This is a genomic window from Kordia sp. SMS9 (assembly GCF_003352465.1).
Classification (GTDB): Bacteria; Bacteroidota; Bacteroidia; order Flavobacteriales; family Flavobacteriaceae; genus Kordia.
The window spans coordinates 4,600,416-4,831,101 of sequence record NZ_CP031153.1; the positions used below are offsets into that span (position 1 = coordinate 4,600,416).

A 230,686-nucleotide genomic window follows, 5' to 3' on the forward strand; every position below is an offset into this window, starting at 1 on the left:
TTGTGTATCATCTTGGAAATCATTCGATTCTTTCGATGACTCACAGGAAGTACATGTGCTCCATTTAAATGCACCAACCTGTAGCGCGGTTCATACTGTTTTAAATGTGAAAGATTGATCAAGTACGAACGATGGATACGTGAGAAGTTGTCATCAGAAAATAGTTCTTCATAAAAACCTATGGCTTTGCAACTGAGTACTTTTGAACCATCTTTTAAATATATCCATGCGTAACTCTCACAAGCTTTTACATAAATAATCTGTGACTTTTTAATGTACGCGCCCTTATGTTTACTTCCAATACGGAGATAGCTATGCTTATCTTCAATAAGAGGCTTTTGTTTTTTTCTTTTTTCTACAATCATGCAATGCGTTTTTAGTTACTATTTCTATTAAAAAAAAATGGGGAAAATGGCGGTAGAATTTTATCTTTGAGTACTAAAGGAAGGTATTATTCCAATTACATCCAATATTATTTTGTAAGCGTTGATTTTCAAAAATAAGCGTTGATTTTTTGTAAGAAACACTATTTTTTTCTTACAAATAAAATGTTAACAAAATTTTTAAGACTTACATCTCTTATGTGCAAAAATCTAAAATAAAGTCACAAAATCTTCCAATATTGACGTGATGATTCTGTAGTTGCAGTGAAGTTATATTTTACAAGAATTTTGGTTGATCTGTATATGAAATTCATACCTACATTTCAATAATTCTCAATCAATTTGAAAATGAATTTTCATACAAAATTAACGTACCAAAATACCAAGAGTCTTTATACTAAACATGTCTAAGTGAAACGATCTAAATCGCTTGTGCTGAACCTGTCGAAGCAAAGCGTATCCAAATTTCCAATAAGTCAACTCAAAAAAAAACACCTCATCTTTGTATAGATAAGGTGCTTTTGTCACGATCGCGTTTGTGGAATTTCCGATTCATGTTATGCGTTTTTTACGGTAATTGCTACGGCTTTTCCTGGCTCAAATTCATGGGTTACCTCTACTTTTTCCAATTGCTTCATTAAGTTTTGATCTTTGATCCATTCGCCATTTACAAATAAAGCAACTTCGTAGATGTTTCCTTCTGTGTTCAATTTTACACGCAATCCTTCGTAGTTGGAATCGTATGCTTTCACAACACCTTCATAATTTGCCTTGAACCATGCTTCTGCTTCTGCAGCTTTTTGGGCTAAATATGCTGGTGAAGATTCTCTTTTCTTTTTCGCTGCCACTGCTTTTTCCAATGCTTTTTTTAATTCCAATTCTACTGTTGCGATGCTGTCCGCTTCACGTTGCGCTGCTGCTGCTTCCATTAATTTGATTTCATCTTGCATTTTGGCATACGCAATACAATCTTCCATTGCTTTTTCTTCAAATTGAGTAGTAGTTTCCTCTACTATATTTTCAATTGGCTGAAGCGTTTTTACGGCTTCTACTTTGTTCTCTTTTGTGGCTGTGTTGCATGCAATTACGGTTAATGCTGCTAGACCTAATGCTGTGAATGTTGTACGTTTCATAATTACTTGTTTTAATTGTTATACTTGATTTATAGTTCAAATATCAGACGAAATCGACGAACAATTTGGGTAGCTTTAGTATTCGTTAGGAAGTATCTAGAATTCGTTGCCGATGGAAGAAATTTATATCGTTTTTAACCTAAAACGCACGGAACATTTAAACTGTAAAAACCTTGAAAAACAAATGCTTTCAAGGTTTTTTTGTTGTCTCTAATATTTTTTTTCACACTTTCGTGTAATTGTTTCCGTTAACAACCACAGGCAAGTATTCGTGTTGGGCATTTTGCTTCATAATCGGTTGCATGACACATAAAACCGTTGTTTTCCCTTTGATGCGTAACGTATTGCCTCGCACTTTTGCCAACCATCTAAATTTTTTAATTGGAATATTAAATGCTTTGATTGTGCTTAGTAACTGTTCATCTTCGGAAATCCAATCAATGATTTCTTGTGTGTTGTTGAAGTTTGGAATATCTTCTTTGGCTTCAAACTCAAATTCCCACTCTACAGGAATGTTGAAACGATAGGTATACAATTCACCAGGCAATTGTTCTGCACGCGTTTTTAAAATAGTTTCCCAATCAACTTTTACATTTCGATATTTCTGTTGAAATTCCATCGCCAACGCTCTCGGTCCTGGCGAATGTGCCGTTGGATAATATCCATAATAGGTTTTTGCCAAATAATGTCCCACATACTTTCCACCAAACACATTGAAATATTCAGAAGCGTATAACGGAATGTTTTTACCTGTTGTAAAAGCATTTTTTAAACTTTCCAATAATGCTGTATTAGTTCCTAAACCGCAGGAATGAAAAATGATTTTAGTGTCGTTTCGCAAGAAATTTTCAGCTAACGGAACAATTTCACTGTTTTTAATCGCTACTTGTAGAGTTTCCATTGTAATTCGTTCACCATCACTTGTCGTTTTCATGGACAAACCGCGCCATGGATTGCTGTGACTTACAATGTGAATGTCTCCATACACATTCGCATCATAATGCAAACGCAACCACGCTAAAATATCTACCAAACTCTGTGCTTCTTCCACTACTTGACAGTATTGATTGACAAAATAGTTTTTAGCGTTCGTATAATACGTATTGTCACCTTCATCAAAACCTGCAATAAACACTAATGGTTTCGGTTGCTTGTATGTTTGTAGTGCTGTTTCAGTTCCCGCGAAAGCGGAAACCGAACAACACCAAAACACTATAAAACAGATCTTCTTCATCTTAGTTATTCTTTATGGTAATGGTTACTTTTTGTCCAAGACTAAACACTTCATTCACTTCCAATAAGTTGATTCGCTCCAACAAAACTTCATTCAAAATCCAACTGCCATTCACGAGAATTTCTACTTTTAATATCGTGCCGTTTTTGGCAACTTGCACACGAATTCCATCATATTTTTTCAAGTACTTTGCTACGATTTTTGCATAGTTTTCACGGAACCAAGTCGTTGCTTTTTCATGCAAGTTTTTGTGATCATTTTTAGCCATTTTTGTACGTTTTTTTCGTTTGATAAACGTTTTCCCTTTAACAGAAGCTTCCGCGCCAACCGCACTATTGTTGACATTTTTCGGCAATGGCAACGGTTGTTTTACAACTTTACGCTTGCCCTTTTTATTTACTACTTCGTTGTCAACTGCTACAAAAGAAGTGTATTGCGTTACCAAATTGTATTGCAAACCAAGCTTGATGACTTCTTGTTTTGTATTGTCGCCAAAGCGTCTTTTATAGTCGTCTAAACGTTCTATTTTTTTACGTGCCCATAAGTAGCGAAGTGCTTCGTTATCGGTACTCAACATACCATCCGATACCCGAAATTCCTTATGAAAAATGCCGTTTCCTGTCTGTCCGGTAACTGTCAACGTGCCTGTAGCATCGCCTCTGTATTTTCCGAAAACCAAAATCGGACGTGAGGCAAATACATCGGGAATGCTGCTTGGCGTGACATCATACGCATCAAAACCTTCTGCTTTGATTCGAATTTGCGTCAGTAAAGGTGATTTGATATAATTTCTAAACTTTTCTGCTACTGTGTTCGCTTCATTCATCTGTGTCGCAATAAACGATTCGCTACTGCTAACTTTTGCCATGCCTTCCAACAAATATCTGTTGACACTTGAACCAATTCCGAACGTAAACACATTGGCTTGTCCCAAGTTTTTTTCAATCATTTCAAAAGCTTGTCGTTCCACACTTACATAACCGTCCGTAATCACTACCATAGATCGTGCGCTAGTTTTGTCCATTCGTGGCAACGCATACGCCGTTTTCAGTGCGTTGAGCAAATTGGTGCCACCACCACCACGCACATTGGTTAAAAAGTTGATGCCTTTTTGAATGTTTTCTTCTGTACACGTCAAAGGCTCGGTAGCCAATACGCGCGATCCGCCTGCAAAAAGTAAAATGTTGTATCGGTCGGTTTCTGGTAGATTGACCAATAAATTACGCAATAATTTTTTAGAAACTTCCATCGGATAACCGTTCATAGAACCCGAAACATCCACTACAAACAAATATTCTTTTGCCGTAGGTTTGAGTTGTACCGATGCTTTTGGCGGTTCCATCATGTAAGCGAAGAATTTTTCTCCGTCTTCTTCATAGAGTAATAATCCCGATTGAATTTCTTTGCCGCGCATTCCGTATTTTAAGATAAAATCGCGATTGGATGCATTTTTATTTTCAGCAGTTAACGAAACTTCGGCAATTTTAGTATTTGGATACTGAACTTTGATGTTGTGTGTTTGGGAAGAAACATCGGCAATCGGAATTCCTGAATTGATTTGGACGTTTAAGTCATACGCAAACGTATCTGCCACACCTTTTTTCGTGTATGGTTGATTGAACACTTTTTCGCCAGATGTATTTTCACCTGTAAATCGCGGTCCCACTACATTGGGAAAGACAAATTCGTAACTTCCCGCCAAAGGCACCAGCATTTCTGTATAATATAGGTCAATCGTAACTATGTCGTTTTGGATGATGTTTCCAACGTTCATTTGAAACACATTCGGACGATGTTGATCGAGTTTAGCAGCTCGTTTTCCTTCTTTGAGCGCTTTGTCATACACACGTTGTGCTTCTTGTTTTTCGTAGATTTTTGCGTTGATCGTACGATCGCCAATCGTCATTTGCATTTTGTGCACCGCAGCTTGGGTTGACAATGGAAATACATATTTCGCTTCAATGGGAATGTTGCCTGTATTTTGATACGTTTGCGCAATGTGTACATGCGCAATGTTTCCTGAAATTTTTACCTCAACATTCGTTGATTTTAAAGGAATCACTGCATTTGGTGTCAATACTTCTAGGTATGGACTTTCGGTATTTTGCGCAAATCCGATACTGGAAATGAGCGCGATAAAAAAGAGACAAATATGTTTCATAGGATTGAGATTTTGATAGTTTTTATTTGTTTGATGATTCAAATATCATATCAAAACCGCATAAAATTTGGTGTGTTTTAGTATTCGTTGTGGATGATCTAGAATTCGTTTTGAAACGTGTCCTATCTCACGGAAGTGAAAAAAATAAACAGCTAAAAGCGCATACTTTTTTTAAAAAATACCACGCTAACACCTTTACTTATACACGTGTTTTTACCTGATTTACAATACTTTGTAAGCTTTTTTTATTAATCAACTATTTTTTCTCCTATATTTAATTCAAAGAAAACAACCACTAACCTTTAATATCCATCTTATGAAACGTTCCTTTCTATACCTTTTTATAGCCAGTTTAAGTTTGAATATATCATGTAAAACGAATGTAGAACCCAAAGTATTATTTCAAACTACGTATAGTAGCGCAAAAGACTCGCTGACTATTATTGATGAAGAGAATGCCTTAGTCACGATTTCTTTGAACGATACCGATTCGTATTCGAAATATACTTATACCTTGAGTGATGAAAACGGAACTGTGCATACAAATGACACGCTTCCACTTTCCAAAGAGTTTTCTGTGGATGTAAAGAAAACAGCCAAATTTAAGAAATATTCCAATCAAGATGTAGACCTCAACGTGACGCTCATTGGTGATGGAGTTAGCAAAACGATTACACGTGATATTGATTATCTATTTGACGCCACTTCGCCAATTCCGTATGTAGTGATACAAACCAAAACTGGTGAGTTTCCTGTTGATAGAACACGTTTAGATGCGGACTTTGAATTTTATGATATTCCGATGAAAGATGGTTGGTATAGTATGACTGGTGATCATCAATCGGCATCAGGAACCATTCATGCAAGAGGACAAGGAAGTTTGGGATTCCCGAAAAAAAGTTTCTCATTAAATTTCGGAAAAGACAATCCGTTGTCTATTATGGGCATGCCCGATAGTCATAAATGGGTGATGATTGCCAATTGGGTAGATACCTCTCAATTGTGTAATAAAGTTTCGTATGATTCGTATGCTGAAATGGGACATTACGGTCCGCAAAGCAGACATGTACAAGTGTTTTTGAATGGCGAATATTGGGGATTGTATACGTATGGAGAAAAGATACAACGTGGAAAAAATCATGTGAATACCGCGAAGAAAAGTGATGGTGGATTTATTGTGAAAGAAGTAGATAATGCGCCTGATTTTACAACAATTACAGGAAGAACATTTCAGTATGAATATCCTGATAATGAAGAAGCAACAGACGAGCAAAAAGCACATATTCAAGAAACTATAAATTCATACGAAGTAAAGGTAAAGACTGGACAAGATTGGGAAGAAAGTGTCGCTGAGGAAGCTGAGATTGATTATTTTATCATGACTGATGTTTTTGCGAATCCAGATAGTTATTATAATGGTAAAAATGTATTCTATTTTTTGAATCTTGATAACAAGTTAGAACCTGTAATTTGGGACTTTATTTGGGCATTTGGAACACCGTATTATACCTGTAATAACAATAACCCTTGGTGTTATATTTATTCGCCAATTGGTGCTGCATATTGTCCTACTCCAAATTGCACTTGGGGAACAGCAAATTTAAAACCTCAAAGTGAGTTAATGTATGGCAATCCAAATTACGGCTATTCTGTAGGCTTTAATCGTTTTCAATTGATGAAATATTATATGAAAACAGCACAAAATGTGAACATGTTTAAAGATCGGTATTCCGATTGGCGAAATGGTACAAATGGAAAAAAGCCCGTACTATCTGATGCTAATATTTTAGGAAGAACGGATAAATTGATTGCGATTTTACGTTCTGGTGAAATTTATAAAAAAGATAGTATCCGCTGGTCTGTTGATCCTGATTTTAGCAATAGAGCGCGATTTTCTCCAGAAGACGTTCGTACTAAAATAAAAGAGCGATTGCAATTTATGGATGGAGTTGTGCCGAATTTGAAAGTACAGTGATCATAAAGTATGTATGTAAATCTTACATCACATCGAGTGCAATAGAGAAGCTAAAGGAAACTAAGACTTTAATTGAATCTCGACTGCGCTCGATTTGACATTTTTGTCACAAAAGTTGATCATTAAATTTAAAAGAGTTTTATTTTTTAGTGAAAGAAGCCTTATTTTTACGGTGTAAACCTAAAAAAAACTATGTCCATACATTATAAATCTGCTTCAGCATCAAGAGTTTCCATTTCTGAATTGATGTTGCCCTCCTACTCAAATTTTAATGGAAAAATTCATGGTGGTTATATTCTTTCATTATTAGATCAAATTGCATTTGCCTGTGCTTCCAAACATTCAAGAGCGTATTGTGTAACAGCTTCTGTAGATACGGTTGATTTTCTAAATCCGATTGAAGTGGGCGAATTGGTCACGATGCGCGCTTCTATCAATTATGTGGGCCGAACTTCGATGGTAGTTGGCATTCGCGTGGAAGCGGAAAATATTCAAACTGGCGTAGTAAAACATTGTAATTCATCCTATTTTACCATGGTTGCCCGTGATGATGATGGAAAGAGCGTAGAAGTTGACGGTTTAATTTTGGAAAATACAACAGAGATCAAACGCTTTTTAAAAGCCGTAAAACGTATCGAAATGAAACGCCATCGCAAAGAAGAATTTGATCGTGCAGATTTTGTTCCAGAAGAGTACTTAGCAGATTTAAAAACGTATAAAGTGAAAATTACTTGCACGGATCAATTGTAGTGGAATTGTGTGTTAGGTTGCTTTGCGCATTGTTCTTAGCTGTTGGCTGTTATTTAAATTTAGCATTTTAACTTTGTTATTTATTTATTTATTTATTTATGCGTTCTTAAATACATTTTACAAAACGTACCAGAAGCTAAAAGCCTAAAAACAAAGCTTTCCAACTATTATTCCCGTATTTTTTAACATTTTGAAAAAAAAACCTATTTTTATCGCATAATTAAAACCGATTACTCCTACATGAAGCTGAATTCATATTGCTGCTTACTCCTCGTATTGCTTGTAAGCGCTCAAGTCTATTCTCAAAAAAGAATTGATTCCACTCCAGAAGACATCCAAAAAGCAAAAACACTCAAAGAAACGTATGAAGATGATGATGTGGTGTTGCTAGATGCTACCGAAGAAATCCAATTTGGTATTGACCGAAGAACTCAAAATGTGACCGTGAAGCAAAATCTCTCGGAACATTTAATAAACATTAGTTCGCGTTCAGATATTCAGAAGTATATTTTTTATGATAGCTTTTCTAGTATAGAGAAATTTCAATTATCATTTCGCAATAAAAAGAAAGCCAATTTCTTGGTGCAAGATGATTTTTATCAAAGTGATGAAATGTTTTATCACGATGCACGCGTAAAGTATGTAAATGTTGATTTTCCAACGCAAGGCTATCGTTATTATTACAATTTAATCAAAAATTATAAAGACATTAAATACTTTACGTCCATCTACTTTAGTGGGCAACATCCTATTGTGGAAAAGAAAGTAAAATTGATTGTTCCTGATTGGTTAACACTTGAAATCAAAGAATTCAATTTTGAAGGCTACGATATTATCAAAGAGACCAATCGTAATGAAAAATTAAAAGCAACAGAATATATTTTCACGATCAAAAATATGCCTTCCGATCCTAAAGAACTTAATATTTTAGGACCTTCTCACTCCAAACCACATATCCTAATTCTGCCAAAGTCCTTTGAATTTCGCAAGAAAACACTCGCACTTTTTAACGAAACCAAAGATTTGTACAAATGGTATAAATCTCTGGTAGACAGCATGAATGAAAAGCCTGAAAGTTTACAAGCGAAGGTGAAAGAGTTGACAGAAAATGCTGCGACCGACGAAGAAAAGATTAAAAATATTTACTATTGGGTACAAGACAACATTCGTTACATCGCTTTTGAAGATGGAATTGCAGGTTTTAAACCAGACGAATCTCAAAATGTATATAAAAAGAAATATGGCGATTGTAAAGGCATGGCAAATCTCATCAAACAAATGCTAGTTCTTGCTGGTTTTGACGCACGTTTAACCTGGATTGGCACGAAACGTATTGCGTATGATTATTCGATGCCAAATTTGTCAGTGGACAATCACATGATTTGCACGTTGATGATAGACGGAAAACGCTACTTTTTAGACGGAACCGAAAAATACAATCCGTTTGGTGAATATGCCGATCGCATTCAAGGAAGACCTGTGTTGATTGAAGATAATGACGCTTTTATCTTGGATAAAGTTCCTACTGCAACCGTTACGGACAATAAGGAAATGTATCATTCCAAATTAAAAATTGACAATGAAGCGCTAAAAGGTACCGTTACTAAAAAATTTACAGGCGAAAGCAGAGCTACCTTCTTATATGGATATTATTCGATCGGAAATGATAAAAAAGAAGATGTATTGCTTAGTTTTTTAACCAAAGGCGATAAAAATTACATCATTGAAAATATTCAAAACTCAGATTTGAGCAATCGTGAAAAAGATGTGGAACTTTCGTATGATTTGGTATTGAAAAACAAAGTGACTTCGTTTGACAATGAAATTTACATCGACATTGATCACAATCAAGATTTGAAACAGTTAGATTTAACAGAGCGTAAAAATGATTATTCTTTCTCGTATAAGAAAAATATAGAAACCATTGTAGAATTGGACATTCCGGCTGGATATAAAGTAAAAGAACTTCCGAAAGGATTCAAAGCTTCCACGGACGATTTTGAAGTTTCTATTGATTTTTCTGTTAAAGGAACTAAAATCATGTATCATAAAAACTTCGAATTCAAAAATGCCGTCATTTCCAAAAAATACTTTACACAATGGAATGAAACGTTAAAAAAAATTCAAAATAGCTATCAAGAGCAGTTAATCTTGGTAAAATCATAAATCAATACTATGCTACAAAAAATAGTTGCTTGCGCATTGGTACTTTTTACAGTATCAATCTCAGCTCAGAACCGTCAACAAATTAAAATTAAAAACATTTTTTGGGGAGAAAATGACGCTCAAAAAGGAATTGTTGACATTCCTGAGAAATGGCAAAATGAATCTGCGGTTATTTTATACCAAGAATACTTTCATGACTATCACAAATATGCCAAAAGAGTGCGTTACACAAGTTCTGTACGAATGCGTGTAAAAATGTTGGACAAAGCGGCAATTGAAGATTTTTCAGAATTCTCATTCCAAAAAAACCTACGAGTACGAAGAGGTTTTTGGGGGAAAGAAGAAAAAAAGTTCATCGGAGTAAAAATCGTGAAACCCAATGGTGAAGAACGTGTGATTAAAGTCGATAAAGAAGCGGTAAAAACAGACGACGAATATAAACTGGCCATTTCTGGCTTGGAAGTTGGGGATGTTTTAGACTATTATGTGTATACAATTGAACCATTCATCGAAAAAAATGGATACGCTTTTGAACCGATTACCAACTTTTTGGCGAATGAATATCCTACCAAAAAATTCGTTTTAAAATTTAACACGGAAAATGATTTTTTCATCAACTTTAACAGCTATAACGGCGCACCAAAATTGCAAGAAATTGATACGAAAAAGCGAAACGATCGCAGGTATGTTTTAGAAGCAGAAAACATTGAAAAAACAAAATTTCCATATTGGTATGCTCCACTTCGCGAATTGCCGTTTTTTAAATTTCAAGTTACATTTTCAAGATCGGGAAGTTTTGAAAAAAATGTATTTAATTTTATTTCTAAATCTGAAAAAGAAATCAAAACGGAAGTAACGGCAGATGAAGTTCTTTCTGTTTACGAAAATGCTTTTGAAAATTTTAATTCCAAACCTACAAAATTTCATAAATACTTTAAAAAGAAAAGTCTAACGGAAGACGAATTGGCGCGTGAAGCCTATTATTATTTAAGACATTTTTACTTTACCAACTATTTTGAAGGTTCTGTATTGAGTGAAGCCAAAATTATAGGATATTTTGGAGATGAATCCAATCCTGATTATTTCTTTTTAAGCAATCCCAATCGTTTTATAGCTGTGTATTGTGGTATGCTAAAAAAGAATTTCATTCCTTTTGATATCATCGTTGCCAAAGACCGAAGCGAAGGAAACATCAAAGACTTATTATTTACTAGCGAAGCAGAAACGGTTGTTCGTGTCAACTTACAAAAACCCTTGTATGTTTCTGTATATGATCCGTATAGCAACTTAGAAACCATCAATCCGATGATTGAAAATACCGAAGCGTATGCGCTAACATATTCGTATGATGATAAAGAATTGTCAAGTGTAAGTACAATTACAATTCCAGGCTCAAAAGCCAGTGATAACAAACAAGTAGAAACGATGAACGTTACCTTTAGTGACACTTTTGATCAGATAAATTTCTCTAAAAAAAGTGAATCTTACGGGCATTTAAAAAATCCTTTACAGGATGAAGTCTTATTCTTTTTTGATTATTTGGATGAAGATTACCAAAAATACGGAACTGAAGGCTACATCAATAAAGTGCGCAAAAAAAAGAACAAAGCTAGATATCGCAAAGAATACAACGCATTGATTGATAAACTAAAGGAACGCCAACTAAAACTAATGCATAGCAAGCTTTCTAGTGAATTTGATGCGTTAGAAATTGAAGAAGATCACACACTCAACATCATCAATACAGGTCGTTACAGTGCGGAAACACCTTTTACGTATGAGCAAGATTTTGTAATGAAAAACCAACTGGTAAAAAAAGCAGGAAAAAACTATCTATTTGAAGTTGGGCGATTAATTGGCGGACAAGTTTCTGTGACGCAAGATGAAGTAGATCGGGAACAAAACATTCACCGTCCGTTTCCAAAATCGTATGAAAATAACATCAGTATTACCATTCCTGAAGGCTATAAAGTAGCTGGTTTGGACAAATTAAATAAAAACGTTGCCAATGAAACTGGAGGTTTTGAAAGCTCGGCTACGGTTGAAGGAAACATTTTAAAAATTAAAACCTTAAAATACTATAGCAATTACGACGAGCCAAATAGCAATTGGAATAAATTACGTGCATTTTTGGACGAAGCGTATCAATTTACACAAGAAAAAATTATGTTTCGAAAGCTTTGACGCTTAGATGGGTTTTGGGTTTAGAATTTCAATACGAATTCCTATAGTTTTTCTTTACAAACTCAAACAATAAAAAGCGTTCTTCAAAATAATACCAGTTACATTTAAAATGGTGTTTTGGATACGAAGTTGCTTTGGCTGTATAGGATGCTGTGAATGGTTTGCATAGCTTAGCTACGGAAAGCATTCGCAAAGAACTAAACTGCCAAATGAACGAGTTTATAAACATCATTTTATGTGTAAATTGGTATAATTCAACACTTAAAATTCAACATCAAAAACTCAGCATCCAACACTTAGAAGTTCATTCAAAATAAACTTCTCAACTCATAAACTCATAAACTCATAAACTAAAAAAAGAATTACTTCTTCACGAAGCGCTTGGTAATAGATTTTTTGTCAGTAATAACTTTTACAAGGTAGATTCCAGACTTCCAAGAGGAAATATCAACAGCATTGTGCATTGTGGTTAATTTCCCTGTGTAAATTTTTCTTCCCAACAAATTATATACTTCAACGGAAGCATTTGTTTTTTGGGACAAACGAATGTTCAATTCATTCACGCCAGGATTTGGAGAAATAGTAAAAACGGTTTCTGTATTTGAAGCAAATTGATTGCCAGTAGAACTTTGTGCTAAAGTCACTGTGCTGAAAGAAAGTAGTAAAATAAATAAAAGTAATCGTTGCTTCACTCGTAATAGATTTGGTGTATTTACACAAATGTAATAATTATTTAGAGAAATGTTCTTTTTTTTAACATTGAATATACAATTTTTTAATTTATATCAGTAAAACTACGTGGTTCTATATTCGCGTGAAAATCTTCTGTTACTCCTATTTTTTTAGCTGTTTATTTGTAAGTATTAGTATTAACACTCACAATGAAAAAAAGCAATGAATCCTACTACTCAACTACTTAAACAAATATATAGCTTATCATTTTCTGCAAATTCGGCTTCTGGTCTATCTTGGTCACAAAACGATTGTAAGAGCGGTATGATTGAAATGCAAGCGTATGTAACCAAAGTAGCACACGATGTGCTTGCTAAAACAAAAAACATTATTGGCAATTGGACACCTATTTGGGGACCGATCGTCTATGCAAACGATGCTACAGCGACTTCAATTCATGCTGATAATACGATGGGAATGTATTATAACGAGAGTGAAAATACGATTGTCATTGCCATTGCTGGAACAAACGTAAATTCACCATACGGTTGGTTGGTAGAAGATTTCTCAGTTCACAAAACTGTTTCTTGGGAATTGGTGACAGGCGTGCCAAGCTCAGGAAATATCTCTACAGGAACACATATTGGTCTGAATATTTTATTAGACATGACCAACAACAAAAAAGTTTCACTCATTACAGCATTGACCAATTTTTTAGCAGATAATTCCGATTTGCAAAATGTGCAAGTTGCCGTAGCGGGGCACAGTTTAGGCGGAGCGCTCTCTCCTACACTAGCCTTGTATTTAGTAGATACAAAAAGTGAATGGGATCCGACAAATAAAACATCGGTTGGCGCATTTCCAACGGCTGGACCCACACCTGGTGATGAAGGATTTGCTTCGTATTATGAAAAACAAATTAATGCAAAAAAAATATACTATTTAAGTCAACACAATGCGTTAGATGTAGTGCCACATGCATGGGAAAAGGACGATTTGGCAAAGATTCCTACCATTTATGACGAATACATAAAACAACCAACAGATGCGAATCCTGCAGAAACATTAACAGGAACTTTGGCAACGGTTGCAGCCTTGAATGCATTGTCATCTAAAAACATTGCGGGCATTCCTGTAAATCGTTACAAGCAGATTTCACCATCTACTACGTTGCAAGGAACATTCAACTCAGCCATTGATGATCTCATTCTAAAAAAATTGGCACTCATCAAATTGGTGTTGCCAAATACATTGGGAAAATATGCTGTGTATTTACGAAATTTAGTGCGTTTTGCAGCGCAAGCAGGAGCACAACACGTACCAGCGTATTACACATTATTAGATATTGAAACGTTTATGAATGCTTATAAAGAAATTTTAGCCGCTAACAAACCAAGTGGTTTGGTTATTCATGAACCTTATGAACAAGCCGTACAATCGATTGCCAAGATTGATTTGCGAAAAATTGACGAAGCAGCCATGAAATTGGCGGAAGATCATCACTAGACTTTTTAGGATAGTGGCTAACCAACCATTTATTTATTGTTCAAAAAATGTTTCCAAAAAATCAGTTGATTTCGCGGAAACATTTTTATTTGAAATACTTTTTTTGATACAATTTTTAGCTAAAGAAGTGCTTTCCGTAACCCGCAGAATCAATCGTAAATGCAGCACTATTTTCAGAACGATCTAACTTGTTATTAATCGTCAATGCCCACAAAATTAATTCTTTACAAAATGCCTGATCTTCCTTGCTATAATCAGCCGCGTATTCTTTAATGATTTCGTCCAAAGGCTTTACACTGTTGATACTTGCGTAGAATTCTTCATCAGAATCTGTGTAGTTCAATTCGATAAAGTTATCATTAAACCATGCGACTACGTCTGTATAGGTCGTTTTTACGCCTTCTTTTTCCAATTTTGGTACGCGTGGAAAGATATCTTCAAATTGTGTCATCACGGCGTTGTCAATCAATATTTTTGCAACTTCATCGGCACCTTCTTGTTCGCCTTCGTACACCAATTCAATTTTTCCCGTGATGGATGGAACGATCGACATAAAATCGACCAAGCGAATCGTGGTTTGCTCCGCTCCTGTTTCAATCAAACGCAATTTGGCAGCAGCCATTAAGTTTTCCATCGCACTAATCGTTAAACGCGCACTGACACCACTTTTTTCATCTACATATTCACTATTTCGTGCTGCAAAAGCCACTTCTTCTAATAAATCCTTTGCCATGTTTGGAATCTTGATAGCCAATTTGTCTTCCGTAGAAACGTTTGCTTCTTGTTCTGTAATTTTTCGTGCCAAGGCAATCGACTTCGGATAATGTGTAAAAATCTGTGAACCAATTCTATCTTTCAACGGCGTTACAATGCTTCCTCGGTTTGTATAATCTTCTGGATTTGCCGTAAATACAAATTGAATATCCAACGGCATTCGCAACTGAAAACCACGAATTTGCACATCGCCTTCTTGCAAAATATTGAACAATGACACTTGAATGCGCGCTTGCAAATCAGGCAATTCGTTGATGACAAATATCGAGCGGTTTGCACGCGGAATCATTCCGTAATGCAACACGCGTTCATCCGAATATGGCAATTTCAAGGTTGCTGCTTTGATCGGATCAATATCACCAATTAAATCAGACACATTTACATCGGGCGTTGCCAGTTTTTCAAAGAAACGTTCCGATCTGTGTACCCAAGAAATGGGCGTTTCGTCACCGTGTTCGGCTAGTAAATCTTTTGCATATTTAGAAATCGGCTGAAACGGACTGTCGTTGATTTCTGAACCTTTTACAATCGGCATGTATTCGTCTAACAAATCCACCATACTACGTGCAATTCGCGTTTTGGCTTGTCCACGCAATCCTAGCAAATTAATGTGATGACCAGCTAACAGTGCTTTTTTCAACTGTGGAATTACCGTGTCTTCATATCCCAATAAACCTTCAAAAACAGGTTCATTTCCTTTGATGCGCGCAATTAAATTCGCTTGAATTTCTTCGTTAATTGTTTTGTGTGCGTATTCAGAATCTTTTAATTCTTTGAGCGTGATTTCTTTTTGCATGTTTTTTGTATGAGTTTGAAACGTCATATTTTCATATAACTGTTTTTATCGTATTCTTCTTTTTCTGTTTTTTTCGTAATCTTCAAAAATCATTTGTCCCAAGCCAGACAACCCAGTTAGGAATGCTTTTCCTCTGTTTTGTTCGGTAAATATTTCCACAAACCTTCGTAGGTGCGGATCTTGGGCAATCATAAACGTGGTGATGGGAATTTTGAGTTTTCGTGCTTGTGCTGCTTTGTTGAGACATTGCGAAACGATGCGTTCGTCCAATCCGAAACTATTTTTGTAAAATTCGCCATTGGGTAAGGTCAGACAGCTTGGTTTTCCGTCTGTAATCATAAAAATTTGCTTGTTGGTATTTCGCTTTCGGCGGAGAATATCCATTGCCAATTCCAATCCTGCCACTGTATTGGTGTGATACGGACCCACTTTTAAATACGGCAAATCTTTAATTTTGATTGGCCATGCTTCGTTTCCAAAAACGATTACATCAATGGAGTCTTTCGGATACTTGCGATGAATCAATTCTACCAACGCCATCGCGACTTTTTTTGCAGGTGTGATGCGATCTTCTCCATACAGAATCATGGAGTGACTGATATCAATCATCAAAACCGTGCTCATTTGCGCTTTGTGTTTGGTTTCTTCAACGATCAAATCATTTTCTGTGATGCGTAAATCGCCAATTCCATTGTTCACTTGTGCATTTTTGATGCTTTCCGTCATGTTGATCATTGCCAAATCGTCTCCAAACTGAAACGCGCGATGATCGCCTACTTTTTCATCGCCAACACCTTGTTTTGCTGTTCGGTGGTTTCCCAAACCGCTTTTCTTTAGCTTTCCGAAAATTTGTTCTAAAGCGTATGAACGCAGTGCAGCTTCCAATTTTGCCGTCAGCAGTTTTTTTCCTGTTCCGGGTCCGTTGCCAGTGTTTCCCTTCTCGGGATCGATTTCTTCTTTGATATATCCACGTTTCTTCAGATCGTTTTCAAAATCTTGCAACGTATATTCATCTGAAAAAATTTGATATTCTTTATCGAGCGTTTCCAACCAATCAAACGCTTCTTCAATATCGCCTGAAGTATGCGTAAGAATATCTTTAAAAATATCAAACACACGTTCAAAATGCGATACTTCTTCTGGAATGTGCTTACTGAATGTGAAGCCTTTTCCGTAATTAAAATTCATAGTATTCATTCGGTATTCCTTTCTCTTTCTAACCTAGTAAATTAAGAAGTCTTCACTAGTTTTTCTTTTTATTGTAAAAATACGGAAAAGATTGGAGACTTGTTGTTTGTACTATATTCTTTTATGTAGGGTTGTGTTTTTTAGGGAGAATACTTATATTTTTTTAATTGCTTGCAACGTTATTAGTAAAGATATCTTCTTTGCTTTTTAGTTATCTTGGCGTGATGAAATACTTAGGTTAGAATTTCATAACAAGAGCCAAGAAAATGCTCAAAAGTGTTGAGAATGGCTTGTTTTTGGAATTATTGGTTTGTGGAATGGTTACCATTGTTGTGCTTAGTTTTTTCTATTTATTAATTCGATTTCAATTTTCTTTTTCAAGTCAGTTTTTAAGTCCACTCTTACAGGCTTAAATTCGATTTTTTCCTCAAACTTTTCATTAAAATTGTTTATATAATCATCTGACTGTTCAGCGAGAAATTCCGAAAAGTGATTAATTCCAATTGAAAATTCCAAGTCAATGATTGAGTCTGTATTCGGTTTAGTTTGAAAATAAGCAAATTGTCTCAGACTGCTTAATCCTCTATAATATCCGAGTGTATTTCTTTCTTTATTAAAAATATGACAGTAAAGTTCGTAAGGCCTTTTCTGTAAATAATTCCAACTAGATTTAAATTCAGAGCACGATGTGTCGTTCCAAGAAATAAAATATCCGCCAGGTTCAAATTCCAGATACATTTCTATTTCCATTTTCATTTGGTCAATATTCAATTTTTTCGGTTTGTCAGAACAACCAAATAGAATTCCAAAAATCAGTATGTAAATTATTCTTTTCAAGATTTTCCCAAATTACGCAAAACGGCAGTCTGTCTCAAAACTACCTATTAAGATTCTAATTTACACTAAATTTTAAAATTACGCAGCTATTTTAAATACTTCTTGTCTTTTATAGAATAATGATTTTAACACGCCAATATTGCTCTTTTTGGGCTCATGTAAGCGGTTGAGCCTTCTAAAATGGCACAAACAGTGTTTTTTGCTACTCCTTGAAGCTTTACGGATATTGATAATTCTTTTCAGATTATAGGCTAAAGCAATCAATCCAAAATCAGCAGATGCCGATTCAATTGTTCGTTTCGTAATAATATAATCAAAACCCCATTGTCTTTTAATGGTTCCAAAGGGATGTTCTACGATAGCTTGTCGCTTTTTGTATGTTGTTTCATTGGTTTTTACTCGTTTTGCATTGGCTTCAATTGCATAGGCATACTGACTTCGCTGTACGATCTTTCCATTGACTTTAGCTGTTGTACATAAGTTCCTAACAGGGCAAGTTTTACATGCCTTGGTTTTATATTGTTTGAACTTATAGTTACGTGTCTTATACCAATTTTGGTTACTTGTTAGTTCTTGTTCTTTTGGGCATATATAACAATCTTTGTGCTTATCATATTTAAAATATTCTACATTATATTTAGGATCAGGAGCTTGACTGGCTCTTCCTATATTTGGTATAGCTACTAAAGTTTTTATTCCTAATGTATGTGCAGTATCAAATTCACTTCCTGTATGATATCCTTTATCGTAAAGAGCTGTAAACTGATGATGCCTTAAAATAGATTTAGCTCTTCTGAGCATCATTCCCATTGCTTTTTTATCGTTTTGATTGGTCACTTTATAATCAATAAGTATGTTATGTTTTTCGTCAACAGTAGTTTGTGCAGTATAGCAAACTTCTGTTATCATTCCTCTTACTATTTGATGTCTGCTGTCTGGATCACTCGTAGATAACTGAGGATTTTCAGTAGTTGTATCAGCTTCTAATTCTTGCTTTATCTGCGTATACTTAACTTGATGTCGTTTATGATTTTCAATATTTTTCTGAATTTGAGCTTTACTATCATTATCAGCAGTAGCCAATTCTGCATTGTATTGTGATAGTTTTTTATCAATATATGCTAAATGCCGTTCAATCTTTTTCTTATTGTAATTATTCTTCTTGCTATTCTGCGCTCTTAATTTGGTAGAATCACCCGCGATAAGAACTCCACCAATCAAGTTAAAGTTCTTTGCAATGGTTACACTTTGCCTGAAAACTCGTTTGATAGCTTTTGGATTTTCTTTTCTAAAACGCGCTATCGTATTATGATCTGGTTTAAGATTTTTCAAAAGCCACATCACTTCAATATTTCGGGAGCATTCTTTTTCCAAAACTCTGGAGGATCGAGTGCGATTCATATACCCATAGATATATAACTTTAGTAAATCAGCAGGGTTGTAAGGTGGTCTTCCTTGAGAAGCTATGGCATCAAAACCTAATTCTTGCAAATTAAGTGTGTTGACAAATTCGTCTATAAATCGTACTGAATTATCTTGAGGTATCATATCGTCAAGACAAGTAGTATATAATGTAAGTTGTGTCCTAGAATCTCCTTTTAAATATTCCATACTTAAATATCGGAATATTTAAGATAAATAGAAAATTATGTGTGGGTTTTGAGACAGTCTGACGGTTTTGTGTATGGCTCGTTGCGTACAAATTAGCAATTATTTTTCGGATGAAACACAAGCAGAATTTTTAAATTTTACTATTAATATTTTTATTGGAAACCGTCAAATTTAAAAATTTGGCGACTTTCCAAAAACGCCCAAGCCTTCGTATTAGCAATGACTTGCGCTATTTTTTATATACAATGTTATACAAGCTGGCTTTTCCGATGTTTAAAGCCAATCCATTAGTCCATTTTGAAGATAGAATTTTACTTTTTCTTTTTCTTCGGTCGTTTGTTCTCTTGATATATGAGGATAAGCATTTAAAAAAAGTCTTTTTAGTTTATCAAAGACTTCGTCATTTGCTTTTTCGCCACCTTTTTGAAAAGAATTCATCCAAGCCATAAGTTTTTTAATGTAGGTAATTGGTGATATAAAGTCAGTAATGTCAACCCATTCGTCCATCATCATTTCATCCTGCATATATTTACTTTTCAAAATAGCATCGCATTTACCTTTACAACTATAATAAGCCTTCTCATATGGATAATGAACTGGTGGTTCAACATCAAAATCTGAAAATCTTCTCATAGTTACAAATATTCCCATTTTAGTCTTTAACAAATCTTCATTACAATACTCACAATGAATGCTTGTTTTGTCTGCAAAAATTTTGGCTGGTTTTGGATTTTCTACTTTGTATTTCTCAAAACTAATAGGAAAATATCTACTTGCTAATCTAATTCCCTCTGGTGATTCCAGCATTATTTTTTCAATTCTTTCTTTATCAAATGAGTCAATTTGAGTTTTCTTTTTAAGTCCCTCAAAGTTTTTGCCTAAAGATGTTGCTGGCAATGTTGAATAAAACCCTAAAAATCCGTCACATTCGTGAACACTAATTCTATCCAAAATATTTGGTTCATCTGAGTCATTAATAGATTTTCCGCTATGTGCATAATGTTTACAACTAACTAACCATTTGATGTTAGTCACTCCTGAAATTCCGTGTCTCGATTCTTGAACAATTAAATCTTTTTTTCCATCAGCTCCTCTGTCAGGTTGTTGAATGATTTCGTATCCCAATATTTCAAGAAAATCTCTACTGAATAATTCAAACGTATCTTGGTCGCCATTCCCAGTATTTGCTTTTGGTATTTCCTTAAAATCTAAAATCATAGAGTTGTTTTTTTTAGCTTGCTTGTAACGTATGTATAACAAGAATTACTGTTATCATACTGAATTTAGTAAATAACAGGTACAAATTTCACAACAACTTCCTGTTATTTTCCATAAATGTAAAACAAAACCCACATATACACAATGAGGTTTTCCGTAAAGAAAAAATGATTCATGAATTTATGATAAAAATAGACTCTTACCTATACTTGTTTTTAAGAAGTTGCTTGTTTTTTATTGCGGAATAAATTGTTTGTAATGTTCGTAGCGTAAAAATATATTTTTCACATATTTGTAGGGTTCTGTTCCTCTGACAAAGCCATGTTTCACGACTTCATCTGAGTAGTATTTCTTTTCTGATAATTTTAGTATGTACTTTTCCACATTTTCGTCCCACCGATTCGGATCATCTCCATTTTTTTCTGCCAAGCGCATGGCATCAAAAACGTGACCTGCACCACAGTTAAACGCCGCTAGAGTGAATTTTATTTTTTGGATGGAATCTTCAACAGTTTCAAACTTCTCGCGCATACTATCCAAATATTTTACGCCACCACGTATATTTTCTATTGGGTTTAAACTGTTGCTTACACCAACTTCTTTTGCCGTAGCTGGCATCAATTGTATTAAACCGCTTGCGCCTGCCCACGACTTTGCTTTCGGATTAAACCGTGATTCCTGATATATTTGAGAACATAGAAAACGCCAATCCCATCCTATTATAGCAGCATTTTCTTTTATGATAGCATCGTATTTACTAATTTTATTACTGTTTTTGCTGTAAAAATCGCTTTTAATTCTTCCTCTGTATGATTTCCTACTTTTAAAATATTTATTGTAAATAGCATAGTAATCGTTTGATTCTTTCTCTTTAATAATCCAATTGTTTATGGCTTTTAGTAATTCAGGAGAATTCTGTCGTACCGCCCATGCAATGCGTTGCGAAAACGAAATTCTGGTATCAATATGAAGTATTGGATAATAGGTTTTATTGACAGCTGCAATGTTATAATCAGCCACTGTTCTCTCAATTTCGCCATTGACAACCATTTTAATTATTTCGTCCGTAGTTTTATCTCCTTTGATATATTTTATTGGAATTTCTGAACCAATTTCGCCCTGTAAGTTTTTAAGTCTTTCAGCATACGATGAGTTTTCTCTAACCCATACGGTATCGCCAATGAGTTCCAATGTATTTGAAATTACATGCTTATCAATTTTATAACCTGGCAGTGAGCGCCAATTTTTGGGCATTCGTTGTACTAAAGCTTGGTGCGTAACATAATGGTTTTCCGTAAAACTTACCAACTTTTTTCTAGGCTCAGTGATCGTTAAACCATAGGCTATTAAATCGCCATCACCATTGTTCAACATGTCAAATAAATCATCAATATCTTTGGCAATTGTTATTTTCAGTTCTAAGTCTAAGTCTTTTGCCAAGCGAGATAACAGCTCATACTCAAAACCCATTGGCATTCCTTTGTATAAAAAATAACTTGTAGAATTGTAAATAGCGATGGCATGCAAAACACCATCTTCTTTGATAGCTTTTAAGTCTTTAGTCACTTTATAAGGCAAAGCGGTTTCATTACCTTCATTAAGATTTTTGTTTCCATCAGAACAGCTTGAGAGCAGTATGAAAACGGCAATAAGTAAGACAGTTATTTTTATATTCATATCCTATAAAAATAGCGAATTAAATAGCCTGTGCCAAAATTTGTTTAGACAATTAGATGATTGGATATTAAATAAACTGAGAAAAGTTTATTGTAAAAGTAGAAGAGAAATGTCTTTACATACTTCGAGAAAGCTCAGTATAAAAGCGATCGTGAAAAAATTTGCCTCTCGTTAGTTCCACAAACAAATTGCTTCAGCACTATCATTTTTCTTAATGGCATTTCATAAAAAAACGCTCCCAAAAACCGAGTTAGGTTCTGGGAGCATTTTTTATATTATACCAATTTTACTTTAAGATGCGAAGTTTCTTTGACATTATAGAACGCTGCGAATGTTTTGCATAGCCTTAGTTACGGAAAATAGTCGCGAAAAAATAGAATGCTGAATGAACGAGCTTATTTGTTACATCTTATAGTAGAATTGGTATTAGTTATGATGAAAACTCTTTGTAACCATTAGAATTAGTTTCCTAATTAGGGTACTTAACTAATATTTTTAAAGAGTTTATTAACAGTTTTTCCCGCAAACCTTTGTTGTAAATGTACCAACTTGCACTTGAACATTGGCACAATCGCCAATATTACTAATTTCAGCACTAAGATAACTAGCGACTGCGTTTGAGACACATTGTTGCGGATTGCTCAAGTTTCCACAGGAAGCTAGTTGTGTATATCCCTGCAGACATCTAGCAAGATCAATATTTTCTAAATCGCCAGGTACGCTTTTTGCATACGTATTTGTTTTTTGATCAAAATAGTGCGCGCTTAGTATCTTCTTAGTGTCTGAATTAAATTCAATTATACCTAAAATCACTGCTTTTCCGTCTGAAAAGTTGATATCCAGTAGTAAATCTGTAGTTTCAGAATTTTTAATCAAATCGTTAGAATCGGTAATGATATGATGCATTGCTGCGTCAATTTTACCTAATAATTCTTCTTTGTCAGTATACTTAAATACGTTGATTGCTTTGCCAAAGGATGATTTGCTCAAATCAATTTCAATATTGCTAAAATCTATGTCAGTTTGATCTTGAGTATTGGTAGATTCTTCAGAACAAGCATATATGCTTACCATTAAAATGATAAGTGCAAAACTCTTAATTAACAGATGGTGTTTTCTTTGGAATTTCATGATTGGTTAGTTTTTTAATGTGTGTAATGTTTCTTAAATAAATGTTTTTTCGTGTGTACGAATTAAAATTATTTACCTTTACAAAACCTGATTTAATAACATCTTGCAATCTTTCAAGTATCATAAATATAAGAATTTTAAGCTTAAAAAACAGTTATTTCTTACAAATTTAAGAAACTATTTTTCACTTTCCTTACGGTTTTCCACAAGAATGCAACTTTCAAGACAAAATAAAACGCTCTCAGAAAGCCATTTGGTTTCTGAGAGCGTTTTATTTTAGTTATACGTTGAAACGTTCCAAAGTACATACAATAAAGAATACTGAGCGAAGTTAAACACACAGCACTGAGCCTGTCGAACACATTGGCACTGAGCCTGTCGAACGCGCTGCACTGAGCCTGTCGAAGTGCTACTTACTCAAATACATTTTTCTACGTGAATATAAGTTATAGAAATCATCGTCTTTTAAGCTGTCAATGAATAAGATGCTTTCTCCTGTACTTTTCATTTCTGGTCCTAAACGCTTGTTTACGTTCGGGAATTTGTTGAAAGAGAATACCGGTTGCTTAATAGCATATCCTTCTAATTGCGGATTGAAATCAAAATCCGTCACTTTCTTCTCTCCTAGCATTACTTTGGTGGCATAGTTTACATACGGCTCTTTGTACGCTTTCGCGATAAAAGGAACGGTACGTGATGCTCTTGGATTGGCTTCAATGATATACACCATATCGTCTTTGATGGCAAACTGAATGTTGATCAATCCGACAGTATTTAATGCTAAGGCGATCTTTTTTGTGTGATCTTTGATTTGCTGCATGACAAACTCGCCTAAGTTAAACGGCGGCAAAGTAGCGTTAGAATCTCCTGAGTGAATTCCACACGGCTCAATATGCTCCATGATTCCAATAATGTACACGTTTTCCCCATCGCAAATCGCATCAGCTTCCGCTTCTATCGCACCATCTAAGTAATGATCTAGTAGAAGCTTATTGTTTGGAATTTTACGTAACAAATCGACCACAGTTTCTTCCAATTCTTGCTTGTTGATCACAATTTTCATTCCTTGTCCACCCAACACATACGAAGGTCGCACCAAGATTGGGAAATCTAATTCGTCTGCCAATGCCAACGCTTCATCTGCGTTTTCAGCTACTCCAAATTCTGGATATGGAATGTTGTTTTCTTTTAATAAGGTTGAAAAACTTCCTCGATCTTCCGCTAAATCTAACGATTGGAAGGTGGTTCCTATGATTTTAACGCCGTGTCTGTCTAGCTTTTCCGCTAGTTTCAACGCCGTTTGCCCACCAAGTTGCACGATGACACCTTCAGGCTTTTCATGTTGAATGATATCGTAAATATGTTCCCAATAAACAGGTTCAAAATATAATTTATCTGCTGTATCAAAATCGGTCGAAACCGTTTCAGGATTACAGTTGATCATAATGGTTTCATACCCACATTCAGCCGCAGCTAACACGCCATGCACACAACAATAATCGAACTCAATTCCTTGTCCAATTCGGTTTGGACCTGAACCCAACACAACAATTTTCTTTTTGTCAGAGACAATACTTTCGTTGTGAACGTAACGCTCACCATCAGCAGTTTCAATCTCTGCTTCGAATGTAGAATAGTAATAAGGCGTTTTTGCCGTAAATTCTGCCGCACAGGTATCTACCAATTTGTACACGCGTTTAATACCTAATTCTTCACGCTTTTTGTACACTTGACTTTCCCAACAACCCAACATGTGTGCAATTTGTCTATCGGCAAATCCTTTCTGTTTGGCTTCTAACAGTAAATCTCTCGTGATGGTATCAATGGTATTGTGAGATGAAATTTCTTTTTCAAGATTGTATAATTCCTCATACTGCTTTAAGAACCACATGTCGATTTTTGTAATTTCGAAGATTCTGCTCAAAGGAATTCCCATCTGAATGGCATCATAAATGACAAAAACACGATCCCAAGAAGCGTTGGTCAACTTGCTGATGATTTTGTCATATTCTTTATATCCTTTTCCATCGGCTCCTAAGCCATTACGTTTAATTTCAAGTGATTGTGTGGCTTTGTGAAGTGCTTCTTGAAACGAACGTCCAATTCCCATCACTTCACCAACGGCTTTCATTTGCAAGCCTAACGTACGATCGGAACCTTCAAACTTGTCAAAGTTCCATCGTGGTATTTTTACAATTACATAATCCAACGTTGGCTCAAATAAAGCTGATGTCGATTTTGTAATTTGATTGTCTAATTCGTCTAAGGAATACCCAATTGCCAATTTTGCAGCAATTTTTGCAATCGGATATCCAGTCGCTTTACTCGCCAAAGCAGAAGAACGCGATACACGCGGATTGATTTCTATGGCAATAATATCTTCTTGATCGTCTGGACTTACGGCAAACTGCACATTACATCCTCCTTCAAAATCCCCAATGCTACGCATCATCAAAATCGCCATGTCACGCATTTTTTGATACGTACGATCAGATAAGGTCATAGCCGGCGCAACAGTAATTGAATCTCCTGTATGAATTCCCATCGGATCCATATTTTCAATAGAACAGATAATAACAACGTTATCATTTTTATCGCGCAACAACTCCAATTCGTATTCTTTCCAACCCATCATTGCTTTGTCAATCATGACTTCGTGAATGGGAGATGCTTCCAACCCGCGACGTAACAATTCGTCAAAATCTTTCGGGTCGTATACTATAGAAGCTCCTGCTCCACCTAAGGTATACGAAGCTCTAATTACTAATGGAAAACCAAAATCTTGGGCAATTTCTTTTCCTTTTAAGAACGATGTTGCTGTGGCTTGTGGTGCCATTCCGACACCAATTTTCCCCATGAGTTCTCTAAATTTTTCACGATCTTCTGTAATGTTAATCGCTTCAATATCAACTCCAATGAGTTTGATTCCAAAATCTTCCCAAATTCCTTTTTCATCGGCTTCAATACACAAGTTCAAAGCAGTTTGTCCACCCATTGTTGGTAAAACGGCATCAATATTTGGATGCTTTTTCAGCACTTCAATAATGGAACGTGTGTTTAAAGGTTTTAAATATACATGATCCGCCATAGAAGGATCGGTCATGATGGTTGCAGGATTTGAATTGATTAAGATGGTTTCAATTCCGTCTTCTCTTAGTGAGCGTAATGCTTGTGATCCTGAATAATCAAATTCACAAGCTTGACCAATGACGATTGGTCCTGATCCAATAATTAAAATTGAATTTAAGTCTTCTCTTTTTGGCATTATGTTGGTTTGTGTTGTGTTGCGTAAAAATAAAAAAACATTGGGTACAAAAAAAGGTGTCGCTTATAAAAAAACAACACCTTATTTGTATAACTAGTATATCATTATTTCTTGTGTCTCAATTCAGATGACACAGAAATTTTCTTTCTTCCTTTAGCTCTTCTGCGGGATAGCACTTTTCTTCCGTTAACAGACGCCATTCTTTCTCTGAAACCGTGCTTGTTTCTTCTTTTCCTTTTTGATGGTTGAAATGTTCTTTTCATTACTTAAAATATCTTTAATTTCTCTTGAATTTAATTATGATCGCACGCGAGATTCCTTTCCAAAAGTGCGGCGCAAATATACAAAGAGTTTTTACTTTAACAAACAGAATTTAAAAAATATTTCCGATTGTTTTTTATACATTTGCAACCTCGATAACTATATACTGATTTATGTTCAACAAAAATATCAAACTTATCATAGCTGGAGGAATTTTTGCCTTCGCAATTTACCAATTTTATGAAGGATATATTGGTAATGGAATCTTTTTAATTTTACTAGCAGCCATTTTTGTTTTATTGTACTTTAAGAATGAATTTATTTTATTGTCATTTTTAAAACTTCGTAAGCAAGATTTTGATGGTGCAAAACGTTTGTTGGCGCGTATTAAGAATCCGCAAACCGCACTGACACGCAAGCAACAAGGCTATTATTATTATTTACATGGAATTATGGCTTCGCAAAGCAATTTAACCGAGGCTGAGAAAAATCTGCGAAAAGCGGAAAAACTCGGTTTAAGCATGTCGCACGATATGGCAATGGTAAAAATGACCTTAGCGGGAATTGCGGCACAGAAGAATCGTAAGAACGAAGCGAAGATTTTAATGAAAGAAGCGAAAACGCTCGATAAACGCGGAATGCTGACCGAACAGATTAAAATGATGGAACAGCAAATGAAACGCGCTGCAAGTGCTCCAAAACAGCATTATGGCAATCGTCAGATGCGAAGAAGATAATATTTTGATGTACGATGTACGATTTTTGAATGTTATAATTTGAAAGTCTTATGATAAAATTTTTAAACGCTTTTTACATGTTGTAGGAAGCGTTTTTTGGTGGTGAAAACTAAACGTCAGTCGACTGCCAAATCTGTATTTCGACAAGCTGAATAGCGCTGTCGAGAACAACTATGAATTGTGAAATTTTCTAAGAACGAAGCAATTCAACATGTAAAATTTAACATTTAAAATCCAACATTGCTTATGATTCGTCCTTGCGAGAATTTTTCACATTGAGCGGAGTCGAAATGTGAAATTCGTGGCAATCTGTTACTTTCAAAGCACAATTTTGTTTTTATTGAAACAGATTACTTTGTCATACTTCCGCGTAATGACGTTTCTAAGATTGGATGTTTGTAGTATGAAACGAAGCAATTCAACATTTAGCACATAGAATTTCAAAGTACTTCTCGATACAAATTTGTTGCACAAATTCACTCGAAGTGACGGTTTGTTATTCGAAGTAAAAGACTTGTAAAAGCAATTCAATATGTAAAATTTAGCATTTAAAAACATTCAATCAAAAATCACAACAATCCATTTTCTTCCAAGGTCTTTTTGGTTTCTGCATGGTTTTCCCAAAATCGATCTTTTATTTTTTGGAATGTGGCATTGTATTCGGGATGTGTTTTAAGTCCGCGCATTAACGGATCTGCTTCCCAAAATAGAATCAACCAATATTGAAAGTTGTTTTTAGTTGCAAACAATTTTAACTGTGCAATCGCTGCATCTTTGTCGCCTTCGTATAAATAACGCATTGCCACACTTGCCGATTGGTACATTGACGTATCATTTTCACAATAAGTTATATATTTATCGTAATGCTTTTTGGCTGTGATAGAATCGCCCATTTTTTCGTAGACAATCGCGATTTTCAAGTTTTCTTGCGGAAAGATGTCTATTTTTTGATCGCTTTGAAGCGCATTGTATTTTTTGTAATAGTGGTACGCCGTTTCATAGTCTTCTTCATAGTAGTGTACCTTTCCTATTTCCTGTAAAAGGTCAATTCGCAACGTATCTTTTTTCCATTCTGTGACTAACTGATTTGTACACTTTTTGATGTCTCTATGTTTTGCATAATTGATATATGCTTGAATATACTTCGTAAATTGATTTTGCGGATTGTACGAATGTGCTAGCTTCATATACGTGTCTGCTTCGTTCACAAATCCACTTTGAATCAACGCATTTCCTAAGTGCAAATAGATAAAACTTTTACCAACAGAATCATTCGCTTGAATGTTGAGTTGAATGCCTTTGAGCGCATATTTTAAATATTTTTCCGTATTCGGAATGGCTCTCGCATACAAATCTGACAAGATTAAAACGACTGCAGCAGCATTTGGGTTGTATTCCAACGCTTTTTCCAAATGTGGAACCGCCAAATTGATCTCTCTATTGTTGACATAATATAAAGCTTTCGCGATGAGACTTTGATCTGATTTGGAATCGTACAATAGTGCTTTGTCTGCGTTTTCATTGAGCTCGTTAGTATATTTTTTTTCGCGTTGATAAACGTCCAAATAAAAGTACGCCATCGCTGCTTTAGCGTATGCCAACGAAAATTTCGGATCAAGTTCCGTGGCTTTTTTGAACAATTCTATGGCTTCAAACAAACTTTCTTGGGTTTGTTTTTGTAAAGGCTCTAAACCTCTTAGGAATACATCATACGCTTCTAGGTTTTCAGTAGGTTTTTTATCAATTTGTGCCAATTCCGCAGGCGTAACCGTAGCTTGTATAGACATTGCAATTTTTTTGGCAACGGTATTTTGCAATGAAAATATATCAACCAATTGATGTTTGTATTGTTCTGTCCAAATGGGCGTATCATTGGTTGCATCAATGAGTTGAATGTGTAATAAAACCTCATCGTCAATTTTTTGTCCGCTGCCTTCTACAATATAATTGACATTCAATTCGTTGGCAATTTCTGCAATGGTTTTGGTCGTATTTCTGTATTTTTCAACGGAAGTGCGACTGATCACGCGTAAGTCTTCTATTTTTTGCAGGTTGTTTAAGGAAGATTCCATCAAACCATTGACAAAATAATAATTTGTGGAGTCGCTGCTCATATTTTTAAATGGCAATACCGCGATGGATTTTGCACGATTTTTTGTTGGCAAATCGTCGTTTGATTGTTCCTTCCATAAAAAACTAATCAACACAATAGTGATCGCAGTAGCGACTACAATAATTTTGTTAAAGTGTGCATTGAAAAAACTTTTTTGCGAAGAATAATTCTCAACACTTTTTGATGTTGTCATTATCGTTTCTTCCGTAATTTCTTCCACAGATGCCAACGGTTTTTTGCGAATTTCACCAGGCGGCACACCATACAATTCTCTAAAACATTTGATGAAATACGAAGTATTGCCAAATCCGACTTCATAGGAAATTTCAGAAACGGTCAATTCGGTTTCGACTAATAATTCCTTGCCTTTGCTCAAACGGATGTTTCGGATGAATTGACTAGCAGAAAGTTCCGTTTGCTTTTTTATTTTTCGCAGCAAATTCGATCGGCTCATGTTGGTTGCTGCTGCCAATTCTGAAACACCAAATTGCTCATTGGAAATGTTTTCCAACACAATCGCTTCTGCTTTCGCTAAAAAGTCGCCCGTAAATGAAGTTTTTGACATGTTTTTATAGCTTCCAAACGAATATATACAATTTCTTGAAACTTCTCAGTTTTGTGATTGATTTTGTGTGATGAAACCTCGTTTTGCGTCATAATTTATATTGTTGCGCCATAATTTTCACGCGTTCCCCAAACTTTATATTTCTTGAATCATCCGTGTTTATTGATGCGTCACGACTTCTCGCATCTTTGTATCAACAAAATAATACTATTCACTTTTAAATAACTTATTATGAAAACACCACAAGTATTCTTTACAAAAATCATCTTTATGTGCATTGTTGCAATTGTTGTTTCTTTAACTTCTTGCGCACAAGAAAACAATTCAAAAACAACTGCAAAAAACGATCAAACGGCAACGGTTGAAGCTCCAAAAATGGACATTCAATCGGCAATTATCGCTGGAAATTTAGACATCGTACGACAGCATATTAAAGCGGGAAGCGATCTTAATACAAAAGAAGCTATGAGCGGCTCTACGCCATTAGTTACCGCAATCACTTTTAATAAACTAGACATTGCAAAAGCATTAATTGACGCCAAAGCAGATCTGTCTATCAAAAATAACGACGGTTCCACAGCTTTGCATACCGCAGCGTTTTTTGGACGTGTGGAAATGGTACAACTTTTAATAGATGCTAATGCTGACAAAACCATCAAAAATAATTTTGGTGCAACGGCTAGAGAAATTGTACTAAGTGATTTTGCGCAGTTAAAACCTATTTACGAAATGCTCATCTTACAATTAAAACCAATGGGTTTTACATTGGATATTGCAACTGTTAAAAAAGCGCATCCTGTCATTGCGATGATGTTACAATAACATCTCGTATTTAGAAGACGCATTCAAAGAAAAATTCACCTTAAAAAACAACTCCTTATGGAATCTACCACTAGAAGACACGATATTGATTGGCTCCGCGTTATTGCGATTGGTTTATTGCTTATTTATCATATTGCCATCATTTTTCAACCTTGGGCCATGTTTATCGCTTTCATTAGAAGTGAAGAACTTTGGGATGGTTTGTGGAAACCGATGACCATGCTTAACATTTGGCGCATTCCGATTCTATTTTATGTATCGGGCATGGGATTGTACTTTGCAATGCGCAAGCGAAATTGGTTGCAATTGATTGCAGAACGCAGCAAACGTATTTTAGTTCCGTTTCTGTTTGGAATCGTAGCCATCACGCCTTTGCACATGTTTGTGTTTCAGAAATATTACAAATTAGCCTTGGATTATTATCCGCACTTTGGACATTTATGGTTCTTGGGGAATATTTTCTGCTATGTGCTACTTCTGTTGCCTGTATTTTTATGTTTGAAGAAATCTGAAAATGGTTCTTTTAAAAAGTGGCTTACAAAGGTATTCAACAATCCTTTTGGCTTGTTATTGGTAAATATTTTATTTGTGATTGAAGTCATGATTTTACAACCCAAACCGTTTGCCATGTATGCAGAGAACTGGCACGGATTCTTTTTAGGCTTGTTGGCATTCTTTTTCGGATTTCTGTTTATGCATGCTGGTAAAACCTTCTGGCAGAATGTCACCAAATGGCGATGGTTGTATGTTGGGATTGCCGCCGTACTATTCACCATTCGATTTGTAGTGTATGCTACCGAAGCACCTGGCTATTTGACCGTTATAGAATCAAATTGCTGGATTTTTGCCGTATTCGGATTTTGTCACAAATACTTAAACAAACCTAGTAAAACACTGTCTTATTTGAGCAAAGCGGCGTATCCAGTGTATATTATTCATATGCTAGTGTTGTATTTGGCAGCCATGTTTATATTGCCGTATCAATTGCCAGCGTACGTGTCATTCATCATCATTACAGTGATTACCTTTGCGGGATGTTTTATCATTTATGAACTGATTATCAAGCGAATTCCTGTGTTACGACCGTTATTTGGATTGAAATGGAGTTTTACCATATTTCATAAGAAGAAGCCGAATACACTACAAACTCTAGAGGAATAAAGAGTTTCATCATTCTTATACCAATTTACACCACTAGTAAAATGCACTTTTTTTTCACCAGAATTTCTATATCATCAAAAAACGAACAGTAATCAATCCATCATTTTAAATGTAAATTGGTATCATAGAAACTGGTGAAAAAGATTTTGCAGAAATCGCAAACAACTACTCCTTTTTCATTCGATAACGCAAAATATCTTTGGTCAGTTGTGTGTCATCAGTAACAAAATGTTTCAGCAAAGACAGTATTTCTTCATTTTTATGATGTTTCGAAATCAACTCGTACGCCATGAATTGAATGTCTTCTTTGGGCGCAATGTCTTTATTGTATTCGTGCGTCAGTGCTTTTAGGAAATTGCATTCGTTTGCTGTGTTTGTTCGTTTGGCTTTGAAATCGTGCAATTCTTTTTCAAGTGCCGCTTTGTTTTTGAAGTTGGCAAAATAGTTATTTGCACAATTAACCGCATCTTTGTTTTCGTTCCAACCTTTGAGAAGCAATTCGTTTGCCGCTATTACATTGTCCATTTTTTTGCGATATAACAACGATGCTTTTACATACTGATAGTTTTTTGAATAGTCGTCTACAACAATTTGATAATGGTGATTCGCTTTCTTTGTATCGTCCATTTTTTGGTATAAATCGCCTACTTTTTCGTTCATATTCAACTCTTTATACAGTTTGATAGATTTTGTATAGGAGCGCGCCAATTCATAACATTCTGCAGCATCTTCTTTGTAATGACACTTTTTTAAATACACATACGCAGCTTCGTTATACAAATGTCCATCTTTTAAAATGGAAGCTGCTCTGTATGGATTTTGCAACAATCGCAATTGCACATACGCTGCTTTTTTGAATTGTTTTTTTTCGATGAAATCATTTGTTATTTTTTCATAATACTGCGCCAAGGTATCAAATTGACGATCGCCAATGGTAGAAGTTCCGCCTGCGCCGCTGCCTCTTGAAGTATTGTTATCTTCAAAGAGAAAGTTTAACAAAAGGATGAATCCAAATAAAACGAGTGCCAAAATGATGAAGCCAACCAAAAAGCTGGGAAAATCATTCGCGATAATCGAAGTCACCACAAGATATACAAATTTCAACAACATCACCACAACGATGAAGAGGATCAATTTTGAATGAAATTCTTTGTCTCTACTACTTGTCATCTCTGAGTGATTTGTTTTTGTTTAGTAAAAAAATGAGCAATCGAATCAAGATTCCTATCGTAATGATGATGAATATGGTTTTTACTTCAGTATCTGTAAACATAGGATACAGCAAATACGCCATTGCAGCTATCAAAAGAAAGATGAGCATTATTTTCCCGTATACAGACAGTTCGTTGCCACCAAAATAGAAATCATAGCCTTTTTTCTTTTTGAGCGTATCATCCTCAAAAGAAAACAATTCACTTTCTTCGGGCAAATTCATCCAAGAAGACGATGTATTCTTATTGGCACTTGCTTTTGGACGCTTCTTGTTTCTTGTAACTATCAAATATCCCACAAAAATAAACCCAACAAAAAAGATTAAAAAAAGCAAAAATCCTTTTAACGTAAAATCGGTAACCGCTTCTTCTGCGGCTACATATTTATTATCTGAGTTGGGATAATTTTCTAATTCCCGCTTTCTACGCGCTGCCGCTTCGTCTTTATCGTTTGTTTCTAGCACCAAAGCTTCATCTGTTGGCGCTTCTTCTTCTGTTGAATTTGGACTGACTGTAAGTTTACCAGAAACCACTTCAATTTGATTTTTTTTGTAGGTATCCACCACGAAAGAACCTATCCAAAAGATGGCAATAATTGCCAAAATACCCACAATTGTTTTAATGGTTGTTTTGGTACTTTCTGAAGCATTTCCCAAGCGAATGGTATCAAAAAAACTACTTTTAAATTTATATTGTGCAAAGGCTTTTCCTCGCGAAGTTCCCAACATATCTAGGGGAACTGCCATTTTTAACGCTGCTTCTGGATTTTTTTCTAAGTATTTTAGGTACTTCTCTATTTCTTTGTTGTTGCCTTCTAATACTTTCTTCATTTCAAACGGCAACTCGTTCGTGTCTACTTTTTCATCCCCTAACGGATTGCTGAGTAGTTTTTCAGTTTCTTTTTCCTCAATTTCCACGCTAAACGCGGTCACTTTCGTGGGAATGTGAATGCCTTTTGCAGGAGTTTCTATGTTTGGAAAATATTCTTTGGGCAATTGTAAAAGCGTGTCCCATTGTACTTCTTCTTTGAGTTCGATCAAGCCATATTCATGATGAAAAAAATGCGGTTTCCCTTGCAATAGTTTTGCATATTCTTCCTGTGTAAGCGACATATTCAACTGTGTGTTTTCAGGAATGTAAAACCCTGTCTGCACTTTTAGAACGCATGGATGATTCAGAATATCTACCTTTTGTTGCGCTGTTTTAAAGATGATCAATACGCCCGAAATACTGTTCACTTCCAAATCAGGACACGGATATATGGTACACTCTGAAAGTTTCAGTTGCATTCGCGTGATTTCCTGCAACCATACTTCGGGAGAAGCATGCTGGATAAAAATACCACAACGCGGATATTTATTGGTATCGGTATGTTGCAATGCTAACTTCATTCACCGTAAAGTATCTGTTGTATAAAAGGTTCTATATATTTGATATCAAACTCGTGTATTTGAATTTTATTGACAACAGCATCTTTCGGTAAAAAATAGTCATTACCCGCAAATTCTTCTCCTGTTGACAAAGCCACGCCAATACCAATGTAGGAAGCTAAATAAAACGTTGGAATCACTGGATTGGAACTTTTAAAACTGATGATTCCGTTTTTATCAATCTCAATCACGCTTCCATCTTCAAATACTGCTTTTTGATTTCGATTGTGAAGATGTATCGTGAATTCTTCGTCTAATCCTGCTGCTTCTTTATCTATCAGTTCAAAATATCCTACAGAAGTGATCAAATCCAAACGGTGCTTGAAATTGAAAACCAATTCTAAATCCAACGTCAGTGTAATGGCATTAATTTTTGTAAATACAGAACCGTCAAAATAGCTAATTTTATTGGTCAAATAAGCTTTGTAGGTGTTTTGCAATGCTTCACTAGGGTTTTCAACAGGCATGTATCCTCTGTCCTGCATCTCAAAATAGGTAAATACAGGCGGATCACTGTAATAATTTTTTGTCACTAAATACAAATCTTCTTTATGAACGATAAGGTGTTTTAAATACGCTTTTTTATATTTAGACATATCAAATTTGTAACTGTACGTCCTATGTTTTGATTTAAAAACCATGTGATTATTTACTGTCCAAAACAATACTAGAAGTTCATCTTGATACATTACTGCCATTTTTTCTTGCTTAATGCCGGTGATGAATCGAATGTCTCTTTGGATCATTGTAAATCCTTTTTTGCGGTCATCCGTACAGAACAAATCGCCATTTTTCTGTAAAATATACGCATGATTTTCATCCGTAAAATTGATGGCTACACGTGTTGGAAAACCGTATAACAACGGATAATTCACGATATAAGGATCTTCTTTCGGTGATTTTTTCTGCGTTGCTCGTTTCTTACGTGGCGGATGTGCCCAAAGTTCTTGTAATGGTAATTGAATGTGTTTGAGCAAACGTTTGGCACCGTTTTTCATTTTGTATACGTCAATGTTTCCTTGACTGTCCGAAGTAATGACGCCTCCAAATTTTGTGTGATATAGGTTGAACAATCGTCGAATATGTTGATGCTCTAAAGTTTTCGCAGTGGTGAATAGCGTGATTTCAATATTTTCTTCTTCACATTCTAAAATAAAGTTTTCAATGGCTTGAGAAGCATCCAGTAAAGGTGACGTGCGTTGCAGTCCATTGATGATTTTTTCTTTCGTATCAAAGTGCAATGGTGTACAGGTTTCGCCCAACGCATAGGGTTGAAAGTTCATTTCATTTTTAGGATGATGAATGAACGAAAATGCGGTTGCAAACGAAAGTATTTTGGGTGTTCCCCAGTTTTTTATGGTCGTGTCTATTAAAAAGATACGTGTGCGTAAGTCTTCTTCTGGCGTAGTTTCTCGGCGAATGAATAAAGCTTCTTTGTTAGCGATTCTATGTAGAAATATCAAATCGTCATTGGCAAATTCTGAAATGAGAATGTTATCAAATTTTCCTTTGTTTGTCACATCAGATATTCCGCCCAACGGCATTTCACCAGGATGTACATAATGCATTGGTAATTGAATTCCTGACCACAATCGCTTGATGAGACTTCCCATAAAGAAGCTTTTGGGATCTTCTATTAATTCTTGAATAAAATCAGGATGTTCACTGTAATGTTCTACTTCTGCATCTTCGGGTTCAACAGGAATTTCTGTCATTTTGAACCAAGCCGTCAACAACGTATCAACGGTTGGATAGCGATGATGCAACAACGCCAACGCATTGATGTCTTTGCTTAATGCTGCAACTGCAATAGCTTCCTTTTCGCTACATTCATTAAGCTTAAAAGGATGCTGAATGAACGCAATGATTTTTTCTGAAAACTTCGGTGATAGACTGTGATTTGCTGTTTCAAACAGAAACACAAACAAATCAAGTCGGTTTTTACCTTTTTTATAGGTTGCTGGCAATCCGATTAAGGTACTTAGAAACGCTTCTGCAGCAGCGAAATCAATATGATCAACCGTTGGGAAGTTTTTGTGTTGTTCTAAAATTTCATTGAAGATTTCCTTAACAGCTACGGCAACTTCGCCTGAGTTTGTTGCCAAAAACGTTAAGATTATTGCGCCAAAAGGAGGAAGTCCAGTATCGGAAAGTAGCTGTAATATTTCCGTGACTTGCTCTTTATAGACAATCGTCATGCCGTCGGGAATGCTGATACAATTGAAACCACCGTGATACTCTTGCGCATCTCGAATCACATTTCCGTGAAACATGTGATCAATTTCCCATTCCCAAAAATAGTCTTGGTAGGATTGAAAGTAATAACTAGCTTTTGTATGCGTTTCGCTCATGGTTTATCGTGACAATCGGTATCCGCTGATTGTGAGTTTTTGTAAGTTTTCTTTTGGAATTTTAAAATAGCTTTGATCGGTTTGCAAGACAATCAAATCTTCATTTTTTGGATTGATATTCTTGTTGAAATAAGTACTTAGTTCTGGATATTCAAAATTGTATCCTGCGGGTATTAGAAAATTTTGAGTTTGCCAATAGATTTTTCCAGGCATGGAAAGTAATGTTGAACCGAGTAAGAGTGCATGATTTTCAATAATTGCCCATTGTATAGGTTGCAAGCGTATGGCAGGCATTTTGGGAATGATTTTGTCCAACACTTCCAACGAAATGAGTTGTGCCGTTGCCGTACGTTCTACACTCGAAGGAATGATATTTAGGTCTATTTTTGCATCAATTCCGAAATAGTTAAAATTATAATCTGGCGTTTCTACAGGCAATGCGCTGTGAATTGGTGACCAAAGCAACGATGTTTTTAAGCGTTCTTCGGGCAGATTTCCACCTAAAAGAAATAACGCGTTTTTATGCTGAAAGTATATTTTTTTGAAAGGAATGCTTCGTATTTCTGGACTGTTTAATTGACTTGGCGCGATTCCGCGTACCCAAATATCATCACCATCAGTCGCCATTCGCAAGGATTTCCACACACGAATTTGCGCTAATTTTTCTTTGTATTTTGATGGCAATCGCAACCAATATTCGGTTATACTTTGTGCAATATTTCTTTCCACAATTGGTCAATTTCGGCGTTTATGTATTGTTTTTTCTGTTGATCTTTTACCCAATCCGTACGATTTTGCAAGTAGCGCAATTTGTCTTTGATCACATTTAATTCTTGCAATGAAATTTCTTGATTGGAAAATTTTTCTTTTAGGTTGGAAACTTCATTCATCAATTCTTCCGGATTCGGTGCTTTGTTGAAGAATGCTTGCGGATGCACACTTTCTTCAGCTTTCTCCTTTTCTATCAGTGCATTTACGGTAGCTTGCAGCGTTTCTATTTGTTCTTCTGTGCTCCATATATATTTTAACACCCACAAATCGGAAAGTATGGCTTCTTCTCTATCGCACAACATGGCGCTTGCCGCTACTAGGTTTTGCATTTTTACTGCACGTCGGTCCGAGACTTCAATGCCTGTACTTCGCAAACTATGAATTAATTCAATGTATGCACTTCGAATGGACGCTAGATTTACATTTTTTACTTTTTGTTGTAGGTCTTTGATTTCTTCGGGAGAAATTTGAGTTTGCGCCCATTTTTCTTTGCGTTCTAGCTTCCAACCTGCTTGCAATACTTCTTCCAAACGATCGGGTTTTACGTTGTCTACTTTTAATCGGATTAGGAAACGATCTAACAAGGCTGCCAGTGCTTCGTCTTCTGGCAATTGATTGCTTGCACTGATAAACATTAATGCTGGCAATGCTTTTGTTTCTTTTCCGCGACGGAATATTTTTTCGTTCAACGCCATGAGTAAACTGTTCAAAATCGCTGAATTCGCATTGAATATTTCATCTAAAAACACCAACGAAGCTTCCGGAAGCATTCCGTCTGTATTCGTAACCAATTCTCCTTCTTTCAACAACCGAATGTCTAGCGGACCAAAGATTTCGTTGGGTTCTGTGAATCGCGTTAGTAGATAATCAAAGTTAACACCTCCAATGACATGACTTGATAATTGCTTCACGATGGCACTTTTTGCCGTTCCTGGAGGTCCTAATAGGAATACATTTTCTCTGGCTAGTAAGCCAATTCCTAGCAAATCAATGACCTCATCTTTGCCAACAAAGACATTTTTGATTTCATCGAGAATGGTTCGTATTTTTTTTGTTTCGTTCATAGTATTTATACTTCCACTGAAAACGCGCTCCAAAATTGTTGTGCATGCTCTCCTAGATGGATAGCAACGTTTTCTTGAATGATTTTATGTGCCGTAAGGCTGATGTCTTTTTGTGCGATGACTCTGTCAATGAAGAGCGTTCGGAAACAGTTATTTTGAAAGAGTGACGCGAGTTTTTCTTCTTTGATTTCTAGGTCTAGATCATGTCCGATCGTTGTATATGGAAATTTTTCTAGTTGTGTTTTGAGGAGTTTCACCAACCAATCATCAAAATCAATATGTTCTAATTCTTTGATGATGAACGGCAAGAATCTGAGTGATATATCTGCCGAAAGGCATACACTTGGCGTAAGTTCTCCTTTGAAATCTTCAAAAAACTTGTTGAGATTTTTCGGTTCTTCTAAGCGATGTGCTAAGAATTGTGCTGCGTAATAGATGGTTTTTGCTGCCCAAGTGGCGGTTTCTTTGTCAAAAAGCGGCGCATCAAACGGATAGTTCAACGATTCATTTTCATACTCTTGCGCTAAAAAATCGGTTACATCATTCAGTTCACTTGTCGTGACTTTTGGTTCGCTTGTGTATAAGACAAATTGCCCTGAAGTGCGTAAGTGGTGAATGGTTTGTAGTATGTTGTTTTGTATGCTCAAGAGCGTAATATCGTGATGATTCGTGTTTGAATCCGTTGGTAACACTCAAAAGAACGAATTTTTTGTGTAATTGACAATTTTAGGCGTCAATTTTGACATTTTAAACCATAAACGTACTGCAATTAGTTGAATTTACGGGAATACCGTACTGAACTCTAGTTTGGTTTTAATAATTTGAATTTTATTAACCACAATTTTAAGAATCATGAAAAAACAAAAAATCACATCGTTACAACTCAACAAAAAAGCGATTTCAAAGTTTGAAGTAAAAACCATCACAGGTGGAGATGACACAAGATGGGCGTATGCAGGTACTTATTATTGCTGTATTCGTTATAAGTAGAATTGTTTATTCATAAAAAACTTATTTATAATGTATGTAAAAGCCGTTTCAAAATAATTGAAACGGCTTTTTTTTATACAGTCATTTTTATGTGTTTTCTAATCTTGAACATAGTTTCAAAAAACACAATATCTTCTCGCATTCTCATCTCAATTTTTTTGCTTGTTTTTGGTCTTTAAAACAAGCAAAATATTCTGTTTTTTGTCTAAAAAAACGAGCAAAGAGAAAAAAAGAACGTATAGGTTAAAAATGAGCACTCTGTAAAAAAAAAGAAAATGATATCGTACAAAAAGAGAGAGCAGAAGGTAGCCTTTTTATAAATATTTGCCTTGTTGCAATGAGAGATGGTTTTTGAATGCGCGCTTTAATAATTATTCAAATACTATATGTAATCATTCAATAAAGTAATAGGCAAAGATACTTTGCAAAATTTATAACCAAAATTATTAACCTTTAAAATTTTTTGTATGAAATTAACATTTTTAAGACAAGTGTTTCAAGTAAGAGTTATCGTCTGTGCTTCTATGCTACTCGGAGTTACATTCCTATTGTATGCATGTAGCGATGATAACTTGGAAAACCGAGATAACGATGCTAGCGAAAGCATTGAAATCGAAACTGAAGGATCATTAAAATTAATGGTCGACGGGCAATTTGATAAGAATATTGCTGACATGAATGAAATTGAAAATGGAGTATATAAGTATGTCATTAAAGACAGTGAAGAAGATGTTGTTTACGCGTACACTGACGATAATGCTTTTAAACAATTTGATAATTATGATGTATTTAAATCAAAAATGCCAGAATTAAATAGAACTTCTTTTAAAAGTTTACCAAACTATGATGAAAGTGAAATTTTAGTCAATATTGAAAGTAACAGACGTAATGCCATAAGTAATACGCCAACAAAAGCTAGTACCTCAAATGATATTGCTCATATTGCGAATTATGATTGGCCATTACATGAAAATACTTTAGTAGCTCATTTTGATTTTACCAATTCTTGGTATGACACCCATTATGTGGTTGAATTAAGTCAAAATTTACCTCAGGCAAACAGTACTCTTACACATTATCATTATACTGATATGGATAATGTTTTTAATAGTACTTGGAACGGATATATAAGATATGGATTTGCAAATGCAGATCATACCATAGTAAAAAGTACTCGTAATACCGTTTTTAACCTTCTCTTATTCTCAGGTAACGACTACACAGGAACATATTACTGGTACACAATTCAACCATACTCAGGTATTGAAGTTCCAAATAATAATTACGGATCAATTTATCTTTTTTAATTATCAATAAAATTTTGAAAACATGAAAATAGTAAAACAAATAACAGTCGCATTAGTATTATTAGTATCATTTAACACCCACGCAACTACTGCGTGTATTGAAGATACCGAAGACATTAAAAATAGGTTAATTACTGAAATGGCTGAAGATGACGCTGTGGCATCGCTATACGTAAACTTAGCATTTGTCTCATTTATCGAATCCGCTAAAAAAGAATTTGATATAAGTGGAGAAGAATTTGAAATTAATTACGAAAAGCTTCAAACAGGATTAAATACAGACTTAGAAATCATTAGAAATAAATATCCTGAATTTTATGACTTAAGCGAAGAAGATAAAAAAGACGTTACAAAAGGACTCAGAAGTAGATCAAAAAAAATCAAGGATACAGTAAATTGTGTAATAGCTGGCACAGTCGGAATTGGAACTGCCTGTGGTTTAACATTTGCACAACGTGCTTTAAAAAAATATGGGGCATGTATGCTTGCAGGTGGATTATTTGAAATAGCTGAAGTAATATTATCGGAAGGAAGTGCTTCTGGTTTGATACCAGAACAAATGTCTGGCATAAATACAATGTGTTTGAGATTCGCTTTGCGCCTAGATAGAGTAACAGCAGAAACAATAGGCAGTTGTATAGTTATTGGATTATTAGCAGAAATTTCAGCCTGTGGGACAATCTATTTCCTTTCCTAATAACTACTATGTTCAAAAATTACATCACAAATCAAAATAGTTTTTAATTTTTAGACAATTATTATATAAAATACTTCATTTAATTTATTAAAATTCAATTAAGTAAAACAGTCTATATTAATTACGTTATTAATTTGTTTCAAATAAAAAAACTCCCAAAGAAGTTTATATACATTCTTTGGGAGTTCTTATTTTATAATAAGTTAACGTATACCTATTTAGGCATAAAAGTTTACGAAAACTTATCCTGAGCCTGATACTTTCTAATGAGTTCCCCTGGATTGAGTCCAAAGCGTTTTACAAATACTTTATTGAAGTACGAACGACTATTTAATCCTACTGCATATAAAATTTCATTGATGCTGTTGTAGTTATTTTTAACAATCAACTCATACGCCTTTTGCAATCGAATTTCCAAAATTACTTTGACAGGTGTCATGCCTGATTTTTGCTGTACTATTTGTGCAAACTGTTTGTGACTGTAACCACATTCTTGGGCAAGTTGATGAATGGTAAATTCTTTATTTGTGAGATTCTCTAAGATAATTGTATTAATTTTTTCCATAAACTCCGCATACGCACCATTGAACGTAATGGACTCATTTTCTATGCTTTGTAATTGTCTTTTGTAGATATCTTTTTCTAAATGAAAATTGATTCGCGTGATCAGTTCCGCACTATCAAAAGGTTTGATGAGATAGTCGTACACGCCGTATTTTTCTTTTTGATGCTCCAAATAGTCTTCTGGAGAAGCAGTGATGATAATGAATGGCGTAGCTTCATAATTTCCAAGTTTGTCTAATTCCAATTTCAGTTTGTGTCCGTCCATTAACGGCATTCGCAAGTCTGATAGAATTAAGTCGTATTGTTTCTTTTTGGCAAAGGCAAGTGCTTGTGCGCCATCAAAAGCTACTGTACATGATAAAAATGGTTCTAATAAGTCTTTTAAGTAGCCAATCATTTCAATATTGTCATCTACAATCAAGATTTCAGGCAAGTTGGTTTCGTTATCAGTCGTAACTATTTCTAATTGAGATATATTTTGAAAATCCTGTGTTTTTTCATCAATATATAAAAGTGGATTTTCCATTGCCAATGGCAATTGAATGGTAAATACACTTCCGACATTCTTTTCACTATCCAGCGTAATGGTTCCTTTTAATTTCTTTATGAGTTCATACACGAGTGACAAACCGATGCCAAAACCTCCATTGGTAAGATTGTTTTTTGTTTGATAAAAACGATCGAATATCAGTTGTTGCTCCTCTTTGTCAATTCCGATGCCTTCATCTTTAATAATAATATTCAAGCCGCTTTTATCAATAAATGTATGCACATAAATTCCATACGTTGGACTTGTATATTTGAGCGCATTGGACATGATGTTATTGATGATTTTGCGCAAATCATCATACGGAAATGTAATATTCTGATTGGATTTTATATTCGATTTGTAATAGATATGTACGCCTTTGATCTCCGCGACTCCTTGAAACGCATGTACCTGTTCACGAAGAAAAGCTTCCATTTTTTCAACCGTTTGTTTGCTTTCCGTTGGTTTTTTATCCAGTTTTAGAAGCGTTAAAAAGTTATTAAGCATTTGAATGACTTGTCCATTATTTCGGATTGTTAAATCGGCATATTTTTTTATTTTCCCATAATCCATGGTATTGGTAATCATGCTTAAATATCCTGTAGTGATCGTGATGGGCGTTCGGATTTCGTGTGATAGATTCTCTATAAAATTATTTTTAATTGCTGCAATCTCTTTCATTTTTTCGTTTTCATATTGCAGCTTCAATCGATTCTTTTTACGCTTGTAGAGGATGATAAGAAAAATAAGAAGCGATACCGCTACAGAGACGAAAAGTGTTGAGAGGATATAAAATTTCTTTTTTTGGTCTGCCATTAGTGCATTCATTCTGCTTTCTTCCTCTAATGCTTTGATTTTTTTGTCACGCTTCAATTTAAAATTAAGAATCGTAGCACTTACATTGAGATTAAAGCTTTTTACGGAATTTCTAACATCATTATATTTTTTAAAGCCACTCAAAGCTTCTTTGTAATTTCCTAAAGCTTCATTGACTAAATGCTCCATTTTGTGAAACTTTATCATCTCAAATTGTTCAACATACTGTAAAGCTGTGCTTGCTTTTGCCTTATTTATTAATTTCAATGCCTCTTTATAGTCATCCTCCTGACAAGCTATCATCGCTAAATAAAGATATTTGATGGCTTCATCTTCTGGTTGTGCAGCAGCTTTAATATTGTGTAGCTTTTCCAGAGAAGTACGCACAGCATCATAGTTGTTCATATTTAAGTAGCGTCTCATGAGTACTTTGTAGTACTTTCTCAATACCATTTTATCTGCTGCAAAGTCCTGTATGTTTAATGATCCTAAACGTTGAATTGCTTCTTTAGTCTTTCCTGTAAATCCATTGTATTGTGCGTTATTAATAAGGATTTGTGCTTTTAAGGATTTGGAGATCGGTTGCTCTAAATACTGGTTCATCAGTATGGCATCGGTTTCCTTTGACAAATTAAAATTTCTGATTTTCTTATAGATTTCTGCAAGTTTTAAATAGGTAACCACTTTTTGATCAGTGGCATTTACTTTTTCAAAATATGCCAACGCATCATATAATAATCGAATAGATTCAAAGTACTCTTTTTCAAATGTTTTTTCATTCCTAAGATGATACCTTGCATCTAGTGGAATTACAGTTTTTGTAGATAGTTCTTTGACTTTTAAGTAGTAATAATCTAAAGAATCCGTTTTCGTAGTAACATCGTTTGCAAATTCGGAGTTAGGTGTAAATTTATTTTTTGTGTACAAGAAATTTACAACCAGAAGGCACAAGAATAAAAGGCTTTTTTTCATAACCTCTAAAGTAAATTAAAATCTATTAAAATAGTTTATGGGTTTTCCACAAAATAAGTAAGGTTTTATAAGATGCTAAAAAGCATAAAATGAACAATTTTTAGTGTGACAAGAAATTCGCGTTTCAAAAACGATTAAGACTGCATTTTAAGAGGCTTTTTTTTGAATTTTTCGCTTTTTAATTAAATCTCCTGGTTTGAGTCCAAAGCGCTTGACAAATACTTTATTGAAGTATGAACGACTGTTTAATCCGACAGCGTATAATACTTCGCTAATGTTGTCATAATTATCTTTCACTATTAAATCATACGCCTTTCGAAGACGAATTTCTAAGATCATTTTTACAGGTGTTAAACCCGTTTTTTCTTGAACAATTTGTGTAAACTGTTTGTGTGAATATCCGCATTGTTCTGCCAAATCACTAATACTGAAATTATTGTTGTTAAGGTTTTCTTGTATGATATTATTTATTTTATTCATGAATTCGGCGTACGCACCTTTGTATTCAATTTTTTCTACTTCTGCATTTTGCAACTGTTCTTTGTATATATTTTGTTCAAGATGATAGTGTATTCGTGTCAATAATTCCGTTCCTTCAAAAGGTTTTATGAGGTAATCATGAATACCATATTCTTCCTTATGATGTGCAAGATAATCTTCTGCGGAAGCTGTTATGATGATAAATGGTGTGGTTTCGTAACCTTTGATTTTATTTAATGAAGTTTTTAGCTCAGATCCATCCATCAAGGGCATGCGTAAGTCTGATAGTATAATATCGTATTGTTTCTTTTTAGCAAATACTAATGCTTGTGCGCCATCAAACGCAAATGTACATTCTAATGATGGTTCTAATAGGTCTTTTAGATAGCCAATCATTTCAATATTATCATCTACAATTAAGATTTTAGGTAAGCTATTTGAGGTGTCAATCGTTGGAAGTTCAGGCTTGGATATACTTTGGAATACTTCTACATTTTCATCAATATATAAAAGCGGATTTTCGATGGTTAGCGGTAATTGAATCGTGAACACACTTCCTACATTTTTTTTACTGTCTAGTTGAATAGTTCCATTAAGTTTCGTTATTAATTCATGTACTAGCGATAAACCAATTCCAAAACCTCCATTCGTAAGATTGTTTTTGGTTTGGTAAAAACGATCGAAAATCAGCTTTTGTTCTTTTTTATCAATTCCGATGCCTTCATCTTTAATGATAATATTTAAACCATTTGTATCTATATATGTATGGACATAAATTCCATATTTAGGACTTGTGTATTTTACGGCGTTAGACACAATATTGTTAATGATTTTTCGCAAGTCTTCGTATTGAAACTCAATTTTTTGATTTGTTTTTATATTCGATTTATAATAGACATAGACACCTTTAATTTCAGCTACTCCTTGAAATGCTTCGACACTTTCCTTCAGAAAGCTACCCATTTCAACAACTGTTTTTTTACTTTCCGATGGATTTTTATCTAGTTTTAAAAGTGTTAAAAAATTATTTAACATTTCTATAATCTGCTTGTTGTTACGTACTGTTAAGTCTGCATATTTTACAATTCTTGAATAATCCATTGCATTGTTGGTAATCATTTGTAAATAGCCCGTCGTAATAGTAATTGGTGTTCGGATTTCGTGCGATAAATTTTCAATAAAATTGTTTTTGATTTCTGCAATTTCCTTCATTTTATCATTTTCATATTGCAATTTGAGCCGTTTCTTTTTACGCGTATGCAATATGATTAAGAAAATTAGAATCAGTACCGATGCAGAAACTAAAAAGGTTGAAAAAATATAGAATTTCTTTTTTTCGTCCATAATCAAAGCATTTATTTCACTTTTTGCTTCTAAATCTTTAATTTTTTTATCGTGATTTAACTTAAAGTTTAAAATGGAAGCGTTTAGATTTAGGCTAAAGTTTTTGAGATCATTTCTAACTGAATGATAATTATTTAACGATTGGAATGCTTTTCGATAATTCCCAAGCGCTTCATTTGCCTTATATTCAACTTTATAAAATTTTATTAAATCAAATTGTTCTACATACTTAAAAGCTGTGCTCCTTTTAGCACTATCAATATATTTTAAAGCTATAATAGGATTTCCTTCAATACTGAATTGTCCTGCATAATAAATATTTTTCATGACTTCATCCGCTGGAGAGAAAAGATTAGGTATCGCATACATTTTGTCAAGATATACTTTTGCAGAATCAAGTAATTTTAATTTTGTATATCGTTTATTCAATTCGTCATAGTAATATTTCAAAACATAAGGTTGGTCTGAAAAATCATTTACATTCAAACTTTTTAATAAACGGATAGCTTCTCTATTTTTACCTAAAGAAGCAATGTAAGATGCATGATTTATATGTATTTGATTTTTATGAAGTATTGAAATCGGTTTATGTAAGTAATGATTCATCAAAATAGAATCCATTTCTTTAGACAAGTCTTTGCTTTTTATTTTTTTGTAGAGTGCTGCTAATTTTAAGTAGACTTTAATTTCTTTATCTACGATACTGTTTTTTTTGAAATAGTCCAATGCATTGTACAAACAACGAATTGATTCAAGATACTTTTTTTCAAACATCATTTTTTCAAACAAATACAATTCTGCTTCACCAAGAATCTTCATATTTCCAGACTCTTGTTTTATTTTGTTGTAAAAATAATAAACAGAATCATATTGCTTCTTTTCATCATACTGATGCATTAAGAACAAGATTTCCAGCTCTTTGAAATTGATTCCTGTAGAATCATTTTCTGAGTTTAGATGTTCCCTTTTCAAGAAGTCTGAAATCATATTTTCTCTTTGAGATAAAGAGTCATTTGGTATTCCAGAAACGTCATGCAATGCTTTTTCGTGAAGTTCATATAATGACCTCTCGTTGATAGTAGCAAATAAGTTATTTAAACATAAAAAGCTATAAAACAATAAACTAAATAGTAAAGCTACTTTCTTTTTCATAGATAAATTAACGAAATATCTAGAAATATTCATTACGGTTTTTCCTTCAAAACTAGTACGGTTAAAAAAAAGACAACCAATGTAAAAAATGAGCAACTCTTAAAAATAATACAAACAATCATCGTAAAAAAAGAGAAAATAGAAACTGATTTTTTTATGAATCTTTGTCCTGTTGAAATGATAGATAGTTTTGAATGCGCGCTTTAATATTGTTTAAATACTATTTGTAATCACGAAACAAAATAATAAAATGCAAAAAAGTTTTGCAAATTAACAATCCAAATTATTAACCTTTAAAATTTTAACTATGAAAAAAACATTTTTTAAACATGTGTTTAAACTGAAAGTTATGGCTTCCTTCATAATATTAGTTTCAGCAACTTTAGTACTACATTCTTGTAGTGAAGATAACTTAGAGACAGATACAGCAAACGATGCTACTGAAAATGCTAGCCTTGGAGATCAAAAAGCATTGAAATTAAATGTCAATGGTCAATTTAAGGAATACATTACAAGTGTAGATGTAATTGATCACAAAGAATTTAAATACATACTTGTTGATCCTGAAAATAATATTATAGATGCATTTACTGATACAGATGCTTTTCAGAAGCACAATGGTCATGCAAACATTAAAGAACAAATAAATAGTATAAAGGCAGAAACTAGCAATACCGTGTTTCCATTCAATTCAGCAGAAGAAGCTGAGCAAGCTATTATTCAGGATATGACTAATCTTTTTGGTGATAAAATCCAAAATCCGCTAGATACCGATTATAGTAAAAGTGAAGCAAATAGTTTATCGTTCATTTTTGACCACGACTGGCCTAACCACACCAATTCATTATTAGCGCATTTTGAAGGTAATAGTGCTTTCACTAGTATTGATTACCATTTAGTTGCTAAATTAAAAATAAGTACTATCGCTGATAGTGAAGTAGGACATTTACATTTAGAAACAACTAATTCAATATACAATCTGCCTAATTACAATTTAAGTTCTTTTTTCTTAAATGCAAATGAAACCACCATACAAAACACTTACAATTATAGAAAGTATTTATACTTATATACAGATTCAAATTACAATGGAACATTATTTCTTTACATAATAGAAAAAGACTCTGATGTTAACATACCTAAAATGAATTTTAAATCAATCTATATATTTTAACTACTAAAACTTAAAAAATGAAAAAATTAAAAAAAATATCTTTAGTTTTTGCTTTCCTAGCGCTAGCTATTACAAATGTACATGGAAGTGAAATTAACAAAAATGAATTGATTCATAAGATGTCAAATGATACAGAAGTAGCTGATTTTTGCATCACCTTGTTAAAGGAAAAAATGACAATGAATGTATATGGAAATGCTGAATTAATTAAAAACTCTGAATTATTAAAGGATTTGAGTGTCATTAAAGCAGAAAATGCAAAAATTGTGCGAAATAAATACCCTGAGTTATTAAAACTTGAATTAAATGAAAGACGCGAAGTATTTAATGAAGTTTTAAGTAAAAGTACCAATTATAAAAACCAACTTAAATGTTTAGGAATGAACATTCTACGATTAGCCGCCGCTGAGATATTTGTAGGAACTGGATTTGCGGTTAAATGGAAACTTACAAAATTAGGTCTTTGTGCTGCTGCCGCTGTTGCGGTTGATGCTGCTGAGGAAGTAGAAAGTGCAGGTTTAGTGACCGGAACAATGCCAGCTCAAGTTGCAGCTGAAACTAAATTTTGTATAGCTATAAGTACTGCTTTACAAGTTGGTCAACTGTTAATTATTGAAGAAGGCGTACGAAGAATACTATTTGCTTGTAGCAATGATACAGCCTATGATTTTGACAAGGATGCTGATGAGGATGGAGTAAATGACTAATAGTATCACGAATCATATTTGGTTACTACAAAACCATAATTAAGGAACACATTATATATGCCTTAGTTACATTTTATAAGTTTTTTCAAAAAATCTCCCAAAGAGCCTTAACACAACTCGTTGGGAGATTTGTTTTTTTGCCTTAAACTAAAAAAAGTTAAGAAGCTCTCTTTTGAATTTTACACTTTTTAATCAATTCGCTAGGTTTGAGTCCAAAACGCTTTACAAAGACTTTGTTGAAGTATGATCTACTGTTTAATCCGACAGCATATAAAATTTCACTAATATTTTCGTAATTATTATTAACAATCAAGTCATAGGCTTTTCGCAAACGAACTTCTAAAATGATTTGTACAGATTTCATTCCTGTTTTTTCTTGAACAATTTGTCGAAACTGTTTATATGAATAGCCACAAGAAGCCGCTAAATCTTGAATGGTAAAGTCACTGTTACTCATATTTTTTTGGATGACTGTATTTATTTTTTCCATAAAGTCGGCATACGCACCATTGTATTCAATCTTTTCATCATCTGTACTTTGCAATTGTTGTCTGTAAATGTTTGTATCTAAATGATAATTTATTCTTGTGATGAGTTCAATGGCTTTAAATGGCTTTGTGAGATAATCATTAATACCAAGTGCTGCTTTATTATTTTCTAAATATTCTTCTGCGGAAGCGGTCATTACCAAAAACGGAACCGTTTCATAGCCATCTACTTTATCTAACGCTGATTTTAATTCACATCCGTCCAAAACTGGCATTCCTAAGTCGGTCAAAACAATATCATACTTTGTTTTTAGTGCAAATGATACCGCTTGTTTTCCATCAAAAGCAAAGGTACAGTTGAGAGTTGGAGACAATAATTCTTTCAAATAACCAATCATTTCAATATTATCATCAACTATTAATATTTTGGGGAGATTTGTAATGGCGGACGATTCCACTACAGTTTCATTACAAATATTGACATAATCCGTACTTTTTTCTTCAGTGTATAGTGCATGATTTTGAATGGCTAAAGGCAGTTGTATGGTAAAAATACTTCCGACATTTTTTTCACTATCCAATGTGATTGTTCCGTTTAGTTTTTTGACCAATTCATACACTAAGGATAAACCAATTCCAAATCCGCCGTTGGAAAGATTATTTTTGGTTTGATAAAAACGATCAAAGATGAGTTTTTGTTCTTCTTTATCAATTCCGATACCTTCATCTTTAACGAACACAGTTAAACCTTTTTTATTGATAAAAGTATGCACGTAAATTCCCTTTCCTGGATTGGTAAACTTTAAAGCATTTGACAAAATGTTGTTTAGTATTTTTTTCAAATCTTCGTAATAAAAATCTAGTACTTGGTCTAGTTTGATGTTGGATTTGTAATAAATAGCCACATTTTTAATTTCAGAAACTCCTTGAAACGCATAGATACTTTCTCTTAAAAAACCTTCCATTTTTTCAGTAGTACACTTATGCACTAACGGACTTCTATCTAATTTTAAAAGTGTTAATGAATTATTCAGCATCTCTATAATTTGTTCATTATTTCGAATGGTCAAATCTGAATATTTTACAATTTTTGAATAATCCATTGTATTGTTAGATATCATACGCAAGTAGCCCGTTATAATGGTAATAGGCGTTCGGATTTCGTGTGATAAATTTTCAATAAAGTCAGTTTTGATTTCGGCAACTTCCTTCATTTTCTCGTTTTCATATTGCAATTTTAATCGTTTCTTTTTACGGTTTTGAAGAATAAAAAAGAAGATGAGGATAAATATTGTCGCAGAAACAAAAAAGGTGGAAAAAATGTAGAATTGCTTTTTTTGTTTCATTACCAAAGCACTCATCTCGGTTTTGGCTTTTAATTCTCTTATTTTTTTGTCGTGATGTAGTTTAAAGTTTAAAATAGAAGCATTGAGATTTAGGTTGAAATTTTTTACTGAATTCCGTACTTCGTGATAGTTGGCTAAAGACTGAAACGCTTTGTTAAAATTTCCAAGTACCTCATTGGCTAAGTATTCTACTTTGTAAAGTTTTATCATATCAAACTGCTCTACGTATTGCAAAGCATTGCTTGTTTTTGCCTTGTTAACATACATTAATGCCTTTTGATATTGTTTCAATTTTAATTCCATCATTGCCAAATAGATGTATTTGATAGCTGTATCTTCGGGCTGTTCTTCATTTTTGATGCTGTACACTTTTTCCATGTAAACACGAGCGGAATCGATATTATCTGCTTTAATATAGCGTCTTTTCAACACTCGATAATACGTTTGCAATACCTTTTTATCCTGTATAAAGTTTTGAATATCTAAAGATTTTAGCAACCTGATAGCTTCCGCATTATTACCTGTAAAAGCTTTATATTGTGCGTTATTGATGTAAATTTGAGCTTGTAAAGTCTTAGGTATTTGTTGATGCACATAGTGATTCATCAGTATAGAATCAACTTCTTTTGACAATTCGAAATTTCTAATTTTTTTATATTGTTCAGCGAGTTTTAAATAGGTATCTACTTTCTTGTCCACCGCATTTGCTTCTTCAAAATATGCCAACGCAGTATGTAACAAACGAATAGATTCAAAATACTTTTTTTCAAATATTTTTTTATCGGCAATATACAACTCTGCATCGCCCAACATCTCAATATCAGTAGTTCTATTTTTAATTTTAGCACAATAAACAGCAACTGAGTCATATTGCTTTTGCTCATTGTAGACGTCTATCAAAAGTAATACTGTTTTTGTGTACAACTCTAAAGATGGCGTACAACTGTTTTGAGTATTTTCTTTTTTATTTTCAAAGGAACTCAATATACTTTGAGCTTTTGTAAAAGCACTTTCAAAAGCTTTTTCAGATATATCCTCTGAAATTTTCACATAATTTTCTTCGAAGTATTGTAAACATTCCGGGGTAGGCTTAGGCTTCGTATTTGGGTATAAAAAGCTGATTGCCAAAAGACAAATAAGTAGGTAGGTTTTTTTCATGCAAACAATTAACAAATTTTTAAGAAATATTAATTATGGTTTTTCCTTCAAATAAGGTAAGGTTTTAAAAAAGATTATGAAGGTTAAAAAATGAGCAACTCTTACAATAAAAAAATCAATAATTGTCAGAAATGAGACAATCATACAAACAAATTATAGCAACATTTGTAGTGTTGATTTTAATAGTTACGATTAGATGCGCGCAAAAAATATTATCTAATCATTAATATTTTAAAATTCAACAAAAAGTAAAATACTACCTATATATTTTACAATCAATAATTATTAACCAATAAAAAATTTTAATTATGAAACAACCATTTTTTAAACAAGTGTTTAAATTAAGAGTTATGGCTTCCGTTACAGTGCTACTAGGAGTAACTTTCCTATTGCATGCATGTAGCGACGATAACATTGAAAATCCAAACACCGATGCTACCGAAAGTATTGAAGTAGGTAATGAAAACTCCATGAAACTAATGGTCGATGGACAATTTGAAAAAAACCTAAAAAGCATGAATGATGTTGAAGACGGAGCTTATGCTTATGTCATAGTAAATAGTAAAACTGCAAACACTATTAGAGCATATACTACTGAAGAACATTTTAAAAGGGATGCTCAATACAATGAACTTACTTCAAAAATGACAAAAAAGGCTACAATACTACCAGACTTTAATATGAATGAGATTTTAGCTGAAGAAAGAGTTGAAAGAAGTAAAGGTAAAGTTCCTGCTGTCAATGGCAAAGCTGTTCATCCAGATACAAACTTCGATCACGTTGCTGAACACCCTTGGCCAGATCATGTTGATTTAGTAGGACATTTTGAAATTGATGGCTCTAGTTATGATACTCATTATTCTATTGAATTAGTAACGGATTTGAATTTATATAATGGTTCATATCACTATCATTATGACGATCTTGAATTTGTAGGTATTGCTTCTTACAATGGACGTTTAAAGTATTGCTTACAATATGCAGATCATTCAATCATACAAAATCCTAATCCTAATACGTCATACGTTTTCTTATATACTGGAACTAATAGAACTGGAACACAATATTTTTTCTCTATTGCTAAATATGACTATGTTGATATTCCTAACCGTGTTTACAACACAATTTCTCTATATAACTAATTAATAACTTTTAAAATTTAGAAAAATGAAAATATTAAAACAAATAACATTAGCATTGGTGCTATTGGTATCATTCAACACTTATGCAACAACAGCTTGTATTGAAGATACAGAAAAGATCAAAGAGGAGTTAATTGCAAAAATGGGAGAAGATGAAATTATTGCATCGGTTTATACAAATATAGCCTCTCTAACAATGATTGAATCTTTAAAAAAAGAATACAACCTTACCGGTAAGGAATATGAGATTGATTATGAAAAATTTAATAAAGGATTAAAAACTGATTTAAAAATCATCGAATCTAAATATCCTGAATTTTACAATTTAAGTGAAGAAGATAAAAAAGATGTACTAGAAAAATCAGGAAAATCTACTACTAGAACTAAAAAGCTTCAGGATACAATGAAATGTATTATTATTGCTACTGCTGGAATAGCAGGTGCTTGTGGAACTGCGTTGGGTCTTTGGGCTCTTAAAAAGTACGGTGCTTGTATGGTAGCAGGAGGATCTTTTATCATTGCGGAGGAAATCCTTTCTGGTGGTAGTGCAACAGGTTTAATCCCTGAAGAAATTTCGGGTGTAAATACCGTATGTTTACGTTTTGCATTACGCCTAGATAGACAGGCAGCACAAACTTTAGCTACTTGTGTGATTGTTACATTAGTCGGAGAAATTTTTGCCTGTGGTACAACATATCTTTTAGCTTAATTGCTAACTAAATAAAAGAATTTATAAATTCTTAAATTAAGTAAAATTACCTTAGTTACGTTTTTAAGTTTTTTCAAAAAAAATCTCCCAAAGAACTCAACACATTCTTTGGGAGATTTTATTTTTTATGAGATTATAGATTCTGAATCACACTTCGATACACTCAACGTAAAAGTTCAGAATGACGATCATTTATTTCGTCGGATAATATCCTTTTTCAGGAATCGCAATTTTATATAACTTTTTTGATTTGTTATTCAACTTGTTTTCGCGCAACCACGGATTGTGAATTTTTAAGATTTTATAGTTGATACCGAATTTCTTCGCAAAACTTGCAAAATTTGTTACCACACTATCTACTTCCACTTTGTAGGTTGGAATGTAGGTGTATAAATGCTTTTCATCAAAGTTGAAACCGTATTTTTTAGCATTGGTAAAGATTTCTTTGATCGCAATGACTCTAAATAAGTAACGTCCTGTTTCTTGCCCTAGTAATAAATCGTAATACGAATCCACTTGTTGGTCTTCCATACGACGCGCAACTCCGGCATTTCCTGCATTGTATGCTGCTGCGGCAGAAGTCCAATTGCCAAAACGTTGTTTAGCATCTAGCAAATATTTACACGCCACACGTGTTGCTTTTTCCAAATGATAACGTTCGTCTACGTTTTTATTAATTTCTAACCCGTTTTCGCGTCCTGTGGTTTTCATAATTTGCCAAAAACCTCTTGCGCCTGCTGGAGAGGTGACATTTTGCAATCCACTTTCAATGACAGCTAAGTATTTAAAATCGTCTGGAACGCCATATTCTTTTAAAATCGGTTCAATAATCGGAAAGTATTTGTTGGCACGCTTGAATAATAGCAAACCATTAGATTGCCAATAGGTATTAACCAACAATTCTCTGTCCATACGTTCTTTAATGTCTGGCAATTGCAACGGCACTTTTTCGCCTGCAAATTCTAAGGTTTCTGGAACTTCCAACGCATATATATTGTAATCGTTGACATCATTCACAACTGATTTCGCAGAAGGTTTCGTTATTTTTGACTCGTTTTCTGTGGTAAAAGCTGCATCTTGTGCAACAGCATTCATCAGTAAAACTCCAAGAAAAATTAATCCTAAAAAGGCAAATCCGTTTTTGAGTGTACGCATAGTAAATATGTTTTTAGTATTTCTAATCGATTTTAATAGCTATTGCTGGATTGTAAAATGGTCGGATAGGGATTACAAAAATAACAAACTGATTGGGAATCGTGCTTGTATCTGTGTAATTAATTGTTAAAATAAAAAAAGTTTTGCTATTCTGTGATCAATTTTGGTAAATTTTCATTGAACCATTTGAATTTATTTAGAATCATAATATGTGTGCCTCCTTTGATAGGAATACAATCTGAAATATGCTGTATAGGAAAGACCAAATCTTTATCGCCGTGAATGTGAATGGTATTGGGCAACGGTTCTTCTTGATTCCAATTGACAATTTGGGCAATAGACCAATCTAAATAATCCTTATCACGAACCGATAAGTATTCTTCATATAAATCCAATCGCTTGGTTGCCAAATCGCCAAAAGCAAATTTTCGTAAGACCTCCATATTGTTTACCAAGCTCGTAGGCAAGAGTTTATAGGCTTTTGTGGCACGTGCAAATTTCATTCTGCGCGGTAATTCGTGCTTGCTTTTTACACTTGAAATCACAAAAATTTTTTTGACATTGAGATACTGTGCCATTTCTTGCACCAAAATTCCGCCAAAGGAAACACCGACTAAAACAATATTATCATGCTTCACATTTGCTGCCATTCGCGATGCATACTGTGACAACGTCTCGTCTTTTTCAGGTAAAAACCAAGCTAAATAATGAACGTCAAACTGGTCTTCTGGAAGTTTAATATACTTGAAAATTGTAGGGTTAGCAGCCATCCCTGGCATAAAATAAACGTGTATTTTACTTACTTTCATACAGATAGTGACGTTAAAAACTCGGAAATCTACTCTAAATTTCTTATCTTTGCAACGTTAAAACAACATTTCTTCTAAATATACCACTTTTTTAAGGATTAATTTAAAATTAAACTGCTATGGATAATGCATTAGTTATCAATGATAACGAATTTTTACGTCAATTTGAACACAAGACAGATCACGGAATGGCAAAGATCGAGTATTCATTACAAGAGCGTAAAATATTTTTAACAAAATTAATCGTTCCCGAAGAGCTGGATGATGTAGATTTTAAAAATACATTTATTAAAACAGTTCTCGACAGTATTCAAGAACGAAACTTGAGAGTTGTACCAACTAGTCCAAGAATCGCTAGTTTTTTACGAAAACACAAAGAGTATAAAGATTTACTGCCAGTTGGCGTTCGCATCTAAAAAAATTAAAGGGAACTTTTCGGTTCCCTTTTTTTTATAGTATTATGTTATTTTACTATTTTTTTTTCAATTGCTCCAACGCTGATTTCGCTTGTGTTTCTACTTTTTCCAACAGCGTTTGTAATTCTTTTGGCGCGTTGTATTTGTAACGAATGTGAATCTTTTTTCCTTTATACGTCAAATACGTATTTTGAATGTCCATAATTTTTGGATCGTCATATTTGTCTTGAAAACTCATAAAGTTCGATTGCTCAAAATCATTGAAAAGTGACTTCACTTTACTTGGCGCTAGTTTTACAGCATGTTTTCCCTGTACTTGTGCATTGAATTTTCCTGTGTACACAACCGTTCCGTCTTCATAAAATTGCATAGTAAACTCTTCACAAGTTCCTTTGCAGGGCGATTTATACAATTCGATAAAATCTCCTTTTGGAACTACCATTTCCGGAGTTTCTTCTACTTTATTTGGATTTTCAAACATGCCAACATTGGTCGTTTCTTCCGTAGGTATTTTTTCTTTTCCCATAAATTTTTCGCTAGTATTCGTTGCCTTCATTTCCTTTGGTGATAATACTTTCTGGCGCTTGAATGTAATTTTGACATCATCAGAAGAAAGGATTGCTTCATCTTTCGTTAACTTAATGGTAGAAACTTTATACAACGCTGCTACCACTGCTTTTGAAAATTCTGAATCGCAACACATTTCAGTACAAGCCAATCCTTGAAGTTTAATGTTACTTTTCCCTGTGATGCTGTAGGTACCGAAACAATTATTTACATCTAACTTTAATGAAAATTCAGTATCGCTATTTACCTTTAAAATAATGGCATCCGTAACTTTTACAGTAGTTCCGCTATTTTTCAATTCAACGACTTTCCAGGAGCTTCCCACAAATTCTTTGGTAGAAGCGTCGCAGCTAATTAAAGCAAGGACTATTATAGAGAGTAGTGTTGTTTTCATCTGTTTCATTTTACGAGTTAAATATAAGCATAACTCCGTTTACACAGTCATAATTGCATGAATCATACCAATCTTCCGATAAAATTCGGGATATTTCGATAAAAAGAATGAGAATTTAGTTAACTAAACGCCACCGTTTCGTCTACAAAGTCGAAACGTACCATGCCGTCATCGTCAATTTTAGTTAGCGTAATTTCGTGAAGTGTATTGACCAATTCCGGATTCCACGGTGCTTTTACTTTTACGTAGTTTTCGGTAAACCCGTGAATGTATCCTTCTTTATTTTCACCTTCAAATAAAACAGTTTTTGTATTCCCAATTTGACTTTCATAAAACGCTCTACGCTTTTTTACAGACAAACCGCGCAACATTTTACTGCGTTTTTTACGCACATTTTGCGGCACCACATTGTCCATTTCGGCAGCGACTGTATTTTCGCGTTCGGAATAGGTAAACACATGTAAATACGAAATATTCAATTCAGTTAAAAAGTTGTAGGTTTCTAAGAAAATTTCGTCGGTTTCGCCTGGAAATCCCACAATAACATCCACGCCAATACAGGCATCTGGCATGGTTTCTTTTATTTGCGTCACGCGATCTACATACAATTCACGCATGTATCTGCGACGCATCAAACGTAACAACGTATTGCTTCCACTCTGTAAGGGAATGTGAAAATGTGGTACAAAAGTATTGCTTTTTGACACGAAATCAATCGTTTCGTTCTTCAACAAATTCGGTTCAATTGAGGAAATTCGCAAACGCTCAATGCCTTCCACTTTATCTAATTCTTGTACGAGTTCTAAAAAAGTATGTTCGTGTTTTTTATTGCCAAATTCACCTTTTCCATAATCGCCAATATTCACGCCTGTTAGCACGATTTCTTTAATATCTTGTTCCGAAATCTCTTTGGCATTTTTCAATACATTTTCCAAGGTGTCACTTCGAGAAATTCCTCTGGCAAGCGGAATGGTACAATAAGTACATTTATAATCACAACCATCTTGCACTTTCAAAAAAGCACGTGTACGATCGCCAATGGAATAACTTCCTACATAAAAATCAGCTTCTTCAATTTCGCAGGAATGTACTTCTCCAATCCCTCGACTCCGCTCGGGACGACTCAACAAATCATTAATATAATCAGTGAGCTTGAACTTTTCCGTCGCGCCCAATACCAAATCCACACCATCAACTGCTGCCAATTCTTCAGGTTTCAATTGCGCATAACATCCAACTGCTGCCACAAACGCATCCGGATTTACCTTTTGTGCCTGTTTTACGATGGTTTTAAAGCGTTTATCCGCATTTTCCGTCACGCTACACGTATTAATCACATACATATCTGCGTGTTCGGAAAAATCTACCTTGTCATAACCTTCTTCTTGAAAGTTTCGTGCAATCGTAGAAGTTTCTGAAAAATTCAGTTTGCAACCTAGCGTGTAAAAAGCAACTTTTTTTCTATCGTTCATTCCTATACTTTTCTACCAAAACGGTAGCTATTTCTATTTTTTATTATGTACTTTTAAGCCTTAAAAAGATTCGCAAAAGCCCGCAAATTTACAATTAATTCAGAATATGATAAAATTAACGATGCAACATTTTCAGTTGATACTCAAGCAGCTATCAATTCTTTGTTTATTGTTGATTGTGGTTTCGTGTCAACAACAAAATTCACAAGACAGAGATCATTTAGTTTTCCGCTATAATGAGCATGCTAATATTACGTCTTTAGATCCTGCTTTTGCCAAAGATCAGCGCAATATTTGGGCAGTACATCAACTGTTTAATGGTTTGGTGGAAATGGACACTGATTTGAACGTGATTCCTGCCATTGCCAGCTCTTGGAAAATTTCAGAAGATGCGTTAACGTATGTGTTCACTTTGCGTGAAGATGTACAGTTTCACAAGCATCATTTGTTTGGGAAAGATAGTACACGTACTGTAACTGCGTTTGATTTTGAATATAGTTTTGGACGAATTTTAGATGATAAATTAGCGTCGAGCGGACGTTGGATTTTCAAGAGTGTTGAAAGCTTTAAAGCACTTGATGCGACAACGTTTAAAATTCAACTAAAACAGCCTTTTCCTGCGTTTTTAAGCTTATTGACGATGAAATATTGTTCGGTAGTTCCCAAAGAAATTGTGGAGCATTATGGCAATAATTTTAGATCCAATCCAATTGGAACTGGACCTTTTCAGTTTAAAATTTGGGAAGAAAACACAAAGCTTGTCTTGCGACGAAATCCAACTTATTTTGAAAAAGATGCACAAGGAAAAAATTTACCATATTTAGAAGCGATTGCCATTACTTTTTTGCCTGATAAACAGAGTGAGTTTTTACAATTTGCACAAGGAAATATTGACTTTTTAAACTCCCTTGATCCATCGTATCAAGATGAAATTTTGAATGCCGCAGGAAAGTTACGAGAAACCTATGCTGAAAAAGTACGCATGATTTCGGGACCATATTTAAACACCGAATATTTAGGAATTTATATTGGCGATAGTACCAATGTGTCCAGTCATCATTTGTTGCGAAAAGCGATGAATTATAGCTTTGATCGCGAGAAAATGATCACATATTTGCGAAGTGGTATTGGTTCGCCCGCCAATCATGGTTTTATCCCGAAAGGATTGCCTGGTTTTGACAACATTAAAGGATTTGACTACCAACCTGAATTGGCAAAAAAGTTAGTCAAACAATACAGTAAAGAAACAGGAAATGCAGCACCTGAAGTTTCTATCACCACCAACGGACAGTATTTGAATTTCTGCGAGTACATTCAGCGAGCGCTTGAAAAAATTGGTATCAAAGCCAGCGTAAACGTAATTCCAGCTTCTACCCTACGCGAATTGCGTTCCAAAGGTGAATTGCCCATTTTTAGAGCCAGTTGGATTGCCGATTATCCTGACGCTGAAAATTATTTATCATTGTTTTACAGCAAAAATTTCACGCCAAACGGCCCAAACTACACACGTTTTAAAAATGCACAATTCGACGAATGGTACGAAACGGCATTACGTGAAACGGATGCTACCAAACGTGCTAACATCTACACAAAAATGGATTCGCTCTTAGTTTCCGAAGCGCCAATAATTCCTTTGTATTACGATCAAGTAGTACGATTTACGCGAAAAAATGTACAAGGTTTGGGAATTAATGCTTTGAATTTGTTGGAGTTGAAACGCGTTCGGAAGATGAAATAAAACTCCTAATTTCACTCGTATCTATCACAAATATAATGTATAATTTTCTATGTTTTATAGAATAAAATCTATATGAAGAAATTTTAACTTAATTTATTTGTAGTATTTAACTTTAATTTTAATTATATTTGTAAGAATTATTCTTTAAAATAGTTAATTATGCAGCTAGAAAAAATTTTAAAACTAGGAAAAACACTTAGTAAAACTGAACAACGCACTATTTTAGGTGGTACTACGGACGAATTAAACGAAGGAACTGGCACATGTGCAGCTTTTGCCCCTTGTAGAATACCTGGGAAACACGATTCTACGTGTCAAGGTGGGAAACTGATTAAAGATGTGAGTCGTGCAGAAGCAGAAGCACATGTAGTAAATGGAGGTCATTGGTGTTGTGAAGGCTGTAGCGCTGCTTCATGGTACCATTAATAATATTAAAGTTTAATTATTAATTTAAAAAGGAAATACTAAGAAAGTATATTTCCTTATTTTTACTTTTATGAAATACATTTCTTTTCTAGTTATATTTTTTCTTTTTATCAATTGTTCAGAAAATCCAACTAAAAAAATTACTAAAATAGAATCTAAAAAAAAGAATGTTGTTCTTATTTTTGGCAAACGTTCTTTTAAAAAGGATACGCTATATTTCAACAATGAACAATCATATACCCTGAAAATTAATCCAATTCTCTCCTATTTTGATAGGTATCCTTATGAACGAAAAGAAATTAAAAGCAATAATTTAAACACTAATGACACCATCGTTATTAGCACTGATGCTTCTATTTTACTAGAACATCGCTATCATTATTTTTATGCTTCTAATTATTTATTAAAAGCAGGTGATACCATTCAGTTTGATTATAAAAATGATGCTCCCTACGCACGTCTTTTGAATAATAGAAAATTAGATACAGAATTAAATTTTGAGGTCAATTATAATTTATCTAACGATATTTATGTAGATGACATTGAGTTCAGAGAGAAGCACGGTAGGTATAGAACAGACTCAGAATATAATATATATTTAGAAAGCTTGATAAGAAATCGAAATAAACAATTAGCAGTTTTAGATTCCTTACATGCAAGTGGAAATTTCCAGAAAACATATTATAATTTACAAAAAAACAAACTCAAATACAGAATCAACCTGATGTCTGATTTTTCAGATATTAATAAAGATAAAATTGAATTGCAAAACGATTCCTTGTTGATTCTTCCACTCTACAAACGTTTTTTATCTTATTATACAACGGAAACACTGAACATTCCTATTGTTAAAAGAAGAAATATTCCAATGGCTGATAAATTGATTCTCTTCGATTCTATCCAAAAAAGCAACTTATTTTCAAAGAAAATACAGCATTATTTATTGTTTTCCACACTGAAAGATATTGCAAACTATTATCCGTTGAATGATTTTAAAACATATCATAAAAAGTTTACACAAACAGTGAAAGATACCACACTTTTAGCTTTGATAAATGATACCTATGTAACCGATTTTATATCATTAAAAGGTAAAACAGATGACGTCTATTTAACCAATGCAGCTAAAGAACGAACCACACTTACGGAGATCATTAAGCAATACAAAGGAAAAGTTGTGTATGTTGACTTTTGGGCAAGTTGGTGCGCTCCATGTCGCGTTGCAATGAAACCTGCCAAAAAGTTGCGTAAAATGTATGCAGATAAAGATTTTGTGTATATTTTTATTTCCATTGATAAAGATTTCAAAAAATGGCAGAAAGCTTCTAAAGAAGAAAATCTCAAATATCTGAAAAATAATTTTTTAGCAGTCAATTATCCATCGGCAACATTTTATAGAGAGTTAGAACTTAAGTCAATTCCAAGGTATATTGTGTATGATAAAAAAGGCAATATGGTTTCACAAAATGCGCCAAGTCCAAAAGATGCTGAAATCAATGATTTCATTATAACTTTACTTTCTGAATAATCAAAAAACAAGAGCCTTTTATACTAATCAAAACTATCATACAAATTTACTTTTTGTAACATTTTTCTTCTTTAAAGTACAAATAAAGCATATGTTTCACTTAAAAGAAAGAGATTATGTTAGGATCAGGATTTGGGTTATATGCTGTAGAAGCATTCAAAAGAGATAGGAAAAGAAGAAAGCAACACACGCCTTTTAGCAATAGTTTACTGATGCGCAGCGGAAAAAAAATTAAAAACGTTTTTCCAAAAGCTACTAAACTACAATTGTTAGCAATTCGTGAGAAAATGAAAAAGCAACAGCGCAAAGATCGCGATACGTTAATACTAGCTTTTGTATTAGCAATTGTAAGTGTTTCAGGATTAGTTATTGGTTTCACATATTTAATTTAAACAATTATGTCAGGATTTTTAGCACTCGCAAATAGCATCATGCGCAACAACAAACGCAAACGCATCAATAAAATGGAACGTGTAGAACGGTATATTGGCACGAAATCATCATCAGCCGAATATAAGGAAGCATCTGATTATATGCTGCATAAAATTAAAAAAGAAGTACAGGAACAACAACAAAAGTCACGTCGCAATACCATTTTAATTTTTGTGGTTTCTGGCGTGATTCTTCTCGCTTTGTTGTATTACTTTTTGTTTCTATATAAAATCCCTGTGGAAAGTACTGGAATTTTCACCTTTGATTAATTTCTAAAATAAATATACAAACCGTTATTTTTTGGTAACGGTTTTTTTGTGCGCAACATTTAAAAAAAATCTTGGTTTGAAGCAATTTCATCTTCCGATTTGCCAATATCGTCAATTTTAGGCTTGTTTTGTTCTTCTTGAAGATACTCTTTATGCCATTTCTTTTTGAGTAATTGATAGGTTCCCCAACAACTAAGCACTGCTATTGGTAAAAAAATCAACATCAATAGAAAATCATTCATGGTTTCCAATATGTTAGCACCACTGATGATATCAAAAATTCCTAAAAATATTCCACCCAAAAATGCACCTCCGTAATACGATACAATTCCCACAATAAAATACACCCAAGGGAGTTTTTGTTTGTACTTTTTAGCCAATTCATAAAATTGCCTACCGATAATAATGATGATTACAATTTCTAACATCTGAATCTTTTTTAATCTTTACGCCACTTTTTAGAATCTTCAAATACTTGCGTTAGAATCGCCTCATCTTGCGCTGTAAATTCTATATTTCTTCTTGACATCACTACTTTTGCCACTTCAAACGCTTTTTTGGTAAGATAGGTTGTAAATCCGCTTGCGCCGCCCCAACTGTAACTTGGCACAAAGTTTCTTGGAAATCCTGAACCAAAAATATTTGCGTTTACGCCCACAACCGTTCCTGTATTAAACATCGTATTGATGCCACATTTGCTGTGATCGCCCATCATGAGTCCGCAAAATTGCAAGCCTGTTTTAGCAAAGTTTTCGGTTTCATAACTCCACAAACGCACAGGTGCATAATTATTTTTTAGGTTGGAATTGTTACTATCCGCACCAATATTGCACCATTCGCCTAAGACTGAGTTTCCTAAGAATCCGTCATGTCCTTTGTTGGAATAGCCCATTAATACAGAATTGTTGACTTCGCCCCCAACTTTACAAAATGGTCCTAGTGTCGTTGCTCCATAAATTTTAGCGGATAGTTTTAGCACAGAGTTTTCACACATCGCTAATGCACCACGCACCACGCAACCTTCCATGATTTCTGCATTTTTTCCAACGTAAATTGGTCCTGAGCTTGCATTTAACGTGCAAAAATTTAGTGTTGCGCCTTCTTCAATAAATATATTTTCTGGCGCAATGACATTCACGGTAGCCGGAATTGGCTGAGACGTTCTGTCTTTCGTAATCAACTCAAAATCAGCTTGAATGGCTTCTGCATTCTTCGAGAAAATATCCCACGTATGTTCTATGCGTAAACAATCTTCTTCATACGAAATCACGTCGTAGGTATCGAAATCAACCTCATCTTGCTGATCTGTCGTATGAAACGCTATGATTTCATCACCCGAAAAAATAGCTTGCTTTTCCGTTAAATCTTGAATCATCGCGACTAATTCCGCATTCGGTAAAAAAGAAGCATTGATCATTACATTTTCCTCCAACTCTACCATTGGGTATTTCTCAGACAAATACTCTTCTGTGATTGTTGTCGTAGTTCCGCCCAAATGTGCTTCCCACTTTTCACGAATCGTTAAAATTCCTACGCGAATATCGGCAACCGGTCGTGTATACGTAAAAGGTAACAAGGCGTTGCGTACGGTTCCATCAAAAAGAATGTAGTTCATGAGTCTTGAATTTTTGTAAATGTAAAAAAAGTGTTGCGTTTGTAAATGCGATTGTGAGTATTTTTCAAAAAAAAATGCCTTCCAGTTTCCTGAAAGACATTATACTCTGTAAGGTCAAAATTCTTATTTCTTGAATTTTGCGTATTTGTTTTTGAACTTGTCAATACGACCTGCTGTATCTACTAACTTAGACTTACCAGTGTAGTATGGATGTGACGTTCTTGAAATTTCTAATTTGTATAATGGATACTCAGCACCATCAACTTCGATAGTCTCTTTTGTATCTACTGTAGACTTGGTAAGAAATACATCATTGTTAGACATATCTTTAAAAGCTACTACTCTATAATTTTCTGGATGTATACCTTGTTTCATCTTTGTATTCTTTTATAACTTTCTCAATTTTCGAGGTGCAAATTTAATTATTATTTCTGAATGTGCAACATTAAAATAAAAATATTTTTGATAATTTGTACGCTTGAATTTCTATATTTGTGTCCTACATTAAATGTACTTTCATGTTTTCAAAAACTGTTCATTTCGGAATTACCGCTGGATTGTTAAATATTTTATTCTTTTTGCTGCAATATCGACAAAATATTCATGTAGAAGCAAATAATATTTATGTACTTGTCATGTTTTTTGTGACCTTAGTGTTAATGATCCTTGCCATTGTAAATGAAAGTAAAAAAACAGAAGTATTTAGCATTCGTACAGGATTAAAAACAGGTATTGGTGTCATTTTGCTTGGAGGCATCATGTTTTGGGTATATCAAATGATTCATGCACACTACATAGAAACAGACTTAATTGACAAGTTAGCCGATGCCATGGTTGAAGATTTAAAACTTTCAGAACAATTTTCTCCAGAAGAGGTAACCACAAAAATAGCAGAATATAAATCGAGATTCAATTTCAATTTGTTTGCAAGTGCTGTGGTAAAAAGTCTATTTACAGGATTTTTCGTTTCTTTGATTGCTTCCTTGGTGATAAAATCAGGAATTTTAAAAACCTCTAAAAACGCTGCATGAATATATCTGTAGTCATACCACTGCTTAACGAAGAAGAATCATTGCGAGAACTGCACGCTTGGATTTCCCGCGTGATGGAAGCACACAAGTTTACGTATGAGGTTCTTTTTATTGATGATGGAAGTACAGATGAATCTTGGAAGATTATTCAAGAATTATCACAAAAACATACCGAAGCAAAAGGCATCCGTTTTTTACAAAATTATGGAAAATCACAAGCGTTGCACGCAGGTTTTAAGGAAGCTGCGGGTGAAGTTGTCATTACAATGGATGCGGATTTACAAGACAGTCCCGATGAAATTCCTGAATTATACACGTTAATTACGGAGAAAAAATTCGATTTGGTTTCTGGCTGGAAAAAGAAACGCTACGATTCCGTCATCGCAAAAAATATTCCCTCCAAACTATTCAATTGGGCAGCAAGACGCACATCTGGATTGAAACTGCATGATTTTAACTGTGGTTTAAAAGCCTATAAAAATTTAGTCGTAAAGAATGTAGATGTCTACGGGGAAATGCACAGATACATTCCCGTATTGGCTAAAAATGCCGGTTTTCAACACATTGGCGAAAAAGTGGTACAACACCAAGCGCGTAAATACGGAAAAACAAAATTTGGCTACGATCGCTTTATCAATGGCTTTTTAGATTTAATCACGATTTGGTTTTTGTCTAAATTTGGAAAACGTCCCATGCACTTATTTGGCGCGTTAGGCGTGTTGATGTTTTTTATAGGATTTGCCTCGGCTGGTTACATCGGAATTATGAAATTGTACAAACTTGCCTACGGTTTAAAAGCAATTTTAGTTACCGACAATCCCTGGTTTTACATTTCGTTAGCTACCATGATAATTGGAACCCAATTCTTCCTAGCTGGTTTTTTAGGCGAAATTGTCTTGCGAAGCAAACGCGATAAAGAACGGTATAAAATTAGCGAGACAGAGAATATTTAGAGAACAACGCTCTAAGCTTTTAAATTCCTGTGAAACATACTATAGTTATTCAAAAGGAATCCAAAATATACTAGTAAATAAATTGATTATGAAAAAAATAATAGTACTAATTGCTATATTTTGCATGAGTAATTTTGCATTTAGTCAAGCATCGAGCAGTTTTTCTGCACAAGATTTGAAGCAATACTTGAATAAACAAGTAAACATTAAACTTAAAAATAACGAAAAGTTTCTAGATACCTCTTGTAGTGATGGACGTAAAAGAGTAGATTATGTTTCAAAAGTCAGCAAAAACTATATTGAAATAACATGTCCAGATAGAGGTGAATATCTTATAAAATTTACAACTCGAATTTTAATAAGTGAAATTTCAGCAATTATGTTATACGAAAAAAACTAAAAAAACTTTCTATAACCAACTATATAAGACAGCCGCTAGTCATCACTAAAACTTAGATTGAGTCCGTTATTTTGGTATATTTCCTTTATTGAATCTAGGCATAATACCAATTTTACTATAAGATGCGACTTAATGAAGCAAACGTGATAAAAAACGGTATAAAATCAGCGAAACGGAGAATTTGTAAGTGCTCTTCGTGTAAACTTCTGTAAAATATCGCGACACGCAAAAAGAAACCCGAATGAATTTGTTATTTTTGTGGCTTAAAACACCTGTAAATGACAAAGATCGACGCTAAAATCATGGAAAAAGCTACGGCTTGGCTTACTCCAGTCTTCGATGCTGAAACACAAGCAAAAGTTCAACAACTTATAGATACCAATCCCAAAGAACTCACCGAAAGTTTTTACACCAGTTTGGCTTTTGGAACAGGCGGAATGCGCGGTGTTATGGGACCTGGAACCAATAGAATTAACAAATATACTTTAGGGAAAAATACGCAAGGATTGAGTAATTACCTTAAAGAAACATATCCAAATCAGCCATTGAAAGTTGCCATTGCGTATGATTGTAGACACAACAGCAAATCTTTAGCGCAAGTGGTTGCCAATGTATTTTCGGCGAACGGAATTCAAGTCTATTTATTTTCAGACTTACGACCAACACCAGAATTATCATTTGCAGTAAAATATTTGGATTGTCAATGCGGAATTGTCTTAACAGCTTCCCACAATCCACCAGAATACAACGGTTACAAAGTATATTGGGCTGATGGCGGACAAATTGTTCCTCCGCAAGACCATGAAATTATCAATGAAATTAATAGTTTAGATTTTTCGCAAATTCAGTTTGATGCGAATGATGATTTGATCCATTTGGTCGATACAGACGTAGATGAAGCATTTATCAACGCAAGTGTGGCGAATGCCGATTTTAAAGCGGAAAACAAAGATGATGTCACGATCGTTTTTACATCACTTCACGGAACTTCTATCACCATGATTCCAGAAGTATTGAAACGTGCAGGGTATAAAAATGTACACATTGTTGAAGAACAAGCCAAACCTGATGGAGATTTTCCAACGGTACAATCACCAAATCCGGAAGAACCAGAAGCGCTAGAAATGGCGTTGGCATTGGCAGAAAAAGTACACGCAGATATCGTGATTGGAACCGATCCAGACAGTGATCGTTTAGGAATTGCAGTGCGCGATTTGGAAGGCAACATGATCTTACTCAACGGAAACCAAACCATGGTGGTCATGACAGATTTCTTATTACAACAGTGGAAAAACAGCGATCGCATCAACGGAAAACAATTCATTGGTTCTACCATTGTTTCTACGCCAATGATGACGGAACTTGGAAACGCGTACAACGTAGAATGCAAAATTGGTTTGACAGGTTTTAAATGGATTGCCAAAATGATCAAAGATTTTCCTGAATTGGAATTTATTGGCGGTGGCGAAGAAAGCTTCGGATTCATGACAGGTGACTTTGTACGTGACAAAGATGCAGTGACAGCTTCCTTGTTGGCATGCGAAATTATCACACAAGCAAAAGCCGATGGAAGTTCTTTATATGCTTCCCTAATTGATTTGTATGTAGCACATGGTTTTTATAAGGAAAAGTTGATTTCGCTCGTTAAGAAAGGAATTGATGGCGCCGCTGAAATCAAGCAAACCATGGTCGATTTACGCGAAAATCCACTAACCACACTTGACGGTTCAAAAGTGGTTAAAATTGAAGATTATCAAACGTCTATTACGACCAATATGGAAGATGGTTCAACGCGTAAAATTTCCATTCCAAAGTCAAATGTTTTGATTTACTACACTGCTGATGGCACTAAAATTGCAGCACGTCCAAGTGGAACAGAACCCAAAATTAAATTCTACTTTAGCGTCAATCTGCCTTTAGCTACTAAAGAAGATTTTGCTTCGGTAGAAGAGCAACTCGATGCAAAAATTGCACGCATCGTTCAAGAAATGAAATTAGACTAAATGGATTACATAAAAAAACTATCTCATTATATAATTCCCTATAAAAAGTATGCATATTTAAATATTTTCTTTAACATTTTGTATGCACTTTTTGGAACTCTTTCTTTTGTATCGTTGATGCCAATGCTGAAAGTTTTATTGAAAACTGCGGAACGAATTATGGTAGAGCCGATCAGAGAAAACTATGAAGGAATTGGAGGTTATGGAGATTATTTGAATGATTATTTAAACTTTTTCATCACACAAAAAATAGAGGAAGACGGACAATATTCTGTGCTAATCTTAATGATATGTATTGTCATTTCTACCTTTTTGCTTAAAAATTTAGCAGGTTATTTTTCAAATTTCTTCTTGGCATATCTCAGAAATGGAATATTAAAAGACATTCGCAACAGATTGTATCAAAAAGTAACGACTTTGCCTATCTCCTATTTTTCTGAAAAAAGAAAAGGTGATATTATTGCTCGAATTTCTGGTGATGTAAACGAAATTCAGAATTCACTCTTAGCAATTTTAGAATTGTTAGTGAGAGAACCTTTAACCATCATATTTACAATCATCGTCATGTTTTCTATCAGTGCCAAACTGACGTTGTTTGTGTTTATTTTTATTCCGATTTCAGGATTTATCATTTCAAAAGTTGGAAAAAGTTTGAAAAAACATTCGGACAGAGTTCAAAAAGAAAATGGTGTCTTTCTTTCTATTTTAGACGAAACATTGAACGGTTTAAAAGTGATTAAAGGATTTAATGCCGAAAAACATTTCAACACTTCTTTTGGAAATTCTACTTCCAAATTATATAAATACTCCAATAATTTAGCGCACAGACAAAACTTAGCGTCTCCTACAAGTGAGTTTTTGGGAATTGTGGTCATTGCAGTAATTCTGTTGTACGGTGGAAAATTAGTGTTGATTGACAAAATCATGACACCAGACGAATTTATTACGTACATGGCGTTGGCGTACAACATTTTAACTCCCGCGAAAGCGATTAGCAAAGCGAGTTATAAAGTAAAAGCTGGAAACGCTTCCGCAGATCGTGTTTTGGAAATACTCAACACCGAATCGCCAATTACAGATGCAAAAGATGCCAAAGTGAAAGACACGTTTGCTTCAGGAATTGATTTGAAAGATATTTCATTTAAGTATGAAGAGGAATTGGTGCTGAAAAACTTCTCACTAAAAGTTCCAAAAGGAAAAACTGTGGCATTAGTAGGACAATCAGGAAGTGGAAAAAGTACCATTGCGAACTTAGTTACGCGTTTTTACGATGTAAATGAAGGAAGTATTGAAGTAGATGGCGAAAACATCAAATCGCTCACAAAAGCATCTTTACGTGGCTTAATGGGCTTGGTAACACAAGATTCTATTTTGTTTAATGATACCATCAAAAACAACGTAAAACTAGGAAAACAAGATGCGACTGACGACGAAGTGATTGAAGCGTTGAAAATTGCCAATGCGTGGGAATTTGTGAAAGATTTACCCGAATTGCTCGATCATAACGTAGGAGATTCTGGCGGAAAACTTTCGGGCGGACAAAAACAACGTTTGAGCATTGCCAGAGCTGTGTTAAAGAATCCACCAATCATGATTTTAGATGAAGCCACTTCTGCCCTAGACACCGAAAGCGAACGTTTGGTACAAGTAGCGTTGGAGAATATGATGAAGAATAGAACGTCTATTGTGATTGCACACCGTTTGTCTACCATTCAAAATGCAGACGTAATTGTAGTGATGCAAAAAGGAGAAATTATTGAACAAGGAACCCACGAGGAATTGATTCGCAATAACAAAGTGTACACGAAGTTGGTACAGATGCAGTCGATTTAGGTTGAAGTTGAACTTTAAATTGGATTAAAATTAGATTTCTTTTACTTTAGTGTTTTATACATTTTAAGTTTAGCATATTGGGAATACAAAAAGAATGGCACAACAAGCAAAAAGCAGAAAAAGATTTTGCATTGCTCAAAGATTCTCTTTTTGAATCCTTAACTCCATATTTTGCATTTTCTGGGAAGCTTGACTTATCAGTGAATGACCCTTCTGGCGAAATTGCAGATACTCTTGCTAGAATTTTAAATGCCGTATGTAAGCTAGTAAACGAAAAAGCTGCTCTGTTTGGAGCAGATAGTATTTTGGCACAACAAGTAATTGTGGAGGAAAATAGAATCCTCAAATATTGGGGGAAAATTTTCTGGCTGCTTACGCCATCTACTCACAAATCGTACAAACCATCGCTTGATCCTTTTTACGGAGAATTTTTATTGAAAGATAATGAAATTCAAATACTAAATTTGAAATTCGGAGATCAAAATTGCACTAATTTAGATAAAATTTGGTGGTTTGACATGCAGCTTGATTGGGTATATGAATTTGAACAAACAAATTAAAAATCAAATGATTACAATGAAAATCTAATTTTTTCTATCTTTAGATTAAACCTTTTGGATGTCAGTGTGTCTAAAGAAAAAAGTAATAACAATTTGAACGTCGTAGAAACCAATCTCATTGAGGATTTAAAAAACCCAAAAACGCAAGAAAAGGCGTTTCGACAGCTTGTATCTACGTACAAAGAGCGTTTGTATTGGCACATTCGGCGTATGGTGACAAGTCACGATGATGCAGATGATGTGCTTCAAAATACCTTTATTAAAGTATTTCGAAGTATTCACAATTTTAAAGGCGACAGCAAATTATATTCTTGGATGTATCGCATTGCGACGAACGAATCCATTACGTTTATCAATCAACGGTCGAAAAAAGCTGGAATTTCTTCGGAAGAATTGCAAGACCAATTGGTCAATAATTTAAAAGCAGATGTGTATTTTGAAGGCGAGGAAATTCAACTGAAATTACAAAAAGCAATTGCTACCTTGCCACAAAAGCAGCAAATTGTATTTAATATGAAGTATTTTGACGATTTGAAATATGCTGAAATGAGCGAAGTTTTAGATACTTCGGTCGGTGCGTTGAAAGCTTCGTACCATCATGCCGTCAAAAAGATAGAAAGTTTTTTAATCAATTAAACCTTTTACGTATTTTAGAGTCAAATTAGTGTGAAAAATAACGAATTACATAATAAGAAAACAGGATTTCAAACGCCGAAAGCGTATTTCGACACGTTTGAAGATCGTCTTTTTGATCGTATCAAAACCGAAGCTGTGATTCCGAAAGAAACAGGTTTTACAACACCTGACGCGTATTTTGATAGCTTGGAAGACAAACTTTCAAGTGAATTATTTACGGCAAATCAAGAAACTAAGGTCATTCCGCTACAGCGAAAAAGAAACTATATACAGTATATTAGTTATGCTGCCGCAGCGTGTATTGTGTTTTTTATTGCCTTGAATTTTATAAATACACCTGAGCATCCGCTTACGATTACGGATGTGGCAAGTAGTGACATTAATACCTTTATCGAAAATGATTTAATTGCGTTGAACGATTTTGAATTAATCAATGTGTATGAGGAGGAAAATATAGATCTCAATACTATTTTTGACGTAAATTTAAGTGATACAGAAACGATAGATTATTTAGAAAACTCTGGCGATCCTTACGAATTGCTAATTGAACAATAATATGATGAAATACTACATAACCATACTACTTGTATGTTTTGGGCTTTCTTTGGGAATGGCTCAAGATGGTAAAATACGAGAAAAAATAAAGAAATTAAGAATTGCGTTTTTTACAGAAAATCTGGATTTAACTGAAGAAGAAGCGCAACAGTTTTGGCCTGTGTACAATGCTTATGACGATATTAATCACAAACTACGCATACAAGAATTGAATCGAATTAAAAGAAATATCAAGTCTAATGAAAACATGTCAGAAACTGAAGCTACTACGATTTTAGATCGAATACAAACTATTGAAAGTCAAGTGTATGAAAACGGCGTGAATTTAATTAAAAAGCTACGTGAATTTCTACCTGCGATCAAAATTATTAAATTGAAAAAAGCGGAGCGTGACTTTAATAAAAATTTAATGAAACAGTTTCGTAATAGACGCAGAAAAAATTGATCAATGTCCTAAAAAACCTAGAATAGTAATATTCAAAACCCAAGCATTGATTAAGAAAAGAGCAATTCCCTCAAAAAGAACTGCTCTTTTTGTTTTTAAACCTTTTTTACAAAATAGAGTCTAACTACTACTACCAATTTACTAGTAAATTGGTATAAATAGCAGTCATAAGTGATGAAATATCACTGTTTATAATTTTTGGTGATTGGTTGAAAGGAGTGTTGAAAAACGCTCCTTTTTTTATTTTTTAGAGCAACTTTAAAAAAATACTCACCAATAAGTATTTTTATTTTAAAATATGATTTGTAGCTTTAGCTGTAATTAAGTGATTGAAAATAGTCACATAATTGTCTTAAAAATTACACCATGAGCACTACAAAAGCAGATCAATTGGGTTCAGTTGAACAATCTGAACAAAAAAACACGCCAAAATTTCACGTCATTCTATTCATCATATTGACACTATTGATGATTGTTTGCGGAAAAATGTTTCATATTTACGATTGGATAGCACATCCGCAGTTTACCGAAGAAGGCGTCAAAAGTTCTTGGTTTTTTAAGCATACGAGCTTGTATCAAGAAATTATTTTCATTGCATTCTTCATTTTTGATTTTGTGTGGGCTTTCCTCCTTTTTTATATTACTGGCAAGTATATTCACAAAAAAGCTACGGAACATAATGTCAAAATTATTTTCAAAATATTTCTCGTATTAGCAAGTCTAGCATACACGTTTGATTGTACCGAAAACTTTTACTATTTGTGGAATAAAGAATACCCAAAAACCATTGTCAGTATTAAAATTGGGTTTTATTCCGTTACGTTTCTGCTAGTGTTGTTGACTTGGATTCGTTTTTCGTTACGCGATCGTTTGGTGCTTTTAAAAGAATTTATGTATTCTTCATGGATCAGCTTATTATTCTTATTCATCATAGGACTTACCTTGCCCAAAGCGCCACAACTCAACTCCATCATTGTGGATTTGTATTACCATCCTTTTTGGTTTGTTTTTGTACTACTTTTAGGATTTGCACCTATTTATTGCATTGTATTGTCACATTATCCAAATTATTTTTTACTCTCTAAATCGAATCGAAAGTTTCAAGATAAAGATTGGAAAATGTATCGCATCTTTAGCATTTTTGGCATTGTTTGGTATAAAAATAAAGCTGGAAACAGTACACCCGAAAGTGTTGCGTATGAAAGTGAATTGAGTTTTTTACGTCGTGTTATTGGCGTATTTTTTTATGCAGCCATCTTTTATATGATTGCTTATACTGCAGATACCAACTTTGGTTTTGGAGTAGAACTCAGCGGATTTGTGCCTTTATTGTTAGTCAGTTTGATTGTTTGGTTGTATGTGTTGAAAAAACAAAAAGACAAATGGCGTTTGTATTATGCCAATGGTTTGCGGGAAGCGAACGAATCGGCGCGTGATTTGTATTTTGCAGGTGAAGAAGGAAAAAAACTCAACAATCCGATACGAACGTATGTAATTTTTGTCATCGTCACAATATTAGCGCATTTTGCATTGTTCATTTTATTGTTTTGGTTTACATATCCTTTTAATTATACAACGGTAATTTTGAGTTTATTATGTATTTCGCTTCAAGCGATTACTTATACGTATTACCGAACGTTCCGAACCTTGTTTAAATACGCCTTTTTTGATGCAGACAATGAAGCTGTAATTAACAGTTTTCCGTTGATGAATGATGAAAATGATCCACGCACACGAGCAGAAAAAAAGCAAGCGATCATTAGTATGTTTGAAGGGAATAACTATTTCGGACAAACGCCTTTTTTCAAAAAACTGGCAACACTCAGAATCAAGAATTTCAGTTTAGGCGCCGTGAGCAATAGTATTATCTTCCTCAAAGTAATTTCCTATTTTGGTGCTGCAAATTTGTTGTTTTTCTTGGCGATTAATTTTGTCCCACAAGTTGCCTTACACATCAATGGAATTATCATTATTGTGTCTGCTTTTTTCTTGTTATACGGAATCATTGTGATCATTTTGAAGCATTTTATGTATTATAATTTATCAGAAGATGATTTTGCTAAAACCCAAAAATCCAATTTCCGATTTACGGTGTACGGCGTGTTGTTAGCCATGATATTATTGAACTATTTATCACGTCATAATGAAAGTACCGCCAATAACTTGTTTGAGTTGGCAAAGATTGAAGAAACGATTACCCCAGAAACCATCAATCTGGAAAAATACATTCAAAACCTGCCCAACAAACGGTATTATATTGGTTGTTATGGTGGCGGAATGAAAGCAAATGCGTGGACAATGACGGTATTGAACGCATTAGACAAAGACGGAACATTGTATGATAAAACAGTGTGTTTATCAGGCGCATCAGGTGGAACCATCGGTTTGATAAATTATTCAGCAATCAAACATCAAAATGATGATGCCCAATTTCGCGATTCTATTATTCGGAAAATTGGCACGGAAAATATACTGTCGATGGATTTAGCGCATTTGCTCGGTCGCGATTGGTTTACACACATGTTTTTACCGATAAATTTGATTGGAAAAGACCGTTCTACAGCCGCCATGTATACGTATGCTAAGTATGTAAATCATGAGCTTACCCAAAAGGAGTTTGACTCTACTTCGTACCGACAGTTTTGGTACAATATGTACAAAAGAAAGGAACGTTTCCCGATTTTGATAAGTAACACCACAAATATTAAAGGACGACAAGGAATGGCAGTTTCGATTCCTGTGAAAAATAATCACGCGAAAGCAGCCTTGTATTTAGGCGCCAACGATATTTTGGAATTGGGCAACAATCAAACCTTGAGTTTTTACAATGCCGCTTCTACCACAAACCGTTTTCCGTTGATCAGTCCAGCCGCAACAATTGAAGGTGAAGGACAATATAATGATGGTGGAATTTATGAAAATTCAGGATTATTGTCTGCGTACAAATTGTATGAAGCGATCAACGAATTAGATGCGAATGCTAAAAATAAAGAGACTGTTTTTATCAATATTATCAATGATAAATCAGCCTATGTAAAATCAGTTATGGATGCTGTTATGGAAGATTGCAATGGCGGCGTTATCAACAAATCCAATGAATTTTCTGCAATTTTAAATTCAGTCGCAGCTACCGAAATGTTTCCAGGCTACATTAAAGATAAATTGAATTTCCTTGCAGCGAAACATGATAATTTTACCTTTGAAAATATCTATTTACCACATAAATTCGATTTGGATGATGTACGCGCCATTTACGGACAAAAGATAAAAGATACTGCATGTGTCGTGGAAATTGCCAAGATTATTCAAGAAAATAATGATGATATTTGGGACTTAATGAAAGGTGGTTCTAAAGAAACATTTACGATTATTGAACCAGAAATGAGTCGCGTGATGGCGATTCCAGCGTTTAATTTTATGCAGTATATGTTGAAACATGAACGTGTGGAAAAAGTGTTAAACATGTTACACTAACATTTTATTGAAACAACAACTTCGCAATCCTATTTTTCCCAGCCGCATACGCTGTAGAATCGTTGATGAATTTGAGAGTGTAAAAACCTTCGTCAGAAAGATGTTTCCAAGTGTTTCCTGCGTCGTTGGAATAGTCGATTCCTTTGAAACCAACCGCAACCAATGCTTTTGCATCGCTGTTTGGAACGTATTGCACACAGCTTCGATACCCTGGATGTTGGTTTTCGGCAACCAATTGCCATGTTTTGCCGCCGTCAGACGTTCGGATTTTGTTGGCTTCCTTGATGTCTGCTTTGCTGTAATCGCCACCAATGGCAAATCCGTTGTTGGCATCGTAAAAGTCGATAGAATACATTCCTGTCGTTTCTATTCCTTGTACAATAGGCGTTTCAAATACTGTCCACGTGTTGCCTTTATCTGCCGAATATAAAATTCTGCTCGCTTTTCCGCCTGTGGCAATCCAAGTTTCGTCACCAACAATGGCAATGTTGGTATTGCTTGCTGCAAAAGCAGCTTCTCCTTCTTTTGCTTTGGGCAATTCCTCGCAGGAAACTTTCCGCCATGTATTTCCACCATCGCGTGTAATGATGATGCTGATACAATCGTCTGTGGGATCGCCCATCGCAATTCCTTCTTTTGCATTCCAAAAAGCAATGGCATCATAAAATACTTTATCGTGTGTTTCTTTGTAGACCAACTCCACTTTTCCGTCTTTCGAAATTTTATATAACAATGCCGGATTCACAATACTGATTCCAAACGTAGTATTATTGACATGCGCTACGGCACGAAAACTCACGTTCAGTGAATCTGGAACTTTTCCTTTGAGCAGGTTTGTATGCTGATTGGTTTTTGCATTATAGTGTCCAATAGTTGTGTTGTTTCCGCCGTATACCAAATTATTTTCAGGTGTAATCGCTATGGCGCGAATGCTCACAGAATCGTTGAATATTGGCGTAATTTCTACTGTGGAAAATGTTTTTTGAGGTGACTTTTTCTCTTTTTGCGTTTCTTCACAAGAAAAAAATAAAAATAGTATACATATCGATAACATAGAACGCATAGTTAGGCTTTTTTAGAAGAAATGAACGATTTACCCACCGCACGAATAGAAATGACATTGAGTGGAAATTCCATAAATACATGCACAAAACTGAGGAATAAAAGCAAGGTAAATCCAATTTTATAGTTGTACATATACAACGCCACAGAACCAATCCACATTATGAATATGGTTAAGGAACGTTTTTGTGTGAGCTTTTTGTGCCAACCAATCACGGAAGTTTTAGAGAACCAATTTAGGTAATGATACGTGTAGGCAAATGCAATAAAGATTTGAATTTTTATGAACAGTTTCCCTTCAAACGCAAATACATTTCCATCGGTCATGCCAATTGCTTGCGAAATTTTAGCATTTAAAATGTACAAACTATTGTCTTCATAAATCATTTTTGTGTCTGTTCCTAAGATATAATCAAAAGGATTCACCGTGAGAAAAATGATCAAAAACGGAATGAAAAACATCAAAATAATATTGAAATACCCTATTCTGCTCTTCGATTTTAAATTTCCATACCACATAAACATAATCGTGAATATATAGACATGAATAACCGTTGGAAGAAAAACACCTACTAACAAATGATATAAAGGTACAAAGTGAAATAATGCTGCCAAGATGCAGCCGACAGTCAGTGCAATATATTGTTGTTTTTTAGTTTTAAAAACGGTAAATGCAACCGCTGCCAAGATTGCTAGAAATAAGCAACTGTTAAAGTATGCAGGAAGTGTGTTGGTAAATAGCAACACGATTTCAGAAGTTGCATAACTTTCAGGCACAAAAACACGTATAAATGGCGGAAGTGACACTAGAAAAGCTGCAATGACGATGAGATAAATCCAAAGTTTGCTGGCAATAAAATAGTTTTTATCACGAATCCAATTGATTTCTGTTAAGTAATGTAACGGTCCCAAAACCGCATACGCAAAGAGAAACAATTCAAAAGGCAAATAATAAGCAAACAGAAAGGATATGATTATCAATCCTGTATTGAGAAGATCTATGTTTCCTGTTTTCATCTATTTGATATTTGGCGAATGATGTTTTGTACGTTCATAGCACATTTACATACGGACTAAAAATAGAAAAAGCTTCGTAGATTACGAAGCTTTTTCCTTGTATTTTAAGAATTGATTCTTAGATACTATATTATTCTATAATCATTTTCTTCGTAGCTACTTTTTTACCACCTACATATAATGTGTAGTAGTACATACCAGAAGATAATGAGTTTGTGTTAATGTTTAATTCCTGATCTCCTTTTTGTGTTAATTCAACATTAGAAATTACTTGTCCTGCTGTATTCACAAATACAATAGCAGCATCACCTGTTAATTCTTGAGGAATGAAGTAACGGATAGAAGATGTATTGTTAAATGGATTTGGAATGTTTTGATATAAAATGGCACCACTTCTATTAGCATTGTTTGCAGGAACTACTGAAAGTGTTCCATCACATGCACATACTTCAATAGCATCTACTCTTGTGATTAAGTCATCAATTTGTGCTTGTTGTGCAATATTTTCTGCTTCTAAAGCTGATAAGATTGGAGATAAATCAACGTTTACTGAAGTTCCTCCTTCAATCGCAACCGTTAATGTATTTCCAGACAACGTTGCAGATGTTAAGTTTTGATCATCTGTTCCTGTTCCGTCTGCAAGCGAAGCTAAATCAACACCGGTTCCTCCTGTAATATTTAAAGTTGTCCCAGATAATGATAAGTTTTGACTATCCGTGTTGTCTAAATATCCTGATAAATCTACTGTAGAAGCGTTTCCTGTAATGCTCAATATATCTGAAGCAACAGAAATTGCCTGTGCATCTGTACCTGTTCCGTCTTGTAATGGAGCTAAATCAACACCAGTTCCACCAGAAATATTTAACGTTGTGCCAGATAATGATAAATCTTGCTCATCTGTATTGTCTAAATACCCTGATAAATCAATCGTTGTCATTCCTCCAGAAATACTTAATACGTTTGCCGAAATTGCTAAATCTTGATTGTCTGTATTGTCTAAATATCCTGATAAATCTACGGTTCCAGCATCTCCTGTAATACTTAATATATCACTTGAAACAGAAATTGCTTGACTATCAGTATTATCTAAATATGGAGATAAATCTACAGTTCCTGCATCTCCTGTAATGCTTAATACATCAGCAGCAACAGAAATTGCTTGTGCATCTGTATTGTCTAAATATGGAGAAAGATCTACTGAGCCTCCATCTGTTAAGCTTAATGTATTTGTAACCAATGATAGATCTTGTGTATCGGTATCAGTGTCCATCATTCCTTTCCACTGCGTTCCATCCCAATAGAATGAATTGTCAGTTTCGGAATCGTATACAACCATACCTTCGTCGGTTGCTCCTAATGAGCTTCCAAAAGCAGTACGTTCTGCGGTTGTCATACGGTTTAATTGTAAACCTTTAGTTGCGCCTGTTAAATCTAAAGAAGCATTTGCGTTTGGTGTATCTGTACCAATACCGACACTTAATGGGTTTGTAACTCCACCAAGAACCATGGTATTATCATTTACGGCAGTTGCCGCATTACCAATAGCAACTGAATTTGTTCCTTGTACGTTTGCTGCATTACCAATAGCAATGTTATTTGTAGGATTTAAAGCACTTGGATCCGTAGAAGAAGCTTGATATCCCATAACAATAGCTCCATCATTTTGTGCAATTGTAGTAGAACCAATGGCAATGGCAAATTGATTGTCAATATCAACTGAACGACCAATACCAACGGCATCATTTTCTGCAACATTCACACGATCACCAATACCAACTGAGTAATCGGCTAAGGTTCCCATATTTCCTAAATATCCCATCATAATAGAGTAATCTCCACGAATGTCATGATCAATACCTAAAGAAATTGAGTACTGTCCATCTATGAAAGAGTAGTTACCAAATCCCATGACGTTGTTGTTACTTGCAGTAATGTCGTACCCAAAGAACATTGTATTTGAACGGTTTGTATTGTCAAAATCTGCTAACGATCCCATACCAACGTTATATTGTCCTTCACGGTTTGTAAAACCAGTAGAGAAACCTACATACGTGTTGTGGTTTGCGTTTGATGTATTATTTGTACGGTTGTTATCCCAACCAGCTTGTGCTCCAATGAATGTGTTATAATCTGCCCATTCTGTAGCAACACCCGCAGCGGCACCAACCATGGTGTTGTAAATACCGTCACCAATATCAATTGCAGCAGAATCTCCAACTCCTGTGTTGTGGTGACCGTCATCAACGTCACTCATAGATTCACTACCAATACCTGTATTTCGGTATCCTACATCAGAAGAAATACCTACTTCGTTACCAACAAATGTTTGTTTGTAACCAGTAGTGTTACTAAAACCTGCATCTTCTCCGATGAATGTGTTTTCGTAACCAGTAGTGTTATTTGCTCCAGATTCTTCACCGACGAACGTGTTATCGTAACCAGTCGTATTGTTTTCTCCAGATTCCGCTCCGATAAATGTGTTATCTCCACCAGTAGTGGTCAAACGACCTGCTTCGTATCCCATAAAGGTATTATCAAAACCTGTGGTATTTGAATATCCTGCTAGATACCCAATAGCCACAAGCTCACTTGTAGTAACGCTTCGTCCTGCGCTGTATCCAAAAAGGGTAACTCTTGATCCGGAAGTGATAAAACTACCTGTACTATCTCCGTAAAATGTGTTGAAGTCTCCAGTAGTGATACTTACTCCGGAACCAGTACCCATAGTCTCATTGAGTGTTTGTGCTTGTAATCCTGTAATTCCTAATACACACAGAATAAACACAACTACGAGGGGTAATTGTTTTCTCATATTAATTTGTTGTTAGTTTAATTTTATTATGGTTATTCCAAATATAGAAAATAATATTTTAACAAACCATTCAAATATAATTAACTATCCTTTAAGAAATACCCGAGAATATACCTGTTTTCAAAAAAAATGTACAATTCGTAAACTTTTATTTATAAACGGTAGTTTTTAGATGTAATAATTCTGTTATATTGCAAGGAAAAATTAACCATACCATTTATGCCAAAAGCTGAAAAATTTAGTAGTTGGATACTATTTATTTGCCTATTTTTAGCATACACTATTTCTGCCCCAAACACCATTGCTTTCTGGGATAGTCCCGAATTTATAGCCAGCAATTATACACTACAAGCATCACATCCTGCGGGTGCTCCTTTTTACACTATTCTATGCAAAGTTGTATTGTCATTTTTTCCTGCTGGCAAAGCAGCTTTGGTCACCAACTTGATTTCTTCCTTTTTTGGAGCCTTGACATGTACACTCTTATTTAGAATCACTTTAAATATAGCGAGAAGGATACTTTCTGTTACTGAACGTAAAACTATGACTACAATTCCACTACTTTCAGGAATTGTGGCGGCGCTAACACTTGCCTTTTCTGATAGTTTTTGGACGGCAGCTACCGAAGCCGAAGTATACACATTATCATTTGCGTTAATGGCTGGAATGATCTTTTTAATGTTATTGTGGGAACAAACAACCGATCGCACAAAAGAAATAAAATATGCGCTGTTTGTAGCTTTCTTGTTGGGAATTGCCACAGGCGTTCACTTGATCACGATTGCAATTGTAATTCCATTTTCTATACTCATCGCACATAAAAAATTTGGACTTACATTCAAGACATTTTGCATTGCCATCTTCTTTGGTTGCGCAGCTTTTGTCGTTATCTATAGTTTTATTGTTCAAGGATTGATCAAACTAACGAATTCATTGGATATCTGGCTTATCAATTCGTTTGAAATACCTTTAAATTCTGGCATTATTGCTATTTTTCTTATGATAGCACTAAGTGTCAGCAGTGTGTTATTTCTCACTAAAAAAAGACGCAAAACTCAATGGCACCATGCCGTTTTAGGATTGATATTTTTCTTGATTGGGATGAGTTCCTTTTTGATGCCATTACAACGATCTGATGTAAATTTACTGATTGCAGATAGTATAAAAAATAGTAATAAAATGCTGCAATACGTACGTGCTGAGCAATTTGGTGTAGGTGCCATTCCGTTACTAAAAGGACCTGTGTTCAACGCGCCTTTAGATAAAGACATCGCTTTTGTCGATGGAAAACCTGCCTACAGTTACAATGAGAGTGTAGAGAAATACGAAATGGTACATGATGGAAAATTTAAAGAAGTAAAGTATTCGGATGAATTTACCATGTTTTTTCCGCGAATGTTCGACAAAGGTGATGCAGAAAAATACAAAGCTTGGACGCCCATTTTTGGAGAACCCATCAACTATCCTGTGCGCGGCGAACTCGTTACGATTAACAAACCTACGTTTACCGAAAACTTGAGTTTCTTTATCAACTATCAAGTGATTTGGTTGAATGCGCGGTATTTATTTTGGAATTTTATCGGAAGACAAAACGATCATCACGGTTTAGGCTATATTAAAGATGGCAATTGGATCAGTGGTATTGGTGTTTTCGACGGAAGTCGTATCGGAGAACAAGCCTTTATTCCTGAGTTTTACAAGAATCATAAAGGAAATGATGCGTATTATTTTTTACCATTCATCTTGGGAATTTTAGGCTTTTTGGCACTTTGGAAACACAAACACTATTTTTGGATGACCTTGCTCCTGTTCCTCACTTTCGGAATTGGAATTACCATTTATGTCAATCCAGTTCCATCAAGTATTTTGATCCGCGAGCGTGATTATATTTTTATAGGTTCATTTGTAATTTTTGCATTGTGGATTGGTCTCTCGGTAGTATTTCTCACGAAAGTGCTAACAGCCATCAAAAAACCAAAAATCCGCTTAGGAATTGTTGCCGGATTCGTATTATTAGCTGCTCCATTACAATTACTCGCAAAAGGTTGGGACAATCACCAGCGCGGACATGATGAGTTTGCGTATCACTTTGGAAAAGCGTACTTAGATGCCTGTCCCGAACAAGCTATTTTAATTACCGATGGCGATAATATGACCTTTCCGTTGTGGTATTTGCAACAGGTGGAAGGCTATCGTACCGATGTTCGTGTCATCAATTTTGACCAATTAAATATTGATACGCATATTGATAATTTAAAGAAAACTTCGTACGATTCCAAACCAATTACCATTGACCTCAACCGCGATTTTTATGTGAGTGGTATTGAAAAATTAATTCCTTTACAGGAAGAAACGAAAGATCCTGCGGTGTTGCCAATTTTGTTTAATTTTTTTAAGAAAGAAAATACTAAAATTAACTGGAATGGACGCATGCGACCGTATATTCCGTCCACAACATTTTCAATTCCGATTGATACGTTGAAAATCAAAAAGCAATTCAATCCTAAGCAATTAAATGCTTCTTATACAACCGCAATTACATGGCAACATGCAAAGAAATTTTATGGTTTAAACGAAATTGTGTTGATGAATTTGTTACAAAATAATATCAACGATCGTCCGATTTGCTTTGCAAGCAACGGAAAAAAACGCCATCAAATTGGCTTAGAACCGTATTTAATTCAGCACGTAATGGTAAACATTTTGGCACCGATACAACGAACAGATTCAAAACTAAATCCAAAAATCGTAGATACCGAAATGATGTATCCGTATATCATGAATCAAGTGCGATTTGAAGGTTTGCAAGAAGATTCAAAATTTATTCGCAATGAGAATGTTACCTATTCGCGAGAAATTTTACGTCAACATTATTACTTTCTAGCGCAAGCATTGTTGGAAGAAGGAAACACGCAAAAAGCCATCGAAGTTTTGGATAAATGCAATATGCTTTTCCCCAACAAAACGGTACCATTCAAACAATTCGCGTATGCCATTGGAAAGTTGTATGTTCGTGCAGGAAAAGGAAAAAAAGGCACTGAAATTTGTAAAACTGCCATGCAGAATATTTGGGACGAATTGCAATGGATGATATCTTTTGATCCGCCAAATCCGATCATTAATTTACGTCACGCCTACCGATTGAAAGAAATCTATTTTCAAATGATGCAGCAGTTTCCAAGCGGCATCAAAAACGCGCCTGTAAGTGAGGAAACTTTTCGTGGATTTGACGCATCGTTTCAAACATGGCAACAACGAAACTGGCCATACTAATTCCCCTAACTATGTTATTTTCAACCGAAGTTACTTCTTCAAAAATTATTTCCGACAATCCGCTATTTCAACGTACGTTAAAAGCGTACCATTTGGTAGCACCACACATTCATGGAAACGTACTAGAAATTGGTTGTGGTGAAGGGTATGGTGTGGAATTATTGTATAAAAATGCGGATCAATTGACCTTGATTGACAAATCGCCCTACACAGCAGAACTGATTAATGATAAATATCCAAACACAACAATTATTCAAGAGAAAATTCCGCCATTAACGCAATTAAAATCAAATAGTTTTGATGTGGTGGTTTCTTTTCAAGTAATTGAACATATTAAAGAAGCTGGGTTGTATTTGGAAGAAATTCATCGTGTATTGAAACCGAATGGAAAAGCCTATATTTCTACACCAAACGCACTAAAAACCATTGCGCGAAATCCGTGGCATTATAAAGAATATACTTTTGAAAGTCTGTCTACTATCATTGAAAAAACCTTTGCAAAGTATCGTATAGAAGCCATTTGTGGCAATGAAAAAACAGATGCGTATTATGAAAAAAATCAAAAATCGGTCGCACGTTTTTTACGCTATGATATTTTCAACTTAGAACATAAAATTCCTGCATGGTTATTGCAAATTCCGTATGAAATTGCCAATCGGATGAATCGAAAAAAATTGCTCAACAAAAATCCTGATTTGGTCAATAGTATTACGTTGGAAGATTATTCATTAGACAAACATTCTGAAGCTACGCTAGATTTCTTTTGTACGCTTTTGAAATAGATTTTAGACCGCTGCGCTGCTAGATTTTAGATCGCTTAGACGCACTTTGTTTTTAGAGGTGTTGGATGTTGGAAAAATTTAAAATTCAACATTAAAACTTAAAATTACTTTCGCATTCAAAATATTCTCAACTGCGCTCGAATTGACATTTGATACTTTCAACAAAAAAAGCTCCACAAAATAAACTGTGAAGCTTTTAAGGAACTGATGAAAACCAAACTTCATTCCTTTTTCAATGTTTTTATATCAGCAATTAGCTGTTGTACTGACGTTTTGTTCAATCCGTTGTAAATACCTCTTATTTGCCTGTTTTTATCAATCAATACAAAATTTTCAGTGTGTAAAAAATCGTCATCGGTTTTGGTCTCGCCTAAATCTTCTTCCACAAAATAATAGTTTCGACCTAAGTCGTATATCTGAGAACGATCGCCTGTGACTAAATGCCACTTTTTACTGTCAATTCCTTTCGTTTCCGCATATCGTTTCAACACTGGAACAGAATCTATTTTCGGTGTGACGGAATGCGACAATAATAAAATTTCGCTGTCTTCTTTAAATTCTTGTTGCAAAATGTCCATATTCGCCGTCATTTTTGGGCAAATTCCAGGACAAGTGGTAAAGAAAAAATCCGTAATGTAAATTTTATCATTGAACGTAGCTTCCGTAATAGTTTCTCCATCTTGATTCGTAAGATTAAACGCTGGAATTTGATGAAATGCTTCTTGTGCAGCACTTCCTTTTTCAAACCAATACGGCGTAAAAGATGCTTCTTGATAATACGGCAAACTCGCGACACGACTGCCAAGTTGTTTTTTTTCATTTTTACAACTAATCAAAGTGAAAAAAGCCAATAATACTACACTATAATTCTTTTGTTTGAACAATTTCTTTTTGTAATTCATAACACAATCCTGATCGTTTTAAGCCAAAAATTCGTCCATTTTTAGCTTCATAATTGTTAAATAATTTTCCATTCTTTCGCCATGCTTGCTGCAAACCTGCTGCTTTTCCGTTAACGATAGTCAGACGTTTGAATTTTTCGCCTGTTATATACCATTGTTCCTGCACGCCATGTACAACTCCATCGCTATGATTGGAGATTGATCGCAAGTTTCCATTTCGCCACCATGTTTTGGAAATTCCGTGTTGTTTTCCAGCTACATAAGTTGCTTCAAAACTTAGCAAACCATCCAAAAACCACTTTTTGCGTACGCCGTTCCGTTTTCCTGCCACATATATAGTACGTTCAGAAACCACACCGTTTTCATAGGTTGCTTCTAAAACGCCCGTAAAAGGCTTGTTTTGATAATAATACAATCCCAAAGTAGCATTAAGCGTTAGTTTTTCTTTAGAAACGACTACCGAAGTGTTCGAGGAAACAGCTTCGGCAATCATTTCTTTTTCTTGGGAATTTTGTCCACACGAAGTCAACAAAAGTACCACTAACCCAAGAAGTCTTAAAAAACTATTGAACGCTACTTGCTGTCCCTTGATAATTGCCTGGAAATAATATATAATACGCATTCAAATAAAGTTCGTTTTGTATGTGATAATGATATTCAGTTTCGTCTGTATGTTGTGTTGTGCTTGCATGTCCTCCAGAAGCATCCAAATCCGTTGGGTAGGTTCCTGTAGAATTACATTTTCTACCATACAAGAAAAAACCGTCTGCTATAATTCCTATCAATTTTTCATCGTCATCCGACCATGCTTTTGGCTCTAAATGATAATGGTAACTTTGCGGTCCGGTATGCGCTGCGGTATAATCTAAAGAACCTACAGCATTGTCTAAAGGCACATTTGGACCTTCTTCATCATTGTAAATCATTCCGCCCGAAACTGCAATTCCAATTGCGCCTAAACCTGTAGCACTTGAATTGGAAGCCAACGTAGGATTTGCAGAAACCGTCAACGAATACGAACCATTGAAATCATCAATATTTCCTGGAGCCATATCTTCAAACGAAGTAACTGTCGGCGCTACAAATAATGGATGATCTTCGGCTGCTGCTGGAGTTCCCATTCTTGCGGTTGTGTTTGACCAATAGGGAGACGTATGATTAGGTCTTCCATTGCTTTCTATTTCCACATTGGAACCGTTAAGCATAATAGTAACATTAGTAGTGTCAAATTCGCTAAAAGCGGCGTGCAACGTTGCTGTGTCTCCGCCTCCATCAGTTGGTGTTGTCGTTGTCGTTGTAGCGTCGTCGTCACTTCCGCAAGCAACTATAAAAACTACGGAAATTAGCGCTAAGAGTACGACTATTAAAGATTTTCTATTCATGTGTTATTTGTTAATTTGTTAATTTGTTTTTTTGTCAATTTGTGGAACTAGCAACTAGCAACTAGCAACTAGCAAACCTAATGTCTTCCGCCGCGTTGTCCTCGTTGTCTTCCTTGTGGTTTTGGAGCATTTTCTAATTCTTCCTGTGTGATAAAACCATCTTCGTTAGCATCTACTTTTGTAAAATCGCGTTGCAATGGTCCTTTGACTTCTTTTTTGCTTAATTTCCCATCACCATTTGCGTCCATTTGTTCCATAATTTGTGCAACACTTGGACGTTCTCCGTTGTTTCTTCCGCGTTCTCTGTTTGGAAAACCATTAGATCCGCCGCGCATTCCGCCACCTACTTTAAAGGTTTTATTTGGTGTTCCGAAGAAAAATCGTGGTAAGGATGGAAAACTGTCTGTTATGACATAATAATAGGTTCCATCTGGGAATTCGGGTGTTTTTCCAAAACGTCCGTTGGCTTCATCCAAATCGCCGTGTCCTTCTATATATTCAAAATCACGTACATAAGTTCCGTCATACGCACCGTTTGGTGCAGAAATTCCATCGCCCGGACGATTTCCTTCTCTTAATTTGTAACTAGATGTCAATTCGATTATCTGAGTGCTTTCTGCGGAAGCGTACCCATATTTATAATACATAGGAAAACCATCTGCTGCCCAACCGATTAAAAACATACTATTTTCTTTCGCTTGTTGCAGCAATCCCCACGGTGTTCCATGATAGTGATATTCGCCTGTGGGTTGTACATGTGCATTGTTGCAATCGTCTCCCAAATCAACATTGGTACTCAAGGCTTCTTTAGCCCAAGCCATGTTCAGTTGGCGCGTGTTTGGGTTTATGAAAAATTCCATTGCCGTCGGTTCCATTTTTACACCATTCATCGCGACACCAAAAACGTACTCAGGTCTTCCTTGCCCTAACATTCCTTCACTGTAGACAGATGTTAGTTTTTTGTTCTTTTTTGGTCTGAGTGCGACTTTGTAAGTTTTGTTTTGAGGAGCAATTTTGTTTGGATTTCCTGCATTTGGGAAACTTCCTGTAGCGTGTTTTGGAATGGCGTTCGATTTGATAACGCGGTATTTTCCTTGTTTCGTGATAGAGACTTCACTTTTGTACTTTACCATTTCGGTACATTCGTAACCATCGGTTACCGAAAAGGTGTTTGTGGTGGTTTCTTGAGCGAATGTTGCAAACGCCATCAAGAGAAAAATAGGTGTGATTTTATAGTGCATACGAAAAGAGTTTCATCTTGTTATTTTGTAGTTAGATGTGATCTTTTCGAAAAACTTGTGCGAAAATTTTATTTTTTTGTTTTTTTTCTTCCGTGTCGCTTCAAAGCGTGTTGAATTAATGTATTAAAACGTTCACGTTGTTCGTCAGTACAAATTTTTTGAACTTCTTTGAAATGATAGAATGTTTTCAGATCTTTTTGCCGTTCTTTTTCACCAATTTGATTTGTGATGTCGTCTATTTTCGCTTTGTCAACCGTTGTTTCAGAAATTTCTGCAAATAGGGCATCTTTCAGTTTTTTGATATCTCGTGAAATAGTCATCATCGCTTCATGATGTACATCGTTTATGGTTGAAAACTGCTGCATTTGTGCTTCATCAAATTGTAATTCTTTTGCAATAAATTTTCCTGGATTTGCGCCTCTTGGTGGTTTATCTCCGAAAATTTTGAACATAAAGAAACCATTCATCACAACGAGAAATATCAATAAAATATATAAAAAGGTATTTTTTTTCATCAGTTTCTGTGGGTTTAATTGAATAATGATTGATTTTCTCCTTCGTTTAATTCGTACATCGTTGCGAATTCTGAAATGTTTTCATTGTATTCCGTTTTTGTCATTTGATAGATTCCAAACACATTGATCAACAATACACACACTAAGGTTGCCAATTGTAATTGTGGCGTAAACCAACTAAAACCTGTTGCCACAGTTTCTTCTTTTTCTGAGAATAAACGCTGCATGGTTTTATCTTTGAAAAAAGGAGAAACGTTCACCGCATCGATCGTATTTAAAACGTCGAAAGTAGCGTCAATTTTCTGATTAATATCTTTTGGTTTGTTCATAACTTTATATTAGATGCGAATTTTATACAAAACTTGCGTTAGATTTCATTTTTATAAAAATTTGCTAATATTTTTTGTAAATTTTTCTTGGCGCGAAACATCAAGGATTCCACAGATGAAACGCTTTTCTCTGTAATTTCGGCAACTTCCTTATAGGGTAAACCATCAATTTTATGCAAGGTAAATACAATACGTTGCGCTTCGGGCAATTGATGAATGGCTTTGAATATGGTTTCGCTTTTTTCTTTATTTTCTAATAAAATTCCTGGATGATTCATTTCTGTAAAATACGAGGTTTTATCAAGCGGAATTTCATTTCCAAAAATAGATTGCATAAAGGCAAACCGTTTTTTGGTGTTCTTTTTTCGGATAAATTCCAACGATTTATTGGTTGAAATTCGATAGATCCACGTGGATAATTTAGAATTTCCTTTAAACGTATGAATCGATCGGAATACTTCTACAAATACTTCTTGCGCTATGTCTTCTGCATCTTCTTTATTGGGCACAAACGACAAACAGGTATGAAATACACGCTGCTCATATTCAGTGATGAGGCGACTGTAAGCAGCCTGTTTTTCTTCCCGTAAATCGTTAATAAATGTAGTTTCGTCCAAAGAATTTATTTGATTGTTTAAATTAACTAAAAAATATAAACATAAAACAATACCTTTGCGCTTTAATTTGAATTACATGCGATTACACAGAAATTTGGTTTTTTCCGTTATTGATGGTTTAAACCTAATATTTAATGAAGGAGCTTATGCCGATAAAGTAGTTGAAAAGTTACTAAAAAGAGACGCCCGTTGGGGAAGTCGCGATCGTAAATTTGTCGCGGAAACTACCTATGAAATTGTACGCTGGAAACGCTTGTATGCGGAGATAGCGGATAGTAAAGAAAATTATTCTCGTGAAAATTTATGGCGCATTTTTGCCGTTTGGGCAACCTTGCGCGGTATTGAATTGCCCGATTGGAATCAGCTTGCGGGAACGCCAACACGAAGAATTAAAGGACGTTTTGATGAACTTTCTAAAATTCGAAAAATTAAAGAATCTATTCCTGATTGGTTGGATGAATTAGGTGTTGCTGAACTCGGTGAAGAAGTTTGGACGAAAGAAATTAACGCGCTTAACAAACAAGCAGATGTTATTCTTCGTGTAAATACTTTACGTACTACAAAAGAAAAACTTAAAGCATTATTAGCTTCTTTTGATCATGAAACAGAAGATATTAAAGGACATCCTGTGGCATTACGCTTGAAAGAACGTGCCAATATTTTTAAAAATGAAGCGTTTAAAAACGGTTTCTTTGAAGTACAAGATGCCAATTCGCAATTGGTTTCTGAGTTTTTAGATGTAAAACCAGGAATGAAAGTTGTGGATACCTGTGCTGGTGCTGGCGGAAAATCGTTGCATTTAGCCGCTTTGATGGAAAATAAAGGAAACTTAATTTCTTTAGATATTTACGAAGGAAAACTGCGCGAACTGAAGCGTAGAGCACGCCGAAATGGTGCACATAATATTGAAACTCGTGTGATTACTTCCACGAAAGTGATTAAAAAGTTATACGACAAAGCTGACCGCGTACTGATTGACGCACCTTGTTCTGGATTGGGCGTTTTACGTAGAAATCCGGATGCGAAGTGGAAAATTCAACCTGAATTTTTAGAAAAAATTAAAGATACGCAGCAAGATATTTTACAACGCTATTCACGCATGGTAAAGTCTGGCGGAAAACTAGTCTATGCAACCTGTTCTATCTTACCATCTGAAAATCAAGAACAAGTAGCGAAATTTTTAGCTTCTAACAAAGATTTTACATTGGTAGAAGATAAAAAACTATTGGCGCATGAATCTGGATTTGACGGATTTTACATGGCGTTGCTAGAACGAAAATAAAACCCTAAATTATTTCAATATATTATTACAATGAAAAGAATTTTACTTTTTTTAACTGTACTTGCATCGTTTACAGTTACTGCACAACAAGCGTATTATAATGATGTAAACTTAACCTTGACTGGAACACAATTGCGTGATGCTTTGGCGACAAAAGTGATCAATACACACTCCAATTCTTTATCCTACTCTGAGATTTGGACAGCAAGCATGATTACAGATGAAGATCCAAATAATGCAAACAATGTATTATTAATTTACGGATGGGAAAACGGAAGTGACGGCGATGTGACCAACGATTTATCGAGAGGTAAAATGCAAAATGGTGGAAACGTAGGTGACTGGAACCGAGAGCATACGTTTGCGAATTCATTAGCAAGTCCAGACTTGGATGCAAATACTACGAATGGTCCTCCGTACAGTGATGCACACAATTTACGTCCTTCGGATGTTCAACGCAATGGACAACGCGGTAACAGATTATTTGCTGCTGGTTCTGGAAATTCAGGAACCGTTGGAGCATTTTGGTATCCTGGTGATGCAACTGCTGGCGGAACCGATTGGCGTGGTGATGTAGCGCGAATTGTAATGTATATGTACCTTCGTTATGGAAATCAATGTGCGCCAAATTTAGTAGCAAACGGAACTCAAAATAGCGTTGATGCCAATATGATTGATTTGTTGTTGGAATGGAATGCTGCCGATCCTGTTTCGCCTTTGGAAGATGCGCGTAACACGTATCATGAAGATATTTTTAATGCCACGGCACAAGGAAATCGCAATCCATTTATTGACAATCCACGTTTGGCAACACAAATTTGGGGTGGAACTCCTGCGGAAGATCGTTGGGGAATTTTTGGAACTGACACAGAAGATCCAACTGTACCCATGAATGTAATGGTAAGCAACGAAACTTCTAATACTATTGATGTTTCTTGGACTGCTTCTACAGACAATATTGGTGTAACTGGATACGATGTTTTTGTAGACGGAATGTTTGAACAAACGGTAGCTGGAACAACAGCAACCGTAAGTGGTTTGTCTGCTGCTACAACATACACGTTTACAGTTTTAGCAAAAGATGCACAAGGAAATACGTCTGCACAATCTGTTGGAGTTGACGGAACTACCTTAGCTGGTGGTGGAGGTGGAACAGGTGCTAGTTTGTTTTTTTCTGAATATATAGAAGGAAGTTCTTTTAATAAAGCATTGGAAATTGCGAATTTTACAGGAAGTACGGTTGATTTGAATGAAGTAGGAAATGTATATACATTAAAAATATCTACGAATGGAAATGCTATGTGGAACTCAACGTATAGTTTTCCTATGGGCGCTATGATTACGGATGGAGATGTATATGTAATAGCAAATACGGGGTTGGCTGTTTGTACTGGCGCGGTTGATGATTCAAATGATGCAATCACAGGATTCAACGGAAATGATGCCATCGGATTGTTTAAAAACGATGTTTTGATTGATATTCTTGGAACTTTGGGCGATGGAGGTACGTACGCTCAAAACACAACATTGGTTAGAAAACCAAGTGTTAACGCACCAAACACAACATACACAGAAACAGAATGGAATACATTTGCATCAAATACGTGTGACAATTTAGGTGCGCACACGCAAACCTTGAGTATTGCTACGTTTGAAGCTGATGCGTTTTCCATATATCCTAACCCAACAAATGGTGATATTGTATACATCAACACAAAAAATAATGTAGAAGTAACTGCAGTTCAGGTGTATGATATTACAGGAAAGCAAGTATTGACGCAAAACAATGCTTCTAATCAAATTAACGTTCAAAGGTTGCAAAAAGGTTTGTATATTTTACAAGTACAAATTGACAATCAAATCATTACTAAAAAACTCATGAAGCAGTAATAGTAATCGTAATTTATAAAAAGCGATGTTATTTTACGAAATAGCATCGCTTTTTTTTATAGCTTTGGTTTAAACTAAACTAATTATGAAAAGAAAGCTACTATTTGTTATTACACTATTCATCAGTTCTATCACATTAGCGCAAGATACAGAAGCACCAACTACACCAGCGAATTTTCAAATCGTATATAACATAGCAAGTCCGGAAGATTCTTTTGCACTTCAGTGGGATCATGCTACAGATAATGTCGGCGTAACTACGTACGAAATTTATATAAATGGTGCTCTAGACGAGATTATACCATTTGATAATTCAAATACAGTTCAATATGCATCTTTTGGTCGTTTTAACAATGGAACGTATTGTTTTACAATACTTGCCAAAGACGCCGCAGGGAATGCTTCTGCGTTATCTCCTCAAGACTGTGGAAATGTCAACGTTATTTACCAAAATCCTCCAAGAAAACCCTATTTTTCTGGTTTTTTGAATTATGCTGGCGATAATAAAGCCATTGAAATTGCCTATGAGAACTTTGGAAGTTCTTCTGATTTATCGAACTATTCTCTAAAAATAAGCCATAATGGCAGCGGAACTTGGGATACTGTATACACATTTCCTTCTAGTGCGAGTATAAGTCCTAATGAAACGTTTGTGATTGCGCACCCAAATATTTCAATATGTTCTACATTTGTCAACGATTATGATAGTACAATTACCAATTTTGACGGAAATGATGTTATTGGACTGTTTAAATATGATACGCTGTACGATGTGGTTGGCGGAAATTTAGGAAGTAGTACAACAGCTGTTAATACTGATATATTCTTAAAAAAAGAAATCTTAACTGCTATACATCCTATTACAACTTTTAATATAAATGATTGGAATGTATATCCTAATACTGGAAGTTGTCCTAATATGTTAGGATTTTCATTCTTAGTTCTATTAGATGTTGAAGATGAAACTACAGCTACTTTTCAAATTTATCCAAACCCTACAAACGGCGATGTTGTATACATCAACACAAAAAATAATGCAGAAATTTCCACTATGACTATTCATGATGTTTCAGGAAAATTAGTACTGCAACAAGTAAATCCGTCAAACGAAATTAATATTCAACAATTAGAGCAAGGTGTATATTTCTTGCAACTACAAATTGGAAATCAAACAGTTACCAAAAAGTTGATTCGACAGTAAAATAATGTATAAACACACAACGAAAAAGCTCCAAACATATCATTTGGAGCTTTTATATATTACATAATTATGCCAGTTATCATGTAATTTTCTATAAAAATAACAACTATTTTCTACTTTTAAAAATCAAAACAGCAACTAACTGAAAGCTAATTCAATTGCTTTTGTAGCGTGAATCGTTGTGGTGTCAAATACAGGAATTGCACTATCTTCTTGCTTGATTAGTAGCGGAATTTCAGTACAACCTAAAATAACACCTTGAGCACCTTCTTTTTGCAAGCGTTCAATACAATTTTTATACGCTTCTCGCGAAGAATCTTTCAGTATTCCTTTGGACAATTCTTCATAAATCACACGATGAACTTCTTCTCGTTCTTCCGCATTTGGAATCAAGGTTTGTATGCCAAATGAAATCAACACATCTTTATAAAAATCCAGTTCCATCGTATATTTCGTACCGAGCAAAGCAACCGTTTTTATCTTTTTTTCTTGAATCTTCTCTGCGGTCGCTTCTGCAATATGAAGCACAGGAATTGACACATTTTTTCGTACCGCTTCAATGGTTAAATGCATGGTATTTGCGCAAATTAAAAGCATCTTTGCACCTGCATTTTCCAAGTTTTTTCCAGCTTCAGCCATCAATTCATTCAACAAATCCCAACGTCCGTCATGTTGCAACTTGTGAATCGTTCCAAAATCAACCGAATTGATAATACATTTCGCTGTATGCGAAGTTCCTAAATGCTTTTCTGCCAAATCATTTAAAATTTGATAATACAAAATCGTCGATTGCGGCGTAATGCCACCGATAAGTCCAATAGTTTGCATGATTCTGAATTTATGAGTCTAAAATTAGGGATTTATTCGCTTTGCTTCTACTTTTGCAATACAATAATTACAACTTATGACAACCTTACTCATCAACATCAAACAATTACTACAAGTACGCGAAACCAACATTTCTAAAGTTTCTGGAGCCGACATGAAAACGCTTCCAATGCTTGAAAACGCGTATCTCTACATTGTGGATGATGTGATAAGTGATTTTGGATTGATGGCAACTATTGAAATCGCTTCCGCAGATACCATCATAGATTGTACTGATAAAATCGTATTACCAACTTGGTGCGATAGTCACACGCATTTAGTCTACGCAGGCAATCGAGCACAAGAATTTGTAGACAGAATCAACGGATTAAGCTATGAAGAGATTGCCAATCGTGGTGGCGGTATTTTAAATTCAGCCAAAAAATTACAAGAAACCTCCGAAGACGAACTCTTTGCGCAATCTGCCAAACGCTTGGAAGAAGTCATGCAATTGGGAACTGGCGCCATAGAAATCAAATCGGGTTACGGACTCACCACAGCAGCCGAACTCAAGATGTTGCGCGTGGCAAAACGACTCAAAGAAGCATACAATTTCCCCATAAAAACCACCTTTTTAGGCGCTCACGCAGTTCCTGCAAATTTCAAAGGAAATCAAGATGGTTATATGGATTTGGTCATCAATGAAATGTTGCCCAAAGTCGCTGAACAAAACTTAGCAGAATACGTAGATATTTTCTGTGAAAAAGGATATTTCACCTTAGAAGATACGGAACGCTTATTGAAAGCGGCGCAACACTACAACCTAACGCCAAAAATTCACGTTAATCAATTCAATGCGTTTGGTGGCGTAGCTTTGGGCGTAGCATACAGCGCACTTTCTGTAGATCATTTGGAAGAACTCAACGACGACGACATCAAAGCGCTGCAAGGAAGCAATACCATGCCTGTTGCTTTGCCTTCGTGTTCGTACTTTTTGAGCATTCCGTACACACCAGCTCGCAAACTCATGGACACAGGTTTGCCCGTAGCATTGGCTACTGATTACAATCCTGGATCGACACCTTCTGGAAACATGAATTTTGTAGTGAGCACAGCCTGTATCAAAATGAAAATGATGCCCGAAGAAGCGATCAATGCAGCAACGATTAACGGCGCGTACGCGATGGGACTTTCAGAAACGCACGGAAGCATCACTCAAGGAAAAGCTGCGAATTTGATTGTTACCAAAAAAATTGAGTCGTTTCATGTATTACCATACGCGTTTGGCGACAACCATATTGAACAGGTATTGATTAATGGAAAGGTCATTTAGACGTGCTGCGCTTATAGAATTACTAACTTTATGTTGAAACGTACCAAACGCCAATTCGAGTGGTTTTCGCAATAAAATGAAGAAAATTGTATCGAGAATAATTCGAAAAAACGTTCAACTTTATAAAAACCAATCATTATGCTAAATTTCCTGCTTCCGCAGAATGGTTCATTGTCCAAGTTGATGATTGAAAACGGCGTGTATGATTTCAAAAGCGCGATTGCGTACGTGCATCAATTACCTTACGGAAGAACGTCAGATCGTAGTGCGTATCGTTTGATCATTCCTGAACAAAAAGGAACCTGTTCCACAAAACACGCGTTTTTAAAACAACTTGCTGTGGAAAGTCAGCAAGAAACCGTGCAATTATTCATTGGCATTTACCAAATGAACGAAAGCAATACCAAAGGCGTTGGCACTATTTTGAAACAGCATCAACTCGAATATATTCCAGAAGCGCACACGTATTTAAAAATCAACGGAAAGGTACTAGATGTTACGCGCGCAAGCACCAACACTACTTCTTTTCAAAATTGCATTCTCGCTGAAGAAGAAATTCTACCGCATCAAATTGCAACGCACAAAGTAGACGTTCACCAAAATTTTCTCAAACAATGGATTTCAGAAAAACAAATCTCCTATTCATTTGAAGAAATTTGGAAAATTCGTGAGGAATGTATTGCGGCACTTTCAGCATCGTTGCCACATTGAATGTATCAAAGTAAAAAATTATCTTTTCCAACCAGACTATTTCATCAAATGAATTAAAAACGTACATTAGCATTACGCAATTTATTAAAAAACCATGCTACAACTGTCCACACGTGCTGACCTCAACACGCTGATTTCCAAACGCGATGGCGAAACTAAGTTTGGTGAAAAGGTAGAAACACTTCCATCATCCGAAAATTTAGTCGCACAATTACAACAATCTGACGCTAAATATGTGTTATTGGGAATTCCTGAAGACATCGGAATTCGTGCCAATCACGGAAAAGCTGGTGCTACAACCGCTTGGAATGCCGCTTTAAAATCGCTTGTAAATACACAAGACAACGCGTTTAATAAAGGAAGACGCTTGCTGATTTTAGGACATTTAGATTTTTCTGAATTGTTAGCAACCGCAGAAACATTTAGTACTTCTTCTCCGTATTATTATCAAAAATTAAGCAAATTGGTGCACACAATTGATGAAGAAGTTACGTTTTTAATCTATCAAATCGTCAGTGCTGGAAAAATTCCTATTATTATTGGTGGCGGACATAACAATGCGTACGGAAACATTAAAGGAACTTCGTTAGGCAAAAGTAAAGCGATCAATGTGGTGAATTTGGATGCACATTCCGATTTTCGAAATCTGGAAGGAAGACATAGCGGAAACGGCTTTAGTTATGCGTTTAAAAGAAGCTTTTTGGACAAATATTTTATCTTCGGATTGCATAAAAATTACACGTCGAAAAAAATTTTTAAAACAATTGATAATTATCCCGAACGCATTCGATACAATACGTTTGAAGGTATTAAAATTCGCCACGAACAAGGATTTACCTTTCAGTTGAATACAGCGTTGAAATTTATCAACAATCGTCCTTTTGGTGTCGAAATTGATTGTGACGTGATTGAAAATATTCCGAGTAGCGCTATGACGCCAAGTGGTTTTACCGCAAATGAAGCACGTATGTTTGCGTCCTTTTTTGGAACACAAAAAAATGCTGCTTATTTACATTTGTGTGAAGCTGCACCTAATCCTGACAATGTGCAAGAAATGTATGTAGTAGGGAAATTATTGAGCTATTTGATTACCGATTTTATGCGAAAATAATTATGAATGCAATGACAATTATTCCTTTTGAAGAACAATATACCCAAGATTTTTACGAATTGAATGTTGAATGGTTGAAAGCTTTTTTCTATGTGGAACCACACGATGAAGAAGTGTTGAGCCAGCCCAAAAAATACATTATGGATCCTGGTGGTTATATTTTTTTCGTAAAAATACACGATGAAATTGTAGCAACTGTCGCACTGATCAAAATGAAAGAAAATATTTTTGAACTCAGTAAAATGGCGGTTTTACCAAAATTAAGAGGACAAAAAATTGGGCAGCACTTATTACAATACTGCTTAGATTTTTCTAAAGAAAATAAATTCGAAAAACTCATCCTCTACTCCAACCGAAAACTTAAAAACGCACTTTATATTTACGAAAAATACGGTTTTGTAGAAATTCCTATCGAAGAAAATAATCCGTATGATCGTGGAGATATTAAGATGGAATTGCTGTTGGATTGTTAGATACGTGTTGCTTTTAGATCGCTTACGCTTTTAGACTTGCTTAGAATTGTTAGCTTTTTTGATAGTCTTTGCGAGGAGTTTGCGACGTGGCAATCTGCTTTTATCATAAAAGAGGTTTTCTTTGAAACGCCACTAATACCAAATGCCTAAAACCAAATACCTAAATAATAGACTCTTTAAAGAATGTAGCTTTCCAATCATTTAATCTTTCAATCATCGTACTTCCTCGTAACAAATGTGTAGCTTTGGCGTCTTGTATACGAACTGAAGAAGTTTTCCATGAAAGAAAGTTATATCACGTTTTTTAGACGTTTTTGGATTGTGCTCATCCTTGGCTTTATTGTATACAATATCATAGCTCCCGATACATTTTCAAGAGAAAGTATTGTCACCTGGATTCAATCGTATGGAAATTACAGTTGGGCAATTTTCTTTCTTTTTCATCTAGTTCGAGGCTTTGTCATGCTACCAAGTACTGCACTCATTTTTGCTGGCGTGTTTTTGTTTCCTCATAATTTATTTTTGGTATTGCTGATTTCTGTGGTAGGAATTGTAATTTCCTCAATGATTGTCTATTATTTCTCCGATAAACTCGGTTTTGTGAGGCTTTTTGAGAAACATACCAAAGCTTCCAGACTAATAAAAGAGAAACTCTCAGGAAAGTATGGTCCTTTATTTATCATATTTTGGGCGTTTTTTCCGTTTGTCCCTACCGATTTGATTTGTTATACCGCTGGCGCGATGAAGATTAATCCTGTCGTTTTTGGAGTAAGTCTTTTTATTGGAGAATTGATTTTGTGTGCTGTCTACATCTACGGAAGTGCCTATTTTATATAATATTAATGTATAGATTTTTGAGAATAATTTGATGAAATTCTGCCAAATCGTACGGTTTGATGATAAAATCGTTCATTCCCGCTTCGTAAATTCGATCGCGTATTTGATCTTCTTCTACGGCAGTTAACGCTATAATTGGCGTTTTTTGATCTGTTTCACGAATGCGTTTCGTGGTTTCTATTCCGTCAATTCGTGGCATATTAATGTCCATCAAAATTAAATCGAATGTACTTTCTTTCAGCACATCAATCGCATCCAAACCATCTTCAGCAACATCGCATTGAAAGCCTTTATTTTGAAGAATTCGCTTAGTTACCACACGATTTATTTTATTATCATCTACAATCAAAATAGTTTTTTCAATTGTATTTATCGTCTGAATTGGCATCGAAACATTTTTCGTGGAAAGCTCTGTACTTTCTTCAAAAGCAATGGAAAATGAAAACTCTGTCCCATTACCTTCTTCACTTTTTAGTAAAATATCACTATCAAAAAGCAATAACAATCGTTTTACAATCGACAACCCTAAGCCCGTTCCTTGATAGTTTTTTTCAATAGGACGCAATTGCACAAACTTATCAAAGACAGAAACTTGCTTTTCTTCTGGAATTCCAATTCCATCATCTTGAATGACAAATTTAATCGAATGTGTTTTGCCTTCACTTCCTTCAGATTCTAGACGAATCCAAATGTTTCCATTTTCAGTAAACTTGATTGCATTTCCAATCAAATTCATCAAAATTTGAGATAAGCGTACCGAATCGCCCAATAGAATTTCTGGAATGTTTGGATCAATTTCTTGATGGACTTTATTTTTATTTTGACTTGCCGCGAAACTGAACGAGTTCACGACTTCATTCATCAAATTCTTCACATTAAACGGAATGCTTTCTAGCTTTACACCTTGCGATTCTATCTTATTGATCTGCAATACATTGTTTATTAACGAGAGTAAATATGTACTTGAAAATTTGAGTGATTTAAAGTTCTCATTATTTTTTAAGCTTGGAAAATCTTCTGATAATAACGAAGTTAAACCAACAACGCCATACATAGGTGTTCGTAATTCGTGACTTACCGTAGAGAAAAATTGGGCTTTTAAATTTGCCTGTGATTCGGCTTCTTCTTTCGCTTCTCTCAATTGTGCATTTTTAGAGCGAAGTTTGTTCAATGCTTTGTTCCTAAATTTGTAGTTTTTAAACATATTGATCAACAGTAAAATCAAGATAAAACCCGCAATCATCAACACATACGAGATTTGTTGTGACTTTTTCATAATGGTTTCCTGCGACTTTTGCTCTTTTTTTACACGCTCTAAGTCATTTTTATAATCTTCAACCTCAAACTTTGCCAAGGCTTTCTGATTCTCTTCTATTTTTGTTCTATTGAATACTGAATCTCTATATTTTAAATGTGTTTGCAATCGGTTAAAAGCAAGTTTATGTTTTCCTTGTCTATCTGCTAACCGAGAATAGTAATCATAAATTTCAGTCAACTCTTCCAGTTTTTCTGCTTTTTCTGAATAGGCAATCGCATCCTGAAAATACGTATCAGATACCTCTAAATTGTTTTTATGCAAATGATAACGACCTAATAAATAGCAGATTTGTCCTTTTGCAGAATTGTCTCCATGTTTGGTAAAAATTAGCTGTTCCGATTTTTCCAAATAGGGAAATGCCGTATCATACTCATTTTTATCTGCGTACGTCCAGCCAATATTGATGATTGGTGTCAATATTTCAGAAGTATCTTTTATTTTTTCAGCTAAGCGCAACGATTCTTTATAATAAATAAGGGCAGAATCGGTTTTTTTGAAACCTTCCGAATATAAATTCGCAAGATTATTGTACACCCAACCTTTAATGGTATCATTATCTACTTTTTGAGAAAACCGTAAAGATTCTAAGTAATTTTTTTTGGCTTTAGAAAATTCTGACACTCCATCATACGACAATCCTAATTCATTGTAAAATAAGGTTAAGAAATAATAATCGTTAATTTGGTTTGCAAACTTAATTCCAGTATTTGCTGCTTCAATAGCTTCTCTGTACTGATACTTGTAATAGGTTTCAGACGCAATATTGATATATTTGGAAATACTATCGCGAATTTGTTCTTCTTGCAGGTCTTGACTCCGTGCAGGAAAAATCATCAGTAGGTATAAAATGGTGGTAGTTCGTAGTACGTTTTTCAAAGATTTGAGTTTTAAAAACATCCTAAAATACGAAAAAATACCATAGTAAAATACTTTCAAAAAAAATCTTTAGAGAGAAATAGCGTACAGCATCTTTAGCAATACCATTTTGGTAAAAATAAAAACAATGATATCTTGTAGCAAATTACAATTGAGCGTTGTGCTCATTATATAAAACCTCTCGAAAATGAATGCTTTTCATCTCGCTTTTAAAGTAAAAGATATTGAATTAACTCGAAAATTTTATGTGGAAATGTTAGGTTGCCCTGAAGGCCGTTCAACAGAAAACTGGATTGATTTTAATTTTTTTGGACATCAATTAACAGGGCATGTGAGTGATAACATTCCAACACTTGATTATTGTGGAAAAGTGGACGGAATTAACGTGCCAATTCCACATTTTGGCTGCTTGTTGACGATTCCTCAATTTGAAAACTTACAGCAAACCTTTGAAGCAAATGCTATTGAATTTGTCGTGAAACCGCAAACACGCTATGCTGGACAAACTGGAGAACAACGCACGATGTTTGTGTTTGATTTTAGCGGAAATCCGTTAGAATTCAAGGCTTTTTCTGATGAAAAGGAAGTATTTACCAAATAATGTATACATTAGAGACATGAATGCTATAAAACTCCCTTTCGAATTTGAGCCCGATATCATGAAAAAAGAATTGGCTCAATTTTCAGATAAAGACTATCAAGACATCTACAATCCGTCTGTGGAATTGGAAACCTTGTGGTTAAAGCACTTCATTGAACCCAAAAACGGTCCAGATGGTTTGCCCGTTTTTCAACCGAATGATGCTCTAAAAAAATGTCCGTACTTACTTTCTATTTTTGAGATGTTTCAATGCAATGTAGAAACCTTTCGTGTACATACCTTAGATCCTGGTGCCAGCATTCAAAAACATCGCGATACAGGCTATAGTTTTGAACTTGGACAAGTCCGTCTTCATATTCCTGTGCAAACGAATGATAAGGTCGAAATTTTAGTAGAAGACAAGCCTATTCCGATGAAAGCTGGCGAATGTTGGTATTGCAACTTCAACATTGAACATGAAGTCAGAAACAACAGCGATCAACCACGCGTGCATCTAATTTTAGACTGCATTGTCAATGATTGGCTGACGCATGTGTTTAAACTGGCTGAAAATTCTTAGACTTCTATTAGTAATCGCGAGTTTCATTATCATTGTTGGAACAAGTTTATAAACTCGCTCCAACTATAGTTTTTTTTTGCAGCAAAGCTGCTCGTGCAATTCGTAGACTGAGTTTATCGAAGTTTAACGAATCAACTTCTTATATTTAATACGTTTCGGCATCAAGTCGCCACCCAAACGTTTCTTTTTATTTTCTTCATAATCGGAGAAACTTCCTTCAAAGAAATATACTTGCGAATCGCCTTCAAAAGCTAAGATATGTGTACAGATACGATCTAAAAACCATCTATCATGCGAAATGACTACCGCACAACCTGCAAAGTTTTCCAAACCTTCTTCCAACGCTCGCAACGTGTTTACATCCAAGTCGTTTGTTGGCTCATCTAGTAACAATACGTTTCCTTCTTCTTTGAGTGTCATGGCTAAATGCAGACGATTTCGTTCTCCACCAGAAAGTGTATCTACTTTTTTGTTTTGCTCGCTTCCTGCAAAGTTGAATCGACTTAAATAGGCTCTCGAATTTACTTGTTTTCCGCCCATCATCACCAATTCCTGCTCGTCAGAGAAGTTTGCCCAAATGGATTTATTCGGATCAATGTTAGAGTGCGACTGATCTACATACGCGATTTTTGCCGTTTCTCCTACCGTAAATGTTCCTTTATCCGGTGTTTCTTCGCCCATAATCATTTTGAAAATGGTCGTTTTACCAGCTCCGTTTGGACCAATAACGCCCACAATTCCTGCTTGTGGTAAGTTGAAGTTTAAATCTTCATATAATAGTTTGTCACCAAATGCTTTTGAAACACCTGTAGCTTCAATCACATTGGTTCCTAAACGTGGACCGTTTGGAATGTAAATTTCCAACTTTGCGTCCATTTGTTTTTGATCTTGACTCATCAATTTGTCATAGTTCTTCAAACGTGCTTTTTGCTTTGTTTGACGACCTTTGGCTCCTTGACGAACCCATTCTAATTCGCGTTCTAATGTTTTTTGACGTTTGGAAGCCGTTTTGCTTTCCTGCGCCATACGTTTCGATTTTTGATCTAACCAAGAAGAATAGTTTCCTTTCCACGGAATGCCTTCTCCTCGATCCAATTCTAAAATCCAACCAGCAACATTATCTAAGAAATACCTATCGTGCGTTACCGCAATCACAGTTCCTTTGTATTGTGCCAAATGATGCTCTAACCAATGTACAGATTCTGCATCCAAGTGGTTGGTAGGCTCATCAAGTAATAAAATTTCTGGTTCTTGTAATAACAAACGACACAAAGCAACTCTACGACGTTCTCCACCAGAAAGTACGCCAATCAGTTTGTCTGGCTCAGGCGTACGCAATGCGTCCATGGCAATTTCTAACTTGGTATCTAGTTCCCAAGCATTAGAAGCGTCAATTTTGTCTTGTAAATCTGCTTGTTGTGCCATCAACTTGTCCATTTTGTCTGCATCAGAATATACTTCTTCCAATCCAAACATGTCGTTGATTTTGTTGTATTCATCAAGAATGGCTACCGTTTCGGCAACTCCTTCTTTAACAACTTCCATCACCGTTTTAGTTTCGTCTAATTGTGGTTCTTGTTCTAAATAGCCAACCTTGTATCCTGGCGAAAACGTAACATCACCTTGATAGTTTTTCTCTACGCCAGCAATGATTTTTAGTAAGGTAGACTTACCAGAACCGTTGAGACCGAGAATCCCGATTTTAGCTCCGTAGAAAAAACTGAGGTATATATCTTTTAAAACTTGTTTGTTGGTACTTTGATAGGTTTTAGAAACCCTATTCATGGAAAAGATAACTTTCTTATCGTCTGACATAATAATAATGTGTTGGTTATTTGCTAGAAGACAAATATACATAAATGTCGTAGCATTCGCACGTATATTTTGAGATTGAAAGATGAAAAGATTGAATGATGTAAAAATTAAATTTTCACTCAATAACAATTCGCGAAAGCAAAAAAATACTTTTAAAAAGCAAACTTTTTAAACCGAATCAAAATTCTGATTTCCAGAACTTTAAAACACTAAACATATAAACCTTTAAACTTTTTTAAAAAAAATTACACTTTTTAAAAACCGTCCGCTAATGGTTCTCGTATATAAAACCGTAATACAATAAAAATCTAATTAAACTTTTAAAATTATGAAACGAGTAACAACCATTTTAGGAATTAGTATTGTGTTGGTGGGAAGTTTCTTTTTGATTGCAGCCGATCATATTGAAGCGCCTGCCGTACAAGGAACATCCGCAGACATTACCGATTTCTACGCCTTTCAGGGAGCAGACAACAATTCTATAGCATTTGTGGTAAACACACAAGGATTGTTGAGTCCGGCAGCAACAGGAAATGCTGCTTTTGACGAAAACACATTGATTGAAATTAATATTGATACGTCGGGAGACAATGTGGAAGATTTAGTGATTCAAGCAATTCCACGTGGAGATCGTATGTACTTTTTTGGTCCCGTAGCACCTAGTGCAACAGGATTGAACAGCGTTATCGAAACTTCGGGAACGGAATCTTTTGTAGAAATCACTAATTACGGAGCTAACGCCATTACTGCAACGAACAACGGAATGCAATTTTTTGCAGGTCCAAGAGATGATCCGTTTTTTATGGATTTTGCGCAGTACGGCGAAATCATCGCAGGAAATGCTACAAGTTTTAACGATCCTGGGACAGACACGTTTGCAGGAAGCAATGTACTATCAATCGTAGTTGAAGTACCAAAATCACAAATTGGCGGTACAGGAACTATCAATGTTTGGGCGGAAGCCAAAGGAAAACAATAAGTAAACAATCATTCACACATAAAAAATATTATCATGAAAACTATACAATCTATTTTCGGAATAGCACTTTTAAGCGCCGTGATGCTGACAAGTTGTTCTTCTGACGACAATACTATCGTAATTGACAGCACACCCGATTTCTCAGGAACTTATGCACAGGAAGACCAAATGGGAAGACCTGCAATCAATACTGTTTTTGTAGGATCGGCAAGTAAAGATATGTTTAACACTACGATTCCATCGCAACAAAATGCTGCTTTTCAAGGCATTTTTCAAACAAATTTAACTGCGTTGAGTCCAGCTTTTGCCAATCCTGGCGATCAAAATGCATTGGGACAAGATGCCGCAGCCTTTACAGGTTTGTTAGCAACCGACGTTTTAAATGTTTCTTTAGATGGAACCACCACATTTTTTGACGGAACCAATGTTTTAACTGGTCGCGCATTAGCGGACGACGTTATTACCGTAGAATTATTACTAATTTTTGGAGGCGAAGACTTCACAGAAAACCCAACTCTTTCTGATGACAATGTTGATGCGAACGACAAGCCTTTTTTGTCCTCCTTTCCATACTTAGCCTCACCGTGGTAAGTTAATTATCTGATTTGCTGAGAGAGCATTTGGCACACTAGTTTTTTGTTTTTAATTAATTCTACGATCAAGCTAGATGCTCTCTTTTTAACTTTTCAAATGTAGTCACCATTATAAAAAACAATCCAATGAAAAATACTATCGCCTTTCAACTACTTGGAGTAAGCTTACTGTTACTAAGTTGTACGTCTGCTCCATCACAAAAAATCACCAATGCTACATCGTATAATTCGTATATAGCAGTTGCTGAAAATACAAATGAGCAAACAGCAAACGAAATTTATACATTTTGGTCAAAAAAACTTGAAAAATCCCCAAATCAATATCCGTATCATGCAAAAGTTGCAAGTGCACATTCTCAGCTGTTTAAGGCAACTGGCGAAATTTCTCATTTATTGGAAGCGGCTTCGCATTTGGAGCTTTTGAATGAACGGACACAATATCAACAGGCAAGTCACCTTCGTAGTTTGGCTCGCAATTACATTTCACAACACCGTTTTCAAGAAGCATTGGCATTATTACAAAAAGCAGAAGTTTTGGGTGAAAATTTGCAAGCGACACAAAAGATGTTGTTTGATGTACATTTAGAACTTGGAAGCACGGAAGAAGCGTCGACCTACCTCAACATTTTTAAAAATGAACATAGTTTTGATGCTATGATTCGTTTGTCAAAATGGTACGATCATAAAGGAAAATTATTGGCAGCCATTAAGATGATGGAAAAAGCCAAATGGAAAGTAGAAGATGCAAATAACAAGTATTTAAAGCAATGGGCGTACACGAATTTGGCAGACTTTTACGGTCACGCCGGAAGAATTAAAGATGCCTACGATCACTATTTGAAAGCTTTGAAACTAGATGCAAACGATGCGTATGCGAAAAAAGGAATTGCGTGGATTGTGTTTTCGTACGAGCAGAATCCAACAGAAGCCTTGCGAATTTTGAATACGATCATGACACAACACGCATCACCTGATTATTACTTATTAAAAGCAGAAATTGCTGAATTTATGGAAGAAAGTGCTGAAAAAGAACAAAACCTTCACGCATTTATGAATGCTATTAAGGATGAAAAGTATGGTGTGATGTACAATTCGTATGCAATTTCGATGCTCTCGGAAGAGTTAAATAATACTGAAAAAGCGTTAGAATTAGCTGAAGAAGAAGTCAAACTACGTCCCACAGCGCAAGCATACGATTTGTTGGCTTGGACGTATCATTTGCAAGGAAACTCGGAAAAAGCACTAGAAATTATAGAACAACACGTGATTGACAAAACGTTTGAACCTGTAGCGATGTATCATGTAGCTGAGATTTTAAAAGCAAACGGAAACACAAACAACATAGCAACTATAAAAGCGGAATTATTGGACAGCAGTTTTGAACTTGGTCCTGTCATGACGCAAAAAATACAACGATTATAAGTATACAATTCGTAAAAAACTAACTTTTTGTTAGGCGATTGGTTTTTATTGAAAAAGGCACTTTGTGAGGAAGTGTCTTTTTTTAAGGTGAATTAGTAGTTTTTTCTGGAATCGGCGGTGGCGGTGGAATTGGAAATTTATTCAATTCCAATCGTATTGTGAGAGGAAGTAGTTTCTGTAAACTGTCTAATTGATGGCTTGAAACATCGCAGATAGTTTTCTTGAAAAATTCTGTTGTGCGTTTGCGATAACTTAACACATACCCTTTTTTAATATTTACAAACGTTTTTTCAATACTGTCTTTTGGTGTATCTGTTTCCCAACTTAGAGACGTTTTTTTGTAATTTATTTTCTTGCGATTCAGTAAATTTGCTTCTAACCAATACGTTATGGAATCAATCGCGACAAGTTCTTGTTCTACAAGCAATACACCTTCTTTATTTAACGAAATCTGTGCTTCGTCTCGTCTTATAAAACAACTAATAATTCCATCAACACAGAAGATTTTATGTAATTGCACAGTTACCGCATTATTATTCGCTAAGATTACTCCGAAATTTGCAGGTTTTTGACATAAATCTATTCCGAGTTGTTTTTCAATGTAACTCATCAACGGCTTCGCTTCAAGCTGATAGTCTAAAGTAATTTTTTGGAGTGAATCTGGAAGAGAAAATACTCTTTTTTCATTGGCACAAAATGCATCTTCAACTTTCAATCGATCACACGCCGCAAAAAACAACATGATCAACAACAACAGGTATAAAAATTTTATCTTTTTCATCAAATGAAGATTGGTCGTTTTTGGTTAGATCATTATAGATAAACGTTAAAAAGAGTATTCAAACTTAATTTTACAATTAATACGCAACGATGTCAACGTGCTTTATAGTAACTTAATTAGTATTTTTTAACCAAAAATTATACCACAAAAAAAGAAATTTTAAATCGTTGATAGTAAACAAAAAATCAATTTCACATGTAAAAGTTACAGATTCCAAAATTAGAAGCGGTGGAATAAGTGCGGTATTAACACAATGCAGAAACGACTGTTGTGTATCATTTTTTAATAGCTATCCCGCAGTTTGTTAAGAGAATTTACAAAAATAGCAGACTGTAAAAAGTTCGCTTTTTTATATCTTAAAAGTATTTTTTCATTAAGGATTCGAAGCTACCACACCAAGTGTATACAATTGCTCCAACGTTGGCGATTCGCTTCCACCTGCGGGTTCTAAGGTAATTCCGAAGGCTTCGGATTCGTTGGCGTTTTCTAAATCGAACACTTTGTCGGTATCTGTTGTGAAATTGTCTATCACGCCCAAACTCGTTGGCGTTAACGGATTGAGTTTTAAAGACCAAACCTGATATACTTTTCCTGCTGGCGGATCTGGCAAGCCTTGTAAATCTAAGTAGACATTGTTCGATTTTTTATCCCAATATACTTTTGCGTAGGATTCTGGTGAAACAGCTTGTCCGCCCAATGGTACTGAAATGATATCTTTGGTTCGCAACACGTTTAACAAATCGTTGGCGGCAGTTAAATCGCTATTGGCTTCATATATTTGTTTTTTCAACGCTTCTCGCTCTGCACGTACCATCTCGATTTCAGATTCCAAATCGTTATTCAATACCATCGTAAATAGTAATCCTGTGGCAAGTACAACCGCGGCTGCCCAACCTGCATAACGAAATATAGAACGCTCTTTTTTCAATGGAATGACAGGAATTTCAGCTTCCTTAGCATCCGAAAGTTGTAATTTTTCTTTAATCGAATCAAAAACAGCAGTTGTATCTTTTTGCGCCGTAGCTGCGGTCAAACTTAGCACAGCAGCTTCAATAGAAAGTACTTCTTGCATCACTTCTGGATATTGTTGCATCATGGCATACACTTGCTCGTTTTCTTGTTCAGAAAGCGCGCCTGCTACATACAGTTCTAAAATTCCAGATGCTATGTATTCTTTGCTATCCATTTATACGTTGAGTACTTTTCTAAGTTCGCTAATACAGTTTCTATTTCGAGTTTTTACAGTTCCTAAGGGAATATCTAGTGTTTCCGCCGTTTCTTTTTGTGTGTATCCTTTAAAATAAATATAATCTATGATTTGTTTGCACTTTTCTGCCAGTTTTCCAACATACTTTTTAATGCCAATGGCATTTACTTGCCGATCTAAATTATCATTGCTTTCAATACTATGTACGTAATAATCAATGTCTTGGTTTTGTTGGGTGTTTTTGTAGGACTTGGAACGTACTTTGTCAATCGCCGCATTCCGAGCAATATTGAGCAACCACGTAAAAAAACGCCCTTTTTTGGCGGTGTACGTATCTGATTTATTCCAAGCTTTTATAAACACATCTTGCATTACTTCTGTGGCAATAGTATCATTCTTCACAATCGTATTAACGACACCAAAAATGCTATCGTTATACATATCGTACAACGATTCAAACGCTTTGGCATCTTTATTTTTAAATTGTTCTATGAGTTGTTCTAACTCCATGTAATGAAATTGCTTTTCGTATAAAATATGCTTTCACACATACAAAGTAAAACTACAATATTTCAGTCAAACTTCAACTTTTTACTACAAAAAAAGCTTCCAAAACTGGAAGCCTTATGTGTATTGTATTGATGATTGGTGTTACACTCTACCTTTCAGCGCATTAAAAACCCACGCAATGGCAAAAAATCCAATTCCTACTGCTGAAAAACCGATAGCAGCAACTTCTTCATATTTAATAACTCCTAAAACTATTAGCCCAATGCCAACGATAATCATAATCCATGTAGCCCAAGCTAATACTGTATTTTTATTCATTCCCATAGTGTATTGTTTTGGCGCATCTTTTATGTAAACTTCGAGTTCCTCGGCTTACATAAAAGTCAGGCTTTCGGTAGTCGCTCTCTTCGAGGAGCTTCAACAATACCTCAATCCTTTGCGCTTTCATGAATTGCAAATATCGAATATTTAATCTAAAAATTAAAAAAAATAATTTTATCACACGGATTGACTTCTTAAAAAGTTTCAAAAAAGTACACACATATTTTAGTATATTTATCAAAAATTAGCTTAAAAATTAAATTCCCATTTATGAAGAAAAAACTTTCCCTAATTATACTTTTAGTTGTTTCCTTTTTTATCAGCTGTAATTCTTATAAATCTGCTTCAAACAGTGATGAAGCTCCTAAATTAGCCAATTCGCTACTTTGGAAAATTTCTGGAAAAGACATCACAAAACCATCGTATTTATATGGAACTATTCACTTGACATGTGATTATACATACACGGACAAGCTCAGAAAAGCGTTTGACGAAACCGAGCGTTTGGTATTGGAAATTGACATGACCGATCCGAAATTACAAGCCAATATGATGAAGCTTCTTTTTATGAAAGACGGAAAAACCATTAAAGGCATGATGAGTGATGAAGATTACAAAACATTGTCTGACTTTTTTAAGAAACAGGTTGGTGTCGATTTAACAATGTTCAACACCATGAAACCGTTTGCCATTACCGCAACGTTGACACAGAAAATGGCAGTGTGCGATAACGGAACAGCTTATGAAACAGAATTTATGAAAGTTGCCAAAGAACAAAAAGAAGAGGTGATTGGATTGGAAACTATTGAAGATCAAATGAAAGTTTTTGATAATATTCCCTATGAAGAACAACTGAAATCCTTAGTGGAAATGGCGACAAGCGGCATGGAAGAAAGCAAAAAAAGCTTTGACAAAATGACCAAATATTACAATGCTGAAGATTTAGAAGGCCTAGTATCTGTCATGACCGAGCAAGGAATGGAAGCAGATTTTCAAGAAAGTCTCGTAGATCAACGCAACCGCAATTGGATTCCGTTAATTGAAAAAATCGCAACCGAAGCACCTGCTTTTATTGGTGTTGGTGCCTTGCATTTACCAGGCGAACAAGGTGTGATTAATTTATTGAGAAAACAAGGATATACGGTGGAGCCTGTCTATTAAGTTGCTTACGCAACTAGATATTAGATCGCTTCACTTCGGCAAGCTCAGTGTGAACGCTTTTAGACCTGTTCCCGCGTAGGCGGAAATCTATTAATTCTTGATTCAAAGACTCAAAAACTCAAAGACTCAAAGACTCAAAGACTCAAAGACTCAAAAACTCAAAGACTCAAAGACTCAAAAACTAAAAAATCCGCAATGATTGAAACATTGCGGATTTTTAGTTCTATTTTTCGGCTTTTACAACTTCGCAGCCAAACGACTTCCTTGATCTATGGCGCGTTTTGCATCTAATTCTGCGGCAATGTCTGCGCCACCAATAACGTGAACAGTCATTCCTTTTGCTTGTAGCGGATCTAATAATTCTTTGAGCGGTGTTTGTCCTGCACAAATGACAATGTTGTCCACCTCCAATATATTGGCTTCGTCATTTTTAGTGTAATGCAATCCTTGATCGTCAATTTTGGTATATTGCACTTCTCCGATGAAGTTTACTTTTTTCTTTTTTAAGTTCGTTCGGTGAATCCAACCGGTGGTTTTTCCTAAGTTTCCGCCAAATTTCCCTTTGCTTCGCTTAAACATAAAAATCTCTCGTGGCGAACCGTGAAATTCAGGTTTCATGTTTTCAATGCCGCCTCGCGCTTCCAAACTTTTGTCAATTCCCCATTCTGTCAACCACGCATCAATATTTTGGGAAGTCGATTCGCCTTCATGCGATAAATATTCAGAAACATCAAAACCAATTCCGCCAGCACCAATAACTGCCACACGTTTTCCGACAGGTTTTTTATGTTTTAAAACATCTAAATAGCTGAGCACTTTTTCGTGTGCTATGCCTTCAATTTTTGGTGTTCTCGGCTTGATTCCTGTTGCCAAAATGATTTCTTCAAAATTTCCTTGTGAAAGTTCGTCAGCAGTGACACGTTTGTTGAGTTGCAACTCTACATTGTGCAATTCGATTTGCCTGTTGAAATAGCGAATGGTTTCGTAGAATTCTTCTTTTCCTGGAATTTGTTTCGCAATATTAAACTGTCCACCAACTTCTGCATGATCGTCAAATAGTGTTACTTCATGTCCACGTTGTGCAGCAATGGTTGCGGCTGCCATACCTGCAGGTCCTGCACCAATAACTGCTACTTTCTTTTTAATTTTTGCAGGTTGATAATCGAATTCGGTTTCGTGACAGGCTCTCGGATTTACCAAACAACTCGCCACTTTTTTATTAAATATATGATCTAAACACGCCTGATTACAAGCGATACAGGTATTAATCTCATCTGCTTTTTCTTCTGCCGCTTTGTTTACCCATTCGGCATCTGCTAAAAATGGGCGCGCCATGGAAATCATGTCTGCATGTCCGTCTGCCAATATTTTTTCAGCAACATTTGGCATATTGATTCTGTTGGAAGTAATTAATGGAATGGAAACTTCTTGCTTCATACGTTCTGTAATCCATGTGAACGCAGCTCTTGGTACAGACGTTGCTATGGTTGGAATTCGAGCTTCATGCCAACCAATTCCTGTATTGATGATGTTTGCACCAGCTTTTTCAATCGCTTTTCCAAGTTGTACCACTTCTTCCCAACTGCTTCCCTTTTCTACCAAATCGAGCATGGACAAACGATAGATAATGATGAATTCTTCTCCAACTGCTTCTCGAACAGCTTTGATGATTTCAACAGCAAATTTCATACGATTGGCATAATTTCCTCCCCATTCATCCGAGCGTTTGTTGGTACGTTCCACAATAAACTGATTGATCAGATATCCTTCCGAACCCATGATTTCTACGCCGTCATATCCTGCTACTTTTGCCAACGAAGCTGATTTCGCGAAGTTTTTAATCGTTCGCTTTACACCATTTCCACTTAGTTTTTTTGGCTTGAAAGGTGTAATTGGTGATTTTATTGCGGATGGCGCTACATTCAACGGATGATATCCGTAACGACCTGCATGTAAAATTTGCATACATATTTTTCCACCATTTTTATGTACTGCTTCCGTAATTACTTGATGTTTTTTTGCATGTTTTTTTGTACTCATACGAGCTCCAAAAGGCGCAAGCCAACCACGCACACTTGGTGCCATTCCTCCAGTAACAATCAATCCGACACCACCTTTGGCACGTTCGGCATAGAAAGCTGCCATGCGTTCAAATCCGCTTTTTTCTTCTTCCAAACCTGTGTGCATGGAGCCCATTAACACCCGATTTTTGATGGTTGTAAATCCCAAATCTAACGGTTCAAAAATATGCTTGTATTTCATGGAAATTGATAATTTTTGTGGTTGTTTTAAAGATACTATAATTCTGCTAAAAAGAATCACTTATTTTACTATGCGCGCATAATAGTATGCAAGATAGTTATTTTTTGAGAAGTACTTTAGATTTTTTTGGAATGAACTGTTAATGGAATTGATTGTAAAAGTAAAAAAGGTTGTTTGAAAAGATTTGAGGAGATTTTGAATCAAGTTCAAAATGACGTCTCAAAGGCTTTCAAACAACCTCTTTGAAGTGTGTTTTACAGTAACTTATTTAATTCAGCGGAACTTCCACAACAAGAATTTTGGAGTCTTCTTTGATGCTGATGTCTACATTTTCCGTTTCCCAAATACCAACTGCATCTTTTTGAGAAAGTGTTTCGTTACCAATGGTAATTTCTCCTTCTAGTAAAAATACGTAGATTCCGTGTGAAGCATCGTTGAGTTTGAAATTAACCGTTTGTGAAGCGTCAAAGTTTCCTAAGGAAATGTACGCATCTTGGTGAATCCAAAGTGCATCGTCGATCACATTGTCTTTTGACGCCACCACCGTTTGAAATTGATTTTCACGTTTGCTCTCGTCAAATTGTTTTTGCTCGTAACGCGGTGTTACTTCCAATTCTTGTGGTTGAATCCACAATTGCAAGAAGTTGACCTCATCGGTTTTACTATCATTGAATTCGGAATGTTGTAAACCTGTTCCTGCGGACATGACTTGCACTTCTCCAACCGTGATGGCGCGTTTGTTGTCCATACTATCTTTGTGCGATAATGCGCCACTTAGCGGAATGGAAATGATTTCCATGTTTCGATGCGGATGTGTTCCGAAGCCCATTTTTGGTTTTACAATATCATCGTTTAGTACGCGCAATTGTCCGAAGCCCATTTTTTGTGGATCTTGGAAACTTGCAAAACTGAAACTGTGGTGGCTTTTTAACCATCCGTGATCTGCTTTTCCTCTTGTGTTTGCTTTGTGATATATTGTTTGCATGTTTTTGCGTATTATGTGTTAAGTTGTTTATTTTTAGATAGTTTTAATGCTAACACTTATATTTTTTCATGTGTTCGTTTGTCGTTTAGAACATCTTATATTCTTTGCATCTCGACTGCGCTCGATATGACACGTAAGCGATTGAGAGATTTGTTGGAGCTCCTCGGAGAGAGCGACTCTCGAAAGCGCGACCTTCGATTTTTTTTCGAAGGTTACGCCCAAATGATTTTCGATCTTCAAGTGCCTCATACGCTGTTTGAGACTTCTCAATACTCAATTCTAAAAGCTCAATTCTAATAGATTCCAGCCTTCTCAGGAATGAAAAACCGTTAATATAGATGTCCCATTTTTCCTTGTTGGTAATCGCGTAAGGCTTCCATGATTTCTGTTTGCGTGTTCATTACGTACGGTCCCCACGAGCTTACTTCTTCCTCGATCGGTTCACCAGAAAGAATTAACAATCTGCTGTTTTGATTGGCTTCCAATGCAATCGCTTCTCCATCTTTGTGAAATGTGACAAATTGTATTTTGTCCGACTTCAAGGTTTGTGCATCGTTGACGCGTGTTTCACCATCTAAGAGATATACCAATACTTCATGATGTGTAGGAATTGGAAGTGTTGTTTTTCCATCACTTTCTAAATTTACAAGGAACGCATTGATTTCTGTAAATGTGCTCGTCGGACCTTTTTGTCCATTGAGTATTCCCGCTACAACTTTGATGCTTCCTTTTCCGTTTTCTACAGGAATAATTGGCATGTTGTCCGCTTTGACGTCTTGATATTTCGGCGTGGTCATTTTGAACTCTTTTGGAAGATTTACCCACAATTGGATACCTTCCATCGTTCCAACAAAGTCTTTTGTGGGACCTTCATCGTGAATGATTCCGCTTCCAGCTGTCATCCATTGTACGTCGCCCGCTTGCAAATTTCCTTCGTTTCCGAGTGAATCTCTGTGCAGTTGTTCTCCTTGAAAAAGGAACGTTACTGGTTCAAATCCGCGATGTGGATGTGGCGATAAGGACAATCCTGGACTGTACGGTCCTACATCGTATTTGTAATGATGCAATAGTAAGAACGGATCTACTTGATCGATTTCTTGTGTTGGTAAGGGTTGGCGAATTAAGTTTCCGCCCATATTTACATAGTCACTTTTACCTTTGTAGGCTATGCTTCTGAGTGTTTTCATGATAGTTACTTTCTTTTAATTTATTTTCCATGGAAAATATTTAATTAAATTTTTTTTTAGCGAATTTTATCCAATAAGTCGCTTAGTTGCGAAGCTTCTTCTTGTGTAAGCTTTCCTAACCAATCAATTTTTGGCATGTGTTCCGCAATGGTTTCTAGGAGTTGAATTCCATTGTCTTTGATGGCAATGTGTACAACTCTTCGATCTGTTGGACAAGGAATGCGTTCTATTAAGTCTTTTGCGCATAGCTTGTCCATCAATCTTGTGGCATTTGGCGCTCTTTCAATCATGCGATCTTTGATTTGTTGTACTTTGATCGCTTCTCCTGCTCCTTTTAGGATACGGAGAATGTTGAATTGCTGCGGAGAGATTCCGAAAGGTTTGAAAAATTCGTTCTCTTTGCTACTGATCCAATTTGCCGTGTATTTTATATTGATCAAGGCTTTTACTTTTTCAGATGGAAATGTTGATTGTATGTCTTCCGAAATATCGCCCATGATTTGTTTTTTGTGAATTTGGTAGTTTGTGAATTTGGTAGTTTGTGAATTTGCCTCTTGCCTCTTGCCTCTTGCCTCTTGCCTCTTGCCTCTTGCCTCTTAAAATATATATTTCTTTTTGTTAACTCTTAACTTTTAACTCATAAATTAGTACCGCTATCCCTCAAAACCTGCATCTGTATGCGCTCCATCACAAAATGGCTTGTTTTGTGAAGCTCCGCATCTGCAAAAAGCGGTGGTTTTGTTTCGCTTTTCTTTGGTTCCGTCGGAATTTGTGATGTTTAATGTACCGTACACTAGTAATGGTCCATTTTCTAAGGCTTCCACTTTGGTTTCTAATTGCAACGCTTCTTGGTCGCCTTCTTTGTTACTTTTGTATGATAAAGCGCCCGAAGGACATGCTGCAATTTGTTTTTTGATACGTTCTGTAGAAGCACCATCCATATTAATCCAAAGTCTGTTTTGTGGATTGAATACTTGTAGCAATCCTTTCCAACAGTTTTTGGAATGTGTGCAAGTTTTGGGTTTCCAAACCACTGTAATGTCTTCATTGCTATATTCTTTGATAATTTCTTTTTCTTCCATGATTCATTAGTTTACAGTGGTTTATACGTTTTTATATGCTTAAAATTACAAAAACAAATCTGTCTTTTTAAATTGCTTCTTGAAGTTTGGCAACTGCCGCTTTTAATCCTTTTAGGGAAGCTTCATCGGTTACTGCACCATTTTTAAAATTATTATTGAAGTTTGGCAATGAAAAATTTGCGACAATATTTCCTCCCATGTATGGGAAACTTCCTTTCGCAATGTTTAAAACTGTTTGTCCACCACGACCACCTGGCGAAGTTGCCATTAAAAGCATAGGAACATTTCCCCACAATTTTCCATCGATTCGAGACATCCAATCAAATATATTTTTAAATACAGCTGCATATACGCCATTGTGTTCTGCTAAGGATAGTACCATTCCGTCTGCTGCTTGAATAGTCTTTAAAAATGTACGTGCATTTTCTGGAATTCCGATTTCCTGCTCTTTGTCAATTCCGTACATCGGTAATTCATAGTCATTTAAGTCTAATACTTTGACTTCTGCACCATCTACTAAATTTGCTGCATAAGTTGCTAATTGTTTGTTGATCGATGTTTTGCTGTTGCTTCCTGCAAAGGCTACAATTGTTTTCATAGTTATTTTTTGTGTATTTGTTGATTTGTGTATTTGTGTATTTGTGTATTTGTATGTGTTAAATACTTTCTGTTTTCTTTCCGAAGTAATAAGAACTTAGTATTAATACAACTGCAATAATTGCTCCCATTTGTTCTCCATCACCTATCATATAATGTGCAAAAAAAGCGAGTACTGCATTAAAAAAGAATCCTGCATACGCCCATTCTTTGATCGTTTTGTATTTCGTTTGCCAAATGGTTACTAATCCTAAAATTTTTGCAACCCCTAGCGGATAAATGATATAACTTGGATATCCAAATGTTTTAAATCCTGCTACCATATCAGGATATTTAAAAAAGTACATACTTGCTGAAAATAACATTAAAGCTGTGAATAAACCTGTTAGTATGTAATAAATTATTTTTTGAGTTTTCATGTTGGTTATTTTTAATTACCTTACAAATGTAAGTAAAATATTTTTATTTTCCAAGGAAACTATTCCCATGTAATTCATTTAACTGTATTTTAAGAAAACTTTCAAACTTTGCGCCTTTCAATAGCGATATTAGTTTTGTATTTTAGCAATTGAAAATAAAATAACCATGGACATTAACTTCAATAAGAACGAAGATCACAACAAACTTTTAGCATCAGAATTACGTCAACGCTTAGCCAAAGTAGCCTTAGGTGGCGGACAGAAACGTATTGATAAACATCACAGTAAAGGAAAAATGACAGCGCGCGAGCGTATTGATTTTTTGCTAGATGCTAAGAAACCTTCGATTGAAATTGGAGCTTTTGTAGGAGACGAAATGTATCAAGAACACGGTGGCTGTCCTTCTGGTGGTGTCGTTGTGAAGATTGGATATGTGAAAGGAAAGCAATGTATTGTAGTTGCTAATGACGCAACTGTAAAAGCAGGCGCTTGGTTTCCGATTACGGCAAAGAAAAATTTACGCGCGCAAGAAATTTCTATCGAAAATAGATTGCCCATTATTTATTTGGTAGACAGCGCTGGTGTGTATTTGCCAATGCAGGATGAAATTTTCCCAGATAAAGAACATTTTGGGCGAATTTTTAGAAATAACGCTGTAATGAGCAGTATGGGAATTACCCAAATTGCTGCCGTAATGGGAAGTTGTGTGGCAGGTGGCGCGTATTTACCAATTATGAGTGATGAAGCGCTGATTGTTGATAAAACAGGAAGTATTTTCCTGGCGGGAAGTTATTTAGTAAAAGCTGCCATTGGTGAAAGTATTGATAATGAAACTTTAGGTGGCGCTACTACACATTGTGAAATATCGGGTGTGACCGATTATAAATCGAAAGATGATAAAGACGCGTTGACGACGATTCAGAATATTGTGAGTAAGATTGGTGATTATACGCCAACAGGTTACAATCGTGTGAAAGCGGCAAAACCGAAAGAAAATCCAGAAGATATATTTGGAATTCTTCCGAAAGCGCGTCATGAGCAGTATGATATGAAAGAAATCATCAAACGAATTGTAGATAATTCAGAGTTTGATGAATACAAAGAAAAGTACGGACAAAGTATTATTACCGCATACGCCAGAATTGATGGTTGGGCAGTTGGAATTGTCGCAAATCAACGGAAGTTGGTGAAAACTAAGAAAGGTGAAATGCAGTTTGGCGGTGTTATTTATTCAGATTCTGCGGATAAAGCCACACGATTTATTGCCAATTGTAACCAAAAGAAGATTCCGCTGGTATTTTTACAAGATGTCACAGGATTTATGGTCGGAAGCAAATCCGAACACGGCGGCATTATTAAAGATGGTGCTAAAATGGTAAATGCCGTTAGTAATAGCGTTGTTCCTAAGTTTACCATTGTGATTGGAAATTCCTATGGCGCTGGAAATTATGCCATGTGTGGAAAAGCGTATGATCCACGATTGATCGCTGCTTGGCCAAGTGCAGAACTCGCCGTAATGAGTGGAAATTCTGCTGCAAAAGTATTGTTGCAAATTGAAACCGCTTCGTTGAAGAAAAAAGGCGAAGAAATCACCAAAGAGAAAGAAGAGGAATTATTCAATAAAATAAAATCACGTTACGATCGACAAATTTCTCCGTATTATGCCGCAGCGCGTTTGTGGACCGATGCAATTATCAATCCACTAGATACTAGAACTTGGATTTCTATGGGAATTGAAGCAGCAAATCAGGCGCCGATTGAGAAAGCTTTTAATTTGGGCGTGATTCAGGTGTAGTTAGAAACGGCTTTGCCTTTAGATCGCTACCGCTCTTCGTATTTTAGTAGTGCTTTGCTGTTAGATTGGGTTTTTGTTTTTTTGGTATTGGGTTTTGTCAATTCGCCTATTTGTTTTTGGTGAAGAAAAATACTTTTTAAATTCAAAATTTACATTGGAAACTTCTCAATACTCAATACTAACATCTGAATACTGATAGAATTTCATAAGCTAAACTCTTCAACTTATAAACTTCTTTTTTGTGAATTCGTTTTTCGTCGATTCGTCTATTTGTTTTTGGTGAAGAAAAATACTTTTTATATTCAAAATTTACATTGGAAACTTCTCAATACTCAATACTAACATCTGAATACTCATAGAATTTCATAGGCTAAACTTATAAACTTATAAACTTTTAAACTTCTTTTTGTGAATTCGTTTTTCGTGAATTCGTCTATTTGTTTTTGGTGAAGAAAAATACTTTTTATATTCAAAATTTACATTGGGAACTTCTCAATTCTCAATACTAACATCTGAATACTCATAGAATTTCATAGGCTAAACTCTTCAACTTTTAAACTTCTTTTTGTGAATTCGTTTTTCGTCGATTCGTCGATTCGCTTATTTGTTTCGAAAAGTTTCTTGATACCGAAAAATAGTGTTTGATTTCGCGTAAGCGATTGAGAGCTTTGTTGGAGCTCCTCGAAGAGAGCGACGCTCGAAAGCGCGACCGGAGAGCTATCGGAGGATACGCCCAAAAAATTGTGATTATTGTGATTATTGTGATTATTGTGATTATTGTGATTATTGTGATTTTATACTGAACATTTTAATGCGTTGATATTCATATATTTTTAAAAAAACTTCAAAATTGTCTTTAAACTTCCCAATTTAACATTCAAAATTTAGCATTCAACATTTAAAAAAATTACTTCAACCGTTTTTTGAATCAAAAACAGAGTTCGTGTCATCAGTGTTTCCTTTGAAACCTCCCAATTTAACATTCAAAATTTAACATTCAACATTTAAAAAACTACTTCAGACGTTTTTTGAATCAAAAACAGAGTTCGTATCATCAGTATTTCCTTTGAAACATCTCATAACTATCAAAAAATAAGAAAAGGCCTAGTAACTTACTTACCAGACCTTTTCCCCCTAAAAAACCTAAAATAACCTAATCTTTATTTCGTATAGAAAGCAAAGATTCGCTTCCGGAAAAGTCACAAATTCTATGCCATTCTTTATAATTTTTATGATTTTATTAACAAAAAAAGAAAAACCTAATAAATAAGAATTTTACTAGGCTTTTCTAAAACAACTAAACAACCAACCTTTGTTAATTCTATTTTAAATGTACGTCGTTACTGTCGGTTTTGAAACCTCTATTGAGTCAACGTAGCGTTTTGATGAGTAAAATCATACAACTACTTAGTCTTAGTAGCGTTCGATTTTACCAAACGGATAAATTCTGCTCTGTACCCGTTTTTGTCGTCTCCTCTACCTGATTCCGCCAACGTTACCACATCTTCCAACTTTGAATTGTTGTGATATTCTGAGTTTCGCAATTGCATTCCAAACAAGGCAACTGCTGCTGTAAAGTTGAAATCATCTGACGTATTTTTTGCAACTTCATTTTCAACCACAGCTTTGAGTTGAATGCTTCTCTTTTTGTTTGGTTTTTTGTAGCGAATTTTCACTGTCAACAATTCGTCTGAATATGATTTTACAGTTTTATTTTTGTCTGTATATTTTAAATCATCTACATCTTTTAAATAATCGGTTTTTACACCTACGGGAATGATTTCGTATAAAGCTGTTACCGTATGTCCTGCGCCTAATTCGCCAGCATCTTTTTTGTCATCTTTAAAATCTTCATCATTCAATAAGCGGTTTTCATAGCCAATTAAGCGATATGCTTGCACTGTATTTGGGTTGAATTCTAATTGTAATTTTACATCTTTTGCGATCGTATATAAAGTTCCGCCAAATTCTTTCCCGAAGATTTTATACGCTTCTTGCATCGTATCTATATACGCGTGATTTCCGTTTCCTTTGTCTGCCAACAACTCCAAACGGTCGTGTTTGTAATTCCCCATTCCAAATCCTAATACGGATAAATACACGCCTGATTCACGTTTTGCTTCAATCAAAGTTTCCATGTCGCCATTACTTGTTCGCCCAACGTTAAAATCGCCATCGGTTGCTAAAATCACACGATTGTTTCCGTCTTTGATAAAGTTTTCAGTCGCCGTTTTATACGCCAATTCGATGCCTGCGCCACCAGCAGTTGAGCCTCCAGATTGCAATTTGTTCAACGCATTGAGTATTTTTTCTTTATTTGCGCCCGAAGTTGGCTCTAAGACCATTCCTGCCGCGCCCGCATATACAACAATCGCAACTTTATCTTCCTCGCGCATCTTATCGACCATTAATTTAAACGCTGATTTTAGTAAGGGTAATTTATTGCGTGATGACATCGAACCCGAAACATCAATTAAAAAAGTAAAGTTGGATGGCGGAATTTTTTCTAATGGAATTTCTTTTCCTTTTAAAGCAATTTTTAGCAGTTTTGTGTCTTTGTTCCAAGGTGTAACGCCCACTTCCGTGTGAATTGCCAATGGATGTCTGTCTTTTGGTTGATCGTACTTGTATTCAAAGTAATTGATCATTTCCTCAATTTTTACCGCATCCGCTGGAATTGCCATTCCGTTATTAATCATGCGTCGCACATTGCTATATGCTGCGCGATCTACATCAATAGAAAACGTAGACAACGGTGTTAATGTTGCACGTTTAAAGGTGTTTTCATTGATTTCTTTGTATGATTCGTTGGAAGTTTGATGTTGTGGACTGTGATAAGATACGTTTCCCCGTTGTCCGTATGCATAACCTTCTACTTGAATTCCTGTTGCCTGTCCTTGTAGTACTCTTTTTACATCTTGGCTCGAAACCGTTGCTATAGCAGAAGCTACTTTTGCTGTATCGGTTCTTCCTCCATACGCTACAATAGTTACAGCTTCTAAGTTTTCACCTTGTTTTAATTTTACATTCAGTACTTTTTGAGTAACTACAACTTCTTTCGGAGTAAATCCTACATAAGAAAACACCAAAATAGATCCGATTTCTGTTTGTATTTTGTACTTTCCATCAAAATCGGCAGTAACTCCTTTTTTGGTCTTTTTTAGTTGAACAGATGCGCCTGGTAATGGTTGTCCTGATTCGTCCGTAATTTTTCCGCCTACTTCTATTTTTTGTGCCCAAACTTGACTAATCATCAAGAATATGCAGAGTGTTAAGAGTTTTTTCATCACGTATTGATTTTAAAGTTCCTAACGAAACTAGGAATCCTTACTACGATAAAAAACCAACATTGAGGGAAGTGGTGTTTTGGGTGAGGGAAAAGAAATTTTAAATGTAAAATGATAAATTTTAAAATAATTATTTAACGAAAACCTTTTAAAAAAACGATTGTCAATATATTTGAGGTTGTTTGGTGTTTTAAAGTGCAAACTTCTACAAGTATATACTTTTCAACTTTTTATATTTTGTTACGAATACACGAATATTTTTTCACTCTTAACTCGTAACTAGTTTTAAAACTTCTCAATACTCTAAATTGATTAAGTTTAATTTTCAAGCGTCAGATCGAGTGAATTTGTGGAACAAATTCGTATCGAGAGCTGCTGAGATTTTCAAAGCTATTCTCGATACAATTTTTCTCCATTTCTTTCCGAAAAACCACTCGAATTGACGATTAGTATTTGATTTGAACTTGGATAAAACGAAGAGACGAATTAACAAATCCACAAAAAACAAAATCAAAGACCAAGCAACGCCACCGTTTTCCCACGCTGCACTTTTCCCGTATCCGTTTCTACAAAGTTTTTTAGCGTATGAATTTCCTTTGGAATTTCAAATTTGGAAAGTTTTTTGGAGTCTTTGAGCGTTTTATGCAATGCTTCTATGTTTATATTTTTCGACTCATCTTCAATAATCAAAATGAGTTTTTCACCTAACTGCGTATCTTCTACAGCAGTGACAAAAAAGCGTGTATTGATGAAGTTACTCAGCTTCTCCTCTATTTGTTCGGGATGCAATTTAATTCCGCCGCTATTGATGATAGTATCAAATCTGCCCAACCAATTGAATTCTGTTTCCGAAATGATGTCTACAACATCATTGGTAACAATTTTTTTGTGTGTAATTCTTGGCGCGTCAATGATCAAACAATTTCTGTCGTCTGTGCTGATGTGAATATTTGGTAAGGTTTGATAATATACACTTTTTCCTTTCGGAAGATGATTTAACGGTTTTACCGCTATGTGCGTGATGGTTTCCGTCATTCCATACGTAGCAAATATCTTGGTAGAAACGTTTTGCAAACGCTCAATTAAAGCAGCAGAAGCTTGTGCGCCACCAACAATCAACGTTTTTATTTTGTGTAATTCTTTTAATGAATGTTCTACTTGTAATGGTACCATCGCACAGAAATCGTAGTTTTTTTGAAGCTTCTCTAAAGGATTGGATGTTGGCGCCACCAAGTCTAATTTCAATCCTAAAATCATGGCGCGAACGAGCATCATTTTCCCAGCAATAAAGTTTGAAGGCAAACATTGCAATGCGGAATCGCCCGGTTTTATTCCGAAAAAATCACCAGTGGCAAGTGCCGAATGCACCATGGCTTGCTTGTCCAAACGAATGGATTTAGGCGTTCCTGTAGAACCTGAGGTAAAAACATCTACGTATGTTTTATCATCAAGCCAATCCATTAGGAAATCACCCATAATTTGTTCATAGGATGCTCCTTCTTTTATAAAACTGTATGCGACTTCTTTCAGTGCTTCTCTATCGAAATAATGACCATCTAATTCAAACTTTAGATGAATATTTTTAAAGGTTGGAATCATTTTTGTTAATTGTTCTATAAAATTAAAGATTCACAGCGAGAAATCAACAATTTCTTGCGTAGTTTTTAGTAATTTAGTGGTTTAAGCTTTTTTTTCTTACAGGTACTATTTTAAGACATTTTTTGTCCCTAAGAAAGTAAGTTTTCCACACCGATTTATAAATTGTAATGTATGACAACATCCTATTTGAAATTCCCTATACTGCTGCTCTTTTTTGCAATGCATCTTTGCTTGGCGCAGAAAAATCCTTCTGAAGATTTCCGTTTCCTAGAACGCACCGAAAATATTAAGATCAATCTCAATAAAGGCGATTTTAAAATTGTAAAGAGTGTTCATGAAAAAGCAGAATATGTAACGGCTAACAAACTGTATTTTGCCAACGAAATGCTTCGCTTTGATAGTTTTACCCAAATTGAAGATATTGAAGCCACAACGTATTTGCCCGATTCTGGAAAAAAATTAGAAGTCGATTATATAGAAACAAAACACGAATTTGATGATGGTATTTTTTACAGCGATCAACAAACGAAAAATTTTACGTTTCCTGGCGTGACCAAAGGTGCGATTACCGATTTAAAATATAAAGAAATTATTACCGAACCGCATTTTTTAGGTTTGTTCCGTTTTGGAACCTACGCACCAACGCAAAAAGCCGTGTTACGCATAGAATTTCCTAAGAACGTGGAAATTGGCTATAGAGAGTTTCACACTGAAACTATTCAAATTGACTTCAAAAAAGAAGAAACAAAAGATCATAATGTGTATACGTGGACGACAGAAAACGTAGCAAAGTTTGCTTCCGAAGATGATGCAGAAGCCGCTTTGTATCACTTGCCACATATTATTTTACACATAAAAAATTATACCGAAAACGACAAAACGATTCCTGTTTTGAATAATGTAGACGATTTGTACAGTTGGTACGCTTCACTCGCAAAACAAGTGGATGAAAGTGATTTGAAAAAGGTGCATAAAATCGCAGAAGATATCGCCAAAAACTACAAAACCGACCGTGAAAAAGCGGAAGCAATTTACAATTGGGTGCAAGAAAATATCACCTATGTTGCCTTTGAAGATGGTTTGGGAGGATTTATTCCACGAGGCGCAGCAAGCGTTTGTAAAAACCGTTATGGCGATTGTAAAGACATGGCAAATTTGCTGTATGTAATGTTGAATCACGTGGGAATTCCGTCGTACAGAACGTGGATTGGTACACGCGATCGCCCGTATTTGTATGACGAAGTACCAACGCCCATGGTAGACAATCACATGATTACGGCAACAATTATTGATAACGATACCATTTTTATCGACGGAACCGATAGTTATGTCAATTTTGGCATGCCGAGTTCCTTTACACAAACCAAAGAAGCCTTGATTGGTATTTCTCCAGAAAAATTTGTACTGAAAAAAGTACCTGTACAACCTTCTGAGAAAAGTAAAACGATCATCAATACGCAAATTACGTTTGAAGATGGCAACATCAAAGCTTCTGAAAAACGCGTGATGACAGGTTATGAAAAGGTAGATTTCGTCACAGATTATCTCTACAAGAAAAAAGACAATACCGAAGAAGAATTCTTAAATACAACGTTGGCGTTAGGAAATAACAAAACAAAGTATCAAAATATTAAAGTTTCGCCATTAGAATCAAAATATAAAACCTTAACCTTGGCTTTTGATTTACAGATTGAAAGTTACGCCAAAACCATTGGATCAAAGAGCATTCTCAACCTCAACATTGACCGCGCTTTATCAAAGCAGAAAATTGATGTTGAGCAACGTAAATACGCAAAAAAGATCGATCATCAGTTTCAAAAAGAATATACCACAACGTTTATGGTTCCTGAAGGTTATAAAGTGACTTCCGTTCCAAAACCGATCAAATATGACGGAAAAGCGTATGGTTTTGACATTCATTATGAACAAAAAGACGGCAAAATCATTCAACATAAAAAAATCTATATTGACACCTTGCGCGTGGAGAAAGAAGATTTTGAAGCGTGGAATAGTTTTGTAAAGAAATTAATAAAAGCCTATAAAAAAAGTATTATCATTGAAAAGTAAATCAACATCTATGAGAGCAGTAATTGTCATCCTTTTGTGTTTGTGCACTACGCAAGCATTTTCTCAATATTATAAAAAATACGATTGGGCAAAGAAACCGAAACTCCACGAATTGTCTGAAAAAGAAGCGAACGAATCTTCGATTGCCATTTTAGAAAAATATGTCGTAGAATTTGTCGTTCCAAAGGTTGGAGACCAAATAAAAAAGTTTGAAACCACACATACTATTGCGCGTGTACACGATGAAAAAGGGTTGAAAACGCACAATACCGTGTATATTTCTATGTACGATGTTATGAATATTGTAGACATTAAAGCGCGTACAATTTCGCCTGACGGAAAAGTAACGATGTTGAATAAAGACAACATCAAAGAAGTAAAAAATGTAGAAGAATATGGCGATTTCAAGATTTTTGCCATTGAAGGTGCGGTAAAAGATTCGGAAATTGAAGTACTGTATACGCTCGAAAAAGAATATTCTGCCTTTGGGCGCGAAACATTGCAAAAAAGCTATCCAATCAAACGCTTGGAATATAATTTTATTTACGGAACAATGGCTGGACGCGTAAAAGCGTATAATGCTTCAAGCGATTTTACCCGAAAAAGTTATCAAGGAAATATCGGCCGCGAATTGATATTGGAGAATATTGTCCCGATGATCGAAGAAGAATACGCCACACCAAATTCGAATAAAACCTACATCGCGTATCAATGTTTTGGTCCTGGTACGAATGTTACGGATGATATGTTGTGGAGCAATGTCGTGACAAATATTACCGAAGGAATGTTTCCTTCGACAGTACATCCAGAAATAGCAAAAATTGCGAAAACCATTTTAAAAGACCAAAAAACAGACGATTTTACGAAAGCATTTTTGATTGACGATTATGTAAAAACGAATTACACAATTGTGCAAAACAACAACGCGCAACTATCGGATATTGATTATATTGTAAAAAACAAATCGGCAAGTGATTTGGGAATTATCAAAGTGTATTCGCACTTATTGGAGGCTGCCAATGTGGAGTATTTGCCTGTAATTACAGCAGATGTGTATGAATTTAAGTTTGATGCTGAATTTTTTAATCCGACGTCTTTGCGCGAATTTTTAATTTACATTCCAAAAACATACAATTACATTACGCCAAATCGAGTGGATTATCGCTTGAGTGAAATTCCACCAAATATTCTCGGAAATACGGGCATCTTTGTAAATGATAAAAAACAATTTAGTTTTTATAAAATTAAACAGAAAGATCCAGACTACAGTCGCGTAGTGCGCAATGTAAATATTTCTTTTGAAGAGGATTTGGAATATGTAAAAATTGACCAACAACAACAATACTACGGACATTGGGCAATGAACAACCGCGCGTATTTGAATTTGGCACCTGAACAAGCAATCAAAGAATTTGAAGATTATTTGACAGGTTCAGGAATTGAAGATAAAGTGGTGAAAAAATATGAAGTCACCGATAAGGAAATGCTACAATTGGAATACAACAAACCATTTTTGGTGAATAGCACGATTACCTCGGAATCGATTTTGGAAGAAGCTGGCGATAGTTATATTTTTCAAGTGGGAAAAGTGATTGGAACGCAAAGCGAATTGTATCAAGAAACGGAGCGTGTGAATCCAATTCAGATGCAATATCCTAATCGTTACAATTATGAAATTGTGGTAAACATTCCGACTGATTATGAAGTTGAAGGTTTGGAATCGCTCATTATTATGAAAGAATTATTGGATGAAGAAGGCAGTCAGAAGTGTAAATTTGAATCGAATTATACACTAAAAGGCAACAAAATTATTATCACAATTGAAGAATTCTACAAAGAATATGAATATGACATTGCTGAATACGAAGGGTTCCGCGAGGTTATCAATGCAGCTTCTGACTTTAACAAAGCGGCGATTTTGATGAATCCGAAAGAGTAACTTTTCAACCACTTACCTCGTTATTCAATTATATAAACAAACAGAAAGAGACTGTCTAAAAAAGCAGTCTCTTTTTCGTAATAATAAGCTTATTCATGACTGGAAATAAAGTCAATTTTTATTTTTCTATTTTATAAATTACGTAGTTGTATTTTATAAATCGAAAACGACTTTTCTTTCAAAATACTTTTTCCTGTAGTACTTTTATTTCATTCATTAATTAAAATCTAACAGTCATGAAAAAACGACAGATTAAAAATTTACAGTTAAACAAAAAATCAATTTCTAACCTAGCTACCAAAGATGTCAATGGAAAAGGTATTCCAACACTGGGTATTATTTGCACAGCATCTTTCAGAGTTTGTACGCGCTGGGAAGGATGCGATCTACCAACAATTGGACACGATGACGGTTCTATCTGTTTGAGTCAAGAAGCAGATTGGTGTGGTGGTAGATAAAATCTATCGTAAAAAACAGGTTAAAAATCCGTCACTATTGGCGGATTTTTTTGTGCTCTTATATTTTTGTTAACAAAACAGGAATTGAAAAAATCGTATCTTTACAGAGACCGATTAAATACCAAAACACATGAATTTAAAAATTGCTTTTACCTTCTTGCTGAGCTGGAGTTGTTTTTTTTCCCATGCACAATTATTAAGTGAAGCTGCTAACGATTCCCTCGTAAAAATTCCCGAATATTTTGCTTCGCAACAACTCAAAGAAAACATCTATATACATACTGACAAAGATATTTATGAACCTGGAGAAAATTTATGGTTTAAAGCCTATTTACTAAATGGAAATACATTAAAGTTATCGACCGAAACACAGCTTATTTTTGTTGAATTGATTCATCTTACTGAAGATGGATCCAACATCGTTACCACTGAAAAATACGAAGCGATCAACGGTTTTGCAAACGGGCATTTATTTCTTGAAAGAGGTTTTGAAACTGGAGCGTATCAAATACGCATTCACACCAAAAAAACAATGGAAAGTACTTCCGAAAAATTACTTGCTGTCAAAGAATTCAAAGTGGTAGAAAGCGTGATTCCGACCATTTTGATGGATGTCGACTTCTCCAAAAAAAATTACAACCGAAATGAAGCCATTTCTGCCGAAATAACCGTTTTTTCCAGAAGTAGAGTTCCTTACAAAAATACAGTTGTCATCGCGTATGCGTTTGCAGGCTCCAAACGAATCTATCGCAATCGACTGCGCACGAACGATGAAGGCGTCGTTATTGTCAATCTTCCTGCTGAAAAAAGTAAAAAAGCAACAACTATTAAACTTCTTGTAAAAGACAAAAGAAAAGACATCATTAACACGTTTGAAATTCCGTTTACAAGTATGAGCGAATTACAGTTTGGATTGTATCCCGAAGGCGGAAGTTTGGTGGAGAATCTTCCAAATACTGTAGCTTTTAAAGCATTAGATCCTTCTGGAAGACCTGTAGCTGTGAAGGGAATTTTGTATGAAAACGGGAAAAAAATACAGCCATTTACTGCAACGCATAATGGAATGGGAAAGTTTGCTTTTGTTCCAAAAAATAATCAAAATTACACCGTGAAAATTACACAACCAACACTCGACAGTATTTTTGAATTGCCCAAAATACTACCTGAAGGAATCAAGTTACAAGTAGATCGACACACGAAAAAGTACGTACATTTTAGCATTACTCGCACAAAAAATATTCTTGATCAACAGTTATATATTCGAGCGCAACACCGTGGATTGGTATATTGGATGGCGACAACTTCTTTGAGTAAAGAGCGTGTTCGCTTTAAACTTCCGTTGGAAAAATTTCCGCAAGGTATTGTTGAAGTGACACTGTTTAACGAGCAGTTTCAACCTGTTGCGGAGCGTTTGGTATATGCGAATTTGGATCAAAAATTACACGTAACTTTAAAAGAAATCTCTAAAAGCTTTTATCAACAAAAAGATAAAGTTACCATGAAATTTGAAGTAAAAGATCAAAATAAAAATCCTGCAATTGCTAATTTTAGCTTGAGCGTACACGATCATTTGTATGCCGATAAAAACAACGATTACGCAATGTTGCCTCATTATTATTTATTTTCAGAATTGAAAGGTCATGTGTACGATGCGGGGTATTATTTTAATCCAAAAAACAACAATCGTGAAGAGCATTTAGATGTATTACTGCTTACGCAAGGTTGGCGGAATTACGTGTGGAATAGTAAGCAATTAAATTATGTAGAGAATAGTTTGGATTTTACGACCAATATCAAGGGAAAAATATATAAAAAACTTAAAAATGGCGCGTTGCAAAACATTCCATTAGCAACTGTAAATGTTTCGTATCCTAGCTATACAGAAAATGTTACTACCAACATGCAAGCAGAATTTTCACTGCCAATTTCTTCATATAAAAATGCACAAGGTTCTAACTTAGTTTTTATTCCTTTTGAAGATAAAAATGCCGTAATTAGATTCACTGATCCTTTTGAAAATATTGAAGAAATTACGGGAAATTATGAGTGTGCATTTCCAAAATATGATTTGGCTTTGCAAACTAAAAAACAATCGTCGTACAATCCCGAATTTAGTTTTACCGAGACCAACTTTTTGGAAGAAGTAAATTTAGGTTCTTTCAGAGATCGCAATAAAGACGAAGGAAATGTAGTAATGTATAACGATATTATACCAGATTATGTTTGTCGATTTAATATTTTAAACTGTACAAATCATCCTAACGGAACGCCTCCTGTTGATGGTAAAACCTATCGTTACAACGACGGAACTATAGTTACTTATGTTGGAAAGAAAGAGGAACCAAAGGATGAAAAAGATAAACTCTTTGTAAAAATTAAAGGTTTTTATCCTGAAAAAGAGTTTTACAGTCCGCAATACGACAAAAACCCTGATGAAGCTTTGTTTCCTGACAACCGAAAAACCTTATTTTGGGCGCCAAATTTGATTTCTGACGAAAATGGAATTATCACCGTAAGCTTCTTTACCTCTGACATGCAAACAACATTTTTAGGAACTATAGAAGGAACCAATGGAAATGGCTTGTTAGGCGGAACTTCTTTTCAATTTGATGTGAATTGAAACTACGCATCAATCTTAAATTGCTCTTTTGAAGCTGTGTCTTCTTCAAATTCTGCGGCAAGCGCATCACGTTGAAAAGTATGGAAACGCTTTCGCTGATATTTTAAGTAGCCAATATCTTCTTCAACAATTTGATCAAATTCAGCTTCAGACATTGAAAATGTATGTCGCTCCGTCGTATCTAAATCTTCAAATGTTGCTTTGAAAACATTTCTAGCATGGTTTTTATTTCTTTGGTGAATTTGCGCGCGTTTCTCAACAACTTTTACAGGAATTTCCAATATCGGCGCACGATTGGTAAGCACCGATTCATTGACTTTATTAAAAATTGAATACACAATAAACACAACTACTGTGATGATGATGATGACAAAAAACATATCAAACTGAGTATTCATAGTATCCATAGTGAAATTAATTTTAGTAGTAAAAAAAGTGATTTGCTTCAATATGACTCTTAAAGTATAAAAAATGTTACATTTTATGCGGAAAACTTACCTCAACATTACTTTCAGAAGCATCTGGTACACGCCCAAATAATTTTTCTTTCCAGTTATTCCATTTGTATTTTTTTGCCAAAATGATCAAAATGATGGGATACGCAATCAAAATTGGAATGAGAATATGATAAAATGAAGTCGTACTTTGTTGTGAAACGTATTTGAATAAAGAATCGGTTCGCAAAGCAGAATATTCTGCCGTAACTAAAGTTGCTGCCAAAAAATTATTTGCAAAGTGAAATCCTAATGCCAATTCCAAACCTTCATCCATGAGCGTAACGATTCCTAAAAACAAACCTGTTCCTATGTAGAAAATCATCGTAATTCCGCCCATTTTTGCCACTTCTGGATTTCCTAAGTGCAATAAGCCAAACATCACTGAGGTAATGATGAGTGGAAACCACCTATTTCTGGCGACAATTCCGATTTGCTGCATCAAATATCCTCTAAAAAGATATTCTTCAAAGCCAATCTGAAAAGGAAATAATAGCAAACATAAGAACACTAAAATAACAAAGTTGACCGGTTGAAAATCCAACACAACCACTCCTGGATACATGTAATATTCAACCGCAAACGATGCTATTCCTATAAAAAACACCAATCCAAACGAAAAGGCAATTCGCTTAAAATCTATCTTTTCTCGCGCTGTTGTGAGCGATATAATGCTGCGTTGGTGCAAGTAAAACACCAATCCGAACAACATTAATAGTAGAAAAACAAAAAATGACAAGTTGGCGACAAACCAAAAGTTTTTACTTTCAATTTGCTCGTACATTTTATTAGTTTCTGCCAGTGTATCTATCTCTCCAAATAAGACAGCAACGATATTTGCCACAAATATTGAAAGCATCAAAACAGTTGTAATGGCTACTTTCCAAGAAGTATTATCGCCTTTGTACGCTTGTTGTATAAACATATAATTTCTTTTTTATTTTAGGTATGGAACGTTCCATGGAAGTTCCGAATTATAGTGCAATGCGCCGTTTTGTATGACGAGTGGCGACTCGAAGTTATTGGTGTACAAACTTCCCGTGCCCAATCCTTGTGGAAGTTTGCTTTGCAACGTATGCGTCCATTGTGCAATGGCGTTCAGCCCAATATTACTTTCCAACGCACTGGTAATCCACCAATCAATATTTTGTTGGTTGGCTAGTGAAATCCATTCGTTGCTTCCCGCATAACCGCCTACCAAACTCGGTTTCAAGATAATAAATTGTGGCTGAATGGTTTCTAGTATTTTTTTCTTTTCAGTGTGATGAAAAACTCCTATCAATTCTTCGTCGAGTGCAATTGGTAACGGCGTGACTTCACAAAGTTGTGCCATTGCTGAGAATTGTCCTTGTTTGATCGGTTGTTCGATAGAATGCAAGTCTAATGCTGATAAGCGTTTTAGTTTTTCCAATGCATTTTCGGGTGAAAACGCACCATTTGCATCTACGCGCAATTCGATATCGTTTACAGAATATTCGTTGCGAATGCTTTTGAGGAGTTCAATTTCGGTTTCAAAGTCAATCGCGCCAATCTTCATTTTAATACATGAAAAACCTGCTTCGAGTTTGTCTTTGATTTGCGATTTCATAAAATCCGCATCGCCCATCCAAATTAAACCGTTGATATTGATGGCTTCTTTTCCTTCTGTAAACGTTGATGGATGTAGTAAATAGGGTGAAATTGAATGCAGTGATCGAAACGCTTGTTCCACACCAAATTGAATGGATGGAAATTCAATCAATTCTTTTAACAATGCTTCTTCTCCTATGTGAATATTTTGGCAAGTCCAACGTAATTTTTCTTCATATTCGGGTACATCGTCAATACTGAGACTTCGTAAAATTCCGCACTCACCTATTCCCTGTTTTTCTCCATCATTTAGCCGAATAAACCAAGTTTCCTTTTGTTTCAACACTCCGCGCGATGTTCCACTAGGACGTTTAAAATCTAATATGTGTTTGTGATAGGCTGCTTTCAATTTTCTAGTAGATTGGTATTTTGGTATTCTTGTATTTTGGTATTTTGGTACACTTCGACTTTGCTCAGCGTACAATCTCTATGTTGTCCGCGCACTGAGCGGAGTCGAAGTGCATTATATATCCATAGATTCTCCAATTCCCAACAAAATCAATTCTTTATCATTATTCGCAAACGTTTTTTGTGCTGCATCATGATCAATTTTTATCGGCGGAAACGAATCGTAGTGATAGCCTAATACTTTATTGCACGCTACAAAGTCGCTCGCAATAACGGCATCATCTACGCCCATGGTAAAGGTATCTCCGATGGGAAGAATCGCCAAATCAAGTTGAGTTTGTAGTGGAATCAATTTCATATCATACGTCAATGCCGTATCGCCCGCAATGTAGATTGATTTCCCATTGACTGTTAATACAAATCCGCCTGGTTGTCCACCGTACGAACCATCAGGGAATGATGATGTATGAATTGCATTCACGTATTTTGCCGAAAACGCTTGTGTAATATAGGTTCCACCGTGATTCATCGCAAATACGTTAAAGTCTTTTCCGCCGTAATGCATGGCAATTTCGTAGTTTGACACAATGGTTGCGCCTGTATTTTTAGCAATGGTTTCAACATCTAAAATATGATCTTGATGTGCATGTGTGACAAATATGTAATCTGCATCTAAATCGTTTACATCAATCATAGATGCTAATGGGTTTCCAGAGATAAAAGGATCGACGATGATGCTAATTTCATCAAATTCAATGTGCAGTGATGCATGTCCTAAGTATGTTATTTTCATGATATGGTTATTTTTTAGTTAAATATTGCAAACAAAATCGAATATAAAAAAGTACTCAATGCCACTTTTTTCAATTCAGGATCAAGTTCTTTGAGAATGATATTTTTTCCGACTACGATCATATTCATTACCAACGGAATAAAAGCAATGAATACAATAAATTGTGTAGGCGAATGATAGTTTCTTAACGTGTACCAAAGTGTCATTGCAAATGCTCCGATAATAAGTATGTAATGATAAATTTTTGCAGTCTGACTCCCAATTTTAACAACCAACGTGTTTTTTCCATGCGACTTGTCTTTGATGCGATCGCGCATGTTGTTTAAGTTTAAAACTGCTGTACTGAGCAACCCAACTGCCGTTGCTGGTAAAAAAATGTCAAAATTCAATGATTTGGTATACAAAAAGTAACTTCCTATGACACTCAACCAGCCAAAAAACAGAAACACAAATACATCACCCAAACCTGAATATCCATACGCACTTTTTCCAACAGTGTATTTTACCGCAGCAATAATAGACGTAATTCCTAAAAAAAGAAATAATACAGAATACCTAAAATTTTCGCTTCCAAATGCCACGTAAATGACCAATAAAGCCAATAAAAGTGTGATGATTGCCGTGATAATCATGGCGTTTTTCATTTGCTTCGGCGAAATGATTCCTGAAGCTACCATTCGCTGTTCGCCTTCTCTATCGTCGTCTGTTCCGCGAATACCATCGCCATAATCGTTGGCAAAATTTGATAAGACTTGAAAACCAACCGTAGTCAGAATGGAAAGTATAAATATGAGATAGCTTTTTTCAAATTTAGGAAATTGTACAAGCGCAGTATCTTTAAGAAAATCCGTAGAAAAATTGGCTAAGGAACAACCCACGATAATTCCAGAAATAGATAAGGGTAAAGTGCGTAATCGTGCAGCAGCAAGCCAAGGTTTGATCATGTATCTAATTTTAATTAAACTACTTCTTGGCAAATCCGAGAAGCATTCATAAAAAATGTTTGTTACAGTATCGAGACAAGCCTTGAAGCTTTTAAAACTCGATTATCCCGTAAAGATACAATTTTATAAGATCATTGAAAAAGCAACACTGCCGTTTTAATCATAATATTGTATTAAATTTTTATGCGCAATTCTGAGTTTTACTTACATTGCAAAAGTTTTATTGTTTGAATATGAATCAAGTACTACGCATTTTTTTATTTCTCTTTTCTGTGGGATGTTTGCATGCGCAAGAAACACAAGTTTGGAACACGTATCAGGCCAAACAAGAACAAGGTGTCAGTTCTACAAATTTACGCATGGATTTGATAGATAGTGCGCCCATCAACGGATTTGACTTTCTTTTTTACATCAAAATTAAATACAGAGTCACTGAAGAAAGTGACTTTCCTATTGGCAACAAGTTGAAGAAATTATACCGCATTAAAGATGCAATTTATGCAAAAATGCAATCGGTTGCAGATGATAGTAAATATGTTGGTTCGTTTATGTACGATGGCAGTCGTTTTGAGTATTATTATGTGAAAGATGCTGCTGATATTGAAAACCATATTGACAAGCTTTTTCGCAATAAATTTCGTGGAGAAAAATACGAAGTGTTTATAAAGTCTGATCCTGCGTGGGATTTGTACCTCAACTTTTTGTATCCGAATGATGAAATCAAAAACTTCATGTCAAATCGCGATACAGTGATTCAACTCAAAAATGCAGGCGACGATGTGTTGGCAGTTCGAAAAATAGATCATTATGCAGGATTTACGTCTGTAAATGAAATGAATCTGTTTGAAGAAGCCATTAAAAAACTAGCCTATAAAATCTCATATAAAAAACCCGTTAAAAACGATAAGTATTCGCATGAAATTAAGTTTTCTCGTGACAATTCCGTTACCCTTGAAAACACCATGAAATTCACTACGGAACTCATCAAACTTGCTGAAGAATTTAATGGGAATTACGACGGTTGGGAAACGTTTGTGGTGAAGAAGAAAGAGAATTAGAACGCGCTTTGCTTCGACAGGCTCAGCACAAGTGCTTTTAGACTCAGCTTTGCCTGTTAGAATTACTGCATAACTCTAGCAAGATTGTAATCTCCCGTAAAATTTGAAATGCTATTTTTACAATTCATAAAAATTCACTTTGAAACTTCTCAATACTCAATACTAAAATCTCAAAACTATTCTATCAAAATCGAAACCCAACGCCCATACTCACAGTATGAATGTTTTCGTTGTAACGATTTCCAGAAGTATCACCATCCAAATCTAACTTGATAAAATCGGCAGAAGCTTCTACAAAAAATGTATCGGTAAGATCGTATGCTGCGCCAAATCCCCAACTGATGCCGCTTTGCGTATCTGTAAAACGATCGCCGTTCGGTTGAATGACAGGATCGGGACTTCCAAAATCAAAACCTGTATTTCCTGCGTTTAAAGAAGTTGTAAATATGCTATACCCTAAGGAAACATACGGTTTTAGTTGTGGCAGACTATTTAAATTGAATTCCCCAATCACTTCAGGTTTCAACACAAAAGCACCGCCATTAATATCATCAATAAAATTATAATTAAAATAATCTACCGAAAAAGCCAACTTCGGAGAAATCAAATCTGTATCTGCAAATTGATATCTGAAATCCAATCCTACCAAACCGTCATAGGCAAACACCATAAAGTTGTCTCCCGTAGATAATGGATAATGCAATCCGATTTCAAATTTTCGATCTGTATTTTGTCCAATTCCCACATAGAAACATAGTAAAAATAGAATCGTGATAAGTTTTTTCATTTTTGTGATTGGTTTATAGGTTACAAACGGAATTCTTATAGAATTATTTGAAAGTCTCCAGTTTTCAGTTTTGAGTCGCAGTTTTTAGTTTTCTAAACTTTATGAGATCCTAAATTAAGCTCAGCAAGACGTAAATGAGAATATTTAGATTTATAGCATATTCATATAACATATAAAATCCTGCGAAGGCAAGAATGACATCTCAATTCTCAATACTCAATACTCAATTCCAAATACAATTTATCACGGAATCCACTTTTTGTCAAAGTTTGGCTTGCGTTTTTCAAGGAAAGCATCACGTCCTTCTTTGGCTTCGTCTGTCATGTACGCCAAACGCGTTGCTTCTCCTGCAAATACTTGCTGTCCTACCAATCCGTCATCGGTCAAATTCATCGCAAATTTCAACATTTTGATAGACATTGGTGATTTTGCCAAGATTTCTTGCGCCCATTCAAAAGCAGTATCTTCCAATTCGTCATGCGGAATTACAGCATTGACCATTCCCATTTCATACGCTTCTTGTGCAGAGTAGTTTCTTCCCAAGAAAAAGATTTCACGCGCTTTTTTCTGTCCCACCATTTTCGCCAAGTACGCAGAGCCGTATCCTGCATCAAAACTGGTTACATCTGCGTCGGTTTGCTTAAAAATAGCGTGTTCTTTACTCGCCAACGTTAAATCGCACACTACATGCAGACTGTGTCCGCCACCAACTGCCCAACCAGGCACTACACAAATGACGGCTTTTGGCATGAAACGAATTAAACGTTGCACTTCCAAAATATTCAATCTATGGTAACCATCTTGTCCAACATATCCTTGGTGTCCACGCGCTTTTTGATCGCCGCCACTGCAAAAAGAATACACGCCATCTTTCGTTGATGGACCTTCTGCAGAAAGTAATACTACACCAATATTGACATCTTCATGCGCATCCTTAAAAGCATCTAACAATTCGCTTGTCGTGTGTGGTCTAAAAGCGTTTCGTACATTTGGCCTGTTAAATGCAATTCGCGCTACGCCATCCGCTTTTTTATATGTGATATCGTCGTACTCTTTTACCGTTTTCCAGTCTGGTTTACTCATATTTTTAGTATTTTGCGTAAAAATAATTCATTTTGCACAGTTTTCAAGGATTTCACGGTTCAAATTCTTGCAATTAAACAACATTACATTTCATGAAAAAAATACTTTTATCTGCACTGTTAGTTTGTTTCACACTTACAACATTTGCGCAAGAATATCAGTTTAAAACTACGGTAGATTTAGAAGCAACTCCTGTTATCAGTCAAGGACGAACAGGAACCTGTTGGAGTTTTTCGGCGTCTTCTTTTTTAGAATCTGAAATTATACGCTTGACAGGAAAACAGATTGATATTTCGGAAATGTTTACTGTACGAAATACCTATCCTAAAAAAGCTTGGAATTATGTGATGCGACAAGGAAAAGCACAATTTAGCGAAGGCGGATTGGCACATGATGTGATGAATGCCGTGAAATCACACGGATTGGTTCCAAATAGTGCATTTTCTGGTTTGCAAGCGTTGCAAAGCAATCACAACCACGCAGAAATGGTCAGCGTTTTAGAAGCAATGCTAAAGGTATATATTAAAAATCCTGGTAAAAAGCTTTCTAAAAACTGGAAACCTGCTATTGAAAATGTGTTAGATGTATATTTAGGAAAACGTCCTGAATCATTTTTGTATGATGGAAAAAAATATACACCAACGTCTTTTTTAGCGATGACAAAGATCAATCCAGATGATTATGTGACGTTGACTTCATTTACGCATCAACCGTATTATGAATCGTTTATTTTGAACATTCCCGATAATTTTTCGAACGGAAGTTTTTATAATGTCACGTTGGACGAATTGGTCAATGTGACTAAAAATGCGTTGAAAACGGGTTATACTGTTGAGTTGGATTGTGATGTTTCTGAAGCTACGTTTTCGGCAAAATATGCTGTAGCAACTATTCCAGAGGAAGCTGTGAAGGATCGAAAAAGTTTTACGGCAGAAATTCGCAAAGAAAAATCAATTACGGCCAAGTATCGTCAGCAAGAATTTGAAAATTACACAACTACCGACGACCATTTAATGCACATTACAGGTTTGGCTACCGATCAAAATGGCAATGAATATTTTCGAGTAAAAAATTCGTGGGGAAGCAACTCTTCTCGCGTTCCTAACGACGGACATGTACACATGAGTGAAGCATTTTTTAAACTCAAAACGATCTCAGTAATGATTCACAAAGATGCATTACCAGAAGCATTGCGTGCGAAATTAGGTTTGTAACATTCGCTATTGGTTTTATACTGATAGTATATGCAAATTGAAAAAAGAATCCAACTAAAACCACGATTACAGATTTCTAAAATTGGGAAAATTCAATTTTGGTTGGGACTTTTTTATGGTCTTTTAAATGCTGTTGTTTTTTATCTTTTCGTTTTTTATCTGATAGATTTCATGATGGTATTTATGATTGCCATCGATGGTGATTTACCGCTTCAAACAAAAAGCATATCATTTTTTGAAACTTCTTTCTTAGCTGCAACTTCACTGTCTTTGGGAATCACCATGATGATTCGTCATTGGTTTATGCGACCAACATTTCGTTTTCAACGGTCTCACAAAAAAATCTCATTACGAATATCAAATTATTCGTTGTTTATCTATTATTTAGTATTGTATGTAGCTATAGTTTACATTCGTTTTTTTGTATTTGGTAAAACTTTTACGGGAGTGTATCAGCCTGTAGATTACACAAACCTTCTTTTCATCATTCCTTTGTATTTATTTTTTGTTGCTTGGACAGAAGTCTCTCGTTATTTTGTTGCTAATAAGTGGATTATAAGTGCATTTTTAATTGGTTTACTTACGATATTTTTTCTAAATAGTCTAAATATCAAACCAACTACATTTTCTGAGAAGGCTTTTAAAATCATGCAAGCTGAAGAATTGAAATATTTAGATCATGAATTGAAAAAAGCAAAAGAAAAGTATAACCTCCAATTTTCAGAAGAAACTGTGAGTGCGTTGAAAGAATTGCGTTCAAAGAGGTCATTTGAGCTACTTGAAAAGGTAAGATTAGCTTTTACAACCGATAAAAAAGTATCACTTGATACAATTATTTTAGAGAAAATACTAATCCATAACTTTAAAGGATATTATAAAGGCTGGCGAGATTCTTACGCATACATTTTTCCATTTCAGGCATACGAGCAATTGCGAAAAGTAGATTCACAGTCCTCACAGGCTACAGAATTAATTCTTGTTTTGGAGGAATTTTATAAGTTAAGCATTCTTATGATGGAAATTCCTATTGACAACCATGACAATTTATTATATCAAAAAAAAGTGAGTATTTTAGAAGACCAGCTTTATAATTATGATTCAAATGAATATCGTAAAATGTTTTATGAAACTATTTTTCTTGTGAAGAATCTTCAAAAATTAAATAGATACGATCATCCAATGTTTAATATAGAAACTCCTCTTCCACCATCAATGTACAGATTGAACGCCAAGATTCAGGAAAAATTTCCAGAACTGGTACATCCGATAGAATAATTTTCGGTTTGGTATCATTTTTGTGGCATGTTGAACAATAAAAACATCCGTCAACAAAAAACCGATTCCACATGAAAACCAAGTTTCTAATCAGCTGTTTTGCTATCATTTTTACCTTTAGTAGTTGTAGTATTGAAGAAGATGAACCGCAATTTGATCTTACCGAAAGTCTCGTAGCACATTATCCGCTCGACGGAAATACAGACGATCTCAGTCCATATAAAGTAACCGCAAAACGCAAAGGCGTTCGATCTACCTTTGACCGTTACGGAAACGCTGATTTGGCCTATAAGTTTGATGGTGTAAACGATCATATCCGTGTTCCTGCTAGTGAACATTTGAGCTTTACCAATGAGTTTACCATTAATTTATGGCTTAAAACCGATACGACGAATTTGCAACAAGTTTTATATAAAAACATTTCAGATACTTCTAAAAACAGGGCTGCTTACGGAATTTCCATTGGATATGTTCCTTTTGAAGATGAAGAAGTAGTAACAAAAGATATTATTTTTAGCATTGCTCCGTATGGAATTATGCACGAACTCCGCAAATTTAATTATGAAAAAGACAGATGGTATATGATTACCTGTACACTAAAAGATGATACCATGTACCTGTACATTAACGGAAAACCTGCGTTGATGAAATACATTAAGGGAGAAATTTCTACCTCATCTACCTTGCCATTATTGATTGGGAACGACGGATCGGGCGAGTTTCCTTTTAAAGGAAGTATTGACGATATCCGAATTTATAACAAAGCAAAATCTACTGAATTTGTTTCTCATTTGTATGAACAATAATACCTTCTAATTTTTACAACAAACAACAACCTTCAATTCATAAACCGTAGGTTATATTGCTTTTTTTCAATGATTTACGACCTTATTTTTGTGTCATTATAAATCTTAAAAAATTATAGTATGAAAAAGCAAAGAGAATTCAAAAAGTTGAACTTACGTAAAAACGTAATTGGAAATTTAATGAACATTTCCGGAGGAAAACCACCAAAAACATATCGTTATTGTGAAAGCGATGTTTGTGAGCCATCTGAAGGCGGCGGATATTCTTCTTGGTGTTCAGAATATTGCTAAAAAACAGAAAGGCGCGTTCTTCAAAACGCGCCTTAGTCTTTTTATATTGAATACTGTTATGTACGCGCTGTAGGAACTGCTAGTATGTAAAGTAAGTTTCTCTTAATTTTTTTTAATAAATTCTTGAAATATGATGCATATCACTTCTTTCCAAAAATGTTCATCATAGTTTTGTCGTGTATTTTTAGAATTTAGTTAAAGTGAAACGATTAAAAATAGTGTTTTTAGTATTCTTGTTTGTACCAATGATAACTCATGGACAAGAAAAAAAAGAGTTCAAACCAACGATTAACTGGAATGTGACATCGCAAATTTGGCTGCGCTATTCAGATTTGAACGAAGGTTCTTTGATCAATGACGAACTTACCAAAGACTACATAGATGTTTCTGTGAGACGTTTGCGCATTCCTATTTCTTCTCAAATCACGCCCAAAATATTTGTGTATGCTATTTTTGGAGGCAATAATTATAGTGCCAAAAATAATGCTTTTACTATGGAAGTGTTGGATTTATATGTAGAATATTCTTTTGATAAAGCGCTGGAAATCGGCATTGGAAAATCTGGATGGCAAGGTCTAAACCGATGGAATATTCGCTCTAGCAAAACCATGATGGGATTAGATTCTCCTTTATTTACTTTAAATTCTGTAGAAAAAAATGATGATTTAGGGCGCTTATTTGGAGTTTGGCTTAAAGGGCAAAAAGGGAAATTCGATTACCGATTGTCATTCAACAGACCTTTACTTGTGACGAACGTTCCAACTGGGGAAGTAAATTTTGCCAACAACAGACCTAGAATTAAGATCTCTACGTACGTAAAATATCAGTTTTTTGAGCATGAATCCAACAAGTCTGCATACCAAATAGGAACTTATGCGCACACTAAAAAAGTGTTTAATATTGGCGCTGGTTATCAGTTTCAAAATAATGCCATGAGCGACGGAGATGCTAAAGAAGTTACTACTACTTTTTACGACATGAAACATTGGGCAATCGACTCTTTCTTAAATATACCTTTACAAAATGATGCCGCAATCACTTCTTATATAGGATATTACGATTATAATTTTGGTGAAAATTACATCAGAAATGTAGGCGCGAACAATCCAACTACAGGTGGAGGAACCGACTTTAATGGAGCAGGCGTTTCTTTTCCGATGATTGGCTCTGGAACTACTTGGTATATGCAATTTGGGTATGCATTTCCTAAAAGGAAATTATTCAAGTATGACATTGTCATACAACCTAATATTTCCATTCAAACTTCTAATTGGGATGCTTTGAATAGTCGAATGACTGTGTATGATGCTGCTGTAAACTTTTTAATGAACGGCGAACACAGTACAAAAATCACGGTAGGATATCAACATCGTCCAATTTTCGATTCAGAAACGATTCAACAAAAAAATTACAAAGGAATGCTGGTATTGCAATGTCAGTTTTCTTTGAGATAATGTGACTTCTCCGTAAGAATACGGTTGGTTACTTCAATTCAATTCCGTCAGGTTTAATGATGATTTGCTGTTGCTTATACAGACTTCCAATAGCTTTCTTAAAGCTCTTTTTGCTCATTTTTAAGCGCTTTTTAATCTCTTCTGGATCACTTTTGTCGTGTAAGGGTAAACTTCCTCCGTTTTGTTCCAAAGCGTCCAATACGGTTTGTGCAGAAGGTTCAATATTTTTATAACCAATATGTTGCAACGAAAGATCAATTTTATTGTCTTCCCGAATTTTCTTCACAACACCTTTTAGTTTTTCACCAAGTTTCAATTCTCTATAAATCTCATCTTCATAGACCAATCCTTTGTGCTGTTGATTCACAATCATTTCCACACCTAAATCGGTAAAGCGCGACACCATCAAATCGACCTCATCAAAACGTTCCACAGTCAATTCTTCATTGCTGATAAACTTGTTCGTTTTGCTAGAAGCCACCAAACGATTGGTTTCTTCATCCAAATAACAATACACAACATACCATTTTCCTTCCTGCATGTCACGTGCTTGCTCTTTAAAAGGAACAAACAAATCTTTCTCTAATCCCCAATCTAAAAACGCACCATAATCGCTCAAAGCTGTTACACGAAGTAAGCCAAATTCGTTGACTTTCATATACGGTTTTAAAGTGGTTGTTACAGGTCGCTCATGACTATCTAAATAAGCAAAAACAGTCAACTTGTCTCCTATTTCAAAAGATGTTGGTACATATTTATTTGGCAACAAAATTTCATTTCCTTCATCATCGCCCAAGAAAAGTCCCGGTGGCGTTTCTCGTAAAATCTCTAATGTATTAAGTTGTCCTAAATGAATCATAGTGTAAAATTTCGGTCAAAGGTACGTTTTATCTTAATCTTTACCACAAAAAAACGCCATCTTGAGATAAGAGATGGCGTTTAAAAAAAAAGGGATATTTTAATAATAGTATTAAAATACAATCTGATTAGTTATAGACTGCTTCTTTTCCGAAATGAACTGTTAATAAATAATATACTACAGCTCTATATTTTGTTCTGTTTGAGCGACCGTATTTTTCGATAACTGCATCAATAGCGTTGTCTAAATCTGCACTGTCCGCTAAACCTAATTTCTTGATTAAAAAATTATTTTTTACCGTTGCCAATTCTTTTTCATCTGAACCTGAAACTGTTGCCGCATCTTTGTTATAAATCGCTGGACCACAACCAATCGTTACTTTTGTTAATAAATCCATATCTGGAGTTACTCCGCATTTGTCTTTTAAGTCAGTAGCGTATTTTGCAATTAGCTCATCTCTCTTACTCATAATTGTGTATTTTTAATTGTGAAAATTTGATTAATAATATTGATGACAAAAGTAAATTTTTGTCTATTATTCCTACTTTTTCGTAAGTGCTAGTTATTTTTATTCGTTGAAAAACTTAAAATATTCGATTAACGTACCATCATTTTCAATTCTTGGCGTAAAAACCTCTAAAAGTTTCGGTTGATTGCTTTCATCATAAAATGTTTGTAATGCCGTTCGAAGCGTTATTTCATCAGAAGCCGTTTGGTATTCTAAATGATACATTTCAGCCAATTGCTTCGCCGTATGCGGATGAATGGTTTCAAAATACGTATCAAAGTTTTCGGAATTCTTATTTCCAGGAAGAATTCTAAAAATACCGCCGCCACTATTATTGACTAAAATTATGCGGAAATTTTTCGGAATGTAATTGTTCCACAACGCATTGCTATCGTAAAAGAAACTCAAATCGCCCGTAATTAAAAGTGTTTGCTTTGCTGCAACCATTGCAGTACCAATCGCGGTGGAAGTGCTGCCATCAATGCCACTTGTTCCTCGGTTGCAAAACAATTCTATACTCGCATCAATTTCAAACAATTGTGCATACCGAACGGTAGAACTATTTCCTAAATGTAAAATAATGGACGTAGGCAAAGTTTCCAAAATCACTTCAAAAGCTTTTAAATCTGTAAAGTTGATTTGATTCAGATAAATATCATGTTTCACTTCACGATCTTTCTTGACAGCATTCCAAAAAGGTCTGTATGAACTTTCAATAGATGTCGTCTGCTCAAAAAACAATTCAAAAAAATGATTCGGATGCATCTGAAAAAAATGTTCCAAACAAAAAAATGTATCATACACACGGTTTTCATGCACATGCCAATGATGTTTTGGCGGACGCTTTCGCAGAATTGCCTTTATTTTCTTAGACACAATCATGCCGCCAAGCGTTAACAAAATTTCTGGCTGAAATGCTTCCAACATGGCTTCATTTTGTTCTATCGGTAAAATAATTTGATCAATCTTATTGAAGAATGCATCATCTCGCAAATTCGACGTCGTTTCTGTAAAGACAATCACTGACGGATCATTTGCCAAAAGCTCTAAATATTTTTTAGAAACCGTATGCGGCGGCAATGTTCCCACCAACACCATTTTTCGAGTGGATTGACTCCATATAGAAGCGGCTTCTGCAATTTTATCGTGTTCAATAGCTGAATTCAATACCAATGGTTGCACTTTTGGAAATACCGTTTGCACATCTTCCATGGTGTACAAAGGCTCATCGAAAGGCGCATTGATATGAACTGGACCATTTTTTTCTACGGCAGCATTCAACGCAGCATTGATTTCTTGTTCGTTATATGCTTGAATATTTTCTTGCAATTCACGCTCGGTTTCTAGGGATAATTGGTGCGTTTCTGCTAAAATGGTCGATTTATGGGTAATATCTTGTTTCAGATTTGCCTCGTAGTTAATATGACTTTTAAAAACGTGTTTCTGGCGAATCGTTTGTCCGTCGCCAACATCAATCAAATATTCGGGCCTGTCTGCCGAAATCACCACCACAGGAACGTTGCTATAATACGCTTCCGCAATAGCGGGATAATAATTCAACACGGCAGAACCAGAAGTACAAATTACTGCCACAGGTGTATGCAGTTGTTGCGCCATTCCCAAAGCAACAAAAGCGGCACAACGTTCATCCACAATACTATACGCTTGAATGTTTGGATGCTGCGAAAAACTCAAGGTTAACGGCGCATTCCGCGATCCTGGGGAAATAACGACATGATGAATTCCTTTGGCAATACAAAGCGAAACTAATGTTTGTGCGAGTGGGATTTTAGAGTACTTCATTAAGATACAAAAATACGACTTTCCATACGTTATACCAATTTACATTTAAAATGATGTTTATAATACTCGTTTCATTATTTGTGATTTCGCCAAGGTTTCTTCCCATTCCGATTCCGGATCAGAATCTTTGGTGATTCCACCACCAACATACAAAATTTTGTTTGTGTCAGTTAACTGCATGCAACGGAGATTTACGTACAATTCTGAGCGACTCCGAACGGTTCGGTATGCACTATTTTCTTGATTTTTACGATTGCGATTGCGTGAAGTTTCTTCTTTTACGTTCAATTCACCTAAAAAACCTGTATAAAAGGTACGATCGTAGTTTTCTTCTTGAAGAATAAACGCTTTGGCTGCTTCTGTGGGAAATCCGCAAATAGCAGGTGTTGGATGCAATGTTTTTACAATATCGCCAATATTTGTGTCGGAAGTCATGCGTCCAGAAATCAATGAACACAAATGCACTAAACTTCCCGCTTGATGTGTTGTAGCTTTACTCACAGAAAGATTCGTCGTCATGTTTTTGAGCTGATTCGCAATAAAATTGGTTACAATTTGCTGTTCTTCAATTTCTTTCTGATTCCAGTTGACCGCAACGTTTTCTTGAAATTTTCGGGTGCCCGCTAAGGACATTGTTTTGATAGAATTTCCATAAGAACTTACCAAAGTTTCAGGCGTTGCACCTGCCCACATGCCTACTTTTGGGTGATACCACAAATACACAAACGCCGTTGGATAGTTCTCGCGCAAGCGTTCAAAAATTAAAAATGGATTTTTTGAGGATTCAATTGCTTCTTGGCGTGATAACACTATTTTTTGTATCTCCGACTTTTGAATGGTTTCTACACCTTTTTGAACTAACTGTATGTGCTTTTTTTTCGCTTCCGCAGAAGGATTCATAGATGCGTTTGCTGCTTCGTGTTCGGCAACATGTTCCATTTCGCCTACCAAAACTGTATCAAAAGGAATCAGAATCGTTGATTTTGTCTCGTCAAACGGTGCAAATACAAACCCACTTTCTGTAAAATCTGAAACCGTATGCAACATAGCATCTTTTTGCAAAACCAATTGCACTTGTGCTGCGTTTGGCTTTCTATACGCAACAAACGGGAATTGTTTTTGGAGTTGTTCGGAGAGTTTATCTAGCATTTTCTAGAATTATTTTGCCAACACAATCGTCGTCAATTTACACAGTGAAATTAAATTTTCTTCTTCATCTACCACTCTAATTTCCCAAAGATGCGTGGTTCTACCTTTATGAATGAATCTTGCGGTAGCAAATACTTCGCCTTCACGTTTACTTTTTAGGTGATTGGCAGAAATTTCCAGCCCTTTTACTTTGTACTTTGTAGCATCAATAAACAAATGAGATGCCGTGCTTCCTACGGTTTCTGCCAATGCCACGGTGGCACCGCCATGCAATAATCCTTGCGGTTGATGCACACGCGGGTTTACAGGCATCTTAGCGGTTAAAAAATCTTCACCAACATCGGTGTACGTAATTTGTAAAGTTTCTAATAAGGTATTTGGGACAATTGCGTTGAGTTGTGCTAAAATTGCTTCTTTTTTAGGATTCATTTGATATATTTATGGAAAATTATCGACTGCAATACAGTTTTACAAAAATACGAAACCCTTAGCATACTTTTAAAGAATGAAAGAAAAAGAAATCGCGTATCAAATTACAAACACATACTCCACGATGAACGAATTGACGGAGCAAACGAAAAATGTATGGTTTGTTTGTCACGGAATTGGTTTTTTGAGTCGTTATTTTATTAAATATTTTGAAACGCTGAATGCAGAGGAAAATTACATTATTGCCCCACAAGCATCTTCCAAGTATTATTTAAATAACGAATATAAACATGTAGGCGCAAGTTGGCTCACCAAAGAAAATACGCAAGCAGAAATCAAAAACGTGATGGCAAACTTAAACGCCATTTATCACGCAGAGCAAATTCCTAATCGTCTAAATTTCTTTGTATTAGGCTTCTCGCAAGGTGTTTCGGTGGCGATGCGTTGGGTAGCACGGCACAAAATTCCATGTGACAAATTGATGATCTATGCAGGAAGTATTCCTACAGAATTGACTAAAAAAGACTTTGAATTTCTTCATACAGAAACAACAAAAATTATAAACATCGTGGGATTGCAAGACGAATATTTCACCGAAACACGCATGCAACAAGAACATGAAAAAATGCAACTACTTTTTGAGAATAATTATATTTTTAAAACATTTCAAGGAACACATAAAGTATCAAGAACAGCTTTAGAAATGTTAAAAAAACTATAAAATGTAACGGACTTGCCTACTTTTAGTAAGGCAATCACGTAGTTAGCTTTTCTTTTTTCTACATACATTTACAGTATTAAAATATTACTGAGCAGATCTTTATACGTTTTCCTAAAAAACCTAAAGTAACTCAGATATCTATAATAACCAATCAACCAACCAAAAAAAAATGCACGACTCTCTCATCTTCGTGCATTTTTTATTTTTTTTAGTTTTCTTTGTAAGCTATGATTACATCAGCCCTACTTACAAGTACTTTAAAGGAATATTTTGGTTATGACACATTTAGACCGCTTCAAGCAGAAATTATCAATTCTATCTTTAAAGGAAATGACAATTTGGTCATCATGCCTACTGGTGGCGGAAAATCCATTTGTTTTCAATTGCCCGCAATTTTACTAGAAGGTATTACAATTGTAATTTCGCCTTTAATCGCTTTAATGAAAGATCAAGTAGACGGATTGACCACCAACGGAATTTCCGCAGCATATATAAACAGCAGTCAAAATGAAAGTCAGCAACAAGCAATTTATTCTAAAATTGAAAAAGGAGAAATTAAATTGTTATATACGGCACCAGAAAGTTTATCATATTTAGAATATATTTTTAGCAGTCAAACCATTAGCCTCATTGCCATAGATGAAGCGCATTGTATTTCTTCTTGGGGACATGATTTTCGTCCAGCGTATACCAATCTTGGTTATTTGAAAAAGCGTTTTCCAACTGTTCCTGTTATTGCTTTGACAGCCACTGCCGATAAAGCTACGCGTGAAGATATTGCAAATCAGTTAAATATTCCGCACGCTAGGCAGCATGTGGCTTCTTTTGATCGAAAGAATTTAAAACTAGAAGTGCGTCCTGCGAATAATCGCATCAAGCAAATCATCAATTTTATAGAAAAACGCCCAAATGAAAGTGGTATTATTTACTGTTTGAGTCGGAAAGCCACGGAAAATGTTGCCGAAAAGTTACAAAACGCCAATGTGAATGCTGCCGCCTATCATGCTGGAATTGGTCATGCGTCACGTGCTAAAATTCAGGAAGATTTTATCAATGATTCATGTCAAGTAATTTGTGCTACAATTGCTTTTGGAATGGGCATTGACAAGTCGAATGTGCGTTGGGTAATTCATTATAATTTACCAAAAAACATAGAAGGGTATTACCAAGAAATTGGTCGTGCAGGTCGTGACGGATTGCCTTCAGACACCTTACTTTTTCACAGTTATGGCGATGTGATTCAGTTAAAGAAGTTTGCAGCAAGTTCTGGAAATGTAGAGGTACAACTCGCCAAACTTGATCGCATGAAAGAGTATGCGGATGCGCTGAGTTGTCGCCGAAAAATTTTGTTGAGTTATTTTGGTGAATTGATCAGTGAAGATTGCGGGAATTGCGATGTGTGTACCAATCCGCCTCAGTTTTTTGACGGAACTGTAATTGCCCAAAAAGCTTTATCTGCCGTAGCGCGTGTCAACGGACAAGAACCAATTGGAATCATCATTGATATTTTGCGTGGTGCACAAAATAACACGATTTTTGATAAAGGCTATCAAGACTTAAAAACCTACGGAATTGCCAAAGACATCGCGTGGCTTGATTGGAAACAGTATATTACGCAATTGATCAACTTGGGCTATTTGGAGATTGCATTTCATGAACATAATAAAATAAAACTTACCGATTTTGCGAAAGAGGTATTATTTAGTGAAAAAAAAGTTGCCTTAGCGAATTTGGTAGCAGCCGAAAAAGAAGCAGAAATACAGAAAAAGAAACCAACAAAAGCTTCTAAAAACTCTCTGTTTGAGCGTTTGCGAGCGTTGCGTTTGGAAATTGCGAGAGAAGAAGAAGTGCCTGCGTATCAAATTTTTAATGATGCCACTTTGCGTGAGATGGAAGCCGAACGTCCGATGTCTGACGAAGAATTTATCCGAATTAGTGGCGTTGGTCGTATCAAAATGATGAATTACGGCCATACTTTTATGAAAGAAATTATCAATTTTACAAACGAAAAGAAAAAGAAACGCAAGGTTGATACGGTTCAAAAAACCTATGAATTACTCCAACGGGGTTTGTCTATTGAAGATATTTCTGTGGAACGAAGTTTGGCAGAAAGTACTATTTATTCCCACATTTTCAAATTGTATAATGCTGGAAAAAATATCAATTTGCAGCAGTTTATTGACAAACATGATTTGGAAAGTATGCGGAAAGCAAAAGAAACTTTGGAAAATACGGAAGCATTAAAACCGTATTTTGAGCATTTTGAAGAAGCTATTTCATACAATACCATTCGTATTGGTTTGGCGATTTTGAAAGCAGAAGCTGCGGAACAGTAATTGTTTGTTTCTATTTTTTTGCGAATATACTATAGTATTCAATAGACAAAATAGTCTATGATTTTTTATCAAATCTGTAGAAGCCATTCATGGGATCGTATTGATTTTAAGGATTTTATATTTTTCTGTCTTAATGAGTGAAAAATTTGATAGTCTAGTGAAATTCATCTAACTTCCTGTCAAATTTTCATAAAAACTAACCTCAACCAACTCATTATGAATAAAAAATTACTTTTCGTATTGCTTTTTTTAACGGGCGTAACGACCAATTTTGCCCAAGGAATTTTTGACGATTCCATACATACCGCTACCACTTTTGGAAGTGTAAATTCGCCTGGTGGCGAAGCCGTTCAAAATGTAATTGATCAAAATTCAAATACAAAATTTTTAGATTTTAATGCATTTGATGGCATCGGTTTTGAAGTTGATATACTCGGTGTATCGAGTACTGCAGTTGCGATGGAATTTGTAACTGCCAACGATGCTCCTGAACGCGATCCGACGAATTATGAAATTTCAGGTTCCAACGATGGTGTAAATTTTACCAGTATTGCCACAGGAACAATTCCGTGTGTGTCTACTCGTTTTTTTTCAAGAACTTTTTCGTTTACGAATACAACTTCTTATACTTCATACAGACTCAATTTTACAGGTACGTGCGGCGCATCAAGCATTAACCAAATTGCGGATGTACAATTGTTTGAATCTATTGGAGATTCACCCGTAATTACCTGTCCATCAAACATTACGGTAAATAATACGACAGGACAGTGTGATGCTATCGTAAATTATACTGTAACTGCAAATGATACCGAAGATGGCATGTTGACACCAAATGTAACTTCTGGTTTGCCTTCTGGAGCTTCGTTTCCTGTAGGAATTACCGAAGTGTTTATGAATGTAACTGATACTGATAATAATACCTCTAGCTGTAGTTTTACAGTAACTGTGGTTGATAATGAAGATCCTGTTGCGGGTTGTCCTGCCAATATTATGCAAACTGCTGCTAATTTTGGAGATACCACTGCGGTTGTTAATTATACACTTTCCCCAACAGACAATTGTGTATTGATCAATCCGTTGACAGATTTTACACCTTTGACAAATATTAACGGGAAAGCATATTATTTGTCCAACAATGTTTTTACACCTGCCAATGCGTTTTTAGATGCTATTTCTCAAGGTGGTTTTGTGGGAACGATTCGAAATGCATCTGACAATACTGCTATTACTGAAGCAATTGCTACTGCTGGTGGTGCAGCAGATGTATTAATTGGTTTTAGTGATACCGATGTGGAAGGAACTTTTGTATGGCAAAGCGGCGATGCTTCAACTTTTGATAATTGGAATCCTGGAGAACCGAATAATGCTGGAAATGAAGATTATACCGTGATTCAATCTAGTGGTGGCTGGAATGATATTACGAATGGAAGTTCGTACAGATATCTTTTAGAAGTGGATTATGCACCTACACAAACAGCAGGTTTGCCAAGTGGTGCAGACTTCCCAATTGGAACTACAACAAATACCTTTACGATTACAGATTTAGCAGGAAACTCCGTGATGTGTTCTTTTGATGTCACGGTGGATGCCAATTTAAGTGTTGCTGAAAATTCGTTTTCGAATCGTATCAAACTAACACCAAATCCAACCAAAGGATTGATTTCGTTCAGTAATACTGCAAATATTTCTTTAGAAAGTATCGTCATTATGGACTTAAACGGTCGCATATTACAAACCGTTATGAATATTGGGCAACTTTCTGATGGAGAAACGATTGATATTTCAAATTTTGCCGCAGGAATGTATTTTGTGCGATTGCAAGATATTGAGAATAATATCGCGGTAAAACGCATTATCAAACAGTAGGAAAATTTAAAATATGACATAAAAAAAGCAGTTTTTAGGAATTCCTAAAAACTGCTTTTCTAATCAATATAGTTATAAAAAGTGATTATTTCACTTCTTCAAAATCCATCTTTTAGACTCCGCTCAAGACAGGCTACTTGACTTCTTCGAAGTCTATCTGTTCGACTCCGCTCAAGACAGGCTACTTGACTTCTTCGAAGTCTACGTCTTGCACATCTTCTCCATCTTTACTATCATCATCTCCAGTTGGTGCTGATGCTTCTGGTCCGGCGGCTCCGCCTTGTTGTGCTTCTGCTTGCGCTTTGTACATTTCTTCGCTTGCTACTTTCCAAGCTTCGTTGATTTTCTCTAAAGCAGGATCAATTACAGCGATGTCTTTGGTTTCATACGCTTTCTTCAATTCTTCCAAAGCATCTTCGATTGGCTTTTTCTTATCATCAGATAATTTATCACCAAATTCGCTTAATTGCTTTTCAGTTTGGAAAATCATAGAATCAGCACTGTTCAATTTGTCAGCCGTTTCTTTTGCTTTTTGATCTGCTTCTGCATTTGCTTCCGCTTCACGTTTCATTTTCTCGATTTCTTCTTCTGTCAATCCTGAAGAAGCTTCGATACGAATGTTTTGTTCTTTGTTTGTTCCTTTGTCTTTTGCAGAAACATTGATAATTCCGTTTGCATCAATATCGAAAGTTACTTCAATTTGAGGAACACCTCTTTGTGCTGGTGGAATTCCATCTAAGTGAAAACGACCAATTGTTTTGTTATCTGCTGCCATTGGACGCTCACCTTGTAATACATGAATTTCCACAGATGGCTGATTGTCTGCTGCCGTTGAGAATACTTGCGATTTTTTCGTTGGAATTGTCGTGTTTGCGTCAATCAACTTTGTCATCACATTCCCCATGGTTTCAATTCCTAAAGAAAGTGGTGTAACGTCTAATAATAATACGTCTTTTACATCTCCTGTTAATACTCCACCTTGAATTGCTGCACCTACGGCAACAACCTCATCAGGATTTACACCTTTACTTGGTTTTTTACCGAAGAATTTTTCCACAGCTTCTTGTACTGCTGGAATACGTGTTGATCCACCAACTAAAATAATTTCGTCAATATCACCTGTAGATAAACCTGCATTTTTAAGTGCTGTTTGGCAAGGTTCGATGGTTCTTTTAACTAAATCGTCAATTAATTGTTCAAATTTTGCTCTTGATAATGAACGTACCAAGTGTTTTGGTCCACTTGCAGTAGCCGTAATGTATGGCAAGTTGATTTCAGTAGCTGTTGAGCTAGACAATTCAATCTTCGCTTTTTCAGCTGCTTCTTTTAAACGTTGTAATGCCATGGCATCTTTGCGCAAATCCATTCCTTCATCTTTGTTGAACTCGTCTGCCAACCAATTGATGATTTTTTCATCTACATCATCTCCACCTAAGTGTGTATCTCCATCTGTAGCCAATACTTCAAAAACACCGTCTCCTAATTCTAAGATAGAAACATCGTGTGTTCCACCTCCAAAGTCAAAAACAGCAATTTTTTGATCTTGTCCTTTTTTATCTAATCCATAAGCTAAGGCAGCTGCCGTTGGCTCATTGATAATTCTTCTTACTTTTAAACCTGCAATTTCACCAGCTTCTTTTGTTGCTTGACGTTGTGCATCGTTAAAGTATGCAGGAACGGTCACTACGGCTTCCGTTACATCTTGTCCTAAGAATTCTTCGGCAGTTTTCTTCATTTTCTGAAGAATCATTGCTGATAATTCTTGTGGTGTATATAAGCGACCGTCGATATCAACTCTTGGTGTATCGTTGTCACCTTTTACTACTTTATAAGGAACACGTCCAGCTTCTCTTGAAGATTCTGAAAATTTATTCCCCATAAAACGTTTAATTGAATACACAGTTTTTGTAGGATTTGTAACTGCTTGTCTTTTTGCAGGATCTCCAACTTTAATTTCTCCACCGTCCACAAAAGCAATCACAGAAGGAGTTGTACGTCTTCCCTCAGCATTTGCAATTACTACTGGCTCGTTTCCTTCCATTACAGAAACACATGAGTTGGTAGTTCCTAAATCGATTCCAATAATTTTACTCATAACTTTTTTTAAACTTTTATCTATTGTGTTGTGTTATACTTTAATTTTACTTGTTTGCTTTTCTAATTTGTTTGTAATAAGTCAATGACTGTGCCAACTGGCAAATAGCTATATTTTGTCAGATTGATACGGAATTATGGCAAAAAGAAATGACAGGTTGTCATAAATTGTAGAAAATATTCCAAATGAAATACTATGCATTCTTGATAAAAAGAAAAAGTCTCAAATTTCAAAAACGAAATTCGAGACTTTTTTATGTACTAATGATTTCCAAGTAATGTTTATGCTTCTTTCTTAGCTGACATACTTACAGCTAAGCTATAAATTACTAAACCGAAACCGATTTTGTTGATAGCATCACCAATGTTGTATACTACGTCTAATGAAAATCCTCCGAAGATTCCATCGTACCAACCTGGCGTTCCTGCCATGTATCCAATTGGGTAAATTGCCCAACCTACTAATACAAACCAACATAAGGTTTTGTGTGCTTTTAAGATGTAACCACCAGCTTCCACTGCCAATTTCTTCGCACTTCCAAGCCAAATTTCGTATACAATCACAAAGTATGCGATACCTGAAATAAGACCCCAAATTTGTGCTTGATCTCTGTATACAGCTTCTCCTAAGTATCCTGTTACTAACATTACTACAGATAAGAAAATTAATTTCCACATTAATGATTTCTTAGCGCCTGCTACTTTTAAAATTAAGTAGAATTCAACACACATTAATGGTACGGTTAATACCCAGTCAACATAACGGAAGAACGTTGGAGATTCCATGTTTGCTGCCCAGTAGTCACGCATGTACCAATAGTGTACAGCTGCAATAAATGTAATCAATCCTGAAACTAGGATTGAAGTACGCCATTTCTTATCAAAACTATTCATTGATAAGAAAAAGAAAGCAGATGCAGCCATCATAGCCATACATCCTACAAAAAATGTAAATCCTACATAGTCGTCCGGTGCCATTTTAGCAACAAACGGTAAGTTTAATAAATAATTCATAACTATATTGATTAATTAATTAATAAATGATTTTTGGTTTTTGTCTAATAACTTGTATCAAACACTTGACAAAAATAACAAATTTTTGTTTAACTTTTACAAAAAAAAAGTAAACAAATTAAAAAAAATTGTAAATTTGACAATATGAAGCAGGTTTTTAAGATAGATTATCAAGATTTTATGATCATTATTACATTTTTCCTATTTTGGATTAGTATTCAGTTTGGAGAAGTAATTGAAGATACCATCGCGTATATTTTTGTTTTGAGCTTGGGAATTATTCATGGAGCCAACGATTTGAATATTCTCCAAAAAAATAAAATTAAGAAGCATAATTTTGGGAAATCACTTTTTATCTACTTAATGATCATTCTTTTTTGCATGCTAACGTATTGGATTTTTCCATTTATTGCCATGCTCGCATTTATTATTTTAAGTGCCTATCATTTTGGAGAGCAACATTTGGAGAAAAAAATTGCAGATTTCGGCATATTGAAAGGGATAGTGTATACTATATATGGTTTGTTTATTTTTTCATTATTGTTTCATGAAAACATCGCGGATGTCAATATTATTTTTTCTGGTTTGACAGACACTGAAATTTCGTTGCCATTGGTTCAATACATACTTATTTCTTTATCTGTATTGTTGTTGTTGCTTCCTGTATATGCACATTTTAAAAAGGTATCAATTAAGTTCAATTATTTTAAAGAACTATTGTATTTGTTTGTATTGTTCTTAGTCTTTAAAACAGGTTCGCTAATTTTTGGCTTTGCAGTATATTTTGTGTTTTGGCACAGCATTCCTTCTATTGCGGATCAAATTCGTTTTTTATTCGGCACACAAAACAAGCGATCTGTCACCAAATATTTTAAAGCTGCCCTATTTTATTGGATACTAAGCATTTCGGGGTTGGTGATTGCGTATTATGCATTGGATTCACAACTTTTTAAAACAGTTCTCTTTTTAATTTTATTTGCGGTGACTGCACCTCATACGTGGGTTATGAAACGTATGAAAGAGTAAGCCAAAAACACTTTTTAAATTTTTCTTTTTTTGCCAAAATGAATTGCTGTCAAATTGGTAGTTTATCTACAGAAAACTCTAGTAACTTACAAGACTATATATTATTTTACGAAAACGTTTGAAAAAAGTGTTAATCTTCACAAAATTTCAAACTTTACAAGTATATTTACCGCACAGAAGTAATACCAATTTAACCATAAAATGCAACCTATAAACTCGTTCATTTACTATCCTAGTTCCTTGCGAATACGTTCCGTAGCTACGGCTATGTAAAGCATTCACTGCGTCCTATGATACCAAAGCAACTTCGTCTCTAAAGTCGCATTTTATAATCAAATTGGTATAATTAGATTTAATTATGGAATACATTAGTGTTTTTGATATGCTTAAAATCGGTGTGGGACCATCGAGTTCGCATACATTAGGACCTTGGCGTGCTGCCGAAAGTTGGATCAAAGAATTGAAAACTGCTGAACTTTTTAATGCAGTTACCTCTATCAAAGTAGATTTATTTGGCTCGCTGTCTTTAACAGGGAAAGGTCATGCTACCGATTTGGCAGTCTTACTTGGATTGTATGGCGCTGATCCTGAAACAATTCCTACGGAACGTATTCCAACGATTGTCGATCTTATTTCTAAAGAACACATTTTATCTTTTAATCAAGAGAAAGAAATTCCTTTTTCCCCAAGTAAAGACATCATTTTTAATAGTGAATTTTTACCGTTTCATCCAAATGGCATCACTTTTCATGCAATTGTAGATCATAAAGTACATTCGTCTACTTTTTATTCTATTGGCGGCGGATTTGTGGTGAAAGAACACGAAACGCATGCAGATACGGATCATCCGATTCGTATTTTTCCATTTCCAATTAATAAAGCAACCGATTTGCTCGATTTCTGCGAGACAGAACAAAAAAAGATTTCCGAAATTGTTTTATTAAATGAAACCTTACTTCGCTTCCCTGAAGAGATTGATGCCGAATTGAAACGCGTGTGGAAAACTATGTTGGAATGTATGTATGTTGGCTGTCATACCGATGGCATATTACCTGGCGGATTGAATGTAAAGCGACGCGCTTATAATATTCACCAAAAATTAAAAGGAGATTTAGTGTATGATTCTCCAGAAACTTGGTTGAAAACGATTCGAAATACCGAAGTAAAGTTTCGCCAAATTTTTAAATGGGTAAGCTGCTTTGCCTTAGCTGTAAATGAAGTAAATGCTTCATTAGGTCGCGTCGTCACAGCACCAACTAACGGAAGTGCAGGCGTCATTCCTGCGGTTTTGATGTATTATATGGTGATTGAAAATCATGAAGCAGATTTTAGTCATATCAAACGTTTTTTATTAGTGGCAGGTGAAATTGGCAGTATTTTCAAAAAAGGAGCTACCATTTCTGCGGCTATGGGCGGTTGTCAAGCAGAAATTGGAGTTTCTTCGGCAATGGCGGCTGGTGCATTGACAGAATTGTATGGCGGTTCTCCAGAACAAGTAATGATTGCTGCTGAAATTGCCATGGAACATCATTTGGGAATGACCTGCGATCCTATTGGTGGCTTGGTACAAGTTCCATGTATTGAACGAAATTCCATGGGCGCGATAAAAGCGATTAATGCAGCAGAACTAGCCATGGAAACCGACCCGAAAGACACCAAAGTTCCTATTGATAAAGTGATTCATACCATGTGGGAAACTGCCAAAGATATGAATTCTAAATATAAAGAAACTTCCGAAGGCGGATTGGCGGTTGGTGTGAATTTGGCAGATTGTTGAGTTAGACTCGCTTTGCTGTTAGATTTTTAGACCGCTATCGCTATTAGATATTAGATCGCTTTGCTACTAGATTTTAGACATGTTCGATACGTCTGTGCAAAAATTTCAGAAAAATTCGTGGCAATCTGTTTGTTTCATATTTGTATGTGTTATTTGGATTTTTCATAAAATAAGCTAATCGTTTTTAAATTCTCTATCAAAAAGTTCGACTTTAGAAACTTTGGGTTTAGATCGCTAACGCTGTTAGATGTTAGACCGTGCTTTCGCACTTTTAGAAGTGTTCCCGCGAAGAAAGGAGTCTCATGAGTGGCTTCATTTTTAGCATTTCTCTTAGAATTTCCACAGATTCTTAGAACTTGACCAATACCCAACACCAAATACCTAAAAAAAGAGACGCGCTTCGCTTTTAGACCGCTAACGCTGTTAGATGTTAGACCGTGCTTTCGCACTTTTAGATTTTTTCATATATTATTTGGGTTTTTGTTTAAAACTTGATTGACATATTTTTCACAGCGATAAGTAATTCTTTTTTTTCGTATCGAAGTACTTCTTGATACAAAATTTTATACTAAAATTTCACTCGAAGTGACGTATAGAGTTTCAAAGAGTAAGTTATGTCCAATTAGAACTATTTCTTTTATAAGTGTAAATAATAATTCAACATTCAAAATCTAACATGATAAAAAATCTAATCATCTGAAAGTGAAAGCGATCTAGATTCTAGCAGCGAAGATTCTAAAAGGCGAAGCCGATCCAAAATCTATTCTTGACAACCTTTTTTACGTCGCGTATCAATTAAATAGATAATTTTCCACTGTCCGTCGTCTTTGAAAAGTTGAAACGAATTGACGCCACAATGCAAAAATTTACCATCGAGCCAAAATTCGTACGGAGTCCACACATTTGCCATTGTGCCATCAACTTGAACGTTATACGAAAGAATCTTTTCTGTCCACGTTGGACTTTCTGCTCTGCTGACAACCGCTTTTATAAAACCTGAAGCATCTTGCGTGCGCAATTGCGCTTTCCCATCTTTGTTTGTAAATGTAGTTTGTAGCACCAGATCTTTATGCACAACTTGTTGCATACGAAGCGAATCTTTTTGATGAAAGCCTTCAAAAAAATCGATGACAGCTTGTTTTGCGGCAGTTTCCTCATCTGTTTGGGCATTCAAGTGAAAGCTGGCCATTAAAATTAGAAAGAATATATATGGTTTCATCGTGGGTTAATTTTTCAGAAAAATAATTTAAAAAAATAAAAAACGATACAGATTTATCATAGTTTTAAGATTTTAATACGAAATCATTAAAAAAACTTACAATTTACCTACTTTTAGCCATAATACTAAAAGCTATACTTTATGAGTTCACAAGAAAAAAACAAACAAGGAAAAATTATTGGTTTTATCGTGGGTGCAATCGTCTTCGGATTGGTTTCTTTTGGCTTAAAATCTTGCTTTTTCGGAGATGTTACAACTGAAATGAAAAAAGTAGTCAACGAAATGAACGCTGAAACTCCTACTGTGATCGATGAATACACACGTTTGGACAGTGTAGCCTTGACTGGAAAAAAGAAATTTGAATATTACTATACCATAAAAGGTGCAACAACTTTTGCCAAATCCAATACTGAGATGATGCGCAAAACCATGAAAGGTGCAATTATTACAGAACTAAAAAGCAATCCTGACATGAATGCTTTTAGCCGAAATAATATCACCTTGGGCTACAATTATTTTAATGAGCAAGCAGAACTTATTTTAGATCTTGAAATAAAGGCAGAAGAGTATAAATAATGTGTATTCAATCTTAAAAAAATGATAGAAAAACCTGTTATACAAACGCTTCCGCAGAAAAAACTCGTGGGGAAATCTATGAGAATGTCCTTAGTTCAAAATACAACTCCGATACTTTGGAAAAGCTTTATGCAACAGCGAAAAAGTATTGAAAATTCGGTCGGAACCAATTTATATTCACTTCTAGTGTATGACGATTTGTATTTTGAAAATTTTAATCCGCAAACAACATTTACAAAATATGCGTTAACCGAAGTGACTGATTTTGAAACAATTCCTGATGGAATGGAAAGCTTTACGCTAGAAAGTGGTTTGTATGCCGTTTTTATCTATACAGGTTTGCCACAGAATTTCGGAAAAGCGTTTCAATACATTTTATATACATGGTTGCCCACTTCGGGATATGAACTAGACAACAGACCACATTTTGAAGTATTAGGAGACAACTATATTCCAAATAGTGAAGATTCGCAGGAAGCGGTTTGGATTCCGATTAAAAAATAATATCCAAAAACATGTACATTATATCACTCACCTATAAAGTTCCGATAGCAACTGTAGAAGTACATTTAGAAGATCATATTGCATATTTGAATTTACAATATGAATTGGGTAATTTTCAGGCTTCTGGTAGAAAAGTGCCAAGAACGGGCGGAATTATTTTATCAACACTTAAAGATAAAAAGCAATTAGAAGCAGTATTAGCTAAAGATCCGTTTAAAATTCACGACTTGGCAACGTATGAACTCACAGAATTTATTCCAAGCAAAACCTGTGACGAATGGTCATTTTTGAAAGAATCGTAAAGAGTGAAAAAAGTTTAAATCACTTCTATATTTTATTCTTATTTTTACAACCATAGAAAACCAATTATATGTCAATCGCAAAGAAACAATACAAAAGAGTGACCGTAAAATCACTAGTGGAAATGAAAAGCAATGGAGAAAAAATTTCCATGTTGACCGCTTATGATTATACCATGGCAAAAATTGTAGATGGTGCTGGAATAGATGTGATTCTCGTGGGTGATTCTGCCAGTAATGTCATGGCTGGACATGAAACGACGCTTCCAATAACACTCGATCAAATGATTTACCATGCTTCTTCAGTCATTAGAGCAGTAAAAAGAGCCTTGGTGGTGGTTGATATTCCTTTTGGAAGTTACCAATCAGATCCGAAAGAAGCATTGCGTTCTGCTATCAGAATCATGAAAGAATCTGGTGGACATGCCGTAAAGGTTGAAGGTGGAAAAGAAATTAAAGAATCTATCAAACGTATTTTAAATGCAGGAATTCCTGTGATGGGACATTTAGGATTGACCCCACAATCTATTTATAAATTTGGAACATATACTGTTCGCGCCAAAGAAGAAGAAGAAGCAGAACAATTAAAAGAAGATGCCAAAATGCTTGAAAAAACAGGTTGTTTTGCTATTGTTTTAGAAAAAGTTCCTGCCAAATTGGCGAAAGAAGTAGCTGCTAGTATTTCAATTCCCGTTATCGGAATTGGAGCTGGAAATGGTGTGGATGGACAAGTGTTAGTGACACACGATATGTTGGGAATGACACATGAGTTCAATCCGCGATTTTTACGTCGTTATTTGAATATGTATGAAGAAATGACCAAAGCCTTTGAGCAATATGCCGCGGATGTAAAATCGGTTGATTTTCCGAATGATAAAGAGCAATATTAGATTTGTTGTTTGTTGTTTGTTGTTTGTTGTTTGAAAAAAAAATTCATTTAAAATTTAGCATTCAACATTTAAAATATATTTTTTGTTATGAATCTTCACGTCACTTCGAGTGAATTTGTGTCACATTGAGCGTAATCGAAATGAAACAAATTAGTATCGAGAAGTACTATGAAACCTATAACTTTCCCAGTCTTTCAATTTCATAAAATTTAAGTTCCCTTGAAAACTATCTCCACAAAAAAAAATCTCCAAGTACTCTACGAAGACAATCATATCATTATTGTCAACAAGCGTGCAGGTGATATTGTACAAGGTGATAAAACAGGTGACAAACCGTTGAGTGAGGTTGTTAAGGAATATATTGCAGATAAATACAACAAAACTGGCAATGTATTTTTAGGTGTGGTACATCGGTTGGACAGACCAACTACAGGAATTATTGTATTTGCGCGAACTTCCAAAGCATTGCCGCGACTCAACAAATTGTTTGCAGAAAAAAAAGCTAAGAAAACCTATTGGGCAATCGTCAACAAAATGCCGCCAATATCTCAAGATACCTTAACACATTGGCTTCGTAAGAATCCGAAAAATAATAAATCGACTGCATTCGCAAAAGAAGTTGCAGGAAGTAAAGAGGCAATTTTAGACTATACTGTCAAGAAAAAATTAGATCGGTATGTATTGCTTGAAATTGCGTTGCACACTGGGAGACATCATCAAATAAGAGCGCAACTTTCGGCAATTGGCTGCAAGATTAAAGGCGATTTAAAATACGGTTTTGATCGGAGTAATAAAGATGCGAGTATTCATTTACATGCTAGAAAACTCGTTTTTACACATCCTGTAAAAAAAGAACTTTTAGAAATTATTGCTCCTTTACCCAACGATCCTGTTTGGAATGCGTGCTTATAAATAGCAACCTCACTTTGTTCATAAACTTTCTAAAAAATCATTGCGCAGAAACTATTATTTGTAAAGATAAATTTCTACATTTAGTTGCAACCAATTACCAACTATTATGCGCATTGAAAGTGGTCTCAAACTCGGTTTTAAAGATGTAATGATTCGTCCAAAACGTTCTACGTTAAAAAGTCGTTCGCAAGTATCGTTGGAGCGGACATTTACCTTTTTACACAATTCGTACGAATGGACAGGCATTCCCATTATGGCTGCCAATATGGATACGGTAGGAACTTTTGAAATGGCAAAAGCCTTAGCTTCCAAACAATTGTTTACCGCAGTTCATAAACATTATACCATTCAAGATTGGAATGCATTTATCAATACCGTTCCGAACACAGTGATTCCTAAAATTGCTGTTAGTACTGGAATTAGCGAAACAGATAACGAAAAGTTACGCGCTATTTTCACCATTCATCCACAACTGAAATTTATCTGTATTGATGTTGCCAATGGATATTCACAGCATTTTGTGGATTTTGTAAAGCAAACGCGATCACAATTTCCTGATAAAGTGATTATTGCTGGAAACGTTGTTACAGGCGAAATGGTAGAAGAATTGATTTTATCAGGTGCAGATATTGTCAAAGTAGGTATTGGTCCAGGTTCGGTGTGTACCACGCGTGTTAAAACTGGTGTTGGCTATCCACAACTTTCTGCCATTATTGAATGTGCTGACGCAGCGCATGGGTTGGGCGGACATATTATTTCAGATGGCGGTTGTAAAACTCCTGGTGATATTTCGAAAGCGTTTGGCGCTGGTGCAGATTTTGTCATGCTTGGCGGAATGCTTTCTGGACATTATGAAAGCGGTGGCGAATTGATTGAGCGCGACGGACAAAAATTCAAGCAGTTTTATGGAATGAGTTCTGCAACCGCGATGGAAAAATATGTGGGCGGCGTAGCTAATTATAGAGCTTCCGAAGGAAAAACCGTGGAAATTCCCTTGAAGGGACACGTTTCAGAGACCGTTCACGATATTTTAGGCGGCATTCGCAGTACGTGTACGTATGTTGGTGCTTCTCGCTTAAAAGAATTGACCAAACGAACTACCTTTATTCAGGTTTCGGAACAGGAAAATAGAGTGTTTTCGTAGGAATTAGGAAATTATTTTTCTACATATTCTTTCAAAACATAAACTCCTAAACTTATAAACTTTTCAACTTCAATATTCGTTAAATAAGGCAATCCCGTAGTGTGATTTCTGATCATTTTTATAATTTAAAAGAATTATAAATCCTAAATATTATATCATGAAAAAAAGAAAATTGACCGCTTTGAAATTTACAAAAGAATCTGTTTCTTCTTTAGCGCAACAAACTATTGTTGGTGGAGGAAGATCATTCAATCCGCCGTGTGCATCTTTTAGTTGTAGAAACAGCAACTGCTTGACATATTGCGACAGTCAATGTCCATAATTTAACATACAAAAAATGTCTACAGAGTTTCTAAAACTGTGTAGACATTTTTTTAGTATGTGATACTATTTTTAGCTTTCTTTCAATTCATTGGTGTGAAACGCTACCAAACCTTCAATAGGTCTTCTGGTAAAGTTTCCAACCTTGAAACCGAATTCTTCAGCGACTTCTTTAATTTCATCTTTCGAGAAAAAGGCAATAGAACCTGCAAAATGTACAGGAACTGTTTTGAGTTCTTCTTCAAACTGCATGATCATATTTTTTGCAAATTCTCTAAATCCGCTTTTGATCAAATTTACCACATATTCAGAATCTTTGTGTAAAAACATGAATTCTGCAAAACTTGCTAAATACGCGTTCGGATTGGGTTGCTTGTATAAATTGTATTTGATATAATCGCTGTCAAGATTGAATCTTTCTTCAAAGGGTACACGAATTACATGTGGCATTTTATTGAAGTAATAATCACGAATGAGTTGTTTTCCATAGTAATTTCCACTGGCATCATCCATCAATGTATATCCTAACGAGTTGACACGCTGATGCAATGTTGAACCATCGTAATAACTACAGTTAGAACCCGTTCCTTGAATACAAACCACCGCGGCTTCTGCCTTATGATTGACCGTCGCGTAGACAGCGGCAAGCGTATCTTCATTGACATCGACAAGGGCATTTGAAAAAATTTGTTCCAACACACCTTTTAATAATAAACGTGGATTTTCCGTTCCACAACCTGCACCATAAAAAAACACATGTGTCACTGTATGGCGATGCGACATCAGTTCTTTGCTCTTTTTAATGGTTTTTTTAAGTTTCTTTTCAGAAAGAATCGCAGGATTAAGTCCCTTAGTACGAAGCTTGTCTAATAATTGATTTCCATCTTTGTCCACTGCAATCCAATCACATTTTGTGGAGCCACTGTCTACTAATAAAATCATGGTGTAATATAAAATAAATTCCCAATTTTTAGGAATGTTTTACGGGAAGTATACAACTAAAATAAGCACAATTGAGGACAAAAATATCAATTGTGCTTATGTTGTTTTATACTTTTTATAAGTTGTGTACGAGTACTGCTAAATCTACTAATTTGTTTGAATATCCAAATTCGTTATCGTACCAAGAAATAATTTTGTAGAATTTTGGACTTAGCTCAATTCCTGCTTCTGCATCAAAGATACTGGTGCGCGCATCACTTACGAAATCTTGTGAAACTACAGCTTCGTCAGTATATCCAAGCACTCCGTTCATAGCACCTTCTGATGCTGCTTTGAATGCTTTTTTAATTTCTTCGTAGGACGTTTCTTTTTGAAGTCTTACAGTTAAATCTACAACAGATACATCTACCGTTGGTACACGGAATGCCATTCCTGTTAGTTTTCCGTTGAGTTTAGGAATTACTTTTCCAACAGCTTTTGCAGCTCCTGTTGATGTTGGAATGATATTGTTCATTGCAGAACGGCCTAAACGGTAGTTTTTCTTTGATGGAGAATCAACGGTGTATTGTGTAGAAGTTGCTGCGTGAATCGTTGTCATTAACGCTTCATCAATTCCGAAGTTATCGTCTAATACTTTTGCTACAGGTGCCAAACAGTTGGTTGTACAAGAAGCATTTGATACAATATTGTCACTTGCTTTTACTTCGTGATCGTTTACGCCCATTACAAACATTGGTGCATCTTTAGAAGGTGCAGAAATCACTACTTTTTTAGCGCCCGCTTGAATGTGATAATCAGCCGTTTCTAACGTAGTAAAAATTCCTGTACATTCTGCAACGACATCTACTCCAGCTTCATCCCATTTTAAATTTTTAGGATCTCTTTCCGCTGTTACACGAATTGTTTTTCCGTCTACTACTAAATGTCCATCTTTTACTTCAATAGTTCCGTCAAATCTTCCGTGAACAGAATCGTATTCTAACAAATATGCTAAGTGATTTACATCTAAAAGGTCATTGATGGCAACTACATCTACATTATCACGCTTTAAGGTTGCTCTAAATACAATTCTTCCAATTCTTCCAAATCCGTTTATTCCTAATTTTGTCATTTTTTTTCTTTTTACTTACTATGTTATTTATACTGATAAGATATCAGATATTCTTAATAATTCTTTATTTATGTTGTGTTCTCCTTTTACGGCTTTTTCAATGCTTGTTACTAATACTTTATTGTCTGAGATTCCAACCATAACATTCGATTGTCCATCTAAGATCAACTCAACCGCTTTTACGCCCAATCTACTTGCCAATACACGATCAAAACAGGTTGGTTTTCCACCGCGTTGCATGTGTCCTAAAACGGATACACGCGCTTCATAGTCTGGTAAGTTTTCAGTAACATATTCTGCCAATTCAAATACATTTTTACCTATTTTATCACCTTCGGAAACCACCACAATACTGGACGATTTTCCACTGCGACGACTGCGTTGCAACGATTCTAACAAACGATCTAATCCTAAGTCTTCTTCAGGAATTAAGATTTCTTCAGCTCCTGCGCCAACTCCAGCATTCAATGCAATAAAACCTGCATCGCGTCCCATCACTTCTACAAAGAACAATCGGTTGTGCGAGCTGGCAGTATCACGAATTTTATCAATCGCTTCTACAACAGTGTTTAAAGCGGTATCATATCCGATGGTAAATTTTGTTCCGTAAATGTCATTATCAATCGTTCCAGGGACTCCAATAACAGGAATGTCGTATTCTTTACTAAAAATCATTCCGCCTGTAAACGTTCCATCACCACCAATTAATACCATCGCTTCTACGCCTTCTTCAACGAGGTTGTCATAAGCTTTTTTACGTCCTTCTTTGGTTCTAAAATCTACTGAACGTGCCGATTTTAAAATTGTTCCACCTTTGCTTACAATATTCTTTACACTACGTGCGGTCAATTCTACACTATCAGCTTCTATCATTCCTTGATATCCTCGATAATATCCTACACATTTTACATTGTAATATGAGCAAGCTCTTGCGACAGCTCTAATCGCAGCATTCATTCCTGGAGCATCGCCTCCAGAGGTCATTACGCCTATTTTTTTGATGTTATGTTGCATGCAATTTTCTATTTGAATAGTAAAGCTAGGAAACTTATTTTGATTTTTTAGCACGCTTTACACGAATTTTACATTGTTTTAAAATTTCAAACGTTTTCGTTAATAAGTTCTCAGAATTTTAACGTTTTAGACCGCATTTTTTCTAGAATTCACAAATTTTCAACCTATGAAAATGAAAGGATTTTGTATGAAAGTATTCGGGGAATTTTGGAATAGTTAATTTTTTTTGAAAGCCTTTTTTGGGAAGTTCATTTTTTTAGTCTTAAAGAGTAAAATGAGATTTAATAGCCTTTTTCCTTTTCAGATTTTTTCTCCTTCTCATCTGTTTTTTTAGGCTGATTTTTTTCTTCTTTTTTAGCTTCTTTTTTGAGCTCTTTTTTGCTAGAAAACGTTACCAAGCCATCGCCGACTTTTGCATCTTCTTGTTGTTGCTTTTTTTGTTGCTCTTTCGCCATTTTCTTTTTCCCTTTGAAGACTTTATCTACCAATTCTTTGAGCGTATCAAAATCTACTTGGTACGACAATCCGACACCTTGCGTGAAACCTTCGATTTCGCCTACATATTGTATTTGATTTTGTCGGTTAAAGATTTTTGCCGTGAGTGAACGATCTTCATTTAGAGAAATTTCTATTTCCGCATCACCAACAATCGCGGTTTGCGTAACGCCACCAACTGGAACACCAATTTGCCCGTTGAAGGTAATTTTATCACTGATTTGACTCGAAACGGTTAATCCTAATTGATCCGCAGTTTCTAAGTCTAATGAACGATCGGCTTGACTGTAATTTAAATTCACATCAAATTTACCATTTCCATCACCTGAAAATGCGTCGTTTACAATACCTGTAGCGGTTTCGATGAGGTTTCCTGTCAACGCATTTTGATTGATGTTTACTTGATTTACAAATCGTCCTTGTGATAGTAATGATAACGCTTGCAATCGACGGCGATCGTCATCGTTGAGCAAAAAATCTGTCAATTCTGATTCTGCCACACCTTGCGTGGTTGGGAATGATATGTTGAATATCGGTTCAGGCTTCATTAATTCGCCTGTCAACCGAATGCCTACTTCTACTGGAATTTTTTTGTTGTAGGTTGGCGTGTCTAACAACACATCTGGATTGGCTTGTAAATTATACACTGCTTCCACGTTTAATTGCGCTTTAAACGGATCGCCTTCCCAGGTAATGGTTCCTTCAGGTTTTAACGTGAATTTTTTATTGATGATTCCTCCATATTTAAAGTTGTATTCCCCTTTATCTGTAATGAAATCCCCAAACATGTTGAATTTTCCTGTCGTATTGATTTCTAATAGTAAACTTCCAAATCCGCTTCCTTTAATGCTACTTCCCGCTTTTTTGTCTACCACAATTTCTACTTCTGCATCTGGAGTTACGTCCAATTCAAACGCCAATTCCAGTCCACTGATATCATCGAGCGCATTTGCAGCTTGTGTTTTGGGATCGTAAAATTCTTCTTTCGTCACAAATTTTATAAAAGACGCATCGCCCACAGAAGCCACATCACTGATTGGGATTTTTAAGGAAGTTCCTTTTTCGGTTCTTCCGTTGACTCTGATGGTTAATTGATCGGTTGGCCCTGTTAAAAATGCTTCTCCACTAATATAACCTGTTCCGTAATACAAGGTTTCTTCATCTTCGTCTTCTTCCGTATTGAGTACTAATAAACGATCTGTATTGAGAATTAATCCAAGTTGCCAATCGTCAAAAGAAGTATGTTGTATGGTGCCGTTGAGTAGTCCTTTAGTATAATCTTGCGTGTCTAAAATAGTGACATTGTCAAACTCAAATGTTTGATCGTATAGTTTGATGATGGAACTGTTTGCCAAATCTAAATCGACATTTAAATACGGAATGTACAATCCGCCAGCGAGCATGCTTAATTGTCCGTTGATTGCAGGATTGTTGAGGTTTCCAACAACTTTGGCTTCTCCTGAAATGAAACCGCGAATATCCGTAATGACATCTTCACCAAGCGGACTGAATGGTGATATGTCGAACTTATCAATCACTGCATCTACGTTAATTGTGTTGCTATTGTTGGCAACATTGATAGAACCAACTGCTGTTAAAGATTTCAGCGATTCATTCACTAATTTTGCATCCACGTCAAATTGTTCTAGTTGATCATCACCCGTAATATCAATGGTTAAATCGCCCAACATTTTATTGTTGACTTCCAAGCTGGCAATGTCAAGATTTGATTTTGGCACATATCCACCATTGATTTGCTTGATATCCAATTTTCCATTGACTTTTCCGCCCAAGCGAATACTATCAATAGAAGGTGTTATTTTTTCTAAACCAACATTGATAAACTGTAGGTTGATGTTTTTATTATTTTCGCCTAAAAGTTCGCCTTCTAGGTCAATTTCTTCATTTTGGTGACTCATCACAATTTTTTCAATGAAGATGGAATCGAATTTTTTGTCGAAGATAAATCTGTTTTTGCGATCGTTTTTCGCATTGACAAACCATTTGTTTCCACGAAAAGAAACATCTGATTTTTTGAGTCCCACAACGGATTTATTCAAGCTATCAATTGTGTGGTAAAAGTTTAAGTTGTACTTGTCTTCAAAGCCTTTTCCTCCTTTAAATACCGTTCTAAAGAAGAGTGTGTCATTCAAGGTTTTATTAATCAAACTGAAATCTTGTGCATCATACCATTCGGTAGTTACATTGGCAACTTCGATATAGGTATTGAAAATTGGGTTTTTATTGTCAATTGTAATTTCCACATTGTCAATCGTACTTTCATACGCGATAATTTGTGGCGTTTTAAAGGTCAGATTGAATTTATTCTGATCGCCATAAATACTCCCGCGAAGCCACGTATTTTTTGACAATTCTACCTCTGGCAAAAACACGTCTACAATTTTATTGTAAATTCGGAAGTTGAATGTTAAGTATTGATTCGGAAGAACTTCAATTGGTCTGTAATTGGTGTAAATGCTTCCTACGGAATTTTGCACAAGATCCAACACTTCCTTAAAGTGAAAACGTCCTATGACAGTTCCTCCAATAATATCAGGCGAATCTACTGTGAGCGTACGAATGTCTTGATTAAATTCAGAATGAATACTAAAGTTTTCAAACGCGTATGTCGAATTTTGATTCCTGTATGATATTTTCTTAAAGAAGATATCGCCTTCCATATCATCAATCGTATTTCCTACTAAATCCAACACCATATCGCCTTGTAAGACTGATATTTTGTCACGTTTTACAAAATTGATTCTATTTAAATCTAAGGTATTGATAGAAGCGTTGAATCGAAATTCATTTACATCGCCCGCAAAGTTTGCCAATCCTTGAAAGTTGAAGTTTGCATTGGGATCTTTGGAGACTAAATTTCCATCAAATAGTTGATCTTTTAACACTCCAGATACATTCAAATTGTTGTACACATAGTCATTGTAACTCATTGCCGTCACGACTCCCACAACTTCAGTGTTTAGGCTTTCTTCAGTAAATCCTTTTCCATCTACAAACAAATCAGCCGAAACCATTCCTAATAAAGGATCTTCTACATATACACCAATATCAAAATTTACAAGCTTAATATCTCCAACATACAACGCATTTTCACTATTGTCCACATTTGTCATATTGATCGCCAACTCGGTATCTCCAATTTCCGTAGCAATATTGACTTGTGCATCAATGATATTTTCTTTGATTTCTACCAAACCGTTTAAGTTAAATTGCCCCAAACGATTTAAGGAAGAAGGTACATTTTTCCCAATTATTTTTGGAAGCAACGTACTCATTTGGTAATGATTGGAAGAGAAACGACTGAAATCGCCTTTCATGTAAAATTCGCGACTCGAATTGAAAAGATTCTTATACTGCACCGTTCCTTTGATGATCGTTCCTGGAGATTTAAAGTCAAAATTTTTGGTAGTAAAATCATTTAAAACACCCGTCATTTCCGTGCTGAATGTTCCTTTTTTGTTTCCAAATTCATCATAAAAATAATTGAGTTCGCTAAAATCAATTTCAGAATCCTTAAAACTTGCGGTGAGTTGTACTTTATCTAAAAATTGGGCAAAATCCTTTCGTTCGTAATCAAACACAACAACACCTTTGAGATGCGAATTTTTTGTTTTGATCTCCAAATCGTCAAAGCGCATTTGTGTCAACGAATAATGAAATATGGTATTCATTTCATTCACGCGCAAACCGTGCGTATCCAAAAACGTTAAACCATCTACATCTCCCGACACATTGGGACCTCTTACTTCAAAATCATATACATTTCCAGAAAGCTCTTCGAAATCGAGCATATTGGGTGTTTGATTGTTTTGATCTTTGTATCTGAATTTACTATCTCTTAATTTTATTTTAGAACTTGTTAAAAGGAAATTAGAAGGTGTTCCATCGGAAGGTTCCGAATCGAGTTTTGCGATAAAAACATCAAGTGTGGTATCGGTAGAATCTTTTTCTGTGTTTATATTTAGTGTCAAACCATCTATTGTAACCGTGCCAAATTCCAGTTTACTATTGATTGCATTGTTAAAACTCAATACCGAAGTTTCTAGGGCGTTGATATGAATTAATGTATCCTTTAGGTAATCTTTTATGTAAATGTTTTTTAGTGAAATGTCGCCGTTCCACTTTAAACCAATACGATCAATGTTAATATCTGTATCGTACTTTTCATTCAGCCAATCAGTCGCTTCTTTTCCAATAGCTGTTTGTACTGCCGGGATCGAGAAAATAATCACCAATAACAAAAATAGCAATATGATAACTGCTAGGATTCGTTTGATTATTTTCCAGACTCTTTTGATGATTTTTTTAATTTAAAATTGTTGGTTGTTTAACATTGCAAATTCACAAAAAAATTATTACAAAACACGATGTTTAGCATATCTTTGTGACTTTATATCAATTTTTATGCCTTTTCTAACGTATGAGTTCAAAAGACATCTATATTTTAGCCATTGAATCGTCTTGTGATGATACTTCTGCCGCTGTTTTACGAAACGGAAAAGTATTGTCAAATGTGATTGCCAATCAAAAAATACACGAAGCGTATGGCGGCGTTGTTCCCGAATTAGCGTCAAGAGCACATCAGCAAAATATTGTTCCTGTTGTACATCAAGCATTGGCTACTGCAAATATCGACAAAAAACAGTTAAATGCCATAGCTTTTACGCGTGGCCCAGGATTGATGGGATCATTACTGGTAGGAACTTCGTTTGCAAAATCTTTATCGCTTGGTTTGAATATTCCATTGATTGAAGTAAATCACATGCAAGCACACATTTTGGCACATTTTATTGAAGATGAAGCGCAAACAATTCCGAAGTTTCCTTTTTTAGCAATGACGATTTCGGGTGGACATACGCAAATTGTGGTGGTCAAAGATCATTTTGAGATGGAAGTCATCGGTGAAACGATTGATGATGCTGTGGGCGAAGCGTATGATAAAAGCGGGAAAATTTTAGGACTCACCTATCCTGCGGGACCGATTATTGATACATTGGCGAATGAAGGAAATCCGAAAGCGTTTCCATTTCCAAAACCGAGAGTTGAAGGCTTAAATTTTAGCTTTTCAGGATTGAAAACTTCTATTTTGTATTTTGTGCAGAAGCAAACCAAAGCGAATCCAAATTTTGTGGAAGAGAATTTGAAAGATATTTGCGCATCTATTCAATATACGATTGTGAATATTATTCTCGATAAACTGAAAAAAGCATCCAAACAAACTGGCATCAAAACCATTGCCATTGGTGGTGGAGTTTCCGCAAATTCTGCGATACGAAAAGCGTTGAAAGATGGCGAACAAAAATACGGTTGGACAGCACACATACCAAAGTTTGCCTACACAACCGATAATGCTGCGATGATTGGTATTGTTGGCTATTTGAAATATTTGAAAGAAGATTTTACTGATGAAGCTGTGACGGCGAATTCTAGGTTTAAGTTTTAGGTCTTGGGTTTTAGGTATTAAAATATAATTTCCAATTTTACAATTCAACATTCAACATTTAACATTCATAATTTAAAAGCATGCAACTGTTTTACACACCAGCGTTAACACCAGACACAAAACACTATACGTTTTCCAAAGAAGAAAGCAAGCATATTGTACGTGTGTTGCGCAAACGTGAAGATGATGTATTGCAGATTACCAATGGAAAAGGCACTATTTTTTCGGCAAAAATTACACTGGCAGATCAGAAGAATTGTAGGGTTGCCATCATTTCGTATGAGTTTCAAAAGGCAAAAAATTACAAACTGCATTTGGCGGTTGCGCCCACAAAAATGAACGATCGATATGAATGGTTTTTGGAGAAAGCTACCGAAATCGGAATTGATACGATTACGCCAATTATTTGCGATCGCTCGGAACGAAAAGTGATCAAAGCAGAACGTTTTGAAAAAATTATACAATCTGCCACCAAACAATCGTTGAGTGCCTATTTTCCAAAGCTCAACCCTGCCATTTCCTTTTCAAACTTCATAAGTACGCACCAAAATGAACAATTGTTTATTGCACATTGCGAAGAAGATGATAAAAAATCGCTTAAAGAGATTTTAAAAACTCAAAAAGACGTTACTATTTTAATTGGTCCAGAAGGTGACTTTTCTACCAAAGAAATCGCGCTGGCAATTGAACATAATTACGTTCCAGTTACGTTAGGCGATACGCGATTACGTACGGAAACTGCCGCTATTGTCGCATGTCATTCTGTGGCGTTTTTGAATCAGTCGTAGTTGTAAATATATCTAGTTAAAAACGTCAGTTCGAGTGGATTTGTGTAACAAATTTGTATCGAGAACTGCTTCGAAGCTATATTTTTTAAGTGCTTCTCGATACTAAATTTCTATCAAAATTTCACCCGAAGTGACACATATCTAATGTATTAATTTGAAAATATAGCAATGTGTCAATTACTTTCTAATAACAATTACCTACAAAAGAGACATTCGTGAATTCGCGGCAATCCTGTTCTTCAAATAACGAAAATTAGATACAATAGCGAGATTACCAAGCCTTCGCTAGTAATGACGTTTCAGAGATTTTATTAAAATCGCTTGCTTTTGTCATAGAAATTGGAGTGACGGTTTGAAGTTTCAACACAAAGTAATTTGTGGACATATACATAAATCATACACAGAAAAGATGATTCGTGTATTCGTGACAAAAAAATAATAGGAATCGAAAAAACGTTTGTAAATTACATTACAGGGATGTTAAACAAGAAACAGATTGCCACGTCGCAAGCTTCTCGCAAAGACGTTTCAAGAAAATCCCAAAAAACTCACCTACTCACCTACTCACCTACTAACAGCAAAGCGAAGCAATACTAATAATTCAATCTAGCCGCACTCAGAATATCTTTCTCATCATTTTCTAAAATAAAAAACACGCTTAATTCATCATTTTCAATGACGATTTTGGGAATGTCAATGCTGTAATTTCCGTGTTTGTTAACTTGCGTTAGATAGTTCTCATTAACAACTATATTGTGGTTTTTTAAGATTCTTCTGGCGTTTTCTCCGCGTTGTACGTTGGTTGTACGTTCTTTGATTGCCAACACAACGCGCGCATTGGTGTTGGTAACGTTTCCGTTGATCGAATAGTTGAATGTGATCTTGTTTGCAGCTTTTTCTTTCGCGCCAAGCAAAATACTATATTGAGAAATCTCCTTTTTGTATTCTTTTATTTTCGCATACATTTTTGCACGATTGGAACCGACAAAATGCTCCTTTCCATTAACTACAACCGCAGGCGTATAAATTTGATTGTCCCTAAATTTTTGTGCATACACTCGCTGCTTTTCGGTATATTCTTTGTTGCTAAACGGATCTGTCCAACCGATATAATTCCAGTAATCTACATGATATGATAGTGTAAAAACGTTGTCTTTTACAAACTCTCTGCTTACTTTTTCAAGCAATGCATCCGCACTAGGACAACTAGAACAACCTTGAGAAGTAAATAGTTCTAAAACGACAGAAGATGTGTGTTTTTCATCTGTAATATTTGTAAAAGAGACTAAAAATACGAGTGTAAAAAGTGAAAGTGTTATTAAATATTTTCGTTTCATGTTTTGAAAGTTTACCTTGCAGTATATAAGACGATTTTACATGAAGAAGCTTACGGTACTTTTATTTTTATTGAGTTTTTCGTTCGTGCAAGCGCAGGAAGTTGCCATTTTAAAATACGGCGGTGGCGGCGATTGGTATTCGAATCCGACAGCATTACCCAATTTGATCAAATTCTGCAATCAGAATATAAATACAGCTATTAAAGCCAAGCCACAAACTGTGGAAGTTGGCAGTACCGATTTGTTTCAGTTTCCGTTTGTACACATGACGGGACATGGAAATGTATTTTTTTCGGAAGATGATGCTGAAAATCTACGTAAGTATTTAACTTCTGGCGGATTTGTGCATATTGATGATAATTACGGCATGAACAAATACATACGAAAAGAGTTAAAAAAAGTGTTTCCGAATCAAGAATTGCGTGAAATTCCTGCCACACATCCTATTTTTCAGCAGCCGTATTCGTTCCCGAAAGGATTGCCAAAAATTCATGAACACGACGGATTGCGTCCGCAAGCATTGGGATTGTTCTACGAAAATAGATTGGTCTTATTGTTTACCTTTGAAAGCGATTTAGGTGATGGTTGGGAAAATAAGGAAATTCACAACGATGCTGATGAAGTTCGCTTGAAAGCCTTGCAAATGGGCGCGAATATTGTCAATTATGCTTTTAAACATTAAAAAATCATGAAACTTAGTTATTATTGTTCTTCTCTTTCCTGTGGTAAGATTAATTATATACGTGTGGATGCTGACAACCGATATGATTTAAAAGATGAAATTGGTTTAGAATTTAATGAACGCTGCAAACATTGCGGAAAACATACCAAAAAGCACATCAACCGACTCCATGGAGAAGTAAATAATATAATATTAGTAATTGCTGTCCTCATTTCCATCGCTGCCACACTAGTTCTCTGGCATTTAGGGTTCATTTGGGGAGCCGTCACCTTCGGAATTCCCTTCATTGCATGGCAAATTGAGAAAAAAAAAGTAAGTGACTTTAATAAATTGATGATTAACTAATACATGTCACAACTCACACATTATACTACCAATTTTAAAAAACGAACATTTCCTATCGTTTTAGTGTCCGATCAAGTATCGAATGCGCCCAATATTGGATCGTTGTTTCGTATTTGCGATGCTTTTGGTGTGGAAAAAATAGTGTTTTGCGGGGAAAATATTCCTGTGTTTGGCAGAAAAATGACGAAAACTTCCCGCGCCACAGAAAAAGTCGTGCCGTTTGAAATTACAACAGATATTCATCCTGTGATTACACAATTACAAAAAGAAAATTACACGATCATTTCCTTAGAAATTACAGAAAACAGTCAATCCGTACAAACGCTTGATTTCTCAAAATTTGAAAAAATTGCATTGGTCATTGGTGATGAAAATTTTGGTGTGAATCCAGAAACCATCTACGAATCAGATACAGTGATACATATTGACATGTTTGGTCAAAATAGTAGCATGAATGTCGTACAAGCCACCAATATTGTGTTGTATGAAATCACAAAACAGCGAATCCTTGCAAACTAATTATATTGTATTAATTTTAATGTCAAACTTGTGAAGATGACTCCTAACACCATTGCCAACGGAATTTTAAAAGCACTTGCTATTATTTTAGGCGTGTTTTTGCTATTATATTTTCTGTATAAAATTCAAATAGTCATCGTATATATTACCGTTGCAGCTGTGTTAAGCTTGATTGGACGACCAGCCGTTCGGTTTTTGAAACGACGTTTAAAATTCAACAATACAGTCGCCGTCATTTTTACGATGTTTCTTCTGATTTCTTTATTTCTTGGATTGATTTCCTTGTTTATCCCACTCATTGAAGACCAAGGAACAAAATTATCATTGTTTGATATTGGAGAATTGCAGGCAAAAATGGAAAGCATGTATGTGCAAATACAGGAATACTTTACGGGAAAAGGCTTTAAAATGGAGAAATCCATGGATAAATCTAAAATCTTTTCAAAAATTGACTACTCGGTCATTCCTAGTTTTTTCAACTCGCTCATTGGCGGATTGGGAGAATTTAGCATTGGATTGCTTTCGGTACTTTTCATCTCCTTCTTTTTACTGAAAGACAGTCAATTACTGCAAGAAAGTGTTTTGGTTTTATTCCCAGATAATAAAGAAAAACGCCTAGAAAAATCATTCGAAAAAATAAAAGATTTGTTATCTCGCTATTTTGTGGGATTGTTGTTTCAAATATTAATTCTCTTTATTTTTTACACAATTATCTTGTTGATTTTCGGAATTGACAATGCTATTGTGATTGCATTTTTATGCGCGTTAATTAACTTAATTCCGTACGTTGGTCCACTATTTGGCGGAATCATTATGATGTTATTATGTTTTATTAGCGGCATCGAAACAGATCCTGACGGAAATATTGTTAACAATTTTAGCACGGTTATTTTACCAAACACTATTGGCGTAATGATCTTTTTCCTTGTCGGACAATTACTAGACAACTTTATAAGTCAACCTTTAATATTTTCTAATTCTGTAAAATCGCATCCGCTAGAAATTTTCTTAGTCATTGTTATTTGGGGAATTTTATTTGGAATCATCGGAATGGTAGTTGCTGTGCCATCATACACCGCTTTGAAGGTGATTTTGAAAGAATTTTTGTCAGATAATAAAATTGTTCAATCCATTACAAAAGATATGTAACTTTTGAATTTAGCCATACTTCAACCTGAAATTCAACAATTTATCAACGATCATTTAAAAACTGATCCTACAAAGTTATTGTTGAAACACAAAGAACTTTCGGGCATTCCATTTGCCGAAATTATGGCGCAAATTCAAGCAAAAGCAAAATGTGAAAAAAAATTGCCGACTTGGTTTTCTGCTAAAAATATTTACTATCCCAACAAACTCAACATTGAACAAACTTCCTCTGAAAAAACGGCAAATTACAAAGCTAACATCCTAAAAGGAAACTCGTTAATTGATCTTACGGGCGGATTTGGTGTGGATTGTTACGCTTTCGCGAAGAAATTTAGAAAGGTGACACACTGTGAAATTTCACCTCAACTTTCGGAAATCGTTGCGCATAATTACAAAATTCTCAAGGTAGAAAATGTGGAAACCATAGCACAAAACGGAATTGACTATGTACAACAAACTTCGCAAACTTTTGATTGTATCTATGTTGATCCATCTCGGAGAAACGATGTAAAAGGAAAAGTTTTTTTGTTAGAAGATTGTTTGCCTGATGTCGTTTCGCATCAAGAAATCCTATTGAAGCACGCAAATACTGTTTTGATCAAAACATCTCCTTTATTAGATATTACCAATGGTGTACGCGTATTAAAACATGTCAAAGAAATTCATGTAGTTGCTGTTCAGAATGAAGTCAAAGAACTAGTATGGTTGCTTGATAAAAATTCCAAAGGTGATGATATTGCTATCAAAACGGTGAACCTAACTACTAAAGAAACGGAGTCTTTTAATTTTCAACTTTCAGAAGAAAGGCAAACTGAAGTTTGCTTCGGACTTCCTAAAAAATATTTGTACGAACCCAATGCGGCAATTATGAAAGCTGGCGGATTTTCTAGCATTGCCAATTCGTTTCAACTTGAAAAATTACATCCACATTCGCACTTGTACACTGCAAATGAGTTGATTGACTTTCCAGGAAGGCGTTTTGAAGTTCAAAAAATAGTGCCTTTCAACAAAAAAGTATTCAAAAAAGAGCTACATTTATCCAAAGCAAATATTACGACACGCAATTTTCCTGTTTCGGTAGCTGCCATTCGTAAAAAATTAACACTTGCCGACGGTGGTACTGACTTTTTGTTTGCAACTACCTTACTTTCAGAGAACAAAGTGATCCTACATTGTATAAAAGTGTAGCAAAAATCTCAAAAAAAATCGCTTTTACGGTTTTACCGTAGCTTTTATAACATGACACCTTATCTTATACTTGAGACTTCTCCCTACATTTGAATCATGCAATACAGTTTTAGGGATTTAGGGGAATCCACTATACTTTGGGGAACTTTGAAAAAAGTTCCCCTTACTTCTTTTATAGGGTTCACGGATTGAACGTAAAACCAATTGTGAAATTTTCTTTCATTTTAAGTTTTCCACCGAACAAAATTACCTTTGAACGAATTGACCATTATTTTTGCATAGCGAAATTCTTATTTTTTATCAAAAACCTACATTTGAGCATACTTTTAGGTAACTAGTATATAACGATACTTAAAGCCGCATCTATAAAAAGATGCGGTCTTTTTGTTTTTGGTTGGTGTTGTAATCCAATTTTGATGAAATCCATTTCAAAAAAAGATTTTTTTACTATAGATATTTCCTACAATTAGTAGCATTAGTCGAAAAAATGTGGAGTTGGTAGAAAGAAAAGTAAATTATATCGTTTTGTCTTCTGTATTCGATAGCTTTACTTGCTAATTAGATAATCAATCTATTAAAAGTTAAGTGTCTAACATTCAAATTAGAAATCTTTATGTAATTTCTAAGCCGAAAACACACAAAGATTTCTAAAAAATAGCAAATAAAAATTCGGTAACCGAATTTTTACTAGGTTGTATGTAAATACAACTTTTCTAAGGGAGGTTTATGGTAGGGCCTCCCTTTTTTTAATGAAACTTATTTTTAAAAAGTCTGAAAGACGCATTTAAAAATAATAGTTGGACTAATCCCGTTGCAGAACGGATCTCTTCTTTAATACATACGATTTACGATTGTTGATTTTTTTTGAAACGTATTTGCAAAAAATTCAGAGAAACTCTTAGCAATCTATTTATTTTAAACCAACTATCTTCTTCTCACAGAAACAGACTACCGCGTATCAAACAGGAAAGCGGATATAAAATTTAACAAAAATTATTTTCCAAAACCAAAAACATATTCTAATATTGCAATATGGGAATAACTAAAACAACTGGATTTTCAGAAGAAGTCAACACAATGGCAGAAACACTCAAAGCATTAGGACATCCTGCGCGTTTGTCCATTATGCACTATTTAGCCAACAGTCCATCGTGCATCTGTAATGATATTGTATTGGAATTGCCGCTGGCACAACCCACGATTTCCAGACATTTATCAGAATTAAAAAAAGTAGGATTGATTCAAGGGGAAATTTCAGGTAAAAATATTTGCTATTGTATCAATTTACAGAAATGGCAAGAAGTATTGCAGTATTTAGATATGATTACTGCTTCCCTATCCAACACCAAAAAATGCTAACGATTTAAAACACCTAACAATGAAACTATCACAAGTAAAAAAACATTTACAGTCTTTAGAACAACTCGATTTTTATTTACCAAACTCTCAAAAAGTGGAAAGTCATTTTCATGTAACCGAAGTGGGCATGATCGACAAACATTTTATTGATTGCGGCGGCGTAGTGCGTCATGAAAAAGTAGTCAACTTTCAATTGTGGTCTGCTGACGATGTAGATCACCGATTGGAACCAAAAAAGTTGATGAACATCATTGAACTTTCTGAAAAAGTATTAGGCATTGAAGATTTGGAAGTTGAGGTAGAATATCAAGCAGAAACTATTGGCAAATATGGATTGGATTTTAACAAAAATCACTTTGTATTAACTATGAAACAAACCGATTGTTTGGCAAAAGACAATTGCGGAATTCCAGCGCAAAAACCAAAGATGAAATTGTCAGAATTACAAGCACAAATAAGCAGTGGCTGCGATCCGAATTCTGGTTGTTGCTAAGAAATTGGGAATAAATGACATTCTTACAGTTCATATTGCAAAAAAACTATAACTTTGGCGCAAATTTTTTGAGCTATTTACACAAACAAAGTTATAGTAATGGATAAAGAACTTACAATTGTCGTTCCTGTTTATAATGAAGAAGATAATTTAGAAAGAGTTGAAAAAGAACTCGGTGCGTATGCCGCTTCTGCAAAAATTCCTGTCAAAATTTTGTTTGTAAATGATGGTTCTAAAGATAAAAGTCAGGAAATGATTGAAAAGATTTGCCAAAATAGCGACATTTTCAATTTTATCTGCTTTGCGGAAAATCGCGGATTGAGTGCTGCTATTAAAGCAGGATTTGACAATACGGAAACGAGTTTAGTTGGTTATATTGATTCCGATTTGCAAACAGCTCCAGCAGATTTTGATTTACTCCTAGAACACATTGACGAGTTTGCATTGGTGACAGGCGTTCGTGCCAACCGAAAAGATTCATTCGTCAAAAATATGTCTTCAAAAATTGCCAATGGCATTCGCAGAACATTTACCAAAGATGGTATGGACGATACAGGTTGTCCGCTAAAAATCATCAAAACTGACTATGCCAAACGCATTCCGATGTTTAAAGGCTTGCATCGTTTTTTACCTGCCATGATTTTGCTACAAGAAGGGAAAATTAAACAAATTCCTGTGCAACACTTTCCACGAATTGCTGGAGAAGCCAAATACGGTTTATGGAATCGTTTATTAGGTCCGTTAATGGATTGTTTTGCGTATGTGTGGATGAAGAAAAAGTACATCAACTATTCTATTGCGAAAAAAGGATGATGACGTGGCTCATTTTCGGAATTGGTGGACTTGCGCAATTATTATTTTCTGCAAGAACCTTATTGCAATGGGTAATTTCTGAGCGAAACAAAAAAGTGTTAACGCCAGCGTTGTTCTGGAAAATAAGTCTCATTGCTTCCTTCCTACTCTTTGTCTATGGCTATCTACGAAACGATTTTGCCATCATGTTAGGTCAAGTGTTAACGTATTTCATTTACGTTAGAAACATGCAATTACAAGGCGAATGGAATCGCATGCATCAATTCATGCGCATTTTTATCATCATCTTTCCGTTGATCATCATCACCATTGGGTATAACAACAATAAGCAAGACATTTACAACTTACTCAACAGCGACGCCATTCCAGATTGGTTGTTGTATTTAGGCATCATTTCTCAAATAATGTTTACCTTACGCTTTGTATATCAATGGGTATATTCGGAACGAAAAAAAGAATCAACCTTGCCAATGGGATTTTGGATGCTCAGTTTATTTGGTGCTAGTTTGATCTTTATCTATGCCGTTTTTAGAGAAGATCCGATCTTAATTGCAGGGCACACTTTTGGGATCGTCACGTACGTTAGAAACATAATGCTTTTAAGAAATCAATCATGAATTTCATACACGAGAAAAATTACGTTTGGATTTTAGTCATCGTATGTTTTTTTATCTTTTTTATGAATTTGGATGTCTTATATCCAAATATCATGGAAGCGAGAAACTTCATTACAGCGCGCGAAATGGTCACAGACGACAATTGGTTGCTTACGACCATGAACGGCGAACCGCGCTACGAAAAACCGCCATTACCAACATGGTTAGCTGCGATTTCGGGAATGTTATTTAGTTTTAATAATTTAATGGCATTGCGCATTCCTTCTGCAATCATCACATTAATTCTAGTACTTTTCTCCTATCGTTTTGGTGTGTACTTTTTGAAAGATAAAAAACAAGCCTTCATCAACAGTTTGATCCTAGCAACATCGTTTTACATCATTTTTGCAGGAAGAAACGGAACCTGGGATATTTTTGCACACGGTTTCATGATGATTGGCATCTATTACATATTTCAATTCTTTTCTAGTAGCGAAAAAATCTGGAGAAATGCGATCCTTGCGGGAATATGTATTGGGGTATCATTCATGAGCAAAGGTCCTGTATCGCACTTTGCATTATTTTTACCGTTTTTGATCGCGTATAGCATCGTTTACAAATACAGCAATTTTCAAAAAAAATGGGGTCCGCTGATTGGACTCGTATTGGTGACTGCTCTTATTTCCGTGTGGTGGCCGTATTACATAAGCGTGATGGATGGCGAAACGGCAACCGCAATTGCCAATAAAGAAACGACAGCGTGGCAAAATCGAAATGTACGTCCGTTTTACTACTATTGGAGCTTCTTTGTACAATCGGGAGCGTGGACAGTGGTGGCGTTTGTGAGTTTATTATATCCTTACTTAAAAACGCGTGTAGAAAACTTAAAAGCGTATAAATTCAGTCTCTTTTGGACCTTGGCTGCGGTAATTTTACTATCGTTAATTCCTGAAAAAAAATCACGCTACTTATTGCCTGTATTGATTCCGTTGGCGTATACGACGAGTTTTTTTGTAATGCATATTTTTCGTGCCTTTACAAAACGTATGCACACATACGAACGTGTTCCTGTATACCTAAATTTCGGATTGATCGGATTGGCTGGAGTTGCGTTTCCTATTGTTGGGTTTATCTTCTTACAAGACAAATTGGATGGGTTTTATTTCTCTTTCATTTTAACTTCTATTGCGCTCGTATTGATTGGATTTTTCATTTTAAAATATCTTTATCAGCATAAAATTCAACAGGTTTTCTATTTGATCGTTTTCTTCTTGATGACTGCTGTAACCTTTGGTTTTCCATTAGCGAATGCTTTTTTAGAAAATCCGAAGTACAATTCACTCCGAGACATTTCGCGCAAAACGGAAACAGAAAAAATTCCTGTATACATGTTTAACATACAATCGCCAGAATTGGTATGGGATTACGGTGGAAAAGTTCCGTTATTGCACAGTCACGCATTGGAAATTCCGAAAGAACCTACTTTTAAAACCTTGGTGATGATTGGTGCAAAGAAAAGTCTGGAAAAAGCCTTTCCAAATGCTAAAATTACCTACCTAGAAACCTTTGATCTAAATCCTGTAGACGAAACAAACGGTGGTTATAAAGATCGTTTGCGTACGGATATGTATTTGGTGGAAAAATAGGTCGGAATTGCTCCCGACCATTTCATTACATAGAATGAGTTTACAAACAATAGCACGTTTTTTTAATACAAGAATACTGACATGTTTGTTTTGCTGATTCTGCAACAGGACAATCTGCCAAACGGAAACTTTTACTACTATCAGCAGCTCCTCCTAGTACTTTTTCTGAATTTAAATTTGACACTAAGCTTTTACTTAATGACAAATTTTTGAAATTTCTTTTTTTCATAATGTTATGATTTTAAATTAATAATGACATAAATGTATCGTGGAAAAAAAGGTCTTGAAAGAAATGTACACTAGGATTCAGTGAATTCGAGGAAGTTATCCTTTTTTCCTGATAGTACAATTCCGTGAATTGTATGTTACTGATTTTTAGTAATTTCTGATTTTAGTTGGAAAGAAAATAGGTCGTTTTTTCAAAATACTTCTCCGTACAATTTGCGTACAAAACATAGTGTGAAAATTATCAAATTGCCACATTCTCAAAGCATCAAATTATATATATTATAGTTCTCGAAACCACGCCAATTGTTCCGCAACTCCTTCTTCCAAGGTTACCGTAGGATTGTAATTGAGTAATTTTCGAGCTTTGTCAATATTCGCTTTGGTACGTTGTTGATCGCCCGAACGCGGTGGTAAATTTTCAAATTGAATCGTAGTTTGTAATAATTTTTCAACGGCATCTACACCTTGTTGTGTCGTGTATTCGGCTTCTGTTCCTATGTTGAAAATTTCGCCGTTACATACTTCTTCTTTGCCGATGACACTGACAATTCCTTGTACAATATCGCTGACATGCGTAAAGCTTCGCAAGTGCGACAAACTGCCTTGAAATAGTGGAAATGTTTTATGGTTCAATGCGCAATCTAAAAGTTTAGTAAACAGCTTGTCTGGACGTTCGCGCGAACCGTAGACAGAATACAATCGCAAAGAACAAGCTTTGAGTTTGTTCAATCTTGAATTGTGTAAGACTAATTGTTCCGCAGCTAATTTTGTAACTCCGTAATGTGACGCAGGTTTTGGCGCTTCGGTTTCTGGAAACGTCGCGTTTAAGCCATAAATAGAGGAAGTTCCAATATTTACAAAGAGTTTTAAAGCATCTAGCTGTAATGCATACGAAAGTAAATTTTGTGTCGCAATGACATTGTTTGTCAAGTAATCTTCAAAAGTGGAAGTTGCGGCAATTCCGGGTTGTGCAGCAAAGTGAAATATGTAATGAACAGCTTCGGGAAGTTGTTGGATAGAAGTGGTTTCACGTAAATCGGCTTGTAAAATTGTGATTCCTTTCGCTTTGAGCGTTGCTGCATTTTTATTTTTTAAATCGACTGGATAATAATCTGAAAAATTATCAATTCCAATAACTTCATGACCTTGATCGTGTAAATGTTCTGCAACGTGCGAACCAATAAAACCCGCAATTCCCGTAATAAGTATCTTCATAAATAGACTTCCTATTGTTCAACGCATAAAAGTATACATAATTTATGAAATGCTTTTGGATTTTTTGAATTCTATGTATTTTGATTGAAGATTTTAAAAGGCTTTCCTGCTATGGAAAGCCTTTTTTTAATATGCATAATCAACGCAAAAATTTGATACAGTTTTTCAGTTGGTCTGATGGATGTATCTATTACACATATTGTCTTCAATGATATAAAGGTTTTTTTTGACTATTGTTTGATCAATTTTGTGCTATGCGTTGTGGTTCCATTAGCTACTTTTATAAAATATATTCCCGCACTAAACTGTGAAAGATTTACGATTGTTTTCTCAGTTTTGGTATATAGTTTATGCTGTTGTATTCCTTGTATGTTGTATATAACAACTTCGTAATCTGTTCCTTTTTCAAAGTTTTTGATGAATACCGTTGTTGTATTTGACGTCGGATTTGGATAGACGCTTATTGCAGCATCCGAATTCTGATCTAAAAATTTATCATCTACAACTTGCACAGGTTTCACTTTTGTTGGTTTTGTGCTTGCGGTTCGCATTTTGGAACATGGTAAAATTTCGGCAAAGTAATTTCCGCCAGGTTGCACTGTAAATCCAGGATTTAATTCGATCGTATTTCCTGCGCGCATTTCTACTTCTGCATTGCTGGTTACTGTTACATTGTTTACTGGCGCAACGTTGATGCTACTTATGACACGATAATCTAACAAGCCCAACCCTGGAAGCGTTGTATTGTCAATGATTAAATCGGGTTCGTACACACAACACGGCACTGGCGTTATTATACCTGAGTTGTTACAAATGATGTTGTTTGTAATTGCTGGATGATTTCCTGTTTTGCTTATGACAGATGTTTTTGTGTCTGTACCACAATCATTTGTATAGGTAATTTTGAGCAGATATGCAGCATTGGCGGCATAACCTCCGCTGGTCTTTCTTCCATCCCAAAAAATAGGATCTACAATACCATTTGTACAACTTACGCTGTAATTCCATATTGGTTGTCCGAGCGTTGTAAATATCTCCACAATTGCTATTTCTGCGTTGTTTAGATTGGTAATTTCTAGTGGCGCTGTCGTTGTGGTTGCTCCGTTGTGATTTGGAAATACTTCGCCGCTTGTTCGGTTACAATCTGGAAATTCACATGCTTTTGAGAGTCTGAAATCATCTAATAATACATACGGACCATCACAAAGTGAAGCTGATTCTGTTTCTATTACAATCCAATCATAACTGTCTGATGGTGCTGTAAATTCGATTGAAATTTTATACCATTCCCCTGTTGGATGACTTAGTAAGGTCATGGATTGATTGAGAATTTGCAAGGTATTTGACGTACTTGATTTGTTGAAATATTTTGACAGATCGCAACGGTTGTTGAACTGATTTGCGCCAATTGAATATTCCATATTATTTTTACGTAAGTATACATTCAAATCTACACCTGTTGACCAATCGCGTAACGGATCGTCATAGGTACGCACGTAAAATTGCAATCGGTACGTTTCTCCTTCTTCAAATTTGTTGTCGTCAAAGAATTTTTGCTGTATCAATTCGCCTGGTCCCATGCCCATGTATCCTAATCCTGAATGCGGCATGATGTCGCTTCCGCTTTCTGTCAATCTGATTTTATCGGTTCCATCAAATGCATTTACCATATACCAATCTGGAGAATGTAGTAAGAATTGACTTTTCACAGGTAATTCTCCTGATTCTTCAATGATTTTTGTCACGGTTTTCATGTCACTTTCCCACACGGAAAGTCCTTCTTGATTTCCAAAATTCGTCGTATTCCAACCTCCTGAATAGGTATATGCTTTGGGTGAATAATCATCTACTAACCCTTTGTAAAAAGGAGTTTCATTAAACGTAGGTTGATCTGCGACTGCATTGTGAATCAAATTATCTTGTCCAAAAGAAATCCATCCCAAAAACAAGAATAATACGATTACTATCTTATTCTTGCTTTTCATTATTGCTTTCTTTTTAGTTCATTAATTTCTTTTTTTAATTCAATCACATACAAGGTAAGTTCTTCAATTTTTTCTAGTAGTTTTGCGTCCATTTCCCCTAAGTTGACACCGTTTTCTTCTACTTCTTTTGCAGAAGGCACATTTGGTAAGTGTCCGTTTGTGTTGATAAATGTTTCTACTTCTTCTAGTGGTTTTAGTTCGTAATCGCTTTTAAAAACATAATCAGCCCAAACGCCTGCGGCTACATCTACTTTTATTTTTTGCGTACGAATTCCTTTTTTTACAAATAACTCATAATCGTCACAATCTGTACACGGATCAAAGTCGAACCAATCGCCTATCATCGTCTTTCCGGCAGAAATCCATAGGTCATGTTTTTTAGAACTTACAATGCTTAATATGCTATTGTAGCCGCCTGTAAAATTATTAAACGCTCTTATTCTCCAAGTTTCATTCCCCACATGATCTCTAAAAGAAAGACCACCGTAAGTATTATCGATTTCCGATTGAATTCTGATTTCTTGTTTGTCTCCTAAATGAACGTCTAATCGTGCTTGTGGATCGTCGGTAGCAACTCCAACTATTGGTCCATCTGAATTTCTTGAAACAAAAAATCCAGGTTCTTTGTTTTTGAAACCAACTAAAAAAGAATAGTCTTTAGAATTGACTAATTTGTTTGTCGTTGTAGCTCCTTTACCAAATACAAAAGAGTTGATTCCGGCTGCTTGCACATATCGTCCTGCGGCAAAGGAAAATGGTTTTGTAGTTTCACTGTGTAAACCAAAGGAATACGAATACACTCCTCTTACCGTATTGAATGCTCCAAAAGCATTTGAATACGAATCTTCTACTATATTTTGAAACCCAAATGCTCCCGAAAAAGTTCCAGGAACTTGATTTTGATCTCCTAAAGCTGATGACGTTGGATTTAATGGAGTATTTAATATCCAATTTGTTTGTGCATACGTATTGATCGATGTAAGCAATCCAAAAACTAGGATTACAAAAGATAATTTATTTTTCATGATTGTTTATTTTTTTATGATCTCTACTCTTTTTGAAGGTTTTCGAGTTTCCCTTGATAGATCTATGTATCTATATGGGACGTTTTGAGAGATTCATTACCCAACAAAAATGAAAAAAGCTAGTCTTTCTTAAAAAAACCAGCGTATTGTATTGTTTTTAAACCGTTTAGAATTATTTAAAAATTTTCTTTCTGTAATAAAAAAGTATCAAAATTAAGATCATTACTCCAAATGTCATTGTGATCGCATTCCACCAAGAGGAATTTACAACGGCATCTGTACTTCCTGTAAGCGTAAAAGCTGCCCAATAGTATGGAATGTTTTGTTCTGCTTCATGCTGCTGCAGATAGTTTTTTTTGGCAAGTTGCAATGCTTTCGACTTCGAGTTTCCGTTTTCTAATTCGGTGTAAAACGTTTGTAAAATTTCGTTCCCAGCTTTTTCATTGACATTCCATTGTGAAGCCAGTACACTTTGAGTTCCGTTATAGAAAAATCCTCTGGAAAGATTGATGATTCCTTCGCCGGAAAGATTGATACCATCGTTTGTTTTGCACGCGTCTAAAATGACCAATTCTGCCTGATTTTCGAGTCCAAAAAGCTCATTAAGTGTCATGTTACTGTCGTAAAAAGCAATCCAAGGTGTTTGTGTTATATTGTCTAAACCTGCATGTGTGTTGAGATGAATGATGTTGAAGTTATTTCTATATTTTAAAAAGTTTTCTTTGGTAGCATCTGTTTTTTGCAAGAATACGGACAGCGTATCTTTTTCAAACGATTTAAAAACTTCGGTAGCTTCTGTCAGTGTCGGCAACGCTTTGTTTTGAAATTCAATTGGCGCAATGGCTAATATTTTTTTTGTAGGTGCATTTTGCTTTTGCTGAATTTGCTCAAAGAGTGAAAACGATTGTAAGTATGCAGTTTCTGTAGTGTTTACAAAATATGCTTTTGAAAGTGTTTCAGAGGTATTTGTTGGTAATACTTCAAACGGAATGTGCTGCAATGCCTGATCTGGAATGATGGTTAGTTTTTTGTGCTGCAACCGTTCCAATGCATTGTCAAATGGAAATAATTGTTGAAATACTTGATGTCCGATGGTTTGAAATTCTTTTCGTTCTTTAGTGTTTCTATCTTTTTGGGTAATAAAATTGCGAATGAATTGGAGTTGTTTTTGAAAATTTTCAACAGCTTCAATTTTGAAAAAATCGGGCGTTTTTCCATCATAAAAAATTCCGTAGCCATCGGTTTCGTGCAAAATATATTCGACAAAAGCAATTTCTTGATTTTTATATTTTTTTATGACATTTTGTAAAGAAACAATCGCTACTTTTTCTTTCGTTTTGATGTATTTTGGATACATGCGTTGCATGGAATCCATGAAGGTTTTATGTTCTTCATTTTTTTGAATGTATTGTTGTTTTAACTCGTCATTATCACCTTGCAATCGAAATTCCTCCTGCAAAGCTACTATTTCATAATTTAATTTGTACTCACGTTCTAATGTTGATTTTGGAATGTTTGACATCAATTTTGCTTGAAAAGTTTTGATGTTTTCTTGCAGTAATAATGCTTTGTTCTTTTCCATGAAATAGAATGCTTTTTCAGCATCTTGAAGTAAGTAACAAATTTCTACAGCGAGTACATACGTATTGACTCCTCTTTCTATCCAAAATAATTTAGAAGCTTCTGTCTCTACTTCGTAGCGAATGTTTGATACTAATTCATCAATTAGGATGACCGTTTCTTTGGCTTTGTGAAGATATTTTTTTTCTTTTGTTTGTTCAAAAGCTTGCACATAATGATCGGCTAAATCGATCAAATAGATTAATACATCTTGTTCATACTCCAATGCCTTTATTTCTACTAAAGTTGGCAATTGAAATTCCTCATTTGCTCCTTTTTCTAAAACAGCGTAAATTGCTTTTTGAAAGTATGGAATTTTATCTTTTGCAGACATGTTAGGCAAATAATAACCTACATTATCGTAAGCCATTGCGAGTTGTTCTCCATCTTTGGATTCTGTTATTACACGATTGAATACTTCGTATGCTTGTGTGTTTTTTTTCTGTTTGTAATAAATAAGACCGATGTTGTTTAAGACTTCTAATTCTTTGGATAAATCAGCATTTTTCGAATAAAATCCCAAGGCTTTCTTGTAATAATGTAAAGCTTTTTCTAAGTCTTGAAAACCGTCATAAACTATTGCAATACTGTTGTGCATAGCCGCTAAATTTTTGGGACTTAATTTAGATTTTACATCCTTGACCGCGTTTTTTTCAATACTACTTTTGTGACTTTCTATTTTTTGTAAATCAGCATTACTCTCATCCAAATCGAAGGTACTTTGGTATTTTTTTGCATACGTTAGTATGATACTAAATCGAAGTATATTTTCATATTTTAATTTCTGAGAAGGTTTGTTTAAAAAGCCCGACTCTAAAAAGGATATTGATTTGTGATAATCGCCTTTGTTTCTTTCTATTTTACCTAAAACTCGATGTGCTTTATTGGTAAACTCATCAATTCCATGATCGTTTATAATTTCTTCTAATAAAGCGTATCGTTTTTGTGGTTTTTCCTGTTTATTGTATATAGCTGCTAACTTGTACCTACTTTCATTTAAGTTTTCTAAGTTTTTATATTTTTTTCTAATTTTTACTGCTTTTTGTATGTAGAAAAACGCTTTATCATACTTTTTTTCCTCGTAATGCGAATTTCCAAGTGCATGATAAAGCGTTCCTAAACCTTCTGTTTCTACTAAAGTATCTTGTTGTTGAAGTATGATTTTAAAGCCTTCTTTTTTTACTTTTATATTTTGTATTTTTTGTACACTGTCTATTTTAAATGCAAGCACATTTTGTGCGTTTGAAAAGCATACAAAGCACAAACAGTTTAGTAATAAAAGGACACGAAAAAAAACCATTTTTATGATAAAAGTAGACATTATTTGTTAATCATCTATAGGAATATAGCTATTATATACAGTATCCATATACGTAAAAGTTCCAGTTTCAGGATCTATAATTTCTTCTCCAGTTTCCCGATCGCGCAGGCGAATAAAAGACTCCGTAACAGGAAGTCCAAGAGCAGCTACTCTGTCTACCATTGGCAAATCTGATATGATATCTAAATCAATTATTTCAGCTACTTTTATTACAATTTGTGGCGCTGCAAAAGAGGTTCCTTCTACAGAAGATGTATAAAAAGATATTTCTTCTCCTTTGGCATAAAAATCGACACCATTACTTCCATAATTTGAAAAAGCAGAAGCAATTCCTAATATTTCATTATACGAACCTACAGAAATGACATTTGGTTGCGGAAATGATGATGGATAATGCAATATTTCTTCATTATTAGTTCCGTTATTTCCAGCAGAAGCAACCACAATTACATCAGTATACGTTTCTATTAAGTTTTCAAAAATGGTATTTCCAAAATCACCAAAAGGATCGTTATACCAACCGAAACTCATGTTGATAATATCTGCAACTTCAAAAGCTCTCAACGTTCCACATATAGAATTGAAGTAACTTATTTTTCCATGCTTGTTCGCAATTTTCATTGGCAATATTTGATGCTTTATGTTTTTGCCTTCTAACGCTTCATGGATTTGATTTGTTATAATACTTCCATGCATGTTAGGATCATCATCAAATGTATTGGCGTCTTTATTGACAAAATCCCAACCTGACAGCTCTTCTCCTATTGCAGTGTCTGCGGCATTGTACAAAAATTGAGTTGCTCCTCCTCCATCATTAAAAACGGTCAACCCTGTTGCCAATCCTGTATCTAAAATAGCAATAGTAATTCCGTTATTTGCAGGTTTAATATACGATGCATAACTTGTATCTGCGCCTGTTCCTGTTGCCGGATTGTCTACCTCAAAACCATAAGTAAATTCATAATCTACATTACCAACACCATGCGCTTCGCCATCTATTTCATCTTCAATGACTCCTTTTTTGGGCTCAATTCCGATTGTTCCGTTTGGAAAAATCCACTTTTCTATGTCTTGATTGTTGCATCTACATATTTCATAAATGCCAAAACCCTGCATGAATATGGTAAGACTAGGATTGATTCCATGCCTCACACGAATACTAGCTTTCATAGCCTCAGGAGTTCCTGGTTTGTATTGAATAATCAATTCATCTTGTGAATACACAGGCATATTATTCGGGGGAATTCCTTGTGTAGCGTTAGCATTATTGTTTTTTGATACTACAGTACTCTCTGAGTCAATAAAAGTATCATCTGTTGTGCATGAACATGCAATGAATACGAATACAAATGCAATAAGTTTTTGTATATTTCTCATAATATTTAATTTTTGCGTTTACATGTAAGGGAATAAACACGAGAAACATTACCCAATATTTTTAATCATTTTTAATTTTATGAAAGATAGTGAAAGATTTATTAACGCCCTTATCACTGGAAATGAGAAAATTACAAAAGAAATTTACGTAAATGTATTTCCAAAAATAAAATCCTTTATTCTCAAAAACAGAGGCGATTCTCAAGATGCTTCTGATGTTTTTCATGATGGATTGATGTATATTATCGTTACACAAAGAGAAAAAAGAACCGAAATAAAGTCCTTTGAAGCCTACTTATTTGTGATTTGTAAAAATATTTGGAAAAAAACGTTAAAAAACAAGGTAATAAAATCTGATCCTTTGACACTAGTAGATAAAGATGAAGAATTGAGCACTTTTATTGTGGAACAAGAATTGTTTGATTTTTATATTGAAAAGTTTGATTTACTATCTGGAAATTGCAAAGAGATTCTAGGAAGCTATTTTAATGGACTAAGCTATGAAGAAATTTTGACAGAATACGCGTATGCTTCTATTAACACCGTACGTCAGCGTGTTTTTAAGTGCAGAACGAAACTCATAAAACTAATAAAAGAAGACAAACTGTTTCAAAAATTGAAGAAATGGCAATAGAACTTACCAAAGAATTACTCGCCCAAATTGATGGTTACCTTCGCAATACACTATCAACTACCGAAAAGGAAGCTTTTGAGAAACGCTTGCACGACGAACCCGAATTTCAAGAAGAGGTTCGCTTGCAACAACAACTGTTTGACATTCTTGGTAAAAAAGAATGGTATACTATTCAAAAATCCGAAAATAAAGAACGTATAGCGGAACTCAAATCTAAAATACGAAGTAAAGAATACCAAGGGTTATCTGCCAATATTCGCAATGCAGAAGCAGCATATTTAAACGAAAACACCAAAGTAAAACCGTTGCAAAAATACTATAAATACATGGCCATTGCAGCTGTTCTTATCTTGTTTTTCGGAATCTATATAACGCAAATGAATACTTCGTACAGTTCCTATTATGAAACGTATGTAGATTGGTCTGAGTTGCCTTCGTTTGTTGAAAAAGGTTCTGAAAAAGATATTTTTATCCTTGGAGAAACAGCTTTTAAGCAGAAAAAATATGAAGAAGCTTTAACAATCTTTCAAAAAATAACTCCTACAGATGAATTCTATACACATAGCTTGGTATATCTTGGCGCTTCTTATGATTTATTGGACGAAAATGAAAAAGCCATTGCCACTTTTCAGAAACTAGCCAATGCCGCTGATCCGTACATACGCTCCAAAGGAAATTGGTATACTGCCATGTTGTATTTGAAAATGGAAAATAAGGAAAAAGCCATGGAAGCATTGCAAAAAAACGCAAAAATTACGGAGCGTTTCAAATCTGATGAAACAACTATGTTACTGAATACGTTAAAATAAAAAAATTAATGTTCTGATTTTAAAATATTTACACTTACAATTTTCAAAAGATTTAATATATCAATAACCATTGTGCATTTTGGTAAAATTCGTCAACTTCACATTACAATAGATTCATTTCGACTGCGCTTAATGTGACACGCAGAAATGCCAAAGCTGTTAAAACTTCACCTGCAACGTCGCATAAAAATTACGATTGTTCGAAGGAATGATTCCAGGACCTGGATAACCTGTCGCTCTTCGTGTGAAATACGCGTTGTCCAATACATTGTTGATGCCTGTTTCGAGCTTGAAATTTTTGTACGTGTATGAAAACGAAATATCCAAAATGTCATACGCAGGAATTTCCCCAATCACGCCGCTCAAATTGCTTTCTACCGCGTTGGAAGCATCTGTGAATTGCTGTGATAAATACGTATATTGAATGTTGGATAAGAAGTTTTTATAGCCAAATAAAACGCCTGTTTTTAAGTTAACGTTTGGCACAAATTCCACATTGTTGCCTTCTACGCCGTTTTCTTCCGTATTCGTGTATTCTGAATTTGTCAAGGCAGCATTTACGAAGTAATTGAAACTGTAATTGTCATTTTTTAGAAAGATTTCATTCAAGTTGAAATCAATAAGTGATTCAATTCCGTACATCACCGCATCACCAATATTTCCGCGTTCGCTTTTTACGCTTCCGTCCGCAAAAGCACGTTGCACAAAACCGATTCGATCGTTGTAAAACAATCCAAAAGCACCAATATCATATGAGATTTTATTTTTGTAGTTTCCACGCAATCCGAAATCAATCGTCATTCCTTTTTCATCGTCAATTGTAGGACTGATCGCAAAAGCAGGATTAATGATACTGATGTCTGTAAACGTTACCGAACGATAGTTTTGTGAGACATTTCCATAGATTTCCAACACGTCCGATGGCTTGTAACTTGCGCCCAATCCGAAGAGTACAAACGAACGTTCGCGCGTTTCGCTGTTGTCTACGGTTTCGTTTAAAATGACGTTTCCAGCACCATCCGTATTAATTCGCTTGAAAAATCCGTCGCTTTCCGTTTTGATATGTTCAAAGCGGAATCCTGGCGTGATCGATAGTTTTTCATTCACATAAAAAATATTTTCCCCAAAAATCGCCACATTCAAATTAGGATAATCATACTCAGATTGATTTTGATAGTTTGGAAATTCGTCCAATTGAAATTCAAAATTCGGATCGCTTCCCGTACTTCCTGGACCTTGCGCACTTGTGTTGTCTGCTTTGTAAAATTTTGAACCGATCAAAAATGTAGATTTCTTCCCAAAAACTTCATAGTTACTCAACAATCGCGCTTCAAATCCGAAGTTGTTAAAATCCCCTTTGATTAAATCGCGTTCGCCGCCTGGATCAATTTGATTCACTCTATTGGTTCGAAAACCTAGTGCATTTCGTTCCGCATTCAAGCCAAACACATTGAATGTAAAGTTCGTGTCTTCTGAGAATTTATGCGAAAATTTTAAGTTGTATAACAACCAATCAATCTGAAACCAATTGCGTTCTCGGTTGCTTTGAAATGGATTTTCGGCAAACATGGCGTCCGTCAATCCGCCCGCTTGCTTTGCCAAATACCGCAAATATGTGATTTCTGCTTCTAACTTTGTACGTTCGTTAAATTGATAACCAATATGTGCATAGGCGTTTTTTGACTCAAATTCAGAATTGGCACGAAATCCATCGCCTTTTTTGTAATTGAAAAACGAATAGTAACTGAATTTTCCTGTCGTTCCGCTCACGCTTGTAAAATTTGTATACAAATTGTTGCTTCCGATCGTGTTTCTTGTAATAAATTCAAATGGTTTTGCTTGATTTGGCTTTTTCATCACAAAGTTCACCAAACCGCCAAATTGCGTTCCGTATTGCAACGAAGCTGCACCGCGAATGATTTGAATTTCCTGTAAACCTTCCGCCGCTGGCGAATAGTAACTTTCGGGATATCCCAACACATCTGCGCTGATGTCATAACCATTTTGGCGTGTGTTGAAGTTTGCCGTTCGATTTGGATCGAGTCCGCGACCGCCAATGTTTAACTGCAAACCTGCATCGTCATTTTGATAAATATTCAACCCTACAACTTGACTGTATATTTGCCGAGCATTGTTCGACGCCAAGTTTGCCATAGATTGTTCAACCAACACCACTTCCGTCTTTTTTCCTGCGTAAATTGCCGTTTCTTCCACATCTTTTAAACGTTTTAATGCGAAGATTTTGGTTTTTCGCACATTCAATTCTACTTCTGAGAGTTGTTCGCCCAAAGGTTGTAAAGTCACATTTAGTATGATATTTTTATCAATTGTAATTACTTTTTCGACTACTTCATATTCATACGAGAAAAAGACAAGTGTGAGTTTTTTTTCTTCTGTGGTGAATTCATAATATCCTGCGGCATTTGTAGTAGCGAGTTTTCCTGAAGTTTGATCGTAAATATCTACATTTGCAATCGGTTTTTGTGTGTCTGTTGCTGTTACCGTTCCTGAAATTTTTTGTTGTGCTGCAAGGGAAAAACAGGCAAATATTGCAATGAGTAAAGAGAAATGTTTTAGGTTCATCAGTTAGCTTTTTGTGTTGAGAGGAAACATTTTTATAAGTTGTGAGAATTATGGCGTTTGCTCTTTAAATGGTACAATCCAGTTTTTATGTTTGAATGATTCTTTTTGTTGGTATAAATCTACGTTTTCATTGATAAATCGTGTGCTTAAACGTCCGTTGAGCGCGACATAACTATCAACATATACTTCTACATTTTTATGTCCTTGACGCGTAAAATGATCGCCTAAATAGTGTGCGTATTCCAGAATGAAATCGGGTTGAAAACTCATTTGTATTTCTTGTCGATCTGTGAGAAAGTCTTTGTTGTTGACGTAGAAAAAATTTCCCGTTTCGCCATCGACAATTTTAAAGGTGGAAATGCCTCGTTTTTCCATCAGCATCACGCGCCACGAAAAGCGATATCCTTCTTCTGTCCAAAATAAATTGCCTGGATAGAGCATGAATCTGAATGGAAATACAATCTGAATCGCAAAAAATGTAACGATCACAGGAATGATGATTTTTTTGTGTGGGAATGTATAGTTTGAAATTGTCTGTATTGCTTCTAGGTTCACGTGCACCAAACGCTTGATGCTTCTTTTGAGAAACGCAATGATTTTTTGATGAAAACTTGCGTCAAAGAAGATCAATGTTCCCACAATCATCACAAAAGGAAACATTCCGATCGGAAATAATACTCGGGTAAATACATGAAAGAAAACGACTAAAATAAAGGCAAATACGCGTGTTTTTCGGTATAGTAGTAAGAACGGAATCAATAAATCGTACAACATTCCAGACCAACTCATGGCGTAGTGAAACCATTCTTGTTGTAGGAACGTTTCGCCAATGAGCGGTAAATCGAACTTAGACGGCAACCAAATTTTGAGTGGCTGCGCTTTGAAGAGCCAATCGGCATTTATTTTTGCCAAACCTGCGTAGAAATAGACAATTCCTAAGAGCAATTTGATCGCATCAATTGTCCAATTCGGTACGTTTTGATAACTTTTTTTTCGCCACAGATTGTCTACGGAAAACATTGCATTCGCGGGAAGAAACAGCATCAAAAAACTCAAAATACTGATAAAATAGTAGTGATTGAGATAGGTGGTTTTGTCCATCAATTCGATGTAGGTAAAACTCAGAAAAAATGTAATGATTGCCCAACGATATTTTAATCCAAACGCGACAAAGAAAGCGGATACTCCACAGATGACAAAGATGATGTATGTGAAGTTTCCTAGAGGTTTTATCCAATCAAAACCGTAGTATGAAAAATGGAATGAAGGTTCTATATAGAAACTTTCTATCCAGCCATGCGCCCAAAAACGAATGATTCCGTAACACATCATCAAACCAAAACCGATACGAAATACTGCCAAAGGCGCCGCATTGGTTTGCTGTTGGAGATATGTTTGAAAACGATTCACTCGATCATCGAGATTTAGATGCTTCAACGCTTTCGTCGAAGTACTTTTAATTGTTTCTAAATACTTCGAAGGATTTCCTCGAAGTCGTTAATTTTTATATAAAAAAAGGTTGTCCGCTTACGACAACCTTCTTTTTACGAGTAATTTCAAATTTAGTCGCCATCTGCGTCTACAAAGTCAACGCTAATATCAAAAGCTTGCAACATGTCTACTTTAAGCAATACAACCGCCGCTTGAAGTGCATCGTATGCTTGTGTCATTTTTGTGTTGTCTGAATTTATTTGTGTTGCAAAATTTGCGTCTAATTCTTGAATTTTTCCACGAGCCGTATTGAACTGATTGCTGATCAAGGTGGCTAAATCGGCTCTATCTAAAGAGATGAGGTAGGTTTTGAAACTTTCGCCTGCGTTAGAACCTCCAAATTCCGTTCCGTTAAAAATAGCGATCACAGCATCTAACGCTTCTAGTGCTAATTCTTTTGAAACTTGTTGATTGTAATAACCTTCTACTCTATCTGGCAAAGGTGTTGCAGAGAAGTTTCCGGCTGGAATTCCAATTTTGTTGGCGCGCAATCCTTTTTCATAATAGAAAATGAAATCGTTGATGAATTTGTTTGTCGCGCTTGTTGCTGTGTTTGCAGTGCTTGCTACGAATGTATTTCTGTACGTATTTGTCCAATCGCTTAACACATCTTGCGTAAGCGTTTGCATTTGCGTAATAAGATCAGATAAATAGGTAGTATATTTTGCAGCATTTGTGTCTGTATCATATTTTGCAATGATATTTGGGTCAGAATCTGCCAAACCATACAATAGATAGTCTAACGCAGGAAAACCAACTGCATCATTGTTGTTTGTCGATCCTAAGTCGTAGTTTCCATTAGTAACGTTATTTTCTACATCCGTCACATTTACGGGATAGGTATTCATTTGAAAGTAATATCCTGTTTGTTCTGCCAATCCAATGTTGAATGCTTCTACATGTTGCCACGCTTTGTACGCTGTGAGCCAAGCGCCACGCAACGCATCTAAGTTTGCTTGATTTGGTGTAGTTATGAAGTTATCTTTTGCAGTTTCCAACGCTCCTAAATCTGTATTCAATGCTTGATACGAAGGAATAATGATATTGTCTGCAAGGTTTGTTAACATTTCAGCTCTGTTGAAAGCTGTTTCTCCACCACTGCCATTGCCTGTGTCTGGTGTTGCGCCGTCATCACTTGAACTACAAGCTACTATACATATTATAAATACTACTAACGATACAATTTTCTTCATTTTTTATTTCTATTTATTCTAAATAAACATTGCAAAAGTAAAAAAGTAGCTTTTGTAATCCTAACACGTAGACTACTTTTTTTATACGAATTCTAAATAATTTTGTTAGCTTCCTGCTTGTGCTGTGGTAAAGTTGAATTCTGCTGAGATTTCGTCAGAAATTGCGTCTAAAGTTTCAGGTGTTACATCCCAAAAACCGTTTCCTTGCATAAGTTGAGCAATGTATCCATCTACTTGTGCTTTTGTAAAATAGGGTTGATTTGTTCCTGGCTTACGCGTGAATTGCAAGCTGTAGATGAATCCGAATCCTTCCGAAAAATCATGAAAAGCGGCTGCTTTATTTGTCGTTAAGAAGTTTTTTCCTTGTTGCAAATAATATACTGCACGAATTCCGATGACTTCCGATATTTTTTCTCGGATGATGTCTGCTTGCTCGTCACGAACTGTATAATTTTTTTCTACAATCGCTGCTCTTCCTGTTTTGAAAGCTTCATAAATTTCTGAAGCAATTCCTGCAAAGTCTGCATCATTTTCTACTCTGGAGAGGTATTTATTTAAGAAACTGTCTTCGTTTAATATGGGAGCCGTTGCATTGTCTGTTCCGTAAAGGTAGCCGAACGCTTCATCCCATTTGTGCTCCATATTGGTGTAATTTTTTCCTTCTGCCAAAGTTTCTGCATCGTTATCTGCACGATTTGTTCCTGCATCTAAAACCGAAGTGCTTAGGTAATTATTTAACATTTGATCTACCATCAACGCACCAATTAATGATTTGTTTACAGCTTGATTGTATTCTAATCCTTTCGCACTCATGTAACGTGTTGCTCCGCCACCAGCTTCTTGTAATTGTCCTGCGTTTCCTGCACTTGCAATGTTTGACCATGCTGGATATACTTCTGAAACTTGTGCGGCAATCCAACTATCAAAATCTGCTCTAATTGCGTTTGCATCGGTTGTGTTTGCTGAAAAATAGTCTGTGGAAGCGGCCGTTTTGCTACGGATGCTTTTGTTGGAAGCATTTAAATCGGTGTTGCTAAAGCTGTTGTTTCCTTCTACGTGTGCAAACATGGCATCAATATCTGCTTCTGTTTTCGTGGGATCAAGCAAAGCTTCGATGAGTTCTTCGCCCATTTGGATGCGTGTTGTTTGTCCGCTGTAATCCACAGTAGTGGTTCCATTTCTACTAAATTCATACGTTGCTGGCGCAACAATTGAAGGATTTATTGGTTCATTTCCATCATCGTCTGAACATGCGGTAAATACAAAGCTAGAAAGTGCCAAAAATCCTAGTATTATCTTTTTCATTTTTGATTGTATTTTAAGGGTATTATTTTTTGTTTTGGCAAATATATTATTGGATTTTGAATTTACAAAGTTTATTTAGACTTAATCTTAATTAAATTAAGGAAAGCATATTAAGTGTTTTATTTTCAGATTTTTACGGATCAATTATTTTTTTGAATTTAATCTTAAAAATCTTACAAGAAATTATGTTGCGTCTTTTTTGGAGGTTTTGAGAGGAAAAATGGGCGTCTTTGTAACCGATTTATTTATCAATCGTCTTACCTTTACTATATCATCAATTAAAAAATAAATCATCAATGAAAAATTATGCAATGACGATGCTCTTTTTGGGCATTTTTTTCTTTACGAATCACACATTAGCACAAACTACAGAAACAGGAACCCAAAACACACTTGAAGAAACTATTTTAGCGCTCGATGCTCAATTTTGGAATGTTTATAATAGTTGTGATGTCACTAATTTTAAAAAGTTCCTTACGGAAGATTTAGAGTTTTATCATGACAAAGGCGGACTTACAGAAACGTCAGAAAAACTCGTGGAAATGATGGAAAATGGACTTTGCGCTGATCCGAACATGAAATTACGCAGAGAAGCTGTAAAAGGCACTGTGAACGTGTTTCCTTTACACAATTACGGCGCTATTATTACTGGTGAACATTTGTTTTATTTGACCGAAAACGGAACAGCGGAACGATTGGTAGAATCGGCAAAGTTTACCCATGTTTGGCAAAACGAAAATGGCAACTGGCGTATGTCGCGTGTGTTGAGTTATGATCATCAAGAAACACACAGCAATAAAAATAGATTGAGTGTGCCAATTTCTATTAAAATGGCAAAGGCACTTGTAGGAACATATAAAGCACCCAATACGGGAACTGTTAGCATTTTTATGGAAAATAATGAATTGCGTATGAAAGCTGGGGAAATGAACGCTGTTTTACACGCCAACTTGGACGGATCATTTTTTATAAAGGATGCGCCAATTCGCATTTCATTTACAAAAGATACTAAAGGTAAAGCAACAGGATTCACTGTTTATGAAAATGGAAAAGCTGTGGAGAAAGCGAAGCGTGTGGAGTGATATTATAAAAACTATCAATTCAATAAAAATCCCTGTAATGTATAAGATTACAGGGATTTTTATGTTTTATGTTATCAAAGAGAAACTACTCCCCCATCATCTCCATCAACTTCGCAGAAACACGCTTATACGTTCCATCTTCTAATCGTGTACGAATTGCTGAAAATGCTACCAATGTCTCTTCAACGTCTTGTAAGGTATGTGAAGCCGTCGGAATCATACGTAAAAGTATCAAGCCTTTTGGAATTACAGGATATACGACGATGGAACAGAAGATTCCATGGTTTTCACGCAAGTCTTTTACCAACGCCATCGCTTCTGGAATGCTTCCTTTTAAGTAGACTGGCGTTACACAACTTTGCGTGGTTCCGATGTCAAATCCGCGCTCTTTGAGTCCGCTTTGTAATGCATCTACAATTTTCCAAAGATTTTGTTTGAGTTCAGGCATGGTGCGCAACATATCTAAACGTTTCAACGCGCCAACGACCAATTGCATCTGCAATGATTTTGCGAACATTTGTGAACGCAGGTTGTATTTTAAGTAATCAATGATTTCTTTGTCTGCCGCAATAAATGCGCCTGTACTTGCCATAGATTTTGCAAAAGTTGCAAAGTACACATCAATATCATCTTGAACGCCTTGCTCCTGTCCTGCTCCAGCACCTGTTGCACCCAACGTTCCAAAACCGTGTGCATCATCTACAAATAAACGGAAGTTGTATTTTTTCTTGAGCGCTACAATTTCTTTTAGTTTTCCTTGCTCACCTCGCATTCCAAAAACACCTTCAGAAATTACTAAGATTCCTCCGCCAGTTTGCTCTGCCATTTTGGTAGCACGTTCTAAGTTTTTCTCTAAACTCGGAATGTCATTGTGCTTAAAAGTAAAGCGTTTTCCCATGTGCAAACGAACTCCATCAATAATACATGCGTGAGAATCGACATCGTATACAATGATGTCGTCTTTAGAAACCAACGCATCTACCGTAGATACCATTCCTTGATATCCGAAGTTTAGTAAGTATGTTGCTTCTTTTCCAACAAATTCTGCCAATTCATTTTGCAATTGTTCGTGCAAATCCGTGTGACCAGACATCATACGTGCGCCCATTGGATAGGCTGATCCGTAAGATGCAGCAGCTTCTGCATCAATTTTACGAACTTCAGGATTGTTGGCTAAGCCTAAGTAATCATTGATACTCCAAGTAATTACATCTTTCCCTTGAAACTTCATTCGGTTTGAAATTTCTCCTTCTAATTTCGGAAAAACAAAATATCCTTCTGCTTGTGATGCCCATTTTCCTAGTGGTCCTTTGTCCTTGTAAATTTTAGCAAATAAATCCTTCATCTATCTCAGTTTTTCTATATGTTTCAATTCGGGTTTTTGTAATGTATGAAGTTTTTTTGAAAACTTCAACGGCAAAAATAAATATTTTTAACTGCCCATCATAATTATTGACGCTTAATGTTGGATTGTTCCTTTTTTGAGAAAATCATTGCGAAATTATAACTAATACCATTAAAAAAGCAGCACAATTGTTATCATGCTGCTTTTGAATATGTTAAGAATAAGATATGTGACTTACTTGATGTATTCTATTTTTTGTTCTTCTTCCATGTTTTTACTGTCAAAGAATCCTTGCGCACTCATCCATTCATCACTGTATACTTTGCTCATATATCTTGATCCATGATCTGGAAAAATAACGATGACATTGCTGTTTTCATCAAATTCGCCTTCTTCTGCCAATTGCGCAATGGCTTGCATCGCTGCTCCACTAGTATATCCTACAAATAAACCTTCTGTTTTGGAGATTTCTCTTGCCATGTGTGCACTTTCTTCGTCTTTTACTTTGATAAATTTATCGATCGCATCAAAATCTGTGGCAGTAGGAATTAAGTTTTTACCTAAGCCTTCTATTCTGTATGGATAAATTTCGTCCGCATCAAATTCACGAGTTTCGTGGTATTTTTTTAATACAGAACCATACGCATCTACGCCTAAAACTCTGATATTTGGATTTTGTTCTTTTAAATATCTTGCCGTTCCAGAGATAGTTCCTCCTGTTCCACTACATGCTACAAAATGTGTAATATTTCCGTTGGTTTGCTTCCAAATTTCTGGACCTGTACTGTTGTAATGTGCATCAATGTTCAATTCATTGAAGTATTGATTGATGTACACAGAACCTTTCGTTTCTTCATGAATTCGTTTGGCAACTTGATAGTACGAACGTGGATCATCAGCGCTGACGTGTGCTGGACACACATATACTTTTGCACCCATAGAACGCAACATATCAATTTTATCTTTAGAAGATTTTGAACTTACCGCCAAAATGCACTCATATCCTTTTATGATACTCACCATGGCTATACTAAAACCAGTATTTCCTGAAGTTGTTTCTATAATGGTGTCACCAGGTTTTAAGATTCCTTTCTTTTCTGCCTCTTCAATAATATATAAAGCAATTCTATCTTTTGTTGAATGTCCAGGATTGAACGCCTCGACTTTCGCATAAAAATTCCCTTTGATGTTTTTTGTGATGTGTTTTAATCGTACCAAAGGTGTATTTCCGATAAGCTCGAGTACATTATCAAAAGCATTAATTTGTTGTTCCATAAAAACTATTAAGTTGTACAGGGTTTGTTTTTTAAGTTTCGAAATTAAGCAAAACCTTGCAAATTTAAGTAAATTTTTTTATTACTCCTTTATATTTTCCAAGTCTAGTAAAAACGCGTATTCTTCGGCTACTTCTTTTAAGGCTTCAAAACGCCCAGACGAACCTCCATGTCCTGCATCCATGTTGGTATGCAGCAATAAAATATTGTCATCTGTTTTGAGTTCGCGAAGCTTGGCAACCCATTTTGCTGGTTCCCAATATTGTACTTGCGAATCGTGCAATCCTGTGAGCACTAACATGTTTGGATATGCTTTGGCTTCTACATTGTCATACGGCGAATACGACTTCATGTAGTCGTAATATTCTTTTTCATTCGGATTTCCCCATTCGTCATATTCTCCCGTAGTTAGTGGAATGCTATCATCTAACATTGTGGTAACAACATCTACAAAAGGAACAGAAGCTATAATACCGTTATATAACTCTGAATTCATGTTTGATATTGCTCCCATCAACAATCCGCCAGCACTTCCGCCAGAAGCGTATAAATGTTCAGATGAGGTATATTTTTGTTCTATTAAATATTGAGAACAAGCAATAAAATCAGTAAATGTATTTTTTTTATCCATTAGTTTTCCTTCATCGTACCAATTTCGCCCTAAGTATTCACCGCCACGTACATGTGCTAATACAAAGATGAATCCTCTATCTAACAGACTTAAACGTGCAGAAGAAAAATACGGATCAATCGTATTTCCATACGAACCGTATGCATATTGTAATAACGGATTTGTACCATCTTTTTGGATGCCTTTTCGATACACAACCGACATGGGTATTTTAGTTCCGTCATGAGAAGTTGCCCATAAACGTTCGGATACATAGTTGTTTTTATCAAATTTTCCGCCCAACACTTCTTGTTCTTTTTTAACCTCTTTATCTTTTGTCACCATGTTAAAATCAATTACAGAAGCTGGTGTTGTCATTGAATTGTATGTGTAACGCAAAATCTCTGTGTCAAATTCTACATTGATGTTTGTATTCGCAGTGTAGGTTTCATTGTCAAACGGCAAATAATAATCGTCCGTTCCGTCCCAACGCGTGATTCTTATTTTATTTAAACCATTAGAGCGTTCACTGAGCACTAAAAAGTCTTTGAAAATTTCAATATCTTCTAACAAAACATCTGGACGATGCGGAACAATGTCTTCCCAATGTTCCATTCCTGTATTGTTTTCAGGCGTTTTAGAGAGTTTAAAATTGATAGAAGCATCTTTGTTACTCAACACATAAAAATGATCTTGGTAATGCGCTATATTGTATTCTAATCCACGAACACGCGGTTGAAATATTCTGAATTCTCCATCAGGATTGTCTGCTTCCAAAATTCTGTATTCCATCGTCAACGTACTGTACGAACCAATAATAAGGTATTTTTTCGATTTTGATTTGTATACAAACGTGATAAAAGTTTCATCTTTTTCGTGGAAAATTTCTTCATCATTGGCAACAGCATCGCCAAGTTTATGTTTGTATATTTTTTCTGAACGTAAGGTTTGTTCGTCTTTATTGGTATAAAACAACGTTTTGTTATCCGCTGCCCACGTAGCACTTCCTGTGGTATTTTCAATGCGTTCTTGGTAGATTTCGCCTGTTTTCAAATTTTTGATATGAATCGTATATTGACGTCTACTTACAGTATCAACACCAAAAGCCGCTAATGTATTATCGGGACTTATACTGATGCCCGTAAGTTTGTAATATGCATGCTCTTTTGCCATTTCGTTTACATCAAACAAAATTTCTTCAGGTGCATCTAACGAACCTTTGCGTCGTGTGTGAATTGGATACCCTTTTCCTTCTTCAAATTTCTTTACATACCAATATCCATTAAGCTTATAAGGAACCGAGGAATCATCTTCTTTAATTCTACCTTTCAGTTCTTCAAATAAATCTTTTTGGAAATCTTTTGTGTGAGCCGTCATTGTGTCATTGTATGCGTTTTCAGCTTCCAAATAAGCAATGACTTCTGGATTTTCTCTATCGTTCAACCAATAATAGTTGTCGATTCTCACATCGCCATGTTTTTCAAGTGTTGTAGGTTTCTTGGCAATGGTAGGTACTGGTATTTCTTTTCTCATGTTTGGTATCTTCTTTTTACAGGAATTCAAAAGTGCAAAACTAATCAGTAAGACGACTAAATTTTTTTTCATTTAAAAAAGCGTGTTAAAAGTTCACAATTTAATAATTTTGCAATTACTAACCTTTAATTATACAACAAATGTTTGGAGACATGATGGGAATGATGGGTAAACTGAAAGAAACCCAGAAAAAAGTAGAAGAAACAAAGCAGCGTATGCATTCTGTTTTGATTGACGAGAAAAGCTCAGATGGTTTATTGAATGTAACCGTTACAGCAAACCGTGAGATTAAAGCAATTGAAATTTCAGACGAATTGCTAGAAGATAAAGAACAACTAGAAGATTATTTGATTCTCACCTTAAATAAAGCCATCAAACGTGCTGGTGAGGTTCATGAAACGGAAGTTGCTGCTGTTGCTAAAGATGGCATGCCAACTATTCCAGGCATGGATCTGTTTTCTTAAAAAATACATTCATCAAAAATTATAAAAGAGCTGCAATACATAGTAGCTCTTTTTTTGTATTAAACAATTGAAATACGCTTTTCAGCAATTGTATTGAACGACTTTACAGCAGAGATGTTACTTTGAAACAACTATTACATTTATGATAAAAAAAAAGGGAAGCCAATCGACTTCCCTTTTCTTTAATTTATCAAAATTATACTTCTAAAATTAGTTCTTTTGATCTAACACTCTAAATTGTGTTCTTCTGTTTTGTAAGTGCTCTCTTTCTGTACAAGAAACACCATCTTTACATCTGTTTACTAATCTACGTTCTCCGTATCCGTTAGAAACAATTTTACTTGCGTTGATACCTTTAGAAATTAAGTAGTTGGTTACTGCTTGCGCTCTTCTTTGAGATAATGCTTCGTTACTTGAAGCTGTTCCTCTTGAATCTGTGTGAGAAGCAATTTCTACAGAAACTCCTGTTTGTAATACTGGTAATAATTTCGTGTCAATTTCTCGCTTTGCAGAAGCAGTTAATGTAGCACTTCCTAAGTTCCAGTTAATATTTAAGTCATTATATACTAACAATTTACAATCAACTTCTTTCCAAGTTGTCAATCCACCTTTTTTCGTCAATACTTCTTTCGTTACCGTTTTGAAAATTGCAGGAACATCCGTTGAAACTACTTTAGCATCTTCTACTAATTTTGTTGTTTTTAACGTTTTCTCTTTTTGTACTACAGGAATAGCTCTCGTTGTTGGAGCATCTGTCATTACGGTCTTCTTGTAGGTTTTACTTATAGAAGGAATGTCTTCAACACGTGTACTTTCGTTAGTAATAACGGTTCTCTTCACAGTTTCTGTTACTGCAGGAATTTCAATTCTTTCCGTAGTTGGAGGAGTAACCATCACTCTACGCTTCATTGTCTTCACTTCTGCTGGCACATCTACAATACGAGTTGTAGGAGGTGTAACCATCACAGTTTTCTTGATCGTTTTTGTTACTTCAGGAATGGTAATAACACGTGTACTTGCTGGCGTTATCATAATGGTTCTTGTAAAAGTTCCTTCACCACATGGCTTTCCTCCGTTTGTATTAGGGTCACAATCAGGTGTTCTTTCAGAAGATGCATCTGCTGCCAAACGTTTAACAGGAACGATTTCATTTTGCGCTGGAATTGCTTTGTAACACCAATATCTACAATCGTCGGGATTTGAAGAATTACAATCTGCTGGAGGAATTTCGCTCATTTGCCATTCAGCAGCAGCTGGTTTTACCTCAACAGTTTCAAAATCATTTGAAAAAGATGCTGGTGTCACTCGAATTGAAGAACCAAATTCTCTTTTCTTGTACGTTACGGTTTCTTGTCCCCATTCAGCAGGAATCACTTCCAAACGCTGTGAAGCTTCTTTCACAGGAATTACAACATCTCTTGTTTCATACACTGCAGGAACAATAACTACTTTTTGGTATGCAGGTCTTGTTACTACATCAAAAGTTCTAGTTTCATACACCGCAGGAACCACTTTTAATCGGTAACTTGCTTCTTTAACAACAACTGTTTCTGTTTCTCTACTAGAGGTAGATGGTATTTTCACTAAACGCTGTGAAGCTTCTTTTGTTACGATATCAAAAGTTTCTGTTCCGTACACTGCTGGGACTACAGCTAATTCTTCTCCGGCTACTTTTGATACTACTGTTTCGTTTACGCTCGTATACTTTGCTGGGACAACTTTCAACTTTTTATACGCTGGCGATACCATAACTTGTACATCCTGATTTTCGTAAATATCAGGTGTAACACAACGAACATAGCACTTTCCTGGTTCTGGATTTGTTGGTAAATCTTGCCCAAAAGCAAAAGAACCAAAGGCTAAGGCTAGTCCGAAAAATAGTTTTTTTCTCATGTCTTAAAATGATTAATTATTTAAATTATTGTTATTGATGTTTATCAGTGTACGAAATTATGTTTTTGTACCATAAAACAAGAACCGTGAAATAATCAAGGGATTATATTGGGTCAAAATGCCTTTTTTATCGTTGAAAAACATTTTTAAGGGAAAAATCCTGTGCAAACTTGTAAAATTGCACTTTCCCCCATTTCTTTTACCATAAATTTTTGATATATTTACTCATCTAACTAAATCTCTAAATAACTATGTTTGAATTATTCCAAAGTGAAAACAATCAAAAATTCTATTTTAATCTAAAAGCAAAGAATGGACAAATCATCATGTCTAGCCAAGGATATGCTGATAAAAGCGGTGCTAAAAACGGAATTGAATCTTGTAAAAAGAACTCAACAGACGATAGTAAATTTGAGCGTAAAACCGCTAAAAACGGAAAATTCCACTTCAGTCTAAAAGCTGGAAACGGACAAATTATTGGAACTAGTCAAATGTACGCTAGTGAAGCTGGAATGGAGAATGGAATAGAATCTGTAAAGAAAAATGCAGGAAGCGCCGATGTGAAAGACCTAACAGAATAGAAAAAATTATTTTTTATAGGAAAAGGCTGCCAAAATTTTAGACAGCCTTTTTTTTATATCACTTTCTGAATCACTCTCAAAAATTCTTGATGCATTTCAGCAGTATAATCTAAATGTGTCACGATTCGGAGTTTTCCGCTTCCCATACCAATCAAATCAATTCCGAGTTCAGATAATTTATCTAAAAATCCTTTTTCATCAATATCATCTTGCAGATAAAAAATGATAATATTGGTATCAATCGGTTCAACTTTTTTTATAATTGCCAAGCTTTCTAGCGTTTTTCCTATTTCTTTCGCTTTCGCGTGATCTTCTGCCAAACGTTCCATATGATGATCTAACGCATAAATTCCAGCCGCAGCTAAATAACCAGCCTGACGCATGCCACCACCTAAAATCTTACGAATTCGCAACGCTTTGTGAATCATTTCTTCATCCGCTACCAATACAGAACCCACAGGACACCCCAAACCTTTTGACAAACACACCGAAATGGTATCAAACAGTTTCCCGTATTGTTCAGGCGTTTCTCCTTTTTCTACCAACGCATTCCACAAACGCGCACCATCCAAGTGGAAACCTAAATTATGTTCGCGTGCTACGGTGTGAATTTTTTCAATCTCGCTAAAATCCCAACACGCACCACCACCACGATTCGCTGTGTTTTCTACAGCAATTAACGCACTTAGCGGACTGTGATAAAAATCGGGCGGATTGATGGCTGCTTTGGCTTGCTCGGCAGTAAACATTCCGCGATGTCCGTCAATCAATTTGCAAGAAGCACCACTATTAAAACTCACGCCGCCACCTTCATAATTGTAAATATGTGCGTCTTTATCGCAAATCACCTGATCGCCAGGATTCGTATGTAATTTAATCGCCGTTTGATTCGCCATCGTTCCACTAGGAAAAAACAACGCAGCTTCTTTGCCAAATAGTTCTGCTACTTTTTGTTCCAACTGATTGATAGATGGATCTTTCTTAAAAACATCATCGCCAACTTGCGCGTCAAACATCGCTTTGAGCATTTGTGGAGTTGGTTTGGTAACGGTATCGCTTATAAGGTTTATTCGCATTGTTATTTAAAGTATTGAGTATTGAGATATTAGTATTGAGTTTTTTGTTAATTTGTTATTTTTACTGACAATTGATAATAAAATCGTCACTTCGAGTGAAATTCTGCAAGAATTTTGTATAAAGAAATGCTATGCAATCGAGATTTAAGTCAAAAATCATACCTCTAAAATCATAAATCGTAAATCTAAAATCGTAAATCTAAAATCCACACGCATCACTTCCAATTGGCGAACCATCTGGAATTTTTGGTGACGCTTCTAACTTGAACTTTTCTGGATATTTCTGAAACTGTTTCAACATTTCTACATAATAAAACTGATATGCTTTTTCCGAATCGTTATAGGTTTTAGATTGAATTTTCGCTGCAATTCCATTCAACACATACTGACTTTGCGCTTTCACCGCTGGAGATGCGTTTGAATGTTTTGCCAAATGCATCAAATGTTTTAGCACATTCATGTTAACCGCATGTCCTAATTCGCGCTCATGCGCATCAGAATAGCTTTTATACAGTGTTTTATCCAAAACTAAGTGTGTCATTTCCATAAAATCCAACTGCATTTTATCGTGACTTTTCTGTTGAATCAATCGCGCCGCACGTTCTGGATGAAATAAAAATTTCAAGGTCATATCACTTGCGGTAGCTGCAGGCGCAATCGCATCAAAACCTACACCTGTAGTTCCTTTAAAGGATTCTCTTGATCGCCAGTATCCGAAAGCTCTCGGAGGAAACAAATCCAATTTATCTGCCGGAATTTTCAGCGTTTTCGCATCTAAGGTTTGTAAAATAGCATTCAATGCTTCACGCTGTTTTTTAGCAGAAACTACTTTGGTAATTAACTGTCCGTCGTCTTTTGTGGCATAATTATATTCCAATCCGCCAATGACTTTGGCAGTCGCTTCTGTTTGAAATCTGTGGAAAAAATACAACGGTACAAATACATCTTCTAAAACCGTGTATGGTTCGTTGGTGCGAATGTTGTGCTTTGAGAAATTTTTCATCGCCAATGCGCGGATTTCCAACACGTTTTCTAACTCTTCAGCAGCACTTTTTCCATTGTCCCACAAATGCGCGTTGAGGTGCGCGCCTCCAGCTGGTCGTGCGTCTGCGTCAGAAATAAATCGGTGTCCTTCTTTATAGGCTTTATTTAATATGTTTTGTAATCCTTTTTTTTCCGCTTCCGCAGAATTGAACTCTGAGTACGAATATGCTACGGTAACTCTGTCCCAAGATCCAATTCCTGTGGCGTATGCGTTTGACAAATCAATCTTGCCATCGGTAATTTTTACGGTTGGATGCGGATAATCCATCACGGAACTTCTATTGTTGGTACTTGCCGCAAAATTATGTGCAAAACCAATCGTGTGTCCAACTTCATGTGCTGATAATTGACGAATTCGTGCCAACGCCATTTGCAACATCGGTTGATAATTATCGTCGCTTTTGGCAAACGGCTTATTCAACAATGCTTGCGCAATTAAAAAATCTTGACGAATGCGCAAACTTCCCAAACTTACATGTCCTTTGATAATTTCGCCTGTTCGAGGATCTGTCACACTTGCACCATAACTCCAACCACGCGTAGAACGATGCACCCATTGAATAACATTGTATCGTAAATCCATCGGATCGGCGTCTTTCGGTAACATTTTTACCTGAAAAGCATTCGTATACCCAATTTCTTCGTAGGCTTCATTCCACCAACGCGCACCATCTAACAAAGCAGAACGCACAGGTTCGGGCGTTCCAGGGTCTAGGTAATATACAATTGGTTCTTTTGCTTCACTTTTGTCTGCATTCGGGTTTTTCTTTTCCAAACGATGACGTGTTACAAAACGTTTCAACATCGGTTCTTGAATAGGCGTGGCATAATCGTAATACGAAATGCTAATGGCTCCACTTCGCGGATCAAACACTCTTGGAGTGTAATTATCGTCTGGCAACTCCACAAACGAATGATGTTGAATTACGGAAACCAACGACGCGTTTGGCGTCACACTTTTAATATTTCCGCCTTTGGCTTTTCCTTTAAACGTTAATAAGGCTTCAAACTCTACATTTTTCGGGAAAGCTTTGGTACGATCTAACGAAAGTGCGCTTTTTGTAGTATCTATTTTATACACACCTTGCTTATTATCCGCCAAACTTTCAATGACTCCGTGTGCATCTTGCAGTAAAAAAGGTGTCAAATCAATCGTGTATTTTTTATCTTTTTCAGACACAATCGGGAAACCGAACAAGACAGATTTTGCAAAAGCTTGTTCCACACTTTTTCGTTCTAAATCATTGGTTGTATTTGCTCTGTAGCGTAAATTGGGCTGTACCAACATGAGTTTATTCCCCATTTTCTGAAATTGCACCACAACGCCATCACCAATTTGTCCTCTATCCAAACCGATATCATTGGAGCCAACGCCACTTGCGAGCGAATACACATATAAAAAATCTTCATTCAGTTTGTCAACTTCTAAAAAGATTTTATCGGTTTTCTCTTCATACGCAAAATTAAAATATCCAGTAAATTGTTCGCGTGGGTAGATTTTTGTTTTCTCTTTTTCTTGTGAAACACTTACAGAAGAAACGCATAAGAAAATGATAATCAAGAAAGTATATTTATTCATTACAGCATTATTTAGCGATCGTAGAAAGCGTCAATTTTCATCCTAAAAAAAGTAGTACTAACGATTCCATCGGTTTTTTTATTTTAGGCTATGAATATACGCAAAACATCTTATTTTTGTAAGAATTAAAATAACAAACATGCTAACATCAGATCAAATAAAAGATCTTATCAATCGCCTTGGTGCGTTAAGGAGGTATCTTTGACATAGATGCCAAATTGATTGAAATTGCCAACGAAGAAGAGAAAACGTATGCGCCCAACTTTTGGGACAATCCGAAGGAAGCGGAAATTATTATGAAACAACTCCGATCCGAAAAAAAATGGGTTGGTGATTATAATGAAGTTGCTGATTTAATTGGCGATTTAGAAGTTTTGTACGAATTCTACAAGGAAGGTGATGCAACTTTGGAAGAAGTGACTGCACAATTTGAAAAAACAACTGCAAAAATTGAAGATTTAGAGTTTCGCAATATGTTATCCGATGAAGGTGACAGCATGAGTGCTGTGTTACAAATTACAGCGGGCGCGGGCGGCACCGAAAGTTGTGATTGGGCAAGCATGTTGATGCGGATGTATTTGATGTTTGCGGAGAAACAAGGCTATAAAATCAAAGAGTTGAATTACCAAGAAGGTGATGTAGCAGGAATTAAAACTGTGACTTTAGAAATTGAAGGCGATTACGCGTTTGGTTGGTTGAAAGGAGAAAATGGCGTACATCGTTTGGTACGAATTTCTCCGTTTGATAGCAATGCCAAACGTCATACTTCGTTTGCGTCTGTATATGTGTATCCTTTGGTTGATGATACGATTGAAATTGACATTAATCCCGCAGATATTGAAATTACCACTGCGCGTTCTAGTGGCGCTGGTGGACAAAATGTGAATAAAGTAGAAACGAAAGTACAGTTGACGCATAAACCTTCTGGCATTCAGATTTCGTGTTCAGAAACGCGTTCGCAACATGACAACCGTACTAGAGCGATGCAAATGTTGAAATCACAATTGTATGAGATTGAGTTGAAAAAGCAGCTAGAAGCGCGTGACGATATTGAAGCTGGCAAGATGAAAATAGAATGGGGATCGCAGATTCGGAATTATGTGATGCATCCGTATAAACTAGTAAAAGATGTGCGTACGGCACACGAAACCGGAAATGTAGATGCTGTAATGGACGGACAGATTGATGAGTTTTTGAAAGCCTATTTGATGTCAATGGGGCAAAAGAAGGAAGCAGGTGGACTTTGATTTTAGAACGCTATGCTTCGGCAAGCTCAGCACAAGCGCTTTTAGAATTTTGGTATCGCTTCACTCTTGGTATGTTGGTATGTTTCTAAGTGAATTTTTAGTTTTGTTTGAAATGAATTGATACATTTTTAAATTTTCAAATTGCTACATTGTTAGACACGGATTTGCCTTTAGTATCGCTATCGCTCTTAGTATTTTAGTAAGTTTCGTTGTGAAATTAGAGTTTTATTTGAAATGAATTGACACATTTTCAAATTTGCAAATTGCTACATTATTATATGCGCTTTGTTGTTTGACTTTTTCTGCTTGTGCAGAAATTTCTTTTGCAACTCAATCGTCACCTTAAACTTGATTTAGGGTCTCATAAAAAAGCTGAATTCTAAATACTAACATCTCAATACTCAATACTCAATACTCAATACTCAATACTCATTACTAATACCTAATACCTAATACCTAATACCTAATACCTAGAAAAATGCTAAAAATATACCACAATCCACGTTGCCGAAAATCGAGAGAAGGCTTGGCAATTTTGGAAGCTTCCGAAAAAGATTTTGAAATTGTAAAGTATTTAGACGATCCACTTTCAGTAGCAGATCTTACGGAAATTATCAAACTGTTGGGAATTGCTCCTTTAACGTTGGTTCGCAAGAATGAAAAAATTTGGAAAGAAGAGTTTAAAGGCAAAGAGTTATCTGATCAAGATATCATTCAAGCCATGGTAGATCATCCAAAATTGATAGAACGACCTATTGTTGTGCACAATGCAAAAGCCGTCATTGGACGACCGCCCGAAGAAATTTCTTCCATCTTATAATATCTCAAACCTAGCGTAAATGCTAGGTTTTGTTTGATGTATAAATTGGTTAGCCAGTTTAACATAACTTTAACCAACATCCTTTAAACCTTGTCGTTTCTTTGCAGTCGAACCAACATTACAAAAAAGCTATATAAAAAAACTACGCACTGAAAATGAAAAACGCACTCCTATTCCTATGCTTTATAGGGACTATTTCTATTGCATTTGGGCAAAATAAAAAGGTAACTATTACTGGAAAAGTATTTGAAAAAAACAGTCAAGTTCCGTTAGAATATGCAACAATTATTTTTCAAGACACCGCTAAGAAACGTACGGTTACAGGAGGAATCACCGATGCAAAAGGCGCCTTTTCTATCGAGGTAGAAGCAGATATATACGATATTACGATAGAGTTTATCTCGTTTAAATCGCAAGAGGTGAAGGCAAAAGCGTTGCGTGAAAATATGTCACTTGGAAATTTCTACTTATCCGAAGACTCACAAGCATTGGAAGCTATTGAAGTGATTGCCGAAAAAACAACCGTTCAGCTCAAATTAGATAAGAAAATTTATAATGTTGGGAAAGATTTAACAGTTCGTGGTGGAACCGTAAGTGATGTGTTGGACAATGTTCCGTCCGTTTCTGTAGATGTGGAAGGAAATGTGTCACTTCGAGGAAATGATGATGTTCGTATTTTAATCAACGGAAAACCTTCGGGTTTGGTTGGCTTGAATTCTACAGATGCTTTGCGACAACTTCCCGCGGAAGCGATTGAAAAGGTAGAAATTATTACGTCGCCTTCTGCACGTTATGACGCCGAAGGAAGTGCTGGAATTTTAAATATTATTTTGCGTCGAAGCAAATTACAAGGTATTAATGGCGCAGTTACAACCAACGTTTCGCATCCGGAAGGCTATGGAATTTCTGGAAATGTAAACTATCGTACGGGCGATTTTAACTTTTTTACGACTTCGGGTTATAATTATCGAAACGTTCCCGGAAATGCCAATACGTTCACAGAATATTTGAATGAAGACGAACCGAATACTTTTTTGAATGAAAATCGTGAATTTGAACGCATCCGAAAAGGATTTAATTCAAATTTTGGTGTCGAATGGTATATTAATGATAAAACTTCCATTACCACTTCTTTGGTGTACAGAGATAGCGACAACGAACGTGAAACCTCGAATATTTTAACACAGTTTGATGCTGATTTCAATGTAACGAATGTAAGCACGCGTTTTGATCCTGAAACTGAAAGTGATAAAACTGTTCAATATGCCGTGAATTTTGACAAGAATTTTGAAAAAAGTGGTCATAAACTCACTGCCGATTTTCAGTATGAAACCACAACAGAAGCTGAAAACTCGTTTATTTTGGTGAATGGTGATTTGGCAGAACAAGTCACAACAATTGAAGATCAAAAACGTACATTATTGCAAACCGATTATGTAGTTCCGCTTAGTGAAACCGCACAATTTGAATTTGGCTATCGCGGAAATTTTCTCGATTTAACCACCGATTATTTGGTTGCTTTTTTAGAAGAAGATGAGTTTGTGGCTGATAGAGATTTGAGCAATGTGTTGAATTATCGCGAATATGTAAACGCGTTTTACACGCAGTACGGCAATAAAATTAACGAGAAATTTTCCTTCTTGTTAGGTTTGCGTATGGAAGATTCTCGCATTGGAATTAACCAATTGACAAGCGGCGATTTTGAACGAAAAAATTATATAAGCCTCTTCCCTACTATAAATATTGGCTATGAAATTTCGGAAGATCAAAGCATTACCTTAGGTTATAACAGAAGGATTCGTAGACCGCGTTCCCGATTTATCAATCCGTTTCCTTCACGATCAAGTATTACCAATGTTTTTCAAGGAAATCCAGATATTAATCCAAGTTTTTCCAATGCGATTGATGTAGGCTATTTGAATCGTTTTGGAAAGCTTACGCTGAATTCGTCTATCTATTTTCAACGTTCAACGGATGTGTTTAATTTTATTAGTGAAGATACTGGACAAACTACGATTTTGAATGGTGAAGAAGTGCCAATTATTCGTAGAACGCCGATTAACTTAGCCAGAAACGATCGTTTTGGATTTGAATTCACACTCACGTACAATCCGTCTCGCAAATGGCGTTTGAATGGAAACTTTAACTTGTTCCAATCGTACAATCGTGGCGATTTTAACGGTGTTAATTTTGATGCCGATAATTTAAGTTGGTTTGTTCGCGTGAATAACAAAGTGACATTGCCATGGAAAATTGATTGGCAAACGCGTTTATTTTACCGCGGACCGAATGAGGATGCACAAAACATTCGCAAAGGATTATTTTCTGCGAATTTAGCCTTTAGCAAAGATTTATTGAACGACAAAGCGTCTATTGCGTTGAATGTAAGTGATGTGTTCAATTCGCGTGTACGACGTTCGGAATCGTTTACAGACACGTTTAGAAGTGAAGGTGAATTCCAATGGCGTGTGCGTACGTTTAATTTGTCGTTTACGTATCGTTTCAACCAGAAAAAAGGACGTGAGCGCAATGGTAGAGATGGTGACGATGGTGATGATGGCGGTTTTAGTGCTGCTCCGTAATTCATTAAGTACATAAAAATAATATTCAAAAAAGCTACATAACCGAAATGTAGCTTTTTTTTAGGAAAAAGCTTACGTAATTCTTGCTGATTCGCATGATAAATTCATGTTGTCTTTTTGAGTTTTCTACTTTTTTAGTACTTTAGGAATCTATAAAACAAAATGATCATGGCACACGCAGCACCGAAAACCGCAAGTTCCGATAGAATTAAACTTCCTTTTACGTTTGATGCCGAAAAAATGTTGGCAGAGTTTGAAGCGTTAAAGTTGCAACAGTTTGAATATTACAATGTGATTCCGCTTCGTGCACCAGCGCATACCGTTGATACTTCATTGCCGTTTCCGCCTCCAGCCGATGACTATGCAGATGGTTCTTGGTGCGATTGGTTGGACACCGATTATTTAAAAAGTTCGCCATACCTAAATGAAGTAATAAACACGTTTAAAGCGAATACTAAAGTCACTTTGGTACGTTTGTTACGTTTGGCACCAAATTCTGTGGTACAGCAACATACCGATCCGACCTTAGGCTTGGAAGTGCATCAATCTGTGATTCGTTTGACGGTTCCAATTTTAAACAAAGATGGCATTCAATTCTTTCTGAACGACACCGAAGTGCCGATGCAACCTGGCGAATGTTGGTATTTACGCTTAACCGATCCGCACAGAGTTATTAATAATGGAGAAACGGAACGCGTGAATTTGACGATTGACATGATTCCGAATGAATGGATTCGCAACATCATTCAACAAAGTGATGTGTAACTTTTATGGCACAAAAAAGCCTACATTATAATTGAATTCTTTTTCAGAAATAAAACTATCTATTATGACAAAAAAAACAAATCCACAATCTAAACGTTTTCCAACAGCTGTAAACGACCAAATTACAGATGCTGTGACACAAGTAAATACAAAAGTGCTTGGTGATGAACCTGCAATAGCTATGGAAAATCTTATGCAAGCTACTTCGCAAGCATTAAGTAATGCTGCACACAATGCAACTACGAGTCAAACTTCTAATACCGAAACTGCACAGGCAGCCACCACACAAGGTGTCGAAACCTTATACAGCATTGATACTGCAAGTACAGCTGTTGCAACGAGTGAGATTTTAAAAGACAGTGAATAATTAATCTAAGTTTTTATTCAAAATAGGATATACAGCGAACTTCGGTTCGCTTTTTTTATGCTGCAACTTTTTGATTTCGTTCCAAAAAAGGAGTGTTTCCTTCCATTTATTTACAAACAAAAAACAAATTAGTATCTCTTTGTATAGAATTGCTACACTAAAAAATAGTAATTCTATACAATCAAATTCATAACCAATTAAAACTTTAAAGATGAACACAAAACAAAAATTAGAAAAAATTAAAAAACTTGTTAACGATGTTGAAAATGAGATTTCTAATCAAAATGAATATCAAATTCCAGGCATCGTATTAGATGATTCTTATTTTAATCACTCAGTTATTAAAAACATACCTGATCCAAATCTTAATTTGGAACATGCGACAGAAGGGCAACTGAAAAGTTTAATAAATTACTTGATAAATTCTGACAAAGCACCTAAAACATTGCAGAATACTTTGCATGCCAACGAATCCGAAATTGTAGAATTAGCAAAAGAATACCTTACAAATGATAATACAAAACCTCAAGAAATTGAAAATCATTATGAACAACTCTACCAAAGTTACATGAATGAGGGTAAAGATAAAAAAGTTTTGATTCAACCTACAATAGGAACCTTGCGAGATGAAAATCATATTTATACTTCCGTATACTTTTTTGAAAATTATGAATATTTTATGAAAAAGGAAGATTTTAAGATTTATCAAAATTTTACTATTTCAGAAGACGGAAGCCCGCAACTAAACTATTATGTCTGTTTTAATTTAACTACTAAAAGTAAAGGTAGCACCTATAGAATGCGAAAGTTTACCATTAAAAATCACAGTGAAAAATATGCTACTGTAAATACTACTACTAATGAACTTACGGAACAAAAACTTAATATTGACAACATTAAGAATATTATGGTAACTGTAATCAATGAAGACCCAGAAACTTCTCGCGGAACAGTGACAACCGTTACGCAACCTACAAGCGATGATTAAAGTAAAGAGGCGTCATCTGAAAAGCCTTAAGAGAGTAGGAATAACTAATTAAAACCATTGAAATTATGAGTACAACAAATACTAAAACGGGAAATATCGAAGAATCCACTATTCATCCTATCTATGGGACTTGTTTGAAAAAAGAAAATTATGATTATCACCTAGTTATAGACAATGTTCCTGATCCAAATAATCGTTTTTTTAAAACCATTAAAGTTGAAAGTACAAAAAAATTCATTAATAGATTTATCAAGTCATTGAGTAGTTTAAAATATAAAAAAGCAAAAAAAATATTAAAGCAAAGATTCCACGGAACAAAAAGAGACGGTGGCGAAATTGAAAAAGAAATCTCTCGTCTTATTAATAATCAAAAAGATATCATGTTGCAACCAACCATAGGGCATGTTAGAGATAGAGAAGATGCTAATATTTATTCTAATGTTTATTTTTTTGAAAACTTCAAACATAAGATAGATCAATTTAAGAAAGGTAATTTCAAAATATATCAAGACTTAATAATTGGTTCCAATGGAAATAAAAGAATTAATTATTATATCTGTTTTAGAAAAGGAGATAAAAAGAGAGGAAAAGTATACAGACAGCATAAGTTTTCAATTAAAAATGCCGCTTTACCTAATGGTATAAGTGTTTCAGAGATTTCAGAAATAGAAGTGTTTTTTATTAACCTAAATCCGAAAACCTCCAGAGGAACAGTAACCACTGTTACCCAACCAACTAAAGATCCTAATACCAATTTATAAAAACAAAAAATAATATTACTAAACAAAACGGCGGTATCTGAAAAGCCTTAATAGAGTAGGAGAAATTTAAAAATTATATATTATGAGTTTACTTATACCTGGAAGAAAAATTTTTGATGCAGCAAAAACACCTATTAATAATATTAACAAAAATGTTAATTCGGTTTTTGGCTGTTTTAATGGAGATTCAATAATTCTGACTACCCATGAAAAGACTGATTTAAGTATTCTTAATGGGAATTCGTTACCTCCAGCCATAGTTGCAATATCAGAAACTTCACCTAGTAACATTATTGAATCTATTAAGGTAAAAGGCCTGGTTTTGATACAAGATTCCACTGTTTTAACATCTGAAGATTGGCAAGTTCATTATGCTATCACTTTTGATTCGCAAGGAGGAAATACCCCTTCAGACAATACTAATTCTGTTCCTCAATTTTACAAAATCTTAATATATCTATGCTATAATCAGAATATTAATCCCACATCTACAAAATTCAATTTATATGCATTCGATATTAATTTTTCTACAGATGCTATACCAGATCAAAGTGGTAATTTTTATCCGCTTGAATCTATAAAAACCGTAGAAGTTTTTGTTCTTGATAAAGATCCAAAAACTTCTCGAGGAACTGTAACAACCGTAACACAACCTACAAATGGAAGTTAAAGCAACAATTTCAGATGTTTAAAATAATTGAATTTATTCACAAAATCTTAAAACATCTTTAATTTTCAATAAATTATAAAGTAGTGATTGTACAATTGCTACTTTTTTTAATACTAAAATTTTACCTAAATTGTATAAAAAAATAGCAAATGTCTTTCAAAACCAATTGTTTGCCTTATATCCAAATACTGATTTTTCCCGTTTTGTTATTTTCTCAAAACAATAGCAAGGCTCCTAATTTCAAGAAAGTTATAAGTGAACATATTTTACAATTGGAAAACCCCAAATACGTTTCAAAAATAAGCGCCTTTTTCATCAATGAACAACCTGATTCTATTTTAGTGTATACAACCAAAGCATTTAATAATTCAACTTTAGACGCTCAAACTTCGGACTTTTATAATTTTCTTCGTGGGTTTAGTTTCTACAAAAAAAGAATCTTACATAAAGCAGAGGAAGAGTTACTGAAAGTTTCTAAAGACTTTACATATTATCACACAGCTATTGCTTTTCTTGGAACTGTAACATTAGAATCTTCTCAATTCAAAAAAGCATTAAATTACTTTAAACAAATAGAAAATTTTTCTAAATCAGAATTGTTAACCATTGAGCCTGCTAAAGTCAAAGACAATATTGGCGTTTGTCATTTGCATCTTGAAAATTATGAAGAAGCAGAACGCTACTTAACAGAAAGTCTGAAATATATTCGTAAACTGAATGACATTGTACGATTGGTAACCGCTTATGGCAATCTTGCTAACCTTAATTACGTTCAATACAAAGACGACAAAGCCATTCCGCTATTTCAAAAAGCGTATAAATTGGCAATAACTACTGACGATTTTATCTCAAAACAAAATACAGCTTTAAACATGGCGATTGTCGAAGAAAATCGAAAGGATTTGGCAAAAGCTCTGGTATATCGAAAAGAATATGAAAAATGGAGAGATTCCATCAACAATCAAAACAAAATTTACGCGACAGTAGAAGCCGAAAAAAAGATTGCTGTTGAAAAAGAACAAAAACAAGTCGCTATTTTTAAAGCGGATAATAAAGTGAAAACAGCACAACGCAATACCTATTTGTATTCTGCTATCATTCTATTATTAATGCTTGGTGTGAGTGCGTATTTGTATCGTGAAAAAGTAAAACGCAACAAAATTATCAATGCACAAAAGGAAGATTTAGACGAACTGAATGCCACAAAAGATAAATTATTCTCCATTGTAAGTCACGATTTGCGATCGTCCGTAAATGCAATTAAGACGAGTAATAAAAAACTCCTCAACAAACTAGAAACCAAAAAGTTGGATGAAGTAGACGGTTTACTACAAAACAACAGTGCTATTGTAAATGGCGCGTATAATTTATTGGATAATCTCCTAAACTGGGCTTTGCTTCAAACCAAACAAACACATTTTGAAATTACGAAACTTCGCTTGGCTTCTATTGTAGATCATGTTACGTATAATTACAAAGCGATGTTGGCAGATAAAGAACTTTCATTAGAAAATACCATTTCCAAAAAAGAGCTGGTATATGCGGATCAAGAATCACTGAAAATCATCTTGCGAAACTTGATAGACAATGCTATTAAGTTTACCAATTCGGGAGGAAAAATTACAATATACACTGAAAGTGATGACGCTGAATTTTGTCATTTAATTGTGGAAGATACTGGAATCGGTATGAACGAAGCAACACGTGTAGAAGTATTAAAAGACACCACATTGCTTGCCAAAAAGCAACATGAAAACATTATTGGCACAGGACTCGGCATGCAACTTTGCAAATCAATGATCAAAAAAAATAACGGCTCTTTATCCATAGAAAGTGAACTCGGAAAAGGCACAAAAATGATAATCTCACTACCAAAAAACCTACCAAATGAACCAAATAAACATCCTCATAGTTGAAGACCACCAAGAACAAATTGAACTGTTAACCGACATCCTTGAAACGAATGGTTTTCACGTAGCTGGCGTTGCACGAAATTTTAAAGAAGCGATCCAATGCTTACACAATATACCAATCGATTTTCTAATTCTTGATATTTTTTTAGGTGGAAATCCTGAAGGACTCGCTATTGCGGAATTTATAGATACGCAACCCGATAAATTAAAACCTTTTATCTTTCTCACGAGTTCCACAAGTCGCCAAATATTTGAACGTGCCAAACTCACGCATCCGTATAGCTACATCGTAAAACCGTACAATCAATTAGAACTTTTATATGCGATTGAAACCGCGATTGAAAAATTTTACGGTCAAGAAGATTCCTTTTCTGCCGAAGATGAAAACACAGTAATCAGCAAAGAATACTTATTCATTAAAAAAGGAAAATCGCTCAAAAAAGTACGTACAGCTGCTATCATTCTGATTGAAGTAGAAGAAAAATACTGTAACATCATTACGGAAAAAGAAAAATTTGTCATTCTCATCTCGCTTGTCAAAATTTTGGAATTGTTAGATACTTCAAAATTCTACCGAACACATCGTAATTTCATTGTCAATCTTCATAAAATAGAAGAAATTGTTCCTCAGGACAATCTAATTCTTCTGGAAGGAAATCATAAAGCCACCTTGAGTGGAAAATATAAAGACATCATTAATAAGTTTCAGACACTGAGATAGCTTTTAGCTTTTAGCTTTTAGCAAAAAAAAACCTAATTCTTTACTTCTTCAATTTTATGGATAAGAACGTTCATCTTATTCCATTATTACAATCTTCACTTCTATTACTTCCTAATTTCACTCCAGAAATAAAACGCTAGCTAGTTGAATTCTACCATTTTTAGTCATCATTTTCATTGTACACACACAACTGAGTTTTCAGTCAAATAAAAAATACACACGAAAATACAATCACTAAAAAATAAAAATATGGAAAAAAACCATTCAAATGGGCGGAATCTGAAAAGCCTTATGAGTAGGAACGACCAATAAAATAGTATTAATTATGGGAATTTTAGTAGAAGTAAAAGCAAACGAAAATAGTACAACTGGCGGTGTTGGTGCAGAAGTAGGTGCCGTATCATTAAAAGCAGGAGATGTAATTTCTATTTTTTGTGAGTTTAACAACAGATGGAAATTGCTTGATCAACAAGAAGAGTTTATTACAAATGCCAATGGAATAGGTAGTCATCCAATTACATTACCGAACGGGCAAACATTTCCTGCAGGCAGTTTATTAGGAAGCTTTGATAATGGCACTACGTTTTTTGCTGTTGGGTTATTTACACAAATATCTGTTTTAGAAGGGATTCCAAATCCAATTCTAAAACTTTACTGTGCAGACATTGATAAGGACAACAACAGTGGTTCCATTTTTGCGCATATCAAAGTGCAAACAAATAGATTAGTTCCTAACGGAAGCTACTTAAGAACCGCAAGAAATGTCAAGATTACTGTAACAGCAGAATGTAGAAAACTAGATGGAACTTTTCAAGAAACGAGTGTAGAATATACACAAGTAGAAGCTCAAAACCTAAAAGACATCATCAATATTGATGGCGTATTGACCAAAGGATTGTAGTACATCTATTAAATTAGTTAAACAAAATAACTGCTTTTACTTCATGTAGAAGCAGTTATTTCTTTTTTAAACAATTCGCAATAAAAACCTACTAAACTCATAGACTTTTAAAGTTTTATATAGTTTTTCAGTTAAACATTGAAGATTCAACAAAATATCGCTAGAAAATCATATATTTGCACTGCCTAAAGCAAAAGAAATCTACCCTAAGAGACGTTCCTGAATGACTGTAAAAGAAGACATACACACACTACCCATATCTTTTAAAAACATTCGCCTTATTCGTCTAAATCTTCCCCAAAAAGAACAATTTGTATCCGGAATCGGCGTGCGAAATTCGCGCGAAGCGTTGATTATAGAATGGGAAGATGCTAATGGTATCAAAGGGTATGGAGAATGTTCATGCAGACCAGATCCATATTATTCGGATGAATTTATTGATGCTGCGATTGCGTTGGTAAATCAATTTATTGTGCCTTTTTTAATGCCGCAACAAACCTTTGGCGATCTTTTGAAACGACTCGATAAAATTCGCGGTTGGAACTTTACCAAAGCCGCAGTTGAAATGGCTGCTTTGCAAGTTATAGAACAAAATACTGGGAAATCACCTTTCCAATTATTACAAAATACACCTTTAACCGATGTTCCTGTGGGAATTTCACTCGGACTCTACACAGACTTAGACCGAATGAAAAAAGTCGTAAAAAACGCTTTAGAAACAGGGTACAGACGCTTAAAGTTTAAAATATCGCCGAATGTGCGAACTGACTTCTTCGAAGAAATCAATCCGATGTTGTTTAAAGCAGATACATACGTAAGTTTTGATGCGAATGGCAGTTTTGGTGAAGATGATTTTGAAGTCTTCAATTACTTTGCAAATACGTATCAAACGATGATAGAACAACCGTTTGCGCCTACGCGATTCGATTTGTTATTGAAAGCGAAACAAGAAAATCCATCGGTATTTATCTGTTATGATGAAGAAATAAAATCGCTCGGAGATGTCTTAAAGCTGCATCATTTAGGTGTCTTGGATGAAGTAAACCTGAAAGTTGGACGTGTTGGTGGCGTGATGAAAAGCATTGAAATCATTCAATATTGTGCCAAACACAGCATTCCATGTTGGATTGGCGGTATGTTTGAAACGGGCATTGGACGAACGCTCAACTTACGCATGGCTTCATATTTACCTAACGCACGCGCACACGATTTAAGTCCGTCCGATCGTTATTTCTTGGAAGATATCGTTGCCCCAAATGTGGAAATGAACAACGGACATGTTTCTATTGAAAGCTTACAACACTGTAAAATACAACCAAATTTACTCGATAAATACACAATTGATCAAAAAACCATAGAAGTTACATGCTAGATTTTTACATACAAAACGCAAAAATTTGTACAGGTCATAAAGAAACCGCCAAGATTGGAAATGTCGGTATATTGAATGATCGCATTGCATGTATTCACTATCAAGGTGACGATTTTGAAACTCCTGCAGCAAAAAAAACCATTGATGCTACAGGACTCATTTTAACGCCAGGTTTTATAGATCCGCATGCGTCTACAGGTTTTGGATACTTTTTTCCAAATGCTGCCGATCATAAATTATATCAAGGAATTACCACCGAAATATTTGGAAACTGTGGTACTTCTCCAGCACCGATTGCATCACATTTAGACAATACCATGAATCGTTTGTCAGACGAAATTGGCTTTCCATTTGAATGGCGATCGCTACAAGAATATTTTGACCAAATACAAGACAAATTACAATTCAATATTGCCACATTGGTCGGACATAGTACGCTTCGCGCAGGAAACATGGACGATTGGCACAACTTACAACCGCAACAACTAGCAGCCATGGAAACCGCTTTGGCAGAAGCCATGGACGAAGGTGCGTTGGGAATTTCCACCGGATTAATTTACGCGCCAGGTTGTTTTGCCGAAATGGACGAAATTGTTTCCTTGGCAAAAGTAACTGCGGAAAAAGGTGGCGTATACGCTTCCCATGTGCGTAACGAACGTGACGGATTGGAAGAAGCGGTGGAAGAAGCCTTAAACATTGGAAAACAAGCAGGAATTCGTGTCTTAATCAGTCACATCAAAGCCGCAGAAAAAGAAAACTGGGGAAAAATTCCGAAAGTTCTCAACATGTTGGAAAAATTTAATGAAACGAGCGAATTGCAAGCTGCCTGCGACGTGTATCCGTATACGGCCGTTTCGACTAAATTGCGCGCATTCATTCCTAAATATATGTTGCAAGATGGCATTTCCGCAGTGACGGAAAAAATGAAAGATGCCGAAAATGTTGCCGCTATTGCGGAATGGATCCAGAAGAAAGATTACGATTTATCGCGCATGTTGATCATTTCGGACGACTTGAAAGATTATTACAATAAAAATATTTCTGAAATTGCTGCCGAACAAGAAATTTCGTTAGCACAAGCGATTGCAGATATTTTAGCGGCAAGCACAGAAACCTGGGTTGTATATCATTGTATTGATCAAAAAGATATTGATACGGCTGTACTTTGGGAACACAGTATGATTTGTACTGATTCGTGGAGTTATCCTATCAATGCGCCCAAAAGTATTGGACAACCGCATCCAAGATCATACGGAGCGTTTACCGAATATTTACAACGCTTTGTGATAGAAGAA

191 protein-coding genes and 2 pseudogenes (2 of these 193 only partly in view) are annotated in these 230,686 nt (G+C 35.3%); 100 read left to right on the forward strand and 93 right to left on the reverse strand.

Annotation, left to right across the window (positions count from 1 at the left end; translation table 11 throughout):
* The 4 genes from KORDIASMS9_RS19515 to KORDIASMS9_RS19530 form a co-directional block, all read right to left on the reverse strand.
* Positions 1-365: the 5' portion of a LytTR family DNA-binding domain-containing protein gene (locus KORDIASMS9_RS19515; protein ID WP_114904464.1), read on the reverse strand. 37 nt of this gene lie to the left of the window's left edge; only the first 365 of its 402 coding nucleotides appear in the window; the start codon lies at positions 363-365; its stop codon lies beyond the left edge, outside the window.
* Positions 366-940: 575 nt separating this feature from the next.
* On the reverse strand, positions 941-1,516 hold the full coding sequence (locus tag KORDIASMS9_RS19520; RefSeq protein ID WP_114904465.1) for a hypothetical protein: 576 nt from the start codon (positions 1,514-1,516) through the stop codon (positions 941-943).
* A 223-nt stretch (positions 1,517-1,739) separates the two neighbouring features.
* Positions 1,740-2,750: a hypothetical protein gene (locus KORDIASMS9_RS19525; RefSeq protein WP_162820064.1), complete on the reverse strand. Its 1,011-nt coding sequence runs from the start codon at positions 2,748-2,750 to the stop codon at positions 1,740-1,742.
* A 1-nt stretch (position 2,751) separates the two neighbouring features.
* Complete coding sequence (locus KORDIASMS9_RS19530; RefSeq protein WP_162820065.1) at positions 2,752-4,911, reverse strand: VIT domain-containing protein; 2,160 nt, start codon at positions 4,909-4,911, stop codon at positions 2,752-2,754.
* Positions 4,912-5,227: 316 nt separating this feature from the next.
* Here KORDIASMS9_RS19530 and KORDIASMS9_RS19535 point away from each other — a divergent pair, with 316 nt between their 5' ends.
* From KORDIASMS9_RS19535 to KORDIASMS9_RS19550, 4 genes are all read left to right on the forward strand, one after another.
* Complete coding sequence (locus KORDIASMS9_RS19535; protein WP_114904468.1) at positions 5,228-6,886, forward strand: CotH kinase family protein; 1,659 nt, start codon at positions 5,228-5,230, stop codon at positions 6,884-6,886.
* A gap of 192 nt (positions 6,887-7,078) precedes the next feature.
* Entirely contained in the window at positions 7,079-7,636 is a 558-nt protein-coding gene (locus KORDIASMS9_RS19540) for an acyl-CoA thioesterase (RefSeq protein WP_114904469.1), read from the forward strand.
* A 240-nt stretch (positions 7,637-7,876) separates the two neighbouring features.
* Positions 7,877-9,802, forward strand: a complete 1,926-nt coding sequence (locus tag KORDIASMS9_RS19545; RefSeq protein ID WP_114904470.1) for a transglutaminase family protein — start codon at positions 7,877-7,879, stop codon at positions 9,800-9,802.
* Between the two features lie 9 nt (positions 9,803-9,811).
* Positions 9,812-11,986 (forward strand): DUF3857 domain-containing protein, encoded by a 2,175-nt coding sequence (locus tag KORDIASMS9_RS19550; RefSeq protein ID WP_114904471.1) that lies wholly within the window; start codon positions 9,812-9,814, stop codon positions 11,984-11,986.
* Between the two features lie 362 nt (positions 11,987-12,348).
* On the opposite strand, the gene KORDIASMS9_RS19555 is transcribed toward KORDIASMS9_RS19550, so the two are convergent.
* Entirely contained in the window at positions 12,349-12,678 is a 330-nt protein-coding gene (locus KORDIASMS9_RS19555; protein WP_162820066.1) for a T9SS type A sorting domain-containing protein, read from the reverse strand.
* A 202-nt stretch (positions 12,679-12,880) separates the two neighbouring features.
* On the opposite strand from KORDIASMS9_RS19555, the gene KORDIASMS9_RS19560 reads away from it, so the two are divergent.
* Positions 12,881-14,164, forward strand: a complete 1,284-nt coding sequence (locus tag KORDIASMS9_RS19560; protein ID WP_114904473.1) for a hypothetical protein — start codon at positions 12,881-12,883, stop codon at positions 14,162-14,164.
* A gap of 115 nt (positions 14,165-14,279) precedes the next feature.
* On the opposite strand, the gene KORDIASMS9_RS19565 is transcribed toward KORDIASMS9_RS19560, so the two are convergent.
* The 9 genes from KORDIASMS9_RS19565 to rpmH all read right to left on the reverse strand — a co-directional run bounded on the left by KORDIASMS9_RS19565 (position 14,280) and on the right by rpmH (position 26,924).
* Positions 14,280-15,734, reverse strand: coding sequence for a sigma 54-interacting transcriptional regulator (locus KORDIASMS9_RS19565; RefSeq protein WP_114905300.1), 1,455 nt, complete (start codon positions 15,732-15,734; stop codon positions 14,280-14,282).
* 45 nt (positions 15,735-15,779) lie between these two features.
* Positions 15,780-16,931, reverse strand: coding sequence for a VWA domain-containing protein (locus KORDIASMS9_RS19570; protein WP_114904474.1), 1,152 nt, complete (start codon positions 16,929-16,931; stop codon positions 15,780-15,782).
* A gap of 327 nt (positions 16,932-17,258) precedes the next feature.
* On the reverse strand, positions 17,259-17,759 hold the full coding sequence (locus KORDIASMS9_RS19575) for a hypothetical protein (RefSeq protein WP_114904475.1): 501 nt from the start codon (positions 17,757-17,759) through the stop codon (positions 17,259-17,261).
* Between the two features lie 78 nt (positions 17,760-17,837).
* Positions 17,838-19,370 carry an IS1182 family transposase gene (locus tag KORDIASMS9_RS19580; protein ID WP_114902588.1) on the reverse strand — a complete coding sequence of 511 codons (1,533 nt, stop codon included), beginning with the start codon at positions 19,368-19,370 and terminating at the stop codon, positions 17,838-17,840.
* A 273-nt stretch (positions 19,371-19,643) separates the two neighbouring features.
* Positions 19,644-20,588, reverse strand: coding sequence for a restriction endonuclease (locus KORDIASMS9_RS19585; protein ID WP_114904476.1), 945 nt, complete (start codon positions 20,586-20,588; stop codon positions 19,644-19,646).
* Between the two features lie 234 nt (positions 20,589-20,822).
* On the reverse strand, positions 20,823-22,265 hold the full coding sequence (locus KORDIASMS9_RS19590) for a transporter substrate-binding domain-containing protein (protein WP_114904477.1): 1,443 nt from the start codon (positions 22,263-22,265) through the stop codon (positions 20,823-20,825).
* A gap of 507 nt (positions 22,266-22,772) precedes the next feature.
* Entirely contained in the window at positions 22,773-23,396 is a 624-nt protein-coding gene (locus KORDIASMS9_RS19595; protein ID WP_162820067.1) for a hypothetical protein, read from the reverse strand.
* Positions 23,397-23,805: 409 nt separating this feature from the next.
* Entirely contained in the window at positions 23,806-26,661 is a 2,856-nt protein-coding gene (carB, locus tag KORDIASMS9_RS19600; RefSeq protein WP_114904479.1) for a carbamoyl-phosphate synthase large subunit, read from the reverse strand.
* Between the two features lie 104 nt (positions 26,662-26,765).
* Positions 26,766-26,924, reverse strand: coding sequence for a 50S ribosomal protein L34 (gene rpmH / locus KORDIASMS9_RS19605; RefSeq protein WP_114904480.1), 159 nt, complete (start codon positions 26,922-26,924; stop codon positions 26,766-26,768).
* A gap of 171 nt (positions 26,925-27,095) precedes the next feature.
* On the opposite strand from rpmH, the gene KORDIASMS9_RS19610 reads away from it, so the two are divergent.
* Complete coding sequence (locus tag KORDIASMS9_RS19610; protein WP_114904481.1) at positions 27,096-27,659, forward strand: DUF2892 domain-containing protein; 564 nt, start codon at positions 27,096-27,098, stop codon at positions 27,657-27,659.
* Between the two features lie 569 nt (positions 27,660-28,228).
* Here KORDIASMS9_RS19610 and KORDIASMS9_RS19615 read toward each other — a convergent pair.
* The gene (locus KORDIASMS9_RS19615) at positions 28,229-30,337 is read right to left on the reverse strand and encodes a helix-turn-helix domain-containing protein (protein ID WP_114904482.1); all 2,109 of its coding nucleotides are present in this window, start codon (positions 30,335-30,337) and stop codon (positions 28,229-28,231) included.
* Positions 30,338-30,568: 231 nt separating this feature from the next.
* On the opposite strand from KORDIASMS9_RS19615, the gene KORDIASMS9_RS19620 reads away from it, so the two are divergent.
* Positions 30,569-31,159 (forward strand): ankyrin repeat domain-containing protein, encoded by a 591-nt coding sequence (locus tag KORDIASMS9_RS19620; RefSeq protein WP_240321088.1) that lies wholly within the window; start codon positions 30,569-30,571, stop codon positions 31,157-31,159.
* Positions 31,160-31,216: 57 nt separating this feature from the next.
* Entirely contained in the window at positions 31,217-32,320 is a 1,104-nt protein-coding gene (locus tag KORDIASMS9_RS19625; protein WP_114904483.1) for an acyltransferase family protein, read from the forward strand.
* A 165-nt stretch (positions 32,321-32,485) separates the two neighbouring features.
* On the opposite strand, the gene KORDIASMS9_RS19630 is transcribed toward KORDIASMS9_RS19625, so the two are convergent.
* The 6 genes from KORDIASMS9_RS19630 to KORDIASMS9_RS19655 are packed head-to-tail and all read right to left on the reverse strand — an operon-like array spanning position 32,486 to position 39,839.
* Positions 32,486-33,490, reverse strand: coding sequence for a hypothetical protein (locus KORDIASMS9_RS19630; RefSeq protein ID WP_114904484.1), 1,005 nt, complete (start codon positions 33,488-33,490; stop codon positions 32,486-32,488).
* On the reverse strand, positions 33,480-34,922 hold the full coding sequence (locus KORDIASMS9_RS19635) for a hypothetical protein (RefSeq protein ID WP_114904485.1): 1,443 nt from the start codon (positions 34,920-34,922) through the stop codon (positions 33,480-33,482). The genes KORDIASMS9_RS19630 and KORDIASMS9_RS19635 overlap by 11 nt, the downstream gene beginning before the upstream one ends.
* Positions 34,919-37,312 carry a hypothetical protein gene (locus KORDIASMS9_RS19640; protein ID WP_114904486.1) on the reverse strand — a complete coding sequence of 798 codons (2,394 nt, stop codon included), beginning with the start codon at positions 37,310-37,312 and terminating at the stop codon, positions 34,919-34,921. Before KORDIASMS9_RS19640 ends, KORDIASMS9_RS19635 begins: the two co-directional genes overlap by 4 nt.
* A 3-nt stretch (positions 37,313-37,315) precedes the next feature.
* Positions 37,316-38,041, reverse strand: coding sequence for a hypothetical protein (locus tag KORDIASMS9_RS19645; protein ID WP_114904487.1), 726 nt, complete (start codon positions 38,039-38,041; stop codon positions 37,316-37,318).
* A complete protein-coding gene (locus KORDIASMS9_RS19650) occupies positions 38,014-39,147 on the reverse strand; it encodes an AAA family ATPase (protein WP_114904488.1) in 1,134 nt (377 codons plus the stop codon). Before KORDIASMS9_RS19650 ends, KORDIASMS9_RS19645 begins: the two co-directional genes overlap by 28 nt.
* A gap of 5 nt (positions 39,148-39,152) precedes the next feature.
* Positions 39,153-39,839, reverse strand: coding sequence for a hypothetical protein (locus KORDIASMS9_RS19655; RefSeq protein WP_114904489.1), 687 nt, complete (start codon positions 39,837-39,839; stop codon positions 39,153-39,155).
* A 160-nt stretch (positions 39,840-39,999) separates the two neighbouring features.
* On the opposite strand from KORDIASMS9_RS19655, the gene KORDIASMS9_RS23475 reads away from it, so the two are divergent.
* The 3 genes from KORDIASMS9_RS23475 (at position 40,000) to KORDIASMS9_RS19665 (ending at position 42,141) form a co-directional block, all read left to right on the forward strand.
* Positions 40,000-40,137 carry a hypothetical protein gene (locus KORDIASMS9_RS23475; protein WP_162820068.1) on the forward strand — a complete coding sequence of 46 codons (138 nt, stop codon included), beginning with the start codon at positions 40,000-40,002 and terminating at the stop codon, positions 40,135-40,137.
* A gap of 467 nt (positions 40,138-40,604) precedes the next feature.
* Positions 40,605-41,444: a hypothetical protein gene (locus KORDIASMS9_RS19660; protein ID WP_114904490.1), complete on the forward strand. Its 840-nt coding sequence runs from the start codon at positions 40,605-40,607 to the stop codon at positions 41,442-41,444.
* Between the two features lie 22 nt (positions 41,445-41,466).
* Positions 41,467-42,141 (forward strand): hypothetical protein, encoded by a 675-nt coding sequence (locus tag KORDIASMS9_RS19665; protein WP_114904491.1) that lies wholly within the window; start codon positions 41,467-41,469, stop codon positions 42,139-42,141.
* A gap of 232 nt (positions 42,142-42,373) precedes the next feature.
* On the opposite strand, the gene KORDIASMS9_RS19670 is transcribed toward KORDIASMS9_RS19665, so the two are convergent.
* Positions 42,374-44,977 carry an ATP-binding protein gene (locus KORDIASMS9_RS19670; RefSeq protein ID WP_162820069.1) on the reverse strand — a complete coding sequence of 868 codons (2,604 nt, stop codon included), beginning with the start codon at positions 44,975-44,977 and terminating at the stop codon, positions 42,374-42,376.
* Positions 44,978-45,169: 192 nt separating this feature from the next.
* The gene (locus KORDIASMS9_RS19675) at positions 45,170-47,998 is read right to left on the reverse strand and encodes a hybrid sensor histidine kinase/response regulator (RefSeq protein ID WP_162820070.1); all 2,829 of its coding nucleotides are present in this window, start codon (positions 47,996-47,998) and stop codon (positions 45,170-45,172) included.
* A gap of 307 nt (positions 47,999-48,305) precedes the next feature.
* On the opposite strand from KORDIASMS9_RS19675, the gene KORDIASMS9_RS19680 reads away from it, so the two are divergent.
* Together KORDIASMS9_RS19680 and KORDIASMS9_RS23480 are read left to right on the forward strand one after the other, a co-directional pair.
* On the forward strand, positions 48,306-49,172 hold the full coding sequence (locus KORDIASMS9_RS19680; RefSeq protein ID WP_114904494.1) for a hypothetical protein: 867 nt from the start codon (positions 48,306-48,308) through the stop codon (positions 49,170-49,172).
* Between the two features lie 17 nt (positions 49,173-49,189).
* Complete coding sequence (locus KORDIASMS9_RS23480; protein ID WP_162820071.1) at positions 49,190-49,879, forward strand: hypothetical protein; 690 nt, start codon at positions 49,190-49,192, stop codon at positions 49,877-49,879.
* A gap of 157 nt (positions 49,880-50,036) precedes the next feature.
* Here the strand turns inward: KORDIASMS9_RS23480 and KORDIASMS9_RS19695 are convergent, their stop codons facing one another.
* A complete protein-coding gene (locus KORDIASMS9_RS19695) occupies positions 50,037-52,763 on the reverse strand; it encodes an ATP-binding protein (RefSeq protein ID WP_162820072.1) in 2,727 nt (908 codons plus the stop codon).
* Between the two features lie 416 nt (positions 52,764-53,179).
* Here KORDIASMS9_RS19695 and KORDIASMS9_RS19700 point away from each other — a divergent pair, with 416 nt between their 5' ends.
* Together KORDIASMS9_RS19700 and KORDIASMS9_RS19705 are read left to right on the forward strand one after the other, a co-directional pair.
* Entirely contained in the window at positions 53,180-54,013 is an 834-nt protein-coding gene (locus tag KORDIASMS9_RS19700) for a hypothetical protein (protein ID WP_162820073.1), read from the forward strand.
* Between the two features lie 25 nt (positions 54,014-54,038).
* Complete coding sequence (locus KORDIASMS9_RS19705) at positions 54,039-54,722, forward strand: hypothetical protein (protein ID WP_114904499.1); 684 nt, start codon at positions 54,039-54,041, stop codon at positions 54,720-54,722.
* A 192-nt stretch (positions 54,723-54,914) separates the two neighbouring features.
* On the opposite strand, the gene KORDIASMS9_RS19710 is transcribed toward KORDIASMS9_RS19705, so the two are convergent.
* The gene (locus tag KORDIASMS9_RS19710) at positions 54,915-55,877 is read right to left on the reverse strand and encodes a lytic transglycosylase domain-containing protein (RefSeq protein WP_114904500.1); all 963 of its coding nucleotides are present in this window, start codon (positions 55,875-55,877) and stop codon (positions 54,915-54,917) included.
* A 146-nt stretch (positions 55,878-56,023) separates the two neighbouring features.
* Complete coding sequence (locus KORDIASMS9_RS19715) at positions 56,024-56,686, reverse strand: alpha/beta fold hydrolase (protein ID WP_114904501.1); 663 nt, start codon at positions 56,684-56,686, stop codon at positions 56,024-56,026.
* A 119-nt stretch (positions 56,687-56,805) separates the two neighbouring features.
* Between KORDIASMS9_RS19715 and KORDIASMS9_RS19720 the strand changes: the two genes are divergently transcribed.
* Complete coding sequence (locus tag KORDIASMS9_RS19720) at positions 56,806-57,102, forward strand: GNAT family N-acetyltransferase (protein WP_114904502.1); 297 nt, start codon at positions 56,806-56,808, stop codon at positions 57,100-57,102.
* A 55-nt stretch (positions 57,103-57,157) separates the two neighbouring features.
* Here the strand turns inward: KORDIASMS9_RS19720 and KORDIASMS9_RS19725 are convergent, their stop codons facing one another.
* Positions 57,158-58,063 (reverse strand): DUF6438 domain-containing protein, encoded by a 906-nt coding sequence (locus KORDIASMS9_RS19725; protein ID WP_162820074.1) that lies wholly within the window; start codon positions 58,061-58,063, stop codon positions 57,158-57,160.
* 119 nt (positions 58,064-58,182) lie between these two features.
* Positions 58,183-59,535 (reverse strand): tRNA (N(6)-L-threonylcarbamoyladenosine(37)-C(2))-methylthiotransferase MtaB, encoded by a 1,353-nt coding sequence (gene mtaB / locus KORDIASMS9_RS19730; protein WP_114904504.1) that lies wholly within the window; start codon positions 59,533-59,535, stop codon positions 58,183-58,185.
* Between the two features lie 106 nt (positions 59,536-59,641).
* Here mtaB and KORDIASMS9_RS19735 point away from each other — a divergent pair, with 106 nt between their 5' ends.
* The 5 genes from KORDIASMS9_RS19735 to KORDIASMS9_RS19755 all read left to right on the forward strand — a co-directional run bounded on the left by KORDIASMS9_RS19735 (position 59,642) and on the right by KORDIASMS9_RS19755 (position 63,928).
* A complete protein-coding gene (locus KORDIASMS9_RS19735) occupies positions 59,642-61,273 on the forward strand; it encodes an ABC transporter substrate-binding protein (protein WP_240321089.1) in 1,632 nt (543 codons plus the stop codon).
* A gap of 159 nt (positions 61,274-61,432) precedes the next feature.
* Positions 61,433-61,699, forward strand: coding sequence for a hypothetical protein (locus KORDIASMS9_RS19740; protein ID WP_114904505.1), 267 nt, complete (start codon positions 61,433-61,435; stop codon positions 61,697-61,699).
* Positions 61,700-61,769: 70 nt separating this feature from the next.
* Positions 61,770-63,227, forward strand: a complete 1,458-nt coding sequence (locus tag KORDIASMS9_RS19745; protein ID WP_114904506.1) for a TlpA disulfide reductase family protein — start codon at positions 61,770-61,772, stop codon at positions 63,225-63,227.
* 116 nt (positions 63,228-63,343) lie between these two features.
* Positions 63,344-63,619: a hypothetical protein gene (locus KORDIASMS9_RS19750; protein WP_114904507.1), complete on the forward strand. Its 276-nt coding sequence runs from the start codon at positions 63,344-63,346 to the stop codon at positions 63,617-63,619.
* A 6-nt stretch (positions 63,620-63,625) separates the two neighbouring features.
* Entirely contained in the window at positions 63,626-63,928 is a 303-nt protein-coding gene (locus KORDIASMS9_RS19755) for a hypothetical protein (RefSeq protein ID WP_114904508.1), read from the forward strand.
* A 59-nt stretch (positions 63,929-63,987) separates the two neighbouring features.
* Here the strand turns inward: KORDIASMS9_RS19755 and KORDIASMS9_RS19760 are convergent, their stop codons facing one another.
* The 3 genes from KORDIASMS9_RS19760 to KORDIASMS9_RS19770 all read right to left on the reverse strand — a co-directional run bounded on the left by KORDIASMS9_RS19760 (position 63,988) and on the right by KORDIASMS9_RS19770 (position 65,918).
* Positions 63,988-64,356 carry a hypothetical protein gene (locus KORDIASMS9_RS19760; RefSeq protein ID WP_114904509.1) on the reverse strand — a complete coding sequence of 123 codons (369 nt, stop codon included), beginning with the start codon at positions 64,354-64,356 and terminating at the stop codon, positions 63,988-63,990.
* 11 nt (positions 64,357-64,367) lie between these two features.
* Complete coding sequence (locus tag KORDIASMS9_RS19765; protein ID WP_114904510.1) at positions 64,368-65,543, reverse strand: GlmU family protein; 1,176 nt, start codon at positions 65,541-65,543, stop codon at positions 64,368-64,370.
* Positions 65,544-65,666: 123 nt separating this feature from the next.
* Positions 65,667-65,918, reverse strand: coding sequence for a type B 50S ribosomal protein L31 (locus KORDIASMS9_RS19770; RefSeq protein ID WP_114904511.1), 252 nt, complete (start codon positions 65,916-65,918; stop codon positions 65,667-65,669).
* A gap of 143 nt (positions 65,919-66,061) precedes the next feature.
* On the opposite strand from KORDIASMS9_RS19770, the gene KORDIASMS9_RS19775 reads away from it, so the two are divergent.
* From KORDIASMS9_RS19775 to KORDIASMS9_RS19820, 10 genes are all read left to right on the forward strand, one after another.
* Complete coding sequence (locus KORDIASMS9_RS19775; RefSeq protein WP_114904512.1) at positions 66,062-66,574, forward strand: DUF4199 domain-containing protein; 513 nt, start codon at positions 66,062-66,064, stop codon at positions 66,572-66,574.
* Positions 66,571-67,527 carry a glycosyltransferase family 2 protein gene (locus KORDIASMS9_RS19780; protein ID WP_114904513.1) on the forward strand — a complete coding sequence of 319 codons (957 nt, stop codon included), beginning with the start codon at positions 66,571-66,573 and terminating at the stop codon, positions 67,525-67,527. Before KORDIASMS9_RS19775 ends, KORDIASMS9_RS19780 begins: the two co-directional genes overlap by 4 nt.
* 88 nt (positions 67,528-67,615) lie before the next feature.
* Positions 67,616-67,927 (forward strand): hypothetical protein, encoded by a 312-nt coding sequence (locus KORDIASMS9_RS19785; protein WP_162820075.1) that lies wholly within the window; start codon positions 67,616-67,618, stop codon positions 67,925-67,927.
* Positions 67,928-68,205: 278 nt separating this feature from the next.
* Positions 68,206-69,930, forward strand: coding sequence for a phospho-sugar mutase (locus tag KORDIASMS9_RS19790; protein WP_114904515.1), 1,725 nt, complete (start codon positions 68,206-68,208; stop codon positions 69,928-69,930).
* Positions 69,931-71,763 (forward strand): ABC transporter ATP-binding protein, encoded by a 1,833-nt coding sequence (locus KORDIASMS9_RS19795; RefSeq protein ID WP_114904516.1) that lies wholly within the window; start codon positions 69,931-69,933, stop codon positions 71,761-71,763.
* 77 nt (positions 71,764-71,840) lie between these two features.
* Positions 71,841-72,323 (forward strand): hypothetical protein, encoded by a 483-nt coding sequence (locus tag KORDIASMS9_RS19800; RefSeq protein WP_114904517.1) that lies wholly within the window; start codon positions 71,841-71,843, stop codon positions 72,321-72,323.
* A gap of 66 nt (positions 72,324-72,389) precedes the next feature.
* Positions 72,390-72,959: an RNA polymerase sigma factor gene (locus tag KORDIASMS9_RS19805; protein WP_240321090.1), complete on the forward strand. Its 570-nt coding sequence runs from the start codon at positions 72,390-72,392 to the stop codon at positions 72,957-72,959.
* 30 nt (positions 72,960-72,989) lie between these two features.
* On the forward strand, positions 72,990-73,514 hold the full coding sequence (locus KORDIASMS9_RS19810) for a hypothetical protein (protein ID WP_114904518.1): 525 nt from the start codon (positions 72,990-72,992) through the stop codon (positions 73,512-73,514).
* 4 nt (positions 73,515-73,518) lie between these two features.
* Positions 73,519-73,959, forward strand: coding sequence for a hypothetical protein (locus KORDIASMS9_RS19815; RefSeq protein ID WP_162820076.1), 441 nt, complete (start codon positions 73,519-73,521; stop codon positions 73,957-73,959).
* Positions 73,960-74,325: 366 nt separating this feature from the next.
* Positions 74,326-77,433, forward strand: a complete 3,108-nt coding sequence (locus KORDIASMS9_RS19820) for a patatin-like phospholipase family protein (RefSeq protein WP_114904520.1) — start codon at positions 74,326-74,328, stop codon at positions 77,431-77,433.
* 4 nt (positions 77,434-77,437) lie between these two features.
* On the opposite strand, the gene KORDIASMS9_RS19825 is transcribed toward KORDIASMS9_RS19820, so the two are convergent.
* The 3 genes from KORDIASMS9_RS19825 to KORDIASMS9_RS19835 all read right to left on the reverse strand — a co-directional run bounded on the left by KORDIASMS9_RS19825 (position 77,438) and on the right by KORDIASMS9_RS19835 (position 82,324).
* Positions 77,438-78,496 carry a YCF48-related protein gene (locus KORDIASMS9_RS19825; protein ID WP_114904521.1) on the reverse strand — a complete coding sequence of 353 codons (1,059 nt, stop codon included), beginning with the start codon at positions 78,494-78,496 and terminating at the stop codon, positions 77,438-77,440.
* A 2-nt stretch (positions 78,497-78,498) separates the two neighbouring features.
* Positions 78,499-79,512, reverse strand: coding sequence for a hypothetical protein (locus KORDIASMS9_RS19830; protein ID WP_114904522.1), 1,014 nt, complete (start codon positions 79,510-79,512; stop codon positions 78,499-78,501).
* A 130-nt stretch (positions 79,513-79,642) separates the two neighbouring features.
* A complete protein-coding gene (locus KORDIASMS9_RS19835) occupies positions 79,643-82,324 on the reverse strand; it encodes a T9SS type A sorting domain-containing protein (RefSeq protein ID WP_114904523.1) in 2,682 nt (893 codons plus the stop codon).
* A 219-nt stretch (positions 82,325-82,543) separates the two neighbouring features.
* Here KORDIASMS9_RS19835 and KORDIASMS9_RS19840 point away from each other — a divergent pair, with 219 nt between their 5' ends.
* On the forward strand, positions 82,544-85,597 hold the full coding sequence (locus KORDIASMS9_RS19840) for a DUF2723 domain-containing protein (protein ID WP_114904524.1): 3,054 nt from the start codon (positions 82,544-82,546) through the stop codon (positions 85,595-85,597).
* 11 nt (positions 85,598-85,608) lie between these two features.
* On the forward strand, positions 85,609-86,379 hold the full coding sequence (locus tag KORDIASMS9_RS19845) for a bifunctional 2-polyprenyl-6-hydroxyphenol methylase/3-demethylubiquinol 3-O-methyltransferase UbiG (RefSeq protein WP_114905304.1): 771 nt from the start codon (positions 85,609-85,611) through the stop codon (positions 86,377-86,379).
* 221 nt (positions 86,380-86,600) lie between these two features.
* Here KORDIASMS9_RS19845 and KORDIASMS9_RS19850 read toward each other — a convergent pair whose 3' ends face one another.
* The 7 genes from KORDIASMS9_RS19850 to KORDIASMS9_RS19880 form a co-directional block, all read right to left on the reverse strand.
* The gene (locus KORDIASMS9_RS19850; RefSeq protein WP_240321091.1) at positions 86,601-87,215 is read right to left on the reverse strand and encodes an SCO family protein; all 615 of its coding nucleotides are present in this window, start codon (positions 87,213-87,215) and stop codon (positions 86,601-86,603) included.
* A 25-nt stretch (positions 87,216-87,240) separates the two neighbouring features.
* Positions 87,241-87,903 carry a toxin-antitoxin system YwqK family antitoxin gene (locus tag KORDIASMS9_RS19855; RefSeq protein ID WP_240321092.1) on the reverse strand — a complete coding sequence of 221 codons (663 nt, stop codon included), beginning with the start codon at positions 87,901-87,903 and terminating at the stop codon, positions 87,241-87,243.
* Complete coding sequence (locus KORDIASMS9_RS19860) at positions 87,845-88,663, reverse strand: YHYH protein (protein ID WP_114904526.1); 819 nt, start codon at positions 88,661-88,663, stop codon at positions 87,845-87,847. Before KORDIASMS9_RS19860 ends, KORDIASMS9_RS19855 begins: the two co-directional genes overlap by 59 nt.
* 77 nt (positions 88,664-88,740) lie before the next feature.
* A complete protein-coding gene (locus tag KORDIASMS9_RS19865) occupies positions 88,741-89,904 on the reverse strand; it encodes a YHYH protein (protein ID WP_114904527.1) in 1,164 nt (387 codons plus the stop codon).
* Positions 89,905-89,972: 68 nt separating this feature from the next.
* A complete protein-coding gene (locus KORDIASMS9_RS19870; RefSeq protein ID WP_114904528.1) occupies positions 89,973-90,419 on the reverse strand; it encodes a Spy/CpxP family protein refolding chaperone in 447 nt (148 codons plus the stop codon).
* Between the two features lie 14 nt (positions 90,420-90,433).
* Positions 90,434-90,748, reverse strand: coding sequence for a hypothetical protein (locus tag KORDIASMS9_RS19875; RefSeq protein ID WP_114904529.1), 315 nt, complete (start codon positions 90,746-90,748; stop codon positions 90,434-90,436).
* A gap of 38 nt (positions 90,749-90,786) precedes the next feature.
* Positions 90,787-91,365, reverse strand: coding sequence for an RNA polymerase sigma factor (locus KORDIASMS9_RS19880; protein ID WP_114904530.1), 579 nt, complete (start codon positions 91,363-91,365; stop codon positions 90,787-90,789).
* A 76-nt stretch (positions 91,366-91,441) separates the two neighbouring features.
* On the opposite strand from KORDIASMS9_RS19880, the gene KORDIASMS9_RS19885 reads away from it, so the two are divergent.
* From KORDIASMS9_RS19885 to KORDIASMS9_RS19895, 3 genes are all read left to right on the forward strand, one after another.
* Entirely contained in the window at positions 91,442-92,647 is a 1,206-nt protein-coding gene (locus tag KORDIASMS9_RS19885) for an RsmB/NOP family class I SAM-dependent RNA methyltransferase (protein ID WP_114904531.1), read from the forward strand.
* Between the two features lie 30 nt (positions 92,648-92,677).
* A complete protein-coding gene (locus tag KORDIASMS9_RS19890) occupies positions 92,678-94,537 on the forward strand; it encodes an endonuclease (protein WP_114904532.1) in 1,860 nt (619 codons plus the stop codon).
* 85 nt (positions 94,538-94,622) lie between these two features.
* Entirely contained in the window at positions 94,623-95,738 is a 1,116-nt protein-coding gene (locus KORDIASMS9_RS19895) for a T9SS type A sorting domain-containing protein (RefSeq protein WP_114904533.1), read from the forward strand.
* A 138-nt stretch (positions 95,739-95,876) separates the two neighbouring features.
* Here the strand turns inward: KORDIASMS9_RS19895 and KORDIASMS9_RS19900 are convergent, their stop codons facing one another.
* Entirely contained in the window at positions 95,877-96,566 is a 690-nt protein-coding gene (locus KORDIASMS9_RS19900) for an aspartate/glutamate racemase family protein (RefSeq protein ID WP_114904534.1), read from the reverse strand.
* A 76-nt stretch (positions 96,567-96,642) separates the two neighbouring features.
* Here KORDIASMS9_RS19900 and hutI point away from each other — a divergent pair, with 76 nt between their 5' ends.
* The 5 genes from hutI (at position 96,643) to KORDIASMS9_RS19925 (ending at position 101,010) form a co-directional block, all read left to right on the forward strand.
* Positions 96,643-97,878 (forward strand): imidazolonepropionase, encoded by a 1,236-nt coding sequence (gene hutI / locus KORDIASMS9_RS19905; protein ID WP_114904535.1) that lies wholly within the window; start codon positions 96,643-96,645, stop codon positions 97,876-97,878.
* 138 nt (positions 97,879-98,016) lie between these two features.
* Entirely contained in the window at positions 98,017-98,589 is a 573-nt protein-coding gene (locus KORDIASMS9_RS19910) for a hypothetical protein (protein WP_114904536.1), read from the forward strand.
* Positions 98,590-98,683: 94 nt separating this feature from the next.
* Positions 98,684-99,700 carry a formimidoylglutamase gene (locus KORDIASMS9_RS19915; RefSeq protein ID WP_114904537.1) on the forward strand — a complete coding sequence of 339 codons (1,017 nt, stop codon included), beginning with the start codon at positions 98,684-98,686 and terminating at the stop codon, positions 99,698-99,700.
* Between the two features lie 2 nt (positions 99,701-99,702).
* Positions 99,703-100,173, forward strand: coding sequence for a GNAT family N-acetyltransferase (locus KORDIASMS9_RS19920; protein ID WP_114904538.1), 471 nt, complete (start codon positions 99,703-99,705; stop codon positions 100,171-100,173).
* 279 nt (positions 100,174-100,452) lie between these two features.
* Positions 100,453-101,010, forward strand: coding sequence for a TVP38/TMEM64 family protein (locus KORDIASMS9_RS19925; RefSeq protein WP_114904539.1), 558 nt, complete (start codon positions 100,453-100,455; stop codon positions 101,008-101,010).
* On the opposite strand, the gene KORDIASMS9_RS19930 is transcribed toward KORDIASMS9_RS19925, so the two are convergent.
* Positions 101,003-103,204 (reverse strand): response regulator, encoded by a 2,202-nt coding sequence (locus KORDIASMS9_RS19930; protein ID WP_162820077.1) that lies wholly within the window; start codon positions 103,202-103,204, stop codon positions 101,003-101,005. The two genes, KORDIASMS9_RS19925 and KORDIASMS9_RS19930, sit on opposite strands and share 8 nt — an antisense overlap.
* Positions 103,205-103,391: 187 nt before the next feature.
* On the opposite strand from KORDIASMS9_RS19930, the gene KORDIASMS9_RS19935 reads away from it, so the two are divergent.
* Together KORDIASMS9_RS19935 and KORDIASMS9_RS19940 are read left to right on the forward strand one after the other, a co-directional pair.
* Complete coding sequence (locus KORDIASMS9_RS19935; protein WP_114904541.1) at positions 103,392-103,805, forward strand: VOC family protein; 414 nt, start codon at positions 103,392-103,394, stop codon at positions 103,803-103,805.
* Complete coding sequence (locus KORDIASMS9_RS19940) at positions 103,780-104,364, forward strand: aspartyl/asparaginyl beta-hydroxylase domain-containing protein (RefSeq protein WP_240321093.1); 585 nt, start codon at positions 103,780-103,782, stop codon at positions 104,362-104,364. Before KORDIASMS9_RS19935 ends, KORDIASMS9_RS19940 begins: the two co-directional genes overlap by 26 nt.
* Before the next feature lie 123 nt (positions 104,365-104,487).
* Here the strand turns inward: KORDIASMS9_RS19940 and ettA are convergent, their stop codons facing one another.
* On the reverse strand, positions 104,488-106,179 hold the full coding sequence (gene ettA, locus KORDIASMS9_RS19945) for an energy-dependent translational throttle protein EttA (RefSeq protein ID WP_114904542.1): 1,692 nt from the start codon (positions 106,177-106,179) through the stop codon (positions 104,488-104,490).
* 328 nt (positions 106,180-106,507) lie between these two features.
* Between ettA and KORDIASMS9_RS23890 the strand changes: the two are divergent.
* The 3 genes and pseudogenes from KORDIASMS9_RS23890 to KORDIASMS9_RS19960 form a co-directional block, all read left to right on the forward strand.
* Positions 106,508-106,780, forward strand: a pseudogene (locus tag KORDIASMS9_RS23890) (DUF4331 family protein); the annotation flags it as partial.
* Between the two features lie 33 nt (positions 106,781-106,813).
* Positions 106,814-107,749, forward strand: a pseudogene (locus KORDIASMS9_RS23895) (DUF4331 family protein).
* A 128-nt stretch (positions 107,750-107,877) separates the two neighbouring features.
* Positions 107,878-109,173, forward strand: coding sequence for a tetratricopeptide repeat protein (locus tag KORDIASMS9_RS19960; RefSeq protein WP_114904545.1), 1,296 nt, complete (start codon positions 107,878-107,880; stop codon positions 109,171-109,173).
* Positions 109,174-109,255: 82 nt separating this feature from the next.
* On the opposite strand, the gene KORDIASMS9_RS19965 is transcribed toward KORDIASMS9_RS19960, so the two are convergent.
* The 4 genes from KORDIASMS9_RS19965 to KORDIASMS9_RS19980 all read right to left on the reverse strand — a co-directional run bounded on the left by KORDIASMS9_RS19965 (position 109,256) and on the right by KORDIASMS9_RS19980 (position 111,995).
* Positions 109,256-109,954, reverse strand: coding sequence for a hypothetical protein (locus KORDIASMS9_RS19965; protein WP_162820078.1), 699 nt, complete (start codon positions 109,952-109,954; stop codon positions 109,256-109,258).
* A 373-nt stretch (positions 109,955-110,327) separates the two neighbouring features.
* A complete protein-coding gene (locus tag KORDIASMS9_RS19970) occupies positions 110,328-111,140 on the reverse strand; it encodes an anti-sigma factor domain-containing protein (RefSeq protein WP_114904547.1) in 813 nt (270 codons plus the stop codon).
* On the reverse strand, positions 111,141-111,671 hold the full coding sequence (locus KORDIASMS9_RS19975; RefSeq protein WP_114904548.1) for an RNA polymerase sigma factor: 531 nt from the start codon (positions 111,669-111,671) through the stop codon (positions 111,141-111,143).
* A 141-nt stretch (positions 111,672-111,812) separates the two neighbouring features.
* Positions 111,813-111,995 carry a CAL67264 family membrane protein gene (locus KORDIASMS9_RS19980; RefSeq protein ID WP_114904549.1) on the reverse strand — a complete coding sequence of 61 codons (183 nt, stop codon included), beginning with the start codon at positions 111,993-111,995 and terminating at the stop codon, positions 111,813-111,815.
* 267 nt (positions 111,996-112,262) lie between these two features.
* Between KORDIASMS9_RS19980 and KORDIASMS9_RS19985 the strand changes: the two genes are divergently transcribed.
* On the forward strand, positions 112,263-113,153 hold the full coding sequence (locus KORDIASMS9_RS19985; RefSeq protein ID WP_114904550.1) for a TraB/GumN family protein: 891 nt from the start codon (positions 112,263-112,265) through the stop codon (positions 113,151-113,153).
* 237 nt (positions 113,154-113,390) lie between these two features.
* On the opposite strand, the gene KORDIASMS9_RS19990 is transcribed toward KORDIASMS9_RS19985, so the two are convergent.
* From KORDIASMS9_RS19990 to KORDIASMS9_RS20020, 7 genes are all read right to left on the reverse strand, one after another.
* The gene (locus tag KORDIASMS9_RS19990; RefSeq protein WP_114904551.1) at positions 113,391-115,415 is read right to left on the reverse strand and encodes an NADPH-dependent 2,4-dienoyl-CoA reductase; all 2,025 of its coding nucleotides are present in this window, start codon (positions 115,413-115,415) and stop codon (positions 113,391-113,393) included.
* Positions 115,416-115,683: 268 nt separating this feature from the next.
* Positions 115,684-116,400, reverse strand: coding sequence for a pirin family protein (locus tag KORDIASMS9_RS19995; RefSeq protein ID WP_114904552.1), 717 nt, complete (start codon positions 116,398-116,400; stop codon positions 115,684-115,686).
* A gap of 329 nt (positions 116,401-116,729) precedes the next feature.
* Complete coding sequence (locus KORDIASMS9_RS20000) at positions 116,730-117,587, reverse strand: pirin family protein (RefSeq protein WP_114904553.1); 858 nt, start codon at positions 117,585-117,587, stop codon at positions 116,730-116,732.
* A gap of 56 nt (positions 117,588-117,643) precedes the next feature.
* Entirely contained in the window at positions 117,644-118,084 is a 441-nt protein-coding gene (locus KORDIASMS9_RS20005; RefSeq protein ID WP_114904554.1) for a MarR family winged helix-turn-helix transcriptional regulator, read from the reverse strand.
* 156 nt (positions 118,085-118,240) lie between these two features.
* Positions 118,241-118,669, reverse strand: a complete 429-nt coding sequence (locus KORDIASMS9_RS20010; protein WP_205318013.1) for a (4Fe-4S)-binding protein — start codon at positions 118,667-118,669, stop codon at positions 118,241-118,243.
* Between the two features lie 67 nt (positions 118,670-118,736).
* On the reverse strand, positions 118,737-119,267 hold the full coding sequence (locus KORDIASMS9_RS20015) for an NADPH-dependent FMN reductase (RefSeq protein ID WP_114904556.1): 531 nt from the start codon (positions 119,265-119,267) through the stop codon (positions 118,737-118,739).
* A 58-nt stretch (positions 119,268-119,325) separates the two neighbouring features.
* Positions 119,326-119,685 (reverse strand): DoxX family protein, encoded by a 360-nt coding sequence (locus tag KORDIASMS9_RS20020; protein ID WP_114904557.1) that lies wholly within the window; start codon positions 119,683-119,685, stop codon positions 119,326-119,328.
* Between the two features lie 166 nt (positions 119,686-119,851).
* Here KORDIASMS9_RS20020 and KORDIASMS9_RS20025 point away from each other — a divergent pair, with 166 nt between their 5' ends.
* Entirely contained in the window at positions 119,852-121,480 is a 1,629-nt protein-coding gene (locus tag KORDIASMS9_RS20025) for an acyl-CoA carboxylase subunit beta (RefSeq protein WP_114904558.1), read from the forward strand.
* Positions 121,481-122,883: 1,403 nt separating this feature from the next.
* Here the strand turns inward: KORDIASMS9_RS20025 and KORDIASMS9_RS20030 are convergent.
* On the reverse strand, positions 122,884-124,767 hold the full coding sequence (locus tag KORDIASMS9_RS20030) for a VWA domain-containing protein (RefSeq protein WP_114904559.1): 1,884 nt from the start codon (positions 124,765-124,767) through the stop codon (positions 122,884-122,886).
* 510 nt (positions 124,768-125,277) lie between these two features.
* Positions 125,278-126,366, reverse strand: coding sequence for an AMP-binding protein (locus tag KORDIASMS9_RS20035; RefSeq protein ID WP_114904560.1), 1,089 nt, complete (start codon positions 126,364-126,366; stop codon positions 125,278-125,280).
* Between the two features lie 171 nt (positions 126,367-126,537).
* Between KORDIASMS9_RS20035 and KORDIASMS9_RS20040 the strand changes: the two genes are divergently transcribed.
* The 4 genes from KORDIASMS9_RS20040 (at position 126,538) to KORDIASMS9_RS20055 (ending at position 133,450) form a co-directional block, all read left to right on the forward strand.
* Entirely contained in the window at positions 126,538-128,433 is a 1,896-nt protein-coding gene (locus tag KORDIASMS9_RS20040; RefSeq protein ID WP_114904561.1) for a DUF3857 and transglutaminase domain-containing protein, read from the forward strand.
* Positions 128,434-128,443: 10 nt separating this feature from the next.
* Positions 128,444-130,372, forward strand: coding sequence for a DUF3857 domain-containing protein (locus KORDIASMS9_RS20045; protein WP_114904562.1), 1,929 nt, complete (start codon positions 128,444-128,446; stop codon positions 130,370-130,372).
* A 236-nt stretch (positions 130,373-130,608) separates the two neighbouring features.
* Positions 130,609-130,830, forward strand: coding sequence for a hypothetical protein (locus tag KORDIASMS9_RS20050; protein ID WP_114904563.1), 222 nt, complete (start codon positions 130,609-130,611; stop codon positions 130,828-130,830).
* A 130-nt stretch (positions 130,831-130,960) separates the two neighbouring features.
* Positions 130,961-133,450, forward strand: coding sequence for an MG2 domain-containing protein (locus KORDIASMS9_RS20055; RefSeq protein WP_114904564.1), 2,490 nt, complete (start codon positions 130,961-130,963; stop codon positions 133,448-133,450).
* A gap of 2 nt (positions 133,451-133,452) precedes the next feature.
* Here the strand turns inward: KORDIASMS9_RS20055 and KORDIASMS9_RS20060 are convergent, their stop codons facing one another.
* From KORDIASMS9_RS20060 to menA, 5 genes are all read right to left on the reverse strand, one after another.
* Complete coding sequence (locus KORDIASMS9_RS20060; protein ID WP_114904565.1) at positions 133,453-133,857, reverse strand: DUF2500 family protein; 405 nt, start codon at positions 133,855-133,857, stop codon at positions 133,453-133,455.
* Positions 133,858-133,924: 67 nt separating this feature from the next.
* A complete protein-coding gene (locus KORDIASMS9_RS20065) occupies positions 133,925-134,869 on the reverse strand; it encodes a CPBP family intramembrane glutamic endopeptidase (RefSeq protein WP_114904566.1) in 945 nt (314 codons plus the stop codon).
* Positions 134,870-134,881: 12 nt separating this feature from the next.
* On the reverse strand, positions 134,882-135,922 hold the full coding sequence (locus tag KORDIASMS9_RS20070) for an o-succinylbenzoate synthase (RefSeq protein ID WP_114905307.1): 1,041 nt from the start codon (positions 135,920-135,922) through the stop codon (positions 134,882-134,884).
* Positions 135,923-136,036: 114 nt separating this feature from the next.
* Positions 136,037-136,714, reverse strand: a complete 678-nt coding sequence (locus tag KORDIASMS9_RS20075) for a metal-dependent hydrolase (RefSeq protein ID WP_114904567.1) — start codon at positions 136,712-136,714, stop codon at positions 136,037-136,039.
* 14 nt (positions 136,715-136,728) lie between these two features.
* A complete protein-coding gene (gene menA / locus KORDIASMS9_RS20080; protein WP_114904568.1) occupies positions 136,729-137,658 on the reverse strand; it encodes a 1,4-dihydroxy-2-naphthoate octaprenyltransferase in 930 nt (309 codons plus the stop codon).
* A 233-nt stretch (positions 137,659-137,891) separates the two neighbouring features.
* Here menA and KORDIASMS9_RS20085 point away from each other — a divergent pair, with 233 nt between their 5' ends.
* Positions 137,892-138,716, forward strand: a complete 825-nt coding sequence (locus tag KORDIASMS9_RS20085) for a DUF695 domain-containing protein (RefSeq protein ID WP_114904569.1) — start codon at positions 137,892-137,894, stop codon at positions 138,714-138,716.
* 184 nt (positions 138,717-138,900) lie between these two features.
* Here the strand turns inward: KORDIASMS9_RS20085 and KORDIASMS9_RS20090 are convergent, their stop codons facing one another.
* Both KORDIASMS9_RS20090 and KORDIASMS9_RS20095 read right to left on the reverse strand, forming a co-directional pair.
* Complete coding sequence (locus tag KORDIASMS9_RS20090; RefSeq protein WP_114904570.1) at positions 138,901-139,503, reverse strand: outer membrane protein; 603 nt, start codon at positions 139,501-139,503, stop codon at positions 138,901-138,903.
* Positions 139,504-139,746: 243 nt separating this feature from the next.
* The gene (locus KORDIASMS9_RS20095) at positions 139,747-140,586 is read right to left on the reverse strand and encodes a 1,4-dihydroxy-2-naphthoyl-CoA synthase (RefSeq protein ID WP_114904571.1); all 840 of its coding nucleotides are present in this window, start codon (positions 140,584-140,586) and stop codon (positions 139,747-139,749) included.
* Positions 140,587-140,678: 92 nt separating this feature from the next.
* Between KORDIASMS9_RS20095 and KORDIASMS9_RS20100 the strand changes: the two genes are divergently transcribed.
* The 5 genes from KORDIASMS9_RS20100 (at position 140,679) to KORDIASMS9_RS20115 (ending at position 145,626) form a co-directional block, all read left to right on the forward strand.
* A complete protein-coding gene (locus tag KORDIASMS9_RS20100; RefSeq protein WP_114904572.1) occupies positions 140,679-141,800 on the forward strand; it encodes a C1 family peptidase in 1,122 nt (373 codons plus the stop codon).
* A gap of 30 nt (positions 141,801-141,830) precedes the next feature.
* Positions 141,831-143,075, forward strand: a complete 1,245-nt coding sequence (locus KORDIASMS9_RS20105) for a hypothetical protein (protein WP_114904573.1) — start codon at positions 141,831-141,833, stop codon at positions 143,073-143,075.
* A gap of 71 nt (positions 143,076-143,146) precedes the next feature.
* Positions 143,147-143,881, forward strand: a complete 735-nt coding sequence (locus KORDIASMS9_RS20110) for a LamG domain-containing protein (RefSeq protein ID WP_114904574.1) — start codon at positions 143,147-143,149, stop codon at positions 143,879-143,881.
* 120 nt (positions 143,882-144,001) lie between these two features.
* Complete coding sequence (locus tag KORDIASMS9_RS23485) at positions 144,002-144,172, forward strand: hypothetical protein (RefSeq protein WP_162820079.1); 171 nt, start codon at positions 144,002-144,004, stop codon at positions 144,170-144,172.
* Positions 144,173-144,372: 200 nt separating this feature from the next.
* The gene (locus KORDIASMS9_RS20115) at positions 144,373-145,626 is read left to right on the forward strand and encodes a porin (protein ID WP_162820080.1); all 1,254 of its coding nucleotides are present in this window, start codon (positions 144,373-144,375) and stop codon (positions 145,624-145,626) included.
* Between the two features lie 28 nt (positions 145,627-145,654).
* On the opposite strand, the gene KORDIASMS9_RS20120 is transcribed toward KORDIASMS9_RS20115, so the two are convergent.
* The 5 genes from KORDIASMS9_RS20120 to KORDIASMS9_RS20140 form a co-directional block, all read right to left on the reverse strand.
* Positions 145,655-146,485, reverse strand: a complete 831-nt coding sequence (locus KORDIASMS9_RS20120) for a S1 RNA-binding domain-containing protein (protein ID WP_114904576.1) — start codon at positions 146,483-146,485, stop codon at positions 145,655-145,657.
* A gap of 127 nt (positions 146,486-146,612) precedes the next feature.
* On the reverse strand, positions 146,613-146,954 hold the full coding sequence (locus tag KORDIASMS9_RS20125; RefSeq protein WP_114904577.1) for a DUF2853 family protein: 342 nt from the start codon (positions 146,952-146,954) through the stop codon (positions 146,613-146,615).
* Between the two features lie 99 nt (positions 146,955-147,053).
* Positions 147,054-148,796 (reverse strand): 2-succinyl-5-enolpyruvyl-6-hydroxy-3-cyclohexene-1-carboxylic-acid synthase, encoded by a 1,743-nt coding sequence (gene menD, locus KORDIASMS9_RS20130; RefSeq protein WP_114904578.1) that lies wholly within the window; start codon positions 148,794-148,796, stop codon positions 147,054-147,056.
* Positions 148,797-148,853: 57 nt separating this feature from the next.
* The gene (locus KORDIASMS9_RS20135) at positions 148,854-149,945 is read right to left on the reverse strand and encodes a chorismate-binding protein (protein ID WP_114904579.1); all 1,092 of its coding nucleotides are present in this window, start codon (positions 149,943-149,945) and stop codon (positions 148,854-148,856) included.
* 9 nt (positions 149,946-149,954) lie between these two features.
* Entirely contained in the window at positions 149,955-150,374 is a 420-nt protein-coding gene (locus tag KORDIASMS9_RS20140) for a hotdog fold thioesterase (RefSeq protein WP_114904580.1), read from the reverse strand.
* Between the two features lie 76 nt (positions 150,375-150,450).
* Here KORDIASMS9_RS20140 and KORDIASMS9_RS20145 point away from each other — a divergent pair, with 76 nt between their 5' ends.
* The 3 genes from KORDIASMS9_RS20145 (at position 150,451) to KORDIASMS9_RS20155 (ending at position 155,300) form a co-directional block, all read left to right on the forward strand.
* Positions 150,451-151,095 carry an alpha/beta hydrolase gene (locus tag KORDIASMS9_RS20145; RefSeq protein ID WP_114904581.1) on the forward strand — a complete coding sequence of 215 codons (645 nt, stop codon included), beginning with the start codon at positions 150,451-150,453 and terminating at the stop codon, positions 151,093-151,095.
* A gap of 227 nt (positions 151,096-151,322) precedes the next feature.
* Positions 151,323-153,431, forward strand: a complete 2,109-nt coding sequence (recQ, locus tag KORDIASMS9_RS20150) for a DNA helicase RecQ (RefSeq protein WP_114904582.1) — start codon at positions 151,323-151,325, stop codon at positions 153,429-153,431.
* A 216-nt stretch (positions 153,432-153,647) separates the two neighbouring features.
* A complete protein-coding gene (locus KORDIASMS9_RS20155; RefSeq protein WP_114904583.1) occupies positions 153,648-155,300 on the forward strand; it encodes an HYR domain-containing protein in 1,653 nt (550 codons plus the stop codon).
* Positions 155,301-155,481: 181 nt separating this feature from the next.
* Here KORDIASMS9_RS20155 and dnaK read toward each other — a convergent pair whose 3' ends face one another.
* Positions 155,482-157,395: a molecular chaperone DnaK gene (dnaK, locus tag KORDIASMS9_RS20160; RefSeq protein ID WP_114904584.1), complete on the reverse strand. Its 1,914-nt coding sequence runs from the start codon at positions 157,393-157,395 to the stop codon at positions 155,482-155,484.
* 281 nt (positions 157,396-157,676) lie between these two features.
* Positions 157,677-158,408, reverse strand: coding sequence for a bacteriorhodopsin-like (locus KORDIASMS9_RS20165; protein ID WP_114904585.1), 732 nt, complete (start codon positions 158,406-158,408; stop codon positions 157,677-157,679).
* Between the two features lie 144 nt (positions 158,409-158,552).
* Between KORDIASMS9_RS20165 and KORDIASMS9_RS20170 the strand changes: the two genes are divergently transcribed.
* Both KORDIASMS9_RS20170 and KORDIASMS9_RS20175 read left to right on the forward strand, forming a co-directional pair.
* Complete coding sequence (locus tag KORDIASMS9_RS20170; protein ID WP_114904586.1) at positions 158,553-159,434, forward strand: Brp/Blh family beta-carotene 15,15'-dioxygenase; 882 nt, start codon at positions 158,553-158,555, stop codon at positions 159,432-159,434.
* A gap of 358 nt (positions 159,435-159,792) precedes the next feature.
* Positions 159,793-161,211: an L-serine ammonia-lyase gene (locus tag KORDIASMS9_RS20175; protein WP_114904587.1), complete on the forward strand. Its 1,419-nt coding sequence runs from the start codon at positions 159,793-159,795 to the stop codon at positions 161,209-161,211.
* Between the two features lie 760 nt (positions 161,212-161,971).
* Here the strand turns inward: KORDIASMS9_RS20175 and KORDIASMS9_RS20185 are convergent.
* Positions 161,972-162,430, reverse strand: a complete 459-nt coding sequence (locus KORDIASMS9_RS20185) for a nuclear transport factor 2 family protein (RefSeq protein ID WP_114904589.1) — start codon at positions 162,428-162,430, stop codon at positions 161,972-161,974.
* Between the two features lie 141 nt (positions 162,431-162,571).
* On the opposite strand from KORDIASMS9_RS20185, the gene KORDIASMS9_RS20190 reads away from it, so the two are divergent.
* From KORDIASMS9_RS20190 to KORDIASMS9_RS23490, 7 genes are all read left to right on the forward strand, one after another.
* Complete coding sequence (locus KORDIASMS9_RS20190; protein WP_114904590.1) at positions 162,572-163,006, forward strand: hypothetical protein; 435 nt, start codon at positions 162,572-162,574, stop codon at positions 163,004-163,006.
* Between the two features lie 21 nt (positions 163,007-163,027).
* Positions 163,028-163,510, forward strand: a complete 483-nt coding sequence (locus tag KORDIASMS9_RS20195) for a GyrI-like domain-containing protein (protein WP_114904591.1) — start codon at positions 163,028-163,030, stop codon at positions 163,508-163,510.
* A gap of 11 nt (positions 163,511-163,521) precedes the next feature.
* The gene (locus KORDIASMS9_RS20200) at positions 163,522-163,812 is read left to right on the forward strand and encodes a YciI family protein (RefSeq protein ID WP_114904592.1); all 291 of its coding nucleotides are present in this window, start codon (positions 163,522-163,524) and stop codon (positions 163,810-163,812) included.
* Between the two features lie 68 nt (positions 163,813-163,880).
* The gene (gene panB / locus KORDIASMS9_RS20205) at positions 163,881-164,699 is read left to right on the forward strand and encodes a 3-methyl-2-oxobutanoate hydroxymethyltransferase (RefSeq protein WP_114904593.1); all 819 of its coding nucleotides are present in this window, start codon (positions 163,881-163,883) and stop codon (positions 164,697-164,699) included.
* 219 nt (positions 164,700-164,918) lie between these two features.
* Positions 164,919-165,611, forward strand: a complete 693-nt coding sequence (locus tag KORDIASMS9_RS20210; protein WP_114904594.1) for an RluA family pseudouridine synthase — start codon at positions 164,919-164,921, stop codon at positions 165,609-165,611.
* A 106-nt stretch (positions 165,612-165,717) separates the two neighbouring features.
* A complete protein-coding gene (locus KORDIASMS9_RS20215) occupies positions 165,718-166,755 on the forward strand; it encodes a GMP reductase (protein ID WP_114904595.1) in 1,038 nt (345 codons plus the stop codon).
* A gap of 157 nt (positions 166,756-166,912) precedes the next feature.
* Positions 166,913-167,077: a hypothetical protein gene (locus tag KORDIASMS9_RS23490; RefSeq protein WP_162820081.1), complete on the forward strand. Its 165-nt coding sequence runs from the start codon at positions 166,913-166,915 to the stop codon at positions 167,075-167,077.
* A gap of 71 nt (positions 167,078-167,148) precedes the next feature.
* On the opposite strand, the gene KORDIASMS9_RS20220 is transcribed toward KORDIASMS9_RS23490, so the two are convergent.
* From KORDIASMS9_RS20220 to KORDIASMS9_RS20235, 4 genes are all read right to left on the reverse strand, one after another.
* Entirely contained in the window at positions 167,149-168,018 is an 870-nt protein-coding gene (locus KORDIASMS9_RS20220) for an N-acetylglucosamine kinase (RefSeq protein WP_114904596.1), read from the reverse strand.
* Between the two features lie 115 nt (positions 168,019-168,133).
* The gene (gene gap, locus KORDIASMS9_RS20225; RefSeq protein ID WP_114904597.1) at positions 168,134-169,129 is read right to left on the reverse strand and encodes a type I glyceraldehyde-3-phosphate dehydrogenase; all 996 of its coding nucleotides are present in this window, start codon (positions 169,127-169,129) and stop codon (positions 168,134-168,136) included.
* A gap of 27 nt (positions 169,130-169,156) precedes the next feature.
* Positions 169,157-170,143 carry a 6-phosphofructokinase gene (pfkA, locus tag KORDIASMS9_RS20230; protein WP_114905308.1) on the reverse strand — a complete coding sequence of 329 codons (987 nt, stop codon included), beginning with the start codon at positions 170,141-170,143 and terminating at the stop codon, positions 169,157-169,159.
* Between the two features lie 281 nt (positions 170,144-170,424).
* Entirely contained in the window at positions 170,425-174,891 is a 4,467-nt protein-coding gene (locus KORDIASMS9_RS20235; RefSeq protein WP_240321094.1) for a translocation/assembly module TamB domain-containing protein, read from the reverse strand.
* Positions 174,892-175,079: 188 nt separating this feature from the next.
* Here KORDIASMS9_RS20235 and tsaD point away from each other — a divergent pair, with 188 nt between their 5' ends.
* Together tsaD and KORDIASMS9_RS20245 are read left to right on the forward strand one after the other, a co-directional pair.
* Positions 175,080-176,102 carry a tRNA (adenosine(37)-N6)-threonylcarbamoyltransferase complex transferase subunit TsaD gene (tsaD, locus tag KORDIASMS9_RS20240; RefSeq protein WP_114904599.1) on the forward strand — a complete coding sequence of 341 codons (1,023 nt, stop codon included), beginning with the start codon at positions 175,080-175,082 and terminating at the stop codon, positions 176,100-176,102.
* Positions 176,103-176,182: 80 nt separating this feature from the next.
* Positions 176,183-176,890 carry a 16S rRNA (uracil(1498)-N(3))-methyltransferase gene (locus KORDIASMS9_RS20245; RefSeq protein ID WP_114904600.1) on the forward strand — a complete coding sequence of 236 codons (708 nt, stop codon included), beginning with the start codon at positions 176,183-176,185 and terminating at the stop codon, positions 176,888-176,890.
* A 593-nt stretch (positions 176,891-177,483) separates the two neighbouring features.
* Here KORDIASMS9_RS20245 and KORDIASMS9_RS20250 read toward each other — a convergent pair.
* Entirely contained in the window at positions 177,484-178,227 is a 744-nt protein-coding gene (locus tag KORDIASMS9_RS20250) for a thioredoxin family protein (RefSeq protein ID WP_114904601.1), read from the reverse strand.
* A 40-nt stretch (positions 178,228-178,267) separates the two neighbouring features.
* Between KORDIASMS9_RS20250 and KORDIASMS9_RS20255 the strand changes: the two genes are divergently transcribed.
* From KORDIASMS9_RS20255 to KORDIASMS9_RS20300, 10 genes are all read left to right on the forward strand, one after another.
* On the forward strand, positions 178,268-178,909 hold the full coding sequence (locus KORDIASMS9_RS20255; protein ID WP_114904602.1) for a DUF4159 domain-containing protein: 642 nt from the start codon (positions 178,268-178,270) through the stop codon (positions 178,907-178,909).
* 63 nt (positions 178,910-178,972) lie between these two features.
* The gene (locus tag KORDIASMS9_RS20260; protein WP_162820082.1) at positions 178,973-179,254 is read left to right on the forward strand and encodes a hypothetical protein; all 282 of its coding nucleotides are present in this window, start codon (positions 178,973-178,975) and stop codon (positions 179,252-179,254) included.
* A gap of 3 nt (positions 179,255-179,257) precedes the next feature.
* On the forward strand, positions 179,258-179,773 hold the full coding sequence (locus tag KORDIASMS9_RS20265; RefSeq protein ID WP_114904604.1) for a TrmH family RNA methyltransferase: 516 nt from the start codon (positions 179,258-179,260) through the stop codon (positions 179,771-179,773).
* 36 nt (positions 179,774-179,809) lie between these two features.
* Positions 179,810-180,922: an AI-2E family transporter gene (locus KORDIASMS9_RS20270; RefSeq protein WP_114904605.1), complete on the forward strand. Its 1,113-nt coding sequence runs from the start codon at positions 179,810-179,812 to the stop codon at positions 180,920-180,922.
* A gap of 3 nt (positions 180,923-180,925) precedes the next feature.
* Complete coding sequence (locus KORDIASMS9_RS20275; RefSeq protein WP_114904606.1) at positions 180,926-182,110, forward strand: RsmD family RNA methyltransferase; 1,185 nt, start codon at positions 180,926-180,928, stop codon at positions 182,108-182,110.
* Between the two features lie 1,032 nt (positions 182,111-183,142).
* On the forward strand, positions 183,143-183,469 hold the full coding sequence (locus KORDIASMS9_RS20280; protein WP_114904607.1) for a helix-turn-helix transcriptional regulator: 327 nt from the start codon (positions 183,143-183,145) through the stop codon (positions 183,467-183,469).
* Positions 183,470-183,488: 19 nt separating this feature from the next.
* The gene (locus KORDIASMS9_RS20285; protein WP_114904608.1) at positions 183,489-183,962 is read left to right on the forward strand and encodes a DUF6428 family protein; all 474 of its coding nucleotides are present in this window, start codon (positions 183,489-183,491) and stop codon (positions 183,960-183,962) included.
* Between the two features lie 99 nt (positions 183,963-184,061).
* Positions 184,062-184,775 carry a glycosyltransferase gene (locus KORDIASMS9_RS20290; RefSeq protein WP_114904609.1) on the forward strand — a complete coding sequence of 238 codons (714 nt, stop codon included), beginning with the start codon at positions 184,062-184,064 and terminating at the stop codon, positions 184,773-184,775.
* Positions 184,772-185,392 carry a lipid-A-disaccharide synthase N-terminal domain-containing protein gene (locus KORDIASMS9_RS20295; protein ID WP_114904610.1) on the forward strand — a complete coding sequence of 207 codons (621 nt, stop codon included), beginning with the start codon at positions 184,772-184,774 and terminating at the stop codon, positions 185,390-185,392. The genes KORDIASMS9_RS20290 and KORDIASMS9_RS20295 overlap by 4 nt, the downstream gene beginning before the upstream one ends.
* The gene (locus KORDIASMS9_RS20300) at positions 185,389-187,017 is read left to right on the forward strand and encodes a phospholipid carrier-dependent glycosyltransferase (RefSeq protein ID WP_114904611.1); all 1,629 of its coding nucleotides are present in this window, start codon (positions 185,389-185,391) and stop codon (positions 187,015-187,017) included. The genes KORDIASMS9_RS20295 and KORDIASMS9_RS20300 overlap by 4 nt, the downstream gene beginning before the upstream one ends.
* Before the next feature lie 40 nt (positions 187,018-187,057).
* Here the strand turns inward: KORDIASMS9_RS20300 and KORDIASMS9_RS20305 are convergent, their stop codons facing one another.
* The 6 genes from KORDIASMS9_RS20305 to KORDIASMS9_RS20330 form a co-directional block, all read right to left on the reverse strand.
* A complete protein-coding gene (locus tag KORDIASMS9_RS20305) occupies positions 187,058-187,246 on the reverse strand; it encodes a hypothetical protein (protein WP_114904612.1) in 189 nt (62 codons plus the stop codon).
* A gap of 278 nt (positions 187,247-187,524) precedes the next feature.
* Entirely contained in the window at positions 187,525-188,460 is a 936-nt protein-coding gene (locus KORDIASMS9_RS20310) for an NAD(P)-dependent oxidoreductase (protein ID WP_114904613.1), read from the reverse strand.
* 230 nt (positions 188,461-188,690) lie between these two features.
* Positions 188,691-190,445 (reverse strand): T9SS type A sorting domain-containing protein, encoded by a 1,755-nt coding sequence (locus KORDIASMS9_RS20315; protein WP_114904614.1) that lies wholly within the window; start codon positions 190,443-190,445, stop codon positions 188,691-188,693.
* On the reverse strand, positions 190,445-191,470 hold the full coding sequence (locus tag KORDIASMS9_RS20320; RefSeq protein ID WP_114904615.1) for a hypothetical protein: 1,026 nt from the start codon (positions 191,468-191,470) through the stop codon (positions 190,445-190,447). Before KORDIASMS9_RS20320 ends, KORDIASMS9_RS20315 begins: the two co-directional genes overlap by 1 nt.
* Before the next feature lie 172 nt (positions 191,471-191,642).
* Positions 191,643-194,321, reverse strand: a complete 2,679-nt coding sequence (locus tag KORDIASMS9_RS20325) for a CHAT domain-containing protein (protein ID WP_162820083.1) — start codon at positions 194,319-194,321, stop codon at positions 191,643-191,645.
* A gap of 96 nt (positions 194,322-194,417) precedes the next feature.
* Entirely contained in the window at positions 194,418-195,788 is a 1,371-nt protein-coding gene (locus KORDIASMS9_RS20330; protein ID WP_114904617.1) for a S8/S53 family peptidase, read from the reverse strand.
* 79 nt (positions 195,789-195,867) lie between these two features.
* Here KORDIASMS9_RS20330 and KORDIASMS9_RS20335 point away from each other — a divergent pair, with 79 nt between their 5' ends.
* Together KORDIASMS9_RS20335 and KORDIASMS9_RS20340 are read left to right on the forward strand one after the other, a co-directional pair.
* Positions 195,868-196,422 carry an RNA polymerase sigma factor gene (locus KORDIASMS9_RS20335; RefSeq protein WP_114904618.1) on the forward strand — a complete coding sequence of 185 codons (555 nt, stop codon included), beginning with the start codon at positions 195,868-195,870 and terminating at the stop codon, positions 196,420-196,422.
* Complete coding sequence (locus KORDIASMS9_RS20340; protein WP_114904619.1) at positions 196,413-197,231, forward strand: tol-pal system YbgF family protein; 819 nt, start codon at positions 196,413-196,415, stop codon at positions 197,229-197,231. Before KORDIASMS9_RS20335 ends, KORDIASMS9_RS20340 begins: the two co-directional genes overlap by 10 nt.
* A gap of 159 nt (positions 197,232-197,390) precedes the next feature.
* On the opposite strand, the gene KORDIASMS9_RS20345 is transcribed toward KORDIASMS9_RS20340, so the two are convergent.
* The 4 genes from KORDIASMS9_RS20345 to KORDIASMS9_RS20360 form a co-directional block, all read right to left on the reverse strand.
* Positions 197,391-199,814 (reverse strand): TonB-dependent receptor domain-containing protein, encoded by a 2,424-nt coding sequence (locus KORDIASMS9_RS20345; RefSeq protein ID WP_114904620.1) that lies wholly within the window; start codon positions 199,812-199,814, stop codon positions 197,391-197,393.
* A 48-nt stretch (positions 199,815-199,862) separates the two neighbouring features.
* Positions 199,863-201,224: an HTTM domain-containing protein gene (locus tag KORDIASMS9_RS20350; RefSeq protein WP_114904621.1), complete on the reverse strand. Its 1,362-nt coding sequence runs from the start codon at positions 201,222-201,224 to the stop codon at positions 199,863-199,865.
* Positions 201,225-201,376: 152 nt separating this feature from the next.
* Entirely contained in the window at positions 201,377-202,498 is a 1,122-nt protein-coding gene (locus KORDIASMS9_RS20355) for an imelysin family protein (protein WP_114904622.1), read from the reverse strand.
* Positions 202,499-202,603: 105 nt separating this feature from the next.
* The gene (locus KORDIASMS9_RS20360; RefSeq protein WP_114904623.1) at positions 202,604-203,803 is read right to left on the reverse strand and encodes a DUF4856 domain-containing protein; all 1,200 of its coding nucleotides are present in this window, start codon (positions 203,801-203,803) and stop codon (positions 202,604-202,606) included.
* A 296-nt stretch (positions 203,804-204,099) separates the two neighbouring features.
* On the opposite strand from KORDIASMS9_RS20360, the gene KORDIASMS9_RS20365 reads away from it, so the two are divergent.
* The gene (locus KORDIASMS9_RS20365; protein WP_114904624.1) at positions 204,100-204,885 is read left to right on the forward strand and encodes a DUF4440 domain-containing protein; all 786 of its coding nucleotides are present in this window, start codon (positions 204,100-204,102) and stop codon (positions 204,883-204,885) included.
* Positions 204,886-204,970: 85 nt separating this feature from the next.
* On the opposite strand, the gene KORDIASMS9_RS20370 is transcribed toward KORDIASMS9_RS20365, so the two are convergent.
* The 3 genes from KORDIASMS9_RS20370 to KORDIASMS9_RS20380 all read right to left on the reverse strand — a co-directional run bounded on the left by KORDIASMS9_RS20370 (position 204,971) and on the right by KORDIASMS9_RS20380 (position 209,647).
* A complete protein-coding gene (locus tag KORDIASMS9_RS20370; RefSeq protein ID WP_114904625.1) occupies positions 204,971-206,230 on the reverse strand; it encodes an aminotransferase class I/II-fold pyridoxal phosphate-dependent enzyme in 1,260 nt (419 codons plus the stop codon).
* Positions 206,231-206,464: 234 nt separating this feature from the next.
* Positions 206,465-207,505 (reverse strand): PLP-dependent cysteine synthase family protein, encoded by a 1,041-nt coding sequence (locus tag KORDIASMS9_RS20375; protein WP_114904626.1) that lies wholly within the window; start codon positions 207,503-207,505, stop codon positions 206,465-206,467.
* 81 nt (positions 207,506-207,586) lie between these two features.
* Positions 207,587-209,647, reverse strand: a complete 2,061-nt coding sequence (locus KORDIASMS9_RS20380) for a S9 family peptidase (RefSeq protein WP_240321095.1) — start codon at positions 209,645-209,647, stop codon at positions 207,587-207,589.
* 140 nt (positions 209,648-209,787) lie between these two features.
* On the opposite strand from KORDIASMS9_RS20380, the gene KORDIASMS9_RS20385 reads away from it, so the two are divergent.
* The gene (locus tag KORDIASMS9_RS20385) at positions 209,788-210,111 is read left to right on the forward strand and encodes a YbaB/EbfC family nucleoid-associated protein (RefSeq protein ID WP_114904628.1); all 324 of its coding nucleotides are present in this window, start codon (positions 209,788-209,790) and stop codon (positions 210,109-210,111) included.
* 210 nt (positions 210,112-210,321) lie between these two features.
* Here KORDIASMS9_RS20385 and KORDIASMS9_RS20390 read toward each other — a convergent pair whose 3' ends face one another.
* Positions 210,322-212,004 (reverse strand): OmpA family protein, encoded by a 1,683-nt coding sequence (locus KORDIASMS9_RS20390; RefSeq protein WP_114904629.1) that lies wholly within the window; start codon positions 212,002-212,004, stop codon positions 210,322-210,324.
* A gap of 251 nt (positions 212,005-212,255) precedes the next feature.
* Here KORDIASMS9_RS20390 and KORDIASMS9_RS20395 point away from each other — a divergent pair, with 251 nt between their 5' ends.
* Positions 212,256-212,585 carry a YegP family protein gene (locus tag KORDIASMS9_RS20395; protein ID WP_114904630.1) on the forward strand — a complete coding sequence of 110 codons (330 nt, stop codon included), beginning with the start codon at positions 212,256-212,258 and terminating at the stop codon, positions 212,583-212,585.
* Between the two features lie 53 nt (positions 212,586-212,638).
* Here KORDIASMS9_RS20395 and KORDIASMS9_RS20400 read toward each other — a convergent pair whose 3' ends face one another.
* Both KORDIASMS9_RS20400 and KORDIASMS9_RS20405 read right to left on the reverse strand, forming a co-directional pair.
* A complete protein-coding gene (locus KORDIASMS9_RS20400; RefSeq protein ID WP_114904631.1) occupies positions 212,639-213,661 on the reverse strand; it encodes a low specificity L-threonine aldolase in 1,023 nt (340 codons plus the stop codon).
* A gap of 199 nt (positions 213,662-213,860) precedes the next feature.
* On the reverse strand, positions 213,861-216,284 hold the full coding sequence (locus tag KORDIASMS9_RS20405) for a zinc-dependent metalloprotease (RefSeq protein WP_114904632.1): 2,424 nt from the start codon (positions 216,282-216,284) through the stop codon (positions 213,861-213,863).
* Positions 216,285-216,423: 139 nt separating this feature from the next.
* On the opposite strand from KORDIASMS9_RS20405, the gene prfB reads away from it, so the two are divergent.
* The 13 genes from prfB to KORDIASMS9_RS20475 all read left to right on the forward strand — a co-directional run.
* Positions 216,424-217,531 (forward strand): peptide chain release factor 2 gene (gene prfB, locus KORDIASMS9_RS20410; RefSeq protein WP_114904633.1). Its coding sequence is split into 2 segments (ribosomal slippage): positions 216,424-216,486 and positions 216,488-217,531, totalling 1,107 coding nucleotides; the frame shifts between segments, so codons are not numbered across the junction.
* 478 nt (positions 217,532-218,009) lie between these two features.
* Positions 218,010-218,351 (forward strand): arsenate reductase (glutaredoxin), encoded by a 342-nt coding sequence (gene arsC / locus KORDIASMS9_RS20415; protein WP_114904634.1) that lies wholly within the window; start codon positions 218,010-218,012, stop codon positions 218,349-218,351.
* Between the two features lie 155 nt (positions 218,352-218,506).
* Positions 218,507-220,933, forward strand: coding sequence for a TonB-dependent receptor domain-containing protein (locus tag KORDIASMS9_RS20420; RefSeq protein ID WP_114904635.1), 2,427 nt, complete (start codon positions 218,507-218,509; stop codon positions 220,931-220,933).
* Between the two features lie 168 nt (positions 220,934-221,101).
* The gene (locus KORDIASMS9_RS20425; protein ID WP_114905309.1) at positions 221,102-221,698 is read left to right on the forward strand and encodes an aspartyl/asparaginyl beta-hydroxylase domain-containing protein; all 597 of its coding nucleotides are present in this window, start codon (positions 221,102-221,104) and stop codon (positions 221,696-221,698) included.
* Between the two features lie 64 nt (positions 221,699-221,762).
* Positions 221,763-222,065 carry a RebB family R body protein gene (locus KORDIASMS9_RS20430; RefSeq protein WP_114904636.1) on the forward strand — a complete coding sequence of 101 codons (303 nt, stop codon included), beginning with the start codon at positions 221,763-221,765 and terminating at the stop codon, positions 222,063-222,065.
* Positions 222,066-222,276: 211 nt separating this feature from the next.
* Complete coding sequence (locus KORDIASMS9_RS20440; protein ID WP_114904638.1) at positions 222,277-223,053, forward strand: hypothetical protein; 777 nt, start codon at positions 222,277-222,279, stop codon at positions 223,051-223,053.
* 65 nt (positions 223,054-223,118) lie between these two features.
* A complete protein-coding gene (locus tag KORDIASMS9_RS20445) occupies positions 223,119-223,814 on the forward strand; it encodes a hypothetical protein (RefSeq protein WP_114904639.1) in 696 nt (231 codons plus the stop codon).
* A gap of 82 nt (positions 223,815-223,896) precedes the next feature.
* Positions 223,897-224,484, forward strand: a complete 588-nt coding sequence (locus KORDIASMS9_RS20450) for a hypothetical protein (protein WP_114904640.1) — start codon at positions 223,897-223,899, stop codon at positions 224,482-224,484.
* Between the two features lie 149 nt (positions 224,485-224,633).
* Complete coding sequence (locus KORDIASMS9_RS20455) at positions 224,634-226,400, forward strand: tetratricopeptide repeat-containing sensor histidine kinase (protein ID WP_114904641.1); 1,767 nt, start codon at positions 224,634-224,636, stop codon at positions 226,398-226,400.
* The gene (locus tag KORDIASMS9_RS20460) at positions 226,372-227,118 is read left to right on the forward strand and encodes a LytTR family DNA-binding domain-containing protein (RefSeq protein ID WP_114904642.1); all 747 of its coding nucleotides are present in this window, start codon (positions 226,372-226,374) and stop codon (positions 227,116-227,118) included. Before KORDIASMS9_RS20455 ends, KORDIASMS9_RS20460 begins: the two co-directional genes overlap by 29 nt.
* A gap of 325 nt (positions 227,119-227,443) precedes the next feature.
* Complete coding sequence (locus KORDIASMS9_RS20465; protein ID WP_114904643.1) at positions 227,444-228,019, forward strand: hypothetical protein; 576 nt, start codon at positions 227,444-227,446, stop codon at positions 228,017-228,019.
* Between the two features lie 223 nt (positions 228,020-228,242).
* Positions 228,243-229,391: an o-succinylbenzoate synthase gene (gene menC / locus KORDIASMS9_RS20470; RefSeq protein ID WP_114904644.1), complete on the forward strand. Its 1,149-nt coding sequence runs from the start codon at positions 228,243-228,245 to the stop codon at positions 229,389-229,391.
* Positions 229,385-230,686, forward strand: partial view of an amidohydrolase family protein gene (locus KORDIASMS9_RS20475; RefSeq protein WP_114904645.1) — the 5' portion only. The gene runs 270 nt beyond the window's last position; the window shows 1,302 of its 1,572 coding nt (coding positions 1-1,302); it begins with the start codon at positions 229,385-229,387; its stop codon lies beyond the right edge, outside the window. Before menC ends, KORDIASMS9_RS20475 begins: the two co-directional genes overlap by 7 nt.

What these genes read in the sequence shown, in the direction of transcription:
- KORDIASMS9_RS20445 (WP_114904639.1), top strand. Translation starts at nt 223,119, where the DNA reads ATGAGTACAACAAATACTAAAACGGGAAATATCGAAGAATCCACTATT.
- KORDIASMS9_RS19855 (WP_240321092.1), bottom strand. Translation starts at nt 87,903, where the DNA reads ATGCGTATTATATATTATTTCCAGGCAATTATCAAGGGACAGCAAGTA.
- KORDIASMS9_RS20000 (WP_114904553.1), bottom strand. Translation starts at nt 117,587, where the DNA reads ATGAAAACACTCAGAAGCATAGCCTACAAAGGTAAAAGTGACTATGTA.
- KORDIASMS9_RS20395 (WP_114904630.1), top strand. Translation starts at nt 212,256, where the DNA reads ATGTTTGAATTATTCCAAAGTGAAAACAATCAAAAATTCTATTTTAAT.
- KORDIASMS9_RS19710 (WP_114904500.1), bottom strand. Translation starts at nt 55,877, where the DNA reads ATGCGTACACTCAAAAACGGATTTGCCTTTTTAGGATTAATTTTTCTT.
- KORDIASMS9_RS20245 (WP_114904600.1), top strand. Translation starts at nt 176,183, where the DNA reads ATGCAACTGTTTTACACACCAGCGTTAACACCAGACACAAAACACTAT.
- KORDIASMS9_RS20140 (WP_114904580.1), bottom strand. Translation starts at nt 150,374, where the DNA reads ATGAATCCTAAAAAAGAAGCAATTTTAGCACAACTCAACGCAATTGTC.
- menA (WP_114904568.1), bottom strand. Translation starts at nt 137,658, where the DNA reads ATGATCAAACCTTGGCTTGCTGCTGCACGATTACGCACTTTACCCTTA.
- KORDIASMS9_RS19895 (WP_114904533.1), top strand. Translation starts at nt 94,623, where the DNA reads ATGAAAAGAAAGCTACTATTTGTTATTACACTATTCATCAGTTCTATC.
- KORDIASMS9_RS19620 (WP_240321088.1), top strand. Translation starts at nt 30,569, where the DNA reads ATGAAAACACCACAAGTATTCTTTACAAAAATCATCTTTATGTGCATT.
- KORDIASMS9_RS20110 (WP_114904574.1), top strand. Translation starts at nt 143,147, where the DNA reads ATGAAAACCAAGTTTCTAATCAGCTGTTTTGCTATCATTTTTACCTTT.
- KORDIASMS9_RS20420 (WP_114904635.1), top strand. Translation starts at nt 218,507, where the DNA reads ATGAAAAACGCACTCCTATTCCTATGCTTTATAGGGACTATTTCTATT.
- KORDIASMS9_RS20265 (WP_114904604.1), top strand. Translation starts at nt 179,258, where the DNA reads ATGTCACAACTCACACATTATACTACCAATTTTAAAAAACGAACATTT.
- recQ (WP_114904582.1), top strand. Translation starts at nt 151,323, where the DNA reads ATGATTACATCAGCCCTACTTACAAGTACTTTAAAGGAATATTTTGGT.
- KORDIASMS9_RS20040 (WP_114904561.1), top strand. Translation starts at nt 126,538, where the DNA reads ATGACAACATCCTATTTGAAATTCCCTATACTGCTGCTCTTTTTTGCA.
- KORDIASMS9_RS19570 (WP_114904474.1), bottom strand. Translation starts at nt 16,931, where the DNA reads ATGAATACTATGAATTTTAATTACGGAAAAGGCTTCACATTCAGTAAG.
- KORDIASMS9_RS19980 (WP_114904549.1), bottom strand. Translation starts at nt 111,995, where the DNA reads ATGGGAATGAATAAAAATACAGTATTAGCTTGGGCTACATGGATTATG.
- menC (WP_114904644.1), top strand. Translation starts at nt 228,243, where the DNA reads ATGACTGTAAAAGAAGACATACACACACTACCCATATCTTTTAAAAAC.
- KORDIASMS9_RS20060 (WP_114904565.1), bottom strand. Translation starts at nt 133,857, where the DNA reads ATGGATACTATGAATACTCAGTTTGATATGTTTTTTGTCATCATCATC.
- KORDIASMS9_RS20035 (WP_114904560.1), bottom strand. Translation starts at nt 126,366, where the DNA reads ATGATTCCAACCTTTAAAAATATTCATCTAAAGTTTGAATTAGATGGT.
- KORDIASMS9_RS19675 (WP_162820070.1), bottom strand. Translation starts at nt 47,998, where the DNA reads ATGAAAAAGAAAGTAGCTTTACTATTTAGTTTATTGTTTTATAGCTTT.
- KORDIASMS9_RS19745 (WP_114904506.1), top strand. Translation starts at nt 61,770, where the DNA reads ATGAAATACATTTCTTTTCTAGTTATATTTTTTCTTTTTATCAATTGT.
- KORDIASMS9_RS20015 (WP_114904556.1), bottom strand. Translation starts at nt 119,267, where the DNA reads ATGAAAACAATTGTAGCCTTTGCAGGAAGCAACAGCAAAACATCGATC.
- KORDIASMS9_RS20460 (WP_114904642.1), top strand. Translation starts at nt 226,372, where the DNA reads ATGAACCAAATAAACATCCTCATAGTTGAAGACCACCAAGAACAAATT.
- KORDIASMS9_RS20335 (WP_114904618.1), top strand. Translation starts at nt 195,868, where the DNA reads ATGAAAGATAGTGAAAGATTTATTAACGCCCTTATCACTGGAAATGAG.
- dnaK (WP_114904584.1), bottom strand. Translation starts at nt 157,395, where the DNA reads ATGAGTAAAATTATTGGAATCGATTTAGGAACTACCAACTCATGTGTT.
- KORDIASMS9_RS19975 (WP_114904548.1), bottom strand. Translation starts at nt 111,671, where the DNA reads ATGGAGTTAGAACAACTCATAGAACAATTTAAAAATAAAGATGCCAAA.
- KORDIASMS9_RS20405 (WP_114904632.1), bottom strand. Translation starts at nt 216,284, where the DNA reads ATGAATAAATATACTTTCTTGATTATCATTTTCTTATGCGTTTCTTCT.
- KORDIASMS9_RS20330 (WP_114904617.1), bottom strand. Translation starts at nt 195,788, where the DNA reads ATGAGAAATATACAAAAACTTATTGCATTTGTATTCGTATTCATTGCA.
- KORDIASMS9_RS20440 (WP_114904638.1), top strand. Translation starts at nt 222,277, where the DNA reads ATGAACACAAAACAAAAATTAGAAAAAATTAAAAAACTTGTTAACGAT.
- KORDIASMS9_RS19735 (WP_240321089.1), top strand. Translation starts at nt 59,642, where the DNA reads ATGATAAAATTAACGATGCAACATTTTCAGTTGATACTCAAGCAGCTA.
- KORDIASMS9_RS19545 (WP_114904470.1), top strand. Translation starts at nt 7,877, where the DNA reads ATGAAGCTGAATTCATATTGCTGCTTACTCCTCGTATTGCTTGTAAGC.
- KORDIASMS9_RS20295 (WP_114904610.1), top strand. Translation starts at nt 184,772, where the DNA reads ATGATGACGTGGCTCATTTTCGGAATTGGTGGACTTGCGCAATTATTA.
- KORDIASMS9_RS20400 (WP_114904631.1), bottom strand. Translation starts at nt 213,661, where the DNA reads ATGCGAATAAACCTTATAAGCGATACCGTTACCAAACCAACTCCACAA.
- KORDIASMS9_RS19775 (WP_114904512.1), top strand. Translation starts at nt 66,062, where the DNA reads ATGTTTTCAAAAACTGTTCATTTCGGAATTACCGCTGGATTGTTAAAT.
- KORDIASMS9_RS20360 (WP_114904623.1), bottom strand. Translation starts at nt 203,803, where the DNA reads ATGAAAAAGATAATACTAGGATTTTTGGCACTTTCTAGCTTTGTATTT.
- KORDIASMS9_RS19785 (WP_162820075.1), top strand. Translation starts at nt 67,616, where the DNA reads ATGAAAAAAATAATAGTACTAATTGCTATATTTTGCATGAGTAATTTT.
- KORDIASMS9_RS20185 (WP_114904589.1), bottom strand. Translation starts at nt 162,430, where the DNA reads ATGAAACCATATATATTCTTTCTAATTTTAATGGCCAGCTTTCACTTG.
- KORDIASMS9_RS20020 (WP_114904557.1), bottom strand. Translation starts at nt 119,685, where the DNA reads ATGAAAACTCAAAAAATAATTTATTACATACTAACAGGTTTATTCACA.
- KORDIASMS9_RS19920 (WP_114904538.1), top strand. Translation starts at nt 99,703, where the DNA reads ATGAATGCAATGACAATTATTCCTTTTGAAGAACAATATACCCAAGAT.
- KORDIASMS9_RS20125 (WP_114904577.1), bottom strand. Translation starts at nt 146,954, where the DNA reads ATGAGTAAGAGAGATGAGCTAATTGCAAAATACGCTACTGACTTAAAA.
- KORDIASMS9_RS19550 (WP_114904471.1), top strand. Translation starts at nt 9,812, where the DNA reads ATGCTACAAAAAATAGTTGCTTGCGCATTGGTACTTTTTACAGTATCA.
- KORDIASMS9_RS20270 (WP_114904605.1), top strand. Translation starts at nt 179,810, where the DNA reads ATGACTCCTAACACCATTGCCAACGGAATTTTAAAAGCACTTGCTATT.
- KORDIASMS9_RS19750 (WP_114904507.1), top strand. Translation starts at nt 63,344, where the DNA reads ATGTTAGGATCAGGATTTGGGTTATATGCTGTAGAAGCATTCAAAAGA.
- KORDIASMS9_RS20455 (WP_114904641.1), top strand. Translation starts at nt 224,634, where the DNA reads ATGTCTTTCAAAACCAATTGTTTGCCTTATATCCAAATACTGATTTTT.
- KORDIASMS9_RS19595 (WP_162820067.1), bottom strand. Translation starts at nt 23,396, where the DNA reads ATGAAATTCCAAAGAAAACACCATCTGTTAATTAAGAGTTTTGCACTT.
- KORDIASMS9_RS20075 (WP_114904567.1), bottom strand. Translation starts at nt 136,714, where the DNA reads ATGAAAATAACATACTTAGGACATGCATCACTGCACATTGAATTTGAT.
- KORDIASMS9_RS19935 (WP_114904541.1), top strand. Translation starts at nt 103,392, where the DNA reads ATGAATGCTTTTCATCTCGCTTTTAAAGTAAAAGATATTGAATTAACT.
- KORDIASMS9_RS19830 (WP_114904522.1), bottom strand. Translation starts at nt 79,512, where the DNA reads ATGAAAACAGGAAACATAGATCTTCTCAATACAGGATTGATAATCATA.
- KORDIASMS9_RS19870 (WP_114904528.1), bottom strand. Translation starts at nt 90,419, where the DNA reads ATGAAAAAAAATACCTTTTTATATATTTTATTGATATTTCTCGTTGTG.
- KORDIASMS9_RS19790 (WP_114904515.1), top strand. Translation starts at nt 68,206, where the DNA reads ATGACAAAGATCGACGCTAAAATCATGGAAAAAGCTACGGCTTGGCTT.
- KORDIASMS9_RS20390 (WP_114904629.1), bottom strand. Translation starts at nt 212,004, where the DNA reads ATGAGAAAAAAACTATTTTTCGGACTAGCCTTAGCCTTTGGTTCTTTT.
- KORDIASMS9_RS20300 (WP_114904611.1), top strand. Translation starts at nt 185,389, where the DNA reads ATGAATTTCATACACGAGAAAAATTACGTTTGGATTTTAGTCATCGTA.
- KORDIASMS9_RS20165 (WP_114904585.1), bottom strand. Translation starts at nt 158,408, where the DNA reads ATGAATTATTTATTAAACTTACCGTTTGTTGCTAAAATGGCACCGGAC.
- tsaD (WP_114904599.1), top strand. Translation starts at nt 175,080, where the DNA reads ATGAGTTCAAAAGACATCTATATTTTAGCCATTGAATCGTCTTGTGAT.
- KORDIASMS9_RS19815 (WP_162820076.1), top strand. Translation starts at nt 73,519, where the DNA reads ATGAAATACTACATAACCATACTACTTGTATGTTTTGGGCTTTCTTTG.
- KORDIASMS9_RS19615 (WP_114904482.1), bottom strand. Translation starts at nt 30,337, where the DNA reads ATGTCAAAAACTTCATTTACGGGCGACTTTTTAGCGAAAGCAGAAGCG.
- KORDIASMS9_RS19725 (WP_162820074.1), bottom strand. Translation starts at nt 58,063, where the DNA reads ATGAAAACAACACTACTCTCTATAATAGTCCTTGCTTTAATTAGCTGC.
- KORDIASMS9_RS20320 (WP_114904615.1), bottom strand. Translation starts at nt 191,470, where the DNA reads ATGAAAAATAAATTATCTTTTGTAATCCTAGTTTTTGGATTGCTTACA.
- KORDIASMS9_RS19875 (WP_114904529.1), bottom strand. Translation starts at nt 90,748, where the DNA reads ATGAACAAACCAAAAGATATTAATCAGAAAATTGACGCTACTTTCGAC.
- KORDIASMS9_RS19665 (WP_114904491.1), top strand. Translation starts at nt 41,467, where the DNA reads ATGAAAATAGTAAAACAAATAACAGTCGCATTAGTATTATTAGTATCA.
- KORDIASMS9_RS19885 (WP_114904531.1), top strand. Translation starts at nt 91,442, where the DNA reads ATGCGATTACACAGAAATTTGGTTTTTTCCGTTATTGATGGTTTAAAC.
- KORDIASMS9_RS19760 (WP_114904509.1), bottom strand. Translation starts at nt 64,356, where the DNA reads ATGTTAGAAATTGTAATCATCATTATTATCGGTAGGCAATTTTATGAA.
- KORDIASMS9_RS19610 (WP_114904481.1), top strand. Translation starts at nt 27,096, where the DNA reads ATGTTCAACAAAAATATCAAACTTATCATAGCTGGAGGAATTTTTGCC.
- KORDIASMS9_RS20120 (WP_114904576.1), bottom strand. Translation starts at nt 146,485, where the DNA reads ATGATTCATTTAGGACAACTTAATACATTAGAGATTTTACGAGAAACG.
- KORDIASMS9_RS19860 (WP_114904526.1), bottom strand. Translation starts at nt 88,663, where the DNA reads ATGAATAGAAAATCTTTAATAGTCGTACTCTTAGCGCTAATTTCCGTA.
- KORDIASMS9_RS20465 (WP_114904643.1), top strand. Translation starts at nt 227,444, where the DNA reads ATGGGAATTTTAGTAGAAGTAAAAGCAAACGAAAATAGTACAACTGGC.
- KORDIASMS9_RS20430 (WP_114904636.1), top strand. Translation starts at nt 221,763, where the DNA reads ATGACAAAAAAAACAAATCCACAATCTAAACGTTTTCCAACAGCTGTA.
- KORDIASMS9_RS20200 (WP_114904592.1), top strand. Translation starts at nt 163,522, where the DNA reads ATGTACATTATATCACTCACCTATAAAGTTCCGATAGCAACTGTAGAA.
- KORDIASMS9_RS19985 (WP_114904550.1), top strand. Translation starts at nt 112,263, where the DNA reads ATGAAGAAAAAACTTTCCCTAATTATACTTTTAGTTGTTTCCTTTTTT.
- KORDIASMS9_RS20370 (WP_114904625.1), bottom strand. Translation starts at nt 206,230, where the DNA reads ATGAAGGATTTATTTGCTAAAATTTACAAGGACAAAGGACCACTAGGA.
- menD (WP_114904578.1), bottom strand. Translation starts at nt 148,796, where the DNA reads ATGAAGTACTCTAAAATCCCACTCGCACAAACATTAGTTTCGCTTTGT.
- KORDIASMS9_RS20340 (WP_114904619.1), top strand. Translation starts at nt 196,413, where the DNA reads ATGGCAATAGAACTTACCAAAGAATTACTCGCCCAAATTGATGGTTAC.
- KORDIASMS9_RS20155 (WP_114904583.1), top strand. Translation starts at nt 153,648, where the DNA reads ATGAATAAAAAATTACTTTTCGTATTGCTTTTTTTAACGGGCGTAACG.
- KORDIASMS9_RS19640 (WP_114904486.1), bottom strand. Translation starts at nt 37,312, where the DNA reads ATGAGCGAAACGCATACAAAAGCTAGTTATTACTTTCAATCCTACCAA.
- KORDIASMS9_RS23480 (WP_162820071.1), top strand. Translation starts at nt 49,190, where the DNA reads ATGAAAAAATTAAAAAAAATATCTTTAGTTTTTGCTTTCCTAGCGCTA.
- arsC (WP_114904634.1), top strand. Translation starts at nt 218,010, where the DNA reads ATGCTAAAAATATACCACAATCCACGTTGCCGAAAATCGAGAGAAGGC.
- KORDIASMS9_RS19910 (WP_114904536.1), top strand. Translation starts at nt 98,017, where the DNA reads ATGCTAAATTTCCTGCTTCCGCAGAATGGTTCATTGTCCAAGTTGATG.
- KORDIASMS9_RS20285 (WP_114904608.1), top strand. Translation starts at nt 183,489, where the DNA reads ATGAAACTATCACAAGTAAAAAAACATTTACAGTCTTTAGAACAACTC.
- KORDIASMS9_RS20290 (WP_114904609.1), top strand. Translation starts at nt 184,062, where the DNA reads ATGGATAAAGAACTTACAATTGTCGTTCCTGTTTATAATGAAGAAGAT.
- KORDIASMS9_RS20030 (WP_114904559.1), bottom strand. Translation starts at nt 124,767, where the DNA reads ATGAAAAAACTCTTAACACTCTGCATATTCTTGATGATTAGTCAAGTT.
- KORDIASMS9_RS20175 (WP_114904587.1), top strand. Translation starts at nt 159,793, where the DNA reads ATGGAATACATTAGTGTTTTTGATATGCTTAAAATCGGTGTGGGACCA.
- KORDIASMS9_RS20135 (WP_114904579.1), bottom strand. Translation starts at nt 149,945, where the DNA reads ATGCTAGATAAACTCTCCGAACAACTCCAAAAACAATTCCCGTTTGTT.
- KORDIASMS9_RS19940 (WP_240321093.1), top strand. Translation starts at nt 103,780, where the DNA reads ATGAAAAGGAAGTATTTACCAAATAATGTATACATTAGAGACATGAAT.
- panB (WP_114904593.1), top strand. Translation starts at nt 163,881, where the DNA reads ATGTCAATCGCAAAGAAACAATACAAAAGAGTGACCGTAAAATCACTA.
- gap (WP_114904597.1), bottom strand. Translation starts at nt 169,129, where the DNA reads ATGACAAAATTAGGAATAAACGGATTTGGAAGAATTGGAAGAATTGTA.
- KORDIASMS9_RS19540 (WP_114904469.1), top strand. Translation starts at nt 7,079, where the DNA reads ATGTCCATACATTATAAATCTGCTTCAGCATCAAGAGTTTCCATTTCT.
- KORDIASMS9_RS20010 (WP_205318013.1), bottom strand. Translation starts at nt 118,669, where the DNA reads ATGGAAGAAAAAGAAATTATCAAAGAATATAGCAATGAAGACATTACA.
- KORDIASMS9_RS20255 (WP_114904602.1), top strand. Translation starts at nt 178,268, where the DNA reads ATGAAGAAGCTTACGGTACTTTTATTTTTATTGAGTTTTTCGTTCGTG.
- KORDIASMS9_RS20220 (WP_114904596.1), bottom strand. Translation starts at nt 168,018, where the DNA reads ATGATTTTATTAGTAGACAGTGGCTCCACAAAATGTGATTGGATTGCA.
- KORDIASMS9_RS20450 (WP_114904640.1), top strand. Translation starts at nt 223,897, where the DNA reads ATGAGTTTACTTATACCTGGAAGAAAAATTTTTGATGCAGCAAAAACA.
- KORDIASMS9_RS19925 (WP_114904539.1), top strand. Translation starts at nt 100,453, where the DNA reads ATGAAAGAAAGTTATATCACGTTTTTTAGACGTTTTTGGATTGTGCTC.
- KORDIASMS9_RS19530 (WP_162820065.1), bottom strand. Translation starts at nt 4,911, where the DNA reads ATGAAACATATTTGTCTCTTTTTTATCGCGCTCATTTCCAGTATCGGA.
- KORDIASMS9_RS20380 (WP_240321095.1), bottom strand. Translation starts at nt 209,647, where the DNA reads ATGAGAAAAGAAATACCAGTACCTACCATTGCCAAGAAACCTACAACA.
- KORDIASMS9_RS20095 (WP_114904571.1), bottom strand. Translation starts at nt 140,586, where the DNA reads ATGAGTAAACCAGACTGGAAAACGGTAAAAGAGTACGACGATATCACA.
- KORDIASMS9_RS19825 (WP_114904521.1), bottom strand. Translation starts at nt 78,496, where the DNA reads ATGCGTTCTATGTTATCGATATGTATACTATTTTTATTTTTTTCTTGT.
- KORDIASMS9_RS19535 (WP_114904468.1), top strand. Translation starts at nt 5,228, where the DNA reads ATGAAACGTTCCTTTCTATACCTTTTTATAGCCAGTTTAAGTTTGAAT.
- KORDIASMS9_RS19780 (WP_114904513.1), top strand. Translation starts at nt 66,571, where the DNA reads ATGAATATATCTGTAGTCATACCACTGCTTAACGAAGAAGAATCATTG.
- KORDIASMS9_RS19590 (WP_114904477.1), bottom strand. Translation starts at nt 22,265, where the DNA reads ATGAATATAAAAATAACTGTCTTACTTATTGCCGTTTTCATACTGCTC.
- KORDIASMS9_RS20090 (WP_114904570.1), bottom strand. Translation starts at nt 139,503, where the DNA reads ATGAAAAAACTTATCACGATTCTATTTTTACTATGTTTCTATGTGGGA.
- KORDIASMS9_RS19960 (WP_114904545.1), top strand. Translation starts at nt 107,878, where the DNA reads ATGAAAAATACTATCGCCTTTCAACTACTTGGAGTAAGCTTACTGTTA.
- KORDIASMS9_RS19915 (WP_114904537.1), top strand. Translation starts at nt 98,684, where the DNA reads ATGCTACAACTGTCCACACGTGCTGACCTCAACACGCTGATTTCCAAA.
- KORDIASMS9_RS20355 (WP_114904622.1), bottom strand. Translation starts at nt 202,498, where the DNA reads ATGAAGAAAATTGTATCGTTAGTAGTATTTATAATATGTATAGTAGCT.
- KORDIASMS9_RS23485 (WP_162820079.1), top strand. Translation starts at nt 144,002, where the DNA reads ATGAAAAAGCAAAGAGAATTCAAAAAGTTGAACTTACGTAAAAACGTA.
- KORDIASMS9_RS20085 (WP_114904569.1), top strand. Translation starts at nt 137,892, where the DNA reads ATGAATCAAGTACTACGCATTTTTTTATTTCTCTTTTCTGTGGGATGT.
- KORDIASMS9_RS20045 (WP_114904562.1), top strand. Translation starts at nt 128,444, where the DNA reads ATGAGAGCAGTAATTGTCATCCTTTTGTGTTTGTGCACTACGCAAGCA.
- KORDIASMS9_RS20170 (WP_114904586.1), top strand. Translation starts at nt 158,553, where the DNA reads ATGAAGCAGGTTTTTAAGATAGATTATCAAGATTTTATGATCATTATT.
- KORDIASMS9_RS19560 (WP_114904473.1), top strand. Translation starts at nt 12,881, where the DNA reads ATGAATCCTACTACTCAACTACTTAAACAAATATATAGCTTATCATTT.
- KORDIASMS9_RS20215 (WP_114904595.1), top strand. Translation starts at nt 165,718, where the DNA reads ATGCGCATTGAAAGTGGTCTCAAACTCGGTTTTAAAGATGTAATGATT.
- KORDIASMS9_RS20190 (WP_114904590.1), top strand. Translation starts at nt 162,572, where the DNA reads ATGAGTTCACAAGAAAAAAACAAACAAGGAAAAATTATTGGTTTTATC.
- KORDIASMS9_RS19660 (WP_114904490.1), top strand. Translation starts at nt 40,605, where the DNA reads ATGAAATTAACATTTTTAAGACAAGTGTTTCAAGTAAGAGTTATCGTC.
- KORDIASMS9_RS20375 (WP_114904626.1), bottom strand. Translation starts at nt 207,505, where the DNA reads ATGGAACAACAAATTAATGCTTTTGATAATGTACTCGAGCTTATCGGA.
- KORDIASMS9_RS19795 (WP_114904516.1), top strand. Translation starts at nt 69,931, where the DNA reads ATGGATTACATAAAAAAACTATCTCATTATATAATTCCCTATAAAAAG.
- KORDIASMS9_RS19580 (WP_114902588.1), bottom strand. Translation starts at nt 19,370, where the DNA reads ATGGAATATTTAAAAGGAGATTCTAGGACACAACTTACATTATATACT.
- KORDIASMS9_RS19585 (WP_114904476.1), bottom strand. Translation starts at nt 20,588, where the DNA reads ATGATTTTAGATTTTAAGGAAATACCAAAAGCAAATACTGGGAATGGC.
- KORDIASMS9_RS20065 (WP_114904566.1), bottom strand. Translation starts at nt 134,869, where the DNA reads ATGTTTATACAACAAGCGTACAAAGGCGATAATACTTCTTGGAAAGTA.
- KORDIASMS9_RS19635 (WP_114904485.1), bottom strand. Translation starts at nt 34,922, where the DNA reads ATGAAGTTAGCATTGCAACATACCGATACCAATAAATATCCGCGTTGT.
- KORDIASMS9_RS20305 (WP_114904612.1), bottom strand. Translation starts at nt 187,246, where the DNA reads ATGAAAAAAAGAAATTTCAAAAATTTGTCATTAAGTAAAAGCTTAGTG.
- KORDIASMS9_RS19705 (WP_114904499.1), top strand. Translation starts at nt 54,039, where the DNA reads ATGAAAATATTAAAACAAATAACATTAGCATTGGTGCTATTGGTATCA.
- KORDIASMS9_RS19990 (WP_114904551.1), bottom strand. Translation starts at nt 115,415, where the DNA reads ATGAAATACAAGCATATTTTTGAACCGTTAGATTTGGGATTTACAACC.
- KORDIASMS9_RS20105 (WP_114904573.1), top strand. Translation starts at nt 141,831, where the DNA reads ATGCAAATTGAAAAAAGAATCCAACTAAAACCACGATTACAGATTTCT.
- KORDIASMS9_RS20055 (WP_114904564.1), top strand. Translation starts at nt 130,961, where the DNA reads ATGAATTTAAAAATTGCTTTTACCTTCTTGCTGAGCTGGAGTTGTTTT.
- KORDIASMS9_RS19755 (WP_114904508.1), top strand. Translation starts at nt 63,626, where the DNA reads ATGTCAGGATTTTTAGCACTCGCAAATAGCATCATGCGCAACAACAAA.
- KORDIASMS9_RS19520 (WP_114904465.1), bottom strand. Translation starts at nt 1,516, where the DNA reads ATGAAACGTACAACATTCACAGCATTAGGTCTAGCAGCATTAACCGTA.
- KORDIASMS9_RS19770 (WP_114904511.1), bottom strand. Translation starts at nt 65,918, where the DNA reads ATGAAACAAGGTATACATCCAGAAAATTATAGAGTAGTAGCTTTTAAA.
- KORDIASMS9_RS23490 (WP_162820081.1), top strand. Translation starts at nt 166,913, where the DNA reads ATGAAAAAAAGAAAATTGACCGCTTTGAAATTTACAAAAGAATCTGTT.
- pfkA (WP_114905308.1), bottom strand. Translation starts at nt 170,143, where the DNA reads ATGCAACATAACATCAAAAAAATAGGCGTAATGACCTCTGGAGGCGAT.
- mtaB (WP_114904504.1), bottom strand. Translation starts at nt 59,535, where the DNA reads ATGAACGATAGAAAAAAAGTTGCTTTTTACACGCTAGGTTGCAAACTG.
- KORDIASMS9_RS19630 (WP_114904484.1), bottom strand. Translation starts at nt 33,490, where the DNA reads ATGACAAGTAGTAGAGACAAAGAATTTCATTCAAAATTGATCCTCTTC.
- KORDIASMS9_RS23475 (WP_162820068.1), top strand. Translation starts at nt 40,000, where the DNA reads ATGAAAAAACAAAAAATCACATCGTTACAACTCAACAAAAAAGCGATT.
- KORDIASMS9_RS19650 (WP_114904488.1), bottom strand. Translation starts at nt 39,147, where the DNA reads ATGAACGAAACAAAAAAAATACGAACCATTCTCGATGAAATCAAAAAT.
- KORDIASMS9_RS20345 (WP_114904620.1), bottom strand. Translation starts at nt 199,814, where the DNA reads ATGAACCTAAAACATTTCTCTTTACTCATTGCAATATTTGCCTGTTTT.
- KORDIASMS9_RS20195 (WP_114904591.1), top strand. Translation starts at nt 163,028, where the DNA reads ATGATAGAAAAACCTGTTATACAAACGCTTCCGCAGAAAAAACTCGTG.
- KORDIASMS9_RS20315 (WP_114904614.1), bottom strand. Translation starts at nt 190,445, where the DNA reads ATGAAAAGCAAGAATAAGATAGTAATCGTATTATTCTTGTTTTTGGGA.
- KORDIASMS9_RS20005 (WP_114904554.1), bottom strand. Translation starts at nt 118,084, where the DNA reads ATGGGCGATATTTCGGAAGACATACAATCAACATTTCCATCTGAAAAA.
- KORDIASMS9_RS20425 (WP_114905309.1), top strand. Translation starts at nt 221,102, where the DNA reads ATGGCACACGCAGCACCGAAAACCGCAAGTTCCGATAGAATTAAACTT.
- KORDIASMS9_RS19565 (WP_114905300.1), bottom strand. Translation starts at nt 15,734, where the DNA reads ATGCAAAAAGAAATCACGCTCAAAGAATTAAAAGATTCTGAATACGCA.
- KORDIASMS9_RS19765 (WP_114904510.1), bottom strand. Translation starts at nt 65,543, where the DNA reads ATGAACTACATTCTTTTTGATGGAACCGTACGCAACGCCTTGTTACCT.
- KORDIASMS9_RS19845 (WP_114905304.1), top strand. Translation starts at nt 85,609, where the DNA reads ATGTTATTTTCAACCGAAGTTACTTCTTCAAAAATTATTTCCGACAAT.
- KORDIASMS9_RS20050 (WP_114904563.1), top strand. Translation starts at nt 130,609, where the DNA reads ATGAAAAAACGACAGATTAAAAATTTACAGTTAAACAAAAAATCAATT.
- KORDIASMS9_RS19840 (WP_114904524.1), top strand. Translation starts at nt 82,544, where the DNA reads ATGCCAAAAGCTGAAAAATTTAGTAGTTGGATACTATTTATTTGCCTA.
- KORDIASMS9_RS19890 (WP_114904532.1), top strand. Translation starts at nt 92,678, where the DNA reads ATGAAAAGAATTTTACTTTTTTTAACTGTACTTGCATCGTTTACAGTT.
- KORDIASMS9_RS19720 (WP_114904502.1), top strand. Translation starts at nt 56,806, where the DNA reads ATGGATAATGCATTAGTTATCAATGATAACGAATTTTTACGTCAATTT.
- KORDIASMS9_RS20310 (WP_114904613.1), bottom strand. Translation starts at nt 188,460, where the DNA reads ATGAAGATACTTATTACGGGAATTGCGGGTTTTATTGGTTCGCACGTT.
- KORDIASMS9_RS20025 (WP_114904558.1), top strand. Translation starts at nt 119,852, where the DNA reads ATGGACATTAACTTCAATAAGAACGAAGATCACAACAAACTTTTAGCA.
- KORDIASMS9_RS19740 (WP_114904505.1), top strand. Translation starts at nt 61,433, where the DNA reads ATGCAGCTAGAAAAAATTTTAAAACTAGGAAAAACACTTAGTAAAACT.
- KORDIASMS9_RS19900 (WP_114904534.1), bottom strand. Translation starts at nt 96,566, where the DNA reads ATGCAAACTATTGGACTTATCGGTGGCATTACGCCGCAATCGACGATT.
- KORDIASMS9_RS19820 (WP_114904520.1), top strand. Translation starts at nt 74,326, where the DNA reads ATGAGCACTACAAAAGCAGATCAATTGGGTTCAGTTGAACAATCTGAA.
- KORDIASMS9_RS19835 (WP_114904523.1), bottom strand. Translation starts at nt 82,324, where the DNA reads ATGAGAAAACAATTACCCCTCGTAGTTGTGTTTATTCTGTGTGTATTA.
- KORDIASMS9_RS20280 (WP_114904607.1), top strand. Translation starts at nt 183,143, where the DNA reads ATGGGAATAACTAAAACAACTGGATTTTCAGAAGAAGTCAACACAATG.
- KORDIASMS9_RS19680 (WP_114904494.1), top strand. Translation starts at nt 48,306, where the DNA reads ATGAAAAAAACATTTTTTAAACATGTGTTTAAACTGAAAGTTATGGCT.
- KORDIASMS9_RS19865 (WP_114904527.1), bottom strand. Translation starts at nt 89,904, where the DNA reads ATGCACTATAAAATCACACCTATTTTTCTCTTGATGGCGTTTGCAACA.
- KORDIASMS9_RS20385 (WP_114904628.1), top strand. Translation starts at nt 209,788, where the DNA reads ATGTTTGGAGACATGATGGGAATGATGGGTAAACTGAAAGAAACCCAG.
- KORDIASMS9_RS19700 (WP_162820073.1), top strand. Translation starts at nt 53,180, where the DNA reads ATGAAACAACCATTTTTTAAACAAGTGTTTAAATTAAGAGTTATGGCT.
- KORDIASMS9_RS19525 (WP_162820064.1), bottom strand. Translation starts at nt 2,750, where the DNA reads ATGAAGAAGATCTGTTTTATAGTGTTTTGGTGTTGTTCGGTTTCCGCT.
- carB (WP_114904479.1), bottom strand. Translation starts at nt 26,661, where the DNA reads ATGCCAAAAAGAGAAGACTTAAATTCAATTTTAATTATTGGATCAGGA.
- KORDIASMS9_RS20365 (WP_114904624.1), top strand. Translation starts at nt 204,100, where the DNA reads ATGAAAAATTATGCAATGACGATGCTCTTTTTGGGCATTTTTTTCTTT.
- ettA (WP_114904542.1), bottom strand. Translation starts at nt 106,179, where the DNA reads ATGTCAGACGATAAGAAAGTTATCTTTTCCATGAATAGGGTTTCTAAA.
- KORDIASMS9_RS20145 (WP_114904581.1), top strand. Translation starts at nt 150,451, where the DNA reads ATGAAAGAAAAAGAAATCGCGTATCAAATTACAAACACATACTCCACG.
- KORDIASMS9_RS20250 (WP_114904601.1), bottom strand. Translation starts at nt 178,227, where the DNA reads ATGAAACGAAAATATTTAATAACACTTTCACTTTTTACACTCGTATTT.
- rpmH (WP_114904480.1), bottom strand. Translation starts at nt 26,924, where the DNA reads ATGAAAAGAACATTTCAACCATCAAAAAGGAAAAGAAGAAACAAGCAC.
- KORDIASMS9_RS19995 (WP_114904552.1), bottom strand. Translation starts at nt 116,400, where the DNA reads ATGCAAACAATATATCACAAAGCAAACACAAGAGGAAAAGCAGATCAC.
- KORDIASMS9_RS19970 (WP_114904547.1), bottom strand. Translation starts at nt 111,140, where the DNA reads ATGGATAGCAAAGAATACATAGCATCTGGAATTTTAGAACTGTATGTA.
- KORDIASMS9_RS20100 (WP_114904572.1), top strand. Translation starts at nt 140,679, where the DNA reads ATGAAAAAAATACTTTTATCTGCACTGTTAGTTTGTTTCACACTTACA.
- hutI (WP_114904535.1), top strand. Translation starts at nt 96,643, where the DNA reads ATGACAACCTTACTCATCAACATCAAACAATTACTACAAGTACGCGAA.
- KORDIASMS9_RS19715 (WP_114904501.1), bottom strand. Translation starts at nt 56,686, where the DNA reads ATGAAAGTAAGTAAAATACACGTTTATTTTATGCCAGGGATGGCTGCT.
- KORDIASMS9_RS19625 (WP_114904483.1), top strand. Translation starts at nt 31,217, where the DNA reads ATGGAATCTACCACTAGAAGACACGATATTGATTGGCTCCGCGTTATT.
- KORDIASMS9_RS19965 (WP_162820078.1), bottom strand. Translation starts at nt 109,954, where the DNA reads ATGAAAAAGATAAAATTTTTATACCTGTTGTTGTTGATCATGTTGTTT.